This is a genomic window from Citrobacter sp. Cs237 (assembly GCF_030332325.1).
In the GTDB taxonomy this organism is placed as follows: domain Bacteria; phylum Pseudomonadota; class Gammaproteobacteria; order Enterobacterales; family Enterobacteriaceae; genus Citrobacter_A; species Citrobacter_A sedlakii.
In genome coordinates, this window is sequence record NZ_JAOWIB010000093.1 from 340981 (window position 1) to 519295 (window position 178315).

Annotated in this window: 173 protein-coding genes, 2 pseudogenes and 1 other annotated feature; of the genes and pseudogenes, 95 read left to right on the top strand and 80 right to left on the bottom strand. The window is 54.8% G+C overall.

Features of this window, described 5'->3' with window-relative positions; all coding sequences use genetic code 11:
• Positions 1 to 117 precede the first annotated feature (117 nt).
• From oppB to OGY07_RS06055, 5 genes are read left to right on the top strand one after another with little or no spacing between them, the layout of a single operon-like run.
• Positions 118 to 1038 (top strand): oligopeptide ABC transporter permease OppB, encoded by a 921-nt coding sequence (gene oppB, locus OGY07_RS06035; protein ID WP_286599301.1) that lies wholly within the window; start codon positions 118 to 120, stop codon positions 1036 to 1038.
• A gap of 14 nt (positions 1039 to 1052) precedes the next feature.
• Positions 1053 to 1961 carry an oligopeptide ABC transporter permease OppC gene (gene oppC, locus OGY07_RS06040; protein ID WP_060571308.1) on the top strand — a complete coding sequence of 303 codons (909 nt, stop codon included), beginning with the start codon at positions 1053 to 1055 and terminating at the stop codon, positions 1959 to 1961.
• 11 nt (positions 1962 to 1972) lie between these two features.
• Positions 1973 to 2986 carry an ABC transporter ATP-binding protein gene (locus tag OGY07_RS06045; protein ID WP_286599303.1) on the top strand — a complete coding sequence of 338 codons (1014 nt, stop codon included), beginning with the start codon at positions 1973 to 1975 and terminating at the stop codon, positions 2984 to 2986.
• Complete coding sequence (gene oppF, locus OGY07_RS06050; protein WP_042283516.1) at positions 2983 to 3987, top strand: murein tripeptide/oligopeptide ABC transporter ATP-binding protein OppF; 1005 nt, start codon at positions 2983 to 2985, stop codon at positions 3985 to 3987. Before OGY07_RS06045 ends, oppF begins: the two co-directional genes overlap by 4 nt.
• A 49-nt stretch (positions 3988 to 4036) precedes the next feature.
• A complete protein-coding gene (locus OGY07_RS06055) occupies positions 4037 to 4873 on the top strand; it encodes an ion transporter (protein ID WP_286599306.1) in 837 nt (278 codons plus the stop codon).
• A 45-nt stretch (positions 4874 to 4918) separates the two neighbouring features.
• On the opposite strand, the gene OGY07_RS06060 is transcribed toward OGY07_RS06055, so the two are convergent.
• Both OGY07_RS06060 and cls read right to left on the bottom strand, forming a co-directional pair.
• Positions 4919 to 5248 (bottom strand): HI1450 family dsDNA-mimic protein, encoded by a 330-nt coding sequence (locus OGY07_RS06060; protein ID WP_042283511.1) that lies wholly within the window; start codon positions 5246 to 5248, stop codon positions 4919 to 4921.
• Positions 5249 to 5282: 34 nt separating this feature from the next.
• Entirely contained in the window at positions 5283 to 6743 is a 1461-nt protein-coding gene (gene cls / locus OGY07_RS06065; protein WP_042283506.1) for a cardiolipin synthase, read from the bottom strand.
• Positions 6744 to 6884: 141 nt separating this feature from the next.
• Between cls and OGY07_RS06070 the strand changes: the two genes are divergently transcribed.
• A complete protein-coding gene (locus OGY07_RS06070) occupies positions 6885 to 7058 on the top strand; it encodes a YciY family protein (RefSeq protein WP_131729057.1) in 174 nt (57 codons plus the stop codon).
• Between the two features lie 40 nt (positions 7059 to 7098).
• Here OGY07_RS06070 and OGY07_RS06075 read toward each other — a convergent pair whose 3' ends face one another.
• The gene (locus OGY07_RS06075; protein WP_042283503.1) at positions 7099 to 7395 is read right to left on the bottom strand and encodes a YciI family protein; all 297 of its coding nucleotides are present in this window, start codon (positions 7393 to 7395) and stop codon (positions 7099 to 7101) included.
• A gap of 250 nt (positions 7396 to 7645) precedes the next feature.
• Between OGY07_RS06075 and tonB the strand changes: the two genes are divergently transcribed.
• Positions 7646 to 8374, top strand: coding sequence for a TonB system transport protein TonB (gene tonB / locus OGY07_RS06080; protein ID WP_205612156.1), 729 nt, complete (start codon positions 7646 to 7648; stop codon positions 8372 to 8374).
• A 70-nt stretch (positions 8375 to 8444) separates the two neighbouring features.
• Here the strand turns inward: tonB and yciA are convergent, their stop codons facing one another.
• From yciA to OGY07_RS06105, 5 genes and pseudogenes are all read right to left on the bottom strand, one after another.
• Positions 8445 to 8846, bottom strand: coding sequence for an acyl-CoA thioester hydrolase YciA (yciA, locus tag OGY07_RS06085; protein ID WP_042283498.1), 402 nt, complete (start codon positions 8844 to 8846; stop codon positions 8445 to 8447).
• A 100-nt stretch (positions 8847 to 8946) separates the two neighbouring features.
• Complete coding sequence (locus OGY07_RS06090) at positions 8947 to 11133, bottom strand: TonB-dependent siderophore receptor (RefSeq protein WP_286599309.1); 2187 nt, start codon at positions 11131 to 11133, stop codon at positions 8947 to 8949.
• Between the two features lie 201 nt (positions 11134 to 11334).
• Positions 11335 to 11874: a septation protein A gene (locus OGY07_RS06095; RefSeq protein WP_042283489.1), complete on the bottom strand. Its 540-nt coding sequence runs from the start codon at positions 11872 to 11874 to the stop codon at positions 11335 to 11337.
• 55 nt (positions 11875 to 11929) lie between these two features.
• Complete coding sequence (locus OGY07_RS06100; protein ID WP_042283485.1) at positions 11930 to 12673, bottom strand: YciC family protein; 744 nt, start codon at positions 12671 to 12673, stop codon at positions 11930 to 11932.
• 28 nt (positions 12674 to 12701) lie between these two features.
• Positions 12702 to 12779 (bottom strand): annotated as a pseudogene (locus tag OGY07_RS06105) (YkgJ family cysteine cluster protein); the annotation flags it as partial.
• Positions 12780 to 13013: 234 nt separating this feature from the next.
• On the opposite strand from OGY07_RS06105, the gene ompW reads away from it, so the two are divergent.
• A complete protein-coding gene (gene ompW / locus OGY07_RS06110) occupies positions 13014 to 13652 on the top strand; it encodes an outer membrane protein OmpW (RefSeq protein ID WP_286599311.1) in 639 nt (212 codons plus the stop codon).
• Between the two features lie 73 nt (positions 13653 to 13725).
• On the opposite strand, the gene OGY07_RS06115 is transcribed toward ompW, so the two are convergent.
• The 10 genes from OGY07_RS06115 to trpL all read right to left on the bottom strand — a co-directional run bounded on the left by OGY07_RS06115 (position 13726) and on the right by trpL (position 23194).
• The gene (locus OGY07_RS06115) at positions 13726 to 14604 is read right to left on the bottom strand and encodes a manganese catalase family protein (protein ID WP_042283479.1); all 879 of its coding nucleotides are present in this window, start codon (positions 14602 to 14604) and stop codon (positions 13726 to 13728) included.
• Between the two features lie 19 nt (positions 14605 to 14623).
• On the bottom strand, positions 14624 to 15130 hold the full coding sequence (locus tag OGY07_RS06120; RefSeq protein WP_060571304.1) for a ferritin-like domain-containing protein: 507 nt from the start codon (positions 15128 to 15130) through the stop codon (positions 14624 to 14626).
• A 60-nt stretch (positions 15131 to 15190) separates the two neighbouring features.
• Complete coding sequence (locus OGY07_RS06125; RefSeq protein WP_042283474.1) at positions 15191 to 15691, bottom strand: YciE/YciF ferroxidase family protein; 501 nt, start codon at positions 15689 to 15691, stop codon at positions 15191 to 15193.
• A gap of 83 nt (positions 15692 to 15774) precedes the next feature.
• On the bottom strand, positions 15775 to 15957 hold the full coding sequence (locus OGY07_RS06130; protein WP_042283472.1) for a con-10 family general stress protein: 183 nt from the start codon (positions 15955 to 15957) through the stop codon (positions 15775 to 15777).
• A 568-nt stretch (positions 15958 to 16525) separates the two neighbouring features.
• A complete protein-coding gene (gene trpA / locus OGY07_RS06135; RefSeq protein WP_042283468.1) occupies positions 16526 to 17332 on the bottom strand; it encodes a tryptophan synthase subunit alpha in 807 nt (268 codons plus the stop codon).
• Complete coding sequence (trpB, locus tag OGY07_RS06140; protein WP_286599316.1) at positions 17332 to 18525, bottom strand: tryptophan synthase subunit beta; 1194 nt, start codon at positions 18523 to 18525, stop codon at positions 17332 to 17334. Before trpB ends, trpA begins: the two co-directional genes overlap by 1 nt.
• A 10-nt stretch (positions 18526 to 18535) precedes the next feature.
• Entirely contained in the window at positions 18536 to 19894 is a 1359-nt protein-coding gene (gene trpCF / locus OGY07_RS06145; RefSeq protein WP_502872424.1) for a bifunctional indole-3-glycerol-phosphate synthase TrpC/phosphoribosylanthranilate isomerase TrpF, read from the bottom strand.
• Positions 19895 to 19897: 3 nt separating this feature from the next.
• Positions 19898 to 21493, bottom strand: a complete 1596-nt coding sequence (gene trpD, locus OGY07_RS06150) for a bifunctional anthranilate synthase glutamate amidotransferase component TrpG/anthranilate phosphoribosyltransferase TrpD (protein WP_042283463.1) — start codon at positions 21491 to 21493, stop codon at positions 19898 to 19900.
• The gene (trpE, locus tag OGY07_RS06155) at positions 21493 to 23055 is read right to left on the bottom strand and encodes an anthranilate synthase component I (protein WP_042283462.1); all 1563 of its coding nucleotides are present in this window, start codon (positions 23053 to 23055) and stop codon (positions 21493 to 21495) included. Before trpE ends, trpD begins: the two co-directional genes overlap by 1 nt.
• A gap of 23 nt (positions 23056 to 23078) precedes the next feature.
• Positions 23079 to 23173: a sequence feature (Trp leader region), on the bottom strand.
• Positions 23150 to 23194 carry a trp operon leader peptide gene (trpL, locus tag OGY07_RS23345; RefSeq protein WP_120714939.1) on the bottom strand — a complete coding sequence of 15 codons (45 nt, stop codon included), beginning with the start codon at positions 23192 to 23194 and terminating at the stop codon, positions 23150 to 23152. Its footprint overlaps the feature before it by 24 nt.
• A 138-nt stretch (positions 23195 to 23332) precedes the next feature.
• Here trpL and rnm point away from each other — a divergent pair, with 138 nt between their 5' ends.
• From rnm to rluB, 3 genes are all read left to right on the top strand, one after another.
• Positions 23333 to 24214: an RNase RNM gene (gene rnm, locus OGY07_RS06160; RefSeq protein WP_286599321.1), complete on the top strand. Its 882-nt coding sequence runs from the start codon at positions 23333 to 23335 to the stop codon at positions 24212 to 24214.
• Positions 24211 to 24831, top strand: a complete 621-nt coding sequence (locus OGY07_RS06165; RefSeq protein WP_042283457.1) for an L-threonylcarbamoyladenylate synthase — start codon at positions 24211 to 24213, stop codon at positions 24829 to 24831. Before rnm ends, OGY07_RS06165 begins: the two co-directional genes overlap by 4 nt.
• 100 nt (positions 24832 to 24931) lie before the next feature.
• On the top strand, positions 24932 to 25807 hold the full coding sequence (gene rluB / locus OGY07_RS06170) for a 23S rRNA pseudouridine(2605) synthase RluB (protein ID WP_042283455.1): 876 nt from the start codon (positions 24932 to 24934) through the stop codon (positions 25805 to 25807).
• Between the two features lie 51 nt (positions 25808 to 25858).
• Here the strand turns inward: rluB and cobO are convergent, their stop codons facing one another.
• Both cobO and OGY07_RS06180 read right to left on the bottom strand, forming a co-directional pair.
• Positions 25859 to 26449 carry a cob(I)yrinic acid a,c-diamide adenosyltransferase gene (cobO, locus tag OGY07_RS06175; protein WP_042283454.1) on the bottom strand — a complete coding sequence of 197 codons (591 nt, stop codon included), beginning with the start codon at positions 26447 to 26449 and terminating at the stop codon, positions 25859 to 25861.
• Positions 26446 to 27207: a YciK family oxidoreductase gene (locus OGY07_RS06180; RefSeq protein ID WP_042283452.1), complete on the bottom strand. Its 762-nt coding sequence runs from the start codon at positions 27205 to 27207 to the stop codon at positions 26446 to 26448. The genes cobO and OGY07_RS06180 overlap by 4 nt, the downstream gene beginning before the upstream one ends.
• Positions 27208 to 27421: 214 nt before the next feature.
• Here OGY07_RS06180 and sohB point away from each other — a divergent pair, with 214 nt between their 5' ends.
• Positions 27422 to 28468, top strand: coding sequence for a protease SohB (sohB, locus tag OGY07_RS06185; RefSeq protein ID WP_286599326.1), 1047 nt, complete (start codon positions 27422 to 27424; stop codon positions 28466 to 28468).
• 76 nt (positions 28469 to 28544) lie between these two features.
• On the opposite strand, the gene OGY07_RS06190 is transcribed toward sohB, so the two are convergent.
• Entirely contained in the window at positions 28545 to 28796 is a 252-nt protein-coding gene (locus OGY07_RS06190; protein ID WP_042283446.1) for a YciN family protein, read from the bottom strand.
• 395 nt (positions 28797 to 29191) lie between these two features.
• Between OGY07_RS06190 and topA the strand changes: the two genes are divergently transcribed.
• From topA to acnA, 6 genes are all read left to right on the top strand, one after another.
• A complete protein-coding gene (gene topA, locus OGY07_RS06195) occupies positions 29192 to 31789 on the top strand; it encodes a type I DNA topoisomerase (protein ID WP_060571295.1) in 2598 nt (865 codons plus the stop codon).
• Between the two features lie 300 nt (positions 31790 to 32089).
• Positions 32090 to 33064 carry an HTH-type transcriptional regulator CysB gene (gene cysB / locus OGY07_RS06200; RefSeq protein WP_286599329.1) on the top strand — a complete coding sequence of 325 codons (975 nt, stop codon included), beginning with the start codon at positions 32090 to 32092 and terminating at the stop codon, positions 33062 to 33064.
• 303 nt (positions 33065 to 33367) lie between these two features.
• Positions 33368 to 33529, top strand: a complete 162-nt coding sequence (locus tag OGY07_RS06205) for a YmiA family putative membrane protein (protein WP_072197175.1) — start codon at positions 33368 to 33370, stop codon at positions 33527 to 33529.
• Between the two features lie 2 nt (positions 33530 to 33531).
• On the top strand, positions 33532 to 33702 hold the full coding sequence (locus OGY07_RS23445; protein ID WP_491624940.1) for a YciX family protein: 171 nt from the start codon (positions 33532 to 33534) through the stop codon (positions 33700 to 33702).
• Between the two features lie 133 nt (positions 33703 to 33835).
• Positions 33836 to 33931: a small membrane protein YmiC gene (ymiC, locus tag OGY07_RS06210; protein ID WP_131729056.1), complete on the top strand. Its 96-nt coding sequence runs from the start codon at positions 33836 to 33838 to the stop codon at positions 33929 to 33931.
• A gap of 225 nt (positions 33932 to 34156) precedes the next feature.
• Positions 34157 to 36832 carry an aconitate hydratase AcnA gene (acnA, locus tag OGY07_RS06215; protein WP_286599334.1) on the top strand — a complete coding sequence of 892 codons (2676 nt, stop codon included), beginning with the start codon at positions 34157 to 34159 and terminating at the stop codon, positions 36830 to 36832.
• 85 nt (positions 36833 to 36917) lie between these two features.
• Here acnA and ribA read toward each other — a convergent pair whose 3' ends face one another.
• A complete protein-coding gene (gene ribA / locus OGY07_RS06220) occupies positions 36918 to 37508 on the bottom strand; it encodes a GTP cyclohydrolase II (protein WP_060571293.1) in 591 nt (196 codons plus the stop codon).
• 196 nt (positions 37509 to 37704) lie between these two features.
• On the opposite strand from ribA, the gene pgpB reads away from it, so the two are divergent.
• The 5 genes from pgpB (at position 37705) to yciH (ending at position 41343) form a co-directional block, all read left to right on the top strand.
• The gene (gene pgpB / locus OGY07_RS06225) at positions 37705 to 38469 is read left to right on the top strand and encodes a phosphatidylglycerophosphatase B (protein ID WP_205612084.1); all 765 of its coding nucleotides are present in this window, start codon (positions 37705 to 37707) and stop codon (positions 38467 to 38469) included.
• A 150-nt stretch (positions 38470 to 38619) separates the two neighbouring features.
• Complete coding sequence (locus tag OGY07_RS06230) at positions 38620 to 38928, top strand: LapA family protein (RefSeq protein ID WP_042283431.1); 309 nt, start codon at positions 38620 to 38622, stop codon at positions 38926 to 38928.
• Between the two features lie 6 nt (positions 38929 to 38934).
• The gene (lapB, locus tag OGY07_RS06235) at positions 38935 to 40104 is read left to right on the top strand and encodes a lipopolysaccharide assembly protein LapB (RefSeq protein ID WP_042283429.1); all 1170 of its coding nucleotides are present in this window, start codon (positions 38935 to 38937) and stop codon (positions 40102 to 40104) included.
• Between the two features lie 174 nt (positions 40105 to 40278).
• Positions 40279 to 41016 (top strand): orotidine-5'-phosphate decarboxylase, encoded by a 738-nt coding sequence (gene pyrF, locus OGY07_RS06240; RefSeq protein ID WP_199957688.1) that lies wholly within the window; start codon positions 40279 to 40281, stop codon positions 41014 to 41016.
• Positions 41017 to 41343 carry a stress response translation initiation inhibitor YciH gene (gene yciH, locus OGY07_RS06245; RefSeq protein WP_286599341.1) on the top strand — a complete coding sequence of 109 codons (327 nt, stop codon included), beginning with the start codon at positions 41017 to 41019 and terminating at the stop codon, positions 41341 to 41343.
• 120 nt (positions 41344 to 41463) lie between these two features.
• Here yciH and osmB read toward each other — a convergent pair whose 3' ends face one another.
• The 17 genes and pseudogenes from osmB to pspF all read right to left on the bottom strand — a co-directional run bounded on the left by osmB (position 41464) and on the right by pspF (position 58146).
• Complete coding sequence (osmB, locus tag OGY07_RS06250) at positions 41464 to 41682, bottom strand: osmotically-inducible lipoprotein OsmB (protein WP_042283417.1); 219 nt, start codon at positions 41680 to 41682, stop codon at positions 41464 to 41466.
• 259 nt (positions 41683 to 41941) lie between these two features.
• A complete protein-coding gene (gene yciT / locus OGY07_RS06255; protein ID WP_286599344.1) occupies positions 41942 to 42688 on the bottom strand; it encodes a DNA-binding transcriptional regulator YciT in 747 nt (248 codons plus the stop codon).
• A 95-nt stretch (positions 42689 to 42783) separates the two neighbouring features.
• Positions 42784 to 42966 (bottom strand): YciZ family protein, encoded by a 183-nt coding sequence (locus OGY07_RS06260; RefSeq protein WP_042283411.1) that lies wholly within the window; start codon positions 42964 to 42966, stop codon positions 42784 to 42786.
• A gap of 144 nt (positions 42967 to 43110) precedes the next feature.
• Positions 43111 to 45102: a cyclic di-GMP phosphodiesterase gene (gene pdeR, locus OGY07_RS06265; RefSeq protein WP_286599349.1), complete on the bottom strand. Its 1992-nt coding sequence runs from the start codon at positions 45100 to 45102 to the stop codon at positions 43111 to 43113.
• 257 nt (positions 45103 to 45359) lie between these two features.
• Positions 45360 to 47294 carry an exoribonuclease II gene (locus OGY07_RS06270; protein ID WP_286599351.1) on the bottom strand — a complete coding sequence of 645 codons (1935 nt, stop codon included), beginning with the start codon at positions 47292 to 47294 and terminating at the stop codon, positions 45360 to 45362.
• An 89-nt stretch (positions 47295 to 47383) separates the two neighbouring features.
• The gene (locus tag OGY07_RS06275; RefSeq protein WP_286599353.1) at positions 47384 to 48535 is read right to left on the bottom strand and encodes a carboxymuconolactone decarboxylase family protein; all 1152 of its coding nucleotides are present in this window, start codon (positions 48533 to 48535) and stop codon (positions 47384 to 47386) included.
• Between the two features lie 196 nt (positions 48536 to 48731).
• Positions 48732 to 49520: an enoyl-ACP reductase FabI gene (gene fabI / locus OGY07_RS06280; protein WP_042283398.1), complete on the bottom strand. Its 789-nt coding sequence runs from the start codon at positions 49518 to 49520 to the stop codon at positions 48732 to 48734.
• A gap of 123 nt (positions 49521 to 49643) precedes the next feature.
• Positions 49644 to 50450 (bottom strand): peptide ABC transporter ATP-binding protein SapF, encoded by an 807-nt coding sequence (sapF, locus tag OGY07_RS06285; RefSeq protein ID WP_286599355.1) that lies wholly within the window; start codon positions 50448 to 50450, stop codon positions 49644 to 49646.
• A 1-nt stretch (position 50451) separates the two neighbouring features.
• Positions 50452 to 51444 (bottom strand): peptide ABC transporter ATP-binding protein SapD, encoded by a 993-nt coding sequence (sapD, locus tag OGY07_RS06290; protein WP_060571283.1) that lies wholly within the window; start codon positions 51442 to 51444, stop codon positions 50452 to 50454.
• A complete protein-coding gene (sapC, locus tag OGY07_RS06295; protein WP_060571282.1) occupies positions 51444 to 52334 on the bottom strand; it encodes a peptide ABC transporter permease SapC in 891 nt (296 codons plus the stop codon). The genes sapD and sapC overlap by 1 nt, the downstream gene beginning before the upstream one ends.
• Entirely contained in the window at positions 52321 to 53286 is a 966-nt protein-coding gene (sapB, locus tag OGY07_RS06300) for a peptide ABC transporter permease SapB (protein ID WP_042283384.1), read from the bottom strand. Before sapB ends, sapC begins: the two co-directional genes overlap by 14 nt.
• The gene (gene sapA, locus OGY07_RS06305; protein WP_286599358.1) at positions 53283 to 54926 is read right to left on the bottom strand and encodes an ABC transporter substrate-binding protein SapA; all 1644 of its coding nucleotides are present in this window, start codon (positions 54924 to 54926) and stop codon (positions 53283 to 53285) included. Before sapA ends, sapB begins: the two co-directional genes overlap by 4 nt.
• A gap of 59 nt (positions 54927 to 54985) precedes the next feature.
• Positions 54986 to 55225: pseudogene (locus OGY07_RS23350) on the bottom strand (site-specific integrase); the annotation flags it as partial.
• Between the two features lie 229 nt (positions 55226 to 55454).
• Positions 55455 to 55892 carry a hypothetical protein gene (locus OGY07_RS06315; protein WP_286599360.1) on the bottom strand — a complete coding sequence of 146 codons (438 nt, stop codon included), beginning with the start codon at positions 55890 to 55892 and terminating at the stop codon, positions 55455 to 55457.
• On the bottom strand, positions 55889 to 56245 hold the full coding sequence (locus OGY07_RS06320; protein ID WP_286599365.1) for a tlde1 domain-containing protein: 357 nt from the start codon (positions 56243 to 56245) through the stop codon (positions 55889 to 55891). Before OGY07_RS06320 ends, OGY07_RS06315 begins: the two co-directional genes overlap by 4 nt.
• 10 nt (positions 56246 to 56255) lie before the next feature.
• Positions 56256 to 56747 (bottom strand): type VI secretion system tube protein TssD, encoded by a 492-nt coding sequence (gene tssD / locus OGY07_RS06325; protein ID WP_286599368.1) that lies wholly within the window; start codon positions 56745 to 56747, stop codon positions 56256 to 56258.
• Positions 56748 to 57168: 421 nt separating this feature from the next.
• Positions 57169 to 58146, bottom strand: coding sequence for a phage shock protein operon transcriptional activator (gene pspF / locus OGY07_RS06330; RefSeq protein WP_286599369.1), 978 nt, complete (start codon positions 58144 to 58146; stop codon positions 57169 to 57171).
• 167 nt (positions 58147 to 58313) lie between these two features.
• On the opposite strand from pspF, the gene pspA reads away from it, so the two are divergent.
• The 15 genes from pspA (at position 58314) to OGY07_RS06405 (ending at position 72740) form a co-directional block, all read left to right on the top strand.
• A complete protein-coding gene (pspA, locus tag OGY07_RS06335; RefSeq protein WP_060571275.1) occupies positions 58314 to 58982 on the top strand; it encodes a phage shock protein PspA in 669 nt (222 codons plus the stop codon).
• Between the two features lie 54 nt (positions 58983 to 59036).
• Positions 59037 to 59261 carry an envelope stress response membrane protein PspB gene (gene pspB / locus OGY07_RS06340; RefSeq protein ID WP_042283359.1) on the top strand — a complete coding sequence of 75 codons (225 nt, stop codon included), beginning with the start codon at positions 59037 to 59039 and terminating at the stop codon, positions 59259 to 59261.
• Positions 59261 to 59620 (top strand): envelope stress response membrane protein PspC, encoded by a 360-nt coding sequence (gene pspC, locus OGY07_RS06345; RefSeq protein ID WP_060571274.1) that lies wholly within the window; start codon positions 59261 to 59263, stop codon positions 59618 to 59620. Before pspB ends, pspC begins: the two co-directional genes overlap by 1 nt.
• 20 nt (positions 59621 to 59640) lie before the next feature.
• Positions 59641 to 59865: a phage shock protein PspD gene (gene pspD / locus OGY07_RS06350; RefSeq protein WP_042283355.1), complete on the top strand. Its 225-nt coding sequence runs from the start codon at positions 59641 to 59643 to the stop codon at positions 59863 to 59865.
• 197 nt (positions 59866 to 60062) lie between these two features.
• Positions 60063 to 61745, top strand: coding sequence for a sugar phosphorylase (locus tag OGY07_RS06355; RefSeq protein ID WP_286599374.1), 1683 nt, complete (start codon positions 60063 to 60065; stop codon positions 61743 to 61745).
• A gap of 12 nt (positions 61746 to 61757) precedes the next feature.
• Positions 61758 to 63050, top strand: coding sequence for an ABC transporter substrate-binding protein (locus OGY07_RS06360; RefSeq protein ID WP_060571272.1), 1293 nt, complete (start codon positions 61758 to 61760; stop codon positions 63048 to 63050).
• A 20-nt stretch (positions 63051 to 63070) separates the two neighbouring features.
• Positions 63071 to 63952, top strand: coding sequence for a carbohydrate ABC transporter permease (locus tag OGY07_RS06365; RefSeq protein WP_042283345.1), 882 nt, complete (start codon positions 63071 to 63073; stop codon positions 63950 to 63952).
• Positions 63939 to 64781 carry a carbohydrate ABC transporter permease gene (locus OGY07_RS06370; RefSeq protein ID WP_286599379.1) on the top strand — a complete coding sequence of 281 codons (843 nt, stop codon included), beginning with the start codon at positions 63939 to 63941 and terminating at the stop codon, positions 64779 to 64781. The genes OGY07_RS06365 and OGY07_RS06370 overlap by 14 nt, the downstream gene beginning before the upstream one ends.
• 30 nt (positions 64782 to 64811) lie before the next feature.
• Positions 64812 to 65864 carry a D-guloside 3-dehydrogenase gene (ycjQ, locus tag OGY07_RS06375; protein ID WP_286599381.1) on the top strand — a complete coding sequence of 351 codons (1053 nt, stop codon included), beginning with the start codon at positions 64812 to 64814 and terminating at the stop codon, positions 65862 to 65864.
• Positions 65865 to 65881: 17 nt separating this feature from the next.
• Positions 65882 to 66670 carry a 3-dehydro-D-guloside 4-epimerase gene (gene ycjR / locus OGY07_RS06380; protein WP_181823114.1) on the top strand — a complete coding sequence of 263 codons (789 nt, stop codon included), beginning with the start codon at positions 65882 to 65884 and terminating at the stop codon, positions 66668 to 66670.
• Positions 66671 to 66679: 9 nt separating this feature from the next.
• Positions 66680 to 67735 carry a D-glucoside 3-dehydrogenase gene (gene ycjS, locus OGY07_RS06385; protein ID WP_199957695.1) on the top strand — a complete coding sequence of 352 codons (1056 nt, stop codon included), beginning with the start codon at positions 66680 to 66682 and terminating at the stop codon, positions 67733 to 67735.
• On the top strand, positions 67732 to 70008 hold the full coding sequence (locus tag OGY07_RS06390; protein ID WP_286599385.1) for a glycoside hydrolase family 65 protein: 2277 nt from the start codon (positions 67732 to 67734) through the stop codon (positions 70006 to 70008). Before ycjS ends, OGY07_RS06390 begins: the two co-directional genes overlap by 4 nt.
• On the top strand, positions 70005 to 70667 hold the full coding sequence (pgmB, locus tag OGY07_RS06395; RefSeq protein ID WP_060571269.1) for a beta-phosphoglucomutase: 663 nt from the start codon (positions 70005 to 70007) through the stop codon (positions 70665 to 70667). Before OGY07_RS06390 ends, pgmB begins: the two co-directional genes overlap by 4 nt.
• A 10-nt stretch (positions 70668 to 70677) precedes the next feature.
• Positions 70678 to 71757, top strand: coding sequence for an ABC transporter ATP-binding protein (locus OGY07_RS06400; protein ID WP_181823116.1), 1080 nt, complete (start codon positions 70678 to 70680; stop codon positions 71755 to 71757).
• Between the two features lie 77 nt (positions 71758 to 71834).
• Positions 71835 to 72740, top strand: a complete 906-nt coding sequence (locus OGY07_RS06405) for an OmpG family monomeric porin (RefSeq protein ID WP_042283326.1) — start codon at positions 71835 to 71837, stop codon at positions 72738 to 72740.
• Positions 72741 to 72826: 86 nt separating this feature from the next.
• Here the strand turns inward: OGY07_RS06405 and OGY07_RS06410 are convergent, their stop codons facing one another.
• From OGY07_RS06410 to OGY07_RS06420, 3 genes are all read right to left on the bottom strand, one after another.
• Positions 72827 to 73837, bottom strand: a complete 1011-nt coding sequence (locus OGY07_RS06410) for a LacI family DNA-binding transcriptional regulator (protein ID WP_060571267.1) — start codon at positions 73835 to 73837, stop codon at positions 72827 to 72829.
• Between the two features lie 110 nt (positions 73838 to 73947).
• Positions 73948 to 74181: a DUF1272 domain-containing protein gene (locus OGY07_RS06415; protein WP_286599538.1), complete on the bottom strand. Its 234-nt coding sequence runs from the start codon at positions 74179 to 74181 to the stop codon at positions 73948 to 73950.
• A gap of 244 nt (positions 74182 to 74425) precedes the next feature.
• Positions 74426 to 75142, bottom strand: coding sequence for a YebC/PmpR family DNA-binding transcriptional regulator (locus OGY07_RS06420; RefSeq protein ID WP_042283320.1), 717 nt, complete (start codon positions 75140 to 75142; stop codon positions 74426 to 74428).
• 355 nt (positions 75143 to 75497) lie between these two features.
• Here OGY07_RS06420 and OGY07_RS06425 point away from each other — a divergent pair, with 355 nt between their 5' ends.
• The 3 genes from OGY07_RS06425 (at position 75498) to tyrR (ending at position 79645) form a co-directional block, all read left to right on the top strand.
• Complete coding sequence (locus OGY07_RS06425; RefSeq protein WP_042284697.1) at positions 75498 to 76895, top strand: YcjX family GTP-binding protein; 1398 nt, start codon at positions 75498 to 75500, stop codon at positions 76893 to 76895.
• On the top strand, positions 76892 to 77956 hold the full coding sequence (locus OGY07_RS06430; protein ID WP_181823119.1) for a YcjF family protein: 1065 nt from the start codon (positions 76892 to 76894) through the stop codon (positions 77954 to 77956). The genes OGY07_RS06425 and OGY07_RS06430 overlap by 4 nt, the downstream gene beginning before the upstream one ends.
• A gap of 147 nt (positions 77957 to 78103) precedes the next feature.
• Entirely contained in the window at positions 78104 to 79645 is a 1542-nt protein-coding gene (tyrR, locus tag OGY07_RS06435; protein WP_060571265.1) for a transcriptional regulator TyrR, read from the top strand.
• Between the two features lie 106 nt (positions 79646 to 79751).
• On the opposite strand, the gene tpx is transcribed toward tyrR, so the two are convergent.
• On the bottom strand, positions 79752 to 80258 hold the full coding sequence (tpx, locus tag OGY07_RS06440) for a thiol peroxidase (protein WP_042283311.1): 507 nt from the start codon (positions 80256 to 80258) through the stop codon (positions 79752 to 79754).
• A 121-nt stretch (positions 80259 to 80379) separates the two neighbouring features.
• Here tpx and ycjG point away from each other — a divergent pair, with 121 nt between their 5' ends.
• On the top strand, positions 80380 to 81345 hold the full coding sequence (ycjG, locus tag OGY07_RS06445; protein WP_286599394.1) for an L-Ala-D/L-Glu epimerase: 966 nt from the start codon (positions 80380 to 80382) through the stop codon (positions 81343 to 81345).
• On the opposite strand, the gene mpaA is transcribed toward ycjG, so the two are convergent.
• On the bottom strand, positions 81320 to 82048 hold the full coding sequence (gene mpaA / locus OGY07_RS06450; protein WP_286599397.1) for a murein tripeptide amidase MpaA: 729 nt from the start codon (positions 82046 to 82048) through the stop codon (positions 81320 to 81322). The two genes, ycjG and mpaA, sit on opposite strands and share 26 nt — an antisense overlap.
• A gap of 183 nt (positions 82049 to 82231) precedes the next feature.
• Here mpaA and OGY07_RS06455 point away from each other — a divergent pair, with 183 nt between their 5' ends.
• Positions 82232 to 83845, top strand: a complete 1614-nt coding sequence (locus tag OGY07_RS06455) for a peptide ABC transporter substrate-binding protein (RefSeq protein ID WP_286599400.1) — start codon at positions 82232 to 82234, stop codon at positions 83843 to 83845.
• Positions 83846 to 84263: 418 nt separating this feature from the next.
• Here OGY07_RS06455 and OGY07_RS06460 read toward each other — a convergent pair whose 3' ends face one another.
• Positions 84264 to 84821: a LuxR C-terminal-related transcriptional regulator gene (locus OGY07_RS06460; RefSeq protein WP_286599402.1), complete on the bottom strand. Its 558-nt coding sequence runs from the start codon at positions 84819 to 84821 to the stop codon at positions 84264 to 84266.
• Positions 84822 to 85084: 263 nt separating this feature from the next.
• On the opposite strand from OGY07_RS06460, the gene OGY07_RS06465 reads away from it, so the two are divergent.
• Positions 85085 to 85345, top strand: a complete 261-nt coding sequence (locus OGY07_RS06465; protein WP_042283301.1) for a DUF2534 family protein — start codon at positions 85085 to 85087, stop codon at positions 85343 to 85345.
• A 45-nt stretch (positions 85346 to 85390) separates the two neighbouring features.
• On the opposite strand, the gene uspE is transcribed toward OGY07_RS06465, so the two are convergent.
• The 3 genes from uspE to ogt all read right to left on the bottom strand — a co-directional run bounded on the left by uspE (position 85391) and on the right by ogt (position 87954).
• Positions 85391 to 86341: a universal stress protein UspE gene (gene uspE / locus OGY07_RS06470; protein ID WP_042283298.1), complete on the bottom strand. Its 951-nt coding sequence runs from the start codon at positions 86339 to 86341 to the stop codon at positions 85391 to 85393.
• Positions 86342 to 86492: 151 nt separating this feature from the next.
• Positions 86493 to 87245, bottom strand: a complete 753-nt coding sequence (gene fnr, locus OGY07_RS06475) for a fumarate/nitrate reduction transcriptional regulator Fnr (RefSeq protein ID WP_060571260.1) — start codon at positions 87243 to 87245, stop codon at positions 86493 to 86495.
• 193 nt (positions 87246 to 87438) lie between these two features.
• Positions 87439 to 87954 (bottom strand): methylated-DNA--[protein]-cysteine S-methyltransferase, encoded by a 516-nt coding sequence (gene ogt / locus OGY07_RS06480; protein ID WP_042283293.1) that lies wholly within the window; start codon positions 87952 to 87954, stop codon positions 87439 to 87441.
• Between the two features lie 421 nt (positions 87955 to 88375).
• On the opposite strand from ogt, the gene smrA reads away from it, so the two are divergent.
• On the top strand, positions 88376 to 88939 hold the full coding sequence (smrA, locus tag OGY07_RS06485) for a DNA endonuclease SmrA (protein WP_042283291.1): 564 nt from the start codon (positions 88376 to 88378) through the stop codon (positions 88937 to 88939).
• Here smrA and OGY07_RS06490 read toward each other — a convergent pair.
• On the bottom strand, positions 88936 to 89742 hold the full coding sequence (locus OGY07_RS06490; protein WP_042284694.1) for an IclR family transcriptional regulator domain-containing protein: 807 nt from the start codon (positions 89740 to 89742) through the stop codon (positions 88936 to 88938). The two genes, smrA and OGY07_RS06490, sit on opposite strands and share 4 nt — an antisense overlap.
• Before the next feature lie 170 nt (positions 89743 to 89912).
• Here OGY07_RS06490 and OGY07_RS06495 point away from each other — a divergent pair, with 170 nt between their 5' ends.
• Genes OGY07_RS06495 through pcaC form a run of 6 tightly spaced genes read left to right on the top strand, consistent with a single transcriptional unit; the run spans position 89913 to position 94975 of the window.
• Entirely contained in the window at positions 89913 to 90602 is a 690-nt protein-coding gene (locus OGY07_RS06495) for a 3-oxoacid CoA-transferase subunit A (RefSeq protein ID WP_042283288.1), read from the top strand.
• Positions 90603 to 90611: 9 nt separating this feature from the next.
• Positions 90612 to 91268, top strand: a complete 657-nt coding sequence (locus OGY07_RS06500) for a 3-oxoacid CoA-transferase subunit B (protein ID WP_042283286.1) — start codon at positions 90612 to 90614, stop codon at positions 91266 to 91268.
• A gap of 9 nt (positions 91269 to 91277) precedes the next feature.
• Positions 91278 to 92480 (top strand): 3-oxoadipyl-CoA thiolase, encoded by a 1203-nt coding sequence (gene pcaF / locus OGY07_RS06505; RefSeq protein WP_181823126.1) that lies wholly within the window; start codon positions 91278 to 91280, stop codon positions 92478 to 92480.
• Between the two features lie 9 nt (positions 92481 to 92489).
• Complete coding sequence (locus OGY07_RS06510) at positions 92490 to 93854, top strand: 3-carboxy-cis,cis-muconate cycloisomerase (RefSeq protein ID WP_286599410.1); 1365 nt, start codon at positions 92490 to 92492, stop codon at positions 93852 to 93854.
• Positions 93832 to 94596 carry a 3-oxoadipate enol-lactonase gene (gene pcaD / locus OGY07_RS06515; protein WP_211935707.1) on the top strand — a complete coding sequence of 255 codons (765 nt, stop codon included), beginning with the start codon at positions 93832 to 93834 and terminating at the stop codon, positions 94594 to 94596. Before OGY07_RS06510 ends, pcaD begins: the two co-directional genes overlap by 23 nt.
• Positions 94586 to 94975, top strand: a complete 390-nt coding sequence (gene pcaC / locus OGY07_RS06520) for a 4-carboxymuconolactone decarboxylase (protein WP_060571255.1) — start codon at positions 94586 to 94588, stop codon at positions 94973 to 94975. The genes pcaD and pcaC overlap by 11 nt, the downstream gene beginning before the upstream one ends.
• Positions 94976 to 95018: 43 nt before the next feature.
• Here pcaC and OGY07_RS06525 read toward each other — a convergent pair whose 3' ends face one another.
• A complete protein-coding gene (locus OGY07_RS06525; protein ID WP_042283277.1) occupies positions 95019 to 96248 on the bottom strand; it encodes a sensor domain-containing diguanylate cyclase in 1230 nt (409 codons plus the stop codon).
• A gap of 504 nt (positions 96249 to 96752) precedes the next feature.
• On the opposite strand from OGY07_RS06525, the gene OGY07_RS06530 reads away from it, so the two are divergent.
• The 4 genes from OGY07_RS06530 to dbpA all read left to right on the top strand — a co-directional run bounded on the left by OGY07_RS06530 (position 96753) and on the right by dbpA (position 100806).
• Positions 96753 to 97874 carry a methyl-accepting chemotaxis protein gene (locus OGY07_RS06530; RefSeq protein ID WP_286599416.1) on the top strand — a complete coding sequence of 374 codons (1122 nt, stop codon included), beginning with the start codon at positions 96753 to 96755 and terminating at the stop codon, positions 97872 to 97874.
• Positions 97875 to 97963: 89 nt separating this feature from the next.
• Complete coding sequence (gene zntB / locus OGY07_RS06535) at positions 97964 to 98947, top strand: zinc transporter ZntB (protein WP_042283273.1); 984 nt, start codon at positions 97964 to 97966, stop codon at positions 98945 to 98947.
• A gap of 286 nt (positions 98948 to 99233) precedes the next feature.
• Positions 99234 to 99404: a proline-rich small protein YnaL gene (ynaL, locus tag OGY07_RS06540; protein ID WP_373322593.1), complete on the top strand. Its 171-nt coding sequence runs from the start codon at positions 99234 to 99236 to the stop codon at positions 99402 to 99404.
• Between the two features lie 28 nt (positions 99405 to 99432).
• Complete coding sequence (gene dbpA, locus OGY07_RS06545; protein WP_286599419.1) at positions 99433 to 100806, top strand: ATP-dependent RNA helicase DbpA; 1374 nt, start codon at positions 99433 to 99435, stop codon at positions 100804 to 100806.
• A gap of 67 nt (positions 100807 to 100873) precedes the next feature.
• Here dbpA and ttcA read toward each other — a convergent pair whose 3' ends face one another.
• The 4 genes from ttcA to nifJ form a co-directional block, all read right to left on the bottom strand.
• Positions 100874 to 101809, bottom strand: a complete 936-nt coding sequence (ttcA, locus tag OGY07_RS06550; RefSeq protein ID WP_042283261.1) for a tRNA 2-thiocytidine(32) synthetase TtcA — start codon at positions 101807 to 101809, stop codon at positions 100874 to 100876.
• Between the two features lie 196 nt (positions 101810 to 102005).
• Entirely contained in the window at positions 102006 to 102440 is a 435-nt protein-coding gene (gene uspF / locus OGY07_RS06555; RefSeq protein ID WP_042283257.1) for a universal stress protein UspF, read from the bottom strand.
• A 203-nt stretch (positions 102441 to 102643) separates the two neighbouring features.
• Entirely contained in the window at positions 102644 to 103759 is a 1116-nt protein-coding gene (gene ompC / locus OGY07_RS06560) for a porin OmpC (RefSeq protein WP_286599423.1), read from the bottom strand.
• A 361-nt stretch (positions 103760 to 104120) separates the two neighbouring features.
• Complete coding sequence (gene nifJ, locus OGY07_RS06565) at positions 104121 to 107645, bottom strand: pyruvate:ferredoxin (flavodoxin) oxidoreductase (RefSeq protein ID WP_286599425.1); 3525 nt, start codon at positions 107643 to 107645, stop codon at positions 104121 to 104123.
• Between the two features lie 601 nt (positions 107646 to 108246).
• Here nifJ and OGY07_RS06570 point away from each other — a divergent pair.
• On the top strand, positions 108247 to 108774 hold the full coding sequence (locus OGY07_RS06570; RefSeq protein WP_072014930.1) for a C40 family peptidase: 528 nt from the start codon (positions 108247 to 108249) through the stop codon (positions 108772 to 108774).
• 154 nt (positions 108775 to 108928) lie between these two features.
• Complete coding sequence (locus OGY07_RS06575) at positions 108929 to 109201, top strand: putative hemolysin (protein WP_286599427.1); 273 nt, start codon at positions 108929 to 108931, stop codon at positions 109199 to 109201.
• Between the two features lie 3 nt (positions 109202 to 109204).
• Here the strand turns inward: OGY07_RS06575 and hslJ are convergent, their stop codons facing one another.
• On the bottom strand, positions 109205 to 109627 hold the full coding sequence (gene hslJ, locus OGY07_RS06580) for a heat shock protein HslJ (RefSeq protein WP_042283246.1): 423 nt from the start codon (positions 109625 to 109627) through the stop codon (positions 109205 to 109207).
• Between the two features lie 104 nt (positions 109628 to 109731).
• The gene (locus OGY07_RS06585; RefSeq protein WP_042283245.1) at positions 109732 to 110721 is read right to left on the bottom strand and encodes a 2-hydroxyacid dehydrogenase; all 990 of its coding nucleotides are present in this window, start codon (positions 110719 to 110721) and stop codon (positions 109732 to 109734) included.
• Between the two features lie 197 nt (positions 110722 to 110918).
• Between OGY07_RS06585 and OGY07_RS06590 the strand changes: the two genes are divergently transcribed.
• The 7 genes from OGY07_RS06590 to OGY07_RS06620 all read left to right on the top strand — a co-directional run bounded on the left by OGY07_RS06590 (position 110919) and on the right by OGY07_RS06620 (position 116837).
• Complete coding sequence (locus OGY07_RS06590; RefSeq protein WP_286599428.1) at positions 110919 to 113558, top strand: YdbH family protein; 2640 nt, start codon at positions 110919 to 110921, stop codon at positions 113556 to 113558.
• The gene (locus OGY07_RS06595) at positions 113555 to 113746 is read left to right on the top strand and encodes a YnbE family lipoprotein (RefSeq protein WP_286599429.1); all 192 of its coding nucleotides are present in this window, start codon (positions 113555 to 113557) and stop codon (positions 113744 to 113746) included. Before OGY07_RS06590 ends, OGY07_RS06595 begins: the two co-directional genes overlap by 4 nt.
• A 7-nt stretch (positions 113747 to 113753) precedes the next feature.
• On the top strand, positions 113754 to 114077 hold the full coding sequence (locus OGY07_RS06600; protein WP_200033307.1) for a YdbL family probable chaperone protein: 324 nt from the start codon (positions 113754 to 113756) through the stop codon (positions 114075 to 114077).
• A 101-nt stretch (positions 114078 to 114178) separates the two neighbouring features.
• Positions 114179 to 114784 carry a CDP-alcohol phosphatidyltransferase family protein gene (locus tag OGY07_RS06605; protein WP_286599430.1) on the top strand — a complete coding sequence of 202 codons (606 nt, stop codon included), beginning with the start codon at positions 114179 to 114181 and terminating at the stop codon, positions 114782 to 114784.
• Positions 114784 to 115698, top strand: a complete 915-nt coding sequence (locus OGY07_RS06610) for a phosphatidate cytidylyltransferase (protein ID WP_286599431.1) — start codon at positions 114784 to 114786, stop codon at positions 115696 to 115698. The genes OGY07_RS06605 and OGY07_RS06610 overlap by 1 nt, the downstream gene beginning before the upstream one ends.
• Before the next feature lie 5 nt (positions 115699 to 115703).
• Positions 115704 to 116315, top strand: coding sequence for a lysophospholipid acyltransferase family protein (locus OGY07_RS06615; protein WP_286599433.1), 612 nt, complete (start codon positions 115704 to 115706; stop codon positions 116313 to 116315).
• 108 nt (positions 116316 to 116423) lie between these two features.
• A complete protein-coding gene (locus OGY07_RS06620) occupies positions 116424 to 116837 on the top strand; it encodes a GFA family protein (RefSeq protein ID WP_082636892.1) in 414 nt (137 codons plus the stop codon).
• 30 nt (positions 116838 to 116867) lie between these two features.
• On the opposite strand, the gene azoR is transcribed toward OGY07_RS06620, so the two are convergent.
• Positions 116868 to 117473, bottom strand: a complete 606-nt coding sequence (azoR, locus tag OGY07_RS06625; RefSeq protein WP_286599436.1) for an FMN-dependent NADH-azoreductase — start codon at positions 117471 to 117473, stop codon at positions 116868 to 116870.
• A 201-nt stretch (positions 117474 to 117674) separates the two neighbouring features.
• Between azoR and hrpA the strand changes: the two genes are divergently transcribed.
• Positions 117675 to 121577, top strand: a complete 3903-nt coding sequence (gene hrpA / locus OGY07_RS06630; protein WP_286599438.1) for an ATP-dependent RNA helicase HrpA — start codon at positions 117675 to 117677, stop codon at positions 121575 to 121577.
• 64 nt (positions 121578 to 121641) lie between these two features.
• Here the strand turns inward: hrpA and OGY07_RS06635 are convergent, their stop codons facing one another.
• Entirely contained in the window at positions 121642 to 122961 is a 1320-nt protein-coding gene (locus OGY07_RS06635) for an MFS transporter (RefSeq protein ID WP_042283219.1), read from the bottom strand.
• A gap of 392 nt (positions 122962 to 123353) precedes the next feature.
• Between OGY07_RS06635 and OGY07_RS06640 the strand changes: the two genes are divergently transcribed.
• Both OGY07_RS06640 and aldA read left to right on the top strand, forming a co-directional pair.
• A complete protein-coding gene (locus OGY07_RS06640; RefSeq protein ID WP_286599442.1) occupies positions 123354 to 124148 on the top strand; it encodes a YdcF family protein in 795 nt (264 codons plus the stop codon).
• Positions 124149 to 124345: 197 nt separating this feature from the next.
• Positions 124346 to 125785 carry an aldehyde dehydrogenase gene (gene aldA, locus OGY07_RS06645; RefSeq protein ID WP_181823141.1) on the top strand — a complete coding sequence of 480 codons (1440 nt, stop codon included), beginning with the start codon at positions 124346 to 124348 and terminating at the stop codon, positions 125783 to 125785.
• 72 nt (positions 125786 to 125857) lie between these two features.
• Here the strand turns inward: aldA and gap are convergent, their stop codons facing one another.
• A complete protein-coding gene (gene gap / locus OGY07_RS06650; protein WP_286599447.1) occupies positions 125858 to 126859 on the bottom strand; it encodes a type I glyceraldehyde-3-phosphate dehydrogenase in 1002 nt (333 codons plus the stop codon).
• Between the two features lie 189 nt (positions 126860 to 127048).
• On the opposite strand from gap, the gene cybB reads away from it, so the two are divergent.
• The 4 genes from cybB (at position 127049) to OGY07_RS06670 (ending at position 131056) form a co-directional block, all read left to right on the top strand.
• Entirely contained in the window at positions 127049 to 127579 is a 531-nt protein-coding gene (gene cybB, locus OGY07_RS06655) for a cytochrome b561 (RefSeq protein ID WP_060571241.1), read from the top strand.
• A gap of 194 nt (positions 127580 to 127773) precedes the next feature.
• Positions 127774 to 128049 carry a metal/formaldehyde-sensitive transcriptional repressor gene (locus OGY07_RS06660; RefSeq protein WP_003833178.1) on the top strand — a complete coding sequence of 92 codons (276 nt, stop codon included), beginning with the start codon at positions 127774 to 127776 and terminating at the stop codon, positions 128047 to 128049.
• Positions 128050 to 128082: 33 nt separating this feature from the next.
• A complete protein-coding gene (locus tag OGY07_RS06665; protein ID WP_286599449.1) occupies positions 128083 to 129201 on the top strand; it encodes an S-(hydroxymethyl)glutathione dehydrogenase/class III alcohol dehydrogenase in 1119 nt (372 codons plus the stop codon).
• Positions 129202 to 129367: 166 nt separating this feature from the next.
• The gene (locus OGY07_RS06670; RefSeq protein WP_269535827.1) at positions 129368 to 131056 is read left to right on the top strand and encodes a methyl-accepting chemotaxis protein; all 1689 of its coding nucleotides are present in this window, start codon (positions 129368 to 129370) and stop codon (positions 131054 to 131056) included.
• A 62-nt stretch (positions 131057 to 131118) separates the two neighbouring features.
• Here OGY07_RS06670 and OGY07_RS06675 read toward each other — a convergent pair whose 3' ends face one another.
• Positions 131119 to 132042 carry a LysR substrate-binding domain-containing protein gene (locus OGY07_RS06675; RefSeq protein ID WP_060571238.1) on the bottom strand — a complete coding sequence of 308 codons (924 nt, stop codon included), beginning with the start codon at positions 132040 to 132042 and terminating at the stop codon, positions 131119 to 131121.
• 125 nt (positions 132043 to 132167) lie between these two features.
• On the opposite strand from OGY07_RS06675, the gene OGY07_RS06680 reads away from it, so the two are divergent.
• On the top strand, positions 132168 to 133061 hold the full coding sequence (locus tag OGY07_RS06680) for a manganese-dependent inorganic pyrophosphatase (RefSeq protein ID WP_211935717.1): 894 nt from the start codon (positions 132168 to 132170) through the stop codon (positions 133059 to 133061).
• 42 nt (positions 133062 to 133103) lie between these two features.
• Here the strand turns inward: OGY07_RS06680 and pcaG are convergent, their stop codons facing one another.
• On the bottom strand, positions 133104 to 133724 hold the full coding sequence (pcaG, locus tag OGY07_RS06685) for a protocatechuate 3,4-dioxygenase subunit alpha (protein WP_060571236.1): 621 nt from the start codon (positions 133722 to 133724) through the stop codon (positions 133104 to 133106).
• Positions 133721 to 134461 (bottom strand): protocatechuate 3,4-dioxygenase subunit beta, encoded by a 741-nt coding sequence (pcaH, locus tag OGY07_RS06690; protein ID WP_042283191.1) that lies wholly within the window; start codon positions 134459 to 134461, stop codon positions 133721 to 133723. Before pcaH ends, pcaG begins: the two co-directional genes overlap by 4 nt.
• A gap of 238 nt (positions 134462 to 134699) precedes the next feature.
• On the opposite strand from pcaH, the gene hglS reads away from it, so the two are divergent.
• The 5 genes from hglS (at position 134700) to rimL (ending at position 140543) form a co-directional block, all read left to right on the top strand.
• A complete protein-coding gene (hglS, locus tag OGY07_RS06695; protein WP_042283188.1) occupies positions 134700 to 136043 on the top strand; it encodes a 2-oxoadipate dioxygenase/decarboxylase HglS in 1344 nt (447 codons plus the stop codon).
• A gap of 45 nt (positions 136044 to 136088) precedes the next feature.
• A complete protein-coding gene (locus OGY07_RS06700) occupies positions 136089 to 137597 on the top strand; it encodes a carboxylesterase/lipase family protein (protein ID WP_286599540.1) in 1509 nt (502 codons plus the stop codon).
• Positions 137598 to 137817: 220 nt separating this feature from the next.
• A complete protein-coding gene (locus OGY07_RS06705) occupies positions 137818 to 139473 on the top strand; it encodes a glucan biosynthesis protein D (RefSeq protein ID WP_286599455.1) in 1656 nt (551 codons plus the stop codon).
• A 161-nt stretch (positions 139474 to 139634) separates the two neighbouring features.
• The gene (locus OGY07_RS06710) at positions 139635 to 139865 is read left to right on the top strand and encodes an HP1242/YdcH family protein (RefSeq protein WP_042283183.1); all 231 of its coding nucleotides are present in this window, start codon (positions 139635 to 139637) and stop codon (positions 139863 to 139865) included.
• A gap of 132 nt (positions 139866 to 139997) precedes the next feature.
• Positions 139998 to 140543: a 50S ribosomal protein L7/L12-serine acetyltransferase gene (rimL, locus tag OGY07_RS06715; protein ID WP_286599458.1), complete on the top strand. Its 546-nt coding sequence runs from the start codon at positions 139998 to 140000 to the stop codon at positions 140541 to 140543.
• Here the strand turns inward: rimL and ydcK are convergent.
• Positions 140535 to 141515 (bottom strand): YdcK family protein, encoded by a 981-nt coding sequence (ydcK, locus tag OGY07_RS06720; RefSeq protein ID WP_286599460.1) that lies wholly within the window; start codon positions 141513 to 141515, stop codon positions 140535 to 140537. The genes rimL and ydcK overlap by 9 nt on opposite strands.
• A 112-nt stretch (positions 141516 to 141627) precedes the next feature.
• Between ydcK and tehA the strand changes: the two genes are divergently transcribed.
• From tehA to OGY07_RS06735, 3 genes are all read left to right on the top strand, one after another.
• The gene (tehA, locus tag OGY07_RS06725) at positions 141628 to 142632 is read left to right on the top strand and encodes a dicarboxylate transporter/tellurite-resistance protein TehA (RefSeq protein WP_060571231.1); all 1005 of its coding nucleotides are present in this window, start codon (positions 141628 to 141630) and stop codon (positions 142630 to 142632) included.
• A complete protein-coding gene (gene tehB, locus OGY07_RS06730) occupies positions 142629 to 143225 on the top strand; it encodes a tellurite resistance methyltransferase TehB (RefSeq protein WP_042283172.1) in 597 nt (198 codons plus the stop codon). The genes tehA and tehB overlap by 4 nt, the downstream gene beginning before the upstream one ends.
• 143 nt (positions 143226 to 143368) lie before the next feature.
• Positions 143369 to 144037: a DUF3313 domain-containing protein gene (locus OGY07_RS06735; RefSeq protein WP_286599464.1), complete on the top strand. Its 669-nt coding sequence runs from the start codon at positions 143369 to 143371 to the stop codon at positions 144035 to 144037.
• A gap of 38 nt (positions 144038 to 144075) precedes the next feature.
• Here the strand turns inward: OGY07_RS06735 and OGY07_RS06740 are convergent, their stop codons facing one another.
• Complete coding sequence (locus OGY07_RS06740; protein WP_286599467.1) at positions 144076 to 144969, bottom strand: DMT family transporter; 894 nt, start codon at positions 144967 to 144969, stop codon at positions 144076 to 144078.
• A 172-nt stretch (positions 144970 to 145141) separates the two neighbouring features.
• Here OGY07_RS06740 and OGY07_RS06745 point away from each other — a divergent pair, with 172 nt between their 5' ends.
• Positions 145142 to 146017 carry an AraC family transcriptional regulator gene (locus OGY07_RS06745; RefSeq protein WP_181823148.1) on the top strand — a complete coding sequence of 292 codons (876 nt, stop codon included), beginning with the start codon at positions 145142 to 145144 and terminating at the stop codon, positions 146015 to 146017.
• Here the strand turns inward: OGY07_RS06745 and OGY07_RS06750 are convergent.
• Positions 145994 to 147160 (bottom strand): benzoate/H(+) symporter BenE family transporter, encoded by a 1167-nt coding sequence (locus tag OGY07_RS06750; RefSeq protein WP_286599470.1) that lies wholly within the window; start codon positions 147158 to 147160, stop codon positions 145994 to 145996. The genes OGY07_RS06745 and OGY07_RS06750 overlap by 24 nt on opposite strands.
• A 93-nt stretch (positions 147161 to 147253) precedes the next feature.
• Between OGY07_RS06750 and OGY07_RS06755 the strand changes: the two genes are divergently transcribed.
• Positions 147254 to 147790: a helix-turn-helix domain-containing protein gene (locus OGY07_RS06755; protein WP_042283159.1), complete on the top strand. Its 537-nt coding sequence runs from the start codon at positions 147254 to 147256 to the stop codon at positions 147788 to 147790.
• A gap of 78 nt (positions 147791 to 147868) precedes the next feature.
• On the top strand, positions 147869 to 149830 hold the full coding sequence (locus tag OGY07_RS06760; protein WP_199957726.1) for a peptidase U32 family protein: 1962 nt from the start codon (positions 147869 to 147871) through the stop codon (positions 149828 to 149830).
• A gap of 104 nt (positions 149831 to 149934) precedes the next feature.
• Here OGY07_RS06760 and OGY07_RS06765 read toward each other — a convergent pair whose 3' ends face one another.
• The 3 genes from OGY07_RS06765 to OGY07_RS06775 are packed head-to-tail and all read right to left on the bottom strand — an operon-like array spanning position 149935 to position 152473.
• Complete coding sequence (locus tag OGY07_RS06765; protein WP_001164804.1) at positions 149935 to 150063, bottom strand: DUF2474 domain-containing protein; 129 nt, start codon at positions 150061 to 150063, stop codon at positions 149935 to 149937.
• The gene (cydB, locus tag OGY07_RS06770) at positions 150063 to 151073 is read right to left on the bottom strand and encodes a cytochrome d ubiquinol oxidase subunit II (RefSeq protein WP_286599474.1); all 1011 of its coding nucleotides are present in this window, start codon (positions 151071 to 151073) and stop codon (positions 150063 to 150065) included. The genes OGY07_RS06765 and cydB overlap by 1 nt, the downstream gene beginning before the upstream one ends.
• Entirely contained in the window at positions 151073 to 152473 is a 1401-nt protein-coding gene (locus tag OGY07_RS06775) for a cytochrome ubiquinol oxidase subunit I (RefSeq protein ID WP_286599476.1), read from the bottom strand. Before OGY07_RS06775 ends, cydB begins: the two co-directional genes overlap by 1 nt.
• A 168-nt stretch (positions 152474 to 152641) precedes the next feature.
• On the opposite strand from OGY07_RS06775, the gene OGY07_RS06780 reads away from it, so the two are divergent.
• Positions 152642 to 154051 carry an aminotransferase-like domain-containing protein gene (locus tag OGY07_RS06780; RefSeq protein WP_181823152.1) on the top strand — a complete coding sequence of 470 codons (1410 nt, stop codon included), beginning with the start codon at positions 152642 to 152644 and terminating at the stop codon, positions 154049 to 154051.
• Between the two features lie 309 nt (positions 154052 to 154360).
• On the top strand, positions 154361 to 155788 hold the full coding sequence (patD, locus tag OGY07_RS06785; RefSeq protein ID WP_042283146.1) for an aminobutyraldehyde dehydrogenase: 1428 nt from the start codon (positions 154361 to 154363) through the stop codon (positions 155786 to 155788).
• Positions 155789 to 155889: 101 nt separating this feature from the next.
• Here the strand turns inward: patD and yncL are convergent, their stop codons facing one another.
• Complete coding sequence (gene yncL, locus OGY07_RS06790; RefSeq protein WP_072014929.1) at positions 155890 to 155985, bottom strand: stress response membrane protein YncL; 96 nt, start codon at positions 155983 to 155985, stop codon at positions 155890 to 155892.
• 191 nt (positions 155986 to 156176) lie between these two features.
• On the opposite strand from yncL, the gene ortT reads away from it, so the two are divergent.
• Complete coding sequence (gene ortT, locus OGY07_RS06795; protein ID WP_042283144.1) at positions 156177 to 156350, top strand: orphan toxin OrtT; 174 nt, start codon at positions 156177 to 156179, stop codon at positions 156348 to 156350.
• Positions 156351 to 156389: 39 nt separating this feature from the next.
• Here the strand turns inward: ortT and OGY07_RS06800 are convergent, their stop codons facing one another.
• Genes OGY07_RS06800 through OGY07_RS06810 form a run of 3 tightly spaced genes read right to left on the bottom strand, consistent with a single transcriptional unit; the run spans position 156390 to position 162824 of the window.
• Positions 156390 to 158543 carry a virulence factor SrfC family protein gene (locus tag OGY07_RS06800; RefSeq protein ID WP_286599482.1) on the bottom strand — a complete coding sequence of 718 codons (2154 nt, stop codon included), beginning with the start codon at positions 158541 to 158543 and terminating at the stop codon, positions 156390 to 156392.
• Positions 158540 to 161521: a virulence factor SrfB gene (locus tag OGY07_RS06805; protein WP_286599484.1), complete on the bottom strand. Its 2982-nt coding sequence runs from the start codon at positions 161519 to 161521 to the stop codon at positions 158540 to 158542. The genes OGY07_RS06800 and OGY07_RS06805 overlap by 4 nt, the downstream gene beginning before the upstream one ends.
• A gap of 4 nt (positions 161522 to 161525) precedes the next feature.
• A complete protein-coding gene (locus OGY07_RS06810; protein WP_286599488.1) occupies positions 161526 to 162824 on the bottom strand; it encodes an SrfA family protein in 1299 nt (432 codons plus the stop codon).
• A gap of 225 nt (positions 162825 to 163049) precedes the next feature.
• Between OGY07_RS06810 and OGY07_RS06815 the strand changes: the two genes are divergently transcribed.
• Positions 163050 to 163283: a YdcY family protein gene (locus tag OGY07_RS06815; RefSeq protein ID WP_060571221.1), complete on the top strand. Its 234-nt coding sequence runs from the start codon at positions 163050 to 163052 to the stop codon at positions 163281 to 163283.
• 26 nt (positions 163284 to 163309) lie between these two features.
• On the opposite strand, the gene OGY07_RS06820 is transcribed toward OGY07_RS06815, so the two are convergent.
• Together OGY07_RS06820 and OGY07_RS06825 are read right to left on the bottom strand one after the other, a co-directional pair.
• Entirely contained in the window at positions 163310 to 163759 is a 450-nt protein-coding gene (locus OGY07_RS06820) for a DMT family transporter (protein WP_042283132.1), read from the bottom strand.
• The gene (locus OGY07_RS06825) at positions 163756 to 164274 is read right to left on the bottom strand and encodes a GNAT family N-acetyltransferase (RefSeq protein WP_060571220.1); all 519 of its coding nucleotides are present in this window, start codon (positions 164272 to 164274) and stop codon (positions 163756 to 163758) included. Before OGY07_RS06825 ends, OGY07_RS06820 begins: the two co-directional genes overlap by 4 nt.
• Before the next feature lie 37 nt (positions 164275 to 164311).
• On the opposite strand from OGY07_RS06825, the gene OGY07_RS06830 reads away from it, so the two are divergent.
• The 3 genes from OGY07_RS06830 (at position 164312) to OGY07_RS06840 (ending at position 166870) form a co-directional block, all read left to right on the top strand.
• Positions 164312 to 164887 (top strand): helix-turn-helix domain-containing protein, encoded by a 576-nt coding sequence (locus OGY07_RS06830; protein ID WP_286599490.1) that lies wholly within the window; start codon positions 164312 to 164314, stop codon positions 164885 to 164887.
• A gap of 57 nt (positions 164888 to 164944) precedes the next feature.
• A complete protein-coding gene (gene curA / locus OGY07_RS06835; protein WP_286599492.1) occupies positions 164945 to 165982 on the top strand; it encodes an NADPH-dependent curcumin/dihydrocurcumin reductase in 1038 nt (345 codons plus the stop codon).
• Between the two features lie 222 nt (positions 165983 to 166204).
• Complete coding sequence (locus OGY07_RS06840) at positions 166205 to 166870, top strand: GntR family transcriptional regulator (protein ID WP_286599494.1); 666 nt, start codon at positions 166205 to 166207, stop codon at positions 166868 to 166870.
• A 56-nt stretch (positions 166871 to 166926) separates the two neighbouring features.
• On the opposite strand, the gene pqqU is transcribed toward OGY07_RS06840, so the two are convergent.
• Positions 166927 to 169047, bottom strand: a complete 2121-nt coding sequence (gene pqqU / locus OGY07_RS06845) for a TonB-dependent receptor PqqU (RefSeq protein WP_286599496.1) — start codon at positions 169045 to 169047, stop codon at positions 166927 to 166929.
• 264 nt (positions 169048 to 169311) lie between these two features.
• Here pqqU and yncE point away from each other — a divergent pair, with 264 nt between their 5' ends.
• Complete coding sequence (yncE, locus tag OGY07_RS06850) at positions 169312 to 170373, top strand: 7-bladed beta-propeller protein YncE (RefSeq protein ID WP_286599498.1); 1062 nt, start codon at positions 169312 to 169314, stop codon at positions 170371 to 170373.
• A 136-nt stretch (positions 170374 to 170509) separates the two neighbouring features.
• Positions 170510 to 170731, top strand: a complete 222-nt coding sequence (locus OGY07_RS06855) for a YgdI/YgdR family lipoprotein (RefSeq protein ID WP_042283117.1) — start codon at positions 170510 to 170512, stop codon at positions 170729 to 170731.
• A 57-nt stretch (positions 170732 to 170788) separates the two neighbouring features.
• On the opposite strand, the gene ansP is transcribed toward OGY07_RS06855, so the two are convergent.
• Positions 170789 to 172231, bottom strand: coding sequence for an L-asparagine permease (gene ansP / locus OGY07_RS06860; protein ID WP_286599500.1), 1443 nt, complete (start codon positions 172229 to 172231; stop codon positions 170789 to 170791).
• A 266-nt stretch (positions 172232 to 172497) separates the two neighbouring features.
• Here ansP and OGY07_RS06865 point away from each other — a divergent pair, with 266 nt between their 5' ends.
• Entirely contained in the window at positions 172498 to 173115 is a 618-nt protein-coding gene (locus OGY07_RS06865) for a glutathione S-transferase family protein (RefSeq protein ID WP_042283110.1), read from the top strand.
• A 50-nt stretch (positions 173116 to 173165) separates the two neighbouring features.
• Here OGY07_RS06865 and OGY07_RS06870 read toward each other — a convergent pair whose 3' ends face one another.
• Together OGY07_RS06870 and OGY07_RS06875 are read right to left on the bottom strand one after the other, a co-directional pair.
• Complete coding sequence (locus tag OGY07_RS06870) at positions 173166 to 175142, bottom strand: alkyl/aryl-sulfatase (protein WP_286599504.1); 1977 nt, start codon at positions 175140 to 175142, stop codon at positions 173166 to 173168.
• A gap of 166 nt (positions 175143 to 175308) precedes the next feature.
• On the bottom strand, positions 175309 to 175671 hold the full coding sequence (locus OGY07_RS06875) for a DUF4406 domain-containing protein (protein ID WP_286599506.1): 363 nt from the start codon (positions 175669 to 175671) through the stop codon (positions 175309 to 175311).
• A 149-nt stretch (positions 175672 to 175820) separates the two neighbouring features.
• Between OGY07_RS06875 and OGY07_RS06880 the strand changes: the two genes are divergently transcribed.
• Positions 175821 to 176576, top strand: coding sequence for a DeoR/GlpR family DNA-binding transcription regulator (locus OGY07_RS06880; RefSeq protein ID WP_286599508.1), 756 nt, complete (start codon positions 175821 to 175823; stop codon positions 176574 to 176576).
• Here the strand turns inward: OGY07_RS06880 and OGY07_RS06885 are convergent, their stop codons facing one another.
• Positions 176577 to 177146, bottom strand: coding sequence for a flavin reductase family protein (locus OGY07_RS06885; protein WP_042283101.1), 570 nt, complete (start codon positions 177144 to 177146; stop codon positions 176577 to 176579). It lies immediately after the preceding gene.
• A gap of 135 nt (positions 177147 to 177281) precedes the next feature.
• On the opposite strand from OGY07_RS06885, the gene nhoA reads away from it, so the two are divergent.
• Positions 177282 to 178127, top strand: coding sequence for an N-hydroxyarylamine O-acetyltransferase (gene nhoA, locus OGY07_RS06890; RefSeq protein WP_286599510.1), 846 nt, complete (start codon positions 177282 to 177284; stop codon positions 178125 to 178127).
• A gap of 40 nt (positions 178128 to 178167) precedes the next feature.
• Here the strand turns inward: nhoA and OGY07_RS06895 are convergent.
• A partial coding sequence (locus OGY07_RS06895; protein ID WP_502872425.1) for an autotransporter outer membrane beta-barrel domain-containing protein occupies positions 178168 to 178315 on the bottom strand: 148 nt, incomplete at its 5' end.

Below are 178315 nucleotides of genomic sequence, written 5' to 3' on the forward strand. Positions count from 1 at the left end.
GCAAAGGGTGGGGCAGAATAGCGTGCCCCACTGTGTCTTTTATCGTCGACTATTACTACCTCGCTGCACACGTTCAGCATGGCGAGGTATAAAGGCACACGCCAGAAGGTACGGGCAATGTTGAAATTTATCTTACGCCGCTGTCTGGAAGCGATTCCGACGCTATTTATTCTTATTACCATTTCGTTCTTTATGATGCGTCTGGCGCCGGGGAGTCCTTTCACCGGCGAGCGCGCATTGCCGGCAGAAGTGCTGGCGAATATCGAAGCGAAATATCATCTCAACGATCCCATCATGACCCAATATTTCAGCTATCTGAAACAACTGGCGCATGGGGATTTTGGTCCTTCATTTAAATACAAAGATTACACCGTTAACGATCTGGTGGCGTCGAGTTTCCCGGTTTCGGCGAAACTGGGCGCGGCGGCTTTCCTGTTAGCGGTGATCCTCGGCGTTAGCGCGGGCGTTATCGCGGCGCTTAAGCAAAATACGCGCTGGGATTACATGGTGATGGGGGTGGCAATGACCGGCGTCGTCATCCCGAGCTTTGTGGTCGCGCCGCTTCTGGTGATGATATTTGCCTTCACGCTGCACTGGCTGCCGGGCGGCGGCTGGAATGGCGGGGCGCTGAAATTTATGATCCTGCCAATGGTCGCCTTATCGCTGGCCTATATCGCCAGCATCGCCCGTATTACCCGCGGTTCGATGATTGAAGTTCTGCACTCCAACTTCATTCGCACCGCACGGGCGAAAGGGCTGCCGATGCGACGCATCATTTTTCGCCATGCGCTGAAACCGGCGCTGTTACCGGTGCTTTCATACATGGGACCGGCCTTTGTCGGCATCATCACCGGCTCAATGGTCATTGAAACTATCTATGGCCTGCCCGGCATCGGCCAGCTTTTTGTGAATGGCGCGCTGAACCGTGACTATTCGCTGGTGCTAAGCCTGACGATTCTGGTAGGGACGTTAACCATCGTATTCAATGCGATTGTCGATGTGCTGTATGCCGTGATCGACCCGAAAATCCGTTACTGAGACTGGAGCTCGCGATGATGTTAAGTAAGAAAAACAGCGAGGCGCTGGAGAATTTCAGTGAAAAGCTGGAGGTCGAAGGGCGCAGCCTGTGGCAGGATGCCCGCCGACGCTTTATGCATAACCGTGCGGCGGTTGCCAGTCTGGTTGTTCTGGTCATTATTGCCTTGTTCGTCACGCTGGCGCCAATGCTGTCATCGTTCACCTATTTTGATACCGACTGGGGAATGATGTCGAGCGCGCCGGACGTTGAGTCCGGACACTATTTCGGCACCGACTCGTCCGGTCGCGACCTGCTAGTGCGCGTGGCGATTGGCGGACGTATTTCTCTGATGGTGGGGATCGCCGCTGCGCTGGTGGCGGTGATTGTGGGGACGCTATACGGCTCGCTTTCCGGCTATCTCGGCGGCAAAGTGGATTCGGTGATGATGCGCCTGCTGGAAATCCTCAACTCCTTCCCGTTTATGTTCTTCGTGATCCTGCTGGTCACCTTCTTTGGACAAAATATCCTGCTGATTTTTGTGGCTATCGGCATGGTCTCCTGGCTGGACATGGCGCGTATCGTGCGCGGTCAGACGCTGAGCCTGAAGCGTAAAGAGTTTATCGAGGCCGCTCAGGTGGGCGGCGTTTCCACGACGAATATCGTTATCCGCCACATTGTGCCCAACGTGCTTGGGGTGGTGGTGGTCTACGCGTCGTTGCTGGTGCCAAGCATGATCCTGTTTGAATCTTTCCTTAGTTTCCTGGGATTGGGAACCCAGGAGCCGCTGAGCAGTTGGGGCGCGTTATTAAGCGACGGCGCGAACTCAATGGAAGTTTCGCCGTGGTTGCTGCTGTTTCCGGCAGGATTCCTGGTGGTGACGTTGTTTTGTTTTAACTTTATTGGCGATGGCTTGCGTGATGCCCTCGACCCGAAAGACCGTTAAGGAGCGCAGCCATGAGCGTAATTGAAACAGCAACCGCGCCGCTCGCGGAGCAACGGGCTAACGCACTGCTGGACGTACAGGATCTCCGCGTGACCTTCAGTACGCCGGACGGTGACGTCACTGCCGTAAACGATCTGAACTTTACCCTGCGTGCCGGGGAAACCTTAGGAATTGTCGGCGAGTCCGGCTCAGGCAAATCGCAGACCGCGTTTGCGCTGATGGGGCTGCTGGCCCCCAATGGCCGGATTGGCGGATCGGCAAAGTTCAATGGCAGTGAGATCCTTAATCTACCCGAACGGGAATTGAACAAACTGCGCGCCGAGCAAATTTCGATGATCTTCCAGGACCCAATGACCTCGCTGAACCCTTATATGCGCGTTGGGGAGCAGCTAATGGAAGTGCTGATGCTGCATAAAGGAATGCGCAAAGCTGAGGCATTTGAAGAGTCGGTGCGAATGCTGGATGCCGTCAAAATGCCGGAAGCCCGCAAGCGCATGAGAATGTTTCCCCATGAGTTTTCCGGCGGCATGCGTCAGCGCGTCATGATCGCGATGGCGTTGCTGTGTCGACCAAAACTGCTGATCGCCGATGAACCGACCACCGCGCTGGACGTGACCGTGCAGGCGCAAATCATGACCCTGCTCAATGATCTGAAGCGGGAATTCAATACGGCAATCATTATGATTACCCACGATCTTGGCGTTGTGGCGGGTATTTGCGACAAAGTGCTGGTGATGTATGCGGGGCGCACTATGGAGTACGGCGCAGCGCGCGACGTCTTTTACCGTCCCGTTCACCCCTATTCCATCGGCTTGCTTAACGCGGTGCCGCGTCTGGATGGCGAAGGCGAAGAGATGTTAACGATTCCCGGCAACCCGCCAAACCTGTTGCGTTTGCCGAAAGGCTGCCCGTTTCAGCCGCGCTGTCCCTACGCGATGGAGATATGCAGCAGCGCGCCGCCGCTCGACGAGTTCAGCCCGGGTCGCCTGCGCGCCTGCTTTAAACCGGTGGAGGAACTGGTATGAATGCTGTAGATGAAAAACGTAAAGTCCTCCTCGAAATTGCCGATCTGAAGGTTCATTTCGCGATTAAAGACGGCAAGCAGTGGTTCTGGCAGCCGTCAAAAACGCTGAAGGCGGTGGATGGCGTGACGCTGCGGCTGTACGAAGGCGAAACGCTGGGCGTCGTGGGGGAGTCGGGCTGTGGAAAATCGACCTTCGCAAGGGCGATTATTGGTCTCGTGAAAGCGACCGATGGCAAAGTGGCCTGGCTGGGAAAAGATCTGCTGGGTATGAAAGCGGAAGAATGGCGCAACGTGCGCAGCGATATCCAGATGATTTTTCAGGATCCACTGGCGTCGCTGAACCCACGCATGACCATCGGAGAAATTATCGCTGAACCGCTGCGCACCTATCATCCGGCGCTACCGCGGCAGGACGTACGCGAACGGGTCAAGGCGATGATGATGAAAGTGGGGTTGCTGCCAAATCTCATCAACCGTTACCCGCACGAGTTTTCCGGCGGTCAGTGCCAGCGTATCGGTATTGCGCGTGCGCTGATCCTGGAGCCAAAGCTCATTATCTGCGACGAGCCGGTTTCGGCACTCGACGTCTCCATCCAGGCGCAGGTGGTAAATCTGCTGCAACAATTGCAGCGTGAAATGGGGTTGTCGCTGATATTTATCGCCCATGACCTGGCGGTGGTGAAGCATATCTCCGACCGCGTACTGGTGATGTATCTGGGGCATGCGGTAGAGCTGGGGACCTACGATGAGGTGTATCACAACCCGCTGCACCCCTATACTAAAGCGTTGATGTCTGCCGTGCCGATCCCCGATCCCGATCGGGAAAAAAACAAGACCATCCAACTGCTGGAAGGGGAATTGCCTTCGCCAATTAACCCGCCTTCCGGCTGTGTATTTCGCACCCGTTGCCCGATCGCCGGGCCGGAGTGCGCAAAAACACGCCCGGTGCTGGAAGGCAGTTTCCGACATGCTGTTTCCTGCCTGAAAGTAGACCCGTTATAATTGCCAGGGCTGATATCACGTCAGCCCTGTTTTTTATTGTGAGGTTACCGTGTCACTTTCTTTATCGTCGATTCGGCGTCGTCTTTACCACACCTTATTTGATCTGAATACCCGCTCGGGGCGGCGCTTTGAAGGTCTGTGCGCGCTGTTTGCGCTGATCAGCGTGGTCATTATTTTTGTCGAATCGGGACTGGGAACCCAGTATCACCTGACCTATGACGAATGGCATCTTTTTGTCTGGCTGGAACTGTTCGTCACGCTAATTTTCACCGTCGAATATTTGCTGCGTCTGCTCAGTTGGCCGAACCCGGCAAAATATGTGTTCAGTTTTTGGGGAATAATTGATTTAGCCACCATACTGCCGCTCTACGTTATGTGGCTATGGCCGGAGATCAGCCTGAATTATGTCTTTGCCTGGCGCGCCATGCGGGCGATCCGCGTATTGCGTATCTTAAAGCTGCTGCGCTTTATGCCTTCTTTGCGCGTATTTTGGCAGGCAATTGTCAGCGCGCGGCATCAGTTGATTCTGTTTTATTCTTTCATCGCCATCGTCATGATTATTTTCGGCACGCTGATGTATCTCATCGAGGGGCCGAAATACGGTTTTACTACGCTGAACGCTTCTGTCTACTGGGCGATAGTGACGGTCACCACCGTCGGATATGGCGATATCACGCCACATACGCCGCTTGGGCGGATTGTTGCCTCGCTGTTGATCCTGATTGGCTATTCGGTGATTGCTATCCCAACCGGCTTAATTACTACCCATATGAGTACCGCGTTTCAAAAGGATAATCAGCCGCGCAAGTGTCCGCACTGCCAGCAAAGCAAGCACGAAAACAGCGCGCGGTATTGCAACCACTGTGGCAGTAAATTACCGGGGTAAGGGAAGAACGCCGGAAAGCGGGCGGCTTTCCGGCATGACGGAGGGTTATTCGCGCCAGAGAATATGGCAGAGCTTATGGTCTTTTTCGCGACACAGGAGAACGCGGGCAAAAATATCGTTAATCTCGCCGTCTTCACTGTCGGCAAGCCCAATCACTACCTCGGCAAAGAAATCAGGATTCAGGTCGTAATCGACGTGTTCCTGCCAGTCTTCAGACGGATCAAACAATTCCGCTCCACCGCGTTCTTCGAACTGTAAATTGAACAGAATTATGTCTGCCGGGTCGAGGTTATCGGCCGCCAGTTCGAGAAAAATATCGTAAGCCTGCTCAAGCGTTTCATCTTCAGTCAGGCGATTGTTCAGATCCATATCCATAATGACTACCTGTTTACCTACTATTGGGCACGTTTTACAGCAATGGACTGAAGAAGTAAAACAGTCGCTCGGCAATCCGCTGCCAGAGTGGGCGTTTTACCCACAAACGGGCATCCAGCAACCGCGAGCGGGAGATATAGTCGTCCTGCACCGCGGCGAGATCGCCGCCGAATCCGGCATCATCGATCACCAGCGTGATTTCGAAATTCAGCCACAGGCTGCGCATATCCAGATTGACCGTACCGACAAGACTCAGCTCACCGTCCACCAGGACGCTTTTGGTATGTAACAGGCCGCCTTCGAACTGATAGATTTTGACGCCTGCCGCCAGCAGTTCGCTAAAGAACGCGCGGCTGGCCCAGCCAACCAGCAGGGAATCGTTCTTGCGGGGAAGAATTATGCTGACGTCCACGCCGCGCTGGGCGGCGGTACAGATGGCGTGCAGCAAATCGTCGCTGGGCACGAAGTAGGGCGTCGTCATGATCAAATATTCACGTGCGGAATATGCGGCGGTCAGCAGCGCCTGATGAATCAAATCCTCCGGGAAGCCGGGGCCGGATGCAATGGTGTGGATCGTGTGACCGCTGGCCTGCTCGAAAGGCATAATATTGACGTCCGGCGGCGGGGGCAAAATGCGCTTGCCGGTTTCGATCTCCCAGTCGCAGGAGTAGACGATGCCCATCGCAGTCGCAACCGGACCTTCCATGCGCGCCATTAAGTCCACCCACTGGCCGACGCCGGCGTCTTGTTTGAAGTAGCGCGGATCCACCATATTCATGCTGCCGGTATAGGCAATGTAGTTGTCAATCATCACCATTTTACGGTGCTGACGCAGGTCCATGCGCCGCAGGAAGACGCGAAGCAGGTTCACCTTGAGCGCTTCAACCACTTCTATCCCGGCGTTACGCATCATCGCCGCCCATGGGCTGCGGAAGAACGCCACGCTGCCAGCGGAGTCGAGCATCAGACGGCAGTGAATGCCGCGACGCGCGGCCGCCATCAGCGACTCCGCAACCTGATCGGCCATGCCGCCCGGCTGCCAGATATAAAAGACCATCTCGATGTTATGCCGCGCCAACTGGATGTCCCGGATCAGCGCCTGCATCACATCGTCGGTGTCGGTCAGCAACTGGAGCTGGTTGCCCTTGACGCCGGCAATGCCCTGGCGACGTTCGCAAAGTTTAAACAGCGAGGACGCCACGCTGCTGTTTTCTTCGGCGAAAATGTGTTTGCAGGATTTGAGATCGTTTAACCATTTGGCCGTGGAAGGCCACATTGCCCGCGCGCGTTCAGCGCGACGTTTGCCTAAGTGAAGTTCTCCAACGGAAAGATAAGCGATGATCCCGACCAGCGGCAGTATATAAATGATCAGCAGCCAGGCCATGGCGGAAGGCACCGCGCGTCGTTTCATTAATATACGTAATGTTACACCGGCAATGAGCACCCAGTAGCCCAGAATGACCAGCCAACTCACCACCGTGTAGAAGGTTGTCATAGTTTAAAAATCCTTTTGAAAGCGCATTGTTAAGAGTTTACGCGTCAGGATTAATCTGGCAAATAAAAACGCGGGAAAAGCGCTAGCCTGCCTGGCGACGAGGCGTATAATGCAGACTCTTGCACTGTAAGAGTAAGTCACATGAAGCGGAGTAGAACGGAAGTGGGACGCTGGCGTATGCTGCGTCAGGCCAGTCGCCGAAAAGCGCGTTGGCTTGAAGGGCAGTCACGTCGCAATATGCGGATCCACTCAATCAGAAAGTGTATCCTCAACCATCAGCGTAACGCGCTGCTGTTTGCGATCCACAGCGTCTGAGCAACACGGGCACCGCCTGCGGTGCCCAAAGAACCACGGTTTAAAACGTTTTCTTATAGGGCTTAACCGACACCTGGGCATACACCCCGGCGGCCACATACGGATCGGCTTCCGCCCACTTTTGCGCGTCTTCCAGTGAATCAAATTCTGCAATGACCGTTGAGCCGGTAAAACCCGCCGCACCCGGATCGTTGCTGTCGACCGCGGGCATTGGACCTGCGGTCAACAAACGACCTTCATCGCGAAGCAACTGCAGACGCGCCAGATGAGCAGGGCGGACGGAAAGGCGTTTTTCCAGCGAATCGGCGTGATCCTGAGCATAGATAACATAAAGCACGTATAAGGCTCCTTAATCAGAAACGTCATGGGACGCAAACAGGCAAATCGAGTGTGTAAATACGTTATTGGAAAGGTCACCTGACTGCAACGCAAAGATGTCAGCTTTGTTAAGGCCACAGCGATAGCAAGGATTTTTTCGCCAGAATTTGGTTTTTAAATGCCGCCGACCGTGATGCCTTATTGAATATGATTGCTATTTGCATTTAAAATTGAGGTCTGGTTTTTCAACTGAAACGATTATGACTTCAATGACCCTTGATTTACCTCGTCGCTTCCCCTGGCCGACGCTGCTCTCTGTTGCCATTCATGGCGCGCTGGTTGCGGGACTCTTATATACCTCGGTACATCAGGTTATTGAACTGCCCGCGCCTGCGCAGCCTATCTCCGTAACGATGGTCTCTCCGGCAGACCTGGAACCGCCTCAGGCGGTTCAGCCGCCGCCGCAACCGGTCGTTGAGCCTGAACCCGAGCCGGAACCTGAAATTACCCCCGAACCGCCAAAAGAAGCGCCGGTGGTGATCGAAAAACCGAAACCCAAGCCAAAGCCGAAACCCAAACCGAAGCCGGTGAAAAAGGTCGAGGAGCAGCCGAAACGGGACGTTAAGCCCGCGGAGCCGCGTCCGGCATCACCGTTTGACACTAACGCGTCTGCGCGTCCGACGACCCGTAGCGCGGCGGCAACCAGCAAACCTGCTGTCGCCGTGCCGTCAGGACCGCGCGCCCTGCGCCGTAATCAGCCGCAGTATCCGGCGCGCGCGCAGGCGTTACGTATTGAAGGGCGGGTGAAGGTGAAATTTGATGTGACTGCAGACGGTCGGGTGGACAATGTGCAAATTCTTTCTGCCCAACCTGCCAATATGTTCGAGCGTGAAGTGAAGAATGCGATGCGCAGATGGCGCTACGAAGCGGGTAAACCCGGTTCTGGGCTGGTGGTCAATATTGTCTTCCGTCTGAACGGCACCACACAGATCGAGTAATGAATCGTATAAATCCGCAGCCGGAGGACAGTACACCGTCCTCCGGCACTGTTGAGGCAGGTTTCCGATATCAGTCCTGCACCGGCAGCGGGCGCGGCTTTCCGTCCGGATCAACCGCAACATAGATAAACAGCGCTTCGGTTGCTTTGTAGCGCTGGCCAATGGGCTCTGACGCCACTTTCTTCACCCAGACTTCAATATTAATACTCACCGAGGTGGTTCCGCGCTTCACGCAGCGCGCGTAACAGCACACGACATCGCCCACGGCTACCGGGCGCAGAAAGCTCATTCCTTCCACGCGGACGGTTACCACGCGGCCATGAGCAATCTCTTTCGCCTGAATCGCGCCGCCAATATCCATTTGTGACATCAGCCAGCCGCCAAAAATATCGCCATTGGCGTTTGTGTCGGCGGGCATGGCCAGTGTGCGTAAAACCAGTTCGCCCTGAGGGACGTTAGTTGTTGTTGTCATGGTAAAACCGAGTAGAGAGAAAAAATTCCAGCCGCGATGCTACTATGATTTTCGCATGGATAACAGAGGGGAAACGCCCGCGAGGCGGGCGTTGGAGAGATTAAAATGACATGGTGACGCCAGCGTAATATGCCCGGCCTGGTTCGTTGTAGGTCGACGCGCCGTCGTTTTCACGATAAATCTGCTTATCGAACAGGTTACTGATGCCCGCATTAAGTCGCAGATTCTTTGTCATCTGATAATTCGCGCCAATGCCGACAATCGCGTAGGCGCCGATTTCTTTATCCGACATTGCGCCGGTCTCGTTACGCGTTTCGGCGTACTCACGCGGTTTCTGACGGCCATACTGCGTCCACTGGAGGTTTGTCGAGAATTTATCGTTAACCTGCCAGTCCAGCATGGTATTGATCGTGTACTTAGGAATAACCGACAGTGGGTTACCGGTGTCCTTATTTTCCGATTTGATCATGTAGGTCGCATTGGTGCGCCAGCTCAGGGTGTCCGGCAGCAGCGGGATCACCACGTTACCTTCCAGACCTTCGACTATTGCTTTGCCGCCGTTTTCCCACTGCAGAATGTTGTTGCCGTTAGAGGCGTAGCCGATGATGTCCGTTCCCGAAACAATCTTATTTTTGTAGTCGTTACGGAACCAGGTTATGCCCGCATCCCAGCCGTCATAGTTAAATTCAAGACCGATCTCTTTATTGATGCTGATTTCCGGATCCAGGTCCGGGTTGCCCAGCAGGTAGCAACTGCCCGTGGCGATATTATTCGGGCAGCCGTTGCCGCGTGTGGACAGCAGATAGCCTTCGCTGGACTGATACAGGTTTGGCGCTTTGAAGACCCGCGCAATCCCGGCTTTTAGCTTAAACATGTCGCCAAGCTCCTGGGACATGTTCAGGCTGGGGCTCCAGTTACTGCCGAAGTCGTTGTGATAGTCAAAGCGGATCCCCGGGATGATGTCCGTTCCTGGGCGCGCCTGGATGTTATCTTCAAGATAAATACCGGTCAGGGTGGCGCTGTTTTTCGTGCTACGGTCAGAAGCGTCGCCGGAGACATTGCCAATCTGCACGCCGGATGCGCTGGTCGCCTGCATCGATGCCGGATCGTTTAGTTCATCGCGGCTCCATTCGGCCCCAAGGGTCAGGGTTTGATCGACCAGCCAGAAGACCGGAATGTTCAGTTCGCCAGAAGAACGATACGACTCCAGGCGGCTGGTGGAGTAATCGGTATTATTGATCATTCCCTCCACTTTCCCGGTCGAGCCTTCCTGCATCCGCGTATTATTGGTTTTTTCGTAATAGACGCCGAATTTTGACTGTCCCCAGTCCCAGATCCCGTTATGGGTTAAGCCCCATGACTGACGGTACATCCGGTTAGTTTCTTCACCGTATAGCGTGTTGACCAGACCATTAGGGCTGACGTTGCTGTTACTGTACTGAGTGTCGCCTGCGTAAATATTCCCCTGACGGCTGTAGCTGTAGTCAAAATCGACAATCTGCTGCGGCGTCAGTTTCCAGGAGAGCAGGGCATTAATATCTTTGTTGCGTACCCCTTCACGTCCGGCGGCATAGGAGCCGTTTTGTTGGGTATTGATGTCCGCGGCGTCGGCGTCGGTTTTGTTAATGTTTCCGTACAGGCGCATCGTCAGTACATCGTCAATGAGCGGCCCACTCAGGTTGAAGTTTGCGCGCTTGGTCGCGCCTTCTTTATTGTTCTCGGGCTGGTTGGTATAGAGAGAAAGCGAGCCGTGCCAGTCGTTTGTTGGCTGTTTGGTGATGATATTCACCACGCCGCCAGCGGCGCCAGAGCCGTAGCGTGCCGCCGCCGGGCCGCGCAGAACCTCAATGCGCTCAACCATTTCCGCAGGCACCCAGTTGGTATCACCCCGGGTGTCCCGCTCGCCGCGCCAGCTATAGCGTACCGAGTTTCTGGACGTTACCGGTACGCCGTCAATCAAAATAAGGGTGTTTTCCGGACCCATACCGCGAATGTCTATCTGACGGTTATTGCCCCGGCTGCCGCTGGCGCTGTTACCCGTCAGGTTAACCCCCGGCATAGTGCGAATAATATCGGAGAGATCGTTAACGGGAGGGTGTTTTTCAATGTCTTTGGCGGTAATGACAGACACCCCTGGCTGCTGCTTAAGGGCTTCTTCGGCGGTGGCCTGCACGACCATGGTTTCACCGTCATTCATCGCGTCGTCTGCAGCGAACGCATTTCCACTCAATGCTGCGGCAATCAAGAGCGCCAGAGGGCGCGGAGAGCTTTTTATTATCGAAATCATCAACGGACATCCCTATTGTTAAAAACGCGATACGGAATATCAATGATAAGCATTCTCATTACAATATCGGGAAGGCAATCTCCACAATATCTTCATGATTCACCCAATTTATGGATCGATAACAAAGGAAAAGTGCAGAACAGGTGATACCGGGAGGGGAGAAAAAAAAGCCAGGCTTTCAGGCCTGGCATCGAAAGCGGTTCAGGATTTGTCTTCCTGCGGCATATGTCGATAAATATAGACGCCGCTGAGCAGGGTAAAAATCAGCGTCAGCGCGGTCAGGCCAAACACTTTAAAGTTCACCCAGATATTTTGCGGTAGCCAGAACGCGATATAAATATTCGCGAGGCCGCACAGAATAAAGAACACCGCCCACGCGAGGTTGAGCTTCGACCACACTGCTTGCGGCAGCGTCAGTTCTTTACCCAACATGCGCTGAATCAGCGGTTTTTTCATTACCCACTGGCTGATCAGCAACGCGCTGGCAAACAGGCCATAAATGACCGTGACTTTCCACTTAATAAACTCATCGTTATGGAAGAAGATCGTCAGCCCACCAAACACGGCGACCAGAACAAAAGTAATCAGCGCCATTTTCTCTACCTTGCGGTAGCGAACCCAACTGTAGATAAGCACGATGGCCGTTGCCACAATCAGCGCGGAGGTGGCGGCATAGATGTCATAGACTTTGTAAAAAACAAAGAAGACCACCAGCGGTAAAAAATCGAGAAACTGCTTCATTGTTCAATTCCGTAATCAAAAGCGTCGGGCGAAAAGGCCTGCGACGCGTAAGGGGTTATTGGCGAATCAACATATACAAACGGAACAGGTAGATGAGCAATACGGCAGAGATCAAATTGCTCAACGTATTTGCGATCACCGCGCCAACGTTCGGGTCAAAGGCGGCAAAGCTCGATGCGAACAGTAACAGCAGCGTTTTTGCCAACAGCCAACCGATGACGGCCGGGGCCACCAGTCGCATGTTCGCCCACGCCAGACGCATGCTGTTACGCATGGCCTCAAATATGCCCATCTTATCCTGCACCAGCATCACCGGGGCCAGAGCCAATACGATGGCCAGCAGAATGCCGGGCACCACAATCAGCATAATCCCCAGTTGCACCAGCAGCGTGGTCAGCAAAATCAGAATGAACAGTTTTGGCAGCACCGGCGCGCTGGCGCCAATAGCACGCAGCGCGCTCACGCGGTGGCCTGCGGAAATGAGCTGGATCATTAACAACACGCCACCGGCGAGGACGGCATTACCGATAAGGCCGGAGAACGTGGACGCCGCCGACGCACGCAGGAGGATCTGCTGCTGCTCTGGCGTCATATTTTGCACCAGCTCGAACAAGCCAGCGCTCCCGGCCAGATGATCCCCTTCACTCAACTGCGCGATTTGCGCATCGCTGGGTGAGAAGGCATGCCCTAATACCACCGTGATAAACGCGCACAGCAGCGAGATCAGCAGGATGGTTAAAAATTGATTACGGAAAAAATTCCCGGTGTCACGGTATACGGACTTCGCCGTGATAGACATGCACTCTCCTTGAGTTTTGCAGGTGTTATTAAGCGGGCAATTGTACCCTGGATAAAGGCGCAGTGGCAGCATCAACGGTTGTATGGAAAAGCATATCTTTGTAAAGCAGGAAGCAATACACAGGCGCTGGCTTTGACGATTGCTCAAAAGATATTCACTTTATGAAAATATTTCAAATTTGATCTGAATGACAATAACCAGGATTTTGAATGCTACTTCTAAATTAATCTGGATCAATAAATGTTAAATTACACGACGTAATGTGATCCAGGTTAGATCACTTATTACTCCAATGTAGGTATATTCGTCACGCAGTTATAACCATAACGATGGAGCGGATATGAAAAAGTTAACAGTGGCGGCGTTGGCAGTAAGTACACTTCTCTCTGGCGGCGTCTATGCGCATGAAGCTGGCGAGTTTTTTATTCGGGCAGGCTCGGCGACGGTTCGTCCGACAGAAGGCGCAGACGGCACATTAGGCCATCTGGGCGGTTTTAACGTCAGTAACAATACCCAACTCGGCCTGACCTTTACCTACATGGCAACCGATAACATCGGCGTTGAATTACTGGCGGCGACACCGTTCCGCCATAAGGTCGGCACGCAGGCGACCGGTGATATCGCAACCGTTCACCATTTACCGCCAACACTGATGGCGCAATGGTATTTTGGCGATTCCAGCAGCAAGCTGCGTCCTTATGTCGGGGTAGGCGTAAACTACACAACCTTCTTTGATAATGACGTCAATGAAAATGGGAAAAATACCGGGGTTTCCGATCTTAGCCTGAAGGACTCCTGGGGCGCGGCGGGGCAGGTTGGGATGGATTATCTCATCAACCGTGACTGGCTAATTAACATGTCCGTCTGGTATATGGACATCGATACTACCGCAGACTATAAGCTCGCCGGTGTCAAACAGCATGATGACATTCGTCTCGACCCGTGGGTATTTATGTTCTCCGCCGGTTATCGTTTCTGATGCCATAAAAAAAGACCCCGTATTTACGGGGTCAATAAGGACATGACACACACGGAATTATTTCTTCACGCTATTACTGCTTTTCCTGCGGCTCGCCTTGACCGAGTTCTGCACCGGTGAGCGGGTCGGCCGACGGATCGGACTTGGTTCTTTCCGCCATCGCTTTTAACAGCGTTTGCTGCTGTTTCGTCAGTTTGACGGTAGCCAGACCGTCACCGCCGTCAACGGCTGGCATCGGTTCGGCAACATATTCAAAGTTCTCGTCACTGTTCCAGCTACCGCGCGGATCGTCGCCCTGAGACATGTTGTAGTACACGTTGGTGTACTGCTCGACAGGCGGCAATTTACCCGGCGGGAAGTTATTGCGAATTGAGTACAGCGCCTTTTCAAACGACAACTGGTGCGCAGCTTCACGGGTCATCAGAAACGCCAGCGCGTCTTTAACGCCGGGATCGTCTGTGACGTTAATCAGCCGCTCGTAAATAATTTTTGCCCGTGCTTCAGCGGCGATGTTGGATCGCAGATCGGCGGTCACTTCGCCGATTGTGTCGATATAAGCCGCTGTCCACGGCACGCCTGCGGAGTTGGTCAGGGCAGGGCCGCCGCCATAGAGCAGGGAAGTAATGTGGCTATCGTTGCCGTTAGCGGTAAGGGAACGATACAGCTCAGCTTCGTTTTCCGTACCTTCAGCCAGCGCGCCCTTTGCGCCTTTATTCAGCATGCCTACCAGCGAACCGATGATTTCCAGATGGCTCAGTTCCTCGGTCGCTATGTCCATCAGCATCTCTTTGCGTCCTGCATCATCATCACCCAGCCCCTGGGTAAAGTAACGACATGCAGCAGCCAGTTCGCCCTGAGGGCCGCCAAATTGCTCCAGCAAAAGATTTGCTAAACCAGGATTAGGCTCACTGACTCGCACCGTATATTGAAGTTGTTTAACGTGTCGAAACATTCTGCCTCCTGATAATAATTTATTTTTTCGCTTCTACGCCGTCTGCTTCAGAGCGCAGCAGGAATTGTTCTGTTGTGTCAGGAATATGTTTAATCAGCCAGTCAGCCATTTGTTTTTCCTCATTAAGGATGGATTCAATGGCAGGAATAGACGCGGTATCGCCTGCTTTTTGCGCAGCTGCGAGCAGGGAGGTATAGCAGGCAATTTCGAATTGCTCAAAAACGTAGCCGCTAATTGACCCTTTCACGATCTCGTCGGAAGGGAACATTCCGCCGATAGACTGACCAAGCGCGGCCATTTTACTCATTGAATCTTTGATAACCGAGCGGGAAATATTATTGCGGTCGAGAATACCTTCCAGAACCGTAATTTGATGCTTGGTTTCGCTAATATGTTGTTCAATTCTTGCACGCAAGTCAGGGTAATTATCGATGCGGCTCGCCATTGATTCGAGCATCGATTCGGCTTGTTTTTCCATAGCATGGGCGTCACGAAGCCAGTCATGATAATGTTCAATCGCATTCATTGGTTATGTCCTCAGAAAATAATTAAAAGCAGCGTGGGTTAAAAACAGGAAATAAAATTATCAGGATTTATTTCCGGCTTTTTTATTCACATTACCAATTGCTAAATCGGTAAGTTTTAAATCAGTGGCTTTTTCTTCTTCCAGCGTTTCTTTTAGCAGTTTGACGGCTTTGGTATAGCCCAGCTGTTCGGCAAGCGTTACCAGAGTGCCGTAGCTTGCAATTTCATAGTGTTCAACTTTTTGCGCAGCAGCAATCAGGGCGGCGTCACGCACTTCGTTTTTCTCAGTGCTTTCAATGACCTCATTCGCTTCTTCAATCAGGCCTTCCATCGCCACGCACTTCATGCGCTTCACTTTAATACCGGCTTCAGATTCAACGACCTGATCGATACGCTCAATCTGACCCTGCGTTTCTTCAAGGTGAGCCTGAAACGCCTGGATTAATTTTTCGTTAGAGGCGGCTCTGGATAATTTCGACAGAGCACGAGTCAATTGTTTTTCTGCGCTGTAGGTGTCTGAAAGTAGATGGATAAAAACGTCTTCAACAGTCTTCATATTCATTGGTATTCTCCTGAGATTAATACTGCGAGCCCGAAGACTCGCAGCATGCTTCGAGAAATCATGTTGTTGTGGAAACAATTAAATCATGATTTGTCGGATTTATTTCCGCCGTGGCTATTCTGGCCACCCTTTTTACCTGCTTCAGAAGCACGTTGCGGGTCATTTTTAAAATTCCCGCCGCTATGCTGACCGCCTTTGCGGCCTGCTTCTGATGCTTTTTCACGATCTTCGGCGAAATTTCCTGAACCACCACGATGTTCGGCCATGTTATTTCTCCTGTTTCGTTAATATATATAAATGTTAATTTGTGACCGTTGTCGTCACCCTTCTAAAATTAGTCGCTATCAGCAGATAGTCAAATTTAAGCGGCTGTTCTGGTTGCGGTGAAAATAATTTTGCTGCGATATTAATTATTTAATAGTAGCCCGTTAAAAATGAGTGGCTTAGCGACATATCGTTAACCTTTCAACTAATAACTTACGTTACCATAATGTGTGGTTATGTTAATGATAAACGTAATGCTGACATTAACTTACGTTAACTGCGGCTAACTGACGTTTAAGCGTTGTCTGGGCTCAGGGCTTTAGGATTAATCCTGGCAAACCGTGGGTGTTCAAAATCCATGAAGGAAAATTTTCTATTGATGCAGATTTTTTGAGGGTGCAGGTCGTATAAACGCGGCTGCAGGCAGCAGACGGGAGGCGTAACCAACCAAAAAAACCTGCTATTACAGCAGACTGAAGGAAAAGTTATGGAAACCTGTTCATGGCTTGAGTGCGTTGACGTCACGCAACGGAGCAGGCCGCCAGCATGAATCTGGCGGCCTGGGATGTGTTAACGGCGGGTGGCCGCTTTCATATCGCTGACGAAGGTTTTTAGTTCGCTGAGCATCTGCTCAGGAGTGTCGATATTTTTCTCGATGATTTTTACAATCGCTGAACCCGATATCGCACCTGCCGCACCGGCGTCAATGGCGGCGGATACTTGTTCCGGCGCCGAGATACCGAAACCTTGCAGGGAAGGCGCAGCGTGATATTCCTTCAGCTTTTCTACCAGATGGTGCAATGGCAGCGCCGCCCGGTTCTCGGCCCCGGTCACCCCTGCGCGAGACACCAGGTAAGTGTAGGCGCGACCGTAGGAGGCAATCTGGCGCAGCAGGTCATCGTCCGCATTGGGCGGGCAGATGAAAATTGGCGCGACATTGTGGCGTAGCGCAGCCTGACGGAAGGGGGCGGATTCTTCTACCGGCACATCGGCAACCAGTACCGAATCCACGCCGACCTTTTCACACTGCGCATAAAATTCATCAATGCCCTTACTGAATACCAGATTCGCGTACATCAGCAGACCAATCGGGATCGTTGGATGCTTAGCGCGAATGGCCGCCAGCATCTCAAAACACTGGCCTGGCGTAACGCCTGCGGCAAAAGCGCGCAGGGTTGCGCTCTGAATAGTCGGGCCATCGGCTAACGGATCGGAGAAAGGGATCCCCAGCTCCAGCGCGTCAGCGCCAGCCTCTATCAGGGTATCGATAATGCTGAGCGACTGTTCCACGCCGGGGTCGCCGAGAGTCACGAAGGGGACAAAGGCGCCTTCCTTGCGATCGTTCAGTTGTGCAAACAGCGTTTCGTAGCGTTCCATCAGATTTCCCCTCGCGCTTTCAGAATATCGTGTACCGTAAAGATGTCTTTGTCGCCGCGTCCGGAGAGGTTTACCACCAACAGTTGCTCTTTCTCCGTGTTCTCACGCATCATTTTCAGCGCATGGGCCAATGCGTGGGAGGATTCCAGCGCCGGGATAATCCCTTCATGACGGCACAGCGTTTTGAACGCATCCAGCGCTTCGTCGTCGGTAATCGACACATAATCGGCACGCCCGGTGCTGTTCAGATAAGCGTGCTGCGGCCCCACCGACGGGAAATCCAGACCCGCGGAAATTGAGTAAGACTCTTCGATTTGACCCTCTTCAGTCTGCATCATTGGCGCTTTCATACCGAAGTAAATCCCGACGCGGCCATGCTTAAGCGGGGCGCCATGTTCGCCTGTTTCTATTCCGTGACCGCCTGGTTCAACGCCAATCAACCCGACGCTGGTTTCATTAATAAAGTCAGCAAACATCCCGATAGCGTTGGAACCGCCACCGACGCAGGCAATAACGGCGTCCGGCAAACGTCCTTCTTTTTCAAGGATTTGCGCTTTGGTTTCTTCGCCGATCATGCGCTGGAATTCGCGTACAATGGTCGGGAAAGGATGCGGGCCTGCCGCAGTGCCGAGCATATAGTGGGCGGATTCGTAGCTGCCAGACCAGTCGCGCAGCGCCTCATTACAGGCATCTTTCAGCGTCGCGGAACCGCTGTGAACGGGAATGACCTCAGCACCCATCAGACGCATACGAAACACGTTGGGCGACTGGCGCTCAACGTCCTTCGCGCCCATGTAGATACGGCATTTCAGGCCGAGCAACGCGCTGGCCAGCGCCGACGCAACGCCATGCTGTCCGGCGCCGGTTTCCGCGATGATCTCGGTTTTGCCCATTCGCTTTGCCAGTAGCGCCTGGCCTAATACCTGGTTGGTTTTATGCGCGCCGCCGTGCAGCAAATCCTCGCGCTTCAGATACAGCGTGGTGCGGGTGCCCGCCGTAATGTTCTGGCACTTCGTTAGCGCGGTGGGACGACCCGCATAGTTTTTCAGCAGGTCGGTAAACTGGGCCTGAAACGCCGGGTCTTTCTGCGCGCTGACGAACGCCTCTTCCAGTTGGCGCAGCGCGGGCATCAGTATCTGCGGCACGTACATGCCGCCAAATTCACCAAAATAGGGATTAAGTAATGTTGTCATGTCCTTTTCCTTAATATGCGCGCAGTGTCGAAAATACCGATGCCAGAAGGCGTGCATCTTTGACGCCCGGCTGTGACTCTACACCTGAATTGAAATCGAGACCGGCGCAGCCGGCTTTCGCGGCCTCGACGCAGTTATCTGCGCCAAGCCCACCTGCTAACAGAACGTTATCCAGCGCCTGTCCCTGCAATAGCGACCAGTCGAAACGCTGGCCGCTGCCGCCCTGGCCGTTATCCAGCACGTATTTGTCGACAGACCGATAATCCCGCGCCGGGAGCGTTTCGCCAACGCTCAGCGCCTTCCAGATCTGCACCTGTGCAGGCAGCGCGGCGCGTAGCGCATCAACGTAAGCCTGGTCTTCGCCGCCATGCAACTGGACGGCAGCCAGCATCAGTCGACTCGCTTTGTCGCAAACGTCGGCGATTTCAGCGTTGCGGAACACGCCCACATACTGCAACGGCGCGGCGGCTTTCACCTGCTGTGCCTGTTCGTCAGTAACGAAGCGGGGGGAGGTAGGAACGAAAATCAGCCCGCCGTAGATCGCGCCCGACTCATAAGCCGTTTTCGCATCTTCCGGGCGCGTCAGCCCGCAGACTTTATTTTCCCCCAGCAGGACGCGACGCACAGCGGCGTTGAGATCGTCATATGCCATTAACGCAGAGCCAATCAGAAAACCGTTAGCAAAGTGGCTGAGCTCGCGGACCTGACCGTAGGTGTTGATACCCGACTCGCTGATGACCGTCACGCCGTGACCCAGTTTCGGCACAAGCTGGCGGGTACGGTTTAAATCAATCGACAGATCGCGCAGATCGCGGTTATTAATGCCGACCACTTTCGCCCCGAGCGCAATGGCGCGCTCCAGCTCTTCTTCGTTGCTCACTTCCGTCAGCACCCCCATTTTCAGGCTGTGGGCGACGGCGGCAAGCTGGCGATACTGTTCATCATCGAGTACCGACAGCATCAGCAGGCAGGCGTCGGCCTGATAGTGGCGCGCAAGGTAGATCTGGTACGGATCGATGATAAAGTCTTTGCACAGAATCGGCTGCGGCGCGACCTGGCTGACGAGCGGCAGGAAATCGAAGCTGCCCTGGAAATATTTCTCGTCAGTGAGGACGGAAATCGCCGACGCATAGTGCTTATACACATCGGCAATGCGCGCCGGATCAAAATCGTCGCGGATCACGCCCTTCGACGGAGAGGCCTTTTTACATTCCAGAATAAAGGCTGTGCGCGCCCCCTGTAACGCGTCGTAGAAATGACGCGTGCTCGGCTGGACATCCTGTTGGAATGTATCCAGCGGCTGTTGTTGTTTGCGGGCTTCTACCCAAATCGCCTTGTCTGCGACGATTTTCGCTAAAACGGTTTGCATCATTTACCCTCTTGCCGCCAGTGCGGTGACTCGGTCATAAGCGGAACCACTGCGCAGAACGTCCAGGACAGTTTGCGCATTAGCTTTCAGATCTTCTTCACCATGCAGTCGCATCAGCATCGCGACATTTGCGGCGACAGCAGCCTCGTGCGCGGCTTCGCCTTTACCTTGTAGCAAGCGTGTCAGAATGTCACGGTTTTCTTCCGGCGTTCCCCCCGCCAGCTGTTCCTGATGGTACGGCGTCAGGCCGAAGTCTTCCGCGGTGAGCTGATAACTTTTGATTTCGCCGTCATGGAGTTCCGCCACAATCGTCGGCGCATGCAGGGACACTTCGTCCATGCCGCCGCTGTGCACCACCGCCGCGCGCTGATAACCCAACACGCGCAGCGTTTCGGCGATCGGCAGCACCAGTTCCGCGCTGTAGACGCCGATCAGCGCCAGGGGCGGATGCGCCGGGTTAATCAGCGGGCCGAGCACGTTAAACAGCGTACGGGTTTTCAACTGCTGGCGTACCGGCATTGCATGGCGGAAACCGGTGTGGTATTTCGGCGCGAACAGAAAGCAGACGCCGAGCTCGTCCAGCGCCTGACGCGATTTGTCGGCATTCATGTCGAGGTTGATGCCGAAAGCGGCCAGCAGATCCGACGACCCGGATTTACTGGATACGCTGCGGTTGCCGTGTTTAGCGACTTTCAGGCCACATGCCGCCGCGACAAACGCGCTGGCCGTAGAAATATTAATGCTGTTGCTACCGTCGCCGCCGGTCCCCACGATATCCGCGAACGGATAGTTCGGGCGCGGGAACGGGGCGGCGTTTTCCAGCAGGGCTGTGGCCGCGCCGGCAATCTCCAGCGGATGTTCACCGCGAATTTTCATACTGACCAGCGCCGCCGCCAGCTGTTCTGGTTTCAGTTCACCGCGGACGACCGCAGAGAAAAGCTGATGGCTTTCCTGCTGGCTCAGGGTTTGCGCCTGATACAGTTTTTCCAGAACAGGCTGCAGCGTATTGGTTGGCTCCAGCTTCTGTTGCGCCCAGGCCAGCGTTTGTTCGAGCAGCAACGCGCCCTGGGTGGTGAGGATCGACTCCGGGTGGAACTGAAAACCGCAGACCCGGTCAGCATCGTGACGGACCGCCATCACCATGCCGTTAAAATGCGCGTTAATGGTCAGCCCCGCCGGGACATTACTGCCCACCAGCGAATGGTAGCGCGCCACTGGCAGAGGGTTGCTCAGACCGGCAAACATTGCCTGCCCGTCGTGCTCAATGCTCGACGCTTTACCGTGAAGAATCTCACCGGCCTGACCGACATAGCCGCCGTAGGCTTCCACAATCGCCTGATGCCCAAGGCAGATGCCAATGATCGGCAGTTTACCGCGCAGACGCGTCAGCAGTTCTGGCATGCAGCCCGCTTCGCTCGGCGCGCCCGGCCCCGGAGAGAGCATCAGCACCGGATTTTTCATGGTGGCGAGGCGGTCAATCAGGGTCTGAGCCGGGATATGGTTACGGTAAATCACTACGTTATGGCCGTTGGTACGCAGCTGATCTGCCAGGTTATAGGTGAATGAATCAATGTTATCGAGCAGCAGAATATCAGCCATCAGAACGTCTCCTGTGCGTGATGCGCGGTCGCGATGGCACGCAGAACCGCGCGCGCTTTATTACGGGTTTCATCGGCTTCAGACTGCGGAACCGAATCCAGCACGATGCCGGCACCCGCCTGCACGGTGGCGATCCCGTCTTCAACCAGGGCCGAACGAATCACGATGCAGGTATCCAGATCGCCGTGAGCGGTAAAATAGCCTACGGCGCCGCCGTAGCTGCCGCGTCGCTGTCCCTCGGCGTCGGCAATCAGTTGCATGGCCCGTACCTTCGGCGCGCCGCTCAGGGTACCCATGTTCATACAGGCGCGATACGCATGCAGCACGTCGAGATCGCGGCGTAGCTCGCCGACGACGCGGGAAACCAGGTGCATCACGTATGAATAGCGATCGACTTTAGTCAGGTCGGCAACATAGCGGCTGCCCGGCGTACAAATGCGAGCGAGGTCATTACGCGCCAGATCCACCAGCATCAGGTGTTCGGAAAGCTCTTTATGATCGGTGCGCATTTCAAGCTCAATACGGCTGTCGAGGTCGCGGTCCAGCGAACCGTCGGCGCGACGGCCACGCGGACGTGTACCGGCAATCGGGTAAATTTCAATCTGACGACTGGTAGCGTCATATTTCAGTGAGCTTTCAGGTGAGGCGCCAAACAGGGTGAAATCATTGTCCTGCATAAAGAACATATACGGGCTGGGGTTGCTTTTCTTCAGTACGTAGTAGGCTGCCAGCGGCGACGGGCAGGGCAGCGAAAAACGACGGGAGGGCACGACCTGGAAAATTTCGCCAGCGCGAATGGCTTTTTGCATCGTGCGCACCACGGCGCCAAATTCTTCATCGCTCTGATTACACTCGCAGCGCATTTGCGCCACGGAGACCACAGGTAACGGCGGCGCGGGTTCGTTGAGCTGCTGGCTCAGATGCGCCAGACGCGCGTTAAGCCGCTGCCGTTCGTTGTCATCGCTGGTGAACAGGCTGGCCTGAATGCGGGTGCTCTTTTTCTGATGGTCGATCACCATCAGTGTTTCCGCCAGATAGAAGCAGTAGTCCGGGCAGCGGTTATTTGCCTCAAGCTGCGGTAAATCTTCAAACCCCGCGACCAGATCGTAAGCAAAGAGGCCGCCGAAGAACATGGCTTCGCGTTCTTCTGCCGGAACGGTCACCAGCGTCTGCAGAATGCGAAACGCGTCAAAGACCGACAGTGAGCACAGCCTGGCGTCTTCATCGAGTAAGGGGCTGACGGAAGGGAAGCGAAGCAGGCGGCCATCCGGCTGCGGGGCATTCTCCACGCCTGCGGGCAGGGCGGTATCCATCAGGTTCAGCAACGCGGCGCCGTTCGCGGATAATGCCTGTAACGTGACAGTGTCACCCATAGCGGTGATGCGTAGCGCGCTGTCAACCAGTAGCAGGCTTTTTAAATCGTTTTTGCTGTCAATATCCGCGGACTCCAGCAGCAGCGTCGCTGGCCGGTTGCCGCAAACCTGATGAAACAACGCCGTGGGGTTCTCGCGGTACGCGGCGTCGCAGGTAATCAGCTCAAGTGTAGGTTTTGATGTCTGCATTGTTGTTCTCATTAATTTTGCTCAAAAAAAAGCCCGCTTGCAGGCGGGCCGGGTATCTGGGTGCGGTTAGTATGCACAAGTACACTGCCCGAAGTCAGGAAGTGCGCCACCAACCGTGAAGAATGAAGCATGCTTGCATTGTGATACCCTTTTCTAAGTGAACTTTCGTACTAGTTAACTAGTTCGGTGGCATATTGTCAATACCTGATTTCAGTTAATTTGCTGAAACCGTTATGATGCGCAGGCAAGTCCATTTATATGAAGACGGGAGTTCGCCTTGAGCGACACGAATTACGCAGTGATTTACGATCTGCACAGCCATACCACGGCGTCCGACGGACGATTGACGCCGGAAGAATTAGTCCACCGGGCTGTCGAGATGCGCGTTGGCACGCTGGCGATTACCGACCATGACACCACAGCCGCGATCCCGGCGGCAAGCGAAGAAATTTCACGATCAGCCCTGCCGCTGACCCTGATCCCCGGTGTTGAGATCTCCACGCTGTGGGAGAATCATGAGATCCATATTGTTGGCCTGAATATTGACATCGCCCACCCGGCGATGTGCGTGTTTCTGGCGGAACAAACCGAACGCCGTCAGCAGCGGGCAAAGCGCATTGCCGAGCGTCTGGAGAAAGCCCACATTCCCGGCGCATGGGAAGGGGCGCTGCGCCTTGCTGACGGTGGCGTGGTGACACGGGGGCATTTTGCCCGCTTCCTCGTGGAGTGCGGTAAAGCGACGACCATGGCCGATGTCTTCAAAAAGTATCTTGCGCGAGGGAAAACCGGATACGTTCCGCCGCAGTGGTGTACAATAGAACAAGCTATTGATGTCATTCATCATTCCGGCGGTAAGGCGGTGCTGGCTCATCCGGGGCGGTATAACCTTAGCGCCAAGTGGCTGAAAAGACTGGTGGCGCATTTTGCTGACCATCGCGGCGACGCGATGGAGGTTGCGCAGTGTCAGCAGTCTCCCAACGAGCGAACGCAACTGGCCACCCTTGCCCGTCAGCATCAGCTATGGGCATCGCAAGGGTCTGATTTTCATCAGCCGTGCCCGTGGATAGAGCTGGGGCGTAAGCTCTGGCTGCCGGCTGGCGTGGAAGGCGTCTGGCAGTTGTGGGAACAGCCACAGAACACCACAGTGAGGGAAGTATGAGTCAGTTTTTTTATATCCATCCTGATAACCCGCAGCAGCGCCTGATTAACCAGGCCGTTGAAATTGTCCGCAAAGGCGGGGTGATTGTTTATCCTACCGATTCCGGCTACGCGCTTGGTTGTAAAATTGAAGACAAAGGGGCGATGGAGCGCATTTGCCGAATTCGCCAGCTGCCGGACGGCCATAACTTTACCCTGATGTGTCGCGACCTGTCGGAATTGTCGACCTATTCGTTTGTCGATAACGTGGCGTTTCGCCTGATCAAGAACAACACACCGGGGAATTACACCTTTATTCTGAAAGGAACGAAAGAGGTGCCGCGGCGCCTGCTACAGGAAAAACGCAAAACCATCGGTTTGCGCGTGCCGTCGAACCCCATCGCACTTGAACTGCTGGAGGCGCTCGGCGAGCCGATGCTCTCTACCTCGTTGATGCTGCCTGGCAGCGAATTTACCGAGTCCGATCCGGAAGAGATCAAAGACCGCCTCGAAAAACAGGTGGACCTGATTATTCACGGCGGTTATCTGGGACAGCAGCCGACCACGGTGATTGATTTAACCGACGATGCGCCCGTGGTGTTGCGTGAAGGGGTTGGAGACGTTAAACCTTTCTTATAAGGTCGCAACTCTGTATACTACGCGGCCTTTAAATGGCGCTTAACGGCGCCGTTAATTCTCCTGTTCGACGCCTGTGAAGGCGACACCTGAAGGAAGCTCTATGAGCGAAAAGTTACAAAAAGTGCTGGCGCGCGCCGGCCACGGCTCTCGCCGTGAAATCGAATCCATTATCGAAGCAGGCCGCGTGAGTGTTGACGGCAAGATCGCGACGCTTGGCGATCGCGTTGACGTCACCCCGGGTTTGAAGATCCGTATCGATGGGCACCTGATTTCGGTAAAAGAGTCCGCGGAACAAATCTGCCGTGTGCTGGCTTACTACAAGCCGGAAGGCGAACTCTGTACCCGCAACGATCCGGAAGGGCGTCCGACCGTGTTCGACCGTTTACCCAAGCTGCGCGGCGCGCGCTGGATTGCGGTAGGACGACTGGACGTGAACACCTGCGGTTTGCTGCTGTTTACGACTGACGGTGAACTGGCGAACCGTTTGATGCACCCGAGCCGTGAAGTCGAGCGTGAATATGCGGTCCGCGTCTTTGGCCAGATCGATGACGCGAAAATTCGCGATCTCAGCCGCGGCGTTCAGTTGGAAGACGGTCCGGCAGCGTTCAAAACCATCAAGTTCAGCGGGGGCGAAGGCATTAATCAGTGGTATAACGTCACCCTGACTGAAGGACGCAACCGTGAAGTGCGCCGCCTGTGGGAAGCGGTGGGTGTGCAGGTAAGCCGTCTTATCCGCGTACGCTACGGCGATATTCCGCTGCCGAAAGGCCTGCCGCGTGGCGGCTGGACCGAGCTGGATCTGGCGCAAACAAACTATCTGCGTGAGCTGGTAGAACTGCCGCCGGAAACCACTTCAAAAGTGGCGGTTGAAAAAGACCGTCGTCGCATGAAGGCCAATCAGATTCGTCGTGCGGTGAAGCGTCATAGCCAAATGAGCGGCGGTCGTCGTTCAGGTGGACGGAACAATAACGGCTGATTGCCTGTCGCTATGCCGGAGGGCGTCTACGCCGCCTTCCGGTTCCTTTACCTAGTAATCAATACCCATCTGAGCTTTGACGCCCGCTTCGAAGGCATGCTTCACCGGACGGAGTTCGCTGACGGTATCGGCCAGTTCGAGAATATCCCGATGACAGCCGCGCCCGGTAATGATCACCGTCTGCTGATGGGGTCGGTCATTCAGCGCCGTAATCACCTCATCCAGTGGTAGATAATCATAGGCCACCATATAGGTCAGCTCGTCGAGAACTACCATATCCAGCGTAGGGTCCGCCAGCATTCGCTTACCGTGTTCCCATACCGCCAGACAGGCGGCGGTATCTGATTCGCGGTTTTGCGTTTCCCAGGTAAACCCGGTCGCCATCACCTGAAACTCGACGCCATGAGGTTCAAGCAGGTTACGTTCGCCGTTCGGCCAGGTGCCTTTGATAAACTGTACGACGCCCACCTTTTTACCATGCCCGACGGCGCGGGTTGCCGTACCGAACGCGGCGGTGGTTTTCCCCTTACCATTACCGGTAAACACGATAATAATGCCGCGTTCTTCCTGCGCCTGGGCAACGCGTGCGTCAACGTTGTCTTTTACCCGCTGCTGGCGCTGCTGATAGCGTTCTTCACTCATTGCGCGATTCCTGGTTTACGGCCCGGTTGGGCGTCGAAGGTCATGCCGGTTTTACGACGGCTGTCGTCGCCCATCAGCCACAAATACAGCGGCATAATGTCGGCGGGAGTTTTGAGTTTTTGCGGATCTTCCGTCGGAAAAGCGCTGGCGCGCATGCTTGTGCGGGTACCGCCAGGATTGATGCAGTTAACGCGCAGGGAACGGTTTTGATATTCATCAGCCAGCACCTGCATCATCCCTTCGGTGGCGAATTTGGACGTGGCATAGGCCCCCCAGTTCGCTCGTCCCTGGCGGCCCACGCTGGAAGAGGTGAAAACCAGCGATCCGGAATCCGACTTGAGTAATAAAGGAAGCAACGCCTGGGTGAGCATAAACGTCGCGTTGACATTGACCTGCATAACCTGCTGCCAGACCTGTGGGTCCTGTTCGCTCATGGGACAGATGTCTCCCAACAATCCCGCGTTATGCAGCACACCATCCAGTCGCGGATACTGTCCGGCAATGCGCTGTGCAAGCTGGTGACAGTCTGCGGCGGTACAGGTTAACAGATCGAGCGTGAACCACTGCGGCTGGCTGCCCGTTTCAGTGGCAATCAGGCCTGCGACGTGGCGTAATTTCTCCTCATTGCGGCCAAGCAGGATAACGCTTGCGCCGAAACGGGCGTAGGTCAGGGCGGCTTCACGGCCAATGCCATCGCTGGCCCCGGTGACCAGAATAATGCGGCCCTGAAGAAGATCGTGTTTGGGTTGATAATGCATGGCTACTCCTCGGCGACATGCGTGGCCGCTCTGCTTCTCGTTGACTTTTCGGGTTTATGCCTGAATCTCCGCCATAATTCAATCAGCCTGGGGCGATAACGCCTTAAAATGAACACTTTGTCATACTTTTTTCCCTCGCGACATCCAACGAGACGACGCATGACGCCTGTTGTACACTGAGCCGAAGCAAAGTTATTTAACCAAGGTGGGTCGTGTGGAATTGTTGTCTGAATATGGGCTATTTCTTGCCAAAATCATCACCATTGTTGTTGCTGTCGCCGCTATTGCCGCCATTATTGTGAACGTTGCCCAGCGCAAACGTCAGCGTGGCGAATTGCGGGTGACCAATCTCAGCGAGCAGTATCAGGAGATGAAGGATGACCTGGCGATGGCGCTGCTCGACGGTCATCAGCAAAAGCTGTGGCATAAAGCGCAAAAGAAAAAGCGCAAGCAGGAAGCGAAAGCGGCAAAGGCGAGAGCAAAACAAGGCGAAACGCGGGACACCGACAAGCCGCGCGTTTGGGTGCTTGATTTCAAAGGCAGTATGGATGCTCACGAAGTTAACGCCTTGCGTGAAGAGGTGACGGCGGTGCTGGCAGTGGTAAAACCGCAGGATCAGGTGGTTTTGCGCCTGGAAAGCCCTGGCGGCGTGGTGCACGGCTACGGCCTGGCCGCGTCGCAATTACAGCGCTTGCGCGATAAAAACATCCCGTTGACGATTGCGGTCGACAAAGTGGCAGCAAGCGGCGGCTATATGATGGCCTGCGTGGCGGACAGGATCGTCTCTGCGCCGTTTGCCATCATAGGATCTATTGGGGTGGTCGCGCAGATCCCTAACTTTAACCGTTTTCTGAAAAGCAAAGACATTGATATTGAACTGCACACCGCGGGGCAATATAAGCGCACCCTGACGCTGTTAGGAGAAAACACCGAAGAAGGGCGACAGAAATTCCGGGAAGACTTAAACGAAACACACCAGTTGTTTAAGGCGTTTGTCCATCGTATGCGTCCGACTCTGGACATTGAACAGGTGGCCACCGGTGAGCACTGGTACGGTGAGCAGGCGCTGGAGAAGGGGCTTATTGATGAAATCAATACCAGCGATGACGTGATCCTGAACCTGATGGAAGGATGCGACGTACTGAACGTGCGCTATCTGCAACGCAAAAAGCTAATGGACCGTTTCACCGGCAGCGCGGCGGAAAGCGCTGACCGCTTACTGATGCGCTGGTGGCAGCGCGGACAAAAACCTCTGATGTAAACATCCCGTACCGGCTGGCGCTGTTTCGCCCTGAATGGCGATATGCGCAGCGCCAACCGGCCGCACTGCGCCAGGGTTAATCAATCAGGTGATATTTCTCAGAAAGCACATGGGCCAGATGTTTAAACATATTAAACACGGCGGTGCTTTTCGGCGTCGGTAAGCCTTGTTCGTCTAAAAAATACTCCCCGCTGAAGACTAACACGCCATTTCGCTGCGTTACGCCGGTGGCTTCAATCCCCGCCAGCGTGTCCTCATGCTCACGAATGATTTTATTGGCTTCTTTCAGCAGCGTTTCGCGATCGATCGGTTGCGTCTCTTTATGCATTTTTTACTCCTTAAACAAGAACATTAGTCTACGCCGGGCGCCGCTTATGGGCAAATATTCGCTGATAAAGTCCAGGGTCTTGTCAACCTTCGCTGACTGGCGAGTTTTGGTTTTGCATGCTAATAAAGTTGCGTAACGAATTTTATCAGGTACAGTGTGACGCTTTCGTCAATCTGGCAACAGATTTGCTTGACATTCGACCGAAATTCCGTCGTGCTATAGCGCTTATGTGCGAAAAAACCTGTTAACTCAGTCACCTGACTATTTAGTGCACAGAGTCAGTACAAGGGGTTGATATCCGCAGACGCAGGGACCATATCCGTGTCTCGTCGCCAGTGGAAGGTGAATCAACGTGCGACGCATTCCTGGAAGAATCAAATTAGGTAAAGGTGAATATGGGTAAAGCTCTTGTCATCGTTGAGTCCCCGGCAAAAGCCAAAACGATCAACAAGTATCTGGGTAGTGACTACGTGGTTAAGTCCAGCGTGGGTCATATCCGTGATTTGCCGACCAGTGGCTCAGCAGCTAAAAAGAGCGCCGACTCTACCTCCACCAAAACGGCTAAGAAGCCTAAAAAGGATGAACGTGGCGCGCTCGTCAATCGCATGGGCGTTGACCCGTGGCACAACTGGGACGCGCATTACGAAGTGCTGCCTGGTAAAGAGAAGGTCGTCTCTGAATTAAAACAACTGGCTGAAAAAGCCGACCACATCTATCTCGCAACCGACCTTGACCGCGAAGGGGAAGCCATTGCCTGGCACCTGCGGGAAGTTATCGGTGGCGACGACGCGCGCTACAGTCGCGTGGTGTTTAACGAAATTACCAAAAATGCGATTCGTCAGGCGTTTGAGAAGCCCGGCGAACTGAACATCGATCGTGTTAACGCCCAGCAGGCGCGTCGCTTTATGGACCGCGTGGTGGGGTATATGGTGTCCCCGCTGTTGTGGAAAAAGATCGCCCGCGGTCTTTCTGCCGGTCGCGTACAGTCTGTCGCAGTGCGTCTGGTTGTCGAGCGTGAACGCGAAATCAAAGCGTTTGTTCCGGAAGAGTTCTGGGAGATCGACGCCAACACCAACACGCCATCCGGCGATGCGCTACCGTTACAGGTGACTCACCAGAGCGACAAACCATTCCGCCCGGTTAACCGTGAGCAGACGCATGCCGCGGTTAGCCTGCTGGAAAAAGCGCGTTATACCGTTCTCGAACGTGAAGACAAACCGACCAGCAGTAAACCCGGCGCGCCGTTTATCACCTCCACCCTGCAACAGGCGGCAAGTACCCGTCTGGGCTTTGGGGTGAAGAAAACCATGATGATGGCCCAGCGCCTGTATGAAGCCGGTTACATCACCTACATGCGTACTGATTCTACCAACCTGAGCCAGGACGCGGTGAACATGGTTCGCGGTTATATCAGCGACAACTTTGGCAAGAAATATCTGCCTGAGAAACCGAATCAGTACGCCAGTAAAGAAAACTCACAGGAAGCGCATGAAGCGATTCGTCCTTCCGATGTGTCGGTTCTGGCCGACACGCTGAAGGATATGGAATCTGATGCGCAGAAGCTGTACCAGCTGATCTGGCGTCAGTTTGTCGCCTGTCAAATGACGCCAGCCCAGTATGATTCCACCACGCTGACCGTCGGCGCCGGTGACTTCCGCCTGAAAGCGCGTGGACGTATCCTGCGCTTCGACGGCTGGACAAAAGTGATGCCGGCGCTGCGTAAAGGTGATGAAGACCGTACGCTGCCAGCGGTGAACAAAGGTGACGAATTGTCTCTGGTTGAACTGGTTCCGGCTCAGCATTTTACTAAGCCACCGGCCCGCTTTAGCGAAGCCTCGTTGGTTAAAGAGCTGGAAAAACGCGGTATTGGTCGTCCTTCTACGTATGCGTCGATCATTTCAACCATTCAGGATCGCGGCTATGTGCGCGTTGAAAACCGCCGTTTCTACGCGGAAAAAATGGGTGAAATCGTTACCGATCGTCTGGAAGAAAACTTCCGCGAACTGATGAACTACGACTTTACCGCGCAAATGGAAGACAGCCTGGATCAGGTGGCTAACCATGAAGCGGAATGGAAAGCGGTGCTGGACCACTTCTTCAGTGATTTTACTCAGCAGTTAGACAAAGCGGAGAAAGATCCGGAAGAAGGGGGTATGCGTCCGAACCAGATGGTGTTGACCAGCATCGACTGCCCGACCTGTGGCCGCAAAATGGGGATCCGTACGGCCAGTACTGGCGTTTTCCTCGGCTGCTCCGGTTACGCGCTGTCACCGAAAGAGCGCTGCAAAACGACCATTAACCTGGTGCCGGAAAACGAAGTGCTGAACGTGCTGGAAGGCGATGACGCGGAAACTAACGCGTTACGCGCCAAACGTCGCTGTAAGAAGTGCGGCACGGCGATGGACAGCTACCTGATCGATCCGAAGCGTAAGCTGCACGTCTGCGGTAATAACCCGACCTGCGACGGCTATGAGATTGAAGAGGGCGAGTTCCGCATCAAAGGCTATGACGGCCCGATCGTCGAGTGTGAGAAATGTGGTTCCGAAATGCACCTGAAGATGGGGCGTTTTGGTAAGTACATGGCCTGCACCAACGATGAGTGTAAGAATACGCGTAAAATTCTGCGTAATGGTGAAGTGGCGCCGCCGAAAGAAGATCCGGTTCCGCTGCCTGAACTACCGTGTGAAAAGTCGGATGCGTATTTTGTGTTGCGTGACGGCGCGGCCGGGGTTTTCCTTGCTGCCAATACGTTCCCGAAATCCCGCGAAACGCGCGCGCCGCTGGTGGAAGAGTTGTATCGTTTCCGCGATCGCCTGCCGGAAAAACTGCGCTATCTGGCCGACGCGCCGCAGCAGGATCCGGAAGGCAACAAAACGCTGGTACGCTTTAGCCGCAAAACCAGGCAGCAGTATGTTGCGGCGGAAAAAGACGGGAAGGCGACCGGCTGGTCTGCGTTCTTCGTTGACGGTAAATGGGTTGAAGGGAAGAAGTAATTCCCTGTTAATTGCCCGGTAGCGCTGCTGTTTACCGGGCCTGCAAGCGGGTCACGTTCCACAGGTCTGTTACGCAGCTGCGCAACGGATAAACCGCCTGGACAGCCATCTCTAACAGGGTCGTGTTTGCGGCCCTGTTTTTTTATTCCTTTCTTATTAATTTTTCTTCCTGTCTATACACCAATGCTATAAATGATATAGTGGTTATAGTTAACGGCTTTTTTATTATTAAATCGTATTAGCAGTGCGTGTCGCTGCGTAAAGACGATGACCTGATGGCGCTAATCTGGATGGTTTAACATGAAATTACAGCAGCTTCGCTACATTGTTGAGGTGGTTAATCACAACCTGAACGTCTCTTCAACTGCGGAAGGACTTTATACTTCACAACCGGGTATCAGTAAGCAGGTGCGGATGCTGGAAGACGAGCTGGGCATCCAGATTTTTGCCCGTAGCGGCAAGCATCTGACCCAGGTGACGCCAGCGGGGCAGGAAATTATCCGCATCGCACGTGAAGTGCTCTCGAAGGTTGACGCCATCAAGTCGGTTGCCGGTGAACATACCTGGCCGGATAAAGGCTCGCTCTATATCGCCACCACCCATACCCAGGCACGCTACGCGCTACCCGGGGTGATAAAAGGGTTTATCGAGCGTTATCCACGCGTATCGCTGCATATGCATCAGGGATCGCCGACTCAGATTGCGGAAGCCGTCTCTAAAGGTAACGCCGATTTCGCCATCGCTACCGAAGCCCTCCATCTGTATGACGATCTGGTGATGCTGCCTTGCTATCACTGGAACCGTTCGATTGTGGTGACGCCTGAACACCCGCTGGCGAATAAAGCCTCGGTCTCGATTGAAGAGCTGTCGCAGTATCCGCTTGTCACCTATACCTTCGGCTTTACCGGACGCTCCGAGCTGGATACCGCATTTAACCGGGCGGGGCTGACGCCGCGGATCGTCTTTACTGCCACCGATGCCGACGTCATTAAAACCTACGTTCGTCTGGGGCTGGGCGTTGGGGTGATTGCCAGCATGGCGGTGGATCCGGTTTCCGACCCGGATCTCGTGCGCGTCGACGCGCATGATGTCTTTAGCCACAGCACGACAAAGATCGGTTTCCGTCGCAGCACCTTCCTGCGCAGCTACATGTATGATTTCATTCAACGCTTTGCGCCGCACCTGACGCGTGACGTCGTTGATACCGCGGTGGCATTACGTTCGAATGAAGAGATTGAAGCCATGTTTAAAGATATAAAGCTGCCGGAGAAGTAATCAAACGGGATATTGGTTTCGGGATTTTTTATCAGCAAGAAACAGCGAAAGTTTTAATTAAATCACATTTTTCTTTTATTCTTAATTTCGGGAATTATTAACCCTGGTATCGCCAGGGTTAATGCCTCATAAAGTAGTGTCTTATTACCCGCCCCGCAAACTTCGTATTTCAATTATTTATTTTTGATCAAAAGATTGATTTATTCACGACAAACGATTCGTAAATTCACTGGATTTTTGACTAAAGTTTGATTAGGATTTGTCTCATCTGATGATTAATTGTACCGATTGTTTGGTGCCAGAATGATAAGTGATGTCGATTGTATGAGGTTAGCAATGCCGTCTGAAAACCAGGAACCACGTCGGGACCCTGAACTGAAACGCAAAGCGTGGCTTGCGGTTTTTCTGGGCTCAGCGCTGTTCTGGCTGGTCGTCGGCCTGCTGATCTGGAACGCCTGGGGGTAAAGATGAGGGTTCACGGACAGCAACACACGTCGCTACCGACATGTCAGCCTTGTGACAATACCCGGAAAAGCAAAAGCGTGCGTGTTAAGACAAGCCCTGAAAACTGGAAACTCACGCAACAGCAGCAGGCATTTATTGATTCCTTTGCTGAAGACGATAAACGAAAACAATAATCGACACCATTCTTAATTAGCGCGCAATTTTAAGCACGCTATTAACAGGCGCAATGCCTTTTCTTTTACACCACAGCAATAAGACGTTGAGAATGACTCAACATAACGTGTCAGATAAAAGTTGGTGTAGCCTATGCTTACTTCAAACATGAAATACTGGTCCTGGATGGGCGCATTTTCCGTATCGCTGCTCTTCTGGGCTGAACTGATCTGGATCGTTGCCCGTTAACGATAACGCCAGAGACGCTAAACGCTATCTGGCATCCCTGTTCGATCATGGCCATAAACCTCGCTGCGGCGAGGTTTTTGTTTTCTGCAACGTCGCCTCTCTGCAAGGTTTCTCCTCTTTTATCCATTTGGGTTGTTATCAAAACGTTACAGCTTGTTTGTGTTATCTTTAATATTCACCCTGAGGAGATTCAGGGCATCGCAACCCCGTCATAAAGGAGGAGCTATGTCGTCAACCCTACGAGAAGCCAGTAAGGACACGTTGCAGGCCAAAGACAAAACCTACCATTATTACAGTCTGCCGCTGGCTGCAAAATCACTGGGCGATATCACCCGTCTGCCCAAGTCGCTCAAAGTTTTGCTGGAAAACCTGCTGCGCTGGCAGGATGGTGATTCTGTTACCGAAGAAGATATCCAGGCGCTGGCAGGTTGGCTGAAAAATGCCCATGCTGACCGCGAAATTGCTTATCGTCCGGCGCGCGTGCTGATGCAGGATTTCACCGGCGTGCCCGCCGTCGTGGATCTCGCGGCAATGCGCGAAGCGGTTAAACGCCTTGGCGGCGATACCGCGAAAGTGAATCCGTTGTCACCTGTCGATCTGGTGATTGACCACTCCGTCACCGTTGACCATTTCGGCGACGATGACGCATTTGAAGAAAACGTGCGCCTTGAAATGGAGCGTAACCATGAACGCTATATGTTCCTCAAGTGGGGGCAACAGGCGTTTAGCCGCTTCAGCGTTGTGCCGCCGGGAACGGGGATCTGCCATCAGGTGAACCTTGAGTATCTCGGCAAAGCGGTCTGGAGCGAGCTGCAAAACGGTGAATGGGTCGCTTACCCGGATACGCTGGTCGGTACGGATTCCCACACCACCATGATCAACGGTCTCGGCGTGCTCGGTTGGGGCGTCGGCGGTATCGAAGCCGAAGCCGCGATGCTCGGACAGCCTGTGTCGATGCTGATCCCGGATGTCGTGGGCTTTAAGCTCACCGGCAAACTGCGTGAAGGGATCACGGCGACCGACCTGGTGTTAACCGTCACGCAGATGCTGCGTAAACACGGCGTGGTCGGTAAATTTGTCGAATTCTATGGCGACGGTCTGGATTCCCTGCCGCTGGCGGATCGCGCCACCATCGCCAACATGTCGCCAGAATATGGCGCCACCTGCGGCTTCTTCCCGATTGATGCCGTTACGCTTGACTACATGCGTCTGAGCGGTCGGACGGAAGATCAGGTTGAGCTGGTAGAGAAATACGCCAGGGCGCAGGGCATGTGGCGTAATCCTGGCGACGAGCCGGTATTCACTAGCACGCTGGCGCTGGATATGAACGACGTGGAAGCCAGCCTTGCCGGGCCGAAACGGCCTCAGGATCGTGTCGCTCTCGGCGATGTTCCAAAAGCGTTTGCCGCCAGCAGCGAGCTGGAACTGAACACCGCGCAAAAAGACCGCAAGCCAGTCGAATATGTGCTGAACGGTCAGCAATATCAGTTACCGGACGGCGCAGTGGTCATTTCAGCGATCACTTCCTGTACTAACACCTCCAACCCGAGCGTGCTGATGGCCGCCGGCCTGTTGGCGAAAAAAGCGGTTACGCTGGGGTTGAAACGCCAGCCGTGGGTAAAAGCGTCGCTGGCGCCCGGGTCGAAAGTGGTGTCGGATTATCTGGCGAAGGCGAAACTGACGCCGTATCTGGACGAACTGGGTTTTAATCTGGTGGGGTACGGCTGTACGACCTGCATTGGTAACTCGGGGCCGCTGCCGGAGCCTATCGAAACGGCCATCAAGCAAGGCGATTTAACCGTAGGCGCTGTGCTTTCCGGCAACCGTAACTTTGAGGGGCGTATCCATCCGCTGGTGAAGACCAACTGGCTGGCCTCGCCGCCGCTGGTGGTGGCTTACGCATTGGCGGGCAATATGAATATCAATCTTGCTACCGATCCGCTAGGCCACGATCGCAAAGGCGATCCGGTGTATCTGAAAGATATCTGGCCGTCGGCGCAGGAAATCGCTCGTGCGGTGGAACTGGTGTCCTCGGAAATGTTCCGTAAAGAGTATGCGGAAGTGTTTGAAGGAACGGAAGAGTGGAAGGGGATCCCTGTCGAACGCTCTGACACCTACGGCTGGCAGGATGACTCTACCTATATCCGGCTCTCGCCCTTCTTTGACGAGATGCTGTCGGAACCGGCGCCGGTCACCGACATTCACGGCGCACGGATTCTGGCCATGCTCGGCGATTCCGTGACCACTGACCATATTTCCCCGGCGGGAAGCATTAAATCGGACAGCCCGGCAGGCCGTTATCTGCAAAGCCATGGGGTTGAGCGGAAAGACTTCAACTCCTACGGATCGCGACGCGGAAACCATGAAGTGATGATGCGCGGCACGTTTGCCAATATTCGTATCCGCAATGAAATGGTGCCCGGGGTGGAAGGCGGAATGACGCGGCATCTGCCTGGAACGGATGTGATTTCTATCTATGATGCGGCGATGCTGTATCAAAAAGAGAACACGCCGTTGGCGGTGATTGCGGGTAAAGAGTATGGTTCCGGATCCAGCCGTGACTGGGCGGCGAAGGGGCCGCGTTTGCTGGGGATCCGCGTGGTGATCGCTGAGTCCTTCGAGCGAATTCACCGTTCTAACCTGATCGGGATGGGGATTCTGCCGCTGGAATTCCCGCAGGGCGTCACGCGTAAAACCCTGGGACTGACTGGGGAAGAGGCGATCGACATCGCAGATCTGCAGAACCTGAAACCGGGCGCCACGGTGCCAGTGACGCTCACGCGTCCGGACGGTAAACAAGAAGTCATACCGTGTCGCTGCCGTATCGATACCGCCACCGAGTTAACCTACTACCAGAACGACGGCATCTTGCATTATGTTATTCGTAACATGCTGATGTAAAAACTAAAAAGCCTGCATGTGACGTGCAGGCTTTTTCAATGTGCATCACCAGCGGCTACCCGCAAGGCAGTGACAACGCATCGGGTTATTTATCCAGCAAATGCCCCATCTTGGCAGCTTTGGTGTCCAGATAATGGGCATTATTCGGGTTACGCCCCACGATCAGCGGTACGCGTTCCACAATATTGATTCCCGCTTCGGTGAGGATTTCCACTTTCTTCGGGTTATTGGTGAGCAGACGAACCTCATCGACGCCAAGCAGCTTGAACATATCCGCACAAAGGGTGAAATCACGTTCGTCGGCGGCAAAGCCCAGCTGGTGGTTGGCTTCTACGGTGTCATAGCCCTGATCCTGCAGCGCATAGGCGCGAATTTTATTCAGCAAACCAATATTACGTCCTTCCTGACGGTGATAAAGGAGGATCCCACGGCCTTCTTCCGCAATATGCGCCAACGCCGCTTCCAGCTGGAAACCACAGTCGCAGCGCAGACTGAACAGAGCATCGCCTGTCAGGCATTCTGAATGGACACGCGCCAGAACCGGCGTCTGGCCTGAAATATCACCATACACTAACGCTACGTGATCGTGTCCGGTTGCCAGTTCTTCAAAACCCACCATCAGGAAATCGCCCCATGGGGTTGGCAGTTTGGCTTCTGCCACTCGTTTAAGCTGCATGTGTTTCTCCAGATAATGCTGGCACGTAATGGCGTGCCGTTGCCTGTTGGCTTATGCGTTTATTTTGCCATAAGGCGACGGCGTTCACCTAATCGCTGCCGTGTAATCGGGCGGGGAATGGCACAAATCTGTCAATTTTCCCGTACTGAGCTTTTTTCAGTTATGATTATGAAACTTATCGTTAAAAGAGGTGTTCATGCTGTCGATTGCAAAACGTACTGCAACGGGTGCGGGATTATTGCTGGTAATGCCCATCGCCGTATGGGTTTCTGGATGGCGCTGGCAGCCGGATCACAGTGGCGGGTGGTTGAAAATGCTGTACTGGATAACCGAAACGGTAACTCAACCCTGGGGAATCATCACGCACGTTATACTCTGCGCCTGGTTTCTGTGGTGCCTGCGTTTTCGTCTTAAGGCAGCGGTGATGCTCTTTGCTATTCTCGCAGCGGCGATCCTGGTGGGGCAGGGTGTTAAGTCGTGGGTTAAAGAGAAAGCCCAGGAGCCGCGTCCTTTCGTTATCTGGCTGGAAAAAACGCACAATATACCGGTCGATGAGTTCTACACTTTAAAACGTAAGGATCGTGGGAATCTGGTGAAGGAGCAGCTCGCGACGCAGGAGAATATTCCGCTGTTTTTGCGTCAGCACTGGCAAAAAGAGACCGGCTTCGCATTTCCTTCCGGACATACCATGTTTGCCGCAAGCTGGGCGCTACTGGCTGTGGGCCTGTTGTGGCCGCGCAGACGTACCGTCACGATTGCGATACTGCTGGTCTGGGCAACCGGGGTAATGGGGAGTCGCCTGCTGTTGGGGATGCACTGGCCGCGTGATTTGGTGGTTGCAACGCTGATTTCATGGGCGCTGGTAACCGTCGCGACCTGGCTTGCGCAGCGGATTTGCGGCCCGCTTACGCCGCCGCCGGAAGAAGAGCAGGAGATTGCGCAACGTGAGCAGGAAAGCTGATCGCGGTTGAATTTCCGACATTAGCCCTCAAATCCCTGTATGGCCTGACGCTTTTCCATTTCGCACACGCCGTGAAAATGGTAATTTAAAAGGCTAAATGCGAAACGTTGAACACGATTTATTCGCTTAAACCACATAACGGGAAGTAATGTGAAATATTTACTCATTTTCTTACTGGTGTTGGCGATTTTTGTTATCTCGGTAACATTAGGCGCGCAGAATGATCAGCAGGTGACGTTTAATTACCTGCTGGCGCAGGGGGAGTACCGTATCTCTACCTTGCTGGCTGTGCTGTTCGCCGCTGGTTTCGCTATCGGTTGGTTGGTCTGCGGCCTTTTCTGGCTGCGGGTTCGTGTTTCCTTAGCGCGCGCTGAACGTAAAATTAAACGCCTGGAAAACCAGCTTACGCCTGCCACTGACGTGGTGGTCGCGCCGGGTACACCGGTCGTGAAGGAATAATCGTTTATGCTGGAGTTGTTGTTTCTGCTGTTGCCTGTCGCGGCCGTCTATGGCTGGTACATGGGCCGCAGAAGTGCGCAACAAACAAAACAGGAGGAGGCTAACCGTCTGTCTCGCGATTATGTCGCGGGGGTTAACTTCCTTCTGAGCAACCAACAGGATAAAGCGGTGGATCTGTTCCTCGATATGTTGAAAGAGGATACCGGCACCGTTGAAGCGCATCTCACCCTCGGAAACCTGTTCCGCTCCCGTGGCGAAGTCGACCGCGCTATTCGTATCCACCAGACGCTCATGGAAAGCGCCTCGCTGACCTATGAACAGCGCTTGCTGGCCGTTCAGCAGTTGGGCCGCGACTACATGGCCGCCGGGTTGTACGACCGGGCGGAGGATATGTTCAATCAGTTGACCGACGAAACGGATTTTCGTGTCAGCGCGCTGCAACAACTCCTGCAGATTTATCAGGCCACCAGCGACTGGCAGAAGGCAATCGACGTTGCAGAGCGTCTGGTGAAGCTGGGCAAGGATAAACAGCGGATCGAAATTGCCCATTTCTATTGTGAACTGGCGTTGCAGCAAATGGGCAGCGACGACATGGATCGGGCGATGGCGCTGTTGAAAAAGGGCGCCGCTGCGGACAAAAACAGCGCCAGGGTGTCTATCATGATGGGGCGCATCTGGATGGCGAAGGGCGACTACGCCAGGGCGGTGGAGTCACTCCAGCGGGTCATTGCGCAGGATAAAGAACTGGTCAGCGAAACGCTGGAAATGCTGCAGACATGCTACCAGCAACTGGGCAAAAATGACGAATGGGCGGAATTTTTGCGGCGCGCAGTCGAAGAAAACACCGGCGCTGCTGCCGAGCTGATGCTTGCCGATATTCTTGAAGCCCGGGAAGGTCACGATACCGCGCAGGTCTATATTACCCGTCAACTGCAGCGCCACCCGACGATGCGCGTTTTCCATAAGCTTATGGACTACCATCTTAATGAGGCGGAAGAGGGGCGCGCAAAAGAGAGCCTGATGGTGTTGCGCGACATGGTGGGCGAGCAGGTGCGCAGTAAGCCGCGCTACCGCTGTTCGAAGTGTGGGTTTACCGCGTATACGCTGTACTGGCACTGTCCGTCCTGTCGCGCCTGGTCAACGATCAAGCCGATACGCGGCCTTGACGGTCTGTAATTATTAAAAAAAACCGACTTTAGTTACAACATACTTTTCTGCTTTCACTCGCCACTCCTCCGGCATCGCTGCGCTGAGGCGTTACAGAGGAGTAAAAGGCGTCTGTTAATTTCGCCTTTCGGCAGGTAGAATGCACGCCGTTTACCCATTTTCCCCCTCGCAAAAGGTCTGGTTATGACGGTTACTGCATCATCTACATCCCGCGCTGTTACTGATTCTCCCGTGGTTGTCGCTCTCGATTATAATAACCGTGACAAAGCCCTGGCATTTGTTGACCGTATCGATCCGCGCGACTGTCGCCTGAAGGTCGGTAAAGAAATGTTCACGCTGTTTGGCCCTCAGTTGGTTCGCGACCTTCAGCAGCGTGGCTTCGATATCTTCCTCGACCTGAAATTTCATGATATCCCGAACACCACCGCTCATGCGGTTGCCGCTGCGGCAGATCTGGGCGTGTGGATGGTAAACGTCCATGCGTCGGGCGGTGCGAGAATGATGACCGCCGCTCGCGAGGCGCTGTTGCCGTTGGGCAAAGATGCGCCATTGCTCATCGCCGTGACTGTGCTGACCAGTATGGAAGCCAGCGATCTGGCCGATATTGGCGTGACGCTGTCGCCCGCCGAGCACGCGGAGCGTCTGGCGGCGTTGACCCAGAAATGCGGTCTGGATGGCGTGGTGTGTTCCGCGCAGGAAGCGGTGCGCTTCAAACAGGCGTTTGGCGGCGCGTTTAAACTGGTCACGCCGGGGATTCGGCCGCAGGGTAGCGACGCAGGCGATCAGCGCCGCATTATGACGCCAGAACAGGCTTTAGCCGCAGGGGTGGATTTTATGGTCATCGGTCGTCCTGTTACTCAGTCCGCCGATCCGGCGCAGACATTAAAGGCGATCAATGCATCACTGAAGGCGGGGGAGTAAATGAACGATTCGAACAGCCGGCTGGTCTATTCAACAGACAGTGGGCGGATTACTGAGCCGAAAACCGCACCCGTACGGCCAAAAGGCGATGGCATTGTTCGTATTCAGCGCCAGACCAGTGGCCGGAAGGGCAAAGGGGTTTGTCTGATTACCGGCATTGATCTGGATGATGCAGCTCTGACCAAACTGGCCGCTGAGCTAAAGAAAAAGTGTGGCTGTGGCGGGGCGGTTAAAGAGGGCGTTATAGAAATTCAGGGCGACAAACGTGATTTAATTAAAACGCTGCTGGAAGCCAAAGGCATGAAGGTCAAACTGGCAGGCGGATAATGAAAAAGCCACGACAGAAATATCGTGGCTTTATAATTAATCGTTTACTAATGTGTAGCTCAGACCAGAAAAGATAATCGTATTATTATATCGAGCCGGTCAACCGTAGATATTTTACGATTATTTACCTACCTGATGGCCGATTACACCACCGACAGCGGCGCCGCCCAGCGTGCCCAGCGTGCTGCCATCAGTTAACACTGCGCCGCCTAATGCGCCGGCACCCGCACCGATAGCGGTGTTACGGTCGCGTTTGGACCAGTTAGAGCAGGCGCTCAGAGACATTGCCAGAGTAATTGCCAGAACAGCGGCGGTCATTTTTTTGCTCGTTACTAACATAATACTTTCTCCTGAATTAACGATTCACGAAAGTTAGTTCTTTTTAACTATAGTTTACATATCCAGTCTTCGAAGAACATTCGTGAAACTTTATTGCGCAGGGTAATATCACGCAGGTGATAGTCACTTCCTGTTATATCGCTAATAATAATTTTACCTCGTCTGTCCGCAGGCAACAGGTAAATAGTCTTAATTCAGGTGTCGGAATTGTCTCAAGCGCAAATGATTTGCAGCGACAAATCATTTGCCCACCGATGCGCTAAGCCTCAACAATATTTACACACAGCCCTTTTTGTTCCATCAGCAGGCGATCGTCCCCGCTGATGCCGGAATCAGTGATGACCCGACTAAAGCGCTCAACGGGTCCCAGAGTATAGGGATGGACCACGCCGAATTTCGAACTGTCGGTCAGAACGATGGCTTCCGAGCCTTTTTCCAGTACTGCATTGACTACATCCGCACGCATCATATCGCGTCCGGTAAACCCGGTATCTGCCAGCCAGCCATCGATGCCGATAAACGCTTTACTGAAATGGACCTGCTGGATGAACTGGCGGGTGAGAGGGCCGACCATGCTTTCGCTTTTTTTCTGGTAAATGCCGCCAAGCAAAATGACCTCGCAAGGCGTCGCCTTTAACAGGTGAGCGATATAACTGCTTACCGTAATGATGGTGACATTTTTTTGCTCGGCCAGCGTTCTTGCTAACAGGGCATTACTGCTGCCGTTTTCAATAAACACCGTTTCGCCGGGATTTACCAGTGAAGCGGCAAACTCGGCAAGCTGACGCTTAAGGGTGAAGTTGGTCATCATTCTTGTTTCGACGTCTTCACTGTCCAGTGAAACCGCGAAGCCGTGGGCACGACGCAAATAGCTTTGCTTTTCCAGGGTATTGAGATCCTGGCGAATGGTCACTTCAGAAACACCGGTGATTTTTGCCAGTTCGGAAACGCTCATCTGGCCTTTATCGATCACCATCTGCAAAATCGATTGTTGTCGGGAATTCATAGTATTCGTTTTAATTGAGGTATGTATACCGGGGTTTAAAAACAGGCGGCGATGGCTCGCTCAGGTCGCCACCGCTTTCACAACGCGCGTAAAGGTCAGATCTCCCATGGCGCTTTGGGTTTGCCTGGCGATGACCCGCTTTCATCCTGCGCCAGGCTAAGTAATTCCGCTTTAAGTATTTCAAGATTGTGGATGGCGGAGTGGTAGTCGCCGGCGACCAGGATATCCAGCACGGTATCAATACGTTCGGCAACCCGTTTGGCGTCGATATCTGACATGGGGGATCCTTCGTGAGTAAGAGTATGGATTCAATGATGCAAAAAATGGCGACAAAAGAGAAGGGAAAATTACGCCGCGGCAGGATAACCGATATCAAGATATATTCTGCCATAACAGGCAGATACGGCGTGATTTCCTGCCGGTCAGCGCTGTGTTTTGTTGCGCCAGCGTTTGTACCAGCGTTCAAATGCCGCGGCGGGCATCGGCTTTGCAAATAAAAATCCTTGTCTTTCATTGATACCGTTTTTAGTCAGGTACGCGTCCTCTTTGGCGCTTTCCACCCCTTCGGCGATGACCTGAAGGTTGAGCGCCTGCGCCACGGCGACGATGGCGCGTACCATGGACTGGGAGGCGGTTTTTTTATGAATATCTCTGACGAACATGTGATCCAGCTTGATAGCGTCAATCGGAAAACGCGTCAGTTGTGAAAGCGACGAGTAGCCGGTACCGAAATCATCAAGATGTACCTGAGCGCCCAGCTGGCTAAACTGCTCAATGACCGACAGGGCCAGCGTCTCGTTTTCAATCAGGCAGCTTTCCGTTAACTCAACGTCGATCGGGCAGTATTCGAAATTCAGCTCGTGTAAAACCTGTCTGAGGTCGGTGAAAATCGTCTGGTCAGCAAGCTGACGCGCCGAAATATTAACCGCCACGCGCAGGTGAATGCCTTTATCGCGCCATTTTGCCACCTGGCGCACCACATCGAGCAGCACCCACCGTCCAAGCGGTACAATCAGTCCCGACTCCTCGGCATAGGAGATAAACTCTCCTGGCGAAATCAAACCGCGCTCCGGCGACTGCCAGCGCACCAGCGCTTCAAGGCTGCGTACTTCACCGCGCCAGGTAATCTTTGGCTGATAATGGATCAGTAGCTGATCGTTTTCGAGCGCTTTGCGCAGATGCGTATCGAGCCAGAGGTATTCAAAGACCCGCTCATTCATTTCCGGTGAGAAGACGCAGAACTGACCGCGGCCGCCTTCTTTGGCCGTGTACATGGCGGTGTCGGCATTGCGGATCAGACTGTCACTGTCCTCGCCATGCAAGGGCGCCATCGCGATGCCCACGGAGCAGCCGGTATAGACCTCGATCAGACCGATGCGAAAGGGCTGGCGAAGGCGGGTCAGAATACGCGACGCGACGGCCTCAAGCGCCCCCTGAGAGGTGTGGGTGGCAAGCAGAATGAATTCGTCGCCGCCCAGCCGCGCCAGCAACTGGTTTTCTTCCATACAGCTCAGCAGAGCCAGGGAGACCGCCTGTAACAGCTGGTCGCCGAACATATGCCCATAAGCGTCGTTCACCTTTTTAAAATTATCCAGATCAAAATACACGATCCCGACCTGACCTGCGTGCGCATCCCCGACAGCGTCGTTGATCAGCTCATGGATGGCGTTGCGGTTAGGCAGTCCGGTGATAGTGTCAGTATTCGCCAGTACCCGCAGACGCTCCTGGGCGCGCCGCTCTTCGGTAATGTCGGTACCTGAACAAATGAGAAATATTTCATTCTTCCCGCTACCGCTATGGACGAACTTATTGCGAAATAAAAACAGACGCTGACCCTGGCGGGTTTTTACCCACCGTTCGACCTCATAAGAATTACCGTTACGAAAAAAACCGCTGATATTGCGTCGCGAAGCAGCGGCTTCACGGCGGCTCATAAACAGCCTGAAGACGCTCTGACCAATGACATCCTGCTCTTTAAGTCCGGTATATTCTTCGCACAGGCGGTTGAAGCGCTGAATATTGCCGAGGCTGTCAAGGATCACGATGACCGAATTCGCTTCTGAAACCACCTGTTCGGCGAAGGACAGCCCCTTAGCCAGATCGCGCGCGACGGAGGGCGTGTCATGCCAGGCTGAGGCACTGCCTGCCCACTCGTGCTTATTGATTTTCCGACCCACCAGATGTACCTGCACCTCGCTGCTCTCGAGGGGTAACGTAATCAACAGGCTGGACGTGATAACGGTCATTTCGCGAATTCGTGCGGCCTGCCCGGGGTCGAGCGCAAGCGCCTCATCATGTTCTGCGGCTTCGGTAAGTGATAAATGCAGAACGTCGGCATCATCTGACAAGCGCCAGTAAGGACAGTGTGTGCCCAGAAAACGATACAACGTCGCGGATTCCCGACTCTCTTTCATGTTGCGCACCATCCCGTTTGACCGCCCGAACTTCGCAATGGAAAGGTTAACCGCGATAAATACAGGGTTTACCGTCGCTGCAGATCTTGTTTTATCTATCTCTTCATTTGTAATTCAGAACCGGGAAAAAGCACAGGCGAGGCGGAAAATATATCCCGATAGCGTTGATCGCGTGGCACAGGAAAGGTGTTAAGAGGGGAAGGCGAAAACCAGCAAACGGCCTTTCTTATTCAGAAAGGCCGTGTGAAAACTCAGGGTCAGGCGGCCGGACGGGCGATGATGCTGCGCGTTTCCATCCGCACTTCGGCGATGGTCACATCGATCACGTCCGTGACTTTATACAGGGTCTCGCCTTTAATCTGTACGGTGCCGTTTTCCTGGCTGCAAACCATTTCGTCGCGGACGGCATGGAGGAACGGCGCCGGAATAAAGGCAACCGCGCCGTTATCCACCAGACGAACGCGCATACCGCCACGGCTGACATCAATGATTTCAGCCGCAAAACGGATGTCCGTGCCGGCTTTGTCGTTCAGGAAACGGGCGTACAGCCAGTCGCCAACGTCGCGTTCCGCCATACGGTTCAGGCGACGGCGTTCCGCCATCTGCACGGTGGTGTCGTCGTGCGGACGGGCAATGGTTTCACCTTTAATGACCGCTTTCAGCAGGCGATGGTTGATCATATCGCCATACTTACGAATCGGCGAGGTCCAGGTCGCATACGCTTCAAGACCCAGACCAAAGTGCGGACCCGGCTCAATGCTGATTTCGGCGAAGGACTGGAAGCGACGAATGCGGCTGTCGAGGAAGCCGGACGGCTGTGCATCCAGTTCGCGACGCAGTTTGCAGAAACCTTCAAGGGTCAACACTTCTTGCGGATCGACATGGACGTCGTGATTTTTCAGCAGCGCCGACAGCGCTTCCGTATTCGCCGGATCAAAACCGGTATGCACGTTGTAAATGCCAAAGCCCAGTTTGTCACGCAGAACGCGGGCGGCGCAAATATTGGCGGCGATCATCGCTTCTTCAACGATACGGTTGGCGATGCGGCGCGGCTCTGCCACGATATCCAGCACTTCACCTTTTTCACCCAGGATAAAGCGATAATCAGGACGATCCTTGAAGACCAGCGCGTGGTGATGGCGCCACTCGCCGCGACACAGGCAAATTTGCTGCAGCAGACGAATTTGATGCGCGATATCGTCGCTTTCAGGCTGCCAGCTACCGGCGTTTTCCAGCCAGTCAGAGACGCTGTCATAGGCCAGTTTGGCTTTTGACTCGATGGTCGCCGCGAAGAAAACCATATCGTCTTCAAGGGCGCCATCCGCCGCAATGGTCATACGGCAGGCCAGCACCGGACGGACTTCGCGCGGACGCAACGAGCAGAGATCGTCAGAGAGTTCACGCGGCAACATCGGGATGTTGAACCCTGGCAGATAGTTGGTGAACGCGCGTATTTTCGCAGCGTTATCCAGTTTGCTACCTTCAGCGATCCACGCGGTCGGGTCGGCAATCGCAACGGTCAGCTGTAATTTACCGTCAGCCAGTTCTTCGGCATACAGCGCGTCATCCATATCTTCGGTGCTGGCGCTGTCTATAGTGACGAAATTCAGGGCGGTCAGATCCTGACGCGTTAAGCCTTCGTCGAGCATTTCAGTGGCTACGCCGTCCGGGGCTTCTTTTTCCAGATTGTGGCGCGCCAGCGTTACCCACCACGGCACAAAGTGGTCATCTGCGTAGGTAATGTACTGGGTCAACTCGGCATAGAAGGTGCGATCGCCTTTTAGCGGATGGCGGCGCATCTCGGCGACCGCCCAGTCACCTTCTTTAAAGTCATGCTCTACGCCACGCGCGGCGCGACAGGGGATAGCATCTTTCAGCAGCGGGTGATCCGGAACAATAGACAGGCGATCGTTTTTGCCCTGAACTTTTCCGACAAAGCGGGTCAGGAAGGGTTCAACCAGTTCTTCCGGCTCAGCGGACTCGCGATCTTTTTCACTGTGGATCACCGCGACAATCCGGTCGCCATGCATCACTTTTTTCATCTGCGGCGGCGGGATGAAGTAACTTTTTTGCGCATCAACTTCCAGGAAGCCAAAGCCTTTTTCCGTGGCTTTTACCACCCCTTCGGCGCGCGGCGTCTGGGAATGCAGTTGCTGTTTAAGCTGCGCTAGCAGCGGGTTGTCCTGAAACATATTTGTCTATTTTCGTGGCCAAAAGAGCGGCTGACAGTTTTACGCGAAACTACCTGGTGCGGCAAGCGCTCTTTATCTCTTTGCCGAGGTTAATGTGTCTCACCCAACGCGATTTTCAGGCGATTCAGCCATCCGCATAAACCGCACCACCCCAACAGGTTGATAGCATCAATGACGGACGCGCCGCGCTCGACGAGCGGGGTGAAATGTGCGGCGCTAAAGCGGTCTGGCGCGCGCGTCAGTAATTGTAGCGCCTGAGACAAGGGTCGCTCAATCGGATGTTGTCGCTCCCAGCGTTCAATCTCATGTTCGCTCTGGCGCAGCATGGTGAGAGTCTCTGGCGAGATGCGCGGCGGCAACGCCTGCTCATTGAAGCAGCTTGCGCTACCGTTTATCCTCGCGGCCAGCAGCGCCGCGAAGTTATGCTCTGCGGTATCCGCACGAAGCGAACTGAGCAGCAATTTGCCGAGCAGTGTCAGCAGTACCGGCTGGTGCGCCAGAGCAGGGGCGAGCATCTGTAGCGCGGGCTGTGGTCGATCATGCGACGGATATTCATCTTGATCCGCGCTGGCGTAGCGCAGTTTCACCAGATCCGGGTTTGCGACCCACACGCTCTTTTCCCGCTGAAACAGGCCTTCAGCGGCAAAGGCCTGAGTATTGAGGCCGGGTATCCAGCGCACAGCCTGACCGGACCAGGCCTGAAAAATCGCCACCATGCGCGCCTGGAAACCAACAAAGCCAATGATCTGATTAAACAGGGCCACATCCCAGGCGGACAGGCCGACGTCGGCTAAATGCTGGCGGGCACGCTGGTCGATCACCGAAGGTGAGCAGGCGAGTTGACGCGCATACTGCGTGATCTGCGCCAGCCGATGATTGCTTTCACGCGACGAATCCGGACCCGGCAGCGGCGTCAGGCGCGCGGCGTAATGATTACATAGGCGCTGTACGCCACACGCCTGCGCCACGGTTAAGGCGGTGCTCATGCGTTCATAGGCGCTAAAGGTATGCAGGCGGTTAAGTGGAACGTGATCGGGAAACAGTTCGTTCGCCAACTGGCGGGCGGGTTGCAGCCAGGAGTGAAAAGAATGCAGCATCTCGTCGGGAATCGTCAAATCCAGCAAAAAGCGATCTTCTACGTGAGCTGCTTCCGGCACCAGTGGCAAAACGTCCTGCGGCCAGGTGCTGGACTGGGTCTCATGATACCACTGGTTTTTGCCGTTGAATTGGCGTTGTTCCATGGGCGTTCCTTGGTCTGTATGTGGCGACCCGGACACGTCGTGGCTACCTCACGCCGGATCGTTTTTGCTGCTTTATCCTGGCGTAAGCGGGGGAAGGGGAAAAGATTGTTACGTGATAACAAAGATCAAAAAGGTATATTGCCGGGCAGAACGTTTTCATGGGCGGCAGAACGCCGCCCACAGGAAGGCTGAAAGCTTATTTCAGTTCCAGTTCGTTCATCGCGGCGATGCTGAAACCGCCGTCAACGTGAACGACTTCACCGGAGATACCACCGGACAGGTCGGAGCACAGGAATGCGGCGGAGTTACCGACATCTTCAATGGTGACGGTACGACGAATCGGGGTAACCGCTTCGCAATGCGCCAGCATTTTACGGAAGTCTTTAATGCCGGAAGCCGCCAGTGTACGGATCGGACCCGCAGAGATGGCGTTTACGCGCACGCCTTCCGGACCCATTGCATTCGCCATGTAACGCACGTTGGCTTCCAGAGAGGCTTTCGCCAGGCCCATCACGTTGTAGTTCGGGATCGCGCGCTCTGCGCCAAGGTAGGAAAGGGTCAGCAGGGCAGAACCCGGATTCAGCATAGCGCGGCACGCTTTCGCCATCGCCACGAAGCTGTAGGAGCTGATGTCATGGGCGATTTTGAAGCCTTCACGGGTTACCGCATTGACATAGTCGCCGTCCAACTGGTCGCCCGGAGCGAAACCGATGGAATGAACAAAACCGTCAAATTTCGGCCATGCTTTACCCAGTTCAGCGAACATGGCATTAATGCTTTCATCTTCCGCCACATCGCACTGCAGGACGATGTTCGAACCCAGTTGTGCGGCAAATTCTTCCACGCGGCCTTTCAGTTTGTCGTTCTGGTAGGTGAACGCCAGCTCAGCGCCTTCGCGATGCATCGCCTGAGCGATACCGTAGGCGATGGACAATTTGCTGGCAAGACCGGTGACCAGAATACGCTTACCGGAAAGAAAACCCATAGCTTAAATCCTTATGTTATTGTTGTGGCGCCCAGCCGCGTAAAGGGACGGGGTGTCGTTAAAACGCGGCGATTCTAACACGAGACGCCGGGAGAGTTAATCCGACCACTGCATGAAGCCGTTTTAGCGGTCTTTTCGCCACGCATCCGCGGTGAGCGCTTCGCCAAAATGACCGGCAATCAGTCGCTTTGTCAGGTCGTGGAGCGGTGAAGCCAGCACATCAGCGGTACTGCCGCGCTCAACCACTTCTCCCTGATGCATCACTAAAACCTGGTCGCTGATGTGCTTCATCATGCCAAGATGCTGGGTGACGTAAATATAAGAGATACCCTGTTTCTCCTGCAATTCCAGCATCAGGTTTATTAACTGCGAGCGCATCGACATATCGAGCGACGCCAACGCCTCATCGGCAATGATCACTTTCGGGCGTAATATCAGTGCGCGCGCCAGTCCCAGACGCTGCTTTTGCCCTGGCGCCAGCATGTGCGGGTAATAACTGACGTGATCGGGCAGCAGACCGACCATGCGCATGGTTTCAATGATCTGTTTACGCCGCTGTTCTGTCTCCAGATTCGTATTTAGACGCAGTGGGAAATCGAGAATTTGCGAAATCCGCTGACGCGGGTTAAGCGACGTTGACGGATCCTGGAAAATCATGCGGATGCGCTGGCTGCGAAACGAATAATCGCCGAATTTAAGCGGGTGATCGTCGATCAGCAGTTCGCCGCCGCTCGGCTCGACCATCCCCGCCAGCATTTTCGCCAGTGTCGACTTACCGGAACCGTTCTCGCCGATAATCGCCAGCGTCTGGCGTTCACGCAGGGTAAAACTGAGTGGCTTTACCGCTTCTACCGTCTGGCGACGAAACCAGCCGGTGCGGTAGCGAAAGGTTTTACTCAGGTTGCGCACTTCGAGCAGGGTCTCAACCATGTCACTCTCTCTCCATGTTCAGCGGAAAATGACAAGCGTAGAGATGGTTTTTCGCTCCGGTCAGACGCGGTGTTTCAATACATTCTCGCTGCGCATACGGGCAGCGCGGCCCCAGACGGCAGCCTATCGGTAATTGTTCCAGCAACGGAATCGCCCCGGGCATGGTGTTCAAACGACTTTTATGCGGCATCGCGCTGCCAAAGTCAGGAATGGCGCGGATCAGCGCCTGGGTGTAAGGATGATGGGGAATAGTCACCAGTTCTTTACTTGGCGCCGTTTCCACCGTCTGCCCACAATACAGCACGTTAATTCTGTCTGCCCACTGGCTGAGCATCTGCAGGTCATGGCTGATCAGCAAAATGGTGGTATTGCTGTTCTGGTTCAGACGCGTCAGCAGACGAAAAATTTGCGCCTGGGTGGTCGGCTCCATCGCGTTTGTCGGTTCGTCGGCAATCAGCAGGCGCGGCTGGTTAGCCAGCGCGATGGCAATCATGACCTTCTGACACTCGCCATCGGTCAGCTCATACGGGAAGCTGCGCATGGCGTCTTTATGATCTTTGATCCCAACGCGGTGCAGCAGTTCAATGGCACGACGCTTGCGCCAGCCGACACGTTGCCACCAGCGGCCTTTATAGGTCCAGGCCGGAATATTTTGCATCAACTGCCGACCGACGCGTTCTGACGGATCCAGACACGACTGCGGCTCCTGAAAGATCATCGAGACGTTATGTCCCACCAGCTTGCGCCGTTCGCGCGGAGAGAGGCGCAGCAGGTCGATATCGTCGAAGCGCATACGATCAGCGGTCACGCGCCAGTTATCTTTGGCGACGCCGCAGATCGCTTTGGCGATCAGACTCTTACCGGAGCCAGATTCACCCACCAGACCGCGGATCTCGCCTTCACTTAAGGTCATGCTCACGCGGTCGACGGCTTTTACCCATTCATCTCCGGTTTTGAATTCAATGGTCAGGTTGCGGATATCCAGTAACGGCATTATTCGACCCCCGCAATAATCGCCCGGCGTACGCCGTCACCAAGCAGGTTGACCAACAGAACGCTAATCATGATCGCCGCGCCGGGCAGCATGACTGTCCACGGCGCAACGTAAATCAGCTCCAGCGCATCGCCAAGCATCGCGCCCCATTCAGGAGAGGGGAGTTGCGCGCCAAGGTCGAGAAAACCGAGCGCGGCAATATCCAGAATTGCCATCGACAACGCGCGGGTGATTTCCGTCACCAACCCGGCGGTGATATTAGGCAGTACGGCAAACCAGAGAATGTTCAGCGTGGATGCGCCATCGAGGCGGGCGGCAATAACGTACTCTTTTTCCAGTTCGTCGTGCACCATACTGTAAACCGAACGTACCATTCTGGGCAGCAACGCCAGCCAGACGGCAAACATGGCGTGAACCAGATGCGGTCCTGCAAACGCCACGACGATAATGGCCAGCAGCAGTGACGGAATCGACAACAGCGTATCAAGAATATGGTTCAGCACGGCGGAGCGCAGGCCGTGTGTCGCCCCCGCAATCACCCCCAGCAGCAGGCCGCAAAGCGTCGCCGCCACGGTGACGATAAACGCGCCGCCCACTGTCGGTGCCGCGCCGCTTAACAGGCGACTTAGCACGTCCCGCCCTAAGTCGTCGGTGCCGAGGAAGAACGACACCTCGCCGTAGCGGGACCAGGACGGCGGCAACAGCTGATAGCCGAGGAATTGCTGGTCGATACCATACGGCGCAAACCAACCGCCAAAGACGCACAGCAGCGCCAGACCCGCACAACCGTACAGGCCTACCATCGCCGTGGTATCGCCATAAAATTTCCGCCACGCGGTGCGCAGCGTACCTGGCGGGCGCTTTTCGCTATAAACGCTATCGTAAGGCATACCATTCCTTATGTTTCAGAGGGTTAGCCATAGCACCCAAAATATCAGAAATCACGTTGACGATAATGACCAGCGATCCTATCACCATTACTCCTGCGGAGATCGCCGCGTAGTCCTGTTGGCGTATCGCATTAATCAGCCAGCGCCCGAGCCCCGGCCAGCTAAAGACCATCTCGGTAATCATTGCCAGCGTCAGCATGGTGGAAAACTGGAGGCCAAGGCGAGGAATCACCGGCGGCAGCGCGTTGTGCAATACATGACGGCGCAAGATCGTGAAGCGGGAAAGACCGCGCGTGGCGGCGGCTTTGACGTAGTTCTGGTCGAATACCTCGATGGTGCTGATGCGCATTAAGCGGATCACTTCCGTGGTTGGCGCGACCGCCAGGGTTAACACCGGCAGCACCATATGGCGCAGCGCGCTCATGATCATCTCGTCGCGCCAGGGCGAATCAGAAATCCAGGCGTCGACAATCGCCAGCCCGGTGACGGGCTTCACTTCGTATAGCAGATCAAAACGACCAGATACCGGCAGCCAGCCGAGGGTCAGCGAAAAGAACAGCGTCAGCAACAGCGCCAGCCAGAAGACGGGAATGGAAAAGCCGAGCAGGGCGAGTGCGCTAATCAGTCGATCCTGCCATTTATTGCGCGTGATGCCCGCCAGCATCCCTACCGGGATCCCCACCATCAGCGCGAAGCCAAACGCCAGCGTACACAGCTCCATCGTGGCGGGAAACACCTCTTTAAGCTGTTCAGAGATCAGCTGTCCGTTAATGCTCGATACGCCAAAATCCCAGTGAAGAAGACCGCTGAACCAGAAGACCCACGCATTCCACAACGACGCGCCCTGAAGCGGCGCGTGTGGAGTAAAGTAGCTCAGGCTGAAGCCGATAAAGGTCAGGAAAAAAAGCGTGACCATCAGCAACAGGATGCGGCGTAAGGTGAAAATAATCATGGTTTACTCACCTCAACGGTTTTTTCGCGCGAAACGCCCGCGAACGAGGCGTTGCCAAACGGACTCAGCACCAGCCCTTTAATATCGTAACGGTAGGCCTGCAGACGCAACGAAGAGGCCAGCGGCAGAATCGGCAGCTCTTTGGCGAGAATCGTTTGCGCCTCATCATAGGCGTCAATGCGGGCGGAAAGCTGTTGCGATGACAGGGCCTTACGCAGTACCCGGTCAAACGCCGGATCACACCAGTGGGCGAAATTGGTTTGCGACTGGATTGCCGCACAGCTTAACAGCGGACGGAAAAAACTGTCCGGGTCGTTACTGTCGGTCGCCCAGCCGGACAATGTCAGATCATGGTTCATGTCCATCAACCGCGCCTCCTGGAAACGCCCTTCAACCGGCACAATCACCACTTTCACGCCGACCTGCGCCATATCCGCCTGAATCAGTTCGGCGGTTTTCAGCGGGCTGGGGTTCCATGCCTGAGAGCTGGTCGGCACCCACAGATGCAGGGTGAGGTTTTCCAGCCCCAGCGCTTTCAACTGCTCGCGAGATTTCGCTGGATTGTATTCGGTAATTTTAGCCTCGTTGTCATAGGCCCACGAGGCGCGCGGCAAAATAGAAGCCGCCGTTTCCGCTGTGCCGTAATAAATTGACTGCATCAGACGTTGGTTATTGATCGACAACGCCAGCGCATGGCGGACCGCGGGGTTATTCAGCGGCGGTTTATCGGTATTAAACGCCAGATAGGCGATATTCATTCCCGGACGCAGGGTCAGGCGCAGACGGGGGTCATCGCGCAGAATTGTCAGTTGACTGGCGGCGGGCCAGGCCAACACATCACATTCGCCGGTGAGCAGCTTCGACAGGCGGCCAGTACCGCCGGACCCTAAATCCACGACCACCTGTGGCATCAACGGTTTGCCGCGCCAGAAACTGTCGTGCCGTTGCAGACGAATGAACTGGCCGGCGCGGTATTCCGACAGCTGAAACGGCCCGGTGCCGACCGGCTGCCTGTCGAGCAACTCCTGACGATCCTGCTTCGTTAACTGCGCCGCATATTCCGCGGACATTACCGACGCATAGTGGGTAGCGAGGTGCCATAAAAACGAGGCGTCCGGCTGCGCCAGGCGAAACTCCACGGTATTACCGTCGATTTTGCGGACGCTCTGGACGTTATCCGCAAACTGCAGACTGTCGAAATAAGGGAAGTTGCCGCCGTTGACGTTATGCCATGGATGCTGGCGATCAAAAATGCGCTGGAAGGTAAACACCACGTCATCGGCGTTCAGCTTACGGGTTGGCGTAAACCAGGCTGTTTTCTGAAACGGGACGTCGCGGCGCAGATGAAAACGGTAGGTTGCGCCGTTATCCAGCACCTCCCAACGTTCCGCTAGCTCCGGCACCAGGCGATAGGTATAAGGATCGACATCCAGTAGTCGGTCATATAACTGCGCGGCAAGCGTGTCGACGATCAGTCCACTGCTCGCTTTTTGAGGGTTGAAGGTGTTGACCTGCCCACTGACACAATAAACGAAGCCGCTGTCGCGGATATCTTCATGCGAAGGCGCTTCAGGCGCAGCAGTAGCCTGACCACGCAGGAGTCCAGCCATCACGATCAGAGACGATATAACCAGGCGCATAATTTTTAAGGGATTATATATAAAGTATCTATCTTACTAATATTTAATAACATTTGCTATTACCGTTTGTATTTTGGGGCATCATGGGGCAGACGTGTTGGCAATCGCGCGTTCAGCATCGCGACCTGATCAGCATTCATACCGGCTATCCATTTTGACTATACCTCATAAACCATCTTAGCATTCTCATGCCCCATATGACTCGCAATAAACGATAAGTTGGCTTTTGCAGACAGCAACCAACACGCGTAAGTATGCCGAGATTGATATGACGGATGCCGCCGAATACCTGAACGCCTGGTTATGTCAAAATGGCGGCTTCGTTCGGGTTGAGAGAGACACCCAAACGCACCATACAGGAACTTTCTATTGAAACCTTTGCTTTGCAATGCGCGGTTAACGCAGAAACTGCCTGCGAAAGCCACATTGCGGAACGTTCGGCCCTCATGTCTGAAATAGCCTTGTGGGTCGGCAAAGGGTAAACATAAACGCGGAATTGACAGTAAAGCCCGGCCTGCCGGGCGATAATTATCTCCGCTGTCGCGCCTGCTCACCTTTCCATTCTTCGAACGATGCCTCCAGTATCCAGAGGCACTGTGCACCTTCGAAAGTCCTGAGTAGCGCACTACGCGTTCGCATATAAAAATCGTCAATTTCTTCAACGGTTCTTTCAGTTGGGACGGTGCAGACAAGATCGCTGCCAATCATGTGCGGCCAGTCACGTGCATCGATTTTTTGCAATGCCCGTAACGCGCCAGGTGTGTTTGATGTGAGCGCGCTTGCAAGGGCATCCTCCAGTTCCTGCGCCTGCTTTACATTTGCCGTCGCTGCGAGTGATGCAATCTGCTCCAGACTTGCCGGTTCCCCTCTGGCAACACCACTTACGATTTTATCCCAATCGGTCCCTTTCGACAGCGCCGGAAATGAAAGACAGGCCGACAGTAGCAGAGCAAGCCGCAGCCTCATCGCACCACCTCTATACTTCCCCCGTCACGCAGAATATTTCGTCGCGTTGAGAGCGACATAATAATGCAGCCCTCAGAGGCGAATCCTGCCGGACCGTGCTTGCGTTCGCCATGTATTCTGAATTCCGAACGCCCGAAATTTTCACCCGACGTTTGTTCAAGAATAAGAGTGACCGGGCCTTTTGAATTAGAATGCCCCGTGATTTTATATGTCCCGCGAGGGAGTGGACCCAACCCCTTAACATGCTGACGATCCGGATTGTTTTTGTTGGTCAGCGCACCGGAATAGCCAGTCTCGATCAACTTCCCGTCCTTGTACATTTTCCCCGTGCTTTGCTCATATTTCCAACCCATATTTTTGCTCCTATGCGGTTTTCCTGTCATTCCAGCTATCCGAGTGAATAATATTTCCGTCAGCAAAGCGCCAGGTGATTTTCTCGTATAGCAATTCGACGAGTTCAATGTGATTATGTCTCTCATAATCAGGGCTTTTGACATCGAGCATCATCGGACAAACGCTCACAATCGTTACTCCCTCCATCAGGACTGAAAAATACTCGACCTCCTGTCCGGCATCGTTAATTTTATATAATTTAACCTCAGCGGATTTTAGCCGCTGACCTGTGGTAACGGCCTTGTAAAGATACGGGCTGGAAGAGTCTATTTCTTTATCAAAAGAAAACGGGGAATGAGCGCGCAAACTGGTCGCCTTACCAGTGTGTTTATCTGTAGGCTGCAAAACACCATGATTAAAGCCGAAGATTTCGATACTTCCGTCACGATCCCTTACGTCTACCAAACCCTTAATATCTTCACCGCCATCGTCTTTCAGCCAGAGATAGGCTGGTATCGCCATTCTTAAAACTCCATTTCTACTGTTAAAAATAGTAATAAACACGTTATTATTCGAACGTGCAGCACACTAAATGCTATAGCTTTGATGTATAGCTTTTTGATATTCATATAAAAAATGTAAAACTTGAAATATATAAACCCTGGCGGATTGTTGTGCAAAATTGAGAGTTTCGAAGGGTGGATTGTGTGGGGGGGAAACGCGATTGGGGCAGGAAAAGGGGCACTAAAATGACTCGCATTGTCTTCGTGTCAATTATTATAACTCTATTTTTAATAATTAAATGTTGATTTCTAAGGAGCGTTAAAAAAATAATTTGTAAGGTTTTTAGATTCGATTTGCAAAGTGTATCGCACTTCGGCCCGTCAGGTAAAAATGGCTGTAGGTAACTGACGCAAAACTGCGCAAATTCGCCGTGAAAACGCTAAATCTGATGCTTTTTAAGCAACGCGCGCAGCTGGTGGTAGGTCAGACCGAGCAGTTCAGCCGCCCGTTTCTGATTAAATTTCGCCTGCTGCAGGCTCAGTTGCAGCAGGTTTTTTTCCTGCTGTTGCTGATATTCGCGCAAATCCAGGGGCAGGGAGGGGACCGACGCGGGAGCGTCAGTTTGTGACGGGAGGCGGCTTTCCTCACGTTTGAACGGATCGAGAATGATCTCATCGAGCAGCGCGTCGCTGGTGCCATGACGGTATACAGAACGTTCAACGACGTTTTTTAATTCACGGATGTTGCCGGGCCAGGCGTAGGTCATCAGCGTTTCTCTGGCGCGCTCGGTGAAACCAGGGAATAACGGCAGGCGTATTTCACGGCACATCTGAATGGCAAAATGTTCCGCCATCAGCATGATATCGGCCTGCCGTTCGCGCAGAGGCGGCAATTGCACAACATCAAACGCCAGGCGATCCAGCAGGTCTGCGCGGAATGTGCCTTCTTTCACCATCGCCGGTAGGTCGGCGTTGGTCGCACAGACCAGCCGCACGTTCACCTGTAATGGCTGGCTGCCGCCGACCCGCTCCAGTTCACCGTATTCAATGACGCGGAGCAGCTTTTCCTGCACCAGCATCGGCGCGGTGGCGAGCTCATCGAGAAATAATGTCCCGCCATCGGCGCGTTCAAAGCGACCGGGATGCCGTTTTTGCGCCCCGGTAAATGCGCCAGCTTCGTGACCGAACAGTTCACTGTCGAGCAAATTTTCATTGAGCGCGGCGCAATTGAGAGAAATAAACGGCCCCTGCCAACGGGAAGAGAGATAATGCAGGCGGTTGGCGATAAGCTCTTTACCGGTGCCGCGTTCACCGATGATCAGGACCGGTTTATCCAGTGGCGCCAGACGTGAAACCTGTTCGAGAACCTCGAGAAAACTGTTGGCCTCGCCTAAAAGATTGTCTTTGTATTCTGCCATGATGAATTTCGCCACTTGTTGGTGTATTTCACCACTTTACGCTGTTTTTGTGCCGAGGTAAAACTGTACGTTACTTGATATTTCAGTGAGTTAAAAAGTTGGCACGAGGATTGTATTACACATTCAGCAGGGCATCGCCCGACATCAAAAAATATGAGGACTGAATTATGGGTATTTTTTCTCGTTTTGCCGATATCGTGAACGCCAACATCAACGCGCTGCTTGAAAAAGCGGAAGATCCGCAGAAGCTGGTTCGCCTGATGATTCAGGAGATGGAAGACACACTGGTTGAAGTTCGTTCCAATTCCGCTCGCGCGCTGGCAGAAAAGAAACAGCTATCCCGCCGTATTGAGCAGGCCACCGCGCAGCAGACCGAGTGGCAGGAAAAAGCAGAGCTGGCGCTGCGTAAAGATAAAGACGACCTGGCGCGTGCCGCGCTGATCGAAAAACAGAAGTTGACCGATCTGATCGTGACGCTCGAGCAGGAAGTGGCGCTGGTGGAAGATACGCTGACGCGCATGAAGAAAGAGATTGGCGAGCTGGAAAATAAACTCAGCGAAACCCGCGCCCGCCAGCAGGCGTTGATGTTGCGCCATCAGGCGGCCAGTTCTTCCCGCGATGTGCGCCGCCAGCTCGACAGCGGCAAGATCGATGAAGCAATGGCGCGCTTTGAATCTTTTGAACGTCGCATCGATCAAATGGAAGCTGAAGCGGAAAGCCACAGCTTTGGGAAGAAACCGACGCTGGACCAGCAGTTCGCTGACCTGAAAGCCGATGATGAGATCAGCGAGCAACTGGCGCAACTGAAAGCCAAAATGCAGCAAGACAAGCAATAATAATACCTGGCGGCGCCCGAACGCGCCGCCGCTCATCACCTGTAAGGAGTACACATGAGCGCGCTATTTCTGGCCATTCCGCTAACCATTTTCGTGCTGTTTGTGCTGCCGATTTGGTTATGGCTGCATTACAGCAACCGTTCCGGTCGCGGCGAACTCTCGCAGAGCGAGCAACAGCGTTTAGTCCAACTTACCGACGACGCCAGGCGAATGCGTGAACGTATTCAGGCGCTGGAAGCGATTCTTGACGCGGAACATCCGAACTGGAGGGAACGTTAATGGGAGGCATTAACCTGAACAAAAAATTATGGCGCATCCCCCAACAAGGGATGGTACGCGGCGTGTGCGCGGGCATCGCGCAATACCTCGACGTGCCGGTGAAACTGGTGCGCATTCTGGTGGTACTGTCGATCTTTTTTGGTCTGGCATTCTTTACCCTGGTTGCCTACATCGTGCTGTCTTTTGTGCTTGATCCGATGCCGGACAACCTGGCCGCAGGCGAAAACCAGCCTACCAGCGGAGAACTGCTGGACGCGGTTGATAAAGAGCTGGCGGCGGGGGAGAAGCGCCTGCGTGAGATGGAGCGCTATGTCACCTCGGATACGTTTACGTTACGTAGCCGTTTCCGTCAGCTGTAATGAATTCAGTGAGGGCTAAGATGAATAATCGCTGGCAACGCGCCGGGCAAAAGGTGAAACCCGGTATGAAAATAGCAGGTAAGCTGGTACTTCTGACGGCGCTGCGTTACGGTCCGGCAGGTGTGGCGGGCTGGGCAGTGAAGTCCGTCGCCCGTCGTCCGCTGAAAATGTTGCTGGCGCTCGCGCTTGAACCCTTATTAAGCCGGATGGCTGCAAAAATATCAAAACGTTATTCCAAAAATTAATCCTGTCGATTACGGGCCGCCCGGTCCGTAACAAATAAATCACAATTTAAAAATTAATTTGCGGCAGCTCACAAATACGATTTTTGGGCTGCCAAAATGGTTTTTTTTCGCCGCGAAAACCCCGTGCCCTGCATTGACAGCTAATTTTACCGGGAGTAGTCTCTTGCTTCATGGGACCGCTACCACGGAAAAATCAAGTGAAGCACAAAATTCAGGAATGCCTCAGCTTTGTCTATGAAGATTCATGGACGCATCGTCATGATGAAATGCTCAACGCGCGAATAGAAAACGCGCGAAAGGTTATTACGAAAAAGCGTAAGCCACACTGGGATGAAAGTGATGTGGTGTTGATTACTTACGCCGACCAATTTCACAGTGAAAAAGAAAAACCACTGCCTACATTTAATCGGTTCTATTCCCGGTGGTTGGTGTCAATATTCTCCCATGTCCATCTGCTGCCCTTTTATCCCTGGTCTTCTGACGATGGTTTCTCGGTCATCGATTATTATAAAGTCGCCGAAGAAACAGGGGACTGGCAGGATATCGCGGCGTTAAATAAATCCTGTCAATTGATGTTTGATTTTGTCTGTAATCATATGTCGGCGAAAAGCGAATGGTTCGCACATTATTTACAGCAGACGCCGGGATTTGAACAATTCTTTATTGAAATGGATCCGCAGACCGATCTGAGCGCGGTCACGCGCCCGCGCGCATTACCGCTGCTGACGCCATTTACTCTGAAAGATAATAGCGTACGTCATTTATGGACCACCTTCAGCGAAGATCAGATCGACCTCAATTATGCCAATCCGGATGTATTGCTGGCGATGGTCGACGTGCTGCTGACTTACCTTGAACACGGGGCTGATTATGTGCGTCTCGACGCAGTAGGCTTTATGTGGAAAACGCCGGGCACGAGCTGCATTCATCTGGAAAAGACCCACCGGTTGATTAAGCTGTTTCGCGCTATCGCCGATGACGTCGCGCCTGGCACGGCAATTATCACGGAAACCAACGTTCCGCATAAAGACAACATTTCCTATCTGGGCAACGGGCTGGACGAAGCCCACATGGTCTATCAGTTTTCGCTGCCGCCGCTGGTTCTGCACGCCGTGCACCGCCAGGACACCCGCGCGCTCAGTCAGTGGGCGCAGTCGCTGACGCTGCCGTCACAGCAGACCACCTGGTTTAACTTCCTTGCCTCTCACGATGGCATTGGTCTGAATCCGCTACGCGGATTGCTGCCGGAAGACGATATTTTAGCGTTAGTCGCCGACCTGCAAAAAGAAGGGGCGTTGGTTAACTGGAAGAATAACCCGGACGGTACGCGCAGCCCGTATGAAATCAATGTCACCTACATGGATGCGTTAAGTTCGCGCGACAGCAACGATTCACAACGTCTGGCGAAATTTATGCTGGCCCATGCGCTCTTATTGACCTTTCCGGGTGTGCCGGCCATCTATATTCAAAGTATTCTCGGCTCACGTAATGATTACGAGGGCGTGGAAAAATTAGGTTATAACCGGGCAATTAACCGTAAGAAATATCAGCGCGAAGCGATTGAAAATGAATTAATGGCAGAGGATTCACTGCGTCATCAGGTATATCAATCTTTATCGCGGCTGGTGAAGATTCGCCGAAATAATCACGCCTTCCATCCGGAAAGTGATTTTACCATTTCCAGTATTACGCCTGCGGTAATGAAAATCGTTCGCGCGGCGAATACCGACGAAAAAATCACGGCTTTATTTAATTTCAGTGATTGCATTCAGACCGTTGACGCGGGGGTAAACTCCGGCATCGATTTAATGACGGAAACCCTGGTTTCCGGCGAAACATTAACGCTGCAACCCTGGCAGGTTATGTGGATTAAAAAATAAAAGGAACATCTGATGCTTAAAACAAAAATTGTGCTGTTATCAGCACTGGTTTCCTGCGCCCTGATTTCAGGCTGTAAGGATGATAAACCCGACCATGTGACGATTGAATTTATGCACTCGTCTGTCGAACAGGAGCGTCAGGCCGTTATTACTACGCTTATTGAACGGTTTGAAAAAGCGAATCCTGAGATCACCGTGAAGCAGGTTCCGGTGGAAGAAGACGCCTATAACACTAAGGTCATTACGCTTGCGAGAAGCGGGTCACTGCCGGAAGTGATCGAAACCAGCCATGACTACGCGAAAGTGATGGACAAAGAACAGCTCATTGACCGGGAAGCGGTGACGAATGTCATCCAGACCGTGGGCGAAAATGCTTTTTATGACGGGGTGCTGCGGATTGTCCGCACCGAAGACGGCAGCGCGTGGACCGGGGTGCCGGTGAGCGCCTGGATCGGCGGCATCTGGTATCGCAAAGACGTGCTGGCTAACGCCGGACTCAACGAACCGAAAAACTGGCAGGATCTGCTGAATGTCGCCCAGACCCTGAACGATCCGGCGCATAAGAAATATGGCATCGCGTTGCCCACCGCGGAAAGCGTGCTGACCGAGCAGTCTTTCTCCCAGTTCGCGCTCTCAAATAAAGCGAATGTGTTTAACGCTGAGGGACACATCACGCTCAACACGCCGGAGATGACCCGCGCGCTGAGCTATTACCGCGATCTGGCAGCCAATACCATGCCAGGCTCCAACGATATCATGGAGGTGAAAGACGCTTTCATGAACGGCACCGCGCCAATGGCGATGTATTCGACGTATATTCTGCCAGCCATCATGAAGGAGGGCGATCCGCAGAACATCGGGTTTGTGGTGCCAACCGAAGAGACGTCGGCGGTTTACGGCATGTTGACTTCGCTGACCATTACCAGCGGCCAGAAAGAAGAAGAAACCGAAGCGGCCGAGAAATTTGTCGCGTTCATGGAACAAGCCGACAACATCGCCGACTGGGTGATGATGTCGCCGGGCGCGGCGCTGCCGGTGAACAAAGCGGTGGTGGGCACCAAAACCTGGCAGGACAACGGCGTCATCAAAGCGCTGGGCGAGCTGCCGGGGCAACTGATTGCGGAACTGCCGAACATTCAGGTGTTTGGCGCGGTAGGGGACAAAAACTTTACCCGTATGGGCGATGTGACGGGATCCGGTGTCGTCAGTTCGATGGTGCATAACGTGACAGTCGGCAAAGCTGATCTGTCCTCAACGCTTCAGGAAAGCCAGAAAAAACTGGATACCCTGATTGAGCAGCGTTAATGGCTAAGAGGAACGCAGTTATGACCCGATTATTTTCAGGTCGATCCGATATGCCTTTTGCGCTGCTGCTCCTGGCGCCCAGCCTGTTGCTGCTGGGCGGTCTGGTGGCCTGGCCGATGATATCGAACATCGAAATCAGCTTTTTGCGCTTGCCGCTAAACCCGCGCATCGACGCCACCTTTGTGGGGTTGAGCAACTACATTCGCATCCTTTCCGATCCCGGATTCTGGCACTCGCTGTGGATGACGGTGTGGTACACCGCGCTGGTGGTGGCAGGCAGTACCGTGCTCGGGCTGGGCGTGGCGATGTTCTTCAACCGTGAATTCCGCCTGCGCAAGACGGCGCGTTCACTGGTGATCCTCTCCTACGTGACGCCGTCGATTTCGCTGGTGTTCGCCTGGAAGTACATGTTCAACAACGGCTACGGCATTGTGAACTATCTCGGCGTGGATCTGCTGCATCTCTACGATCAGGCGCCGCTGTGGTTCGACAATCCCGGCAGCAGTTTCGTGCTGGTGGTGTTGTTCGCCATCTGGCGCTACTTCCCGTATGCGTTTATCTCGTTTCTGGCGATTTTGCAGACCATTGATAAGTCACTGTACGAAGCGGCGGAAATGGACGGCGCTAATGCCTGGCAACGTTTTCGCATTGTCACGCTGCCAGCGATTATGCCCGTACTGGCGACGGTGATTACGCTGCGCACCATCTGGATGTTCTACATGTTCGCCGACGTGTATCTGTTGACCACCAAGGTCGATATTCTCGGGGTCTATCTCTACAAAACGGCCTTTGCCTTTAATGACTTAGGGAAAGCGGCAGCGATCTCGGTGGTGCTTTTCATCATTATCTTCGCCGTCATTTTGCTGACCAGAAAACGGGTGAACCTCAATGGCAACAAATAAACGCAAATTCGGACGTGTCGTTTTTTACTGCGGCCTGATCGTCTTTCTTATTATCACGCTGTTTCCTTTTTTCGTGATGCTGATGACGTCGTTCAAAAGCGCGAAAGAGGCGATTTCGCTGCATCCGACGCTGTTGCCGCAGCAGTGGACGCTGGAACACTATGTCGACATTTTTAACCCGCTGATTTTTCCTTTTGTCGATTACTTCCGCAACAGCCTGGTGGTGTCGGTGGTGTCGTCGGTCGTGGCCGTGTTTCTGGGGACGCTGGGCGCGTATGCGCTCTCCCGCCTGCGCTTTAAAGGACGGATGACCATCAACGCCAGCTTTTACACGGTGTACATGTTCTCCGGCATTTTGCTGGTGGTGCCGCTGTTCAAGATCATCACCGCGCTCGGGATTTACGACACCGAAATGGCGTTGATCGTCACAATGGTGACCCAGACCCTGCCGACCGCCGTGTTCATGCTGAAAAGCTACTTCGACACCATTCCGGATGAGATCGAAGAAGCGGCGATGATGGATGGGTTGAACCGTCTGCAAATTATTTTCCGTATTACCGTTCCGCTGGCGATGTCGGGGCTGGTGTCGGTCTTTGTCTACTGCTTCATGGTGGCGTGGAACGACTATCTGTTTGCCTCCATTTTCCTCTCCAGCGCCAGCAACTTCACGTTGCCGGTGGGACTGAACACCCTGTTCAGCACGCCAGATTACATCTGGGGACGCATGATGGCGGCGTCGCTGGTGACGGCACTGCCTGTCGTCATTATGTATGCGCTTTCCGAACGTTTTATTAAGAGTGGTTTGACCGCTGGTGGCGTGAAGGGCTAAGGCGGCCAGTTTTTAATCAAGGAGTTGTAGATGAAAAAGTTAGTCGCAACAGCGCCGCGCGTGGCGGCCCTGGTGGAATATGAAGACCGGGCTATTGAGGCTCATGAGGTGCGGATCCGCGTGCGCTTTGGCGCGCCGAAGCACGGTACGGAAGTGGTCGACTTTCGCGCCGCCAGCCCGTTTATTGACGAAGATTTCAACGGTGAGTGGCAGATGTTTATGCCGCGTCCGGAAGGCGCGCCGCGAGGTATCGAATTTGGCAAGTTCCAGCTTGGCAATATGATCGTTGGCGACATTATCGAATGCGGCAGCAGCGTCACCGACTATGCGGTGGGCGACAGCGTCTGCGGCTACGGTCCGTTGTCCGAAACGGTCATCATCAATGCAGTGAATAATTACAAGCTGCGCAAAATGCCGGCAGGTCGTTCGTGGAAAAACGCCGTGTGTTACGACCCGGCGCAGTTTGCGATGAGCGGCGTGCGCGATGCGAACGTGCGCGTGGGCGACTTCGTGGTGATCGTCGGGCTCGGCGCCATTGGTCAGATCGCGGTGCAGCTGGCGAAAAAAGCGGGCGCGTCCGTGGTGATTGGCGTTGACCCGATCCCCCATCGTTGTGATATCGCCCGTCGTCATGGCGCAGATTTCTGCCTTAACCCAATCGGCACCGACGTGGGGATGGAGATCAAAAAGCTGACCGGTAAGCAGGGCGCTGATGTGATCATCGAAACCAGCGGTTATGCTGACGCGTTGCAGTCCGCGCTGCGCGGACTGGCCTACGGTGGCACTATCTCCTACGTCGCTTTCGCGAAACCATTCGCCGAAGGGTTCAACCTCGGTCGCGAAGCGCACTTCAACAACGCCAAAATCGTCTTCTCGCGCGCCTGTAGCGAACCGAATCCGGACTATCCGCGCTGGAGCCGTAAACGTATCGAAGAAACCTGCTGGGAACTGCTGATGAATGGGTATCTGAACTGCGAAGACCTGATCGACCCGGTGGTGACGTTCGCAGACAGCCCGGAAAGCTATATGCAGTACGTCGACAGACATCCGGAAAAGAGCATCAAAATGGGCGTAACGTTTTAAGGGACAGGACGACAAAAATGAAAATTGGAACGCAGAACCAGGCATTTTTTCCGGAAAACATTCTGGAGAAGTTTCGTTATATCAAAGAGATGGGCTTCGACGGCTTCGAAATCGACGGCAAATTACTGGTTAACCACCTCGACGAAGTCAAAGCGGCAATCAAAGAAACCGGCCTGCCGGTGACCACGGCCTGCGGCGGCTACGACGGCTGGATTGGCGACTTTATTGAAGAGCGTCGTCTGAACGGTCTTAAGCAGATTGAGCGCATTCTGGAAGCGCTGGCTGAAGTCGGCGGGCAAGGGATCATCGTCCCGGCAGCCTGGGGAATGTTCACCTTCCGTCTGCCGCCGATGACCTCGCCGCGCAGCCTGGAAGGCGACCGCAAAATGGTCAGCGATTCACTGCGTTATCTCGACAAAGTGGCAGAACGCACCGGGACGGTCGTTTATCTGGAGCCGCTTAACCGCTATCAGGATCACATGATCAACACGCTGGCGGATGCACGTCGTTACATCGTGGAGAACGACCTGAAGCACGTGCAGATCATCGGTGATTTCTACCACATGAATATTGAAGAAGACGATATGGCGAAGGCGCTGCACGATAACCGCGACCTGCTGGGGCACGTGCATATTGCTGACAACCACCGCTATCAACCGGGGACCGGCACGCTGAATTTCAAAATGCTGTTCGACCAACTGCGCGCGGATCACTATCAGGGCTATGTGGTGTATGAAGGGCGCGTCCGGGCGGATAACCTGCCGGAAGCCTACCGTCAGTCTTTGGCCTGGTTGCGTACCTGCTAAGAGGTTTCCGTGAAAAGTGCAATGACAAGCTCCCCGCTGCGTGTGGCCATTATTGGCGCAGGACAGGTAGCGGATAAGGTTCATGCTTCGTACTACTGCACCCGCGAGGATCTGGAACTGGTGGCTGTCTGTGACAGCCGCCTGTCTCAGGCACAATCGCTGGCAGAAAAATACGGTCATGCGCAGGTCTGGGACGATCCGCAGCGCATGCTGCAAAGCGTAAAGCCGGATATCGTGAGTATCTGTTCGCCAAACCGTTTTCACTATGAACATACCATGATGGCGCTGGAAGCCGGTTGCCACGTGATGTGCGAAAAACCCCCGGCCATGACCCCGGAACAGGCGCTGGAAATGTGCAATACCGCGCGCCGGATGGGCAAAGTACTGGCGTATGATTTCCATCACCGTTTTGCTCTCGACACGCAACTGTTACGCGAGCAGGTGACGGCAGGCGTGCTCGGCGAAATTTATGTTACCAATGCCAGAGCGCTGCGCCGCTGCGGCGTGCCCGGCTGGGGCGTCTTTACGAATAAAGCGCTCCAGGGCGGCGGCCCGTTGATCGACCTTGGCGTACATATGCTGGATGCGGCAATGTACGTTCTGGGATTCCCGCTGGTGAAACGCGTTACCGCGCACAGCTTTCAGAAGATCGGCACCCGGAAAAATAACGGTCAGTTCGGCGAATGGGATCCCACGACCTATACCGTGGAAGATTCGCTGTTCGGCACCATTGAATTTCATAACGGCAGTATTCTGCGCCTCGAAACCTCTTTTGCACTGAATATTCCTGAACAATCAATAATGAATGTGAATTTTTGCGGCGATAAAGCAGGCGCAACGCTGTTCCCGGCGCAGGTCTACACCGATCACAACGGCGAACTGGCTATTCTGACGCAGCGGGAGCGCGCCGATGATCAACGCCATTATCGCAGTATGGAAGCTTTCGTGAACCACGTTCAGGGTGAACCGGTCACCATCGCCGACGCCGAGCAGGGCTTTGTGATCCAACAGCTGGTCGCGGCGCTGTATGAATCTGCCGAAACAGGGATGTGCGTTGAATTATGAGTAAACCAGTGATGTTATCCGATCCGGGTTTTTGCCCGCACAGCCTGAATAAATACGCCTCGCTGATGGCGACAGGCAACGGTTATCTGGGGATCCGCGCCAGCCACGAAGAAGGCTACACGCAGCAGACGCGCGGGATGTATCTTGCCGGACTTTATCACCGGGCCGGCAAGGGGGAAATCAATGAACTGGTGAACCTGCCGGATGTGATTGGCGTCGATATTCAGCTCAACGGGGACATTTTCTCCCTGCTTAGCGGCACGATTGAAAGCTGGCGGCGCGAACTGGATGTTAGCTGTGGCGAGCTGACGCGCACACTGGTCTGGCGCGCGCCCGGCGGCGCGCGTTTCGCCATCGAGAGCCGCCGCTTCGCTTCCGTGACGCAACTGCCGCTGGTGGCGATGCGACTGTCCATCACGCCGCTGGACGCGGCGGCGACGGTATCTCTGTCCACCGGCATCGATGCCACTCAGACCAACCATGGCCGCCAGCATCTGGATGAAACGCAGGTGCGGGTGTTTGGCCAGCATCTTCTGCAAGGCATTTATTCCACCCAGGATGGCCGCAGCGATATTTCTGTCTCGACCTGGTGTCGCGTGCAGGGCGAGGTGCAGTCCTGTTTTACGGCGAAAGAGCGTCGCCTGTTGCAGCATAACACCGCGCAGGTCGCCCAGGGCGAACGGTTGACGCTGGAAAAGTTCACCTGGATTGAGTGGACCAGCAGTCGCAATCTGTCACTGGATACCTGGGCCCGCCAGGGACGACGCGCGCTGGAGAATTGCGCGCTGCAGGGTTATGAGGCCTTACTGACGGAGTCCGCCGCCAACTGGGGCGACTGGTGGCAGCGCTGTCGGGTCGAGGTCGCCAGCCATGACAATGCGGATCAGCGGGCGCTGGATTTTGCGCTCTATCATCTGCGAAGCATGACGCCAGCCCATGACGAGCGCAGCAGCATCGGTGCGAAGGGCATGACTGGCGAAGGCTACAAAGGCCATGTGTTCTGGGATACCGAAGTCTTTTTACTGCCGTTCCACCTGTTTACCGAGCCGGAAGTGGCGCGCAATCTTCTGCGCTACCGCTGGCACAACCTGCCGGGCGCCCGTGAAAAAGCGCGGCGCAATGGCTGGCATGGCGCGCTGTTTCCCTGGGAGAGCGCCCGCAGCGGCGAAGAAGAGACACCGGAATACGCGGCCATTAACATCCGTACCGGGCTGCGTCAGAAGGTGGCTTCCGCGCTGGCGGAACATCACCTGGTCGCTGATATCGCATGGGCGGTGGTCGCTTACTGGCAGGCAACGGGCGATGACCAGTTTATGGCACGCGAAGGGCTGACGCTGCTCCAGGAAACAGCGCGGTTCTGGATGAGTCGTGCTACGGACGTCAACGGACAGCTGGAAATTCATGACGTGATTGGCCCGGATGAATATACCGAGCACGTCAACAACAACGCGTTCACCAACTACATGGCGCATTACAACGTTGCCCAGGCGCTGCGTTTTTCCCGCCGCTTTGGCTGCACGGATGAGGCGTTTCTTCATCGCGCCGCGCATTTTCTCGCGCACCTTTGGCTGCCGGAGGCAGGGGAGGACGGCGTACTGCCGCAGGATGACACCTTCCTGAGTAAGCCGGTCATCGATCTCACGACATATAAGGCGAAAGCGGGCAAGCAGACTATTCTGCTCGATTATTCGCGGGCGGAAGTCAACGAGATGCAGATCCTCAAGCAGGCTGATGTCGTGATGTTGACCTACATGCTGCCTGAGCGGTTTTCGACCGATGTCTGCCTGCGCAACCTGAACTTCTATGAACCGCGAACGATTCACGATTCCTCATTGAGCAAATCGATTCACGGTATTGTGTCCGCGCGCTGTGGCGATGCCGAACAAGGTTATCGTTTCTGGCGAGAAGGGACGCTAATCGATCTTGGTGACGATCCGCACAGCTGCGATGACGGCATTCATGCGGCGGCAACGGGAGCGATCTGGCTTGGTGCGATCCAGGGCTTCGCCGGATTAAGCGTACGCGAAGGCGAGTTGCACCTTAACCCTGCGTTACCAGACGCCTGGCGGCAACTGACCTTCCCACTTCGGTGGCAGGGAAGCGAACTGCGCATTTCGCTGTCGAGACAGGAAGCGCGTATCAGTAGCACTCGTCCGGTGACCCTATGGCTGAACGGGACGGTGCTGACCGTTAACGGTGAGCAGACCTGTTCCCTCGCTGACTTTATTTTGCCCACCAATGGGACCGCTACCACACAAAAGGAAGGTGAATGAAACTACAGGCAATAGTGTTCGATCTCGATGGGGTGATCACCGACACCGCGCATCTGCATTTCCTTGCCTGGCAACAGGTCGCCGCAGACGTCGGGATCGCGATCGACGAGGAATTTAACGACACCCTGAAAGGGATAAGCCGGGGGGAGTCATTGCTGCGTATTTTACGTCACGGCGGGAAAGAGGGGGAATTCAGCGAGCAGGCGCGCGAGGCGCTGGCGGCACGTAAGAATGCGCTTTACGTTCACTCTCTGCGCGATTTAACCGCCGATTCCATCCTGCCGGGGATCCGTGAACTGCTCGGCGAACTGCGCGCGCGACAGATAGCAATTGGCCTGGCATCAGTCTCCCTGAACGCCCCCACCATTCTCAGGGCGCTGGAAATTGAACACTTTTTTGATTATTGCGCCGATGCCGGAAAAGTAGCCCGTTCCAAACCGGATCCGGCGATTTTCCTCGCCGCGTGTCAGGGACTGGGCATACCGCCGCAGGCCTGTATCGGAATCGAAGACGCACAGGCTGGAATCGATGCGATCAATGCCAGCGGCATGCGCTCGGTAGGCATTGGCTCGGGCTTGACGGGCGCAGGTTTGCTGCTTCCGGCGACAGACTCTCTGACGTGGCCGTGCTTATCGGCTTTCTGGCAACACGACAAGTAAAGGAATCATTATGGCACAGCTCTCGTTGCAACACATTCAGAAGATTTACGACAACCAGGTTCACGTAGTGAAAGATTTTAACCTGGAGATCGAAGACAAAGAGTTCATCGTTTTTGTCGGTCCGTCAGGCTGTGGTAAATCAACCACGCTGCGCATGATTGCCGGACTGGAAGAGATCAGCGCTGGCGATCTGCTGATCGACGGCAAACGGATGAACGATGTTCCGGCAAAATCGCGCAATATCGCGATGGTCTTTCAGAACTACGCGCTGTATCCGCATATGTCCGTGTACGACAACATGGCGTTTGGGCTGAAAATGCAGAAGATTGACCCGACTATTATTGATGAACGCGTCAACTGGGCGGCGCAGATCCTTGGCTTGCGGGACTATCTGAAGCGCAAACCGGGCGCGTTATCCGGCGGTCAGCGTCAGCGCGTAGCGTTAGGACGCGCTATTGTGCGTGAAGCCGGGGTGTTCCTGATGGATGAGCCCTTATCGAACCTCGATGCCAAACTGCGTGTGCAGATGCGCGCGGAAATCAGCAAGCTGCACCAGAAGCTGAACACCACCATGATCTACGTGACGCACGACCAGACGGAAGCGATGACCATGGCGACGCGTATCGTCATTATGAAAGACGGGATAGTACAACAGGTGGGCGCCCCGAAAACGGTCTATAACCACCCGGCAAATATGTTTGTCGCGGGATTTATTGGCTCACCGGCAATGAATTTTATTCGCGGCGCGATCGACGGCAATCAGTTTGTAACCGAAACCCTGAAATTAACCATTCCGGAAGACAAATTACAGGGGCTGAGAGCAAAAGGCTACGAACATAAAGCGGTGGTGATGGGTATTCGTCCTGAGGATATTCATCCCGAGTCGCAACAGGAAAATAGCGTGGCGGCAAAAATAAGCGTCGCAGAACTGACCGGCGCGGAATTTATGCTGTACACCACCATTGGGGGGCACGAGTTGGTGGTCCGTGCCGGAGCGGTTAATGATTATCACGCAGGAGACAATATCACCATTCATTTTGATATGGCGAAATGCCATTTCTTTGACGCAGAAACTGAATTCGCTATTTAACGAGAAAACTTGCCGGGAGAACCTGTTCTCCTGGCTTTAGCTCATTTTATTTATCTGTATTTATACAAGGAATAATAATGAAAACCTTACTGTCCTCTACTGCGCTGCTGATGTGCGCAGGAATGGCCTGCGCGCAGGCTGCAGAAAATAATGACTGGCATTTTAATGTCGGCGCCATGTATGAAATCGAAAACGTCGAAGGCCAGGGTGAAGATATGGACGGGCTGGCTGAGCCCTCCGTCTATTTCAACGCCGCCAACGGGCCGTGGAAAATCTCGCTGGCGTATTATCAGGAAGGGCCGGTTGATTACAGCGCGGGTAAGCGCGGCACCTGGTTTGACCGCCCGGAACTGGAAGTGCGTTATCAGTTTCTGGAAAGCGACGACGTCAATTTTGGTCTGACCGGCGGTTTCCGTAATTACGGCTATCACTACGTTAATGAACCGGGTAAAGACACCGCGAATATGCAGCGCTGGAAAGTGTCGCCGGACTGGGATATTAAGATTAGCGATAACGTGCGCTTTGGCGGCTGGTTGTCCCTGTATCAGTTCGTTAATGATTTATCGACAACCGGTTATTCCGACAGCCGCGTCGAAACGGAGACGGGTTTTACATGGAATATTAACGAAACGTTCTCCCTGGTCACCAATTATTACCTTGAACGCGGTTTCAATATCGACAAGTCGCGGAACAACGGTGAATTCTCGACGCAGGAAATTCGCGCCTATCTACCGGTGGCATTAGGCAACACCACGCTGACGCCATACACCCGTATTGGTCTTGATCGCTGGAGCAACTGGGACTGGCAGGACGATATCGAACGCGAAGGTCATGATTTCAACCGTCTCGGTATGCTGTACGCCTATGATTTCCAGAATGGATTATCCATGACGTTGGAATATGCGTTTGAATGGCAGGATCACGATGAAGGCGAGCGGGATCATTTCCACTACGCCGGTGTCGGCGTGAATTACGCTTTCTAATTGTCAACGCACGGCCGGATGGCGGCGCAGCGCTGACAGGCGTTATGGATAACGCACACACTCACGGGGCAGAATACGCCCCGTTTTTACGCCAGCGATCCCGCAAGAGCGATTTGGGTCGCGACGGTGATATGTTGCAGACCCTTTTTGCCGCGAATTAATTTAAACAGCAAGGCGCAACTTTCTTCCCCAAGTTCCTGCGTTGGCACATCAATTCCGCCCGGCGGCGGCGTCAGAATAAACGACAGCATTTCATTACTGTAGCCCACCACGGCGAGCTGCTGCGGAATGGCAATATTCAATTCCGCTGCCGCACGATAAAGGCTCATTAATTTCAGGCTGTCCGTGGCGAAGACGGCATCCGGTAATGTGCTCTGGCTCAGCAAGGCTCTGGCGGCGCATAGCGCGGATTCATGGGTGTAACCGCCGTCGATAATCCACTCATCGCGGATCGTCAACTGGTGTGCCTGAAGGCTGGACTTATAGCCATTCACCCGGTCAACGGAGACGTGATAATCCAGCGGCGCGTGCAGGCAGGCGATAAGCCGGTGGCCGCTGTTGATCAACGCATCGGTTAGCGCAATGCTGTCGCGGTAATTATCGGTATCGACAGAATAGACATGATCGTACTGACCCTCCACTTTGCCAATAACCACCACCGGAATATCGTATTTATCCAGCCGCGCGAAAAAGGACTCATCCGCAGGCGAGCTGAGCATAATAATGCCCTTGATCATTTTCTGCTTAATTTTGCTCTCACATTTTTGCAGGTCGTCTTCACTGCTGCGTGACGTCTGCAAAATTACGTCGAAACCTTCTTCTTCGGCCTTGGCGGTAATGGCATGCAGCACTTCAGAGAAGAACGGATTTCCGGCGGTGGTTTTGGTGGAGCGGGTGGAAATGACCATAATGGCGTCAAAGCCAGAGGAGGTCAGGGCGCGGGCCAGTTTGTTGGGCTGATACTGTAATTCGTCGATGGCGCGCAGGACTTTTTCCCGCGCTTCGGGCGATATATTGGTTTGCTTATTAAGTACTCGGGAAACCGTCGACTTCGACACACCCGCAACGCGGGCAATATCATAAATAGTGGGCGACATAATTCAGGAACTCCATCAGAGAGTTAATGCCACCCATCTTATGGAGTTAGCCAGTCGTTGACAACATAACGTGTTGGATAATCAACAACCTGACCTGAAACAGGAAGGTTTTACGCCCGGTGTTTATGACGGCGCTGCGTTGAGGCCGGATATTGCAACAGGGCCGCTGCGGGACGTACCGGACGTCGAACCAATTCCCCCCCGCAGTTCGGGCAACTGCCGTGAAGCCGCTGAGTCACGCAATCACTGCAAAAGGTACATTCGAACGAACAGATAAAGGCTTCCGTTGATTCCGGCGGCAGATCGCGATCGCACCATTCGCAGTCAGGGCGAAGTTCGAGCATGGTGTTCTCCGGGTTAAGGGAAAAATCATCGAAAGTATAGATGACCCACAGTCCACGCAGAATAAAACCTGCCACTGCACCAGGATCACCATGAAAAGGATACCACGATCTGTTTATAGCGCTTGCGGGCACCACCTTCTACATCGCTCCGATGCTTAGTGAAAAAGGTGCCTGCGCTGGATTTTGAGGGTTATTTTATAATCAACCACCCGGTTGGAAATGCTGCTGCCTAACTCATTTAGGATCAGAGATTTGCAACGTTATGATAAACTTTTTGAACATCATCGTCATCTTCAAGGGCATCAACAAGCCCTTCAAAAATTGCTAAATCTTCTGGTGAAAGTTCAATTTCTGATTGAGCGATCATTTCTAATGATGTTGTTGTGAATTCAGTGATTCCAGCCGCTTTTAACGCTGCAATGCCTTTGTGAAGGTCTGTGGATTCAGTATAAATAACGATGTTTCCGTCTTCTTCGGTGACATCACGAACATCCACTTCAGCATCAAGCAAAATTTCAAAAATACGGTCAGGGTCTGTTCCTTTAAATACAATCACGCCGGTATTGTCAAACATATAACTGACAGAACCTGCCGCCCCGATATTCCCGCCATTTTTATTGAAAATTGTGCGGACATTCGCAATCGTACGATTAACATTTGACGTCAACGTTTCAGCGATAATCATTGAACCATTGGGTCCAAAGCCTTCATAACGTCCCTGGACGAACGTTTCATCTCCGCCACCTTTGGCTTTATCAATGGCCTTATCGATAACGTGTTTTGGAACCTGCGCTTGTTTCGCACGTTCAATAACGAATTTTAGAGATGAGTTTAATTCTGGGTCGGGTTCACCTTGTTTCGCTGCAGCATAGATTTCCACACCGAATTTTGCGTATACTTTAGACGTTGCACCGTCTTTAGCCGTTTTTTTAGCAACGATATTGGCCCATTTACGTCCCACTGGAATTCGCTCCTCGAAAATTTATTTACATTACTTGCAGATTAATAATCTGCGTTTTTTCTACCGTATTATATCATGATATGTAAATATTCGTCTATGAATATTAAAATATGCCGTGTGTATGGAGTGTTACTTTTGTTTTGCCAACAGTAAATATGGTGTGAATATAATTTGATAATGTTCTTCTGAGTGTTTTTTCTGTTCTTAATACTTGAGCCGTAATAAGAACAGATAAGACACGAACTGATACGAAGCCGACGCCCCGTCCACAGCCGCTTGATAATCAACAACCTGCCCCCATCATAACCGGTATACGTTATAATTTTTTCTGGCCTTCAGGCATAACGGGATGGCGATGAAGAGACTCACCAATGAACTCAATGCGCTGGTCAATCGCGGCGTCGACCGGCATTTACGCCTGGCGGTTACCGGACTGAGCCGGAGCGGAAAGACCGCGTTTATCACCGCGCTGGTTAACCAGCTGCTCAACATTCATGCCGGGGCGCGTTTGCCCTTGCTCAGTGCGGTGCGTGAAGAACGCCTGCTTGGCGTAAAACGGGTGCCGCAGCGTGATTTCGGCATTCCGCGTTTCACCTACGATGAAGGGCTGGCGCAGCTTTATGGCGAGCCGCCGACCTGGCCGACGCCAACCCGTGGCGTCAGTGAAATTCGCCTCGCGCTGCGCTACAAATCCAATGACTCGTTACTGCGTCATTTCAAAGACACATCAACGCTGTATCTGGAAATTGTCGATTACCCGGGGGAGTGGCTGCTCGACTTGCCGATGCTGGCGCAGGATTACCTCAGTTGGTCGCGGCAAATGACCGGGCTGCTTCAGGGGCAGCGCGCAGAATGGTCGGCGACGTGGCGCAAGCTCAGCGAAGGGCTGGATCCCCTGGCGCAGGCCGATGAAAACCGGCTGGCGGAGATTGCCGCCGCCTGGACTGATTACCTTCACCAGTGCAAGCAGGAAGGGCTACATTTTATCCAGCCCGGCCGTTTCGTGCTGCCCGGTGATATGGCCGGCGCGCCGGCGCTGCAGTTTTTCCCGTGGCCGGACGTCGATGCCTGGGGAGAGTCAAAACTGGCGCAGGCGGATAAACACACCAACGCCGGCATGCTGCGCGAACGCTTCAATTATTACTGCGAAAAGGTCGTAAAGGGGTTTTATAAAAATCATTTCCTGCGTTTCGATCGCCAGATTGTCCTGGTTGATTGTCTGCAACCGCTGAACAGCGGACCACACGCATTCAATGATATGCGTCTGGCCTTAACGCAACTGATGCAAAGCTTCCATTACGGTCAACGCACGCTGTTCCGGCGGCTGTTTTCGCCGGTGATTGATAAGCTGCTGTTTGCGGCGACCAAAGCGGACCACGTGACACTCGACCAGCACGCCAATATGGTCTCGCTCCTGCAACAGCTGATTCAGGACGCCTGGCAGAACGCGGCCTTTGAGGGGATCAGTATGGACTGTCTGGGGCTGGCTTCCGTTCAGGCAACCACCAGCGGGCTGATTGACGTGAACGGCGAAAAAATCCCGGCCCTGCGGGGAAATCGCTTAAGCGATGGCGCGCCGCTGACTGTCTACCCAGGTGAGGTGCCCGCACGTCTGCCCGGGCAGGCTTTCTGGGACAGTCAGGGCTTTCAGTTTGAGGCGTTTCGTCCGCAAAAAATGGATGTCGACAAACCGCTGCCGCACATTCGCCTGGATGCCGCGCTGGAATTTTTAATAGGAGATAAATTGCGATGAGCGAGCCGTTAAAACCGCGTATCGATTTCGCCGGTCCGCTTGAGCCGGAGCAGGATCCGGTGTTCAGGGCGCAACAGACGTTTAGCGAGGCGCAGGCGCAAAGCTTCGCTCCGGCTAACATCGACGAACCGCTGGAAGAAGAAGGGCAAGCCGAAGCGGTGATTGACGCAGCATTGCGCCCAAAACGCAGCCTGTGGCGCAAAATGGTTATGGGCGGGCTGGCGCTGTTTGGCGCCAGCGTCGTGGGCCAGGGTGTCCAGTGGACGCTCAATGCCTGGCAAACTCAGGACTGGGTGGCGCTGGGTGGGTGCGCTGCCGGCGCATTGATTATCGGCGCGGGCGTGGGTTCTGTGGCGACGGAATGGCGACGTCTGTGGCGCTTACGCCAGCGCGCCCATGAACGCGACGACGCCCGGGAACTGCTGCACAGCCACGGAACCGGGAAAGCCCGCGCGTTTTGTGAAAAGCTGGCCCGGCAGGCGGGAATCGATCAATCACATCCGGCGCTACAGCGGTGGTACGCCTCGATACACGAGACCCAGAACGATCGTGAGATCGTCAGCCTGTATGCGCATCTGGTGCAACCGGTACTGGATGCGCAGGCAAGACGTGAAATCAGCCGTTCGGCGGCGGAGTCTACGCTGATGATCGCCGTCAGTCCGCTGGCGCTGGTGGATATGGCGTTTATCGCCTGGCGTAACCTGCGGTTGATTAACCGTATCGCCGCGCTGTACGGCATTGAGTTGGGCTATTACAGCCGTTTGCGTCTGTTCCGTCTGGTCCTGCTGAACATCGCCTTTGCCGGCGCCAGCGAACTGGTGCGAGAAGTCGGTATGGACTGGATGTCGCAGGATCTTGCCGCCCGCTTATCCACGCGCGCCGCGCAGGGGATTGGCGCCGGACTGCTGACCGCGCGTCTGGGCATCAAAGCGATGGAACTTTGCCGCCCGCTGCCGTGGATGGAGGATGATAAACCGCGACTGGGCGATTTTCGTCGTCAGCTTATTGGGCAGGTGAAAGAGACCTTGCAGAAAAACGCCGCTGCCCGGGAAAAATCCTGACCAGACAGGCGTTGACCGCGTATCTTTACGCCGAAACGCCTGTTTTTCCATCATGCTGTCAATATTTGTTGACAGAATCCTTCCTGCTATCCGAATCCTGGCTTATCATCTTATTTAACGTTCTTTATTCAGGTGAAGGTTCTCCCCATGCGTCTGGAAGTCTTTTGTGAAGACCGTCTTGGTCTGACCCGTGAATTACTCGACCTGCTGGTGCTGCGCGGCATTGATTTACGCGGTATAGAGATAGATCCGATTGGGCGAATTTACCTCAATTTTGCCGAACTGGAGTTCAATCACTTCAGCAGCCTGATGGCGGAGATTCGCCGTATATCCGGCGTGACGGACGTGCGAACGGTGCCGTGGATGCCTTCTGAGCGAGAGCATCTGGCGCTGAGCGCGCTGCTTGAAGCCCTGCCGGAACCGGTTCTGTCGCTCGATCTGAAAAGCAAAATCGACATGGCGAACCCGGCAAGCTGTCAACTTTTTGCGCTCAACCTGGAGCGGATGCGCAATCATACCGCTGCCCAACTGATCAACGGTTTTAACTTCCAGCGCTGGCTGGAGGGAAATCCGCAAAATTCGCATAACGAGCACGTGGTCATTAACGGCCAGAATTTCCTGATGGAAATCACCCCGGTGTATCTGCAGGGCGAAGCCGAGCAGCAGATGCTGACCGGCGCGGTAGTGATGCTACGTTCGACCATCCGTATGGGCCGCCAGCTGCAAAACCTGGCGACGCAGGACGTCAGCGCGTTCAGCCAGATCATCGCCGTCAGCGCCAAAATGAAGCATGTGGTGGAGCAGGCGCGTAAGCTGGCGACCCTCAGCGCGCCGCTGCTGATTACCGGCGATACCGGTACGGGAAAAGATCTGTTTGCCTATGCTTGCCATCAGGCCAGCCCGCGCGCGGGGAAACCCTATCTGGCGCTCAACTGCGCGTCAATCCCCGAGGACGCCGTTGAAAGTGAGCTGTTTGGTCACGCGCCGGAAGGCAAAAAAGGCTTTTTCGAACAGGCGAACGGCGGTTCTGTCCTGCTTGACGAGATTGGCGAGATGTCGCCGCGGATGCAGACTAAACTGCTGCGCTTCCTGAACGACGGCACGTTCCGCCGTGTCGGAGAAGATCACGAAGTGCACGTTGACGTACGTGTGATCTGCGCTACCCAGAAAAACCTTGTTGAGCTGGTGCAGAAAGGGGTGTTCCGGGAAGATCTTTACTATCGTCTTAACGTGTTGACCCTGAATCTGCCGCCGCTGCGCGATTGCCCGCAGGACATCATGCCGTTGACCGAACTGTTCGTGGCGCGTTTTGCCGACGAGCAGGGCGTACCGCGTCCTAAACTCTCTGCCGACTTAAGCACAGTCCTGACCCGTTACGGTTGGCCGGGCAATGTGCGACAGCTTAAAAATGCCGTTTATCGCGCGCTGACCCAGCTTGAGGGTTATGAACTGCGGCCGCAGGATATTTTATTGCCGGATTACGACGCCTCCGCCGTGGCGGTAGGCGAAGACGCAATGGAAGGTTCGCTGGATGAAATCACCAGCCGCTTTGAGCGTTCGGTGTTAACCCAGCTTTATCGTAACTATCCTAGCACGCGCAAACTGGCAAAACGGTTGGGCGTGTCGCATACGGCTATCGCCAATAAGCTGCGGGAATATGGGCTGAGTCAGAAGAAGGGTGAAGAATAAAGGGGAATTGCTCTGGAAGGCCTGATTGCGTTATCCGCATCAGGCCTGTGGGGGCGCCGGTAGGCCGGATTAAGCATCAACCGCTATCCGGCGCACCCGTTGGCAATTATGCTTTCAGCACGTCCAGCGCCGCAGCATAATCAGGCTCGTGAGTGATTTCGTTTACCAGTTGGCTGAAAATCACGTTGTCGTTCTCATCAATCACCACCACGGCACGCGCAGCCAGGCCTTTCAGCGGGCCATCGGTGATTTCTACACCGTAGTTTTTCAGGAACTCAGGGTTGCGCAGGGTAGAAAGCGTAACAACGTTGCTCAGGCCTTCCGCGCCGCAGAAGCGAGACTGGGCGAACGGCAGGTCCGCAGACACGCACAGCACAACGGTATTCTCGATCTCGGTGGCCAGTTGGTTAAACTTACGTACCGATGCCGCGCAAACGCCGGTATCGATGCTCGGGAAAATGTTCAGCACTTTACGCTTGCCCGCATACTGGCTCAGCGCGACGTCGGACAGATCTTTTGCCACGAGGGTAAAAGGCTGCGCCTTGCTACCCGCTTGTGGAATGGCGTTGGCGACTGCAACCGGGTTGCCCTGGAAATGTACGGTTTGTGACATGGTTATCTTCCTGTTTACATATAGTTAACGTCGTAGCTAGTTTATGCCAACAGCCGATAACACGGCAAACGCTATTTCTGCGTAACGCACAAACGACCACGTTTTCGCATGAGGAGAAAAGATGAGAGCAGTAAAGGTATACGAGGAAGCCTGGCCGTTACACACTCCCTTTGTGATTGCCCGCGGCAGCCGAAGTGAAGCGCGGGTGGTGGTGGTTGAACTGGAAGAAAATGGCGTGAGAGGGATCGGGGAATGCACGCCGTATCCGCGCTACGGCGAAAGCGACGCGTCTGTCCTTGCGCAAATCATGAGTATCGTTCCGCAACTGGAAAAGGGACTGACCCGGCAAGCAGTTCAGCAGGTGCTTCCTGCTGGCGCGGCGCGTAATGCCGTTGACTGCGCGTTATGGGATCTTAGCGCTCGCCAGCAGCAGCAAACGCTTGCCGACGCTGCCGGCGTCACGCTGGACGCGGAGATCACCACGGCGCAAACGGTGGTGATCGGTACGCCAGAACAGATGGCCGCCAGCGCGGCGGCACTGTGGGAAACGGGCGCGCGACTGTTAAAGGTGAAACTGGATGACAGGTTGATTAGCGAGCGGATGGTGGCGATTCGTTCGGCTGTGCCGGAGGCGACGCTTATTGTCGATGCCAATGAGTCCTGGCGTGCGGAAGGCCTGGCGGCGCGCTGCCAGCTGTTAGCGGATCTCGGTGTGGCCATGCTTGAACAGCCGCTCCCGGCCCAGGATGACGTTGCGCTGGAGAATTTTATCCATCCTTTACCCCTCTGTGCCGACGAGAGTTGCCATACCCGCAGCAGTCTCAAGGCGCTGCGCGGACGCTATGAAATGATCAACATAAAACTGGATAAAACCGGAGGGCTGACCGAGGCGCTGGCGCTGGCGACAGAGGCTCGCGCGCAGGGTTTTTCGCTGATGCTGGGCTGTATGCTCTGTACATCGCGGGCGATCGGCGCGGCGCTACCGCTCACGCCGCAGGTCACGTATGCCGATCTCGATGGCCCCACCTGGCTGGCCGTTGACGTGGAGCCGTCGCTGCACTTTACGACAGGACAATTGCATCTTTAGGGTGCCAGCGCAGCAGACTGGACATCGCCTGGAGGTAGGTCTCGCTGGCCTCATCTGCTGAGATCGGCGGGAATTCCGCAGTGATGCAATGCAAATTCAGGTCCGCGCACCAACTGCCGAAAGACCCGGGCGTTTCATAGCCCACGCTGGTCACCAGCGGCAGGGAAAATGCCTCCGCCAGCCATTCCCCCAGCTCGCTGCTGGCAGGATCTTCAATACAGGCCAGCGGGTCGTGAAACGACACCACCCACGCGGGATGAATATGATGAATGAGCTGGCAAAGCGCCTGCGTTTCCGGCTCTGAACCCGGATGGTCTCCCGTTAATAGCACCACATCGCGCTCAGAGGCGGCGCTGTTCCAGCGATAAACCGTTTCCCCGGCTTTCCAGTTCGCGGCGGGAAAATTGCGGTTCAGGTCGACGCCGTTGGCGTTGGCGCGCAGCCCTAACTGACAGCCGTCCGGATTCACCGCAAGGATCACATGATGGCGGCGCAGTGACGGCGTCAGCGTACGCAGCGCGCAGGAAAGGGTAACCACCGACGAATTTTCGTCACCGTGCGTTCCCGCAATGATTAAACCGCTTTCACGATCTGCCGCCGGAGCCGGAAACCAGATCAGCGGGGCCCCTAACAGCGATCGACCATAATGTTCAGTGCCGGGCGGAAATGCGCCGCGCTCGGCGCGTGGGCGGGTAACGGTCATAAGCGTCTCGGATTGCTGAGGATAGTCTTCGCAGTGTTGTGCAATTTTTGCCGATAATCAAATTGATTTCACGCGTCCGGATATTTAGTCGTGATATCAATTTTTTGCCGGAAGGTATTTGCATTTCCCTATGGCGAAACAAATAATTACGCCATTAATGATAAGCCGTTTTGAGGGAATCGTATGAAGCACTCTGTTGCAGTCACCTGTTGTGCGCTGATGGTAAGCAGCATCTCTTACTCCTGGGCTGCGGAGGTTCCCGGCGGTACGGTACTGGCAGAGAAACAGGAGCTGGTTCGCCATATCAAAGACGAACCGGCAACGCTCGATCCGGCGAAAGCAGTAGGGCTGCCGGAGATCCAGGTCATCCGCGATCTTTATGAAGGGCTGGTGAATCAGAACGAAAAGGGGGAAATCATCCCCGGCGTCGCCACTCAATGGAAAAGCAACGATAACCGCATCTGGACATTTACCCTGCGTGAGAACGCCCGCTGGGCTGACGGTACACCTGTCACCGCGCAGGATTTTGTCTACAGCTGGCAACGGCTGGTTGACCCGAAGACCCTTTCTCCTTTCGCATGGTTCGCGGCGCTGGCAGGCATCAACAACGCGCAGGCGATTATTGATGGCAAAGCGACGCCGGACAAACTCGGCGTTAGCGCCGTGGATGCCCGTACGCTGAAAGTCCAGCTGGATAAACCGCTGCCGTGGTTCGCCAATCTGACGGCAAACTTTGCGTTTTATCCGGTGCAAAAAGCCAACGTCGAAAGTGGGAAGGACTGGACCAAACCGGGTCATCTTATCGGCAATGGCGCTTACGTGCTGAAGGACAGGGTGGTGAACGAAAAGCTGGTGGTCGTGCCGAATACGCAATACTGGGACAATGCGAAAACGGTTCTGCAAAAGGTCACTTTTCTGCCAATCAATCAGGAATCCGCCGCCACAAAACGCTATCTGGCAGGGGATATTGATATCACCGAGTCCTTTCCGAAAAACATGTATCAAAAGCTGCTTAAGGACATTCCCGGTCAGGTTTATACACCACCGCAGCTGGGGACCTACTATTACGCGTTCAATACACAAAAAGGCCCTACGGCGGATTCCCGCGTGCGTCTGGCGCTGAGCATGACCATTGACCGTCGTATTATGGCCGGGAAAGTGTTAGGAACGGGCGAAAAACCGGCCTGGCGTTTCACGCCGGATGTCACCGCAGGCTTTACACCTGAGCCGTCGCCATTCGAACAAATGAGCCAGGAAGAGCTGAATGCGCAGGCGAAAACGCTGTTGCGCGCGGCGGGTTACGGACCGCAGAAGCCGCTCAAGCTGACGCTGTTGTATAACACCTCCGAAAATCATCAGAAGATTGCCATCGCAGTGGCCTCGATGTGGAAGAAAAATCTCGGCGTAGAGGTAAAACTGCAAAATCAGGAATGGAAAACCTATATCGACAGCCGCAACACCGGCAATTTTGACGTTATTCGCGCCTCCTGGGTTGGCGATTACAACGAACCGTCGACATTTTTGTCGCTGCTAACGTCGACCCATTCCGGCAATATTTCGCGCTTCAATAACCCGGCGTATGACAAAGTGCTTACCCAGGCCACGCTGGAAAATACGGCCCAGGCGCGTAACGCCGATTACAATGCGGCTGAAAAAATTCTTATGGAACAAGCGCCCATCGCCCCGATTTATCAGTACACCAACGGACGGCTGATCAAACCCTGGTTGAAAGGGTATCCGATCGCCAACCCTGAAGATGTGGCCTACAGCCGGACGATGTATATCGTGAAGCACTGAATGTAAGCATGGCGTTTCTGACTGGTCACACAGGGGCTATTCAGGTACCCGCCCCGGCAGGGAGATGCCATGCCAGTCGCGGCACAGTTTGCCCATGCCGCGCAACAGAGAGTGGCGCAAATGCGATCGTTCCTGCTTCTACAGACAGGTAACACAGTCGTGCAACGCGCCGCACTCCTTAATTATCAAATGAATCCGTTTGCAGAGTTAACGATGCAAGAAAAATAATACCGTCAGCGCAAACAGAAGCGGTTTCCGTTAATCACTCGCCAGCTAAGCGTAATAAACGCGTCGTAAGAGCACAAAAGAATAACAGTTTAATAATGGACTTCATCTATTTTCAGGCGCGGAAAAAAGAGGCGTTCATATTTGGATGACATGCAAGCACGCCTCAGTGAAAAATCACTGAGGCGGTATATTAATGATAGTGACACCAGTGCCTGACCAGACTCACTTTATTACGCAGTCCCATTTTGCGCATCGCCAGACTTTTATAGGTATAAACCGTTTTACTGTCCAGTTGCATTACGCCTGCGATTCCCCTGACGGAAATGCCGCTGATATACAGTGAAATGATCATGAATTCCTTCCAGTTGAGCATCTTTTGTGGCTCTTTGGGGCTTCTCACCTTGCACAAAGGGATAGCAATTTTTCTTTTACGTAACAGCAGAGACAGTCTGGCTTCAATGGTTACAAGGGGCATATTGATCTCACAATAGAACATCTTGCGATCGTCCACTTTCAGTGACAAAAAATTTAACAGCTGAGGATTGCCAATAATTAAAATACGTTCCGCATTACACGCGGTCAGCGCTTTTAGTTCTGATACGTCAATCCACGATTTGTCAAAGATGAAAACCGCTATACTGGCACCGGGATTTAACGCTTTTGAATTATGATTTATTATTTTTGCTACCAAATGCTCAACGGCTACTCGGGCGTAATGATCGTCGCCCTGAATAAAAATCTCCGCCATACCCAATCACCCATAGACATAAATAAGATTACATGTGAGACAACTTTAATGAAAAGTTCACCCCGATAGTGATTATTCTGGAGGGTAGAAAATAGGATAGCAATGCTTTAATTATCCAATTATGGACAGACTGTTTGTAACCAAACTGAATATTTGACAGGGATGTAATGTAAAGAGACGGAACATGACAGCAGACTTTAGCACAATGTCATGGTATTGTTACGCACAAGTAACGGAGCTTTCACTTACAGAAGGAGATCGTCATGATCATGAGAAAGCTTAAGACGGCGAGAGGAAAAAAATTCCTGCTTTGCCTGCTTGGCGTATTCATCATCGCTGCGACTGTCGTCACGCGTGCAACCATTGGCGGGGTGATTGAGCAGTACGACATACCGCTGGCGGACTGGACGACATCAATGTACGTCATCCAGTCATCGATGATTTGTGTCTACAGCCTGGTCTTTACGATTTTACTGGCGATACCGCTGGGGATTTACTTCCTCGGTGGGGATGACAAACCGTAAAAGAAAAGGCCCGACATTCGGGCCTTTCGCTTATAAATCTGACGGTTAATCGTCTTCGTCGTCGTCGAGTTCTACCGGAGTCTGATACTGATCGGGTTTGATGACCAGCAGGTCACAGCGCAGATGATCGATAACCTGTTCCGCGGTATTGCCAAGAAACGCGGCGGAGATACCGGTACGCCCCACGGTGCCCAGCACCACAATCCCCGCCTGCAAATGTTCAGCCAGATCCGGGATCACCTCTTCCGGTAATCCTTTCTCTACGTGGGTGACTTTTTCATCGATACTGAATTTCTGGCGCAGAGACTTCATCGCCAACAGGTGCTGACCGCGAATCGCATCGTTATACACGCTGGGGTCGAACTCGGGCAGTTCAATAGCAATGTTGATGGGAGTGACCGGATAGGCGCCAACCAGATGTACTTCGGTATGGTTGACCTGCTCGGCCAGTTGCAGGGTTTCTTTAACCAGTTTCTCGTTCAGCGCATTGTGATAAGGTTCTTCGCTGGCAAGGTTCACCGCCACCAGCGCTTTCCCGCCTTCTGGCCACGGCTGGTCTTTGACCATCCATACCGGGCTCGGACATTTACGCAATAAATGCCAGTCGGTCGGCGTGAAGATCACCGCTTCCAGTTTATCGTGCTGGTGGGCCATTTTTAGCACCAGATCGTGTCCGCCGCTGATGACCTCCTGAATGATGGCTTCAAAGGGACGGTTGTGCCAGACCACTTTAATGTCAATCGGAACGCCTGCTTCGAGATAGTATTTCGCCTGTTCGCGGATCCATGCGGTCCGCTGGCTGATGACGCCCTGGCGCATTGCCGTACGCTCGTCTGGCGACAGCAGGGTCGTCATTTCGTATGAAAAGTCATAGATCGGCAGGAAGGCTTTTATGGTGCCACCAATCCGTTGATGCAAATAAACCGCACGCCGTAACGCAGGTTGATCGTCCTGATTCGGATCGATAACCACCAGCATGTTTTGATACATAGCCATACAGGGTCTCCTTACAACTGTCACCGCAGTCTGTAACTAAAAGAGTAACCCAATAACGAGAAATGAAACAGGGAAGAACCTTCTGTCAGATCAATAAATCAGGAAAATTTAGCGATTCGACAGAAGGGTTTCTGGAGAAGTTGCGGAAAGATTAAGCGACGTTACGCGTGTGACCGGCAAGCACCGCCAGCGCCTCGCTGTTCTCGATGGTAATGTATTTGCCTTTTACTGCCAGCATGCCGCTTTTCTGGAAACGCCCCAGCAGACGGCTAATGGTTTCGACAGTCAGGCCGAGGTAGTTACCGATATCGCCGCGGGTCATGGTCAGACGAAACTCGCGCGGTGAGAAGCCACGCTGGGCAAAACGACGAGAAAGGTTATAGATAAATGCCGCCAGGCGCTCTTCCGCGTTTTTCTTTGACAGCAGCAGGATCATATCCTGGTCGCCTTTGATTTCGCCGCTCATCAGGCGCATCATCTGCTGACGCAGATTGGGCATTTTGCCTGACAGATCGTCCAGCGTTTCAAACGGGATTTCACAGACCATTGAGGTTTCCAGCGCCTGTGCAAAGCTTGGGTGATGGCCACTGCCGATAGCGTCGAAGCCAACCAGATCGCCCGCGAGGTGGAAGCCGGTAATCTGTTCGTCACCTTGTTCGGTAATGGTGTAGCTCTTGATCGTACCGGAACGAATGGCGTAGAGCGATTTCAGCTCATCACCTGCTTTAAACAGGGTTTGCCCTTTCTGGATCGGCTTTTTACGCTCGATAATATTATCAAGCTGATCAAGCTCATGCTCGTTAAGTGTGAACGGGATGCAAAGCTGGCTGATACTGCAATCCTGGCAATGGATAGCACAACCGCCAGACTGAATGCGCCGTATAATTCGCTTTTCCGGGATCATAGGTCTGCTCAAGCCGTAATTGATATTTGTCAATTTTAACATCTTTTTGGTGGGCACGTAAGTCTGAGCAGAGCGCAATAGCGGATAATTCCGGAAAGTGAGCGGAAAATATTTCTATCTTGTTGAAAAACCTCACCTTGAGTGAGGCATCTTTACGCAAAAGTGTGAGCAAGAAGGCACGAATTGCCTGGACTCAGAGTAACAAATAGCCTTCGTGACGCAGTAACCACTCTTTGCGCTGTACACCGCCAGCGTAGCCGGTCAGGGCGCCATTTCGGCCAATGACGCGATGGCAAGGCACCACAATACTGATGGGATTCGAGCCATTGGCTGCGCCCACCGCGCGCGCCGCGCCGGGGCGACCAAGCTGTTCCGCCATCTGACCATAGTGCATCACCTGTCCTTTTGGAATGGTGCGTAACATCTGCCAGACGTCGCGCTGGAAGGGCGTTCCGCCGGTTGCGGTGGGGAGAGTGTCAATCACATCAATATTCCCGGCAAAATAGTCAGCCAGTTTATCGGCCAGCCCGCCGGGGTTTTTCGCCGGGATGCGGGAATACCCCCCGGCCCGATAATGAATATCCAGCAGTTGTTCCATTCGGTCGCTATGCTGTTCCCATTCCACGGCGCGCAGGTGGAACTGTTCGTCGCAGAGGATCCACAATGGTCCCAGCGGGGTCGCAATTTTATCTTCCAGTAGTGTCAGCATTCGACGCCTCGTATCAGTACCGCTAATTAGCCGTCATCAATCTAGCATGGCGAACTTCCATGCCGCTATACCCCTGATTTGGGATAAAAAAAAGAGTCTGTCGACATCGCCAGACTCTACAGTACACACAGCAGTATTTCCTTAAGTAATCCCGGATGTTTTCCTGAATGCGGGTAATGACTTATAGCAAGAGCGGTGTTGGGGGTCCAGCCGGTATTAGTGATTGATTTTAAAAAATCATAAGTTAAATCAGATAGTTTAATTGCGGATAAACTGGGAGTGTATCACCCGTTAAAATTCTGCGCTGATAGCACGGACAAACAGGGATTCATCGTCGCTTACTGGAAACTTCTGTAAACCATTGTCGCTATTCAGGGGGACGGTTATGATAACGGTTGTCTTAAAAACGGGAGGATGAAGCATGAACCTTGACGACAAAGCGCTGTTTCTTGACGCCATGGAGGATGTCCAGCCTCTCAAACGTTGTACAGACGTTCACTGGCAGCCGGTGCGCAACGCGCGTAAGCCGCAGCGTATCGACACGCTGCAGCTTGATAATTTCCTCACCACCGGTTTTCTGGACATTGTCCCGCTGGCGCAGCCGCTGGAATTTCGCCGCGAGGGGCTACAGCAGGGCGTGCTCGACAAACTGCGTGGCGGAAAATACGGTCAGCAGGCCAGCCTGAACTTATTGCGCCAGCCGGTGGAAGTCTGTCGCCAGCAATTGTTCCGCTTTATTCTCCAGTCTTTGCAGGATGGCTTACGTAATGTGCTCATCATTCACGGTAAAGGGCGGGACGATCACTCGCACGCGAATATCGTGCGCAGCTATGTGGCGCGCTGGCTGACCGAATTTGATGATGTGCAGGCGTACTGTACGGCGCTGCCGCACCACGGCGGCAGCGGCGCCTGTTACGTGGCGCTGCGTAAAACCGCACAGGCAAAACAGGAGAACTGGGAACGCCACGCCAAACGCAGCCGTTAATGTAGCAACAGCGACAGCTCCTGCGCGGCTTTTTGCAGTTCTGGCAGTACCCGGGTCCGCAGTTCCTCCGCGGAAACCTGTCCGGCATGGACGCCCACATTCAACGCTGCCTGTACCTGTCCCTGGGCGTTAATTAACGGTACGGCAATTGACCGTAGTCCCATCTCCAGTTCCTGATCGTTAAGCGCGTAGCCCTGTTGCCGCACTTTTTTTAGCTCCGCGCGCAGGGCCGAAACAGAATCGACGGTTTGCGAGGTGTAGCGAATCATGGTGATTCTTCCCAGCATATCATTCAGTTTATCTTCCGAAAGGTGGCTTAACAGTACGCGGCCCATTGAGGTAGACCACGCGGGCAGGCGGCTGCCAATGTCCAGATCGATGGTCATGATCCGCGAACTGGAGGCGCGGGCAATATAGAGAATATCGTCGCCGTCCAGCGTGGCGATGGAGCAGGATTCATTGAGCATATCGCTCAGATGCTTGAGTACCGGCTGCGTGGCGCGCGCCAGCGGCGTCGAGGCGAGGTAAGCATGCCCCAGCGCCAGGATCCGGGGGCGCAGTTCAAAATTTTTACCGTCTTCAGCATAGACAAACCCCAGTTTACCCAACGTATACAGACAGCGGCGTACCGCTGCGCGTGGAATGCCGGTCTTCTGACTGATCTGCGATATCGACATCACCCGGCGCTGCGGCGTAAACGCCTGAATCACCTCCAGCCCGCGTGCCAGCGAGGCCATAAAATTCGGGTCGCCCTTAAACGGGTCGGCTTCGTTGCTCAGACGATCGTCCGGATGTTTTTCCACTGTTTTTCCCTCATTGTTCGCCATCGATCACATTCTTCGCACAAATATACACATCGTTCGATTATCGCACCATATTTCGATTATCGCCCTTGCCTGGCTTCGTTAAGTGGGTCACATTTTGTGCGAACAACGCAAAAACGTGCGAAATACGCACAACAAGGAGCGACCAGATGATTGATAAGAGTGTGCCTTCGCTGGAGGAGGCCATTGCCGGGATCCCGGATGGCGCCACCATCATGATTGGTGGATTTGGTACGGCGGGGCAGCCCACCCGGCTGATTGACGCTCTGATAGACCAGGGGGCCCGGGATCTCACTATCATCAACAACAATGCGGGTAACGGCGAAGTGGGGCTCGCGGCGCTGCTGAAAGCGAAACGGGTGCGTAAAATGATCTGCTCTTTTCCGCGCCAGGTGGACTCGCAGATTTTTGACGGGCTATACCGTAACGGAGAGGTGACGCTGGAGCTGGTGCCGCAGGGGAATCTGGCGGCGCGGATCCAGGCAGCCGGTGCCGGAATTGGCGCAATTTATACCCCAACGGGCTATGGCACCCCGCTGGCGGAGGGTAAAGAAACCCGCTGCATTGATGGTAAAAACTATGTGCTTGAATATCCGATAAAAGCCGATTTCGCGCTGATTAAAGCGCACCGGGCTGACCGCTGGGGAAACCTGGTGTACCGCAAAGCGGCGCGGAATTTTGGACCGATCATGGCGACGGCCGCGCACACCACTATCGTCGAAGTGAATCAACTGGTTCCGCTGGGCGAACTCGATCCTGAACATATCATTACGCCGGGCATTTTTGTCCAGCGCGTATTTTCGCTGGAAAACCTGGCAGAAACAGCGCTGCGTGCCTGAGGAGGAAAAATGAAAAGATTATCACGGGATGAAATGGCGAAACGCGTGGCGCAGGATATTCCCGAAGGGGCTTACGTCAATCTTGGTATTGGCTTGCCTACGCGGATCGCCAACTACCTGCCCGCAGACAAAGAAATCTTCCTGCACAGCGAAAACGGTCTGCTCGGCATGGGACCGAAGCCTGCGGAGGGTGAGGAGGATCCCGAACTGATCAATGCCGGAAAAGAGTATGTCACCCTGCTGCAGGGCGGCTGTTATTTCCATCATGGCGATTCGTTCGCCATGATGCGCGGCGGTCACCTTGATATCTGCGTACTGGGGGCATATCAGGTTTCTGCATCAGGGGATCTCGCGAACTGGAGCACCGGCGCACCCGATGCGATCCCGGCGGTAGGGGGGGCGATGGATCTGGCGATCGGCGCGCGTCAGGTGTTCGTGATGATGGATCACTTAACCCGCGAGGGAGAATGTAAGCTGGTAGAGCACTGTTCCTATCCGTTAACCGGAATGCGATGTGTCAGTCGTATTTACACCGACCTGGCGGTAATCGACATTACCGAAAAAGGCCCCGTGGCGAGGGAAATTTTCAACGGACTCTCATTTGAAGAGCTGCAGCGTATCACGCCGGTGACGCTGGGGTTTGAACAGCTGGCGCAAAGCGCATAAGGAACTAAGATGAATCAGGCATTTATCTGCGATGCGGTGCGTACGCCGTTTGGTCGCTTCGGCGGGACGCTGGCGAGCGTACGGGCGGACGATCTGGCGGCCATTCCGTTGAAAGCTCTGCTGGCGCGCCATCCGAATCTCGATCCGGCGGCGATTGATGATGTGATCTACGGCTGTGCGAATCAGGCAGGGGAAGATAACCGTAACGTGGCACGAATGGCGTTGCTGCTGGCGGGGTTGCCGGAAAGCGTGCCGGGCAGCACGGTGAACCGGCTTTGCGGCTCCAGTCTTGATGCGATAGGCATTGCCGCGCGGGCGATCAAGAGCGGAGAGACGCAGCTGATGATTGCTGGCGGCGTCGAGAGCATGTCGCGCGCGCCGTTTGTTATGGGGAAGGCGGAAAGCGCCTTTAGCCGCAGCATGAAAATGGAAGATACCACCATTGGCTGGCGTTTTATCAATGCGCAAATGCAGGCGCGATATGGCGTGGATTCGATGCCAGAAACGGCAGAAAACGTCGCACAACAATTTGCCATTTCGCGAGCCGATCAGGATGCGTTTGCCCTGCGCAGCCAGCAACGTACAGCGGCGGCTCAGGAGCAGGGGCTTTTTGACCGTGAGCTGGTTTCTGTGACGGTGTCACAACGAAAGGGCGAGCCGCGGATATTCAGCGCCGACGAACACCCACGCGCCACCTCGGCTGATGCGCTGGCAAAACTGAAGGGCGTCGTGCGGCCTGATGGCTCGGTGACGGCAGGCAATGCCTCCGGGGTTAATGATGGCGCTTGCGCGCTGCTTATTGCCAGCGAACAGGCAATGGCGCAGCAGGGATTGCAGCCGCTGGCGCGCATTGTTGGCGTAGCGACGGCAGGCGTCGCGCCGCGTATTATGGGCTTTGGTCCCGCGCCCGCGGTACGTAAGGTGCTGGCGCTGACCGGATTAACGCTTGCACAAATGGACGTCATTGAGCTTAACGAAGCGTTTGCCGCTCAGGCGCTGGCGGTCATGCGCGATCTGGGTTTGCCTGATGAGGCCGCGCAGGTGAATCCGAATGGCGGCGCGATTGCGCTGGGGCATCCGCTGGGAGCATCCGGGGGAAGGCTGGCGATGGCCGCAGCGTATCAGCTACAGCGAACCGGTGGGCGTTATGGTCTCTGCACGATGTGTATCGGCGTTGGACAAGGCATCGCGCTGATAATCGAAAGGGTTTAAGGAGCAGAAATGCATTTGTTAACCCCGTTAATGCGCGGAACGGCGCTGACGGCAGAATTCTCAGAGCAGCAAGTGATCCAGGGGATGCTCGACTTTGAAGCCGCGCTGGCAAGGGCGCAGGCGGCTTGCGGCGTGATCCCTGCCGCCGCCGCCGGGCCGATCGTCCGTGCCTGTCGCGCAGAACGTATTGATGCGGACACGCTGGCAGAGTCGGCGCGTGCGGCGGGAAATCTGGCAATCCCCTTAGTCAAACAGTTAACCGCACAGGTAAAAGCCGATGATCCTGACGCGGCGCGCTACGTACATTGGGGCGCTACCAGTCAGGACGTTATTGACACCGGGATGGTGCTGCAACTGCGCGCGGCGCTGAACGCAACCCGTGCGCATCTCGCACGGTTAGTGGATACCGTTGCCAGCCAGGCATCGCGTTATCAGCAAACCGTCATGCCGGGACGGACCTGGATGCAGCAGGCGTTGCCGGTGACGTGGGGTCTGAAACTTGCCGGAACGCTCGACGCGTTATTACGCTGGCAGGAGCGCTTACAGCAATTGCTTCCGCGTGTGCTGGTGGTCCAGTTCGGCGGCGCGGCGGGCACGCTGGCGTCGCTCAGGCAGGACGCGCTGCCGGTGGCGTCGCGTCTGGCGCAGGAGCTGGCCCTTACGCTGCCGGATACGCCCTGGCATACGCAGCGCGATCGTATGCTGGAAGTGGCCGCGTGGTATGCCGGGATCGGCGGAACGCTGGGCAAATTCGCTCAGGATTTCGCACTGCTGATGCAGACCGAAGTGGCGGAGGTGAGCGAACCCGTTACCGCCGGACGTGGCGGTTCCTCCACTATGCCGCATAAGCGTAACCCGGTCAGCTGCGCCGCCATTCTGACCGCGATGCAACGAACGCCGGGGCTGATGGCAACCCTCTACAGCAGTCAGCTTCAACAACATGAACGGGCGCTCGGCGGCTGGCAGGCCGAATGGGAAGTCTTGCCGGAAATCATCATGCTGGTCGGTCACGCGATGCAGGAAACGCAACACTTGGTGGAAGGGATGCAGGTCTGCCCGCAAAAGATGCTTGAGAACCTGGAGATCACGCATGGCCTGATGATGGCGGAGTCGGTGACCCTGGCGCTCGCAGCGTTTGTCGGTAAACAAGAAGCGCATCATTTGATGGAAGATCTTTGCCATCGTGCAATAGAAAAGCGGTGTTCTCTGCTGTCGGTGTTGGTCGATGAACCACGCGTGACCGCGCATGTTGATAAATCTCGTTTAACAGCGCTGCTTGACCCGGCGCAGGCTACTGGCAGCGCAGAACACTTTGTCCAGCGCGTACTTACGCGCTATGAGGAGCGGCGGCATGGAACTGAACTTTCAGATTGAAGGGCCGGATAACGCCCCGGTGGTGGTGTTATCGAATTCACTGGGTACGACGCTGACCATGTGGGAACCACAGATGGCGGCGTTAACCGCGCATTACAGGGTGCTGCGTTACGACACGCATGGACACGGCGAAACGCGTAAACGGGGAGAAACTGACCTCGCGCGGCTCGGGCAGGATGTGATTGCGCTTCTGGACCATCTGGACATCCCGACAGCACATTTTTGCGGTATTTCAATGGGCGGGCTGACCGGTTTATGGCTCGCATGCCATCAGCCGCAACGAATGCGCAGTGTGACCGTGATAAACAGCGCGGCGCGGATAGGTAATGAAGCCGGCTGGCGCGACCGGGCGCAGCAGGTCCGCGCCAGCGGTCTCTCCGCGATTGCCGACAGCGCGCCTGAGCGCTGGTTTAGTCTGCCGTTTCGTCTGGCGTCAGCAGAGACCGTGGCCGACCTGTGTCAGCAGCTCGTAGAATCGTCCGCGCAAGGCTATGCCGCCTGTTGTGATGCGCTGGCGACCGCCGATATGCGTGATGAGATAGCCGACATTCAGCGCCCGGTTTTGCTTATTGCCGGAGATGACGATCCGGTGACCACCGTGGCCGATGCGCAGTATATGCACCAGCGCATTGCGGGTTCAACGATGGTCGTGGTGAAGGCGTCGCATTTATCCACGATTGAGGCGCCAGACGCGGTGAACGCGGCGCTGCTGTCATTCCTGGGAGGACAGAATGCAGGATGAAGACCGTTTTGAACAAGGCATGAAGGTGCGTCGCAGCGTACTGGGCGATGCGCATGTCGATCGCACCGTGAAAAACCTGACCTCGCTTAACGCCGATTTTCAGGATTTTATTACCCGCTATGCCTGGGGAGACATCTGGAGCCGTCCCGGGCTGGAACGCCATACGCGCAGCCTCATCACCATCGCGATGCTGATAGCGCTCAACCGGGAAGCGGAGTTGAAGATGCATTTGCATGCTGCTTTTAATAACGGGGCGACGCGGGAAGAACTGAAAGAACTGATCATGCATTCCGCGCTCTATTGTGGTCTACCTGCCGCCAACGCTACGCTGCATCTGGCGCAGCAGGTTTTCGATGAGCGTGATGCCGCCGGTCTGTAAGACACGCTGCCGGCGACCTGAAGCGTCGCCGGAAATGTCTCTGTCAGGCTGCGAGTACCCGATTGCGCCCTGCGTTTTTGGCCCGGTATAAGGCAGCATCAACGCGTTTAAACAGGTCATCAAGGCTTTCATTTGGTTCATGTTGCGCCACGCCAATACTCACCGTAAAACGCGGCAGGCCCAACAGCGTGAGCTTTGCCACCGACGCGCGAATCGCTTCCGCCAGTAAAAGCGCATCATCCAGCGGCGTGCGCGGCAACAGCAGAATAAACTCCTCGCCGCCCCAACGGAAAACCCGATCGCCCTGGCGCGCGCTCTGCTGAAGGCAGTTCGCCAGCGCGCAGAGTACTTCATCACCCTTTAAATGCCCGTACATATCGTTAATGCTCTTAAACCTGTCAGTATCAATGAGCAGGAGACTGTAATCCTGCGCCAGGGAAAATGGGGTTCTCTGTTCGGGGTCAGTCAGGAGATAAAGCTGGCGGCGATTAAGTAAACCGGTCAGCGCATCGTGTAATGCCGCATAGTGCAGCGCCTCTTCCAGCCGTTTTTGTTCGGTAATGTCGTGGACAATGCATAGCATCAAGCGATCGCCGTAGATTTCGATTGGCCCCGCATAGGTCTGGACATGACGGGGAGAGCCGTCCGCCATCTTGTGCACAAAATGTAATGGCTTATGGCCGCCGGGCAACCGGGCAATTTCATGCATGATGGGTAAGATTTGTCGTCCCAGCATATTAATTTCCCAGGTATGCTTTTGACACATCGCCTCAAGGCTGTAACCGTAGAAATTGAGCGCCGCGAGATTGGCATCGACAATCAGTCCATCGCGCGAGGGATCAATCAGCAGAATAGGCGCGGTGTTGGTCAGAAAAAAACGGGCATAAAATCCCTGTTTTTTGCGCTGGTAGGCCACCGAACGGCTCGCTTTTAACCCCTGAACGGTCGAGATATCTATCCCTTCAAACAGAATCACCTCGCGATCGTCAGGCAGTTGTCTTAACGAAAGACGGCACGAGAGGGTGCCCGGCGTATTGTCACGGCTTACGGTCAGGATTTCGATAATATCCCGGCGGCTGCGTAAATCGGTGATGTAATCTGCGAGCTGGCGGCGCGCATGAACAGAATACGCGCCCTGACGCAGTTGATTGAAGTCATTTTCCGGCATAAGCGCAGCGGCGGCGCGATTAGCAAACAACATTTCCCCCGTGAGCGGAAAGACGATCCAGACAGGCAGGGTCAATAAATCCAGAGCGTTAAAGTTGTGGGTCATTTTTATGGATCCTGTTTTTTAATCATGACATGTTGCGTAAGCGCAAAAAAACAGAACAAGAAGCAAGCGTGGCGAGACGGCGGCAATATGCGAGCCAGATAAGTGCGCAAGTTTTAATCTAGCAGGGTTTCACTCTTACGCATGAGGAAACGGCGTGGCAACGCCTAAAAAAAGCAGCGCTGAAATGGCCGTACGGGGATCGCTGTCTGCAGGCAAAAACAGAAGCGGAATTAAAAATAGTAAAAACTAAACAGTTAAGCGCTGATGAAATTATCTGCGCAGAGATATTGCGTGGCTTAAGTATAAAACAACGGAAAGGAGTAAATAGCAGATTGTCCGTGTTTTATGCGTCCTTACTGCAAATTAAGGTGATGGGGAGTGGCGTTTAGTGAAATTATCCATGGTATATCGTAAATGTTGGCGCAATGTGAAAAGCAGATGAAAATAGTGTTTCCTGATGCTATATAACTATTCACCTGCAATGTATTTTCTCCCGGATCTGAAATGTTAAAAAACATGAGTGTCAGAACGTTTATTATTGGCTTCCTGGTAGGCGTTTTCCTGTTATTCAATATTGTTCATATACTTTTCTCATCAAATATCCGCTTGGTTGTTTTAACGAATGTGATCTCGCTGACAGCGTTATTGTTTTTATGGTGGTATATGACAATATATCTTGTCACGCCGATCAACACGGTTAAGCGAAGTATTGCCGAAGTCACCGCCGGAAATCTGGGGGTGATAATCCCTGCGTTTGGTAATAACTGTGCGGGAAGACTCATTCCCGGAATTAACAGCCTGTCGGGTAATATCGCGACGCTGGTGCGTGAGATCCGCCATTCTTCTCACACCGCGCTGTCGCTGTCTGAACAGCTCGCCGCCCGCAGTGCGGAACTTTCGGTGAAAACCGAGCAGCAGTCGTCCTCACTGATTCAGACCGCGGCCAGTATGGAAGAAATGGCGGCGAGCACCCGTAATAATGCTGATAACACCCGTCTGGCCAATCATCAGGCCGATACGTCAAAACAGTGCGCGTATCACGGTAGCGAATTAATGGCGCAGGTTTCACATAATATGGAATCCATCGCGCACTGCGCGCAGCAGATGACGGAAATCATTACGCTGATTGACGATATTGCTTTTCAGACCAATATCCTGGCGTTAAATGCTGCCGTAGAAGCGGCACGCGCGGGTGAACACGGAAAAGGATTTTCCGTGGTGGCGACAGAGGTCCGGAATCTGGCGCACCGAAGCGCAGAAGCGGCGAAAAATATAAAAATGCTGATTGAAGAAACCCACAAAAATGTTCGGCAGGGGGCGGAGGTGGTCAGCGAAACAGAAAAAAATATGCAGATCATCGTCCAGGGCGCAGGGCAATTAAGCCAGCTCATGCATGAAATTTCTGCCACTACCGTGGAGCAGGAAAAAGGCATCAACCAGATATCGCAGGCCATGAGCGAACTGGAAAGTGTTACCCAGAGCAATGCGCTGATGGTAGAAGAATTAACGGGTTCTTCTGCAATATTGAAACGGCAGGTGGTCGAGTTGCAGTCTAAGACGCAGCAGTTTCGTTTATCTGCCACCACTACGTTGGCGCAACAGCACGGGCAGCCCAGGTTTTCATGATAAATATCAGCATTATGGGATAACGAGAAGTTGCTTAACCTACGCCGATAGCTAGACTAACCAGAAAAGCGCGACGTAGGGGAGGCGAAATGGAAGCCATAAAAGGGTCGGAAGTGAGTGTGCCGGATGCGGTGTTTGCCTGGTTGCTGGATGGCAAAGGCGGGGTGAAGCCGCTGGAGGATAACGATCTTATCGACAGCGCGCATCCCTGCTGGTTACATCTTAACTATACGCACCCCGACAGCGCGCAGTGGCTGGCCACAACGCCGTTACTGCCAAACAATGTTCGGGACGCGCTGGCAGGGGAAAGCCTACGCCCACGCGTCAGCCGTCTGGGAGAAGGAACGCTCATAACCCTGCGCTGCATTAACGGCAGCACCGATGAACGTCCGGACCAGCTGGTGGCGATGCGTCTGTACATGGATGAACGGCTGATTGTCTCCACCCGCCAGCGTAAAGTGCTGGCGCTGGATGACGTGGTGAGCGATCTGCAGGAAGGCACCGGTCCCGTTGACTGCGGCGGTTGGTTGGTGGATGTTTGTGATGCGTTAACCGACCATGCCAGCGAATTTATTGAACAGTTGCACGACAGGATCATCGACCTCGAAGACAACCTGCTCGATCAGCAAATACCGCCGCGGGGATTTCTTGCGCTGCTGCGTAAGCAACTGATTGTCATGCGACGCTACATGGCCCCCCAGCGTGACGTTTATGCGCGCCTCGCCAGCGAGCGTTTGCCGTGGATGAGCGATGACCAGCGGCGCCGGATGCAGGATATTGCTGACCGGCTGGGTCGCGGACTGGATGAGATCGACGCCTGTATCGCCCGTACCGGCGTAATGGCGGATGAGATCGCGCAGGTCATGCAAGAGTCACTGGCCCGTCGGACCTATACGATGTCGCTGATGGCAATGGTATTCTTGCCCAGCACCTTTCTGACCGGGCTATTTGGCGTCAATCTGGGGGGTATTCCAGGGGGAGAATGGCGTTTTGGTTTTTCGATCTTTTGCATTCTGTTAGTGGTTGTGATTGGTGGTGTTACTTTATGGTTGCATCGTAGTAAATGGTTGTAAAAACGGGGCTTTTAAGAGATTTCTTCTGCTAAAACGGCTTTAAAATTGAGCGAAGTCAATAAACATCGCGCCCGTTCGCGGCAATATCATTCTCGCAGGTGAATGCAACGTCAAGCGATGGGCGTTGCGCTCCATATTGTCTTACTTCCTTTTTTGAATTACTGCATAGCACAATTGATTCGTACGACGCCGACTTAAATAAGTCGGCTTTTTTTTGCCAGCAGGTTATCAACGACTACCCTAAAAGGGAGCCCACGATCTACCGGAGGCAAAAATGACTCGTCTGATGGTGTCCCTGAAACTGGAAATTCGTTTTTCCGACCCTGTACCGACCGATCCGGTTCCTGTTCCTGACCCGGTGCCGCGTCCGCAGCCCATGCCCGATCCACCGCCCGATGAAGAACCGATTAAATTGTCGCATCACAGGCGCAGATCTGCGAGGATACGCGCCTGCTGACTGTGAGTCGTTACCGCGAGATTAAATTGTGACCGCTTTTTCAACCCTGAACGTTCTGCCCGCCGCCCAGCTCGATAACCTCAACGAGTTGGGCTATTTGTCGATGACGCCTGTTCAGGCCGCCGCGCTACCGGCGATTCTGTCCGGGCAGGATGTTCGGGTTCAGGCCAAAACCGGCAGCGGTAAAACGGCGGCGTTTGGCCTTGGGCTTTTACAGCATATCGACGCCGCTCTGTTTAAAACCCAGTCGCTGGTGTTATGCCCGACACGTGAACTGGCCGACCAGGTCGCGGGGGAATTGCGCCGTCTGGCACGCTTCCTGCCGAATACCAAGATATTGACCCTGTGCGGCGGCCAACCCTTTGGCGCGCAGCGCGACTCTCTCCAGCACGCGCCGCACATCATTGTGGCGACGCCTGGACGGCTACTGGACCATCTGCAAAAAGGCACGGTTTCGCTGGATGCGCTTTCGACGCTGGTGATGGATGAAGCGGATCGGATGCTGGACATGGGGTTTAGCGACGCCATTGATGAGGTGATTCGCTTTGCCCCTGCGTCACGCCAGACGCTGCTGTTTTCGGCGACCTGGCCCGAGGCGATTGCCGCGATCAGCAGCCGTGTTCAGCGAAATCCGGTAACCATTGAGATCGATACGGTTGATGCGCTTCCGGCTATTGAACAGCAGTTCTTCGAAACGGCTCCCCAGGACAAAATTCCGCTGTTGCAAATAATACTCAGCCAGCATCAGCCAAAGTCTTGCGTGGTGTTCTGTAACACCAGGAAAGATTGTCAGGCGGTATGCGATGCGCTGAACGCAGCGGGGCAAAGCGCGCTGGCGCTGCATGGCGATCTGGAACAGCGGGATCGCGATCAGACGCTGGTGCGTTTTGCTAATGGCAGCGCACGCGTGCTGGTCGCCACGGATGTGGCAGCGCGCGGGCTGGATATTAAGTCTCTGGAACTGGTCGTCAATTACGAGCTGGCGTGGGACCCGGAGGTCCATGTGCACCGTATTGGTCGAACGGCCCGCGCCGGGAATAGCGGTCTGGCGATCAGCTTTTGTGCGCCGGCAGAGGCGCAGCGAGCCAATATCCTTTCGGAAATGTTGCAGTTAACGCTGAACTGGCAGGATGCGCCAACGAACGTGACGCTAATGCCGCTCGAGGCGGATATGATCACGCTGTGCATTGACGGCGGGAAGAAAGCCAAAATGCGTCCTGGCGACGTGCTGGGGGCTTTAACTGGCGAGTTGGGACTGGACGGCGCGGACATTGGAAAAATTACCGTGCACCCGGCGCATGTCTACGTCGCGGTGCGTCAGGCGGTGGCGCATAAGGCGTGGAAGCAGTTACAGAACGGGAAAATTAAAGGGAAGTCCTGTCGGGTTCGCCTGTTGAAGTAAGCCCTTTGGCGTTAACGCCGGATACGGCAAAGCCGTTATCCGGCAGGGTAAAAGCGTCAAACGACGCTTACTTCACCTCAACCACATTCAACCGTAGCTCAGCAAGCTGATGTTCATCTTCTTCTGGCTGCCAGCCTACAGGCTGTAGCGGGATATCTTCGCGATCGAACGCCAGATCGCCACCGTCTACCACCTCTGCGCCGTGTCTGATCCCTTTGAAGTCAAACAGGTTAATGTCGCTCAGGTGAGACGGCACCACGTTCTGCATGGCGCTGAACATGGTCTCAATGCGACCCGGGTAGCGTTTATCCCAGTCGCGCAGCATGTCGGCAATCACCTGGCGCTGTAAGTTCGGCTGTGAACCACACAGGTTACAAGGAATGATAGGGAACGCTTTCGCCTCGGCAAAACGTTCAATATCTTTTTCCCGGCAGTAGGCCAGCGGACGGATCACGATATGTTTACCGTCGTCGCTCATCAGCTTTGGTGGCATGCCTTTCATCTTTCCGCCGTAGAACATGTTAAGAAACAGGGTTTGCAGAATATCGTCGCGATGGTGTCCAAGCGCAATCTTGGTGGCGCCCAGCTCCGTAGCGGTACGGTAAAGAATACCGCGGCGCAAACGTGAGCACAGGGAGCAGGTGGTTTTGCCTTCCGGAATTTTCTCTTTTACGATCCCGTAGGTGTTTTCCTCAACAATCTTGTACTCCACGCCGAGTTGTTCGAGGTATTCAGGCAGAATATGCTCAGGAAAACCGGGCTGTTTTTGATCGAGGTTCACCGCCACCAGCGAGAACTGGATCGGTGCGCTTTGTTGTAAATTGCGCAAAATCTCCAGCATGGTATAGCTGTCTTTGCCGCCTGAAAGACAAACCATGATGCGATCGCCGTCTTCAATCATGTTGAAATCGGCAATGGCTTCGCCCACGTTTCGGCGCAGACGCTTCTGTAATTTATTGATGTTGTACTGCTCTTTCTTACTCATTTCTTGATTTTGCGACATGTAATAGAGGCTCAATTCATTGTGTGGCATCAGAGGGGGCGACATCACGCCGAAGGATCCGCGGACGCTGTCTGATATAAAAACCGTGGAGCGTATGGTACGGATTAGCGAGAAAAATGTCAGCACATTTAACAGGCAAAACGCAGGGGGCAGGTAAGAGAAGAAAAAGCCCGCAGCGGGGTGCGGGCTGAAAGGATTAGCGAACCACCAGTACCGAACATTCAGCGTGACGCACGACAGCCGCCGCGTTCGACCCTAACAGGTAGGTGGTGATATCCGGACGGTGCGAGGCAATAATGACCATATCCGCCGGCAATTTCTTCGCCATTTCCAGAATCTTGTCTTTTGGCGAACCCTCAGCAATATGTACCTGGACTCTGTCCGCCGGGATATTGAACTGCTTTATCATCTCTTCCAACTGAGATTTGGCTTCAGCTTTCAGATCGTCCATGGCGGGCAACTCTGCGGAGTAGGCCAGGCCCAGCGATGCGTAATAAGGCAGTGACGGAATCACGGTCAGAAAATGCACCTGCGCATCGTCAATCCTTGCTTCGGCTTCAACGTGGGAAATCACCCGTTGAGTTAATTCTGAGTCTGAAATATCGATAGGTACCAGAATCGTTCTGCTCATAAAAACCTCCTGTTAATGTATCCATATAAAGTGTAACGCCTTTTAGCTCGGTAAGTATAACGACGACGGTCACATTTTGGCATCACATATTTATGATTTTAATTATATGGTATGCATGTGTCAGCACAGCAAAGTGCGCAACAGAGAAGGACAGGGGGATTCAGCGCAGAGAATAGCCCGCCGTCGCCAGCGGGCTGAAGAGTTTAGAACTGGTAAACCAGACCCAGCGCTACAACGTCATCGGTGTTGATACCGTTGTTAGCATAGAAGTTGTCGTCTTCGTCCAGCAGGTTGATTTTATAATCAACATAGGTCGACATATTTTTATTGAAGTAGTAGGTCGCGCCGACGTCAGCGTATTTAACCAGATCTTTACTGGTGTCGTTACCCTGGCCGCTCAGGTCTTTACCTTTAGACATCAGGAAAGACACCGCCGGACGCAGGCCAAAGTCGAACTGGTACTGCGCAGTCACTTCCACGTTTTGCGTTTTGTTCGCTACGCCGTCATCGCCGTACGGGGTCATGTTGCGGGTTTCAGAATACATCGTCGCCAGGTAGATGTTGTTGGCATCGTATTTCAGACCCGCAGTCCAGGCATCCGCGTTTTCGCCGCCAGCCACTTTGCCGCCAGCGTTAACCTGCTCGTTGGTCCGGTCAGAGGTTGTGTAAGCAGCGCCAGCGCTGAAGCCCATGCCCATATCATAAGTCGTCGAAATACCGAAACCGTCGCCGTTGGAGTGTTGAAGATTGCGGCCGTTGTTATTGGTGCCTTCCTGACCGTTCTGGTTTTCGTTGTTGCCCTGATACTGAAGCGCAAAGTTCAGTCCGTTTACCAGGCCGAAGAAGTCCGTGTTACGGTAGGTTGCGACGCCGTTTGTACGACCGGTCATAAAGTTGTCAGCCTGGGTGTATGAGTCGCCGCCAAATTCCGGCAGCATATCGGTCCAGCCTTCCACATCGTACAGTACGCCATAGTTACGACCGTAGTCGAATGAACCGTAGTCGCCGAATTTTACGCCCGCGAATGCCAGACGGGTCCAGGAATTTGAACCTTCGCCTTCTGTAGTATTCGCCTGAACGTTATATTCCCACTGGCCGTAACCGGTCAGTTGATCGTTAATTTGGGTTTCGCCTTTGAAGCCAACACGAACATACGTTTGATCGCCGTCAGACTTATTGTTGTCAGAGAAATAATGCAGACCATCTACTTTGCCATAGAGATCTAATTTATTGCCGTCTTTATTATAGACTTCAGCGGCATGCGCTGCGCCAGCGGCTAACAGGGCAGGGATTACGAGAGCCAGTACTTTTCTTTTCATCGAAATAATCCTTTCGTTTATTATTTACCTGTGACTCCCTCTTAAGGGGAGTAAAAGCATGCTAAAGGAGAAGTTCCGTAAAGAGATAAGTATGAATTGTTACGTTTTAAGTAAAACCTTAATTAAATAATTCTATGGTAACAGTAATAATTAGCGTGAATGTATTAACCAAAAATATATAAAATAAAAATTATACAAGTTGAATTTGATGCGATATTCTGCGCGGGTTATATGCCTTTATTGTCAAACTCTGCTTTTTGTTGGTCCATTGCGAAACGTACTGATTTACCAGCAAACATACTGACAAGCCCGAAACGATGTTCGGGCTTTTTTTTATTTCCAGATGAATCCCGCCAGGCCGTTATTCACTGTTCGCTTTTTCTGCTTTCCCCGCCAGTTGCGCCAGGAAGTCATAGCGTTTTTGCAGGTCCACGGCGGCATCTTTCCATAGTTGCTCCGCGACCTCGGGCTGCTGCGCATTAAGACGGCGGAAGCGCTGCTCGTTAAGCAGGGTTTCCGCCAGCGCATCTGACGGTGGACGAGAGTCAAGCGCCAGCGGCACTTTGCCTTCCTCCGCGCGACGCGGATCGAAACGATAGAGCGGCCAGAAGCCAGTCGCCGTCAGTTGACGCATCTGGTCGTGGCTCAGCGCCAGATCGTAGCCGTGCTCTTCACATGGGCTGTAGGCAATGATCAGCGACGGTCCTGGATACGCCTCCGCTTCCTGTATGGCTTTCACCGTCTGGTTTAGCTGCGCGCCAAGCGAGATCTGCGCGACGTAAACGTGACCATACATCATCATGCTGACGCCGAGATCTTTACGCGCCTTGCGCTTGCCGTGTTCGCCAAATTTTGTGACAGCCCCAAGCGGCGTGGCTTTTGACGCCTGGCCGCCGGTATTGGAATAACACTGCGTGTCCAGCACCAGAATATTGACGTTTTCGGTCAGGCTCAGCACATGATCGAGACCGCCGAAGCCAATATCGTAAGCCCATCCGTCTCCGCCGATAAGCCAGATTGATTTCTCAACCAGCGCATCGGCATCGGCGACCAGCTCGCGGGCACCGTCGACATCTTGCAGATGCTGGCGCAGGGCGGCAACCTGTTCGCGGCGCACGTCCGGTGTCGCTTCGGCGTGCAATGCCTCGTAGAGCGCCGTTGGGATTTGTTCGGCAAACTGCGACAGCAGGCGCATCACCCGCACGCGATGCTGGTCGACCGTCAGACGGAATCCCAGACCGAATTCGGCGTTATCCTCAAACAGCGAGTTAGCCCATGCCGGGCCCCGTCCGTTCGCATCGGTGGTGTACGGCGTTGAAGGCAGGTTACCGCCGTAAATCGACGAGCACCCGGTGGCGTTGGCAATCAACATGCGATCGCCGTACAGCTGGGTCAGCAACTTGATATACGGCGTTTCGCCGCAGCCGGAACAGGCGCCGGAATATTCAAACAGCGGGGTGATCAACTGCGAAGTACGAATATCAATGCGTTCAAGTTTGCTGCGATCAATTTCTGGCAGAGCGAGGAAAAAGTCGTAGTTCACTTTTTCTTCTTCCACATGCTCAAGGCGGGACATCATATTAATCGCCTTGATTTCCGGGTTCTGGCGATCTTTCGCCGGGCACACCTCGACGCACAGGTTGCAGCCGGTGCAATCTTCCGGAGCGACCTGCAGCACATATTTCTGGCCACGCATATCACGAGATTTCACGTCCAGCGAATGCAGACTGGCTGGGGCGTTCTCCATCTCCTGTGGCGACACGACTTTGGCGCGAATCGCCGAATGCGGGCAGGCGGCGACACAATGGTTACACTGAGTGCACAGTTCCTCTTTCCAGATTGGAATTTCTTCGGCTATATTGCGTTTTTCCCAGCGCGTGGTGCCCATCGGCCAGGTACCGTCCGGCGGTAAGGCGGATACCGGAAGCGCGTCACCGAGTCCGGCGAGCATCGCGGCGGTGACCGTTTTGACAAAATCAGGGGCTGCGTCCGAAACGACCGGTGGACGGTGGGCGCTTTGCGGATTCACCGACTGTAGCGGCACTTCAACAACCGATTCGCGGGCCAGCGCCAGCGCCTGCCAGTTGCGCTCCACCAGATCCTGTCCTTTGCTGCTGTAGCTTTTGGCGATCGCGCCCTGAAGTTCAGCCAGCGCGCTGTCGCCAGGCAAAATGCGCGTCAGATGGAAAAAGGCCATCTGCATGACGGTGTTGATGCGTGCGGCCAGACCGCATTCGCGAGCGATTTTCGCGGCGTTAATGACGTAGAAACGCGCCTTTTTCTGGTTCAACACCGCCTGGACTTCCTGTGGCAAACGCGCCCAGACCTCATCGGCGTTATAGGGGGTATTGAGCAGGAAAATCCCGCCAGGTTTGAGACGTTCTGCCATCGGGTATTTGTCAATAAACTGCAACTGATGACAGCCAACAAAGTCGGCCTGCGAAACAAGGTAGGCGGAACGGATCGGCTGTTCGCTGACGCGAAGATGCGAAACCGTCAAACCTCCGGCCTTTTTCGAATCGTAGACGAAGTAACCCTGCGCGTACCAGGGGGTCGAGTTACCGATAATCTTGATGTTGTTTTTGGTCGCCGAGACGCTGCCGTCGCTGCCCAGTCCGTAAAACAGCGCTTCCAGCCGGGCGCTGGAGGGGAGGGTGTTTTCCGGTAACGGCAATGACAAATTGGTCACATCGTCGTAAATACCCACAGTAAAACGCGATTTTGGTTGCGTGCTGCTCAGTTCAGTGAAGACCGCCAGCACGCAGTCGGGGCCGAACTCTTTCGAAGAAAGACCGTAGCGTCCGCCGATAACGCGCGGCAGTGTCTCACGCTCGCCGCGGTTAAAGGCTTCCGCCAGCGCGGTCATGACGTCCAGATACAACGGCTCTGCCTGGGATCCCGGCTCTTTGGTACGATCGAGTACGGCGACCGAACGTACCGACGCTGGCAGAGCGCGCAGCAGGTGTTGTGCGGAGAACGGGCGGAACAAACGTACTTTCAGCACGCCAACGTTTTCACCGCGCGTCAGCAGTTCGTCGACCACCTCTTCGCAGGTACCGATACCCGACCCCATCAGGATAATCACGCGTTCAGCCTGTGGGTGACCGTAGTATTCAAAGGGGCGATATTGACGACCCGTCGCCGCGGCAAAATCATTCATCGCTTGCTCAACATGGTCGTAAACCGCGTTGTACCATGGGTTTGTCGCTTCCCGCGACTGGAAGTACGTATCCGGGTTTGCCGACGTGCCGCGAATCACCGGATGCTCCGGATTAAGCGCTCTGGCGCGATGGGCGTCGATTTCAGCCTGTGGCATCAGGTTCAGCAGCGTATCGTCAGCCAGCGGCACGATTTTGTTGATTTCATGCGAAGTACGAAAACCATCAAAAAAGTGAATAAAGGGCACCCGGCTTTTCAATGTGGCGATTTGGGCGATCAGCGCGAAGTCCTGCGCTTCCTGAACGCTGGCCGCGCACAGCATGGCGCAGCCGGTCTGGCGGACGGCCATTACGTCGGAATGATCGCCGAAAATAGACAGCGCATGTGTCGCCACGGTACGGGCGGCGACGTGCAGTACGAACGGAGTAAGCTGTCCCGCCAGTTTATACAACGTCGGGATCATCAATAGCAGACCCTGGGAGGACGTAAAGGAGGTCGACAGAGCCCCGGTTTGCAACGCACCGTGCACGGTAGCGATCGCGCCGCCTTCAGACTGCATTTCGACCACGCGCGGGGTATCTCCCCAGACGTTTTTAAGCCCGTTCCCCGCCCAGGCGTCCGCCTGTTCAGCCATTGTTGAACTGGGCGTTATGGGGTAGATGGCGATAACTTCACTGGTGCGGAACGCTACGGAGGCGACCGCGCCATTACCGTCAATTGTGATCATATGACACCCTTACATTGCGCAAATTGAAAGACGCTCTCTACAGCATGGCGTCCCGATAGTTATCTTTTCAGTATAGGACTTTCCTGTATTCCCTTGAAGTTATGCGGCTTTCGAGTGCACAAATTGACACACAGATCGCGAAACAAGATCGGAAATTTAATATTTATTTAACCCCGATGATGCCCACGTTTTTATTTTTCCGGGGGCAAGGTGTGCAATATATTTTTACGTTGTCATCAAAAAGTCGATTGTTTATTAACGTGGATTTAACAGCTTTATCTTATTTGTTAAGTGAGGTCCAAAACTGGACCGTAATTTTCTTTGAGAAATTTCTTAAGAAAATTATTATCCTTGCCGTTCTCTTGGGATATGACTGTTCTTAATAAGATGATTTAAGTTTGGCTTCAGGTCTGCTGTCTCTACACTGGGTGCAGAACTGGGCAGGAAAGCCTTGTTATTTTTGCGGTTAGCATAGTGATAATAACCAGCCAGTTGCGGATACACGCAATTTAAACATATTATTTACACGTAATAACGTGAATCTTCTTTGTGCGCGAAAAAGTCAGGATGTGATAATGTAATTACTTGTTTTGATTAAATTATGATTCGTTTATTTTTGCTTGCTTTACTTATATCTACCTCATCATCGTCTTTTGCGTTTGTTAAAATTCAGGCCAAAGACTGGGGCTTCAATACCTTTTCTACGTTGTCTTATGCTGATAATTCCGTAAACCGGTCGTCAGCTCAGCGTAACAACAAACAGCTTAAACAACGCATTATGCGTGAATTCGCACAGTGGCAGGGTACACATTACCGCTGGGGCGGGGACAGCCGCCGTGGCATTGATTGCTCCGCCTTTACGCGTCGTATTATTGCCTCGACGATTCATAAACACTTGCCGCGGACTGCCCGTGAGCAAAGTCATATCGGTCGTCGGATACATCAGAATGAACTTAACGTCGGTGATTTGGTGTTTTTCGAAACGAAACCAAACGTCCATCATGTTGGGGTTTATATCGGAAATGATGCGTTTATCCATGCATCCAGTTCGGAAGGTGTGACATTGTCACATCTTTCAAACCGATACTGGCAGTCGCGCTATGTGACCGCTCGTAGGGTGAGTGTTTAAAGCTCATGGGGCCGTGTGAGATCAAAAACCGCACGGATAACGCGATAAAATGCGGCTGCGGCGCATAAATGCGCGCGTTGACTCTCGACGCGACAGCTTCGCATGCCTATTATTAGTGCGGTTCGTTTGGCTTTCAGAAGATAAGGGGAGAGAAATGCGCGCAGCGTTTTGGGTAGGATGTGCCGCGTTATTATTGTCGGCGTGCAGCAGTGACAATGAACCTGTTCAGCAGGCGACGGCGGCGCATATCGCTCCGGGGTTAAGAGCGGCGATGACCAGCTCCGGCGAGGCCAATTGCGCCATGATAGGGGGATCGCTCTCTGTCGCCCGTCAACTGGACGGTTCTGCCATTGGCATGTGCGCGCTTCCCAACGGCAAACGCTGTAGCGAACAATCTCTCGCCGCGGGAAGCTGTGGTAGTTATTGATACTTACTGCATTAAGTCGGCCAGTTTATAGCTCAGAGTATGTTCCGCCGTCGCCAGCGTAAGCTGGTTAGCGGTCAGGTCTACCTGTGCACCCTTGCTGAGCATGGCGCTCAGCGTGGCGTCCAGTTGATTAAGTTGCGGGTCGGCGCACATCATCCGCGTCATTGCCAGATTTTTGGCTTTCAGCTCGCCATCTGACAGCGTGGCCTGACCGGTGAAGCGATTACACATCTTGCCTGAGATCGTCATCTTTTCACCGAAGCTCAGCTCGGGAGCCTGCTGGCTTGCCGCGATCGGTTTTCCGTCCACGCTTTCCAGCACGAAGCGATGATGCTGTAGCTGCTCGCGGCTGACAGACACTTTTCCATTACTCACACAACCTGCCATCAGCAGGCTCAGCGCAACCAGCGCGACTACCTTCTTCATATCAACTCTCTGAATCTTATCAATCAATAACAGAATAACGATCTTACCGAATATGGCTTTGGGGAAAATCTGAAAACCCCTCCCAAACGCGGGAGGGATAAGCGTTAAAACAGGGCGTTAGGGCACGATTCACCGTTCATTAACTGCTGCAAATTGTGCAACGTAGTTTCTGAAATGCTGGTCAGCGCTTCCGCCGTGAGGAAGGCCTGATGCCCGGTAAACAGGACGTTGTGGCAGGCGGAAAGCCGACGGAACACATCATCCTGAATGACGTCATTAGACTTATCTTCAAAAAACAAATCGCGTTCGTTCTCGTAAACATCCATACCCAGCGAACCAATTTTCTGATTTTTCAGCGCTTCAATAGCCGCCTGGGAGTCGATCAGCGCTCCACGACTGGTATTGATCACCATCACGCCATCCTTCATCTGGTCAAAGGCCGCGTGGTTAAGCAGATGATAGTTCTCTGGCGTTAATGGGCAGTGCAGGGAGATCACATCCGACTCGGCAAACAACGTGGCGAGATCGACATATTCCACCCCCAGCTCAAGCGCGGCGGCGCTCGGGTAGGGATCGAACGCCAGCAGTCGCATACCAAAACCTTTCAGGATGCGCAGAGCGGCAATGCCAATTTTACCGGTACCAATGATCCCGGCTGTTTTACCGTGCATAGTGAAACCGGTTAAGCCCTCGAGCGAGAAGTTAGCATCGCGGGTGCGCTGATAAGCGCGGTGAATGCGACGGTTCAGCGTCATCATCATACCGACGGCGTGTTCAGCGACGGCTTCCGGCGAATAGGCCGGCACGCGCACGACCTGTAAACCCAGCTCCTTTGCCGCGTCAAGATCGACGTTGTTGAAACCCGCGCAGCGCAGCGCGATGAACTTAACGCCTTGTTTCTTCAGCTCTTCAAGTACCGGTCGACTTCCGTCATCGTTTACGAAAATACAGACGGCCTCGCAGCCATGGGCGGTTTTCGCTGTCTTTTCCGTCAGCAAAAAGTCAAAAAATTCAAGATCAAAGCCAAAAGCCTCGTTAACCTGTTGCAGGTACTTCTTGTCGTACTGTTTAGTGCTGTATACGGCGAGTTTCATAAGACTTTCTCCAGTGATGTTGAATCACACGTATTGAATTCAAATTATTTTACAAAATATAAAAAAGTATTGAAAGTGATACATATAATGAATAATTCTAGAGCATCTATCCTTAAACTGGGCATGTTTCGGCAAACATGACACAATAGTGGCCTTATTCGGCTTAATTTAATGCTAAATCAGGATATTAACTGCCCATGAAGGGTAAATACAAAGCCGTTCTGGCGATCGCTTTGCTGGTTATCCTCATACCGCTGACGCTGGTGATGACGCTTGGGTGGTGGGTCCCAACGCTGGCGGGCATTTGGCTGCCGCTCGGCACGCGCATAGCCTTTGACCAAAGCCCACGCCTGACGCGTCAGGGATTGCATATTCCTGAGATGACATATTTAGTCGGCGAATGTCCTTTGGCGCGCGTCACCCAGGCGGACATTTCCCATCCCAGCCGTTGGCAGCTTACGATTAAAACCCTTCAGCTTGATTCCGCCTGCCTGGCTAAACTCCCGCAAAGCGAGTCGTCGCCCGCCGCGCCGCGCACCCTTGCCGAGTGGCAGGCGATGTTGCCGAATACCTGGATCACTATCAACAATGTGGCGCTTTCTCCCTGGCAAGTATGGCAGGGAAAACTGAACCTTTCGCTTACCCCGTCGGTTCAGCAAGTGCGCTATCAGGGGGAAAAGGTCACCCTTCGGGCGCAACTGCGCGGCCAGATGCTGTCCGTGAGTGAACTGGACGTGACGGCGTTTGAAGGGCAGCCGCCCGTCAGACTGGTTGGTGAATTCACGATGCCGCTGGTGCCGGATGGGCTGCCGACAAGCGGTCATAGCGTTGCGACGTTGACTCTGCCGCAGGCGCCTTCGCTGGTGGATGCGGAACTGGAATGGCGTGACAATACGGGGCAACTGATCGTGATGGCGCGCGGGCAGCATGAGCCGTTGCTCGACCTGCCGTGGACCCTTACGTCTCAGCAACTCTCCATCAGCGACGGCCGCTGGACGTGGCCGTATGAGGATTTTCCCTTAAGCGGGCGTCTGGGCATTAAGGTTGATAACTGGCAGGAGGGGACAGAAAGGGCGCTGATTAGCGGTCGCCTTAATGTCCTTACCCAGGGCGACGCGGGCAAAGGAAACGCGGTGCTGACCTTTGGCCCGGGCAAACTCAGCATGGATAATAGCGCGATGCCGCTTCAGTTAACCGGCGAAGCGAAGCAGGACGATTTGATTTTTTACGCCAGGCTACCCGCCCAACTGAGCGGAAGCCTGAGCGATCCGCAACTGGCCTTTGAGCCTGGCGCGCTGCTGCGTTCGCGCGGGCGGGTCATCGACTCGCTGGACATTGATGAGATTCGCTGGCCGCTGGCAGGGGTGACGGTGACGCAGCGCGGCGTGGACGGTCGTCTGCAGGCCATACTGCGCGCGCATGAAAATAAAATGGGTGACTTTGTGCTGCATCTCGACGGTCTGGCGAACGATTTCCTGCCGGATGCAGGGCGCTGGCAGTGGCGCTACTGGGGGAAGGGCCGTTTTACCCCTATGCATGCCGCCTGGGACGTGGCGGGTAAAGGGGAATGGCGCGATAAGGTCATCACCCTGACCGATCTCTCCACTGGCTTTAATCAGCTTCAATACGGCACCATGACGATCGACTCCCCGCGGCTGATACTCGACAAGCCGGTTCAGTGGGTGCGCGATGAAGCCCAGCCGCGGTTTAGCGGCGCGCTCTCGCTCGACGCTGGCGAAACCCATTTTTCGGGCGGCAGCGTGTTGCCGCCGTCGACGCTCAAGTTCAGCGTTGACGGTAGCGATCCGACGTTGTTCCAGTTCAAAGGCGATTTACATGCCGGGGCGATTGGGCCGGTTCGGGTTAACGGACGCTGGGACGGCATTCGTCTGCGCGGACAGGCCTGGTGGCCGCAGCAGTCGCTAACGGTGTTTCAACCTTTGGTGCCGCCAGACTGGAAAATGACTCTGCGCGAAGGCGAGCTCTACGCCCAGGTCGCGTTCTCTGCCGCGCCGGAACAAGGGTTTGAAGCGGGCGGCCACGGTGTGCTCAAAGGCGGCAGCGCATGGATGCCCGACAACCAGATTAACGGTGTGGATTTCGTGTTGCCATTCCGTTTTGGCAACGGTACGTGGCAACTGGGCACGCGCGGACCGGTTTCGCTGCGGATCGCCGAAGTGGTCAATCAGGTGACAGCTACCAACCTCAGCGCCGATCTGCAGGGCGCGTACCCCTGGCGTGAAGAGGATCCGCTGTTACTCACCGACGTCAGCGTTGACGTGCTGGGTGGTAAGGTGAGGATGCAGCAGTTGCGTATGCCGCAGCATGACCCGGCGTTGATTCGCGTGGAAAATATTTCGTCCAGCGAGCTGATAAGCGCGGTGAATCCCAAGCAATTTGCCCTGTCCGGCCCGGTCAGCGGCGCGCTCCCACTGTGGCTGAATAATGAAAAATGGATCATTAAAGACGGCTGGTTAACGAATCCGGGTCCAATGACCCTGCGCATCGACAAAGACACCGCCGATGCGGTGGTGAAGGATAATATGGCGGCGGGCGCGGCGATCAACTGGCTTCGTTACATGGAGATCGCCCATTCCTGGACCAAAATCAATTTAGACAATCTCGGCGTACTGACCATGCAGGCGGCCATCACCGGCAACAGTCGCGTAGAAGGTAAGACGGGGACGGTCAATCTCAACTACACCCACGAAGAAAACGTATTTGCGCTCTGGCGCAGTCTGCGCTTTGGCGACAACCTACAGGCATGGCTTGAACAGAACGCAACGCTGCCCCTGAAACACTGCCCGGAAGGCAAGGAATGTGAGGACTCCCAATGAAAATGATGATAGCCATGCTGGCGCTACTCCTGTCAGGGGTATTGACGGGCTGTACGCCGCGCATTGAAGTCGCGGCGCCAAAAGAGCCAATCACTATCAACATGAATGTCAGGATTGAGCATGAGATCCACATCAAAGTGGATAAAGACGTAGAAAGCCTGCTCAAATCACGTAGCGACTTATTCTGAGGTTAGGATGAAACGAACATTACTTCTGACGACGCTGATTCTCAGTCTGCTGAGCGGAAATGCGCTGGCGCTGACCCTCAATGAGGCCAGAACGCAAGGACGGGTTGGGGAGACCCTGAACGGCTACCTCGTGGCGCTGAAAGAGGATGCCGAAACCCGGACGCTGGTGAAAGAGATCAACCAGGCGCGAAGCGTCAGCTACCAGCGGCTTGCTGAAAGTCACAATATTCCGGTAGAGGAGGTCGCGAAAATGGCCGGGCAAAAGCTGGTTGAGCGCGCCCGTCCGGGCGAGTACGTGCAGGGAATCAACGGTAAGTGGCTGCGAAAATAACTGATAAATTCTGAAATGTTGTCTGATAGCAGGGGGCGATGGCGCATCAATCGATAAAGTCAGGCATTATTACGCGACTTTTTAATTATCAGGGAATGATAATGACCCTCTATCAAATTAAGCCCGCTTTTCAGGCGCTTTTGCGTCCCCTCATGTTTTGGCTGCACCGACACCGCGTGACGGCTAATCACGTTACCCTTGCCGCGATGGCGCTCTCATTCCTGACGGGCGGCGTGTTGGTGTGTTTCCCCCGTCTGGAACTGCTGGTCCTCCTGCCTGTCGTGCTCTTTGTGCGCATGGCGCTTAATGCGCTGGATGGCATGCTGGCGCGAGAGTGCAATCAGCAGTCAAGGCTGGGTGCGATTCTCAACGAAACCGGCGATGTCCTCTCCGACCTCGCGCTTTATCTGCCGTTTATGCTGATCCCGGACAGTAACCCAATGCTGGTTGTGATGATGCTGTTCTGTGCGGCAATGACGGAATTTTGCGGCGTGCTGGCGCAAACCATTAACGGCGTGCGCAGCTACGCGGGTCCGTTAGGCAAAAGCGATCGCGCGCTGCTGTTTGGATGCTGGGGACTGCTTTTGACGCTGTGGCCACAGCTGGCGACATGGAATAACGCCGTCTGGTGTGGCGCCATCCTTCTGCTGCTGTGGACGGCGGGTAATCGCTGTCGCAGCGCGTTGCGGGTCGAGGTGGCGAAGTGATGATGCTGGAGAAATCCCTGGCGGCGGTATTCGCGCTGCTGTTGGCGGCGAGCGTGGTCAATGTGCTACTGGTTACGCTGCGTCCGGATAAAGACTGGCGCGAATTAACGCTACGCATTCGCACATGGTGGGTCATCGTGGTGCTGTTTTCGCTGGCGATCCTGAGTCCTGCCTGGCTGGCGCTGACCTTTTTCGGGCTGGTCAGCTTTATGGCGTTGAAAGAGTTTCTGACACTGGCGCCGTCCCGTCAGGCTGACCGTATGCCGCTGTTGTGGATGTTTATCGCTATTCCGGTTAACTACGGGTTTATCGGCAGTGGCTGGTACGGCATGTTTGTGGTGTTTATTCCGGTATATGTCTTTTTATTCCTTCCCGCGCGAATGGTGATCGCCGGCGACACGCAGGGCTTTTTGCGTACCGCTTCCCAACTGCACTGGAGTTTAATGACCACCGTGTTTGCGTTCAGCCATGTGGCTTTTCTGCTGGTGCTTCCTGCTGATGGCAAACAGACCGGCGCGCTACTGGTGCTGTTTCTGGTCGGTCTGACGGAATTTAACGACGTTGCGCAGTACATCTGGGGTAAGTCGTTCGGGCGCATTAAGGTCACGCCGACGGTCAGTCCGAATAAAACGCTGGCAGGATTGCTGGGCGGCGTGGCGACAACGGCATTGGTTGCCCTGTTGTTAGGGCCGTTACTGACACCAATGAGCGGGGCGATGGCGCTGCTTTCCGGGGTGATTATCGGCGTGACGGGGTTTTGTGGTGACGTGGTGATGTCGGCGATCAAACGGGATTGTGGCGTCAAAGACAGCGGCACTCTCTTGCCCGGACACGGTGGTATTCTCGACAGGCTGGACTCACTTATCTTCACTGCGCCGGTCTTCTTTCATTTCATCCGCTATTTTTACTTTTAACTACCATGACGCGACTACTTCGTACTCTGTTTACTCTTTGTGTTGTCTGGCCGGTCATTTGGCTATGGCTGGGGTTGCGTGTCCGGCACCGGGAACGTCTGCCGACACACGGTCCGGCGATTATTGTGGCGAATCACAACAGCCATATGGACGTGTTTGCGCTGCTTTCGCTGTTTTCATTACGTCGTCAGGGTCAGGTGCATCCGGTTGCCGCGGCGGATTATTTTCTGCGTAATAAGTGGATGGCCTGGTTTGCGCTGAATATTCTCAACATTATCCCGGTGATGCGTAAAGGCGGCGACGCTAACCCGTTGGCCCGTTGCGAACAGGCGCTACGAGAAGGCAAGACGCTGATTCTGTTTCCGGAAGGTACCCGCGGCGAGCCTGGAAAGCTGGCCCCGCTGAAGTCCGGGTTATGGCATCTGAGCCAGCGTTTTCCGGAGGTGCCGATTATTCCTGTCTGGCTGACCGGAACCGAACGGGTAATGGCGAAGGGCAACCGGATACCGCTGCCGCTGTTTATCGATGTGTCCATTGGCAGGGCGATGTATGCGGATCCCGACAAGCGCGCGTTCATGGATAATCTCCGGGCGCAGCTGTTGGCGCTTTCGCAATAAAGCAAATTGGCTGATAGCGCACCGTTTTGCGCTATCAGGCACGTTGTCTTGAGCGTTTGTTTCTATACTGTCCACTGCAACGGCGTTATCGACTCATTGCGGGACAACATGATGACAAAAAAATATTCTGCTCAGTGCCACTGCGGCGCGGTCACCTTTACCGTTCAGCTTAGCGACGGGTTTCACACCGTACGCCGCTGTAACTGTTCGTTTTGCCGGATGCGCGGCGCCGTGGTGGTTTCTGCGCCGCTCGACGGTATCGACGTCCTCACCGGGCGCGATAAGCTCACGGAGTACCGGTTTAATACTGGCGAAGCGAAGCATTATTTTTGTTCAGTCTGCGGGATCTACACCTTTCACCAGCGCCGTTCCAGTCCGGATCAGTATGGCGTGAACGTGGCCTGTATTGAAGACGTCTCGCCTTTTGACTTTTCACCGGTTGAGGTAACCGACGGGGTGAATCATCCCAGTGATGGTGCGAGTCGTGGTGTGGTGGGGTATCTGAGTTATCAGCCAAAATGAACACCTCCCGCCGCAGCGGGAGGTGAGCGCTTACGCGGCTACCACGCTGTCGATAGCGGCTTTCGCGTCGGACTGCGCTTTTGATGCCACTTCCGGTCCGTAGGCGATCCCTTCGGCGAACACAAAGTTCACGTCGGTGATCCCAATGAATCCAAGGAACACTTTCAGGTATGGCGCGATCAGATCGGTCGGGGTATCTTTGTGAATACCGCCGCGGCTGGAGAGGATCACGGCGCGTTTACCGGTGACCAGACCTTCCGGCCCTTTCTCGGTATAGCGGAACGTGACGCCAGCGCGTGCGATAAGATCGAAGTAGTTTTTCAGCTGTGTCGGGATGTTAAAGTTGTACATCGGGGCGGCAATGACGATTACGTCGTGGGCTTTCAGTTCAGCAATCAGCTCATCAGACATCGCCAGCGCTTCCTGTTGACGCGGCGTCAGCGGCGCATCGCTCGGGCGCAGGGCGCCGACCAGTTCGCCATCCAGAACCGGAACAGGGTTTGCCGCCAGATCGCGTACGGTTACGGCATCAGCGGGATGTTTTTCACGCCATTGTTCAACAAAATAATCAGACAACTGACCAGACTGAGAGTACCCTGCCAGAATACTGGATTTAAGAACTAATACCTTGCTCATGGGTGTTTCCTTATAGGTGTTTGAATGGGCTGTGCCCCGTTGCGTGTTGACACTTTATTCACAATCCTGCCACAGAGATAGCGCAATATATCGAAGCCTATGTTCGAATTTATTGAACGACACACAACATGCGCTGATGTGGTACTCTATACCTATCAATTTAAAGAGATTTAACCAGGCAGAGCACTGCCATCTAACCTTATGACAGAACAACAAAAATTAACCTTCCACCTCCTGCAACAGCAGTTAGATGCGTTGATGCTGCGCGATCGCCAGCGTTTTGCTCGCCGCCTCCACGGCGTGAAGAAGGTTAAAAATCCTGATGCACAACAGGCCATTTACCAGGAAATGGCGAAAGAGATCGAACAGGCAGCCGGTAAAGTCGTGCTACGCGAAGCGTCACGTCCGGCGATCATGTATCCGGAAAACCTGCCGGTTAGCCAGAAAAAACAGGCCATTCTTGAAGCGGTTCGCGATCACCAGGTGGTGATTGTGGCCGGGGAAACCGGGTCGGGAAAAACCACCCAGCTACCGAAAATTTGCATGGAGTTGGGGCGCGGGGTTAAAGGGCTGATTGGTCATACGCAACCGCGCCGTCTGGCTGCGCGTACCGTGGCGAACCGTATTGCTGAAGAATTGCAAACGGAGCCGGGCGGTTGCATCGGTTATAAGGTGCGTTTCAACGACCACGTCAGCGATAACACGATGGTTAAGCTGATGACCGACGGTATTCTGCTGGCGGAAATCCAGCAGGATCGCCTGCTGATGCAGTACGACACCATCATTATCGATGAAGCGCACGAGCGCAGCCTGAACATCGATTTTCTACTGGGGTATCTGAAAGAGCTGTTGCCTCGTCGCCCAGACCTGAAAGTTATCATTACTTCCGCGACTATCGATCCGGAGCGATTCTCAAAACATTTCAACAATGCGCCGATTATAGAGGTGTCAGGACGGACCTATCCGGTGGAAGTGCGCTATCGCCCGATTGTAGAAGAGGCGGACGATACCGAACGCGACCAGCTACAGGCTATTTTCGATGCGGTAGAGGAACTGGGACGTGAAAGCCCCGGCGATATTCTGATCTTTATGAGCGGTGAACGCGAAATCCGCGACACCGCCGACGCGCTTAATAAGCTCAATTTACGCCATACGGAAGTGCTGCCGCTGTACGCCCGGCTCTCCAATAGCGAACAGAACCGGGTGTTCCAGTCCCACAGCGGACGGCGCATTGTGCTGGCGACCAACGTGGCGGAAACCTCGCTCACCGTGCCGGGTATTAAGTACGTCATTGACCCCGGCACCGCGCGCATTAGTCGTTACAGCTACCGTACAAAGGTACAACGTCTGCCTATCGAGCCGGTTTCTCAGGCTTCCGCTAACCAGCGTAAGGGGCGTTGCGGTCGCGTCTCGGAAGGGATCTGTATTCGTCTTTATTCCGAGGACGATTTCCTGTCGCGCCCGGAGTTTACCGATCCGGAGATTCTGCGTACCAACCTGGCGTCGGTTATTCTGCAAATGACCGCGCTGGGACTGGGCGATATCGCCGCGTTCCCGTTTGTCGAAGCGCCGGACAAGCGCAATATCCAGGACGGCGTGCGCCTGCTGGAAGAACTGGGCGCGATTACGACTGACGAACAGGCGAACGCCTATAAGCTAACGCCGCTGGGTCGCCAGCTCAGCCAACTGCCGGTGGATCCGCGCCTGGCGCGCATGGTGCTGGAAGCGCAAAAACACGGCTGCGTGCGCGAGGCGATGATCATCACCTCCGCACTCTCCATTCAGGACCCGCGCGAAAGGCCAATGGACAAGCAGCAGGCGTCGGATGAAAAACATCGTCGTTTCCACGATAAAGAGTCCGATTTTCTGGCATTCGTAAACCTGTGGAATTATCTCGGCGAGCAGCAGAAGGCGCTGTCATCGAACCAGTTCCGCCGCCAGTGCCGCGTGGATTTCCTCAACTACCTGCGGGTGCGCGAGTGGCAGGATATTTACACCCAACTGCGTCAGGTGGTGAAAGAGCTGGGCATTCCGGTCAATAGCGAACCGGCGGAATACCGTGAAATTCATATCGCGCTGCTTACCGGGCTGCTGTCGCATATCGGGATGAAGGATGCCGACAAGCAGGAATATACCGGCGCACGCAACGCGCGTTTCTCCATCTTCCCCGGCTCTGGTTTATTCAAGAAACCGCCAAAATGGACGATGGTGGCAGAACTGGTGGAAACCAGCCGTCTGTGGGGCCGTATTGCGGCGCGAATTGATCCGGACTGGGTGGAGCCCGTTGCCCAGCACCTGATTAAACGTTCTTACAGTGAACCGCACTGGGAGCGGGCGCAGGGCGCAGTGATGGCGACTGAAAAGGTCACCCTGTACGGTTTACCGATTGTCGCCGCCCGCAAGGTGAACTACAGCCAGATCGATCCGGCGTTATGTCGCGAGCTGTTTATCCGCCACGCGCTGGTCGAAGGCGACTGGCAAACGCGGCACGCATTCTTCCGCGATAACCTGAAGCTGCGTGCTGAGGTCGAAGAGCTGGAGCATAAGTCACGCCGTCGCGATATTCTGGTGGATGACGAGACGCTGTTTGAGTTTTACGACCAGCGCATCAGCCACGATGTAATTTCCGCGCGTCATTTCGACAGTTGGTGGAAAAAGGTCAGCAGGGAAACGCCAGACCTGCTCAATTTTGAAAAGAGCATGCTGATCAAAGAGGGGGCGGAAAAGATCAGCAAGCTGGACTATCCCAACTTCTGGCATCAGGGCAATCTGAAGCTGCGCCTGAGCTACCAGTTTGAACCGGGCGCGGATGCCGACGGCGTGACGGTACACATCCCTCTGCCGCTGCTGAACCAGGTGGACGAGAGCGGTTTTGAATGGCAGATCCCCGGCCTGCGCCGTGAGCTGGTGATTGCGCTGATCAAGTCGCTGCCGAAGCCAGTACGGCGCAACTTTGTCCCTGCGCCAAATTATGCTGAGGCGTTTTTAGGCCGTGTAACCCCGCTCGAACTGCCGCTACTGGAGGCCCTTGAGCGTGAGCTGCGCCGCATGACCGGCGTGACGGTTGACCGCGAAGACTGGCACTGGGAACAGGTGCCCGATCATCTGAAAGTCACGTTCCGCGTTGTCGACGAGAAGAACAAAAAACTGCAGGAAGGACGTTCGTTAACGGCGCTGAAAGAGGCGCTGAAGGGCAAGGTTCAGGAAACCTTGTCTGCCGTGGCGGACGACGGTATCGAACAGAGCGGCCTGCATATCTGGAGTTTTGGCCAGCTTCCGGAAAGCTACGAGCAGAAACGCGGCAATTATAAGGTCAAAGCCTGGCCAGCGTTGGTGGACGAGCGCGACAGTGTGGCGATCAAACTGTTCGATAACCCGCTGGAACAGCGGCAGGCAATGTGGTCCGGCCTGCGGCGTTTGCTGCTGCTGAACATACCGTCGCCCATTAAGTACCTGCACGAGAAGCTGCCGAACAAAGCTAAGCTGGGTCTGTACTTCAACCCGTATGGGAAGGTGCTGGAACTGATAGACGACTGTATCTCCTGTGGCGTAGACAAATTGATCGACGCCAACGGCGGCCCGGTCTGGACAGAGGAAGGTTTTACCGCGTTACACGAAAAGGTGCGTGCCGAACTGAACGACACCGTGGTGGAGATAGCAAAGCAGGTTGAGCAGATCCTGACTGCCGTGTTTGCCATCAACAAGCGGTTGAAAGGGCGCGTGGACATGACGATGGCGCTGGGGCTGTCGGATATTAAAGCGCAAATGAGCGGGCTGGTGTATCGCGGCTTTGTCACCGGAAACGGCTTCAAACGTCTCGGCGACACGCTGCGCTATTTACAGGCGATCGAAAAACGGCTTGAGAAGCTGGCGGTCGATCCGCACCGCGACCGCGCCCAAATGCTGAAAGTAGAGAGCGTGCAGCAGGCGTGGCAGCAGTGGCTCAATAAATTGCCCCCTGCGCGACGTGAAGATGAAGATGTGAAGGCGATCCGCTGGATGATAGAGGAGCTGCGCGTCAGTTACTTCGCGCAGCAGCTCGGTACGCCTTATCCGATTTCAGATAAGCGTATTTTACAGGCGATGGAGCAGATAAACGGGTAATTGTTTGCACTGTGACGTGAACGTAGCGCCTCACCCGGCGAATACCGGGTGAGGCTTATGACTATTACAGTTCGTTCGGCTGAGCGTGAATAGCAGAAGACCGTTTTACCCGACTTGCAAAGAAGATGGCGGTGAGGGAGATAGCGACAGTGACGAGCAAATACCACGCCACCGGCACCCAGTCGCCGTTATATTTCGCCAGCAGGCCCGTCGCGATAAGCGGGGCAGTGCCGCCAGCCAGTGCCGCGCCAATCTGGTAACCCAGGGTGATCCCGGTATAACGAACGTTAGCGCTGAAAATTTCAGAGCAGAGCGTGCCGAGAACCGCGGTGACCGGGGCCCAGAGAATGCCGAACATCACCACCGTCGCCAGTACGATTCCCCAGGTCGTGCCGGTATTGAGCAGTAGAAACCACGGCACGATAAACAGACCGAGCAGGCAGACGCTGACGGCATACATCCGTTTACGGCCCACTTTATCCGACAACAGGCCCATCAGCGGGATCATTACCGTAGCCACCAGCGCGCCAAGGGTAACGGCTTCCAGCGCTTGCGACTTTTGGTAGGTGAGCGTTGTCGTCGCGTAACTGACCACAAAGGTCGAAAAAATATAAAATGGCGCGGTTTCTACCACTTTGAGTCCTGCGGCGATCAGCACTTCACGCCAGTGATGGGTGAGCGTCTCGCGAAGCGGCGCTTTGGCGACCTGTCCGGATTGCTTCACTTTCTGAAAATCCGGCGTTTCGTCAATATCGCGGCGGATCCAGAGCCCCAGCAGCACCAGTACGGAACTGAGCAGGAACGGGATGCGCCATCCCCAGGAGAGGAAATCCTCTTCGCTGAACAGCGTCATTAACGACACGATAAACGTCGCCATCAGCATGCCGATGGTAACCCCCGCCTGGGGAATACTGCCAAAAAAGCCTTTACGTTTTTCCGGCGCGTATTCATAGGCCAGCAGCAGCGCGCCGCCCCATTCGCCACCTATCCCCATTCCCTGAATGATACGCATCAGAATCAACAAAATGGGCGCCCAGATACCAATCATCTCGTAGGTCGGCAACAGGCCAATCATCACCGTCGCGCCGCCCATCAGCGACAGCGTTAAGACCAGCGTTTTCTTACGGCCAATCCGGTCGCCGATATGGGCAAAGACAACACCACCGATCGGGCGAATGAAAAAGGTCAGAGAGAAAGACAGATACGAGAGGATCAGACCGATAACCGGGTCAACCATCGGAAAGAAAATCTTGTTAAACACCAGCGCGGCGGCGGTGCCATACAGGAAGTAATCGAACCACTCAATCGCACTGCCAGTCAGGCTGGCGATGAGGACTTTTTTGTTTTTCTTCAGAATGGCAGTGCTACTTTCATGCGTTGTCATTGACGTTAAACCTCAGCCAGAGAGTAGAAAAAAAGGTGACACCTGGCGGTGCGGAAGGTGCAACCTGAAACAGTCGGTTGGTTGTGAAATTGTTAATCAAACTAGGTAGGTTGGTTACATTTGACAAGGGGGAGGCGAAAGACATGCGCCAAAAATAAGGCAATTTACCAGGCGAATTTTCTGTGAGAGCAGAAGATATGACAGGGATGATTTATTAAACGGCTTAAAAACAGGATAATCGACAGGTGCAACCGATACGTTTTTAGACGTTTCTGGTTATTTCATGAATGTGACAAAAAAAGCGGCGAAATTTAACGCTTAACCTTTCAGAGAGATCTGCTGTTTATCCTGTCGGGCTGCGGTAGGCTGCTGAGAAAGAGGAGGAGCCCACTATGCGAACGTTCCTGAACATTTCCGACGCCTCCCTTGAGGCGATTAATACTGTAGGGCAGTGGCTGGCGCAGGATGACTTTCACGGCGGTGCGGCTTATCCGGCCGACTGCGTCGTGCTTGCCGGTAATGCCGTGATCCCCACCATTGATGCCGCCTGCCGCATCGCGAAAGAGCAATCTGTTCCGCTGTTGATTACCGGCGGGATCGGGCACTCAACGACCTTTCTGTATGCCGCCATTGCGCAGCATCCCCGTTACAATACGATTCGTACCACCGGACGCACCGAAGCGGCTATCCTTGCAGATATCGCACGCCAGTTCTGGCAGATCCCGGCGGATAAAATCTGGCTGGAAGAACGTTCCACTAACTGCGGTGAAAATGCCCGTTTTAGCGTCAGCCTGCTTACCGAGGTCACCGAGCCCATCAATACGGCGATTGTGGTTCAGGACCCCACCATGCAGCGGCGCACTATTGCGACGTTTCGCCGGGTAACCCGTGACAACCCGGATGCGCCGCGTTGGTTAAGTCATCCTGGCTTCACACCGCTGCTTTGCCGGCATGACGACGGTCTTGCTTTTTCCAACATTGATGATCGCGTATGGACCATTGAGCGTTATTTAGCGCTGGTGGCGGGCGAAATACCACGCCTGCGTAACGACGAATCGGGCTACGGACCTTGCGGGCGCGACTTTATTGTTCACGTTGATTTTCCGGCGGATGTGGAAGCCGCATGGCAAACGCTGCACGACGATGAAGCACTCTATGCGGCCCTCAGCGATCGCGCTTTGCGTTGAACCCTGCCCGTTTAGCCTTGTTTTCTCCCAAACGGGCATTTTTCCTGCCCTTGCCAGCGGCGTTCTTTGCCCCTGAGCGGCCTCTTTTATGAGGCCGCTCACATTATCAAAACACCAGTTGGAATACTGACGGCATGATTGATGTTTATTAACAACAATTTCACTTGTTAAAAACATTTCAATCACAGGAGTAGCGCATGTCAGTACCCGTACAACATCCTATGTATATCGACGGACAGTTTGTGACCTGGCACGGAGAAGCCTGGATTGATGTCATCAACCCGGCGACGGAAGAGGTGATTTCCCGTATCCCGGACGGGCGGGCGGAAGATGCGCGTAAAGCGATTGAGGCGGCAGAACGGGCGCAAATCGGTTGGGAAGCGCTGCCGGCCATTGAACGCGCAGGATGGTTACGCAAAATATCCGCTGGCATCCGCGAGCGAGCTAATGAGATCAGCGCGCTGATTGTTGCCGAGGGCGGCAAGATCCAACAGCTGGCGGAGGTGGAAGTGTCATTTACCGCCGATTATCTTGACTATATGGCCGAGTGGGCGCGCCGCTACGAGGGCGAGATTCTGCAAAGCGATCGCCCCGGCGAGAATATACTGCTGTTTAAGCGCGCGCTGGGCGTGACCACCGGTATCCTGCCGTGGAATTTCCCGTTCTTCCTGATCGCGCGAAAACTGGCGCCCGCGTTGCTCACGGGCAATACCATCGTGATCAAGCCGAGCGAGTTTACGCCGAATAATGCCATCGCCTTTGCGAAGATCGTCGATGATATTGGTCTGCCGCGCGGCGTCTTTAACCTTGTGCTCGGTCGTGGTGAAACAGTCGGACAGGAGCTGGCGGGGAATCCTAAGGTGGCGATGGTCAGCATGACCGGCAGCGTGACGGCGGGAGAAAAAATTATGGCCACCGCCGCGAAGAACATCACCAAAGTATGCCTTGAACTGGGGGGCAAAGCGCCAGCTATCGTTATGGACGATGCGGATCTGGCGCTGGCGGTGAAGGCGATTGTTGATTCTCGCGTCATTAATAGCGGGCAGGTCTGTAACTGTGCCGAGCGGGTGTATGTCCAGAAAGGCATTTACGATCGGTTTGTCACGCGTCTGGCTGACGCGATGAAAGCGGTTCAGTTTGGCAATCCCGCCGAGCGTAACGACATTGCGATGGGACCGTTGATTAATGCAGCTGCGCTGGAACGTGTGGCGCAAAAAGTGACGCGTGCGGTTGAAGAAGGCGCGAAAGTGGTGCTTGGGGGTAACGCGGTGGAAGGGAAAGGCTACTTCTATCCACCGACGCTGTTGGTGGATGTGCGCCAGGAGATGGCGATCATGCATGAAGAGACTTTTGGTCCGGTGCTGCCCGTCGTCGTCTTTGATACGCTGGATGACGCGCTGGCTATGGCGAACGACAGCGACTATGGCCTGACTTCGTCGATTTATACGCAGAATCTCAATGTGGCGATGAAAGCTATCAAGGGACTCAGGTTCGGCGAAACCTACATCAACCGTGAGAACTTTGAAGCCATGCAGGGTTTCCACGCGGGCTGGCGCAAGTCAGGTATCGGTGGCGCGGACGGTAAGCACGGACTGAACGAGTATCTGCAAACGCAGGTGGTTTATCTCCAGTCGTAGCGTAAAGGCCGGGGTATTCACAGTGCGGGCGAGCAGAAGAAAAAAGGGCGGAGGAGCCTCTCCGCCTTGTTGTTAAAGCGTAACGTATTTTTCCAGCGTACGAACGAGTTGGGTGACGAATCCGTACTCGTTATCATACCAGGCCACGGTTTTCACCAGTTGCAGATCGCCCACCTCAGTAATCTCTGTTTGAGTGGCGTCAAACACAGAGCCAAAGTGCGAGCCGATAACATCCGATGAGACGATTTCGTCGTCGGTGTAACCAAAAGATTCGTTGTTATCGGTGGCCTGTTTCAGTGCGTTGTTCACCTCTTCGGCGGTGACTTTTTTATTCAGAATGGAGACCAGTTCCGTAACGGAGCCCGTCTTCACCGGGACACGCTGAGCATGGCCCTTCAGCTTGCCACTCAGCGCCGGGATCACCAGACCAATGGCTTTCGCCGCGCCGGTGGTATGGGGGATAATGTTTTCCGCTGCCGCGCGGGAGGCGCGCAGATCTTTTCCTCGGGGACCATCGACCAGTGACTGGGTGCCGGTATAGGCGTGAATGGTAGTCATGGCGCCCACCTGAATGCCAAAGCTGTCGTGGAGCGCTTTAGCCATTGGCGCCAGACAGTTAGTTGTGCAGGATGCGACCGAGACAATCACATCGCTTGCCTGCAGCGTGTCATCATTAACGTTATAGACGATGGTTTTCATGTCGCCAGCGGGGGCGGAAATCAGCACTTTTTTAGCCCCGGCATCAATGTGCGCCTGAGATTTCTCCTTCGAGGTGTAAAATCCGGTGCATTCAATGATAATTTCCGCGCCTTTGGCCTTCCATGGGATATTTTTCGCGTCTTTTTCCGCATACACGGCAATCTCTTTGCCATCGACAATCAGCGCATCCTCGGTGAAGTCAACGCTCCACGGGAAAGGACCATAGTTGGAATCATGCTTCAGCAAATAAGCGAGGATTTTCGGCGAGGTGAGATCGTTAATGGCGACGACATCGACGTCGCTTTTGACCTCCAGTAAACGACGCAGTACCAGACGACCAATACGACCAAAACCGTTAATGCCAATTTTACTCATGGTTTACTCCTGTCAGGATGTAGCAGTGCGGTCTCTTTTTCCTTTCCAGGCTTAGTTCACTCTGGCGGGATGAGCAATCGCACTTCTTGCCGTTAAGCCTAACTGACTGAAAAACGATGAAGAAAAGTTAATGAATTTTTAACAAAAGCTCGCTATGTTGACGCTTTACGAATTTACTCAGGACGTATTATGGGCAATAAGTATTCAGGCCTGCAGATTGGAATTCACTGGCTGGTATTCTTACTGGTGATTGTGGCGTACTGCGCGATGGAGTTTCGTGGGCTTTTCCCTCGCAGCTACCGTCCGGTTATCAATATGGTGCATGTTTCATGTGGGATGAGCATACTGGCGCTGATGGTCGCGCGGCTCGTCGTTCGACTGAAATTCCCCGCGCCGCCGATTGAGCCAAAGCCTAAGCCGATGATGACCGGCCTGGCGCATCTTGGGCATCTGATCATTTACCTGTTGTTTATCGCGTTGCCGGTGATAGGCCTGATGATGATGTATAACCGCGGAAATCCGTGGTTCGCGTTTGGGATGGTGATGCCGCATGCGGCTCAGGCCAATGCAGATGCCGTGGCTATGCTGAAATCCTGGCATATTGTGCTGGCGAACCTGGGCTACCTGGTCATTGCGTTACACGCCGCCGCCGCGCTGATGCATCACTATATGTGGAAGGACAATACGTTGCTGCGCATGATGCCCCGTAAGCGGGGATAAAAACGGACGCTGATCGTCGAACGCGCGGGGTCTGGCGTGCGCTATGTAAGATGCTGGCTTTGATATTGTCTGCTGTACCTTTCGGCCCCGGTGGAGAAAAAGATCAACCTGGGCCTATGTCTTTCAGGGATCTCGTTATTTCAATGATGGCCTGTACCTGTTACTATACCCCCCTATAGTATGCAGGAGGGCCTATGCCGCATTCACCTGAAGATAAAAAACGGATCCTGACCCGCGTCAGGCGCATACGAGGACAGGTTGATGCGCTCGAACGCGCGCTGGAGTCTGGCGAACCTTGTCTGGCTATTTTGCAACAGATTGCCGCTGTCCGCGGTGCGTCTAATGGTCTGATGGGCGAAATGGTTGAAATCCATCTCAAAGATGAACTGGTGAGTGGAGAAACCACGCCGGACCAGCGTGCTGTGCGAATGGCGGAAATCGGTCACCTTCTTCGCGCTTATCTAAAATAAACACATCACCTCGCAATAATAGGGAAGAGAGATATGAAATCACGTGCAGCCGTTGCTTTTGGCCCTGGTCAACCGCTTAAAATTGTTGAAATTGACGTAGCGCCGCCCAAAAAAGGCGAAGTACTGGTGAAGATTACCCATACCGGGGTTTGCCATACCGATGCGTTTACCCTGTCCGGCGACGATCCGGAAGGCGTGTTCCCGGCCGTGCTCGGCCATGAAGGCGGCGGTGTGGTGGTCGAGGTGGGGGAAGGCGTCACCAGCCTGAAACCCGGCGATCACGTTATTCCGCTTTACACCGCAGAATGTGGCGAATGTAAATTCTGTAAATCCGGAAAAACCAACCTGTGCCAGGCTGTACGCGCCACGCAGGGTAAAGGTCTGATGCCGGATGGTACTACCCGTTTCTCTTATAAAGGCGAACCCATTTATCACTATATGGGCACCAGCACCTTCAGTGAATACACCGTGTGCGCCGAGATTTCGCTGGCGAAGGTGAATCCCCAGGCGCCGCTGGACAAAGTCTGCCTGTTGGGCTGTGGCGTGACCACCGGTATCGGTGCCGTCCACAACACGGCGAAGGTAAAAGAAGGCGATACCGTTGCGGTCTTTGGGCTTGGCGGAATTGGTCTGGCTGTCATTCAGGGGGCGGTTCAGGCGAAAGCCGGGCTCATTATTGCCGTTGACACGAATCCGGAGAAATTCACCCTGGCGGGCGAGCTGGGTGCGACCGACTTTATTAACCCGAAGGACTACGATAAACCGATCCAGGACGTGATTGTTGACCTGACCGACGGGGGGGTGGATTTCAGCTTCGAATGTATCGGTAATGTCGATGTCATGCGCGCCGCGCTGGAATGCTGCCACAAAGGCTGGGGCGAGAGCATCATCATTGGCGTAGCCGGTGCGGGTCAGGAGATCAAAACGCGTCCGTTCCAGCTGGTGACTGGCCGTGTCTGGCGCGGTTCCGCGTTTGGCGGTGTAAAAGGGCGTACGCAGCTGCCGGGGATGGTAGAAGAGGCGATGGCGGGTAAGATCCAGCTGGATCCGTTTATTACGCACCGTCTGCCGCTGGAACAAATCAACGAGGCCTTTGACCTGATGCATAAAGGCAAATCGATTCGTACCGTTATCCATTTCGGCGATAAGTAATCCCTTTGCCAGCGGAGCCTCCGCTGGCATTTTTCCTTTCTTTAGCAAAAATGTTGTCAAAGTGTGACGAGGTCAGCGCTTTTTGCGATAAGTAAACCTTCCTGATTGCCGATGACTATCTAACGGGCGTGTATCACGCATAAATCCAATAAGAGAGTCGACGGTCATGGACAACACATCATCGATGCAAGCACCGCATAAGCTGGGCTTCCTGCATCAAATCAGGCTGGTTCCGCTGTTTTCCTCCATTCTCGGTGGCATCCTTTTACTTTTCGCGCTGAGCTCCGGCCTGGCCGGCTATTTTCTGATGCAGGCTGACCGCGATCAGCGCGACGTCACGGATGAAATTCAGGTGCGAATGGGGTTATCAAACAGTTCTAACCATCTGCGTACCGCGCGGATCAACATGATCCACGCCGGTGCGGCAAGCCGCATTGCCGAAATGGACGACATGAAAGCAAATATCGCGGCGGCGGAAAAGCGGATTAAACAGTCTGAAGATGGGTTTAATACCTATATGGCGCGGGCGGTGAAAACCCCTGCTGATGAAGCGCTGGATGGCGATCTGAACAGCAGTTTTCAGGCATACCTGGCCGGTCTACAGCCTATGCTGAAATACGCCAAAAACGGTATGTTCGAAGCTATCATTAATCACGAAAGCGAACAGGCGCGGCAGCTTGACGACAACTACAACAAGATCCTTCTGAAGGCCATTGAGATACGCACGGCGCGCGCTACACACTTAAGCGAGCAGGCGCATCAACGCACCCGTTTAGGGGTAATGTTTATGATTGGCGCCTTTGCGCTGGCGTTAGTGCTGACGCTGATGACCTTTATCGTCCTGCGTCGCACCGTGATTCGTCCGTTACAACATGCCGCCCAGCGCATTGAGCAAATCGCGGCGGGCGATCTCACCATGCAGGATGAGCCGACAGGTCGCAGCGAGATTGGCCGTCTGAGCCGCCATTTGCAGCAGATGCAGCGTTCGCTGGTAAACACCGTCGGCGCGGTGCGTCAGGGGGCAGAGGAAATCTATCGCGGCACGAGCGAGATCTCCGCAGGCAATACCGACTTGTCGTCGCGTACCGAGGAGCAGGCGGCGGCAATCGAACAGACCGCCGCCAGCATGGAACAACTGACCGCGACGGTAAAACAAAACGCCGACAATGCGCACCACGCCAGTAAACTGGCGGAAGACGCGTCTGGTAAAGCCAGCCGTGGCGGCCAGATGGTGTCCGGCGTCGTGCAGACAATGGGCAATATTTCCACCAGTTCGAAGAAGATTTCCGAAATTACCGCCGTGATTAACAGCATTGCGTTCCAGACGAATATCCTGGCGCTCAACGCGGCGGTTGAAGCCGCCCGCGCCGGTGAGCAGGGACGCGGGTTCGCTGTTGTCGCCAGCGAAGTGCGTACACTCGCCAGCCGTAGCGCCCAGGCGGCAAAAGAGATAGAAGGCTTGATCAGCGAATCGGTGCGTCTTATCGATCAGGGGTCTGGCGAAGTGGTGGCGGCGGGGAACACCATGACCGATATTGTCGACGCGGTGAAACGGGTGACCGATATCATGCTGGAGATTGCGGCGGCGTCGGATGAACAAAGTCGCGGCATCGTCCAGGTAAGCCAGGCGATTTCCGAGATGGATAAAGTCACTCAGCAGAATGCGTCACTGGTGGAAGAAGCTTCTGCCGCCGCCGCGTCACTGGAAGAGCAGGCCGCACGACTGACGGAAGCCGTAGGCGCGTTTCGTTTACAGAACGGAAGCGGCGTCACACGGACGACAACGGCCCGCCGCGCGCCGGAACCTGTTCCGACGCCGGTCACGGCTGGCACAGACAACTGGGAAACCTTCTGACGGTTATCAACCACGGGCCGGATAGGGCGCATTCACGCCGCCATCCGGCCAGGCGGTTGCGTTTATAGCGGCATGGATTTACGAATCGCGCCTATCAGCGTTTGCGCGCCGGAAGAAAGCGGTGAGTCCACGCGGGTAAGAATACCAATGGGCTCGCCCGCGCCCTGGGTCGGCACCGGCAGGGAGACCAGTGTCGCCTGGCGCAGATCTTCTTTCACCGCCCCGGATGGCACAAACCACACGTAGTCGTAGTCGACAGTAAGCTGGCGCGACAGCGAGGCCGAAAGCGTTTCGATACAGCCGGTGGGCAACTTGCAGCCCTGGCTTTGCAATAACGCCTCGGCGTTTTGCCGTGGCACGGTGCCTTTCGGCGACACCACCACGGGCCACTCCATGACCCGACTGAGAGTGACATTTTCCTGCAATAGCGGATGGCCGGGGCGGACAACCAGCTTTAATGACTCGAGAAACAGCAGTTCGTAATTCAGGCCGCTCATCAGTTCCGGATCGGACATCCGGCCAATGCCGATGTCAATCTCGCCGGATTTCAGTCCCGCCAGCAGCATAGTGTTATTCATGGTAGCCACCTGTAGGGTGGTCTCTTTTTGCTGTTGATGAAACGGGCCAATCACCGCAGGCAGGATACCCAGCGCAGCGGTGGGCAGCGCGCCGATTCTCACTACATCATTGTTTAGACCTTCTTTACGGTTTAGCGCCTGTCCGGCCGTATTGAGCGCATCAAGCACTTTTACCGCATGGGTCAGAAACTGCTCCCCCGGAAGGGTCAGTTGGGCGCCAAGTCGTCCGCGTTCAAACAGGCGGGTTCCGGTCAACTGCTCCAGCTCGTTCAGCGTTTTTGACAGCGCGGGCTGGCTGAGGTTAAGGGTTTCGGCTGCACGCCCCAATGTTCCTTGTTGAGCGACAGCGACAAATGTATGAAGATGGCGCAATCGGATGCGCTGACTGAACAAACTATTTTTTTCCATAAGCGATGTTAAAAACAGAGCCGTGCCGGTGACAAGTAAAGTTGTTTGTTTTTGATAACTTGATTGCAAAATATAATTAACATTTAACTCATTTAAGTAACAGCGATTTCTCTGCGGAGGGGAAAATGATTCATGTCATAGGCCACCTTAATCCAGATAGCGATGCGATATGCTCGGCGTATATGACCGCGTGCTGGCTTCAGATGCGCGGCTTACCGGCCACGGCCTGGCGTCTCGGCGAACCGAATCGCGAAACCCGCTTTATCTTCGAACAGGCGGGGCTGGACATGCCGCCGTTGTTGACCCTGCCGCTCACCGGACTTGACGTCTGGCTGGTGGACTTTACGGAGCCATCACAAGGGCCGGAAACCCTTCAGTCCAGCAATGTTGTTGGCATTATTGACCATCACCGACTGGGCGGGCTAATGACCCGCCTGCCGCCGGAGGTGTGGATTAAACCGGTTGGTAGCAGCGCCACATTGCTGTGGCAGTTAATGACGCCGCAGCACAGGGCGCAGGTCACCTCCGCGCAAGCGCAATTACTGCTGGGCGCCCTGTTAAGTGACACTGTCACGCTAAGATCGCCCACGACCACTGACGACGATCGTCAGGCGGTAGCCGAACTGACGGAACAGGCAGGCGTGACGTTAAGCGCCTTTAGTGAGGGATTATTAAGCGCGAAAACCAGCGTGGAAGGCTTAACCGCCAGCGCGCTTCTGCAAAAGGATATCAAGCGCTTCACTCTTCATGGGTTACAGGTCAGCGTCGCGCAGATCGAGCTTTACTCTCTGGATCAGGTATCCGGCGTGCTGGAAGCCCTGCGAGGCGAGATGGCGGAATACGCTACCCGCAGCGGCGCGGATCTGGTGGCGCTGATGCTGACCGATATTAACGCCGGGCATTCGCAGCTGTGGTTTGCCGGTTCACATCAGCCGCCGCTGTCGCAGCCCGTGACAGTCGAGGGTATGCTGAGTCGTAAGAAACAGATGTTGCCCTGGCTGGAGAAGCATCTGGCCTGATGCAAAACGTCAGCGGGCTGAAGCGCCAGCCCGCTGCTACCGTTAAACGTCAAAAAAGACCGTTTCTTTTTCACCCTGCAGATGAATATCAAAGGTATAGACCGTCTCGTCGCCGCGCTGAACACGCCGGGCAATGAGCGTCTGGCGGCGAACTTCCCATTCGATCAGGTTTAGCACCGGGTCGCGCTGGTTCGCCTCAGGTTCATCGGCAAAGTACATCCGGGTGTGCAGGCCAATATTGATGCCCCGGGCGACAATCCACAGGTTAACGTGCGGCGCCATGACCCTGCCGTCACGCCCGACGACGCATCCCGGTTTGATGGTTTCAAAGCGCCAGACGCCGCTGTCGAAGTCGGAACAGGCGCGTCCCCAACCGCGGAAATCAGGGTCAAGTTTTTTATCTTCCTGATGGTCGGCTGGATGGTTATACCGTCCGTGGGCATTGGCCTGCCAGATTTCCAGCAGCACATCGCGCACCGGTGTGCCGGAACCGTCGATCACCCGGCCTTCAAGGGTAATACGCTCACCTTCGGTATGGCTGTTGGTCAGCGTGGCGCTGACGTTTTTCTCAAAGATATGAAAGCCTGCCGCGTCCGGCGCTAACCCAATATGCACATACGGTCCCGCCGTTTGTGAGGCGGTTTCCGGTAAATAATCTTTCATCGTGCGACCCCCTGAGTCCGGTTTTCAAACAGTGTGGCGCGCTGGCCTCGCAGCACCAGATCGAAACGGTACGCCAGACAGTCCAGCGGAACGGCGGCGTGGGTGTCCAGTTCGGCAATCAGGGTGCGAACAGCGTCGTCGTTGTTGAGGGTTCTGACAATGGGACACTGCCTGATAAGCGGGTCGCCTTCAAAATACATCTGGGTGATCAGACGCTGGGCGAAGGCATCGCCGGACAGTGAAAAATGAATATGCGAAGGACGCCAGTCGCTGGCCTGATTACGCCACGGATAGGGACCTGGTTTGATGGTGCGGAAAAAATAGTATCCGTTTTCATCGGTTAACACGCGTCCGCAGCCGCCAAAGTTGGGGTCGATAGGCGCGAGATACTGATCTTTCTTGTGGCGGTAGCGGCCACCCGCATTCGCCTGCCAGACTTCAACCAGCGTATTTTTCATCGGACGACCGAAGCCGTCACGAACATAGCCGTGGACAATAATACGTTCGCCAATCGGTAAACCGTCTTTGGCGTAATTCATGATCAGGTCGTTGTCCAGCGGACCCAGATCGCTATCGCTGAATACCGGACCGGTGATTTCCGATAATGAGTTTTGCAAAGAGATCAGCGCATTGCGCGGCGAACGCAGCACGCTGGTTTTGTAGCCAGGGGCAAAGGCCGGCGGATGGCTGTTGTAGTCGCGATGAATGACCTCGCGGGCGAAACGGTTATCTTGCATAGCGAGCTCCTGTACGGGTAAGAGAATTATTGTTTTCAGGTCGCCTGCCAGAGTTTCTGTAAATACAATGTTAATTAAAAGTGAATTTATGTCGATTATTACATAGCCGTGAGTTATAGAAGGGGGGGGCGCAACGCGACGGGACGAGTTTCGGCGGGATCACACTTTGTAAATTCTTCCCCACGGAATGAACGGCCTTTTCTACACTCCAGGTAACATTCACTGGAGACATGACATTATGGCGAACAGCATCACGGCAGATGAGATTCGGGAACATTTTTCGCAAGCAATGTCAGCGATGTACCAGCAGGAAGTTCCGCAGTACGGCACGCTGCTCGAACTGGTCGCTGATGTCAATCTGGCGGTACTGGAAAATAACCCCACCTTGCACGAAAAACTGGCTAACGCCGACGAACTGGCCCGCCTGAACGTAGAACGGCACGGGGCGATACGCGTCGGGACGGCAGAGGAACTTTCCACGCTACGGCGCATGTTTGCGATCATGGGCATGTTTCCGGTCAGCTATTACGATCTTTCTCAGGCTGGCGTACCGGTGCATTCGACGGCGTTCCGGCCCGTCGATGACGCCTCGTTATCGCGAAACCCTTTCCGGGTCTTTACTTCGCTGCTTCGCCTGGAGCTGATTGAAAATGCGGCGTTACGTCAGCGCGCGGCGGAAATCCTCGCCCAACGTGATATTTTTACGCCGCGTTGCCGGGAACTGCTTGATGTCTGGGACAAGCAAAACGGTTTCGACGCGGCACAGGCGCAAGAGTTCGTCGAGGAAGCGCTGGAAACGTTCCGCTGGCACCGTCATGCTACCGTGGACGCGCAAACCTATCTGGCGCTGCATAATGAGCACCGGCTGATTGCCGACGTGGTCTGTTTTCCTGGCTGCCATATTAATCATCTCACGCCGCGCACGCTGGATATTGACCGTGTACAGGCGATGATGCCGGAATGCGGTATCGAACCCAAAATACTGATTGAAGGCCCGCCGCGTCGCGACGTGCCGATCCTGCTGCGCCAGACCAGCTTTAAAGCGCTGGAAGAACCCGTGTTGTTTGCTGGCGAAAAGCAGGGCACACATACCGCGCGCTTTGGCGAAATTGAGCAGCGTGGGGTGGCGCTGACCGTCAAAGGACGGCAGCTTTATGACGCGCTGCTCCAGCGCGCCGGGACCGGGAAAGACAATTTGACGCATCAATTGCATTTGCAGGAGGTGTTTAAAGCATTTCCTGACAGCGAATTCCTGTTGCGCCAGCAAGGGCTGGCCTGGTTTCGCTATCGACTGACGCCGACGGGCGAAGCGCATCGTCATGCCATTCACCCTGGTGACGACCCGCAGCCCCACATTGAACGCGGTTGGGTGGCGGCGCAGCCCATTACCTACGAAGATTTTTTACCGGTCAGCGCAGCGGGCATTTTCCAGTCAAACCTGGGAAATGAAACCCAGGCGCGCCGTCATGGTAATGCCAGCCGCGACGCGTTTGAGCAGGCGCTGGGATGCCCGGTGTTGGACGAGTTTACGCTGTACCAGGAGGCGGAGGAGCGCAGTAAACGGCGTTGCGGCCTGCTTTAATCAAGGTATGCTGTAGGAATTTGCAATTACCGGGTAAACATGGACATGGTAAATCCCACTATTCCGCTGGCCGATACCGTACAGGGAAAACTGATCGGTGTCGTTGAGAAAGACATTCATATCTGGCGCGGTATTCCCTATGCCGCGCCGCCGGTTGGCGAACGGCGCTGGCGCGCGCCGCAGCCGGTCACTCCCTGGTCCGGTACGCGTCAGGCTGATACGTTTTCCCGTGCCAGCTGGCAGGACATCGAATACTGTAAAGCGCTGGGCGGCGGCGATCCGGGCGCGTTCTCCGAAGACTGTCTCTACCTTAACGTCTGGTCTCCTGCCGGGCGGCGCGCACCGCTGCCAGTGATGGTCTGGCTTCATGGCGGCGGCTATACCCTGGGCGCTGCAAGCCTTCCACCGTATGACGGCCTTGCGCTGGCGAAGCGCGAGGTTGTGGTCGTCACCGTCAATTACCGTCTGGGTCACCTGGGCTTTTTCGCTCATCCGGCGCTGGAAGGGGAAAGCGATGAGTGCGTGAATAATTTTGCGCTGCTCGATCAAATCGCCGCGCTGCGTTGGGTACAGGAAAATATCGCTGCGTTTGGCGGCGATCCGCAGAACGTGACGCTGTTTGGTGAATCCGCAGGCGCGCGCAGCGTACTTTCCCTGCTGGCGTCGCCTAAGGGCAACGGCCTGTTTCACAAAGCGATTGTGCAGAGCGGTTACACCTTACCGGATACGCCGCGCGAGATTGCCCTTGAAAACGGCATTGCGCTGGCGGGGCACTTCGGATTGCAAAACGCGACGGCTGAACAGCTGCGTGCGATTCCGGCAGAGGCTTTCTGGCCGCTCGGCGCGCCGTACAAAATCGCCCCGACGCCGATCTCTGGCGACGCCGTGTTGCCCGAACCGATGCTGGATGTCTTTTTTGCGGCGAAGCAGCATCCGGTCCCGCTGATGATCGGTTCCAACAGTGACGAAGCGAGTGTGATGGCCGTTTTCGGCGTCGATCTGGCTGAACAAATCCAGAAACTGCGCCGCGAACGCAGGCTGGGTCTCGGCCTGATTAAATTGCTCTATCCCGGCGTGAAAGGGGACGAAGAGTTGGGGCGTCAGGTGTGTCGCGACCTGGCCTTTACCGCGCTCGGCTATGTGGTGATGCAGGCGCAGCAGCGGGTGGGAGAACCCTGCTGGCGCTACTGGTTCGATTATGTGGCGGAAGCCGAGCACGATACCTACGCCAACGGCGCGTGGCATGGCAACGAGGTGCCTTATGTGTTTGATACCCTTACGCTCGCCGAGCCTGCGCGAGACTACGTGAACGAAAACGATCTGGCCTTCGCCGCGCAGGTCGCCGACTACTGGGTCAACTTTGCCCGTCACGCCAGCCGTACCTGCGATACGCTTCACGGCCCGGTACGCTGGCCTGCCTGTATCAAAGGGCGCGACCGGCTGCTGCGAATCGGCCTGAACAAGCGAGCGGGTTTCAAGATTGAAAACCGGTTTATGCGCGCGCGTCTGGCGCTGTTTAAGCGAGTCATGACCCAACACGTCAGTCTCGACTAGCTTTGCAAAAGTTGAAGGTCGCGAGAAGCAAGTTTACATGGGAATCAGTCAGTTCCGATCGACAGAAAATATTTTACGTTTTGCTCAGATAATCAGCGGCCAACAATTGGATTATTAATGAAATTTGTCTAGAGTGAGCGGTCAGAATTATGCTTCCTCTTGCCGCTGTCGAGCGCCAGCGCGGGACCATTCACGAGACCAGAAGGACTGATTTTCAGGTATGAATCGCAGACGATTTATTAAAGGTTCAATGGCAATGGCCGCCGTGTGCGGTACCGGCGGTATTGCTTCACTCTTTACCCGCGCCGCATACGCAGCCGAATCAGATATCGCCGACGGGCAAACCGTGCGGTTTGATTATTCGGTGCTGCAATCCATGGCCCACGATCTCGCGCAGAAACCGTGGGGCGGCGCGCCACGCGCGTTGCCGGACACCCTGGCGAATCTGACGCCTCAGGCTTACAACAGCATTCAGTATGACGCCGCCCAGTCGCTGTGGAATAACGTCGAGGGCCGCCAACTGGATGCCCAGTTCTTCCATGTGGGGATGGGTTTCCGTCGCCGGGTGCGCATGTTCTCTGTCGACGCCGCCACGCATATGGCGCGTGAAATCCACTTCCGCCCGGAGCTGTTCAAATATAACGACGCGGGCGTGGACACTAAACAGCTTGAGGGCCAAACCGACCTCGGTTTTGCCGGTTTCCGCGTATTCAAAGCGCCGGAACTGGCGCGACGTGACGTCGTGTCATTCCTTGGCGCCAGCTATTTCCGCGCGGTGGACGATACCTATCAGTACGGCCTGTCTGCCCGTGGTCTGGCGATTGACACCTACACCGACACGAAAGAGGAGTTCCCGGACTTTACCGCTTTCTGGTTTGATACAGTGAAGCCGGGGGCCACCACGTTTACCGTGTATGCGCTGTTAGACAGCCCAAGCATTACCGGCGCCTATAAATTCGTGATCCACTGTGAGAAGAGCCAGGTGATCATGGACGTGGAAAATCGCCTGTACGCCCGCAAGGACATCAAACAACTGGGTATTGCGCCGATGACCAGCATGTTCAGCTGCGGCAATAACGAACGCCGCATGTGCGATACCATTCATCCGCAGATCCACGACTCTGACCGACTGGCGATGTGGCGCGGCAACGGCGAATGGATCTGTCGCCCGCTGAACAACCCGCAAAAATTGCAGTTTAACGCCTATACCGACAACAACCCGAAAGGCTTCGGTCTGCTGCAGCTGGATCGGGACTTTAGCCACTATCAGGACATTATGGGCTGGTACAACAAGCGTCCGAGCCTGTGGGTGGAGCCCCGTAACCAGTGGGGCAAGGGCACCATCGGGCTGATGGAGATCCCGACCACGGGCGAAACGCTGGATAACGTGGTCTGTTTCTGGCAGCCGGAAAAATCGATCAAGGCGGGAGATGAACTGACGTACAAATACCGACTGTACTGGAGCGCGCAGCCGCCGGTTCGTTCGCCGCTGGCGCGCGTGATGGCTACCCGTACCGGTATGGGCGGATTTCCGGAAGGCTGGGCGCCGGGCGAGCATTATCCGGAAAAATGGGCGCGTCGTTTTGCCATTGATTTCGTTGGCGGCGATCTGAAAGCTGCGGCGCCTAAAGGCATTGAGCCGGTGATTACGCTTTCCAGCGGCGAAGCGAAGCAGATTGAAATTCTCTACGTCGAACCGTTCGACGGCTATCGCATCCAGTTTGACTGGTATCCTACCTCTGATTCGACCGAACCGGTGGATATGCGCATGTTCCTGCGTTGCCAGGGCGAGGCGATTAGCGAAACCTGGCTGTATCAGTATTTTCCTCCCGCGCCGGACATGCGTCGCTATGTCGATGATCGCGTGATGCGTTGATCCTCGCGACGCCCTTTGCAAGGCAAGGGGCGTCAGCGTTTCCCCGAAATATCTGTACAAGAACTAAACACGATCCCGTTCGCATTTTTCCCTGACTCAAATGAGTAAGCTGAAGATGTGTATTTCTTATACACGCGTTTGTTCACTAACAGGGAGAGCGTATGTTTCCAGAATACAGAGATCTGATTTCCCGACTGAAAACCGAGAACCCTCGCTTTCTGTCTCTTTTCGAAAAGCACAATAACCTTGATCACGAAATAGCCAGGCTGGAAGGCGCCGATGGTCGGGGATACAATCTCGAAGTCGTTCGCCTTAAAAAACAGAAACTCCAGCTAAAGGACGATATGCTCAAAATCTTACAGAAAGAGAGTGCTAACGAGAGCCAGGTATAACCGCTCCCGTTCTCTGAAAAGGGCTTCCCACGCATCGGGAGGCCCTTCTTGTTTTGGCTAAGTGTTTGCATTACCGCTGAAAAATCTGCTAAACAGAATGCTGGGCGGCGGTACGGCAAAACAGGAGTCAATATGACAGAAACAATCAACGCGGGCGAGAACCTGCAACTGCAGGCGGTTGCGGAGCATCATATTGCGCCACTGCATCAGCTGGTGCGCAAAAACAGCGCCTGGCTGCAGCAGTCGCTGAACTGGCCTGCGTCAGTGCGCGAGGAAGAAGACACGCGTAAAAGCGTGCAGGGGAATATCCTGTTGCATCAACGCGGCTATGCGAAAATGTACATGATTATGGCCGGCGATGAACTGGTGGGCGTGCTGTCGTTTAATCAGATTGAGCCATTAAATAAGGCGGCATATATCGGTTACTGGCTGGATGAGTCGCATCAGGGAAAAGGCACGATGTCACGCGCGCTTCAGGCGCTAATGTGCCACTACGCTGAGCGCGGCGAGGTGAGGCGCTTTGTGATTAAATGTCGGGTGGCCAATCACGCCAGTAATCAGGTTGCCCGGCGCAACGGCTTTGAACTGGAAGGCTGTCTGAAACAGGCTGAATACCTGAACGGCCGCTATGACGACGTGAACCTTTATGCCCGTATTATCAGCGCGTCATCAGACTGAGCCAACCAGCGGGGTGCGGGTGATATACTGCTCGCCGTGGTAGACTTTGGGGCCACGCAGATGAATGGCCTCATCGCCTGAAGCCTCGATAACGGTTGAACCGCCAATATCCACGTGATTTTCGATCACTACTTCGCCGTTAATACGCGCATCGCCCTCAACCAGCACGTGATCGTCAAGTAATATCGGGCCGCCGCACAGTCGCGCCTTTCCGCCCACCATCACGTGATGTTTGAGCACGCAGTTGCCTTCTACCGTCGCCTGTTCGGCAACCTGCGAACTGTAGCGTAGAGTGGGGATCGCGTCTTCCTCGAAACCCGCGATGACGCGCGCGTGGCCGTATACTTTGGCGCAATCACACAACCAGACGTTATTTTCAGCGTTGCCTTCAACAAGCGCGAAATCAAACACTTCGGCCCGGTGTTCGATAAACGCATGGGTGACAATGGCGTCCCCATAGATTTGCGCCTGATGTACAATCTGCGAATGAGCGACCGTGGCACGATCGTAAATCTGTAAACGTTGATCGCATTCGGTCGTCATTCCCCGCGCGGCAAAAATTTCTGACTGGTGCAGAATGCGTGCATCGCCGGACAACCGACACTCACCGCGTACGGTGGACGCCTGAACAGTGACGTTGTCACTTATTTCAGCGCCGTGACTTATCTCCGCGTGGTCTATCCAGACATTATCGCCAATACGTGCGCCGTCGCGAATGACGCAGGGTTGGGTGATGCGGGCGTTTCCGCTGATTTTAGCGCCAGAAAAAACCAGCGAATTTTCATCATAGATCCAGCACGTGCCTTCCTGAGACAATGCGCTTTCGTGATCGAGCCAGCCGCCGACATCGCCGGCTTTGACATCGTTGAAGTCAATCAGGGCGATAATCTGGCGCAAAAGGACATGCTGTTTCCGATCGTTTTCCTGATAGCTGAAGGCGCGCGGGGTCTCATCAAGGCGGTATTTTTGCATACAAGGTATCCGTGGTTTCGCTCACTATAACCGTAGCAAATTTTACGCCGCTGGCTAAACGCAGAGAAATTACATAAAATGCATTTCAAATATACTTTATAAATTAAACAAAATGCGTAAAGAAAAAGCAGGTGATTGTGTTCTGAATTTGCCCGCCGGCTATTTTGGCATGGTGCTGGGGACTATTGGGATGGGCTTTGCCTGGCGCTATGCCAGTCATATTTGGGCCGTCAGCCACTGGATTGGCGACGCGCTGGTGATCCTGGCGATGGTGATATGGGGACTGCTGACGCTGGCATTTATGACCCGGCTGGTGCGTTTTCCGCACAGCGTGATTGCGGAAATTCGCCATCCGGTCATGAGCAGTTTTGTCAGCCTGTTTCCGGCGACCACAATGCTGGTCGCTATCGGGTTTGTTCCCTGGAGCCGGCCGCTGGCGGTGGCGCTGTTCAGCATAGGCGTGGTGATCCAACTGGCCTATGCCGCCTGGCAAACGGCGGGGCTGTGGCGCGGCGCACATCCACAGGAGGCCACCACGCCGGGGTTGTATCTGCCGACCGTCGCCAATAATTTTATTAGCGCGATGGCCTGCGGCGCGCTGGGCTATACCGATGCCGGTCTGGTCTTTTTGGGCGCGGGGGTTTTTTCATGGCTCAGCCTTGAGCCGGTGATCCTGCAGCGCCTGCGTAGCGCCGGAGAACTCCCCACCGTACTGCGGACATCTCTTGGCATTCAACTGGCGCCCGCGCTGGTGGCCTGTAGCGCCTGGCTTAGCGTTAACGGCGGCGAAAGCGATACGCTGGCGAAGATGCTGTTTGGCTATGGCCTGCTTCAGTTGCTTTTTATGCTGCGGCTGATGCCGTGGTATTTGTCACAGCCCTTTAATGCCTCCTTCTGGAGTTTCTCGTTCGGCGTGTCAGCGCTGGCCACGACAGGGCTGCATCTCGGTCATGCCAGCGAGTCCGGTTTTTTCCACAGCCTCGCCGTGCCTTTATTCATCTTTACGAATGTTATTATTGCATTATTGCTGGTCCGTACGTTCGCGTTACTGGTGGAAGGTAAACTGCTTATCCGCACTGAACGTTCGGCGCTGTTAAAAACTGAGGATAAAAAATGACCCTTCGCGACGAACATTACTTTACTGAAAAATATGATTTAACCCGCACCCATTCTGAAGTGCTGGACGCTGTCAGGGTGGTTAAGCCGGGTAAAACGTTGGATCTGGGCTGCGGCAATGGCCGTAATAGTCTGTATCTGGCGGCGAACGGTTTTGATGTAACCGCATGGGATAAAAACCCGATGAGCATCAAGAATGTTGAGCGTATTAAAGCGGCCGAAGGGCTGGAGAATCTGCAAACCAACGTGGTGGATCTTAATGCTCTACGTTTTGACGGCGAGTACGATTTTATCCTCTCGACCGTGGTATTGATGTTCCTTGAGGCCAACACGATCCCGGGGCTCATCGCTAACATGCAGCGTTGTACTAAACCGGGTGGGTATAACCTGATTGTCGCGGCGATGGATACGGCGGACTATCCCTGCACCGTTGGTTTTCCGTTTGCCTTCAGGGAAGGGGAACTGCGCGACTACTACGCAGGTTGGGAGCAGCTGAAATACAATGAAGATGTCGGTGAGCTACATCGTACCGATGCGAACGGCAACCGGATTAAGCTGCGTTTTGCCACCCTGTTAGCCCGCAAAATGGCGTGATGCCGGAAGGACGAGTACGCCATTTATTTCTGGACAAAAAAGGGTCGGTAAAGTGTGGTTTGCTTACCATTTTTAATGCAACATAAATGATTTCCCTTTGCTATTATTGCGCATGCATATGTGCACATTTAAGGGATCGTTTCATGCGTACTCGTACTTTTTTCAGCGTTGCTATGCTTGCAGGGTTACTGACCTTATCCGGTTGTGCGTCAAAAATCACACAACCGGAAAAATATTCTGGCTTTTTAAAGGATTACTCCAGCCTCGAGGAAACGACATCGGCATCAGGACAGCCGGTGCTGCGTTGGGTTGATCCTGACTATAATGCCGCCAATTACGACAGCGTTGTCTGGACGCCCATCACGTATTACCCGGTACCCAAGCCGAACACGCAGGTCGGTCAGAAGGTCCTCGACGAGTTATTGAAATACAGTAACACCAAAATGAAAGGCGCCATTGCGCAGCGTAAACCACTGGTGACCACGCCTGGCCCGCGTAGCCTGATCTTCCGTGGCGCCATTACCGGTGTTGACGCCAGCAAAGAAGGGTTGCAGTTCTATGAAGTGGTGCCGGTTGCGCTGCTGGTTGCCGGAACGCAAATGGCGACGGGACACCGTACCATGGACACCCATCTCTACTTTGAAGGCGAGTTAATCGACGCGGCGACCAATAAGCCTGTTATTAAAGTGGTTCGCCAGGGCGAAGGGAAAGATCTGAACAACGAAAGTACGCCGATGGCGTTTGAAACGCTTAAGCAGGTCGTGGATAACATGGCCACCGACGCCACCATGTTTGAAGTTCGCCAGAAATAACGCCGTTCTTCTCGCGCCATCGCCCGATGGCGCTGTGACTACGCCAGCCGCCGACGCAAAAGCGCTGGCGGTTTTGCGAACATCACCAGATTGCCCAGTAAGATCAGCGCTAGCCCCACGACCGCATTTATCTGCCAGACATAACCTTCGTAGAAAGTGGAGATCGACAGCGCGACCAGCGGAAACAGCAGCGTACTGTAAGCGGCGTTGCCGGGGCCGATACGCCCGACCAGGGTGAAATAAGCGCCAAAAGCAATCACCGAACCAAAAACCGCCAGATACAGCAGGGCGCCCAGGTAACTGACGGTCCACTGCGGCATAAAATTGTCGCCGCGCAGCAGGGCGATGATGGCAATCAAAAGCGTGCCGTACAGCATTGCCCAACTGTTCGTGGTCATGATTTCCAGCCCGTTCTTTTGATGTCGCAGGCTGATCATATTACCGAGTGAAAAGCCGAAGGTGCCCAGTGCGCTAAGTCCAATTCCCCAGAGCAGTTCCTGGCTAAAGCCGCTGCCGACCAGATCCTGCCAGAACAGCGTCACGATCCCCGTCAGCCCCAGCGCGGCAGCGGCAAAGAAGCGAGCTGGCGGCTTTTGTGCGAAGAAAATAAAGCTGTTCACCGCGTTAAACAGCACCGCCATAGAGAAAATCACCGATTCCAGCCCCGTGTTGATCCACGCGGCGGCGGTATAAAAACACCAGAAGTTAAAACAAAAGACACACGCGCCCTGTAACAGACAGAACAGATGGTCGCGAGGCGTCAGTTTGCGCAGTTTGCCCCGCACCAGAAGAATGACCATCATCAGCGCCGTCGCCACGGCAAAACGCCAGAAGATAGACACCGGGGCGGTCACGGGGCCCTGTTGCAGATAAATGGCGATCCACGTCGTGCCCCAAATCATTACCACCAGACAGTACAACAATGCATTCATCACGTTTTACCTCTTATCAAACGATGACTCACTGTCACAAAATTGCCGGGAATGCGCTTTCATCCCCTTGCGCCACACTTGCAAAATCTTGCGCTTTTTTCCTTTGAGGGCATGGTAAGCGCGGCAACCTGCGATAGACTGAGGATCTGCTAAATGTTGTCGATATGGTGATATGTCCCGGTCCTACGATGCGTTTGAAAACCTGCGCAAACATAATGCTGTGCTGCATGAGTCAGTCGCGCTGCATTCTGGCGTCCAGCTGGCGGCCTGGTCGAACAAGCGCGATACCATTACGCAATATTGCGATCATCACACCCTCAGTCTGTACATTGAGGATGGCTATGAGAGTTATCACAAAACGTCCAGCGGCTGGGAAAACGGCGGCGGGCCGGATCGGTTTTGTCTGATGCCAAAAGAGAGCGAATCGACGTGGGATATTCGTGACGACTTATCCTTTGTGCATCTTTACTGCACCGATGCGCACCTGCGCGAAGTGGGCGAAAAAGTGTGGGACAAGAGTCCTTACCGTTTCACTCTTGAAGAACGGTTATTTGGCAACGACCCGGGTATCACCGCCGTCTATCGCCAGTTTTTTCTCGGTAACGACTGGCAGCAGCCCGCCAATCACCTGACGCTGAGCGCGGCCTCGTCGCTGTTGATGACTCACTTGATCCAGCACTACAGCAACGTCCAGTGGCGCCTGCCTACCGTAACCGGCGGACTGGCGCCCGTGACGCTGCGCAACGTGCTGGCGTACATCGATGCCCATCTGGCGGAACCGCTGACACTTGCCGACTTAGCCCGCGAGGCGGCGCTCAGCGAATTTCATTTCGCCCGTATGTTTCGCCAGTCGATGAAAATGGCGCCGCATCAGTATGTGATGCAGCGACGCATGGCGCTGGCGAAGCAACTGGTGTGTCACACCCGTCAACCGTTAACCGACATTGCGCTGGCCTGCGGGTTCAGCTCTCCGAGCCATTTCAGCAACCGCTTTAAGCAGGTGACGGGGAAAACACCCTCGCAGCTACGCGCGGCGGGAGAAGGTTAACGTGGCGAAGCAGACACCACCCGCCATCAGCCCCCAGAATGCCGAGCCGATACCCCACAGCGTCACACCGCTGGCGGTGACCAGGAACGTGACGATAGCCGCATCGCGTTCCGCGTCATGGTTCAGCGCCTGATACAGACTGCCGGAGAGGGTGCTTAACAGCGCTAATCCTGCCAGCATCTGCACGCCGCTCACCGGTAGCGCCGCCATTATGCCGGTAATCGAACTGCCGAAAATCCCCGCCAGAAGATAAAACACCCCGGCTGACGCTGCCGCCAGCCAGCGCTTTGACGCATCCGGATGCGCATCCGGACTTTGACAGATTGCCGCTGTGATGGCGGCAATGCAGATGGAATACACGCCAAATGGCGATAACAGCAATGCCAGCAGGCCCGTCACCACGATCAGCGGTGAAACAGGCACGTCATAGCCGCTGGCCTTCATTGTCGCCACGCCGGGCGCATTCTGTGAGGCCATTGTGACCAGAAATAGCGGTACCGCCACGCCTAACGCGTGCGCCAGAGAAAACGAAGGCGCAATAAACGTCGGTATAACCGGAGCGACGCTCAACGTACGGGTCACCACTTCGCCCTCAAGCCATGCCACCAGTGCGCCCGCGAACAGTGCGGCAATGACGGCATAGCGCGGAGCAACTCGCTTTAACGCCAGCCAGGCCAGCAACATACTGCCGCACAGCATCAAATGGCCCTCCAGATTGGTGAAGGCCTGCAAACCAAAACGCAGCAGAATGCCAGCCAGCATCGCGGCGGCGAGCGAGTGGGGGATAATCCTCATCATGCGCGCAAACAGACCTGTTATTCCGCAGATGACAATCAGCGCGTTGGCGACGATAAACACGCCAACCGCTTCCGCCAGCGTTACCCCCTGCAAGCCCGTGACCAACAGCGCCGCGCCAGGTGTAGACCATGCCGTCAATACCGGAGCGCGATACCACAGTGACAGGCCCAGCGTACTGACGCCCATTGCGATGCCGAGCGCGGTCATCCAGCCGGCGATCTGTTCGGCGCTGGCGCCTGCGGCCACGGCGGCCTGCCAGATAATAGCCGCCGAGCTGGCATAGCCGATGAGGACCGCCACAAACCCTGACAGAAGCGTCGGTAGCGGAAGCGAGAAAGCGCGCATAGCAACCTCTTGTGCGTTATAACGGTCGCTTGAATCTACCATTTGAGCGTTATAGCGCACAAGTGGTAAACTGATGTTTTTGGGAGAACGCGTATGGACAATCTCACACAGTATCTGGCGAGCACGCTGAAAACGTTGCGCACCCAGCGCGGCTGGAGCCTGTCGCGCCTGGCGGACGCGACAGGGGTGTCGAAAGCCATGCTTGGGCAGATCGAACGGAACGAATCCAGCCCGACCGTGGCGACCCTGTGGAAGATCGCCACTGGGCTGAATGTCCCGTTTTCTACGTTTATTTCACCGCCGGAATCGACGCCTTTGCCGACGTTTGATCCTCAGCAGCAGGAAATGGTGGTGACGCCGCTGTTTCCGTGGGATCCGGAACTTTGCTTCGACCATTTTTCCATTCTTCTGGCGCCCGGCGCGCTCAGCGAATCCACGCCGCACGAGGCGGGGGTAATTGAGCACGTCGTGGTGATCTATGGCGAGCTGGAGATGTGTATTAACGCGCAGTGGCGGACGATCAAAACCGGAGAAGGCGTTCGTTTCGCCGGTGATCACGCCCATGCCTATCGCAACACCAGCGCGCAAACAGTCCATTTTCATTCGCTGATTCATTACCCGCGCAGTTAAGCGGGAAAACTATTTCGCAATGCCGCGCTTCTGACTACAATAGCCGCCATTTTGCTGCTACTGGATAAAAACAACGCTATGCGCCAGCACCCACATCGCCTTGAATTGTTAAGCCCGGCACGTGACACCGCCATCGCCCGCGAAGCCATTTTACACGGCGCGGACGCCGTTTATATTGGCGGTCCCGGCTTCGGCGCGCGTCATAACGCCAGCAACAGCCTGAAAGATATCGCCGAACTGGTGCCGTTTGCCCATCGCTTTGGCGCGAAAATCTTTGTTACGCTGAACACCATTCTTCATGACGATGAGCTGGAACCCGCCCAGCGCCTGATTACCGATCTTTACCAGACCGGCGTCGACGCGCTGATCGTTCAGGATATGGGGATCCTTGAACTTGACATTCCGCCGATTGAACTGCATGCCAGCACGCAATGCGACATCCGTAGCGTCGAAAAAGCGAAATTTTTGGCTGACGTCGGTTTCACCCAGATTGTGCTGGCGCGCGAGCTGAGCCTTGCGCAAATTCAGGCGATTCATCAGGCGACCGATGCCACTCTCGAATTTTTCGTGCATGGCGCGCTCTGCGTCGCATATTCCGGCCAGTGTTATATTTCTCACGCCCAGACCGGACGTAGCGCCAACCGCGGCGACTGCTCCCAGGCGTGCCGTTTACCGTACACCCTGAAGGACGATCAGGGCCGGGTTGTGTCTTACGAAAAACATCTGCTGTCGATGAAAGACAACGATCAAACCGCTAACCTCGGCGCGTTAATTGATGCAGGTGTACGCTCCTTCAAAATTGAAGGGCGTTATAAGGACATGAGTTACGTAAAAAATATCACCGCCCACTATCGGCAAATGCTGGATGCGATCATTGAAGACCGCAGCGATCTGGCGCGCGCGTCTTCCGGTCGCACCGAGCATTTCTTTATCCCGTCCACGGATAAAACGTTCCATCGCGGCAGCACCGATTATTTTGTCAATGCGCGCAAAGGCGATATTGGCGCCTTTGACTCACCAAAATTCATCGGCTTACCCGTTGGCGAAGTGCTGAAAGTGGCGAAAGATCACCTTGATGTTGAAGCCAGTGAACCACTGGCGAACGGCGATGGCCTGAACGTACTGATCAAACGTGAGGTGGTTGGTTTTCGTGCCAATACTGTCGAAAAAACCGGGGAAAACAGTTATCGCGTCTGGCCGAACGAGATGCCTGCCGACCTGCACAAAGTGCGCCCGCGACATCCATTGAACCGTAATCTCGATCATAACTGGCAGCAGGCGTTAACCAAAACCTCCAGCGAGCGGCGGGTAGCGGTGGATATCGAACTCGGCGGCTGGCAGGAACAGCTGATCCTTACGTTAACCAGCGAGGAAGGGGTGAGCGTAACGCACACGCTGGACGGTCAGTTTGACGACGCCAACAACGCTGAAAAAGCGCTGAGTAACCTCAAGGACGGCCTGGCGAAGCTGGGGCAGACGCTCTACTACGCGCGTGACATTCAGGTTAACCTACCCGGTGCGCTGTTTGTGCCAAACGGGCTACTCAACGCGTTCCGTCGGGAAGCCATTGAGATGCTGGATAAGGCGCGACTTGCCCGCTACAAACGCGGCGTGCGCAAACCGGTCTCAGATCCCGCGCCGGTCTACCCGCAGACGCATCTGAGTTTTCTGGCAAACGTCTATAACCAGAAGGCGCGTGAGTTCTACCATCGTTATGGCGTACAGTTGATCGACGCGGCGTATGAAGCGCATCAAGAAAAGGGCGATGTGCCTGTGATGATCACCAAGCATTGCCTGCGTTTTGCCTTTAATCTGTGTCCGAAACAGGCGAAAGGTAACATCAAAAGCTGGAAAGCGACGCCAATGCAACTGGTCAACGGTGATGAGGTGCTGACGCTGAAATTTGACTGTCGCCCGTGTGAAATGCACGTTATCGGCAAGATTAAAAATCACATTCTTAAAATGCCGCTGCCGGGCAGCGTAGTGGGTTCCGTCAGTCCGGAAGATCTGATGAAAACGCTGCCGAAGCGTAAACCTTAATCCTTTGCGACATCAGCCCGGTGGCGTTTACCGGGCCTTTGTGTTGGTATTTATTTCCGCCGGTTAACGCGTAGCCCAAAGCCGACATCCGGCGAAGTGTCCGCTTAATGCGCTTTAAACCCCGCCGCGGTCATGAGCAGGCGAAAAAACATGCCCACCGCCGCCAGCGCCAGCACGCTGCCGCCCCAAAGGATGACCAGCCACATCAGGCGTTTCCAGAGAGAATGTTGCATCAGTGATACCCCTCGCCATGTTGCACTTTGCCGCGAAACACATAGTAACTCCAGAAGGTGTACACCAAAATCACCGGAATGATGAGCAGCGCACCGACCAGCATAAACCCCTGACTCTGGGCGGGGGCGGCTGCCTGCCAGAGGGTAACCGAAGGCGGAATAATGTGCGGCCAGATACTGATGCCCAGGCCGCTGAAACCAAGGAAGATTAGCCCGAGCGTCAGCACAAACGGGAACGTGTGGTTTTCCGGACGACCCAGTGTGCGCCATAACCAGACGCTGAACGCGATCACCAGCACCGGCACCGGCAGCAGATAGCCCAGGTTGGGAAGCGTAAACCAACGGTCGGCGATCGCCGGATGCGCTAACGGTGTCCAGAGGCTGATTATCGCGATTGACAACAGCAGGGCCAGCAGCAGTTTTTTCGCGACGCTGCGCATTTTATCCTGCAGCGGATTTTCGCTTTTCATCACCAGCCAGGTTGCGCCTAAGAGCGCATAGGCAACGACCAGTCCGACGCCACAGAACAGAGTGAAGGGGGTTAACCAGTCGAACGGCCCGCCGCTGTAGCGGCGACCGGTCACCGGGAAACCGTTGATCACTGCGCCAACCACGATCCCCTGTGCGAAGGTAGCCAGAATCGACCCGCCGAGAAAAGCATGGTCCCAAAATGGGCGGTGGGTTGGCGTGGCCTTGAAGCGAAACTCGAAGGCCACGCCGCGAAAAATAAGTCCGATCAGCATCAGCGTCAACGGAATGGTCAGCGCATCGATAATAACCGCATAGGCCAGCGGGAAAGCCCCAAACAGCCCCGCGCCGCCCAGCACCAGCCAGGTTTCATTACCGTCCCACACCGGCGCGACGCTATTGACCATCACATCACGATCCTCTGCGTCTCGTGTGACAGGAAACAGAATGCCAATACCCAAATCGAATCCATCCATCACGATATACATTAGCGTGGCGAAGACGATGATCACAAACCAGATAACCGATAAATCAATACCCATTAGCGATGTGCCTCATGTTGAGAATCGAGGACGGCGGCGGAAAGCGGCCTGGCGGGTGTGCCCGGCGGCGGCGCGGAATCATCTTCCAGCGGGCCTTTGCGGATCAGGCGAATCATGTAGCTGTAGCCGACGCCAAAGACTGAGCTGTAGACAACAAAGAAAGCGAGCAACGAAATGCTCATATGTAAATCGCCGTGGGCCGACACCGCGTCGGCAGTACGCTGTAAACCGTACACCACCCACGGCTGGCGTCCGACCTCAGTGGTCACCCAGCCCGCGAGAATGGCGATGAGCCCCGAGGGTCCCATCCATAGCGCAAAGCGCAGGAACGGGCGCGAGGTGTAGAGGCGCTGCCTGTAGCGCAGCCAGAGCGCACAGAGCCCCAACAGGATCATTAACATGCCCAGGCCGGCCATGATGCGAAACGACCAGAACACGATCGTCGAGTGAGGGCGATCCTCTTTGGCGAATTCTTTTAGCGCCGGAACCTGTTTATCCAGACTGTGCGTCAGGATCAGGCTTCCCAGCGCCGGGATCGCCAGTCCATAGCGGGTGCGTTCCTGTTCCATATGCGGCCAGCCAAACAGCAGCAGCGGCGTCGGCTCACCCGGCGGGTTTTCCCAGTGACCTTCAATCGCGGCGATTTTGGCTGGCTGATGTTTCAGGGTGTTCAGCCCATGCATATCGCCGATTAACGCCTGCACCGGTGCGACAATAAGCGTCATCCACAACGCCATGGAAAACATCGTGCGAATGGCTGGCGTTGTGTTGCCGCGCAGCAGATGCCAGGCTGCCGATGCGCCGACAAACAGCGCGCTACTGAGAAATGCGGCCACGGACATATGCAGCAGGCGATAAGGGAACGAAGGATTGAAGATAACGGCGAACCAGTCCACGGGTACTACCTGGCCGTTGACGATCTCAAACCCCTGCGGCGTTTGCATCCAACTGTTAGACGCCAGGATCCAGAAGGTGGAAATGAGGGTGCCAAGCGCCACCATGCAGGTTGAGAAGAAATGCAAACCCGGGCCGACTTTATTCCAGCCAAACAGCATCACCCCGAGGAATCCGGCTTCAAGGAAGAAAGCGGTCAGCACCTCATAGGTAAGCAACGGCCCGGTAATACTGCCTGCAAATTCCGAAAAACCGCTCCAGTTGGTGCCGAACTGATAGGCCATCACCAGACCGGAAACCACACCCATGCCGAAATTGACGGCGAATATTTTCGACCAGAAGTGGTACAACGAGCGCCAGACCGGATTTTTGCTTTTTAGCCAAAGGCCTTCCAGCACCGCCAGATAACTGGCAAGCCCAATGGTGATCGCCGGAAAGATAATGTGAAAAGAAACCGTAAAGGCGAACTGGATCCTTGCCAGGTGAAACGCATCAAGACCAAACATGCCTGACTCCGCACTAAAAATTGATTCAGCGCAATTCTAGGCGTGTGAAGCAATGAGGGGCAGAAACAGAACAGGCATATTTAACCATAACAGTTTGCAAATCGTTGTGAATTTTATTCACTGTTATACACTGCGAGGCTCACCTGCATTGACCGACGAGAAACCAGAATGAAAAAATACCAGCGTCTGGCTGAACAACTTTGCGAACAGATCGCCTCTGGCGTCTGGCAACCCGGCGATCGTCTGCCGTCTCTGCGCGAACAGGTCGCCAGCAGCGGCATGAGCTTCATGACCGTCGGACATGCTTACCAACTGCTGGAAAGTCAGGGGCGAATTATTGCGCGTCCGCAGTCCGGCTATTACGTCGCGCCACGCCCGATTCTCCAGCCGACCGTGCAGCCAGCCCAGGTGATGCGTGACGAGGCTGTCGACATCAATACCTCTATTTTTGAGATGTTACAGGCCAGCCGTGATGCCTCGGTCATGCCGTTCGCCTCGGCGTTTCCCGATCCGCGCCTGTTTCCGCTCCAGCAACTTAACCGCTCGCTGGCGCAGGTGAGCAAAACCGCGACCGCCATGAGCGTGCTCGAAAATCTGCCGCCTGGCAACGCAGAGCTGCGTCATGCCATCGCCCGTCGCTATGCCCAGCAGGGCATAACCGTCTCGCCGGATGACATTGTCATCACCGCCGGTGCGTTAGAAGCGCTTAATCTGAGCTTACAGGCGGTCACCGAGCCCGGCGACTGGGTGATTGTGGAAAACCCCTGTTTCTATGGCGCGCTGCAAGCGCTGGAGCGATTACGGCTTAAAGCGCTGTCAGTGGCGACCGACGTGAAAGAGGGGATCGATCTCGCGGCGCTGGAACAGGCGTTACAGGATTATCCGGTAAAAGCGTGCTGGTTGATGACCAACAGTCAGAACCCGCTTGGCTTTACGCTTAGTCCGGCGAAAAAAGCGCGGCTAGTCGCGCTCCTTGACAAGCATAATGTGATGCTGATTGAAGATGACGTGTACAGCGAACTCTACTTTGGCCGCGAAAAACCATTACCCGCCAAAGCCTGGGATCGCAGCGACCGGATCCTGCACTGTTCTTCATTCTCGAAGTGTCTGGTTCCGGGCTTTCGCATTGGCTGGGTGGCTGCCGGCAAGCACGCCCGCACCATTCAGCGCCTTCAATTAATGAGCACGCTGTCGACCAGTTCGCCCATGCAGCTGGCGCTGGTCGATTACCTGTCTACCCGTCGCTATGACGCCCATCTTAGACGCTTGCGCCGTCAGCTTGCTGAGCGCAAACAACAGGCCTGGCAATCGCTGCTGCGTCACCTGCCTGCCGACGTGAAGATCCATCATAACAACAGCGGCTATTTTCTCTGGCTCGAACTGCCGGAATCAATGGATGCAGGAGAACTGACCGCGCAGGCGCTGGCGCACCAAATCAGTATCGCTCCCGGGAAAATGTTTTCCACCTCGGACACCTGGAAACGTTTTTTCCGCTTCAACACCGCCTGGCAGTGGGGGGAAAGAGAGGAGAGCGCCGTTAAACAACTCGGTCAGCTTATTCGCGAACAGCTGAAATAGCGCGTCGTAATGTGTAAAGCAGATTCTGATTATCCATGAGCCTGCTTTTGCCTGTCATTCATAGGAAATATCAATACCCGTCAATTTTCCTTTTGCTCGCTAACGCCTTGTCTATATTAGGGAAGAGAGACTCTTTACCCTTGTCCGCGACGTAATGCGCGTTACGTCACATCCTGGTCAAATTTATTCTCTCCGGGCGGTGGGCTTTCTGTGCGCCGACTATTCTCTGGAAAGAACAACATTCCGCGGTACGACTGTCGTGACAGCGTCGCCGGAAACGGTAAATAAACAATGACATGGGAAAATGCTATGCAACATCTCTTACTGATTAACGGCGAGCTGGTCTGCGGTGAAGGCGAGAGGCAGCCCGTCTATAATCCGGCGACGGGCAAGGTGCTTCTGGAAATAGCCGAAGCCTCTCCTGCGCAGGTTGACGCCGCCGTTCGCGCAGCCGACAGGGCGTTCAGCGAATGGGGACAAACGACGCCTAAAACGCGCAGTGAACGGTTGCTGGCGCTGGCTGACGCGATAGAGCAGAACGCGCAGGTCTTTGCCGAACTGGAATCCCGCAACTGTGGGAAACCGCTGCATTGCGCGCTCAATGATGAGATCCCGGCGATTGTCGATGTGTTCCGTTTCTTTGCCGGCGCCGCTCGTTGTCTCAACGGTATGGCTGCCGGGGAATATCTGGAAGGACACACCTCTATGATCCGGCGCGATCCGGTGGGTGTCGTCGCCTCAATTGCGCCGTGGAACTATCCTCTGATGATGGCCGCGTGGAAACTGGCGCCTGCGCTGGCAGCCGGTAACTGCGTGGTGATAAAACCCTCCGAAATCACGCCGCTGACCGCGCTGAAACTTGCCGAACTGGCCAAAGATATCTTCCCGGCGGGCGTGCTGAATGTGCTGTTTGGTCGTGGTAAAACGGTTGGCGATCTGCTGACCGGGCATAAAAAAGTGCGCATGGTGTCGTTAACCGGTTCGATTGCCACTGGCGAACACATTATCCGTCATACCGCGCCCGCCATTAAGCGTACACACATGGAACTGGGCGGCAAAGCGCCGGTTATCGTGTTTGATGATGCCGACATTGACGCCGTGGTCGAGGGCGTGCGTACGTTCGGCTTTTATAACGCCGGACAAGACTGTACCGCCGCCTGCCGAATCTATGCGCAAAAGGGGATCTATGACGCGCTGGTGGAAAAACTTGGGGCGGCGGTTGCCAGCCTGAAAACGGGGGCGCCGGAGGAAGACTCTACTGAACTGGGGCCACTGAGTTCACTGGCGCACCTTGAGCGGGTCGCAAAAGCGGTCGAACGGGCCAAAGCGCTTGGACACATTAAGGTGGTTACCGGCGGACAGAAGGTGGACGGTCCCGGCTATTATTTTGCGCCGACGCTGCTGGCGGGGGCCAAACAGGAGGACGAAATCGTGCAGCGGGAAGTCTTCGGCCCGGTAGTGAGCGTGACGCCGTTTGACGACGAGGAACAGGTGCTGACGTGGGCCAACGACTCGGAGTACGGTCTGGCCTCGTCGGTGTGGACACAGGATGTTGGGCGCGCGCACCGGGTCAGCGCCAGGCTCCAGTATGGCTGTACGTGGGTAAACACCCATTTTATGCTGGTCAGCGAAATGCCGCACGGTGGGCAGAAAATGTCAGGTTATGGGAAAGACATGTCGCTGTATGGGCTGGAAGATTACACCGTTATTCGTCACGTCATGGTTAAACATTCATAGCCTTTATGATCAGTGCGGAATCGAACGGGGCGGGAAAAGATCGTACGTTGCAGGCAGAGAGAAAAATCTCTCTGCCAGTCTGCGCCGCAGGGATGTAGAAATTAAATAAACCAACCAAATCTCAATGAGATAAGCGTTACCAGTCCGACGGCAGCAAAAAGATTGATCACTACGACAGTTCTGCTTGAGACATTCATTTAGGCCACCCTGAGTTATTACCCCTTTGTGTATAGTTCGGGATCGCAAATTGCGCAATAGGACAACCCGGGGTTATTCATCGGCAGCGATAAAATCGGAACAGCGCCAGACCAGAGCGATAAAACTTGATGTACATCAAAAAAAAGAGCATATTGCGCGCGTTTCACTTCTCTGGCCGGATGTCCCGTCAATGTCTTTGTATCAAAAAATGCTCGTTTTTTATGCGGTAATGGCCGCACTGACTTTTCTCATCACCTGGTTTTTATCGCACGATAAAAAACGTATCCGTTTTTTGAGCGCCTTTCTGGTGGGAGCGACCTGGCCTATGAGCTTCCCGGTCGCATTGCTGTTTTCGCTGTTTTAACACGGCTGAACAGGAGGGCGGTGATGCACCTCCTGCCTGTTATTGTCCCCCACTCAACAGCGTGTTCAGCGCGTTTTTATCCTCTGGCGTCACTTCATGTGGATGGCTGAATCCATTGTTCTCCTGCGCGCGCGTATACAGCGCCACCAGCCAGTCATAGACGTAGCGGCTGGCGGCATGTACCGGCCGGTCGTTTAACGCTGTCAGGCGTGCCATAGGTGGACGTTTTGCCGCGCTGAAAATCGTCTCGCCTTTGGCCATTCGACTGGCAGGGCGTTCGCTTTCCTCAACGTCGGCATAACCGAGCCAGGCGACAAAGTTGGCGATGTTGGCGTGCAACTGCGCGCCGCAGTTCTCGTCCTGTTGCACAATTTGCTGTAACTGCTGCGCAAGCTGCAAGCGGTAGCTGGCGGCGATCAGTATTGCGACCACCTGCCTGAGCGTGGCGGGCTTCAGACCTAAACGTGTGGCATTGCTGTCGTCGCGGCTCCACTGGCGAAGATGGTTGATCCACAATTTGTGCGCCCGGTCGCCGGTATCATTACCCTCAACCGTTTGAGGCGCGTCGTGAACCTCCGCAAAAAGATCGACAGCGTCGTTGAACAGCCCGCTAACCTGTTCTTCCCTCGGCTGGCGTATCTGGAGCAGGCTCTCAAACTGTTGCACCTCGGGAACAAGGCCATCCAGCAGATCGCCGTGATGTGCTGCCTGTTGCTGTAATTCACGGACAACCGTTTCGGCGCTGGACAGGTTGTCAGGCAGCAGGCACAGCAGTTCACGCAGATACTGCCGATGCCGGGCATGAAGCGCCTCAATGCGTGCTTGCCGCTGGGGGAACGACGTGGCGTGGGACAGCCATTCGATCAATCGTTGCAGACTGTTTTTATCCAGCGCCTGAAGGGTGCCCCAGTGCTGACCGGGATTGCCCATCAGTTGCTGGACGGTTTCATCCAGATTCTCTCCGCTTACAAAGCGCGCGTCCTGCGGGGTGATCGCCCATACCACGCCCGGTAGCGCTGTGTCGCGTAAGGGTTGGGTTTCGTGGACCCAGTTCAGTAACCGCCTGGCGGTAGCGGGCGTTTGCGTGCGGTTAGCGGTGGCATTGCAGATGACTAACACGTCAGGCTGCCGCTGCTGACGATAGTGCTCAAGCAGCCAGCCGAGTTTAGCCTGCCATAAGGGCTGTGGAGAGGTGACGGGCGCCAGCGGAATATCCAGCAGATCGACCTCGTCAAGTACGCCGTCCTCCACGCTCAGCACCAGCTCGCGGGTAAGCAGCGCAAGGGGATCTTGCGGCAGGCTCACGGCCGCCAGCAGCGCGCCTTCCACCACGGGATGCACCACCACGTCATTTTGTGCTTCCGGTGAGGCATGGGCTTCCTGGGTGAGAAAACGCTCGGACGGTAAACCATACTGATCGACCAGCAGGCTGAGCGGCGCAGCAACTTCGCCAGCGTTACCGGTCTGTTGCAGCACATGCGCCAGCGCCAGCCACTGCTGCGTTAGTTCCGGCTGTTCGCCCCACAGCAGCGACCAGATGCTGGCGCGGGTAGTGAGATCCACATACGGAAGCACAAGCGCGAACTGATGCCAGAGCGCATCGTCAATCTGTTGTTGAGAAGCCGGTCGGCACTGACGACAGAAGCGGGCGACGGTGGCGACTTCCGCCGCCGTAACGCCGGGGACGGGATGACGCTGGCGCAGCGACCGCCATTTTTCGAGACGCGATTCAATCATCGCTTTTTCTGCCTGGCGGCATGCTGGCTGCGCGTGGGCCATCGTAATAAAGATTTGCACCAGTTCGGCTTCAGCGAGAAGCCGCAGACGTAACGGCCACTCGTCATCGGGCGAACTTGCCTGCCGCGTAAAGCGTAGCGCCATGTTGGCGGCGGCATGGCCGGGGTTAATATGGCTGAAATAGTCGAAATAGCGGTCCGGCATCACCACATTCATCCTGCCGTTTCCACTGCTGCACAGGGCGGAAAGTAAATGGGCTTTCGCTGACTGGGAATAACCGTACAGCCCGATACAGGCGCGTGACTGACGGGCGGTCTCCAGCGCAATCTCCGTGGCGTTCGCGGCGTGAAGCTGCGTCAACAGCGCGTCTGCTTCGGCATCCAGCGTGACGGCGTAGCGGCGGGTGCGCTCTACCCAGGCAATAGCGGCCTGAGAAAGGGTTAACGTTTTGCTCATTTCAGGTACACGCTCCCGCTGTCGATCCAGTAATGACTGCCGCTGTGTCGACGGTCAGCCAGGGTATTTAATTTTAAGGTCAGGGCATCCGCCGGAACGGGTGTGCCGTCCTGTAACCAGGCGTCGCTGAGGACAAACGATTCGGGACCGTTCTCTTTGCTGCCGCCGCGCAACTGAAGCCGCACGTTCAGCACACCGTCACCGGCAATATTTTTAGCCAGTTCGGCGGAGTTGATGCTCAGCGTATAGAGCGGCGTTGCGGGCCAGCGGCTGTTCGCCAGTTGGCGGAAACCGAGCGTCACGTTACCACGCAACGGAAAGTGGACGCGGGTATCCAGCTTTTCGCCGGGTTTATCCAGATCGATATCGCGATACCAGACATTTTCGTCGCGCAGGATGTTGACGGTGTTATCCAGCACGCCGAGATAGCGTACCGTTGACCAGGCGCCGATATCGGCTGCTTTAAAGTTAAAGCGCGGCAGACGCAGATCCAGCGCCAGACTGCACAACATCGCACCGACGGCGGCAGTGGATTTCGGGTTGCCGATCCGTCCCTGCTGGTTGAACGGATACCATTCATGCACCCGGTAGTTATCCATCCATACTATCCGGTTGACCGGAACAGGTTGAAGATGGCGGATCAGCGCCTGCACCGCAGGCAGACAGGCGGGCCTGCCGGTCACCAGCAGCACGTCGCAGCAATAGTGCGAAATGGCTTCGCACACCGCATGCAGCGGCGAGGTAAGGGTGAATTGCCCGGCCAGCATCGCCTCTTGCAGCTGGCTGAACTGCACCTGTAACGGCACGCTAAGCACATCGAACGCTGGCGTGCCGGGCGGCAGCGCATGGTCGACGGCCTGCTGAATGTAGTTCATGACGTTGCGGGTTGGGCGCTGAGGCAACAGCTCGCCAAAGGTGGCATGCACCCCGGCCAGCGGATCGTTGATGTCGCACTTTTCCCATGCGGAAAGCACCGCGTGCCCCAGCGGCATAAACAGTTGAAGCGCCGTTTGCTGACGCAGCACCGCCTGGGTATCTATGCGCCCGGAATCGCCAAACAGCGTGGCGAGCAGGGCGGCGGCATCGGTAACGCCTGCCTGCTGCAGCCGGGTTTGCAGCGCCGGTAAGATGCATCTCTGAATGACATCCAGAAGCATGTCATCGCCTGCGACCTTAAATCCTTCGCGAAACAGCAGGCGCGGGGTGATTTTAACATTTGTACCGACGCCGTCGTCCAACTGATAGTGAACAATCGCCATGTCAGTGGTGCCGCCGCCAATATCAATCGAGGCAACGCGCAGCGCCCGGCCTTTGCTTTCGCCCGGCTCGGGCTGGCGGTCCGGACGCGCCATTGCGCGGAAAAAGGCTTCGCTACGTCCGGCGTAATGGGAGATTGCTTCGTTATACAGCCACACCAGTTGCCCGCAGCTGGCTTCGTCCCATTCCATCTGGATCTCAGGCACTGGCACCCGGCTTTTTTCCTGCTGTTTACGGCTGCTAAAGTCGTCGTCCTGCGGATGCCACCCCATGGCTTTCCAGACAAGGGCAATGGCTTCAAACATACGCTGGCGGAAGATCTCCCGCTCCTGCTTTGGCATTGCCGAGGGCAGGGTGAGGATCAGCGTACGCAACTGGCGGGGCGATGCGGGAAACCCCAGCCGCAGACGGGTCGCCACACTGTTGATTTGCCCCAGCGCCTGGGCGAGGATCTCGCAGAGCATATGGGTCATCAGGGTGCTGCGGCTGTACTGCGGGGAGAATACCGGCAGGCGTTCATCCTGCGGCAGCGCGTACAGCGGCTGGCCGTCGTCATTCATCAGATTCATCAGCGGATAGGCGGTCGCGAGCGGTTCACGCTGGGTTTTGCTGTTCATCTGGCTGAAGCGCCAGTCGTGCAGTACCGGCGTTTCATCCCACAGGTAGCGGCGGGGACTGGAAATACCGCTATTGCCGTCGGTTCCGGTTCGTTGCATCGCCAGTTTACGCGCTTCGTCGCCAACCCTGACAATCGACGGCCAGATAAACGCGTCTTCGCGTCCGCTTTCGACGGAAAAATGCTGCTTGCCGAAGCGGGCTTCCGAGAACTCAAGGCGACTGGTGAACAGCGGATCGTTCAAAAACTGCGGCTCGCTCAGCGATCGCACCTGCAGTTCTGCCGTCTGGCGCAGGCCGTCGTTGGCATCGCCGTGATCCTCAATCAACACGCCGCAGGTGTGGGTATTGCCAACGTCAAGGATCAAATCGACCGGAATCGCGGGAGTGCTCAGCGTCTCTGTGACCAGCCTGACCTCTGGCACCGTTAGCTGTTCGCCGAGTAACGCCAGCAGATTCAGCCAGTGCGCCTGATATTCAAAACTGCGCAGCGCCTGATTGATGGCCTGTTCCGGACGGTTTTCCACCTGGCTGACATGATGCAAAAACACCTCGCGTAGCCAGCCATCAATCCACGTCTGATCGAGAAAATCAGCCACTTCGTCATCGCGCCAGGCCAGCGCAAAGCGGGTACCGTTCAGTACATCGTTTTCACTGGGGGCGAGCGCGGAGGGAGTCGCATCGCTCAACTGACTGTCGAGCGCGAGCGTAACGCGGTGGGTATGACCTGCGCTGTCAGGTAAGGCGAGTTTGCGAACCTGCACGCGCGCCCAGTTATCCGGACCTTCAACAAAGGTGCGCGGCGGGTTGAAGCGCAGGAACGGCAGCGGTAGCCAGACGCCGTCCAGTACCGCAAGCGAATACTGTAGCGACTGTGTGCTTTCGGGTTTAACCACTTCTGGCTGCATTCCCGGACGCGCCGGCAGCGTGTAGCGACCGTTTACCAGATCGTAGTCCAGACGCAGCAGCGGGCCGTTAGCGGTTTTCCGCACAAAACGGCCATGATGTGCCGACTCCTGCGGCGTCAGGCCGAAGTCAAGAAACTGAACGCCGCTGTTTGCGATGAGCGTGACGCTCTGTTTGTAATCACACAAATTCACCAGCATAAGATCAGGCACCTATCTTTTTAAACGTCAACGGGATCTCCGCTTGCCCGTCGAAGCGTGCGGTACAGGCGGCAACGTCATTTGTCCCGGCTTTACAGGTGATTTCCGGCATCGGATAGCGGGAGCCATCGGCGCAGCGTGCATTTCCACGGCTTTTGATCATGAGCTCGCCGCTCTGATGCAGACCGGAAAAAAGCTCGGCGCGACAAACAATGCTGTCGCCATGCACCAGCCGCGCTGTCCCTTTGTTATTCTGGATCTGATAGCGCAACGAGGGCGCTTTCCCGGTCGCGGGGTCTTTCACCTCCATTACTACGCGCCAGCGACCGTTGAGAAAACGGGTCGTACCGGCCTTCACCTGATTAGCCTCCATGACCAGCGCGTCTTTCGGTATCGCAGCAATGACCACCGGCGCGTCGGCGGGCGGGGTCTTTTTCTTCTCCGGAATAACGTGCGCCTGCTGCAGCGGTAGCGTGGCGGTCAGTTCCGGCAGAGCAGGCATTGCGGGTTGCGGCGCACTGGCGCTTTCCGTCGCGACCGCGGGGGTTTGCGCGTGCCAGAGCAGCGGCACGGCAAGCGCGGCAATGGTGACGGCGGCAACCGGCACGCTCCACAGCGGCAGTCGGCGCGCCGGTTTCGCGGACGCTTTTTCCTCTGCCACGACGGACGGCGCGACGGGCGGGCTGATGGTTTCAGAGACGGGCGGAGTTACCGGCACGACGGGGACTGGCAGCAGTGGTTCATCCGCATGGGGAAAAGCGTTCTCTGGCGCGGTTTCTTCTGCAGGTACGGGGTCAGCGTGAATGTCCGCTTCGGGCGAATCTTCGAGATACAGGCATGCCAGCACATCGTCACGCACGTTTTCGTTAAGGTTGATAAAACCCCAGAAGGTGATAACCGGTTTCCCATCCACCAGGAAGACGTGGTTTTCACCGGGAAATTGTACGGCTTTTTCGAGCAAGGAGCCGAAAAGCTGTAACGCCGTTTTTCCGGATTGCAGGCTCTTGCGGCTCAGGGCGGCGGCGCTGTCCAGCGTCGCGGAAAGCGTGCGGAGGGCGCGACGGCGCGCATCAACGTCAGCCGCTTTCCACGCAACGGCCTGGCCTTCTACAGGAGAATACCAGTCCACCCGGTCACCGCTGTCGTTAATTTGCGGAATGGCGAGACAATCGACCATCGCCAGTTGCTTTCGCAGCCGGAGTGTTTCACGAATTTGCAGCGCTGAATCAAAGACGGCCTGGCCGCCACCGCCGACGGCCTGATAGTCATCAAGATTGCCGCTGCGCAAGAGAGTTTTTGCCACGTTAGGGTCCTTAAGACTTTTTCACGCATCTACTTTACGGCGTCATAACGCGAGCAAACGGTGGAAGAAAGGCATAAAGGGGCGAATTATCCCGCCATAGAGGGGTTGACGTTGTGAAAAAGACTTAAGGGAAACTGGCGGATATGCATTACGGATTAAATGCCGCAAGCGAACGGATTTCAGCGTATGATGAAGGTTTCATCAGTCTGTTGAAAAGGAGAAGCTATGTCGCATCTGGATGAGGTTAGCGCCCGCGTTGATGCCGCGATTGCGGAAAGCGTTATTGCTCAGATGAACACGCTGTTGATCGCCCTGAGCGACGATGGCGAATTAAGCCGCGAAGATCGTTACACCCAGCAGCAACGGTTGAGAACCGCCATCGCGCATCATGGCCGGCAGCATAAAGAAGACGCCGAAGCGCGCCGCGAGCAGTTGACAAAAGGCGGCACGATCCTGTGATGGGCCAGATGGCGGCAGGGCGGTCGTTAAAACGATCGTCTTGCCACCAGCCATGCGCCCACCACCAGCATCACCGCGCCACAAACCGGACCAATCAGCGCCCTCAGCGGTACCCCGTGGCTGCGCAGGAGGTCCAGCGCCAGTCCGCCGATAAGCTGACTGGCGACCAGCACGGCAATCGTGGTCGCCGCCCCCACATGCTGATAGCCGCTGATGCTGGCAAACACGAAAAACGAACCCAGCAGGCCAGGAATTAACGTCCACCAGCGAACGCTGGAGGCCAGTTCGCCAAATCCCGCCATACCCTGCCTAAACCACAATAGAGTGACAAACAGCACGATGCCGACCAGCGAATTCAGCAGCATGGCGATCAAAATAGTGGAAGAGGTCTGGGTGATGCGCACCATCAGGGTGTTCTGCACCACCAGGCCGATACCCGCGGCGATCAGAAAGGCGAGCGTCAGCGATGTGTTCATCCGCGCGCGTCCGGTTGCAGACGATCGTCAAGCTGAAGCTGCATGAATGTCAGATCCAGCCAGCGGCCAAATTTGGTCCCTACCTGCGGCATTTGCGCGGTGATTTTGAACCCGAGCGTGCTATGAAGATGCAGCGAAGCCTGATTTTGCGACTCGATGCCCGCGACCATCACGTGCTTGCCGCAGGCGCGCGCTTCCTCAATCAAGCGGCTCAATAGCTGGCGTCCCACTCCTTTCCCCTGATGATCCGGGTGAACGTACACCGAATGTTCCACCGTGTGGCGAAATCCGTCAAAGTTGCGCCAGTCGCCAAAGGAGGCATACCCCGTCACCTTACCGTTTTCTTCAGCTACCAGCACCGGATACCCCAGCAACTGACGCGCTTCGAACCAGGCCATGCGGTTATCGGCGTCTACGGTTTGATCGTTCCAGATCGCCGCCGTGTGTAACACGGCGTGGTTGTAGATCGCTGCGATATCCCCGCAATCCTCTTTGCTCGCGAATCGAATAAGCATCTTGAACCTCAGGAAATGTTCACTATAGTATTACGATATGAATACTATTGAAGACAGCATAAATCAACGCATCAGTGCAAGAATTCGCATTGAGCGAGAATCCCGCGGCTGGTCGCTGACTGAACTGGCTGAACGCGCGGGCGTTTCACGGGCGATGATCCATAAAATCGAACGTGCGGAAAGCAGCCCGACGGCGACGCTGCTCGGCAGGCTTTCCGGCGCCTTTGGCATCAGTATGTCAACGCTGATTGCGCGCGCCGAAATGCAGGAAGGCAAACTGCTGCGTGCGGCGGATCAGCCCGTCTGGCACGATCCGCAAAGCCAGTATTTGCGCCGCCACGTTTCGCCACACAGCGACTTGCCTCTCGATCTGGTGCAAATTGAGCTTCCCGCAGGAAGTGATATCCCGATGCCCGCCTCAGCCTATGTACAGGCGCGGCAGTTGATCTGGCTTCAGCTCGGGGAACTGGTATTCGTTGAGGGTGAAACCCGCCACGAGATGAAAGCGGGCGATTGTCTTGAGCTGGGGCCGCCCAATGATTGCCGTTTTATCAATGAAACAGCGCAAACCTGCGTTTACCTCGTTGTGCGTTTAAACCTCGCGGGACGTTAAAGACAGGCGCGGCCTGCTACTATTGATGGATTCATGCCAAACGCTGAGGAGAACATCATGGGTCAACAAGAACACCGTAATCGTCGCTGGGTTTTAGCTTCCCGACCCCATGGCGCGCCCGTGGCGGACAATTTCCGTCTTGAAGAGGATGAGGTCGCCACCCCGGGAGAAGGCCAGGTTTTGTTGCGCACGGTTTACCTTTCCCTCGATCCGTATATGCGCGGACGAATGAGCGACGAACCGTCGTACGCGCCGCCGGTCGCGCTGGGTGAGGTCATGGTCGGCGGAACGGTGAGCCGCGTCGTGTCGTCAAACCATCCAGACTACAAGCCTGGTGAATGGGTACTGAGCTACAGCGGCTGGCAGGATTATGATATTTCCGACGGCGCGGGGCTGGTGAAGCTCGGCAACGATCCTGAACAGCCATCCTGGGCGCTCGGCGTATTGGGGATGCCCGGTTTTACCGCTTACATGGGCTTGCTGGATATAGGTCAGCCGAAAGAGGGGGAAACGCTGGTGGTTGCCGCCGCAACCGGTCCAGTCGGGGCGACGGTGGGGCAGATTGGCAAGATCAAAGGCTGCCGTGTGGTCGGCGTTGCCGGCGGCGCGGAAAAATGTCGTCATGCCACTGAAGTGCTGGGTTTTGACGTTTGTCTGGACCACCATGCGGATGACTTTGCAGAGCAACTGGCAAATGCCTGTCCACAGGGGATTGATGTCTATTATGAAAACGTCGGCGGTAAAGTCTTCGACGCTGTACTTCCGCTGTTGAATACCTGCGCGCGGATCCCGCTTTGCGGCCTGGTCAGCGGCTATAACGCGACAGAACTCCCCGCCGGGCCGGACAGACTGCCGCTGCTGATGGCGACGATACTGAAGAAACGCATTCGTCTGCAGGGTTTTATCATTGCGCAGGATTATGGTCACCGTATTCATGAGTTCCAACAGCAGATGGGACGTTGGGTTAAAGAAGGTAAGATTCATTACCGTGAACAGGTGACGGAAGGACTGGAAAACGCCCCAGAGGTCTTCATCGGTCTGTTGAGTGGTAAAAACTTTGGCAAAGTCGTGATTCGCATCGCGGAAGATGACTGACAAACATGGCGGCCCTGGCCGCCATAAAAAAATGGGCAGTTTTTAAATTTCCGGCTTTAATTAAATCACCGCGTGCAAGGCAATTTAAATTGCCAGGGCCGTTAAAATAACGCGGGTAAATGATCACGGTTGTCGTTTTATTTTTTCACCAGGCGAAATCTTAAACAATTAAATCTTTCAGGTTTAATTGCGATTGGCTATATGATGAGGTGAAGAAATAGAATGCCTGGTACGGAAAAGTCGCAGCACATCAGTCTGACAACACACGTTGAAAGAGGATTAAAAGATCGATTAAGTCTGGGCGAGCTGAAGCCTGGCGCCAGATTAATTACCAAAAATATTGCTGAGGAGTTGGGGATCAGTATCACGCCGGTGCGTGAGGCGCTGTTACGTCTGGTGTCTGCCAGCGCGTTAACCATTGCGCCCGCGCAAGCCTTCATGGTGCCGGAAATCAATATAGCGCGATTCGCGGAAATCATCCGTATTCGCTGTGAACTGGAAGGGATGGCGGTTATGGAAGCCACGGGGCGGATTACGCCGGAACGGATGGAACTCCTGGAGGCGCTGCTTGCGACGTATCAGCAGGCGCATGAAAGAGGCTCGGTAGCCGAGCGACTGCGGGCAAACCGGGCGTTACGCTTCAAAATTTATCACTTCGCCAACATGCCGACGCTGTGCGAAATGATCGAACAGCTGTGGGTACAAATGGGGCCAAGCCTGCATTTTCTCTATGATCTGGAAAAAGAGGGCGCGTATCCACACAGTGTCGATCATTACCATCAATTATTTAAGGTTATTGCCCAAGGAAATAAAGAGGCCAGTCGCGACTGTTTAATCGACATCATCAATAAAAATGTCGCCATCGTTAAACGACAATACCTTAATTAAGTACTGCTTAAATTTAGCGGGGAATCTCCCCGCTATGACTACCTTTATTACGCAGGTTATTCAAAACGCCATGCGAGGTTAACACCCACGCCGAAATTTCGCCCCGGAGCAGGTTCGTAGTATCTGCCGTTCGATTCATTCACAATGACCGAGCCAACATACGCTTTGTCAAAGAGGTTGTCGACCCGCCCGAACACATCCACCGTCAGATTACTGTAGTTGATTTTATACCCGGTATTCAGCCCTACGACAGTATAAGAGGGCGCTTTGGCGGTGTTTTCATCGTCAGCCATAATATCCCCCATGTAGCGGGCATCCACCCCGGCATACCATCCTTCATCCGGCACATAACCCAGGGACGCAAAACCCATGTTGCGGGCGATCCCCGGCATCCTGTTACCGTTGCAGTTCTGGTCGTTGCAGACGTTGCTACGGTAGGTGGCGTCCAGCCAGGTCCAGGAGGCGTTGACGCGCCAGTTTTCGCCAAAACGCTGATCCCACCCCAGTTCTACCCCCTGACGCCGGGTCTTGCCCGCATTCTTATACGTTGTCCGTCCGCCGCTGCTGGAATCCACCACCAGTTCGTCGTCCGTGTCGGTCTGGAACAGCGCCGCCGTCAGCAGTCCGTTGCCGATACGGGTTTTGCTGCCAATTTCTATCGTATCGTTAGTGGAAGGTTTAAGATCGAAATTCATCCCGCTTTGCCCATCCGCACGGTAGGACAGCTCGTTTATGGTCGGCGTTTCAAAACCGCGGCCCGCTGCCAGATAGAGGTTCCAGGCGTCCGTCACGGCATACTTCAGCGATCCGGCTGGCAACCATTTATGATAGCTGGCATCGCCACTGTCGTCGCCGTTGCCCGGCGTCACGTAGTGATCGTTAGAGTCGAACCAGACCGAACTGTAGCGCACGCCTGCATCAAGGGAGAGTTTGTCGGTCAGTTGCCACTGCGTCTGCAGGTAGGGGTCGACGTTCCACATCAGGTTGCGCTCGTCCCGGCGGCGCTCGCCTTTTTGGCCGTACTCCGGTACGCCGTCAGTGAGACGGTAATTTGTGTAGCCCTTACGGTTCTCACTCATATTTTCGTAGTTCAGTCCGGCAGTAAACGTCATGGGTACAATCAGTTCCCCACGGTGCGTCCAGCGGCTGTCGATGCCCTGGTAATGACGCTGCAGCGAGATAACGCCGCCCGCATGGGACGGTCTGAGCTGAGGGGCCATCGGGATCGACTGATACTGGGTGGTTTCACGTTGCCCGGCATACATCATCACGCTCATGTCGTCCTGGGCGCTAAGCTGTCGTTCATAGCGCAGTCCGGCCTGCGTCTGCTTGATGGTTTTACGCGTGTGATACTGCTCCGCGCGCGGCGACTGTTGCGGGTTATCGCGCCATTCGGCTTCGGTCAGGCCGCCGGGATCGTCAGCTTTAATATCGACGCTGTTAAAAATCAGACTCAGCTTGCTTGCCTCGTCGAGACGCACGCCCAGTTTCGCATTGGCGAGATTCTTTTGCGCGCCGCTACGATCGCGGTAGCCGTGGGTAGTAAAACGGGTTGTCGACACCGTGTAGTCCACATCGCCAGCCTGGGTGCCGTCACCCAACGCGCCGGTCGCTTTTAACCCGTAGCGCCAGCTGCCGTAACTTCCATAATAGCTGCTTGCCTCGATGGTCGGCGGCTGTTGTCCGGTTTGTGTCGTCACGTTCATGACCCCGCCGGAAGCATTGCCGTAAAGCGCGGAGAAGGGACCGCGCAGTACTTCAACGTTTTGCACGCTGCTGAGATCGATATTTGATGTCTGCCCCTGGCCGTCCGGCATCGTTGCCGGGATGCCGTCAACATACAAACGAATGCCGCGCACGCCATAAGTTGAACGCGACCCAAAGCCACGAATAGAAAGCTGAAGGTCCTGAGCATAGTTTTGTCGGTTCTGCACCTGCAGGCCCGGCACGCGGGTCAGGGATTCGGAAAGATTGATGCGCGGCGCCGCCCGGCGCATATCTTCGCCCTCGACCACGCTGACGGCGGCGGGGGTATCCAGTTCAGAAACGGCCTGGGGTGAGGCGCTGACGATCAGCGTTTGTTCATCGGCTTCGCTGTCCGCTGCGGCCAGCGGAGAGAACACGAGTGGAAAGAGCAGAGCGGGAACTGCGGTATATCGTATGGAAATAATCTTCATGAAAAAAGGCCAGTTAAAGTGAACGTACCCATAGGTATGTAAGTTACATGTTAATTCGTTTGTAAAATTTTGAAAATTTTAACGGCACAATGCGTTAAGAATTAATGGAGAAATTAAGAAGATTGTAGACAGGATGCGAAGAAGTGCTCCACTTTCTGACAAATAATGATTACCATTCCCATTTATAAAAGAGAGCAAAACCATGATCTTGCTCAGCGAAGCGATGTGAAGCAGCAAAATAGCGATATATCAAAGGGAGTCGTCATGCATTTTCGTCATCAGTTTTCCCCGCGCCTGCGTGGTGCTTTACTGTTAGGTTCACTGCTGGTTGCCTCATCGTTCAGCACTCAGGCGGCAGAAGAGATGCTGCGTAAAGGCGTGGGCAAGGGCGCTTACGAAATGGCCTACAGCCAACAGGAAAACGCGCTGTGGCTCGCCACCTCGCAAAGTCGCAAGCTGGATAAAGGCGGTATTGTTTATCGTCTCGATCCGGTCACGCTGGACGTGACGCAGATCATTCACAACGATCTCAAACCGTTTGGCGCCACCATTAATAACGCGACCCAGACGCTGTGGTTTGGTAACACGGTGAATAGCGCGGTCACTGCCATCGATGCGAAGACCAGCGAAGTGAAAGGACGACTGGTGCTGGACGCCCGCAAACGCTCCGAAGATGTCCGTCCGCTGCAGCCGCGTGAGCTGGTTGCCGATGAAGCAACGAATACGGTGTATATCAGCGGGATTGGCAAAGAGAGCGCGATATGGGTGGTGGACGGCGAAAAGATCGCCCTGAAAGCGACCATTGAAAACACCGGTAAAATGAGCACGGGTCTGGCTATCGACAGCGGCGCGAAGCGTCTTTACACCACCAATGCGGACGGCGAGCTGATCACCATCGATGCCGCCACGAACAACATCATCAGCCGTAAGAAACTGCTTGATGACGGTAAAGAGCACTTCTTTATTAATCTGAGTCTGGACACCGCCGGTCACCGCGCGTTTATTACCGACTCGAAAGCGGCGGAAGTGCTGGTTGTCGACACCCGCAACGGCAACGTGCTGGCGAAAGTCGCTGCGCCGGAATCGCTGGCCGTGCTGTTTAACCCGGCGCGTAATGAAGCCTACGTCACCCACCGCCAGGCCGGTAAAGTGAGCGTGATTGACGCGAAAAGCTACAAGGTAGTGAAAACCTTCGATACGCCGACCTTCCCGAACAGTCTGGCGCTGTCGGCAGACGGCAAGACCCTGTACGTGAGTGTGAAGCAGAAGTCGACACGCGAAAAAGAAGCCACGCAGCCAGACGACGTGATTCGTATTGCGCTGTAAACCCGCAGGAGGGGGAAACCCCTCCATTCACGTTCCCATACCCGCCGATACGCCTCGTTACATCCCGCTGATAGCCTGAATAAGCCCAGGGAATTACACTGTCCCGCTTCGATTAAATGAATCACTTGGGAATGCTATGAAAAAGCCACTGTTCTGCCTTTGCGCTGGCGTGATGCTGTTCGCGCTGGCAGGTTGCTCCACGAATTACGTTATGACTACCAAAAGCGGGCAAACCATCGTCACGCAGGGAAAGCCGCAGCTGGATAAAGAGACGGGAATGACCCGCTATACCGATCAGGACGGGAATGCACGGGAAATCAACAGGAATGACGTGGCGCAGCTTATCGAAGCGGATTAGTCGACGCCGTTGAAAAGCAGGCCTGATCGGCGTCGTCGGTCAGGCCTTTGTCATTTTTTATGGCGCAGTGCGATGGATTTCCGCAACGCGTTTACGAACGCCAAACCAACCGGCAACCAGCAGAATGGCGATCAGCGGCAGGGAAGCGATGGTATAGGTGCCGTTCGGATAGTCAAACGCCATCAGCACCAGTACGCTTAACAGGAAAAGCAGCGTCAGCCAGGAGGTGAACGGCGCGCCCGGCAGCTTGAAACTGACATCGGCGGCTTTGCCCTCTTTGATTGCCTTGCGCAGGCGCAACTGGCACACCACAATAAATCCCCACGACGCGATAATGCCCAGCGAGGCGAAGTTGAGGACGATCTCAAAAACCTGGGAAGGCACCAGGTAGTTGAGGAAGACGCCCATAACATACACCGCCAGCGTCGCCATAATGCCCGCCCAGGGCACATGCTGGCGGCTCATCTTACTCATAAATTTCGGGGCGGAGCCGCCCATCGCCATTGAGCGCAGAATCCGTCCGGTGCAGTACAGGCCGGAGTTCAGACTGGAGAGCGCGGCGGTCAACACCACAATGTTCATGATGCTGCCAATATAGGGCACGCCAAGTTTTGAGAAGAACGTGACGAACGGGCTTTGTCCGGCCTGGTAGGCATTCCACGGCAGCAGCAGAACCAGCAGCACCACGGAACCCACGTAGAACAGGCCAATACGCCAGATCACGCTGTTAATGGCTTTAGGCACCATGGTCTGCGGATCTTTACACTCACCGGCGGCGGTGCCGACCAGTTCGATAGAGGCAAACGCAAAGACGACACCCTGCACCAGAACCAGCGCGGGCAGCAGGCCGTGAGGGAAGAAGCCGCCGTTATCGGTGATCAAATGAAAACCGGTGGCGTTGCCGTCCAGCGGTTTGCCGGACCCCAGAAAGACCGTGCCCACCACCAGAAAGATCACAATTGCCAGCACTTTCACCAGCGCGAACCAGAACTCCATTTCGGCAAACCATTTTACGCCAATCATGTTCATGGTGCCGACGATGGCCAGCGCGCCGAGAGCAAAGACCCATTGCGGTACGTCGCCAAACGCGCCCCAGTAGTGCATATACAGGGCCACGGCGGTGATATCGACAATTCCCGTCATCGCCCAGTTGACGAAATACATCCACCCGGCCACATAAGCGGCTTTTTCACCGAGAAATTCGCGGGCATAAGAGACAAAGCTGCCGCTGGAAGGGCGATGGAGGACCAGTTCGCCCAGTGCGCGAAGGATAAAGAACGAGAAAATCCCGCAAACGAGATAAACCAGCGCCAGCGCCGGACCGGCCATTTGCAGGCGTGCGCCCGCGCCTAAAAATAACCCGGTGCCAATGGCGCCGCCAATGGCGATCATCTGAACCTGACGGTTGCCCATTGCTTTGTGATAGCCTTCCTCATGGGCATTCAACCAGCGTCGTTTCGCCGCGTGCTGCGCCGACGCCGTGGTGTCTTGTGTATTCATTCCGTTTCCTGTTACCTGTCTAAGTGAGAATACTGTTGTCGCGACAGCCGCCGCGACGCGGTTAATTTTTCCCGTCATTCTGTGTACGGATAAAACCACCGGCGAAGCATCCTACCTGCAAATAATAAACGGCGCAAAATATACGAATACGAATGGTCAGACTGCGTAATAAATAAGCAATGCGCACCTGCAACGCGCCGGATCGGGCTACGGGCGGCATCTGCCAGGTTACTCTACACTTACTCTTTTAACCGGGTGGAGGCAGTATGATTAAGATCTACGGCGCGCCGGGCTGGGGTTCGGCGATTAGCGAGCTGATGCTTACGCTGGCGGACATTCCCTATCAGTTCGTTGACGTCAGCGGATTTGACCGCGACGGGCCGCAGCGCGATTTACTGTTAAAGCTGAATCCGCTGTGTCAGGTGCCGACGCTAACGCTGGAAAACGGCGAGGTAATGAGCGAAACGGCGGCCATTGCGCTTATGGTCCTCGACCGCCGTCCCGAACTGGCTCCCCCTGTTGGCAGTGCGGAACGACAGCAGTTTCAACGTTTGCTGATCTGGCTGGTCGCTAACGTCTATCCGACCTATACCTTTGCCGATTACCCTGAACGCTGGTCGCCGCAAGCGCCAGAAGCGCTGAAAAAAAACGTTATCGAATACCGTAAATCGCTCTATCTGTGGCTAAATGACCAGCTCAGCGCTGAGCCGTATGCGTTTGGCGAGCAGTTAACCCTGCTGGACTGCTACCTCTGCGTGATGCGCACATGGGGACCGGGACACGACTGGTTTCAGGACAACACGCCCAATATTAGCGCGATAGCGGATGCGGTGTGCCAGTTACCGACGTTACGTCAGGTGCTTAAGCGCAATGAGATTGTATAAGTGCGGAAACGGAGAAAGCGATGCCCGGCAGTGAGCCGGGCATACGCTGATTACGGGGTGACAATATTGAACCAGAATTCGAACTTATCCATATAGCCGAGCAGTTCGTTGAGTTTTTCCGCATTGCCGGTGATTTTAACGTCACCTTTGTCCGTGGCCTCTTTCAGCGTTTCCTCTTTTAGCACAATGCGATTCAGTGCGTCGCGCGACAGGCTGATCGTCGCGTCTGCCTGCGGATCTTCAACGTTTGCGGTATGGTTCAGGACGCCGTTTTCCAGCTCCACTTTGTATTTCCCGCCGTCTTCCCCAAAGTCAATATTAAGCACTGCTTTCGCATCCGCCGCCTTTTCACCGTTGATGTGAACCGCGAGATAATCAAAGAACATTTCCGGCGTCATTGCCCGCACGGTATCCGGGCTGGCGGTGTTAGGCGTAGGCATTTTTTGCACGCCATTACGCAACTCCTGTGCGCCAGTCAGATAAAAGTTACGCCACGGCCCCGATTCCGCCTGGTAACCCAACTGTTCGAGTGCGTCCGCCTCCAGGTTCCTTGCCGCCTGATTATTCGGATCGGCAAAAACCACTTTGCTTACCACTTGCGCAACCCAACGGTAATTCCCCTGATCGTAATCCTGCTTCGCTTTTTGCAGAATGGCATCCGCGCCGCCCATGTATTCGACAAATTTCTTCGCCGCTTCTTCCGGCGGCAGCTCATCAAGGGTAGCCGGATTGCCATCAAACCAGCCGAGATAGAGCACATAAGTGGCTTTGACGTCGTGGCTGACGGAACCATAGTAGCCGCGGTTCGCCCAGGTGTGGGCAAGCGACGGCGGCAGTGTAAAGTTTGCGGCGATCTCGTCGCGGGTGAGCCCCTGATTCGCCATGCGCAGGGTCTGGTCGTTGATATAGCGGTACAGGTCGCGCTGGCTCTTCAGCAGTTTCACGACATTGTCGTTACCCCATGTCGGCCAGTGATGCTGGGCGAGGATAATTTCGGCTTTATCACCCCATAAATTGAGCGCTTCATTAATGTATTTTGACCACGGCAACGGCTGGCGAATTTTGGCGCCGCGCAAAGAATACGTGTTATGCAGCGTGTGGGTGACATCCTCGGCGGTCTCGATGATTTTCTTCTCTTCGATATACCACAACATTTCGGAAGGGGCTTCAGAGCCTGGCACCATCAGGAAATCGTAGGTCAGGCCGTCAATCACCTCTTTTTGCCCTGTTTTGGTGATGTAGTGGGTCGGGGCGATCAACGTGACGGTACCGGCAGACGTCGTGGTGCCCAGTCCCGCGCCTACCTGGCCTTTGACGTCAGGCTTTAGCAGGTTGCCGTACATATAACTGGCCCGGCGGCTCATCACATTACCAGCCATGATATTTTCCGACACCGCTTCTTCCATAAAACCTGCGGGCGCGTAGATTTTCACTTTGCCGGACTTCACATCCGCTTCATCCACCACGCCGCGCACGCCGCCATAGTGGTCAACGTGGCTGTGGGTATAAATGACGGCCACAACCGGTTTGTTTCCGCGATTCTTATAGTACAAATCCATGCCGACCTTTGCCGTTTCCGCTGAAACCAGTGGGTCAACAACGGTAATACCTTCTTTTCCTTCGATAATCGTCATATTGGACAGATCGAGGTTGCGGATCTGATATACCCCGTCAGTCACTTCAAACAGGCCGCTAATGTTAATCAGTTGCGCCTGACGCCAGAGGCTTGGGTTGACTGAATCCGGCGCTTTATCGCCTTCTTTAATAAACGCGTACTGTTGGGGGTTCCAGATCACATTGCCTTGTTCACCCTTGATTACCTCCTGCGGTATCGGGGCGATAAAGCCCTTATGCGCATCGGTAAAGTCTGTGTTATCCGAGAAGGGCAGTTGATTATAAAGCGCGTTATTGGCCTGTTGGGTGGCGGCTGTGGCGTCTTTCGGCGCTTCGACAGCCAGAAGGGGCAGGGAATATGACGTCAGCATCCCAGCGAGGATGAAGCCTCTGGCGATGGTATTGAGTTGCATTGAATAACCTCTCTTTAGAATGGCGGATAGGCTTTTAGGTATGTCATGCACAACGGAGGGTTGGCGTGGAAATTTGAGGTAATGCAACATTAACTATAGTGGGCTTCGCAAGGACGGCAAGGCGGTGCAGATACCGGCAGGTGATTGATATCTGCACAATTTATCATCAGGCCTGCGGAATAGCCTCCAGAGTGGTGTAGACGTTCAGTCCCAGTTGGCGGGCGATCTCGATATCGTTATCCGCGCCTTGGGAAGCGCCGGGAATACGATAAATGGCGTTACAGCGGGTGATCAACCGATGTGCGACCGGATAGAGCATCGCTTCGCTGATGTCATCGTCCAGCGAGGTTGAACCCGCCGCTTTCGCCAGCGGCAAGGCGAGCCATTCGCCAATCACCGGGATATGCCCGCGCTGGTAGACGGCAAGCGCGGCGGCTTCCAGACGGTGCAAATTCGCATCAATCAATGCCTGTTTACCGTCTGTACCGCTGCGATACGGTCCGGCGATCAAGATAAGTTGTGCTGTCATAATGTCCTCACTAAAGAAAAAGAGTGCGCAGAATTGCGTATTTCTGCACGTTTTTGTTGCCTGAGAGGCCCTGCGTTTGTAGAGTAGGCATCATAAACAGCATATTCGTGCACGATCAAGAGTAATCGTGCAAAACCAGGAATAAACCGATGCTTACCGATCAGCGTAAAAAATTGATTCTCGATCTGCTCGCCGCAGAAGGACAGGTGTTGTCAAAATCGCTCAGCAGCCGTTTTGCGGTTTCGGAGGACACCATTCGCCGTGACCTGCGGGAGCTGGCGGCAGAAGGGCGTTTACAGCGGGTCCACGGCGGCGCGCTGCCTGCCTCTTCCGCCGCTGGCACGTTTGTGGAGCGAAAAACGCTTAAAACCGATGCTAAAAAACGACTGGCGCAGAAAGGCGCGACGCTTATCTCAAACGGCCAGGTGGTCATTGTGGATGGCGGTACGACCACCACCGAGCTGATTGCCTGTCTGCCGGACGATCTCAACATTACGGTAGTCACGCACAGTCCGGGCATTGCGCTGGGGCTGGTGAATCATCCTCTCATCGAAATCATTCTGATTGGCGGTCGGGTGTATAAACACTCCATCGTTACCGTTGGCGCGGCGGCGGTGGAAGGTATCCGCAATATTCAGGCCGATCTGTTTTTTATGGGGGCAACAGGGATCCACCCGGAAGTGGGATTAACCACGGGCGATTACGAAGAAGCGTGCATCAAACGCGCATTTTCCGCCAGGGCGGCGGAAACCATCGTTCTGGCTTCACCGGAAAAAATCAATACGGCCTCGCCCTTCGCCATTGGCGATGTGTCGTTGATCAACACCGTCGTGGTGGAAGATAACACCGATAACGGCTGGATCACCGCCATGCGGGCGAAAGGCGTGACGGTAATAAAGGCGTAATTAGCCCGCAGTGACGCGTTTACCGCTGGTTACAAACGTACCCGCGCCGAGGTGGTGCAGGGTATTACGTTTATCGTCATCGAACTGCCAGCGGCCTTCCGTGAAGGCCCGCGCATCCGCAGCGGCAGAAACCACTTCACCAAACAGAGTATCGTATTTTTCCTGGGCGGCGGTGGCGGGAAGCAGGCGGCATTCCATCCACGCAAGGCATTTTTCTTCGACTAGCGGCAGGCCAAGCACCGGGCCGTTTACCACCGGAATACCATAACAGTTGAACTTGTCCTCGTCGCGCCCGGAAACGCTGCCGACAGCCCATGTCCAGTTGGTCGCCGCTACGCCGGGTATGACGATGCCGAACAGGCCGCTGCGCTCAATCAGCTCGCGTGACCAGGTTGATTTATCCACCACTATCGCGATACGAGGCGGCTCAAATTCAACCGGCATTGACCAGGCGGCGGCCATGATATTGCGTCTTGCGCTGGCGTCGTCACGACTGGTGATCAACACCGTGGGACCGTGATTGAGCAGGCGGCTGGCGTGGCGTAATTCGACAGGGCGGAATCGACTCATCGGGTTGTCTCGCAAAGTGTTTTCTGAGTATTAATGATAAGTGGCCGGGCGCCAATTTGCACAATAAGTGGCGTCTCTTTCGGGATCCATCGTTTATACTCTTTCGCACCTTACCGGATCACCGCAGGAACCCCGATGACCCCCATCCTGAATGCCTACTTCGCCCGCCTGAACTGGTCCGGGCCGACCGACGTCACTCTTGAGACGCTGCGGGCGCTGCACTTACAGCATAACTGTACCATTCCCTTTGAAAACCTGGACGTTCTGCTGCCGCGCGAAATGCAGCTGGACGAGCAGTCGCTGGCGGAGAAACTGATCGGCGCCCGCCGTGGCGGCTATTGTTTTGAGCAAAATGGCGTATTCGAGCGGGTCTTACGCGAACTGGGGTTTACCGTTCGCAGCTTGCTGGGGCGGGTTGTGCTGTCGAATCCGCCGAGCCTGCCGCCGCGAACCCATCGTCTGCTGTTAGTTGAAGTGGACGGCGAAGTGTGGATCGCGGATGTTGGTTTTGGCGGACAGACGTTGACTGCGCCGATTCGCCTGCTTGCGGACATCCCACAGCAGACGCCGCACGGTGAGTACCGACTGTTGCAGGAAGGCGAAGACTGGATTTTGCAATTCCGTCATCACACGCACTGGCAGTCGATGTACCGTTTCGATCTGGTTACTCAGCATCAGAGCGATTATGTGATGGGCAACTTCTGGTCCGCGCACTGGCCGCAGTCGCATTTTCGCCATCATTTGCTGATGTGCCGTCATTTGCCTGATGGCGGCAAGCTGACGCTCACCAATTTCCACTTTACCCATTATGAACACGGGCACGCGGTTGAGCAGATTCACTGTCCGGACGTCGCGTCACTGTATGTCTTACTCCAGGATCGTTTTGGGCTCGGGGTAGACGATGCAAAGCATGGGATCAGCGAAGCTGAACTGGCAAGGGTGATGGCGGCGTTTGATACACATCCGGAGGCGGGGAAGTAAGTCACAGGCCCGGAAGCATTGCGCCACCGGGCCGTATTTATCAGAACGACGCTTTAATGCCGAGCATCGCCGAGGTGTCGCTGTAGCCTTTATCACCGACCTGCTGGGCGACGTTGCCCCACAGGGAGACGTTCTTCGTCAGCTGGCCTTCCACACCGGCCTTCAGCTCGCCGATATTGCGGGTGCCG

Bases quoted from the DNA above. Each gene is read 5' to 3' on its own strand.
- oppB (WP_286599301.1), top strand. From the start codon at position 118: ATGTTGAAATTTATCTTACGCCGCTGTCTGGAAGCGATTCCGACGCTA.
- oppC (WP_060571308.1), top strand. From the start codon at position 1,053: ATGATGTTAAGTAAGAAAAACAGCGAGGCGCTGGAGAATTTCAGTGAA.
- OGY07_RS06045 (WP_286599303.1), top strand. From the start codon at position 1,973: ATGAGCGTAATTGAAACAGCAACCGCGCCGCTCGCGGAGCAACGGGCT.
- oppF (WP_042283516.1), top strand. From the start codon at position 2,983: ATGAATGCTGTAGATGAAAAACGTAAAGTCCTCCTCGAAATTGCCGAT.
- OGY07_RS06060 (WP_042283511.1), bottom strand. From the start codon at position 5,248: ATGGATATGGATCTGAACAATCGCCTGACTGAAGATGAAACGCTTGAG.
- cls (WP_042283506.1), bottom strand. From the start codon at position 6,743: ATGACAACCTTCTACACGGTGGTGAGTTGGCTGGTCATTCTGGGCTAC.
- OGY07_RS06070 (WP_131729057.1), top strand. From the start codon at position 6,885: ATGAAGCGGAGTAGAACGGAAGTGGGACGCTGGCGTATGCTGCGTCAG.
- tonB (WP_205612156.1), top strand. From the start codon at position 7,646: ATGACCCTTGATTTACCTCGTCGCTTCCCCTGGCCGACGCTGCTCTCT.
- yciA (WP_042283498.1), bottom strand. From the start codon at position 8,846: ATGACAACAACAACTAACGTCCCTCAGGGCGAACTGGTTTTACGCACA.
- OGY07_RS06090 (WP_286599309.1), bottom strand. From the start codon at position 11,133: ATGATTTCGATAATAAAAAGCTCTCCGCGCCCTCTGGCGCTCTTGATT.
- OGY07_RS06095 (WP_042283489.1), bottom strand. From the start codon at position 11,874: ATGAAGCAGTTTCTCGATTTTTTACCGCTGGTGGTCTTCTTTGTTTTT.
- OGY07_RS06100 (WP_042283485.1), bottom strand. From the start codon at position 12,673: ATGTCTATCACGGCGAAGTCCGTATACCGTGACACCGGGAATTTTTTC.
- ompW (WP_286599311.1), top strand. From the start codon at position 13,014: ATGAAAAAGTTAACAGTGGCGGCGTTGGCAGTAAGTACACTTCTCTCT.
- OGY07_RS06115 (WP_042283479.1), bottom strand. From the start codon at position 14,604: ATGTTTCGACACGTTAAACAACTTCAATATACGGTGCGAGTCAGTGAG.
- OGY07_RS06120 (WP_060571304.1), bottom strand. From the start codon at position 15,130: ATGAATGCGATTGAACATTATCATGACTGGCTTCGTGACGCCCATGCT.
- OGY07_RS06125 (WP_042283474.1), bottom strand. From the start codon at position 15,691: ATGAATATGAAGACTGTTGAAGACGTTTTTATCCATCTACTTTCAGAC.
- OGY07_RS06130 (WP_042283472.1), bottom strand. From the start codon at position 15,957: ATGGCCGAACATCGTGGTGGTTCAGGAAATTTCGCCGAAGATCGTGAA.
- trpA (WP_042283468.1), bottom strand. From the start codon at position 17,332: ATGGAACGCTACGAAACGCTGTTTGCACAACTGAACGATCGCAAGGAA.
- trpB (WP_286599316.1), bottom strand. From the start codon at position 18,525: ATGACAACATTACTTAATCCCTATTTTGGTGAATTTGGCGGCATGTAC.
- trpCF (WP_502872424.1), bottom strand. From the start codon at position 19,894: ATGCAAACCGTTTTAGCGAAAATCGTCGCAGACAAGGCGATTTGGGTA.
- trpD (WP_042283463.1), bottom strand. From the start codon at position 21,493: ATGGCTGATATTCTGCTGCTCGATAACATTGATTCATTCACCTATAAC.
- trpE (WP_042283462.1), bottom strand. From the start codon at position 23,055: ATGCAGACATCAAAACCTACACTTGAGCTGATTACCTGCGACGCCGCG.
- OGY07_RS06165 (WP_042283457.1), top strand. From the start codon at position 24,211: ATGAGTCAGTTTTTTTATATCCATCCTGATAACCCGCAGCAGCGCCTG.
- rluB (WP_042283455.1), top strand. From the start codon at position 24,932: ATGAGCGAAAAGTTACAAAAAGTGCTGGCGCGCGCCGGCCACGGCTCT.
- cobO (WP_042283454.1), bottom strand. From the start codon at position 26,449: ATGAGTGAAGAACGCTATCAGCAGCGCCAGCAGCGGGTAAAAGACAAC.
- OGY07_RS06180 (WP_042283452.1), bottom strand. From the start codon at position 27,207: ATGCATTATCAACCCAAACACGATCTTCTTCAGGGCCGCATTATTCTG.
- OGY07_RS06190 (WP_042283446.1), bottom strand. From the start codon at position 28,796: ATGCATAAAGAGACGCAACCGATCGATCGCGAAACGCTGCTGAAAGAA.
- topA (WP_060571295.1), top strand. From the start codon at position 29,192: ATGGGTAAAGCTCTTGTCATCGTTGAGTCCCCGGCAAAAGCCAAAACG.
- cysB (WP_286599329.1), top strand. From the start codon at position 32,090: ATGAAATTACAGCAGCTTCGCTACATTGTTGAGGTGGTTAATCACAAC.
- OGY07_RS06205 (WP_072197175.1), top strand. From the start codon at position 33,368: ATGATAAGTGATGTCGATTGTATGAGGTTAGCAATGCCGTCTGAAAAC.
- OGY07_RS23445 (WP_491624940.1), top strand. From the start codon at position 33,532: ATGAGGGTTCACGGACAGCAACACACGTCGCTACCGACATGTCAGCCT.
- ymiC (WP_131729056.1), top strand. From the start codon at position 33,836: ATGCTTACTTCAAACATGAAATACTGGTCCTGGATGGGCGCATTTTCC.
- acnA (WP_286599334.1), top strand. From the start codon at position 34,157: ATGTCGTCAACCCTACGAGAAGCCAGTAAGGACACGTTGCAGGCCAAA.
- ribA (WP_060571293.1), bottom strand. From the start codon at position 37,508: ATGCAGCTTAAACGAGTGGCAGAAGCCAAACTGCCAACCCCATGGGGC.
- pgpB (WP_205612084.1), top strand. From the start codon at position 37,705: ATGCTGTCGATTGCAAAACGTACTGCAACGGGTGCGGGATTATTGCTG.
- lapB (WP_042283429.1), top strand. From the start codon at position 38,935: ATGCTGGAGTTGTTGTTTCTGCTGTTGCCTGTCGCGGCCGTCTATGGC.
- pyrF (WP_199957688.1), top strand. From the start codon at position 40,279: ATGACGGTTACTGCATCATCTACATCCCGCGCTGTTACTGATTCTCCC.
- yciH (WP_286599341.1), top strand. From the start codon at position 41,017: ATGAACGATTCGAACAGCCGGCTGGTCTATTCAACAGACAGTGGGCGG.
- osmB (WP_042283417.1), bottom strand. From the start codon at position 41,682: ATGTTAGTAACGAGCAAAAAAATGACCGCCGCTGTTCTGGCAATTACT.
- yciT (WP_286599344.1), bottom strand. From the start codon at position 42,688: ATGAATTCCCGACAACAATCGATTTTGCAGATGGTGATCGATAAAGGC.
- OGY07_RS06260 (WP_042283411.1), bottom strand. From the start codon at position 42,966: ATGTCAGATATCGACGCCAAACGGGTTGCCGAACGTATTGATACCGTG.
- pdeR (WP_286599349.1), bottom strand. From the start codon at position 45,102: ATGAAAGAGAGTCGGGAATCCGCGACGTTGTATCGTTTTCTGGGCACA.
- OGY07_RS06270 (WP_286599351.1), bottom strand. From the start codon at position 47,294: ATGTTTCAGGACAACCCGCTGCTAGCGCAGCTTAAACAGCAACTGCAT.
- OGY07_RS06275 (WP_286599353.1), bottom strand. From the start codon at position 48,535: ATGGAACAACGCCAATTCAACGGCAAAAACCAGTGGTATCATGAGACC.
- fabI (WP_042283398.1), bottom strand. From the start codon at position 49,520: ATGGGTTTTCTTTCCGGTAAGCGTATTCTGGTCACCGGTCTTGCCAGC.
- sapF (WP_286599355.1), bottom strand. From the start codon at position 50,450: ATGGTTGAGACCCTGCTCGAAGTGCGCAACCTGAGTAAAACCTTTCGC.
- sapD (WP_060571283.1), bottom strand. From the start codon at position 51,444: ATGCCGTTACTGGATATCCGCAACCTGACCATTGAATTCAAAACCGGA.
- sapC (WP_060571282.1), bottom strand. From the start codon at position 52,334: ATGCCTTACGATAGCGTTTATAGCGAAAAGCGCCCGCCAGGTACGCTG.
- sapB (WP_042283384.1), bottom strand. From the start codon at position 53,286: ATGATTATTTTCACCTTACGCCGCATCCTGTTGCTGATGGTCACGCTT.
- sapA (WP_286599358.1), bottom strand. From the start codon at position 54,926: ATGCGCCTGGTTATATCGTCTCTGATCGTGATGGCTGGACTCCTGCGT.
- OGY07_RS06315 (WP_286599360.1), bottom strand. From the start codon at position 55,892: ATGAGGCTGCGGCTTGCTCTGCTACTGTCGGCCTGTCTTTCATTTCCG.
- OGY07_RS06320 (WP_286599365.1), bottom strand. From the start codon at position 56,245: ATGGGTTGGAAATATGAGCAAAGCACGGGGAAAATGTACAAGGACGGG.
- tssD (WP_286599368.1), bottom strand. From the start codon at position 56,747: ATGGCGATACCAGCCTATCTCTGGCTGAAAGACGATGGCGGTGAAGAT.
- pspF (WP_286599369.1), bottom strand. From the start codon at position 58,146: ATGGCAGAATACAAAGACAATCTTTTAGGCGAGGCCAACAGTTTTCTC.
- pspA (WP_060571275.1), top strand. From the start codon at position 58,314: ATGGGTATTTTTTCTCGTTTTGCCGATATCGTGAACGCCAACATCAAC.
- pspB (WP_042283359.1), top strand. From the start codon at position 59,037: ATGAGCGCGCTATTTCTGGCCATTCCGCTAACCATTTTCGTGCTGTTT.
- pspC (WP_060571274.1), top strand. From the start codon at position 59,261: ATGGGAGGCATTAACCTGAACAAAAAATTATGGCGCATCCCCCAACAA.
- pspD (WP_042283355.1), top strand. From the start codon at position 59,641: ATGAATAATCGCTGGCAACGCGCCGGGCAAAAGGTGAAACCCGGTATG.
- OGY07_RS06360 (WP_060571272.1), top strand. From the start codon at position 61,758: ATGCTTAAAACAAAAATTGTGCTGTTATCAGCACTGGTTTCCTGCGCC.
- OGY07_RS06365 (WP_042283345.1), top strand. From the start codon at position 63,071: ATGACCCGATTATTTTCAGGTCGATCCGATATGCCTTTTGCGCTGCTG.
- OGY07_RS06370 (WP_286599379.1), top strand. From the start codon at position 63,939: ATGGCAACAAATAAACGCAAATTCGGACGTGTCGTTTTTTACTGCGGC.
- ycjQ (WP_286599381.1), top strand. From the start codon at position 64,812: ATGAAAAAGTTAGTCGCAACAGCGCCGCGCGTGGCGGCCCTGGTGGAA.
- ycjR (WP_181823114.1), top strand. From the start codon at position 65,882: ATGAAAATTGGAACGCAGAACCAGGCATTTTTTCCGGAAAACATTCTG.
- OGY07_RS06390 (WP_286599385.1), top strand. From the start codon at position 67,732: ATGAGTAAACCAGTGATGTTATCCGATCCGGGTTTTTGCCCGCACAGC.
- pgmB (WP_060571269.1), top strand. From the start codon at position 70,005: ATGAAACTACAGGCAATAGTGTTCGATCTCGATGGGGTGATCACCGAC.
- OGY07_RS06400 (WP_181823116.1), top strand. From the start codon at position 70,678: ATGGCACAGCTCTCGTTGCAACACATTCAGAAGATTTACGACAACCAG.
- OGY07_RS06405 (WP_042283326.1), top strand. From the start codon at position 71,835: ATGAAAACCTTACTGTCCTCTACTGCGCTGCTGATGTGCGCAGGAATG.
- OGY07_RS06410 (WP_060571267.1), bottom strand. From the start codon at position 73,837: ATGTCGCCCACTATTTATGATATTGCCCGCGTTGCGGGTGTGTCGAAG.
- OGY07_RS06415 (WP_286599538.1), bottom strand. From the start codon at position 74,181: ATGCTCGAACTTCGCCCTGACTGCGAATGGTGCGATCGCGATCTGCCG.
- OGY07_RS06425 (WP_042284697.1), top strand. From the start codon at position 75,498: ATGAAGAGACTCACCAATGAACTCAATGCGCTGGTCAATCGCGGCGTC.
- OGY07_RS06430 (WP_181823119.1), top strand. From the start codon at position 76,892: ATGAGCGAGCCGTTAAAACCGCGTATCGATTTCGCCGGTCCGCTTGAG.
- tyrR (WP_060571265.1), top strand. From the start codon at position 78,104: ATGCGTCTGGAAGTCTTTTGTGAAGACCGTCTTGGTCTGACCCGTGAA.
- tpx (WP_042283311.1), bottom strand. From the start codon at position 80,258: ATGTCACAAACCGTACATTTCCAGGGCAACCCGGTTGCAGTCGCCAAC.
- ycjG (WP_286599394.1), top strand. From the start codon at position 80,380: ATGAGAGCAGTAAAGGTATACGAGGAAGCCTGGCCGTTACACACTCCC.
- mpaA (WP_286599397.1), bottom strand. From the start codon at position 82,048: ATGACCGTTACCCGCCCACGCGCCGAGCGCGGCGCATTTCCGCCCGGC.
- OGY07_RS06455 (WP_286599400.1), top strand. From the start codon at position 82,232: ATGAAGCACTCTGTTGCAGTCACCTGTTGTGCGCTGATGGTAAGCAGC.
- OGY07_RS06460 (WP_286599402.1), bottom strand. From the start codon at position 84,821: ATGGCGGAGATTTTTATTCAGGGCGACGATCATTACGCCCGAGTAGCC.
- OGY07_RS06465 (WP_042283301.1), top strand. From the start codon at position 85,085: ATGATCATGAGAAAGCTTAAGACGGCGAGAGGAAAAAAATTCCTGCTT.
- uspE (WP_042283298.1), bottom strand. From the start codon at position 86,341: ATGGCTATGTATCAAAACATGCTGGTGGTTATCGATCCGAATCAGGAC.
- fnr (WP_060571260.1), bottom strand. From the start codon at position 87,245: ATGATCCCGGAAAAGCGAATTATACGGCGCATTCAGTCTGGCGGTTGT.
- ogt (WP_042283293.1), bottom strand. From the start codon at position 87,954: ATGCTGACACTACTGGAAGATAAAATTGCGACCCCGCTGGGACCATTG.
- smrA (WP_042283291.1), top strand. From the start codon at position 88,376: ATGAACCTTGACGACAAAGCGCTGTTTCTTGACGCCATGGAGGATGTC.
- OGY07_RS06495 (WP_042283288.1), top strand. From the start codon at position 89,913: ATGATTGATAAGAGTGTGCCTTCGCTGGAGGAGGCCATTGCCGGGATC.
- OGY07_RS06500 (WP_042283286.1), top strand. From the start codon at position 90,612: ATGAAAAGATTATCACGGGATGAAATGGCGAAACGCGTGGCGCAGGAT.
- pcaF (WP_181823126.1), top strand. From the start codon at position 91,278: ATGAATCAGGCATTTATCTGCGATGCGGTGCGTACGCCGTTTGGTCGC.
- OGY07_RS06510 (WP_286599410.1), top strand. From the start codon at position 92,490: ATGCATTTGTTAACCCCGTTAATGCGCGGAACGGCGCTGACGGCAGAA.
- pcaD (WP_211935707.1), top strand. From the start codon at position 93,832: ATGGAACTGAACTTTCAGATTGAAGGGCCGGATAACGCCCCGGTGGTG.
- pcaC (WP_060571255.1), top strand. From the start codon at position 94,586: ATGCAGGATGAAGACCGTTTTGAACAAGGCATGAAGGTGCGTCGCAGC.
- OGY07_RS06525 (WP_042283277.1), bottom strand. From the start codon at position 96,248: ATGACCCACAACTTTAACGCTCTGGATTTATTGACCCTGCCTGTCTGG.
- OGY07_RS06530 (WP_286599416.1), top strand. From the start codon at position 96,753: ATGTTAAAAAACATGAGTGTCAGAACGTTTATTATTGGCTTCCTGGTA.
- zntB (WP_042283273.1), top strand. From the start codon at position 97,964: ATGGAAGCCATAAAAGGGTCGGAAGTGAGTGTGCCGGATGCGGTGTTT.
- ynaL (WP_373322593.1), top strand. From the start codon at position 99,234: ATGGTGTCCCTGAAACTGGAAATTCGTTTTTCCGACCCTGTACCGACC.
- ttcA (WP_042283261.1), bottom strand. From the start codon at position 101,809: ATGTCGCAAAATCAAGAAATGAGTAAGAAAGAGCAGTACAACATCAAT.
- uspF (WP_042283257.1), bottom strand. From the start codon at position 102,440: ATGAGCAGAACGATTCTGGTACCTATCGATATTTCAGACTCAGAATTA.
- ompC (WP_286599423.1), bottom strand. From the start codon at position 103,759: ATGAAAAGAAAAGTACTGGCTCTCGTAATCCCTGCCCTGTTAGCCGCT.
- nifJ (WP_286599425.1), bottom strand. From the start codon at position 107,645: ATGATCACAATTGACGGTAATGGCGCGGTCGCCTCCGTAGCGTTCCGC.
- OGY07_RS06570 (WP_072014930.1), top strand. From the start codon at position 108,247: ATGATTCGTTTATTTTTGCTTGCTTTACTTATATCTACCTCATCATCG.
- OGY07_RS06575 (WP_286599427.1), top strand. From the start codon at position 108,929: ATGCGCGCAGCGTTTTGGGTAGGATGTGCCGCGTTATTATTGTCGGCG.
- hslJ (WP_042283246.1), bottom strand. From the start codon at position 109,627: ATGAAGAAGGTAGTCGCGCTGGTTGCGCTGAGCCTGCTGATGGCAGGT.
- OGY07_RS06585 (WP_042283245.1), bottom strand. From the start codon at position 110,721: ATGAAACTCGCCGTATACAGCACTAAACAGTACGACAAGAAGTACCTG.
- OGY07_RS06590 (WP_286599428.1), top strand. From the start codon at position 110,919: ATGAAGGGTAAATACAAAGCCGTTCTGGCGATCGCTTTGCTGGTTATC.
- OGY07_RS06595 (WP_286599429.1), top strand. From the start codon at position 113,555: ATGAAAATGATGATAGCCATGCTGGCGCTACTCCTGTCAGGGGTATTG.
- OGY07_RS06600 (WP_200033307.1), top strand. From the start codon at position 113,754: ATGAAACGAACATTACTTCTGACGACGCTGATTCTCAGTCTGCTGAGC.
- OGY07_RS06605 (WP_286599430.1), top strand. From the start codon at position 114,179: ATGACCCTCTATCAAATTAAGCCCGCTTTTCAGGCGCTTTTGCGTCCC.
- OGY07_RS06610 (WP_286599431.1), top strand. From the start codon at position 114,784: ATGATGCTGGAGAAATCCCTGGCGGCGGTATTCGCGCTGCTGTTGGCG.
- OGY07_RS06615 (WP_286599433.1), top strand. From the start codon at position 115,704: ATGACGCGACTACTTCGTACTCTGTTTACTCTTTGTGTTGTCTGGCCG.
- OGY07_RS06620 (WP_082636892.1), top strand. From the start codon at position 116,424: ATGATGACAAAAAAATATTCTGCTCAGTGCCACTGCGGCGCGGTCACC.
- azoR (WP_286599436.1), bottom strand. From the start codon at position 117,473: ATGAGCAAGGTATTAGTTCTTAAATCCAGTATTCTGGCAGGGTACTCT.
- hrpA (WP_286599438.1), top strand. From the start codon at position 117,675: ATGACAGAACAACAAAAATTAACCTTCCACCTCCTGCAACAGCAGTTA.
- OGY07_RS06635 (WP_042283219.1), bottom strand. From the start codon at position 122,961: ATGACAACGCATGAAAGTAGCACTGCCATTCTGAAGAAAAACAAAAAA.
- OGY07_RS06640 (WP_286599442.1), top strand. From the start codon at position 123,354: ATGCGAACGTTCCTGAACATTTCCGACGCCTCCCTTGAGGCGATTAAT.
- aldA (WP_181823141.1), top strand. From the start codon at position 124,346: ATGTCAGTACCCGTACAACATCCTATGTATATCGACGGACAGTTTGTG.
- gap (WP_286599447.1), bottom strand. From the start codon at position 126,859: ATGAGTAAAATTGGCATTAACGGTTTTGGTCGTATTGGTCGTCTGGTA.
- cybB (WP_060571241.1), top strand. From the start codon at position 127,049: ATGGGCAATAAGTATTCAGGCCTGCAGATTGGAATTCACTGGCTGGTA.
- OGY07_RS06660 (WP_003833178.1), top strand. From the start codon at position 127,774: ATGCCGCATTCACCTGAAGATAAAAAACGGATCCTGACCCGCGTCAGG.
- OGY07_RS06665 (WP_286599449.1), top strand. From the start codon at position 128,083: ATGAAATCACGTGCAGCCGTTGCTTTTGGCCCTGGTCAACCGCTTAAA.
- OGY07_RS06670 (WP_269535827.1), top strand. From the start codon at position 129,368: ATGGACAACACATCATCGATGCAAGCACCGCATAAGCTGGGCTTCCTG.
- OGY07_RS06675 (WP_060571238.1), bottom strand. From the start codon at position 132,042: ATGGAAAAAAATAGTTTGTTCAGTCAGCGCATCCGATTGCGCCATCTT.
- OGY07_RS06680 (WP_211935717.1), top strand. From the start codon at position 132,168: ATGATTCATGTCATAGGCCACCTTAATCCAGATAGCGATGCGATATGC.
- pcaG (WP_060571236.1), bottom strand. From the start codon at position 133,724: ATGAAAGATTATTTACCGGAAACCGCCTCACAAACGGCGGGACCGTAT.
- pcaH (WP_042283191.1), bottom strand. From the start codon at position 134,461: ATGCAAGATAACCGTTTCGCCCGCGAGGTCATTCATCGCGACTACAAC.
- hglS (WP_042283188.1), top strand. From the start codon at position 134,700: ATGGCGAACAGCATCACGGCAGATGAGATTCGGGAACATTTTTCGCAA.
- OGY07_RS06700 (WP_286599540.1), top strand. From the start codon at position 136,089: ATGGTAAATCCCACTATTCCGCTGGCCGATACCGTACAGGGAAAACTG.
- OGY07_RS06705 (WP_286599455.1), top strand. From the start codon at position 137,818: ATGAATCGCAGACGATTTATTAAAGGTTCAATGGCAATGGCCGCCGTG.
- OGY07_RS06710 (WP_042283183.1), top strand. From the start codon at position 139,635: ATGTTTCCAGAATACAGAGATCTGATTTCCCGACTGAAAACCGAGAAC.
- rimL (WP_286599458.1), top strand. From the start codon at position 139,998: ATGACAGAAACAATCAACGCGGGCGAGAACCTGCAACTGCAGGCGGTT.
- ydcK (WP_286599460.1), bottom strand. From the start codon at position 141,515: ATGCAAAAATACCGCCTTGATGAGACCCCGCGCGCCTTCAGCTATCAG.
- tehA (WP_060571231.1), top strand. From the start codon at position 141,628: ATGCGTAAAGAAAAAGCAGGTGATTGTGTTCTGAATTTGCCCGCCGGC.
- tehB (WP_042283172.1), top strand. From the start codon at position 142,629: ATGACCCTTCGCGACGAACATTACTTTACTGAAAAATATGATTTAACC.
- OGY07_RS06735 (WP_286599464.1), top strand. From the start codon at position 143,369: ATGCGTACTCGTACTTTTTTCAGCGTTGCTATGCTTGCAGGGTTACTG.
- OGY07_RS06740 (WP_286599467.1), bottom strand. From the start codon at position 144,969: ATGAATGCATTGTTGTACTGTCTGGTGGTAATGATTTGGGGCACGACG.
- OGY07_RS06745 (WP_181823148.1), top strand. From the start codon at position 145,142: ATGTCCCGGTCCTACGATGCGTTTGAAAACCTGCGCAAACATAATGCT.
- OGY07_RS06750 (WP_286599470.1), bottom strand. From the start codon at position 147,160: ATGCGCGCTTTCTCGCTTCCGCTACCGACGCTTCTGTCAGGGTTTGTG.
- OGY07_RS06755 (WP_042283159.1), top strand. From the start codon at position 147,254: ATGGACAATCTCACACAGTATCTGGCGAGCACGCTGAAAACGTTGCGC.
- OGY07_RS06760 (WP_199957726.1), top strand. From the start codon at position 147,869: ATGCGCCAGCACCCACATCGCCTTGAATTGTTAAGCCCGGCACGTGAC.
- OGY07_RS06765 (WP_001164804.1), bottom strand. From the start codon at position 150,063: ATGCAACATTCTCTCTGGAAACGCCTGATGTGGCTGGTCATCCTTTGG.
- cydB (WP_286599474.1), bottom strand. From the start codon at position 151,073: ATGGGTATTGATTTATCGGTTATCTGGTTTGTGATCATCGTCTTCGCC.
- OGY07_RS06775 (WP_286599476.1), bottom strand. From the start codon at position 152,473: ATGTTTGGTCTTGATGCGTTTCACCTGGCAAGGATCCAGTTCGCCTTT.
- OGY07_RS06780 (WP_181823152.1), top strand. From the start codon at position 152,642: ATGAAAAAATACCAGCGTCTGGCTGAACAACTTTGCGAACAGATCGCC.
- patD (WP_042283146.1), top strand. From the start codon at position 154,361: ATGCAACATCTCTTACTGATTAACGGCGAGCTGGTCTGCGGTGAAGGC.
- yncL (WP_072014929.1), bottom strand. From the start codon at position 155,985: ATGAATGTCTCAAGCAGAACTGTCGTAGTGATCAATCTTTTTGCTGCC.
- ortT (WP_042283144.1), top strand. From the start codon at position 156,177: ATGTCTTTGTATCAAAAAATGCTCGTTTTTTATGCGGTAATGGCCGCA.
- OGY07_RS06800 (WP_286599482.1), bottom strand. From the start codon at position 158,543: ATGAGCAAAACGTTAACCCTTTCTCAGGCCGCTATTGCCTGGGTAGAG.
- OGY07_RS06805 (WP_286599484.1), bottom strand. From the start codon at position 161,521: ATGCTGGTGAATTTGTGTGATTACAAACAGAGCGTCACGCTCATCGCA.
- OGY07_RS06815 (WP_060571221.1), top strand. From the start codon at position 163,050: ATGTCGCATCTGGATGAGGTTAGCGCCCGCGTTGATGCCGCGATTGCG.
- OGY07_RS06820 (WP_042283132.1), bottom strand. From the start codon at position 163,759: ATGAACACATCGCTGACGCTCGCCTTTCTGATCGCCGCGGGTATCGGC.
- OGY07_RS06825 (WP_060571220.1), bottom strand. From the start codon at position 164,274: ATGCTTATTCGATTCGCGAGCAAAGAGGATTGCGGGGATATCGCAGCG.
- OGY07_RS06830 (WP_286599490.1), top strand. From the start codon at position 164,312: ATGAATACTATTGAAGACAGCATAAATCAACGCATCAGTGCAAGAATT.
- curA (WP_286599492.1), top strand. From the start codon at position 164,945: ATGGGTCAACAAGAACACCGTAATCGTCGCTGGGTTTTAGCTTCCCGA.
- OGY07_RS06840 (WP_286599494.1), top strand. From the start codon at position 166,205: ATGCCTGGTACGGAAAAGTCGCAGCACATCAGTCTGACAACACACGTT.
- pqqU (WP_286599496.1), bottom strand. From the start codon at position 169,047: ATGAAGATTATTTCCATACGATATACCGCAGTTCCCGCTCTGCTCTTT.
- yncE (WP_286599498.1), top strand. From the start codon at position 169,312: ATGCATTTTCGTCATCAGTTTTCCCCGCGCCTGCGTGGTGCTTTACTG.
- OGY07_RS06855 (WP_042283117.1), top strand. From the start codon at position 170,510: ATGAAAAAGCCACTGTTCTGCCTTTGCGCTGGCGTGATGCTGTTCGCG.
- ansP (WP_286599500.1), bottom strand. From the start codon at position 172,231: ATGAATACACAAGACACCACGGCGTCGGCGCAGCACGCGGCGAAACGA.
- OGY07_RS06865 (WP_042283110.1), top strand. From the start codon at position 172,498: ATGATTAAGATCTACGGCGCGCCGGGCTGGGGTTCGGCGATTAGCGAG.
- OGY07_RS06870 (WP_286599504.1), bottom strand. From the start codon at position 175,142: ATGCAACTCAATACCATCGCCAGAGGCTTCATCCTCGCTGGGATGCTG.
- OGY07_RS06875 (WP_286599506.1), bottom strand. From the start codon at position 175,671: ATGACAGCACAACTTATCTTGATCGCCGGACCGTATCGCAGCGGTACA.
- OGY07_RS06880 (WP_286599508.1), top strand. From the start codon at position 175,821: ATGCTTACCGATCAGCGTAAAAAATTGATTCTCGATCTGCTCGCCGCA.
- OGY07_RS06885 (WP_042283101.1), bottom strand. From the start codon at position 177,146: ATGAGTCGATTCCGCCCTGTCGAATTACGCCACGCCAGCCGCCTGCTC.
- nhoA (WP_286599510.1), top strand. From the start codon at position 177,282: ATGACCCCCATCCTGAATGCCTACTTCGCCCGCCTGAACTGGTCCGGG.